This window comes from Amycolatopsis sp. NPDC051373 (assembly GCF_040689465.1).
Lineage (GTDB): Bacteria > Actinomycetota > Actinomycetes > Mycobacteriales > Pseudonocardiaceae > Amycolatopsis.
Map to the genome: position 1 here is coordinate 109,469 of NZ_JBFBAE010000010.1, position 204,086 is coordinate 313,554.

The 204,086-nt window shown below is 68.1% G+C and carries 245 protein-coding genes, 2 tRNA genes, 3 pseudogenes and 1 riboswitch (1 of these 251 cut by a window edge); of the genes and pseudogenes, 182 read left to right on the forward strand and 68 right to left on the reverse strand.

Features of this window, described 5'->3' with window-relative positions; genetic code table 11:
- Positions 1-525 carry the 3' portion of a signal peptidase I gene (lepB, locus tag AB0383_RS20015; RefSeq protein WP_364176884.1) on the forward strand. Its footprint begins 264 nt before the window's first position, so 525 of the gene's 789 nt are visible here — the last part of the coding sequence; its start codon lies off the left edge, out of view; the stop codon is at positions 523-525.
- Here the strand turns inward: lepB and AB0383_RS20020 are convergent.
- Positions 449-2,396 (reverse strand): annotated as a pseudogene (locus AB0383_RS20020) (AarF/UbiB family protein). The gene lepB and the pseudogene AB0383_RS20020 sit on opposite strands and share 77 nt — an antisense overlap.
- Positions 2,397-2,594: 198 nt before the next feature.
- Here AB0383_RS20020 and AB0383_RS20025 point away from each other — a divergent pair.
- The 3 genes and pseudogenes from AB0383_RS20025 (at position 2,595) to AB0383_RS20035 (ending at position 5,388) form a co-directional block, all read left to right on the forward strand.
- On the forward strand, positions 2,595-3,146 hold the full coding sequence (locus AB0383_RS20025; protein ID WP_364176887.1) for a snapalysin family zinc-dependent metalloprotease: 552 nt from the start codon (positions 2,595-2,597) through the stop codon (positions 3,144-3,146).
- 378 nt (positions 3,147-3,524) lie between these two features.
- Positions 3,525-4,738 (forward strand): annotated as a pseudogene (locus tag AB0383_RS20030) (histidine kinase).
- Positions 4,735-5,388 (forward strand): response regulator transcription factor, encoded by a 654-nt coding sequence (locus AB0383_RS20035; protein ID WP_364177080.1) that lies wholly within the window; start codon positions 4,735-4,737, stop codon positions 5,386-5,388. The pseudogene AB0383_RS20030 and the gene AB0383_RS20035 overlap by 4 nt, the downstream one beginning before the upstream one ends.
- A gap of 486 nt (positions 5,389-5,874) precedes the next feature.
- Here the strand turns inward: AB0383_RS20035 and AB0383_RS20040 are convergent, their stop codons facing one another.
- From AB0383_RS20040 to AB0383_RS20055, 4 genes are all read right to left on the reverse strand, one after another.
- A complete protein-coding gene (locus AB0383_RS20040) occupies positions 5,875-7,554 on the reverse strand; it encodes a GGDEF domain-containing protein (protein ID WP_366188147.1) in 1,680 nt (559 codons plus the stop codon).
- 245 nt (positions 7,555-7,799) lie between these two features.
- Positions 7,800-8,957, reverse strand: a complete 1,158-nt coding sequence (locus tag AB0383_RS20045) for a tyrosine-type recombinase/integrase (RefSeq protein ID WP_366188148.1) — start codon at positions 8,955-8,957, stop codon at positions 7,800-7,802.
- A gap of 4 nt (positions 8,958-8,961) precedes the next feature.
- Positions 8,962-9,510: a hypothetical protein gene (locus tag AB0383_RS20050; protein WP_366188149.1), complete on the reverse strand. Its 549-nt coding sequence runs from the start codon at positions 9,508-9,510 to the stop codon at positions 8,962-8,964.
- A 117-nt stretch (positions 9,511-9,627) separates the two neighbouring features.
- A complete protein-coding gene (locus tag AB0383_RS20055; RefSeq protein WP_366188150.1) occupies positions 9,628-9,981 on the reverse strand; it encodes a hypothetical protein in 354 nt (117 codons plus the stop codon).
- Between the two features lie 270 nt (positions 9,982-10,251).
- On the opposite strand from AB0383_RS20055, the gene AB0383_RS20060 reads away from it, so the two are divergent.
- The 15 genes from AB0383_RS20060 (at position 10,252) to AB0383_RS20130 (ending at position 15,929) form a co-directional block, all read left to right on the forward strand.
- Complete coding sequence (locus AB0383_RS20060) at positions 10,252-10,536, forward strand: hypothetical protein (protein WP_366188151.1); 285 nt, start codon at positions 10,252-10,254, stop codon at positions 10,534-10,536.
- Positions 10,537-10,567: 31 nt separating this feature from the next.
- Entirely contained in the window at positions 10,568-10,801 is a 234-nt protein-coding gene (locus AB0383_RS20065; protein ID WP_366188152.1) for a hypothetical protein, read from the forward strand.
- Between the two features lie 2 nt (positions 10,802-10,803).
- A complete protein-coding gene (locus AB0383_RS20070; RefSeq protein ID WP_366188153.1) occupies positions 10,804-11,079 on the forward strand; it encodes a hypothetical protein in 276 nt (91 codons plus the stop codon).
- On the forward strand, positions 11,079-11,744 hold the full coding sequence (locus tag AB0383_RS20075; RefSeq protein ID WP_366188154.1) for a hypothetical protein: 666 nt from the start codon (positions 11,079-11,081) through the stop codon (positions 11,742-11,744). Before AB0383_RS20070 ends, AB0383_RS20075 begins: the two co-directional genes overlap by 1 nt.
- A gap of 181 nt (positions 11,745-11,925) precedes the next feature.
- The gene (locus AB0383_RS20080; RefSeq protein WP_366188322.1) at positions 11,926-12,339 is read left to right on the forward strand and encodes an SsgA family sporulation/cell division regulator; all 414 of its coding nucleotides are present in this window, start codon (positions 11,926-11,928) and stop codon (positions 12,337-12,339) included.
- Entirely contained in the window at positions 12,336-12,617 is a 282-nt protein-coding gene (locus AB0383_RS20085; protein ID WP_366188155.1) for a hypothetical protein, read from the forward strand. The genes AB0383_RS20080 and AB0383_RS20085 overlap by 4 nt, the downstream gene beginning before the upstream one ends.
- A 239-nt stretch (positions 12,618-12,856) precedes the next feature.
- Entirely contained in the window at positions 12,857-13,393 is a 537-nt protein-coding gene (locus AB0383_RS20090; protein ID WP_366188156.1) for a hypothetical protein, read from the forward strand.
- Complete coding sequence (locus AB0383_RS20095; RefSeq protein WP_366188157.1) at positions 13,390-13,755, forward strand: hypothetical protein; 366 nt, start codon at positions 13,390-13,392, stop codon at positions 13,753-13,755. Before AB0383_RS20090 ends, AB0383_RS20095 begins: the two co-directional genes overlap by 4 nt.
- A 50-nt stretch (positions 13,756-13,805) precedes the next feature.
- The gene (locus tag AB0383_RS20100) at positions 13,806-14,195 is read left to right on the forward strand and encodes an HNH endonuclease signature motif containing protein (protein WP_366188158.1); all 390 of its coding nucleotides are present in this window, start codon (positions 13,806-13,808) and stop codon (positions 14,193-14,195) included.
- Complete coding sequence (locus tag AB0383_RS20105; RefSeq protein WP_366188159.1) at positions 14,195-14,611, forward strand: WhiB family transcriptional regulator; 417 nt, start codon at positions 14,195-14,197, stop codon at positions 14,609-14,611. The genes AB0383_RS20100 and AB0383_RS20105 overlap by 1 nt, the downstream gene beginning before the upstream one ends.
- Positions 14,608-14,793, forward strand: coding sequence for a hypothetical protein (locus AB0383_RS20110; RefSeq protein WP_366188160.1), 186 nt, complete (start codon positions 14,608-14,610; stop codon positions 14,791-14,793). Before AB0383_RS20105 ends, AB0383_RS20110 begins: the two co-directional genes overlap by 4 nt.
- Positions 14,794-14,876: 83 nt before the next feature.
- Positions 14,877-15,041, forward strand: coding sequence for a hypothetical protein (locus tag AB0383_RS20115; protein ID WP_366188161.1), 165 nt, complete (start codon positions 14,877-14,879; stop codon positions 15,039-15,041).
- Entirely contained in the window at positions 15,038-15,259 is a 222-nt protein-coding gene (locus tag AB0383_RS20120; protein WP_366188162.1) for a hypothetical protein, read from the forward strand. The genes AB0383_RS20115 and AB0383_RS20120 overlap by 4 nt, the downstream gene beginning before the upstream one ends.
- Positions 15,256-15,636: a hypothetical protein gene (locus AB0383_RS20125; protein WP_366188163.1), complete on the forward strand. Its 381-nt coding sequence runs from the start codon at positions 15,256-15,258 to the stop codon at positions 15,634-15,636. The genes AB0383_RS20120 and AB0383_RS20125 overlap by 4 nt, the downstream gene beginning before the upstream one ends.
- Positions 15,633-15,929 (forward strand): hypothetical protein, encoded by a 297-nt coding sequence (locus AB0383_RS20130; protein WP_366188164.1) that lies wholly within the window; start codon positions 15,633-15,635, stop codon positions 15,927-15,929. Before AB0383_RS20125 ends, AB0383_RS20130 begins: the two co-directional genes overlap by 4 nt.
- Positions 15,930-15,935: 6 nt before the next feature.
- Here AB0383_RS20130 and AB0383_RS20135 read toward each other — a convergent pair whose 3' ends face one another.
- Positions 15,936-16,430 carry a hypothetical protein gene (locus AB0383_RS20135; protein WP_366188165.1) on the reverse strand — a complete coding sequence of 165 codons (495 nt, stop codon included), beginning with the start codon at positions 16,428-16,430 and terminating at the stop codon, positions 15,936-15,938.
- A 134-nt stretch (positions 16,431-16,564) separates the two neighbouring features.
- On the opposite strand from AB0383_RS20135, the gene AB0383_RS20140 reads away from it, so the two are divergent.
- The 45 genes from AB0383_RS20140 to AB0383_RS20360 all read left to right on the forward strand — a co-directional run bounded on the left by AB0383_RS20140 (position 16,565) and on the right by AB0383_RS20360 (position 43,731).
- A complete protein-coding gene (locus tag AB0383_RS20140; RefSeq protein WP_366188166.1) occupies positions 16,565-16,834 on the forward strand; it encodes a hypothetical protein in 270 nt (89 codons plus the stop codon).
- 73 nt (positions 16,835-16,907) lie between these two features.
- Positions 16,908-17,942, forward strand: coding sequence for an AAA family ATPase (locus AB0383_RS20145; RefSeq protein ID WP_366188167.1), 1,035 nt, complete (start codon positions 16,908-16,910; stop codon positions 17,940-17,942).
- A complete protein-coding gene (locus tag AB0383_RS20150) occupies positions 17,939-18,886 on the forward strand; it encodes a phage Gp37/Gp68 family protein (protein WP_366188168.1) in 948 nt (315 codons plus the stop codon). The genes AB0383_RS20145 and AB0383_RS20150 overlap by 4 nt, the downstream gene beginning before the upstream one ends.
- On the forward strand, positions 18,883-19,230 hold the full coding sequence (locus tag AB0383_RS20155; RefSeq protein WP_366188169.1) for a hypothetical protein: 348 nt from the start codon (positions 18,883-18,885) through the stop codon (positions 19,228-19,230). The genes AB0383_RS20150 and AB0383_RS20155 overlap by 4 nt, the downstream gene beginning before the upstream one ends.
- Before the next feature lie 372 nt (positions 19,231-19,602).
- Positions 19,603-19,842, forward strand: a complete 240-nt coding sequence (locus AB0383_RS20160) for a hypothetical protein (RefSeq protein ID WP_366188170.1) — start codon at positions 19,603-19,605, stop codon at positions 19,840-19,842.
- Positions 19,842-20,306: a hypothetical protein gene (locus tag AB0383_RS20165; RefSeq protein WP_366188171.1), complete on the forward strand. Its 465-nt coding sequence runs from the start codon at positions 19,842-19,844 to the stop codon at positions 20,304-20,306. Before AB0383_RS20160 ends, AB0383_RS20165 begins: the two co-directional genes overlap by 1 nt.
- Positions 20,307-20,338: 32 nt before the next feature.
- Positions 20,339-20,617 carry a hypothetical protein gene (locus tag AB0383_RS20170; RefSeq protein ID WP_366188172.1) on the forward strand — a complete coding sequence of 93 codons (279 nt, stop codon included), beginning with the start codon at positions 20,339-20,341 and terminating at the stop codon, positions 20,615-20,617.
- Positions 20,614-21,228 carry a hypothetical protein gene (locus tag AB0383_RS20175; protein ID WP_366188173.1) on the forward strand — a complete coding sequence of 205 codons (615 nt, stop codon included), beginning with the start codon at positions 20,614-20,616 and terminating at the stop codon, positions 21,226-21,228. The genes AB0383_RS20170 and AB0383_RS20175 overlap by 4 nt, the downstream gene beginning before the upstream one ends.
- Positions 21,229-21,456: 228 nt before the next feature.
- The gene (locus AB0383_RS20180; protein ID WP_366188174.1) at positions 21,457-22,167 is read left to right on the forward strand and encodes a GIY-YIG nuclease family protein; all 711 of its coding nucleotides are present in this window, start codon (positions 21,457-21,459) and stop codon (positions 22,165-22,167) included.
- Positions 22,167-23,105, forward strand: a complete 939-nt coding sequence (locus tag AB0383_RS20185) for a hypothetical protein (RefSeq protein ID WP_366188175.1) — start codon at positions 22,167-22,169, stop codon at positions 23,103-23,105. The genes AB0383_RS20180 and AB0383_RS20185 overlap by 1 nt, the downstream gene beginning before the upstream one ends.
- Before the next feature lie 5 nt (positions 23,106-23,110).
- Positions 23,111-23,779, forward strand: coding sequence for an ATP-binding protein (locus AB0383_RS20190; protein WP_366188176.1), 669 nt, complete (start codon positions 23,111-23,113; stop codon positions 23,777-23,779).
- A complete protein-coding gene (locus AB0383_RS20195; RefSeq protein ID WP_366188177.1) occupies positions 23,776-24,051 on the forward strand; it encodes a hypothetical protein in 276 nt (91 codons plus the stop codon). The genes AB0383_RS20190 and AB0383_RS20195 overlap by 4 nt, the downstream gene beginning before the upstream one ends.
- Positions 24,048-25,325, forward strand: coding sequence for a DnaB-like helicase C-terminal domain-containing protein (locus AB0383_RS20200; protein ID WP_366188178.1), 1,278 nt, complete (start codon positions 24,048-24,050; stop codon positions 25,323-25,325). Before AB0383_RS20195 ends, AB0383_RS20200 begins: the two co-directional genes overlap by 4 nt.
- Positions 25,326-25,457: 132 nt before the next feature.
- Positions 25,458-25,592, forward strand: a complete 135-nt coding sequence (locus AB0383_RS20205; RefSeq protein WP_366188179.1) for a hypothetical protein — start codon at positions 25,458-25,460, stop codon at positions 25,590-25,592.
- Positions 25,589-25,765 (forward strand): hypothetical protein, encoded by a 177-nt coding sequence (locus AB0383_RS20210; RefSeq protein ID WP_366188180.1) that lies wholly within the window; start codon positions 25,589-25,591, stop codon positions 25,763-25,765. The genes AB0383_RS20205 and AB0383_RS20210 overlap by 4 nt, the downstream gene beginning before the upstream one ends.
- On the forward strand, positions 25,765-25,914 hold the full coding sequence (locus AB0383_RS20215; protein WP_366188181.1) for a hypothetical protein: 150 nt from the start codon (positions 25,765-25,767) through the stop codon (positions 25,912-25,914). The genes AB0383_RS20210 and AB0383_RS20215 overlap by 1 nt, the downstream gene beginning before the upstream one ends.
- A 12-nt stretch (positions 25,915-25,926) precedes the next feature.
- Positions 25,927-26,154 carry a hypothetical protein gene (locus AB0383_RS20220; RefSeq protein WP_366188182.1) on the forward strand — a complete coding sequence of 76 codons (228 nt, stop codon included), beginning with the start codon at positions 25,927-25,929 and terminating at the stop codon, positions 26,152-26,154.
- A 112-nt stretch (positions 26,155-26,266) separates the two neighbouring features.
- Complete coding sequence (locus AB0383_RS20225; protein ID WP_366188183.1) at positions 26,267-26,569, forward strand: hypothetical protein; 303 nt, start codon at positions 26,267-26,269, stop codon at positions 26,567-26,569.
- Positions 26,569-26,994 (forward strand): hypothetical protein, encoded by a 426-nt coding sequence (locus AB0383_RS20230; RefSeq protein WP_366188184.1) that lies wholly within the window; start codon positions 26,569-26,571, stop codon positions 26,992-26,994. The genes AB0383_RS20225 and AB0383_RS20230 overlap by 1 nt, the downstream gene beginning before the upstream one ends.
- 4 nt (positions 26,995-26,998) lie before the next feature.
- The gene (locus AB0383_RS20235) at positions 26,999-27,712 is read left to right on the forward strand and encodes a hypothetical protein (RefSeq protein ID WP_366188185.1); all 714 of its coding nucleotides are present in this window, start codon (positions 26,999-27,001) and stop codon (positions 27,710-27,712) included.
- The gene (locus AB0383_RS20240; protein WP_366188186.1) at positions 27,709-27,906 is read left to right on the forward strand and encodes a hypothetical protein; all 198 of its coding nucleotides are present in this window, start codon (positions 27,709-27,711) and stop codon (positions 27,904-27,906) included. The genes AB0383_RS20235 and AB0383_RS20240 overlap by 4 nt, the downstream gene beginning before the upstream one ends.
- A 281-nt stretch (positions 27,907-28,187) precedes the next feature.
- Positions 28,188-29,846 carry a DNA cytosine methyltransferase gene (locus AB0383_RS20245; RefSeq protein ID WP_366188187.1) on the forward strand — a complete coding sequence of 553 codons (1,659 nt, stop codon included), beginning with the start codon at positions 28,188-28,190 and terminating at the stop codon, positions 29,844-29,846.
- A gap of 223 nt (positions 29,847-30,069) precedes the next feature.
- Positions 30,070-30,792 carry a hypothetical protein gene (locus AB0383_RS20250; protein WP_366188188.1) on the forward strand — a complete coding sequence of 241 codons (723 nt, stop codon included), beginning with the start codon at positions 30,070-30,072 and terminating at the stop codon, positions 30,790-30,792.
- Positions 30,785-31,129: a hypothetical protein gene (locus AB0383_RS20255; RefSeq protein WP_366188189.1), complete on the forward strand. Its 345-nt coding sequence runs from the start codon at positions 30,785-30,787 to the stop codon at positions 31,127-31,129. The genes AB0383_RS20250 and AB0383_RS20255 overlap by 8 nt, the downstream gene beginning before the upstream one ends.
- Complete coding sequence (locus AB0383_RS20260) at positions 31,126-31,371, forward strand: hypothetical protein (protein ID WP_366188190.1); 246 nt, start codon at positions 31,126-31,128, stop codon at positions 31,369-31,371. Before AB0383_RS20255 ends, AB0383_RS20260 begins: the two co-directional genes overlap by 4 nt.
- Positions 31,368-32,078 carry a hypothetical protein gene (locus AB0383_RS20265; protein WP_366188191.1) on the forward strand — a complete coding sequence of 237 codons (711 nt, stop codon included), beginning with the start codon at positions 31,368-31,370 and terminating at the stop codon, positions 32,076-32,078. The genes AB0383_RS20260 and AB0383_RS20265 overlap by 4 nt, the downstream gene beginning before the upstream one ends.
- Complete coding sequence (locus tag AB0383_RS20270; protein WP_366188192.1) at positions 32,075-32,806, forward strand: hypothetical protein; 732 nt, start codon at positions 32,075-32,077, stop codon at positions 32,804-32,806. Before AB0383_RS20265 ends, AB0383_RS20270 begins: the two co-directional genes overlap by 4 nt.
- Positions 32,807-33,108: 302 nt before the next feature.
- A complete protein-coding gene (locus AB0383_RS20275) occupies positions 33,109-33,291 on the forward strand; it encodes a hypothetical protein (protein ID WP_366188193.1) in 183 nt (60 codons plus the stop codon).
- Entirely contained in the window at positions 33,288-33,665 is a 378-nt protein-coding gene (locus AB0383_RS20280) for a hypothetical protein (RefSeq protein WP_366188194.1), read from the forward strand. The genes AB0383_RS20275 and AB0383_RS20280 overlap by 4 nt, the downstream gene beginning before the upstream one ends.
- A complete protein-coding gene (locus tag AB0383_RS20285) occupies positions 33,662-33,904 on the forward strand; it encodes a hypothetical protein (RefSeq protein WP_366188195.1) in 243 nt (80 codons plus the stop codon). Before AB0383_RS20280 ends, AB0383_RS20285 begins: the two co-directional genes overlap by 4 nt.
- A complete protein-coding gene (locus AB0383_RS20290; RefSeq protein ID WP_366188196.1) occupies positions 33,901-34,188 on the forward strand; it encodes a hypothetical protein in 288 nt (95 codons plus the stop codon). Before AB0383_RS20285 ends, AB0383_RS20290 begins: the two co-directional genes overlap by 4 nt.
- Positions 34,185-34,565, forward strand: coding sequence for a DUF4326 domain-containing protein (locus AB0383_RS20295; RefSeq protein ID WP_366188197.1), 381 nt, complete (start codon positions 34,185-34,187; stop codon positions 34,563-34,565). Before AB0383_RS20290 ends, AB0383_RS20295 begins: the two co-directional genes overlap by 4 nt.
- A gap of 4 nt (positions 34,566-34,569) precedes the next feature.
- Entirely contained in the window at positions 34,570-35,022 is a 453-nt protein-coding gene (locus AB0383_RS20300) for a RusA family crossover junction endodeoxyribonuclease (protein ID WP_366188198.1), read from the forward strand.
- 73 nt (positions 35,023-35,095) lie between these two features.
- Positions 35,096-36,178 (forward strand): RNA ligase, encoded by a 1,083-nt coding sequence (locus AB0383_RS20305; protein WP_366188199.1) that lies wholly within the window; start codon positions 35,096-35,098, stop codon positions 36,176-36,178.
- An 11-nt stretch (positions 36,179-36,189) separates the two neighbouring features.
- Positions 36,190-37,083, forward strand: coding sequence for an AAA family ATPase (locus AB0383_RS20310; RefSeq protein WP_366188200.1), 894 nt, complete (start codon positions 36,190-36,192; stop codon positions 37,081-37,083).
- The gene (locus tag AB0383_RS20315; protein WP_366188201.1) at positions 37,083-37,784 is read left to right on the forward strand and encodes a nucleotidyltransferase domain-containing protein; all 702 of its coding nucleotides are present in this window, start codon (positions 37,083-37,085) and stop codon (positions 37,782-37,784) included. The genes AB0383_RS20310 and AB0383_RS20315 overlap by 1 nt, the downstream gene beginning before the upstream one ends.
- A 244-nt stretch (positions 37,785-38,028) precedes the next feature.
- The gene (locus tag AB0383_RS20320; protein ID WP_366188202.1) at positions 38,029-38,241 is read left to right on the forward strand and encodes a hypothetical protein; all 213 of its coding nucleotides are present in this window, start codon (positions 38,029-38,031) and stop codon (positions 38,239-38,241) included.
- A 199-nt stretch (positions 38,242-38,440) separates the two neighbouring features.
- Positions 38,441-38,713 carry a hypothetical protein gene (locus AB0383_RS20325; RefSeq protein ID WP_366188203.1) on the forward strand — a complete coding sequence of 91 codons (273 nt, stop codon included), beginning with the start codon at positions 38,441-38,443 and terminating at the stop codon, positions 38,711-38,713.
- 11 nt (positions 38,714-38,724) lie between these two features.
- Complete coding sequence (locus AB0383_RS20330) at positions 38,725-39,030, forward strand: hypothetical protein (RefSeq protein WP_366188204.1); 306 nt, start codon at positions 38,725-38,727, stop codon at positions 39,028-39,030.
- A 79-nt stretch (positions 39,031-39,109) separates the two neighbouring features.
- Positions 39,110-39,982 carry a hypothetical protein gene (locus tag AB0383_RS20335; RefSeq protein ID WP_366188205.1) on the forward strand — a complete coding sequence of 291 codons (873 nt, stop codon included), beginning with the start codon at positions 39,110-39,112 and terminating at the stop codon, positions 39,980-39,982.
- A gap of 366 nt (positions 39,983-40,348) precedes the next feature.
- A tRNA-Leu gene (locus AB0383_RS20340) sits at positions 40,349-40,422 on the forward strand.
- A 1,003-nt stretch (positions 40,423-41,425) separates the two neighbouring features.
- On the forward strand, positions 41,426-42,613 hold the full coding sequence (locus AB0383_RS20345) for a hypothetical protein (RefSeq protein WP_366188206.1): 1,188 nt from the start codon (positions 41,426-41,428) through the stop codon (positions 42,611-42,613).
- 217 nt (positions 42,614-42,830) lie between these two features.
- The gene (locus tag AB0383_RS20350) at positions 42,831-43,253 is read left to right on the forward strand and encodes a DUF4145 domain-containing protein (protein ID WP_366188207.1); all 423 of its coding nucleotides are present in this window, start codon (positions 42,831-42,833) and stop codon (positions 43,251-43,253) included.
- An 85-nt stretch (positions 43,254-43,338) separates the two neighbouring features.
- Positions 43,339-43,414, forward strand: a tRNA-Asn gene (locus AB0383_RS20355).
- Between the two features lie 74 nt (positions 43,415-43,488).
- Entirely contained in the window at positions 43,489-43,731 is a 243-nt protein-coding gene (locus tag AB0383_RS20360; RefSeq protein WP_366188208.1) for a hypothetical protein, read from the forward strand.
- Here the strand turns inward: AB0383_RS20360 and AB0383_RS20365 are convergent.
- Genes AB0383_RS20365 through AB0383_RS20410 form a run of 10 tightly spaced genes read right to left on the reverse strand, consistent with a single transcriptional unit; the run spans position 43,718 to position 46,965 of the window.
- Complete coding sequence (locus AB0383_RS20365; RefSeq protein ID WP_366188209.1) at positions 43,718-43,960, reverse strand: hypothetical protein; 243 nt, start codon at positions 43,958-43,960, stop codon at positions 43,718-43,720. The two genes, AB0383_RS20360 and AB0383_RS20365, sit on opposite strands and share 14 nt — an antisense overlap.
- A 16-nt stretch (positions 43,961-43,976) precedes the next feature.
- Complete coding sequence (locus AB0383_RS20370; protein WP_366188210.1) at positions 43,977-44,108, reverse strand: hypothetical protein; 132 nt, start codon at positions 44,106-44,108, stop codon at positions 43,977-43,979.
- Positions 44,105-44,380, reverse strand: a complete 276-nt coding sequence (locus tag AB0383_RS20375) for a hypothetical protein (RefSeq protein ID WP_366188211.1) — start codon at positions 44,378-44,380, stop codon at positions 44,105-44,107. Before AB0383_RS20375 ends, AB0383_RS20370 begins: the two co-directional genes overlap by 4 nt.
- Positions 44,381-44,424: 44 nt before the next feature.
- A complete protein-coding gene (locus tag AB0383_RS20380; RefSeq protein WP_366188212.1) occupies positions 44,425-44,799 on the reverse strand; it encodes a hypothetical protein in 375 nt (124 codons plus the stop codon).
- Positions 44,796-45,092, reverse strand: a complete 297-nt coding sequence (locus AB0383_RS20385; protein ID WP_366188213.1) for a hypothetical protein — start codon at positions 45,090-45,092, stop codon at positions 44,796-44,798. The genes AB0383_RS20380 and AB0383_RS20385 overlap by 4 nt, the downstream gene beginning before the upstream one ends.
- On the reverse strand, positions 45,089-45,262 hold the full coding sequence (locus AB0383_RS20390) for a hypothetical protein (protein ID WP_366188214.1): 174 nt from the start codon (positions 45,260-45,262) through the stop codon (positions 45,089-45,091). Before AB0383_RS20390 ends, AB0383_RS20385 begins: the two co-directional genes overlap by 4 nt.
- Before the next feature lies 1 nt (position 45,263).
- Positions 45,264-45,659: a hypothetical protein gene (locus AB0383_RS20395; RefSeq protein ID WP_366188215.1), complete on the reverse strand. Its 396-nt coding sequence runs from the start codon at positions 45,657-45,659 to the stop codon at positions 45,264-45,266.
- 19 nt (positions 45,660-45,678) lie between these two features.
- The gene (locus AB0383_RS20400) at positions 45,679-45,927 is read right to left on the reverse strand and encodes a hypothetical protein (RefSeq protein ID WP_366188216.1); all 249 of its coding nucleotides are present in this window, start codon (positions 45,925-45,927) and stop codon (positions 45,679-45,681) included.
- 55 nt (positions 45,928-45,982) lie between these two features.
- Positions 45,983-46,612 (reverse strand): hypothetical protein, encoded by a 630-nt coding sequence (locus AB0383_RS20405; RefSeq protein ID WP_366188217.1) that lies wholly within the window; start codon positions 46,610-46,612, stop codon positions 45,983-45,985.
- Positions 46,613-46,629: 17 nt separating this feature from the next.
- Complete coding sequence (locus tag AB0383_RS20410; protein ID WP_366188218.1) at positions 46,630-46,965, reverse strand: DUF6011 domain-containing protein; 336 nt, start codon at positions 46,963-46,965, stop codon at positions 46,630-46,632.
- Positions 46,966-47,018: 53 nt separating this feature from the next.
- On the opposite strand from AB0383_RS20410, the gene AB0383_RS20415 reads away from it, so the two are divergent.
- The 3 genes from AB0383_RS20415 to AB0383_RS20425 all read left to right on the forward strand — a co-directional run bounded on the left by AB0383_RS20415 (position 47,019) and on the right by AB0383_RS20425 (position 48,465).
- Positions 47,019-47,270 carry a hypothetical protein gene (locus tag AB0383_RS20415; protein ID WP_366188219.1) on the forward strand — a complete coding sequence of 84 codons (252 nt, stop codon included), beginning with the start codon at positions 47,019-47,021 and terminating at the stop codon, positions 47,268-47,270.
- Between the two features lie 74 nt (positions 47,271-47,344).
- A complete protein-coding gene (locus tag AB0383_RS20420; RefSeq protein WP_366188220.1) occupies positions 47,345-47,875 on the forward strand; it encodes a hypothetical protein in 531 nt (176 codons plus the stop codon).
- Between the two features lie 254 nt (positions 47,876-48,129).
- Entirely contained in the window at positions 48,130-48,465 is a 336-nt protein-coding gene (locus AB0383_RS20425) for a hypothetical protein (protein WP_366188221.1), read from the forward strand.
- A gap of 64 nt (positions 48,466-48,529) precedes the next feature.
- Here the strand turns inward: AB0383_RS20425 and AB0383_RS20430 are convergent, their stop codons facing one another.
- The 4 genes from AB0383_RS20430 to AB0383_RS20445 form a co-directional block, all read right to left on the reverse strand.
- A complete protein-coding gene (locus tag AB0383_RS20430; RefSeq protein ID WP_366188222.1) occupies positions 48,530-48,886 on the reverse strand; it encodes a hypothetical protein in 357 nt (118 codons plus the stop codon).
- Positions 48,887-49,097: 211 nt separating this feature from the next.
- Positions 49,098-49,262, reverse strand: coding sequence for a hypothetical protein (locus AB0383_RS20435; protein WP_366188223.1), 165 nt, complete (start codon positions 49,260-49,262; stop codon positions 49,098-49,100).
- A gap of 11 nt (positions 49,263-49,273) precedes the next feature.
- Positions 49,274-49,486 (reverse strand): hypothetical protein, encoded by a 213-nt coding sequence (locus tag AB0383_RS20440; protein ID WP_366188224.1) that lies wholly within the window; start codon positions 49,484-49,486, stop codon positions 49,274-49,276.
- A gap of 94 nt (positions 49,487-49,580) precedes the next feature.
- A complete protein-coding gene (locus tag AB0383_RS20445) occupies positions 49,581-49,829 on the reverse strand; it encodes a hypothetical protein (protein ID WP_366188225.1) in 249 nt (82 codons plus the stop codon).
- Positions 49,830-49,906: 77 nt separating this feature from the next.
- On the opposite strand from AB0383_RS20445, the gene AB0383_RS20450 reads away from it, so the two are divergent.
- The 3 genes from AB0383_RS20450 to AB0383_RS20460 all read left to right on the forward strand — a co-directional run bounded on the left by AB0383_RS20450 (position 49,907) and on the right by AB0383_RS20460 (position 51,371).
- A complete protein-coding gene (locus AB0383_RS20450) occupies positions 49,907-50,917 on the forward strand; it encodes a hypothetical protein (RefSeq protein ID WP_366188226.1) in 1,011 nt (336 codons plus the stop codon).
- Positions 50,914-51,114: a hypothetical protein gene (locus tag AB0383_RS20455; RefSeq protein ID WP_366188227.1), complete on the forward strand. Its 201-nt coding sequence runs from the start codon at positions 50,914-50,916 to the stop codon at positions 51,112-51,114. The genes AB0383_RS20450 and AB0383_RS20455 overlap by 4 nt, the downstream gene beginning before the upstream one ends.
- 62 nt (positions 51,115-51,176) lie before the next feature.
- A complete protein-coding gene (locus AB0383_RS20460; RefSeq protein ID WP_366188228.1) occupies positions 51,177-51,371 on the forward strand; it encodes a hypothetical protein in 195 nt (64 codons plus the stop codon).
- A gap of 3 nt (positions 51,372-51,374) precedes the next feature.
- Here the strand turns inward: AB0383_RS20460 and AB0383_RS20465 are convergent, their stop codons facing one another.
- Together AB0383_RS20465 and AB0383_RS20470 are read right to left on the reverse strand one after the other, a co-directional pair.
- Positions 51,375-51,860, reverse strand: a complete 486-nt coding sequence (locus AB0383_RS20465) for a hypothetical protein (RefSeq protein WP_366188229.1) — start codon at positions 51,858-51,860, stop codon at positions 51,375-51,377.
- Entirely contained in the window at positions 51,857-52,177 is a 321-nt protein-coding gene (locus tag AB0383_RS20470; protein ID WP_366188230.1) for a hypothetical protein, read from the reverse strand. The genes AB0383_RS20465 and AB0383_RS20470 overlap by 4 nt, the downstream gene beginning before the upstream one ends.
- A 45-nt stretch (positions 52,178-52,222) precedes the next feature.
- On the opposite strand from AB0383_RS20470, the gene AB0383_RS20475 reads away from it, so the two are divergent.
- The 46 genes from AB0383_RS20475 (at position 52,223) to AB0383_RS20700 (ending at position 85,894) form a co-directional block, all read left to right on the forward strand.
- On the forward strand, positions 52,223-52,942 hold the full coding sequence (locus tag AB0383_RS20475) for a galactosyltransferase-related protein (RefSeq protein WP_366188231.1): 720 nt from the start codon (positions 52,223-52,225) through the stop codon (positions 52,940-52,942).
- Positions 52,935-53,549, forward strand: a complete 615-nt coding sequence (locus tag AB0383_RS20480) for a methyltransferase domain-containing protein (RefSeq protein ID WP_366188232.1) — start codon at positions 52,935-52,937, stop codon at positions 53,547-53,549. Before AB0383_RS20475 ends, AB0383_RS20480 begins: the two co-directional genes overlap by 8 nt.
- Positions 53,550-53,733: 184 nt before the next feature.
- Positions 53,734-54,009: a hypothetical protein gene (locus AB0383_RS20485; protein WP_366188233.1), complete on the forward strand. Its 276-nt coding sequence runs from the start codon at positions 53,734-53,736 to the stop codon at positions 54,007-54,009.
- Positions 54,002-54,490, forward strand: a complete 489-nt coding sequence (locus AB0383_RS20490) for a hypothetical protein (protein WP_366188234.1) — start codon at positions 54,002-54,004, stop codon at positions 54,488-54,490. The genes AB0383_RS20485 and AB0383_RS20490 overlap by 8 nt, the downstream gene beginning before the upstream one ends.
- Positions 54,483-54,728 (forward strand): hypothetical protein, encoded by a 246-nt coding sequence (locus AB0383_RS20495; protein WP_366188235.1) that lies wholly within the window; start codon positions 54,483-54,485, stop codon positions 54,726-54,728. The genes AB0383_RS20490 and AB0383_RS20495 overlap by 8 nt, the downstream gene beginning before the upstream one ends.
- Positions 54,729-54,938: 210 nt before the next feature.
- Positions 54,939-55,280, forward strand: coding sequence for a DUF6221 family protein (locus tag AB0383_RS20500; protein ID WP_366188236.1), 342 nt, complete (start codon positions 54,939-54,941; stop codon positions 55,278-55,280).
- Between the two features lie 814 nt (positions 55,281-56,094).
- On the forward strand, positions 56,095-56,562 hold the full coding sequence (locus AB0383_RS20505; RefSeq protein WP_366188237.1) for a single-stranded DNA-binding protein: 468 nt from the start codon (positions 56,095-56,097) through the stop codon (positions 56,560-56,562).
- A gap of 39 nt (positions 56,563-56,601) precedes the next feature.
- On the forward strand, positions 56,602-56,910 hold the full coding sequence (locus AB0383_RS20510; protein ID WP_366188238.1) for a hypothetical protein: 309 nt from the start codon (positions 56,602-56,604) through the stop codon (positions 56,908-56,910).
- Positions 56,911-56,948: 38 nt separating this feature from the next.
- The gene (locus AB0383_RS20515; RefSeq protein ID WP_366188239.1) at positions 56,949-57,308 is read left to right on the forward strand and encodes a hypothetical protein; all 360 of its coding nucleotides are present in this window, start codon (positions 56,949-56,951) and stop codon (positions 57,306-57,308) included.
- Complete coding sequence (locus AB0383_RS20520; RefSeq protein WP_366188240.1) at positions 57,305-57,781, forward strand: deaminase; 477 nt, start codon at positions 57,305-57,307, stop codon at positions 57,779-57,781. The genes AB0383_RS20515 and AB0383_RS20520 overlap by 4 nt, the downstream gene beginning before the upstream one ends.
- Before the next feature lie 11 nt (positions 57,782-57,792).
- Complete coding sequence (locus AB0383_RS20525) at positions 57,793-58,029, forward strand: hypothetical protein (RefSeq protein ID WP_366188241.1); 237 nt, start codon at positions 57,793-57,795, stop codon at positions 58,027-58,029.
- Positions 58,026-58,331 (forward strand): hypothetical protein, encoded by a 306-nt coding sequence (locus AB0383_RS20530; protein WP_366188242.1) that lies wholly within the window; start codon positions 58,026-58,028, stop codon positions 58,329-58,331. Before AB0383_RS20525 ends, AB0383_RS20530 begins: the two co-directional genes overlap by 4 nt.
- On the forward strand, positions 58,328-58,666 hold the full coding sequence (locus AB0383_RS20535; RefSeq protein WP_366188243.1) for a hypothetical protein: 339 nt from the start codon (positions 58,328-58,330) through the stop codon (positions 58,664-58,666). The genes AB0383_RS20530 and AB0383_RS20535 overlap by 4 nt, the downstream gene beginning before the upstream one ends.
- Positions 58,666-59,256 carry a glycosyltransferase family A protein gene (locus AB0383_RS20540; protein ID WP_366188244.1) on the forward strand — a complete coding sequence of 197 codons (591 nt, stop codon included), beginning with the start codon at positions 58,666-58,668 and terminating at the stop codon, positions 59,254-59,256. The genes AB0383_RS20535 and AB0383_RS20540 overlap by 1 nt, the downstream gene beginning before the upstream one ends.
- Before the next feature lie 475 nt (positions 59,257-59,731).
- Entirely contained in the window at positions 59,732-60,046 is a 315-nt protein-coding gene (locus tag AB0383_RS20545) for a helix-turn-helix transcriptional regulator (RefSeq protein WP_366188245.1), read from the forward strand.
- Positions 60,047-60,251: 205 nt separating this feature from the next.
- Positions 60,252-60,431, forward strand: a complete 180-nt coding sequence (locus AB0383_RS20550; protein WP_366188246.1) for a hypothetical protein — start codon at positions 60,252-60,254, stop codon at positions 60,429-60,431.
- Complete coding sequence (locus AB0383_RS20555) at positions 60,428-60,577, forward strand: hypothetical protein (RefSeq protein WP_366188247.1); 150 nt, start codon at positions 60,428-60,430, stop codon at positions 60,575-60,577. Before AB0383_RS20550 ends, AB0383_RS20555 begins: the two co-directional genes overlap by 4 nt.
- 266 nt (positions 60,578-60,843) lie before the next feature.
- Positions 60,844-61,170, forward strand: a complete 327-nt coding sequence (locus AB0383_RS20560; RefSeq protein WP_366188248.1) for a hypothetical protein — start codon at positions 60,844-60,846, stop codon at positions 61,168-61,170.
- 65 nt (positions 61,171-61,235) lie between these two features.
- Positions 61,236-61,478 (forward strand): hypothetical protein, encoded by a 243-nt coding sequence (locus AB0383_RS20565; protein ID WP_366188249.1) that lies wholly within the window; start codon positions 61,236-61,238, stop codon positions 61,476-61,478.
- An 8-nt stretch (positions 61,479-61,486) separates the two neighbouring features.
- Complete coding sequence (locus tag AB0383_RS20570; protein ID WP_366188250.1) at positions 61,487-61,666, forward strand: hypothetical protein; 180 nt, start codon at positions 61,487-61,489, stop codon at positions 61,664-61,666.
- Positions 61,667-61,823: 157 nt separating this feature from the next.
- Complete coding sequence (locus AB0383_RS20575) at positions 61,824-63,371, forward strand: hypothetical protein (protein WP_366188251.1); 1,548 nt, start codon at positions 61,824-61,826, stop codon at positions 63,369-63,371.
- A 12-nt stretch (positions 63,372-63,383) separates the two neighbouring features.
- Positions 63,384-65,135 (forward strand): phage portal protein, encoded by a 1,752-nt coding sequence (locus AB0383_RS20580; protein WP_366188252.1) that lies wholly within the window; start codon positions 63,384-63,386, stop codon positions 65,133-65,135.
- Between the two features lie 91 nt (positions 65,136-65,226).
- Positions 65,227-65,979: a hypothetical protein gene (locus AB0383_RS20585; protein WP_366188253.1), complete on the forward strand. Its 753-nt coding sequence runs from the start codon at positions 65,227-65,229 to the stop codon at positions 65,977-65,979.
- 33 nt (positions 65,980-66,012) lie between these two features.
- Positions 66,013-66,645 (forward strand): phage scaffolding protein, encoded by a 633-nt coding sequence (locus AB0383_RS20590; RefSeq protein ID WP_366188254.1) that lies wholly within the window; start codon positions 66,013-66,015, stop codon positions 66,643-66,645.
- 113 nt (positions 66,646-66,758) lie between these two features.
- Complete coding sequence (locus tag AB0383_RS20595) at positions 66,759-67,700, forward strand: phage major capsid protein (protein WP_366188255.1); 942 nt, start codon at positions 66,759-66,761, stop codon at positions 67,698-67,700.
- Positions 67,701-67,764: 64 nt separating this feature from the next.
- Positions 67,765-68,229, forward strand: a complete 465-nt coding sequence (locus AB0383_RS20600; RefSeq protein ID WP_366188256.1) for a hypothetical protein — start codon at positions 67,765-67,767, stop codon at positions 68,227-68,229.
- 9 nt (positions 68,230-68,238) lie between these two features.
- Positions 68,239-68,577 (forward strand): hypothetical protein, encoded by a 339-nt coding sequence (locus AB0383_RS20605; RefSeq protein ID WP_366188257.1) that lies wholly within the window; start codon positions 68,239-68,241, stop codon positions 68,575-68,577.
- Between the two features lie 9 nt (positions 68,578-68,586).
- On the forward strand, positions 68,587-69,018 hold the full coding sequence (locus AB0383_RS20610) for a hypothetical protein (protein WP_366188258.1): 432 nt from the start codon (positions 68,587-68,589) through the stop codon (positions 69,016-69,018).
- An 11-nt stretch (positions 69,019-69,029) separates the two neighbouring features.
- Positions 69,030-69,365 (forward strand): HK97 gp10 family phage protein, encoded by a 336-nt coding sequence (locus AB0383_RS20615; protein WP_366188259.1) that lies wholly within the window; start codon positions 69,030-69,032, stop codon positions 69,363-69,365.
- A 98-nt stretch (positions 69,366-69,463) separates the two neighbouring features.
- Complete coding sequence (locus AB0383_RS20620; RefSeq protein ID WP_366188260.1) at positions 69,464-70,036, forward strand: hypothetical protein; 573 nt, start codon at positions 69,464-69,466, stop codon at positions 70,034-70,036.
- 87 nt (positions 70,037-70,123) lie between these two features.
- On the forward strand, positions 70,124-70,492 hold the full coding sequence (locus AB0383_RS20625) for a hypothetical protein (RefSeq protein ID WP_366188261.1): 369 nt from the start codon (positions 70,124-70,126) through the stop codon (positions 70,490-70,492).
- Positions 70,493-70,572: 80 nt separating this feature from the next.
- The gene (locus tag AB0383_RS20630; RefSeq protein WP_366188262.1) at positions 70,573-70,809 is read left to right on the forward strand and encodes a hypothetical protein; all 237 of its coding nucleotides are present in this window, start codon (positions 70,573-70,575) and stop codon (positions 70,807-70,809) included.
- A 17-nt stretch (positions 70,810-70,826) separates the two neighbouring features.
- Positions 70,827-75,425, forward strand: a complete 4,599-nt coding sequence (locus tag AB0383_RS20635; RefSeq protein ID WP_366188263.1) for a transglycosylase SLT domain-containing protein — start codon at positions 70,827-70,829, stop codon at positions 75,423-75,425.
- Positions 75,426-75,429: 4 nt separating this feature from the next.
- A complete protein-coding gene (locus AB0383_RS20640; RefSeq protein WP_366188264.1) occupies positions 75,430-76,752 on the forward strand; it encodes a carbohydrate binding domain-containing protein in 1,323 nt (440 codons plus the stop codon).
- Positions 76,753-76,767: 15 nt separating this feature from the next.
- Positions 76,768-77,898 (forward strand): hypothetical protein, encoded by a 1,131-nt coding sequence (locus tag AB0383_RS20645; RefSeq protein WP_366188265.1) that lies wholly within the window; start codon positions 76,768-76,770, stop codon positions 77,896-77,898.
- A gap of 48 nt (positions 77,899-77,946) precedes the next feature.
- Complete coding sequence (locus tag AB0383_RS20650) at positions 77,947-78,345, forward strand: hypothetical protein (RefSeq protein ID WP_366188266.1); 399 nt, start codon at positions 77,947-77,949, stop codon at positions 78,343-78,345.
- A gap of 18 nt (positions 78,346-78,363) precedes the next feature.
- Complete coding sequence (locus AB0383_RS20655) at positions 78,364-80,541, forward strand: LamG-like jellyroll fold domain-containing protein (RefSeq protein ID WP_366188267.1); 2,178 nt, start codon at positions 78,364-78,366, stop codon at positions 80,539-80,541.
- A gap of 11 nt (positions 80,542-80,552) precedes the next feature.
- Positions 80,553-81,308 (forward strand): hypothetical protein, encoded by a 756-nt coding sequence (locus tag AB0383_RS20660; protein WP_366188268.1) that lies wholly within the window; start codon positions 80,553-80,555, stop codon positions 81,306-81,308.
- Positions 81,309-81,363: 55 nt separating this feature from the next.
- Positions 81,364-81,654, forward strand: a complete 291-nt coding sequence (locus tag AB0383_RS20665) for a hypothetical protein (protein ID WP_366188269.1) — start codon at positions 81,364-81,366, stop codon at positions 81,652-81,654.
- Between the two features lie 10 nt (positions 81,655-81,664).
- A complete protein-coding gene (locus AB0383_RS20670) occupies positions 81,665-82,084 on the forward strand; it encodes a hypothetical protein (protein ID WP_366188270.1) in 420 nt (139 codons plus the stop codon).
- A gap of 19 nt (positions 82,085-82,103) precedes the next feature.
- Positions 82,104-83,135, forward strand: a complete 1,032-nt coding sequence (locus AB0383_RS20675) for a glycoside hydrolase family 25 protein (RefSeq protein ID WP_366188271.1) — start codon at positions 82,104-82,106, stop codon at positions 83,133-83,135.
- Positions 83,136-83,158: 23 nt separating this feature from the next.
- On the forward strand, positions 83,159-83,497 hold the full coding sequence (locus AB0383_RS20680) for a hypothetical protein (RefSeq protein ID WP_366188272.1): 339 nt from the start codon (positions 83,159-83,161) through the stop codon (positions 83,495-83,497).
- A complete protein-coding gene (locus AB0383_RS20685; protein WP_366188273.1) occupies positions 83,490-83,783 on the forward strand; it encodes a hypothetical protein in 294 nt (97 codons plus the stop codon). Before AB0383_RS20680 ends, AB0383_RS20685 begins: the two co-directional genes overlap by 8 nt.
- A 1-nt stretch (position 83,784) precedes the next feature.
- Positions 83,785-84,174 carry a hypothetical protein gene (locus tag AB0383_RS20690; RefSeq protein WP_366188274.1) on the forward strand — a complete coding sequence of 130 codons (390 nt, stop codon included), beginning with the start codon at positions 83,785-83,787 and terminating at the stop codon, positions 84,172-84,174.
- A 23-nt stretch (positions 84,175-84,197) separates the two neighbouring features.
- Positions 84,198-85,589 carry a LamG domain-containing protein gene (locus tag AB0383_RS20695; protein ID WP_366188275.1) on the forward strand — a complete coding sequence of 464 codons (1,392 nt, stop codon included), beginning with the start codon at positions 84,198-84,200 and terminating at the stop codon, positions 85,587-85,589.
- The gene (locus AB0383_RS20700) at positions 85,586-85,894 is read left to right on the forward strand and encodes a hypothetical protein (protein ID WP_366188276.1); all 309 of its coding nucleotides are present in this window, start codon (positions 85,586-85,588) and stop codon (positions 85,892-85,894) included. Before AB0383_RS20695 ends, AB0383_RS20700 begins: the two co-directional genes overlap by 4 nt.
- A gap of 139 nt (positions 85,895-86,033) precedes the next feature.
- Here the strand turns inward: AB0383_RS20700 and AB0383_RS20705 are convergent, their stop codons facing one another.
- The gene (locus tag AB0383_RS20705; protein ID WP_366188277.1) at positions 86,034-86,231 is read right to left on the reverse strand and encodes a hypothetical protein; all 198 of its coding nucleotides are present in this window, start codon (positions 86,229-86,231) and stop codon (positions 86,034-86,036) included.
- A 170-nt stretch (positions 86,232-86,401) separates the two neighbouring features.
- Here AB0383_RS20705 and AB0383_RS20710 point away from each other — a divergent pair, with 170 nt between their 5' ends.
- Entirely contained in the window at positions 86,402-86,629 is a 228-nt protein-coding gene (locus AB0383_RS20710; protein WP_366188278.1) for a hypothetical protein, read from the forward strand.
- Positions 86,626-87,147, forward strand: coding sequence for a hypothetical protein (locus AB0383_RS20715; RefSeq protein ID WP_366188279.1), 522 nt, complete (start codon positions 86,626-86,628; stop codon positions 87,145-87,147). Before AB0383_RS20710 ends, AB0383_RS20715 begins: the two co-directional genes overlap by 4 nt.
- A gap of 18 nt (positions 87,148-87,165) precedes the next feature.
- On the opposite strand, the gene AB0383_RS20720 is transcribed toward AB0383_RS20715, so the two are convergent.
- From AB0383_RS20720 to AB0383_RS20730, 3 genes are all read right to left on the reverse strand, one after another.
- Positions 87,166-87,465 carry a hypothetical protein gene (locus tag AB0383_RS20720; RefSeq protein WP_366188280.1) on the reverse strand — a complete coding sequence of 100 codons (300 nt, stop codon included), beginning with the start codon at positions 87,463-87,465 and terminating at the stop codon, positions 87,166-87,168.
- A 351-nt stretch (positions 87,466-87,816) separates the two neighbouring features.
- Positions 87,817-88,209, reverse strand: a complete 393-nt coding sequence (locus AB0383_RS20725) for a hypothetical protein (protein ID WP_366188281.1) — start codon at positions 88,207-88,209, stop codon at positions 87,817-87,819.
- Positions 88,209-88,526, reverse strand: coding sequence for a zinc finger protein (locus AB0383_RS20730; RefSeq protein ID WP_366188282.1), 318 nt, complete (start codon positions 88,524-88,526; stop codon positions 88,209-88,211). The genes AB0383_RS20725 and AB0383_RS20730 overlap by 1 nt, the downstream gene beginning before the upstream one ends.
- 97 nt (positions 88,527-88,623) lie before the next feature.
- On the opposite strand from AB0383_RS20730, the gene AB0383_RS20735 reads away from it, so the two are divergent.
- Positions 88,624-89,460: a helix-turn-helix transcriptional regulator gene (locus AB0383_RS20735; RefSeq protein ID WP_366188283.1), complete on the forward strand. Its 837-nt coding sequence runs from the start codon at positions 88,624-88,626 to the stop codon at positions 89,458-89,460.
- Positions 89,460-89,654, forward strand: coding sequence for a DUF397 domain-containing protein (locus tag AB0383_RS20740; RefSeq protein ID WP_366188284.1), 195 nt, complete (start codon positions 89,460-89,462; stop codon positions 89,652-89,654). Before AB0383_RS20735 ends, AB0383_RS20740 begins: the two co-directional genes overlap by 1 nt.
- Before the next feature lie 431 nt (positions 89,655-90,085).
- On the opposite strand, the gene AB0383_RS20745 is transcribed toward AB0383_RS20740, so the two are convergent.
- Positions 90,086-91,237: a lycopene cyclase family protein gene (locus AB0383_RS20745; protein WP_364176890.1), complete on the reverse strand. Its 1,152-nt coding sequence runs from the start codon at positions 91,235-91,237 to the stop codon at positions 90,086-90,088.
- Between the two features lie 60 nt (positions 91,238-91,297).
- Here AB0383_RS20745 and dgt point away from each other — a divergent pair, with 60 nt between their 5' ends.
- Positions 91,298-92,860, forward strand: coding sequence for a dGTP triphosphohydrolase (gene dgt, locus AB0383_RS20750; RefSeq protein WP_364176893.1), 1,563 nt, complete (start codon positions 91,298-91,300; stop codon positions 92,858-92,860).
- Between the two features lie 303 nt (positions 92,861-93,163).
- Positions 93,164-96,019: a S8 family serine peptidase gene (locus AB0383_RS20755; RefSeq protein WP_364177083.1), complete on the forward strand. Its 2,856-nt coding sequence runs from the start codon at positions 93,164-93,166 to the stop codon at positions 96,017-96,019.
- A 78-nt stretch (positions 96,020-96,097) separates the two neighbouring features.
- Here AB0383_RS20755 and AB0383_RS20760 read toward each other — a convergent pair whose 3' ends face one another.
- On the reverse strand, positions 96,098-96,688 hold the full coding sequence (locus AB0383_RS20760) for an ABATE domain-containing protein (RefSeq protein ID WP_364176896.1): 591 nt from the start codon (positions 96,686-96,688) through the stop codon (positions 96,098-96,100).
- Positions 96,689-96,790: 102 nt separating this feature from the next.
- Here AB0383_RS20760 and AB0383_RS20765 point away from each other — a divergent pair, with 102 nt between their 5' ends.
- The 3 genes from AB0383_RS20765 to AB0383_RS20775 all read left to right on the forward strand — a co-directional run bounded on the left by AB0383_RS20765 (position 96,791) and on the right by AB0383_RS20775 (position 99,512).
- Complete coding sequence (locus AB0383_RS20765) at positions 96,791-97,213, forward strand: carboxymuconolactone decarboxylase family protein (protein ID WP_364176899.1); 423 nt, start codon at positions 96,791-96,793, stop codon at positions 97,211-97,213.
- A gap of 282 nt (positions 97,214-97,495) precedes the next feature.
- On the forward strand, positions 97,496-99,124 hold the full coding sequence (locus AB0383_RS20770) for an ABC-F family ATP-binding cassette domain-containing protein (RefSeq protein WP_364176901.1): 1,629 nt from the start codon (positions 97,496-97,498) through the stop codon (positions 99,122-99,124).
- Positions 99,125-99,302: 178 nt separating this feature from the next.
- Positions 99,303-99,512, forward strand: coding sequence for a helix-turn-helix domain-containing protein (locus tag AB0383_RS20775; RefSeq protein ID WP_003071237.1), 210 nt, complete (start codon positions 99,303-99,305; stop codon positions 99,510-99,512).
- Here AB0383_RS20775 and AB0383_RS20780 read toward each other — a convergent pair.
- On the reverse strand, positions 99,499-100,815 hold the full coding sequence (locus AB0383_RS20780; RefSeq protein WP_364177086.1) for a glycosyltransferase 87 family protein: 1,317 nt from the start codon (positions 100,813-100,815) through the stop codon (positions 99,499-99,501). The two genes, AB0383_RS20775 and AB0383_RS20780, sit on opposite strands and share 14 nt — an antisense overlap.
- A gap of 71 nt (positions 100,816-100,886) precedes the next feature.
- Positions 100,887-101,759 carry an LLM class flavin-dependent oxidoreductase gene (locus AB0383_RS20785; protein WP_364176904.1) on the reverse strand — a complete coding sequence of 291 codons (873 nt, stop codon included), beginning with the start codon at positions 101,757-101,759 and terminating at the stop codon, positions 100,887-100,889.
- Between the two features lie 72 nt (positions 101,760-101,831).
- Here AB0383_RS20785 and AB0383_RS20790 point away from each other — a divergent pair, with 72 nt between their 5' ends.
- Together AB0383_RS20790 and AB0383_RS20795 are read left to right on the forward strand one after the other, a co-directional pair.
- Entirely contained in the window at positions 101,832-102,272 is a 441-nt protein-coding gene (locus AB0383_RS20790) for a MarR family transcriptional regulator (protein WP_364176907.1), read from the forward strand.
- Positions 102,273-102,387: 115 nt separating this feature from the next.
- The gene (locus tag AB0383_RS20795; RefSeq protein ID WP_364176910.1) at positions 102,388-104,253 is read left to right on the forward strand and encodes an ABC transporter ATP-binding protein; all 1,866 of its coding nucleotides are present in this window, start codon (positions 102,388-102,390) and stop codon (positions 104,251-104,253) included.
- A gap of 52 nt (positions 104,254-104,305) precedes the next feature.
- Here the strand turns inward: AB0383_RS20795 and AB0383_RS20800 are convergent, their stop codons facing one another.
- Entirely contained in the window at positions 104,306-105,469 is a 1,164-nt protein-coding gene (locus AB0383_RS20800; protein ID WP_366188285.1) for a serine hydrolase domain-containing protein, read from the reverse strand.
- 123 nt (positions 105,470-105,592) lie between these two features.
- A complete protein-coding gene (locus AB0383_RS20805) occupies positions 105,593-106,321 on the reverse strand; it encodes an SIS domain-containing protein (protein ID WP_364176916.1) in 729 nt (242 codons plus the stop codon).
- 111 nt (positions 106,322-106,432) lie between these two features.
- Here AB0383_RS20805 and AB0383_RS20810 point away from each other — a divergent pair, with 111 nt between their 5' ends.
- The 4 genes from AB0383_RS20810 (at position 106,433) to AB0383_RS20825 (ending at position 110,417) form a co-directional block, all read left to right on the forward strand.
- The gene (locus AB0383_RS20810; protein ID WP_364176919.1) at positions 106,433-107,125 is read left to right on the forward strand and encodes an alpha/beta fold hydrolase; all 693 of its coding nucleotides are present in this window, start codon (positions 106,433-106,435) and stop codon (positions 107,123-107,125) included.
- 90 nt (positions 107,126-107,215) lie between these two features.
- Positions 107,216-108,475, forward strand: a complete 1,260-nt coding sequence (locus AB0383_RS20815; RefSeq protein ID WP_364176922.1) for a cyclopropane-fatty-acyl-phospholipid synthase family protein — start codon at positions 107,216-107,218, stop codon at positions 108,473-108,475.
- A gap of 116 nt (positions 108,476-108,591) precedes the next feature.
- On the forward strand, positions 108,592-109,794 hold the full coding sequence (locus AB0383_RS20820) for an LCP family protein (protein WP_364176924.1): 1,203 nt from the start codon (positions 108,592-108,594) through the stop codon (positions 109,792-109,794).
- A 98-nt stretch (positions 109,795-109,892) separates the two neighbouring features.
- Positions 109,893-110,417, forward strand: coding sequence for a GNAT family N-acetyltransferase (locus tag AB0383_RS20825; protein WP_364176926.1), 525 nt, complete (start codon positions 109,893-109,895; stop codon positions 110,415-110,417).
- A 29-nt stretch (positions 110,418-110,446) separates the two neighbouring features.
- Here the strand turns inward: AB0383_RS20825 and AB0383_RS20830 are convergent, their stop codons facing one another.
- From AB0383_RS20830 to AB0383_RS20865, 8 genes and pseudogenes are all read right to left on the reverse strand, one after another.
- Positions 110,447-110,908, reverse strand: coding sequence for a peroxiredoxin (locus AB0383_RS20830; RefSeq protein WP_364176928.1), 462 nt, complete (start codon positions 110,906-110,908; stop codon positions 110,447-110,449).
- A gap of 73 nt (positions 110,909-110,981) precedes the next feature.
- Positions 110,982-112,838, reverse strand: coding sequence for a diguanylate cyclase (locus AB0383_RS20835; RefSeq protein ID WP_364176931.1), 1,857 nt, complete (start codon positions 112,836-112,838; stop codon positions 110,982-110,984).
- 254 nt (positions 112,839-113,092) lie between these two features.
- A complete protein-coding gene (locus tag AB0383_RS20840) occupies positions 113,093-114,562 on the reverse strand; it encodes a cytochrome P450 (protein WP_366188286.1) in 1,470 nt (489 codons plus the stop codon).
- A gap of 159 nt (positions 114,563-114,721) precedes the next feature.
- A pseudogene (gene metE / locus AB0383_RS20845) lies at positions 114,722-116,978 on the reverse strand (5-methyltetrahydropteroyltriglutamate--homocysteine S-methyltransferase).
- Between the two features lie 94 nt (positions 116,979-117,072).
- Positions 117,073-117,288: riboswitch (cobalamin riboswitch) on the reverse strand.
- A gap of 88 nt (positions 117,289-117,376) precedes the next feature.
- Complete coding sequence (locus AB0383_RS20850) at positions 117,377-118,450, reverse strand: ribonucleotide-diphosphate reductase subunit beta (RefSeq protein ID WP_364176937.1); 1,074 nt, start codon at positions 118,448-118,450, stop codon at positions 117,377-117,379.
- A 70-nt stretch (positions 118,451-118,520) separates the two neighbouring features.
- On the reverse strand, positions 118,521-121,502 hold the full coding sequence (locus tag AB0383_RS20855; protein WP_364176939.1) for a ribonucleoside-diphosphate reductase subunit alpha: 2,982 nt from the start codon (positions 121,500-121,502) through the stop codon (positions 118,521-118,523).
- A 243-nt stretch (positions 121,503-121,745) separates the two neighbouring features.
- Positions 121,746-122,345: an acetoacetate decarboxylase family protein gene (locus tag AB0383_RS20860; protein ID WP_364176942.1), complete on the reverse strand. Its 600-nt coding sequence runs from the start codon at positions 122,343-122,345 to the stop codon at positions 121,746-121,748.
- Positions 122,342-123,181, reverse strand: coding sequence for an enoyl-CoA hydratase-related protein (locus AB0383_RS20865; RefSeq protein WP_364176945.1), 840 nt, complete (start codon positions 123,179-123,181; stop codon positions 122,342-122,344). Before AB0383_RS20865 ends, AB0383_RS20860 begins: the two co-directional genes overlap by 4 nt.
- 163 nt (positions 123,182-123,344) lie before the next feature.
- Here AB0383_RS20865 and AB0383_RS20870 point away from each other — a divergent pair, with 163 nt between their 5' ends.
- From AB0383_RS20870 to AB0383_RS20905, 8 genes are read left to right on the forward strand one after another with little or no spacing between them, the layout of a single operon-like run.
- Positions 123,345-124,136 (forward strand): TIGR03084 family metal-binding protein, encoded by a 792-nt coding sequence (locus AB0383_RS20870; RefSeq protein WP_366188287.1) that lies wholly within the window; start codon positions 123,345-123,347, stop codon positions 124,134-124,136.
- Positions 124,133-125,839: an acyclic terpene utilization AtuA family protein gene (locus AB0383_RS20875; RefSeq protein WP_364176951.1), complete on the forward strand. Its 1,707-nt coding sequence runs from the start codon at positions 124,133-124,135 to the stop codon at positions 125,837-125,839. Before AB0383_RS20870 ends, AB0383_RS20875 begins: the two co-directional genes overlap by 4 nt.
- Positions 125,794-126,987, forward strand: a complete 1,194-nt coding sequence (locus tag AB0383_RS20880) for an acyl-CoA dehydrogenase family protein (RefSeq protein WP_364176954.1) — start codon at positions 125,794-125,796, stop codon at positions 126,985-126,987. The genes AB0383_RS20875 and AB0383_RS20880 overlap by 46 nt, the downstream gene beginning before the upstream one ends.
- The gene (locus AB0383_RS20885) at positions 126,984-128,585 is read left to right on the forward strand and encodes a carboxyl transferase domain-containing protein (protein ID WP_364176957.1); all 1,602 of its coding nucleotides are present in this window, start codon (positions 126,984-126,986) and stop codon (positions 128,583-128,585) included. Before AB0383_RS20880 ends, AB0383_RS20885 begins: the two co-directional genes overlap by 4 nt.
- A 10-nt stretch (positions 128,586-128,595) precedes the next feature.
- Positions 128,596-130,578 carry a biotin carboxylase N-terminal domain-containing protein gene (locus AB0383_RS20890; protein ID WP_364176960.1) on the forward strand — a complete coding sequence of 661 codons (1,983 nt, stop codon included), beginning with the start codon at positions 128,596-128,598 and terminating at the stop codon, positions 130,576-130,578.
- On the forward strand, positions 130,575-131,741 hold the full coding sequence (locus AB0383_RS20895) for an acyl-CoA dehydrogenase family protein (RefSeq protein WP_364176963.1): 1,167 nt from the start codon (positions 130,575-130,577) through the stop codon (positions 131,739-131,741). The genes AB0383_RS20890 and AB0383_RS20895 overlap by 4 nt, the downstream gene beginning before the upstream one ends.
- Before the next feature lie 53 nt (positions 131,742-131,794).
- Entirely contained in the window at positions 131,795-132,598 is an 804-nt protein-coding gene (locus AB0383_RS20900; protein WP_364177089.1) for an NAD(P)-dependent oxidoreductase, read from the forward strand.
- Complete coding sequence (locus AB0383_RS20905; RefSeq protein WP_364176966.1) at positions 132,598-133,200, forward strand: TetR/AcrR family transcriptional regulator; 603 nt, start codon at positions 132,598-132,600, stop codon at positions 133,198-133,200. Before AB0383_RS20900 ends, AB0383_RS20905 begins: the two co-directional genes overlap by 1 nt.
- Here AB0383_RS20905 and AB0383_RS20910 read toward each other — a convergent pair whose 3' ends face one another.
- The gene (locus tag AB0383_RS20910) at positions 133,201-134,100 is read right to left on the reverse strand and encodes a LysR family transcriptional regulator (protein WP_364176968.1); all 900 of its coding nucleotides are present in this window, start codon (positions 134,098-134,100) and stop codon (positions 133,201-133,203) included.
- Positions 134,101-134,208: 108 nt separating this feature from the next.
- Here AB0383_RS20910 and AB0383_RS20915 point away from each other — a divergent pair, with 108 nt between their 5' ends.
- From AB0383_RS20915 to AB0383_RS20925, 3 genes are all read left to right on the forward strand, one after another.
- Positions 134,209-134,976, forward strand: a complete 768-nt coding sequence (locus AB0383_RS20915; RefSeq protein ID WP_364176971.1) for an oxidoreductase — start codon at positions 134,209-134,211, stop codon at positions 134,974-134,976.
- A gap of 30 nt (positions 134,977-135,006) precedes the next feature.
- Positions 135,007-135,750 carry an SDR family oxidoreductase gene (locus AB0383_RS20920; protein ID WP_364176974.1) on the forward strand — a complete coding sequence of 248 codons (744 nt, stop codon included), beginning with the start codon at positions 135,007-135,009 and terminating at the stop codon, positions 135,748-135,750.
- A 173-nt stretch (positions 135,751-135,923) separates the two neighbouring features.
- The gene (locus AB0383_RS20925; protein WP_364176977.1) at positions 135,924-136,190 is read left to right on the forward strand and encodes a hypothetical protein; all 267 of its coding nucleotides are present in this window, start codon (positions 135,924-135,926) and stop codon (positions 136,188-136,190) included.
- Positions 136,191-136,591: 401 nt separating this feature from the next.
- Here AB0383_RS20925 and AB0383_RS20930 read toward each other — a convergent pair whose 3' ends face one another.
- From AB0383_RS20930 to AB0383_RS20945, 4 genes are all read right to left on the reverse strand, one after another.
- Positions 136,592-137,476: a winged helix DNA-binding protein gene (locus AB0383_RS20930; RefSeq protein WP_364176980.1), complete on the reverse strand. Its 885-nt coding sequence runs from the start codon at positions 137,474-137,476 to the stop codon at positions 136,592-136,594.
- 93 nt (positions 137,477-137,569) lie between these two features.
- Complete coding sequence (locus AB0383_RS20935) at positions 137,570-138,529, reverse strand: chitinase (protein WP_364176982.1); 960 nt, start codon at positions 138,527-138,529, stop codon at positions 137,570-137,572.
- Positions 138,530-138,830: 301 nt separating this feature from the next.
- Positions 138,831-140,168, reverse strand: a complete 1,338-nt coding sequence (locus AB0383_RS20940; protein ID WP_364176985.1) for a histidine-type phosphatase — start codon at positions 140,166-140,168, stop codon at positions 138,831-138,833.
- Between the two features lie 208 nt (positions 140,169-140,376).
- Entirely contained in the window at positions 140,377-140,562 is a 186-nt protein-coding gene (locus tag AB0383_RS20945) for a hypothetical protein (protein WP_366188288.1), read from the reverse strand.
- Between the two features lie 75 nt (positions 140,563-140,637).
- On the opposite strand from AB0383_RS20945, the gene AB0383_RS20950 reads away from it, so the two are divergent.
- Both AB0383_RS20950 and AB0383_RS20955 read left to right on the forward strand, forming a co-directional pair.
- The gene (locus AB0383_RS20950) at positions 140,638-140,781 is read left to right on the forward strand and encodes a hypothetical protein (protein ID WP_366188289.1); all 144 of its coding nucleotides are present in this window, start codon (positions 140,638-140,640) and stop codon (positions 140,779-140,781) included.
- A 269-nt stretch (positions 140,782-141,050) separates the two neighbouring features.
- The gene (locus tag AB0383_RS20955; RefSeq protein ID WP_366188290.1) at positions 141,051-142,238 is read left to right on the forward strand and encodes a GGDEF domain-containing protein; all 1,188 of its coding nucleotides are present in this window, start codon (positions 141,051-141,053) and stop codon (positions 142,236-142,238) included.
- Between the two features lies 1 nt (position 142,239).
- Here the strand turns inward: AB0383_RS20955 and AB0383_RS20960 are convergent, their stop codons facing one another.
- Complete coding sequence (locus AB0383_RS20960; protein ID WP_220238773.1) at positions 142,240-142,701, reverse strand: nucleoside deaminase; 462 nt, start codon at positions 142,699-142,701, stop codon at positions 142,240-142,242.
- A 90-nt stretch (positions 142,702-142,791) separates the two neighbouring features.
- Here AB0383_RS20960 and AB0383_RS20965 point away from each other — a divergent pair, with 90 nt between their 5' ends.
- Entirely contained in the window at positions 142,792-143,754 is a 963-nt protein-coding gene (locus tag AB0383_RS20965; RefSeq protein ID WP_364176993.1) for a YafY family protein, read from the forward strand.
- Positions 143,755-143,767: 13 nt separating this feature from the next.
- On the opposite strand, the gene AB0383_RS20970 is transcribed toward AB0383_RS20965, so the two are convergent.
- Entirely contained in the window at positions 143,768-144,382 is a 615-nt protein-coding gene (locus tag AB0383_RS20970) for a TetR/AcrR family transcriptional regulator (protein ID WP_364176996.1), read from the reverse strand.
- A 150-nt stretch (positions 144,383-144,532) separates the two neighbouring features.
- On the opposite strand from AB0383_RS20970, the gene AB0383_RS20975 reads away from it, so the two are divergent.
- The 9 genes from AB0383_RS20975 (at position 144,533) to AB0383_RS21015 (ending at position 153,100) form a co-directional block, all read left to right on the forward strand.
- On the forward strand, positions 144,533-144,976 hold the full coding sequence (locus AB0383_RS20975) for a YdeI/OmpD-associated family protein (protein WP_366188291.1): 444 nt from the start codon (positions 144,533-144,535) through the stop codon (positions 144,974-144,976).
- Between the two features lie 94 nt (positions 144,977-145,070).
- Complete coding sequence (locus tag AB0383_RS20980) at positions 145,071-146,009, forward strand: LysR family transcriptional regulator (RefSeq protein WP_364177000.1); 939 nt, start codon at positions 145,071-145,073, stop codon at positions 146,007-146,009.
- Between the two features lie 138 nt (positions 146,010-146,147).
- On the forward strand, positions 146,148-147,503 hold the full coding sequence (locus tag AB0383_RS20985; protein ID WP_364177003.1) for an MFS transporter: 1,356 nt from the start codon (positions 146,148-146,150) through the stop codon (positions 147,501-147,503).
- Positions 147,504-147,601: 98 nt separating this feature from the next.
- Complete coding sequence (locus AB0383_RS20990; protein WP_366188292.1) at positions 147,602-149,221, forward strand: dihydroxy-acid dehydratase; 1,620 nt, start codon at positions 147,602-147,604, stop codon at positions 149,219-149,221.
- 9 nt (positions 149,222-149,230) lie between these two features.
- Complete coding sequence (locus AB0383_RS20995; protein WP_364177009.1) at positions 149,231-150,520, forward strand: FAD-dependent oxidoreductase; 1,290 nt, start codon at positions 149,231-149,233, stop codon at positions 150,518-150,520.
- A gap of 3 nt (positions 150,521-150,523) precedes the next feature.
- Positions 150,524-151,828 (forward strand): aconitase X catalytic domain-containing protein, encoded by a 1,305-nt coding sequence (locus AB0383_RS21000; protein ID WP_366188293.1) that lies wholly within the window; start codon positions 150,524-150,526, stop codon positions 151,826-151,828.
- Positions 151,825-152,247 carry a DUF126 domain-containing protein gene (locus AB0383_RS21005; protein ID WP_366188294.1) on the forward strand — a complete coding sequence of 141 codons (423 nt, stop codon included), beginning with the start codon at positions 151,825-151,827 and terminating at the stop codon, positions 152,245-152,247. The genes AB0383_RS21000 and AB0383_RS21005 overlap by 4 nt, the downstream gene beginning before the upstream one ends.
- A gap of 62 nt (positions 152,248-152,309) precedes the next feature.
- The gene (locus AB0383_RS21010; RefSeq protein ID WP_366188295.1) at positions 152,310-152,627 is read left to right on the forward strand and encodes a hypothetical protein; all 318 of its coding nucleotides are present in this window, start codon (positions 152,310-152,312) and stop codon (positions 152,625-152,627) included.
- A gap of 20 nt (positions 152,628-152,647) precedes the next feature.
- Positions 152,648-153,100: a universal stress protein gene (locus AB0383_RS21015; protein WP_366188296.1), complete on the forward strand. Its 453-nt coding sequence runs from the start codon at positions 152,648-152,650 to the stop codon at positions 153,098-153,100.
- A 4-nt stretch (positions 153,101-153,104) separates the two neighbouring features.
- Here AB0383_RS21015 and AB0383_RS21020 read toward each other — a convergent pair whose 3' ends face one another.
- The 3 genes from AB0383_RS21020 to AB0383_RS21030 all read right to left on the reverse strand — a co-directional run bounded on the left by AB0383_RS21020 (position 153,105) and on the right by AB0383_RS21030 (position 154,794).
- Complete coding sequence (locus tag AB0383_RS21020) at positions 153,105-153,725, reverse strand: helix-turn-helix domain-containing protein (RefSeq protein ID WP_366188297.1); 621 nt, start codon at positions 153,723-153,725, stop codon at positions 153,105-153,107.
- Positions 153,722-154,189 (reverse strand): nuclear transport factor 2 family protein, encoded by a 468-nt coding sequence (locus tag AB0383_RS21025; protein WP_366188298.1) that lies wholly within the window; start codon positions 154,187-154,189, stop codon positions 153,722-153,724. Before AB0383_RS21025 ends, AB0383_RS21020 begins: the two co-directional genes overlap by 4 nt.
- A 320-nt stretch (positions 154,190-154,509) precedes the next feature.
- Entirely contained in the window at positions 154,510-154,794 is a 285-nt protein-coding gene (locus tag AB0383_RS21030) for a hypothetical protein (protein ID WP_366188299.1), read from the reverse strand.
- 276 nt (positions 154,795-155,070) lie between these two features.
- Between AB0383_RS21030 and AB0383_RS21035 the strand changes: the two genes are divergently transcribed.
- The 7 genes from AB0383_RS21035 (at position 155,071) to AB0383_RS21065 (ending at position 160,736) form a co-directional block, all read left to right on the forward strand.
- Positions 155,071-155,277, forward strand: coding sequence for a helix-turn-helix domain-containing protein (locus AB0383_RS21035; protein ID WP_366188300.1), 207 nt, complete (start codon positions 155,071-155,073; stop codon positions 155,275-155,277).
- Positions 155,264-155,701 carry a hypothetical protein gene (locus AB0383_RS21040; protein ID WP_366188301.1) on the forward strand — a complete coding sequence of 146 codons (438 nt, stop codon included), beginning with the start codon at positions 155,264-155,266 and terminating at the stop codon, positions 155,699-155,701. Before AB0383_RS21035 ends, AB0383_RS21040 begins: the two co-directional genes overlap by 14 nt.
- Positions 155,698-156,450, forward strand: coding sequence for an SDR family oxidoreductase (locus tag AB0383_RS21045; protein WP_364177033.1), 753 nt, complete (start codon positions 155,698-155,700; stop codon positions 156,448-156,450). The genes AB0383_RS21040 and AB0383_RS21045 overlap by 4 nt, the downstream gene beginning before the upstream one ends.
- The gene (locus AB0383_RS21050) at positions 156,447-157,217 is read left to right on the forward strand and encodes an SDR family oxidoreductase (protein ID WP_364177036.1); all 771 of its coding nucleotides are present in this window, start codon (positions 156,447-156,449) and stop codon (positions 157,215-157,217) included. Before AB0383_RS21045 ends, AB0383_RS21050 begins: the two co-directional genes overlap by 4 nt.
- Before the next feature lie 210 nt (positions 157,218-157,427).
- Entirely contained in the window at positions 157,428-159,083 is a 1,656-nt protein-coding gene (locus AB0383_RS21055) for an AMP-binding protein (RefSeq protein ID WP_366188302.1), read from the forward strand.
- A 12-nt stretch (positions 159,084-159,095) separates the two neighbouring features.
- Entirely contained in the window at positions 159,096-160,070 is a 975-nt protein-coding gene (locus AB0383_RS21060) for a phosphotriesterase-related protein (RefSeq protein WP_366188303.1), read from the forward strand.
- A 54-nt stretch (positions 160,071-160,124) separates the two neighbouring features.
- Positions 160,125-160,736 carry a TetR/AcrR family transcriptional regulator gene (locus tag AB0383_RS21065; RefSeq protein WP_364047859.1) on the forward strand — a complete coding sequence of 204 codons (612 nt, stop codon included), beginning with the start codon at positions 160,125-160,127 and terminating at the stop codon, positions 160,734-160,736.
- A 159-nt stretch (positions 160,737-160,895) separates the two neighbouring features.
- Here the strand turns inward: AB0383_RS21065 and AB0383_RS21070 are convergent, their stop codons facing one another.
- From AB0383_RS21070 to fabG, 10 genes are all read right to left on the reverse strand, one after another.
- On the reverse strand, positions 160,896-161,459 hold the full coding sequence (locus AB0383_RS21070) for a GrpB family protein (protein ID WP_364187895.1): 564 nt from the start codon (positions 161,457-161,459) through the stop codon (positions 160,896-160,898).
- 51 nt (positions 161,460-161,510) lie between these two features.
- Entirely contained in the window at positions 161,511-161,711 is a 201-nt protein-coding gene (locus tag AB0383_RS21075) for a hypothetical protein (protein ID WP_364187898.1), read from the reverse strand.
- Positions 161,708-163,540 carry an amidase gene (locus AB0383_RS21080; RefSeq protein ID WP_366188304.1) on the reverse strand — a complete coding sequence of 611 codons (1,833 nt, stop codon included), beginning with the start codon at positions 163,538-163,540 and terminating at the stop codon, positions 161,708-161,710. The genes AB0383_RS21075 and AB0383_RS21080 overlap by 4 nt, the downstream gene beginning before the upstream one ends.
- A 369-nt stretch (positions 163,541-163,909) precedes the next feature.
- Positions 163,910-164,764, reverse strand: a complete 855-nt coding sequence (locus AB0383_RS21085) for an alpha/beta hydrolase (RefSeq protein WP_366188305.1) — start codon at positions 164,762-164,764, stop codon at positions 163,910-163,912.
- Between the two features lie 155 nt (positions 164,765-164,919).
- Positions 164,920-166,038 (reverse strand): acyl-CoA dehydrogenase family protein, encoded by a 1,119-nt coding sequence (locus tag AB0383_RS21090; protein ID WP_364187906.1) that lies wholly within the window; start codon positions 166,036-166,038, stop codon positions 164,920-164,922.
- A complete protein-coding gene (locus AB0383_RS21095; RefSeq protein WP_364187909.1) occupies positions 166,035-167,213 on the reverse strand; it encodes an acyl-CoA dehydrogenase family protein in 1,179 nt (392 codons plus the stop codon). The genes AB0383_RS21090 and AB0383_RS21095 overlap by 4 nt, the downstream gene beginning before the upstream one ends.
- On the reverse strand, positions 167,210-168,433 hold the full coding sequence (locus AB0383_RS21100; protein ID WP_366188306.1) for an acyl-CoA dehydrogenase family protein: 1,224 nt from the start codon (positions 168,431-168,433) through the stop codon (positions 167,210-167,212). Before AB0383_RS21100 ends, AB0383_RS21095 begins: the two co-directional genes overlap by 4 nt.
- A 2-nt stretch (positions 168,434-168,435) precedes the next feature.
- The gene (locus AB0383_RS21105; protein WP_366188307.1) at positions 168,436-169,461 is read right to left on the reverse strand and encodes a phosphotransferase family protein; all 1,026 of its coding nucleotides are present in this window, start codon (positions 169,459-169,461) and stop codon (positions 168,436-168,438) included.
- Positions 169,462-169,606: 145 nt separating this feature from the next.
- Positions 169,607-170,059, reverse strand: a complete 453-nt coding sequence (locus tag AB0383_RS21110; protein WP_285968699.1) for a MaoC family dehydratase — start codon at positions 170,057-170,059, stop codon at positions 169,607-169,609.
- 5 nt (positions 170,060-170,064) lie between these two features.
- Complete coding sequence (gene fabG, locus AB0383_RS21115; RefSeq protein WP_364187917.1) at positions 170,065-170,826, reverse strand: 3-oxoacyl-ACP reductase FabG; 762 nt, start codon at positions 170,824-170,826, stop codon at positions 170,065-170,067.
- Between the two features lie 1,010 nt (positions 170,827-171,836).
- On the opposite strand from fabG, the gene AB0383_RS21120 reads away from it, so the two are divergent.
- The 5 genes from AB0383_RS21120 to AB0383_RS21140 all read left to right on the forward strand — a co-directional run bounded on the left by AB0383_RS21120 (position 171,837) and on the right by AB0383_RS21140 (position 175,988).
- The gene (locus AB0383_RS21120; protein WP_366188308.1) at positions 171,837-172,313 is read left to right on the forward strand and encodes a hypothetical protein; all 477 of its coding nucleotides are present in this window, start codon (positions 171,837-171,839) and stop codon (positions 172,311-172,313) included.
- Positions 172,313-174,439, forward strand: a complete 2,127-nt coding sequence (locus AB0383_RS21125; protein ID WP_366188309.1) for a bifunctional polysaccharide deacetylase/glycosyltransferase family 2 protein — start codon at positions 172,313-172,315, stop codon at positions 174,437-174,439. The genes AB0383_RS21120 and AB0383_RS21125 overlap by 1 nt, the downstream gene beginning before the upstream one ends.
- A gap of 511 nt (positions 174,440-174,950) precedes the next feature.
- Positions 174,951-175,094 (forward strand): NAD(P)H-binding protein, encoded by a 144-nt coding sequence (locus AB0383_RS21130; protein ID WP_364188027.1) that lies wholly within the window; start codon positions 174,951-174,953, stop codon positions 175,092-175,094.
- Positions 175,091-175,612, forward strand: coding sequence for an NAD(P)H-binding protein (locus tag AB0383_RS21135; RefSeq protein ID WP_366188323.1), 522 nt, complete (start codon positions 175,091-175,093; stop codon positions 175,610-175,612). The genes AB0383_RS21130 and AB0383_RS21135 overlap by 4 nt, the downstream gene beginning before the upstream one ends.
- A 16-nt stretch (positions 175,613-175,628) precedes the next feature.
- A complete protein-coding gene (locus AB0383_RS21140; RefSeq protein ID WP_364187926.1) occupies positions 175,629-175,988 on the forward strand; it encodes a DoxX family protein in 360 nt (119 codons plus the stop codon).
- A 40-nt stretch (positions 175,989-176,028) separates the two neighbouring features.
- On the opposite strand, the gene AB0383_RS21145 is transcribed toward AB0383_RS21140, so the two are convergent.
- Positions 176,029-177,096 (reverse strand): LacI family DNA-binding transcriptional regulator, encoded by a 1,068-nt coding sequence (locus tag AB0383_RS21145; RefSeq protein WP_364187929.1) that lies wholly within the window; start codon positions 177,094-177,096, stop codon positions 176,029-176,031.
- Positions 177,097-177,243: 147 nt separating this feature from the next.
- Here AB0383_RS21145 and AB0383_RS21150 point away from each other — a divergent pair, with 147 nt between their 5' ends.
- The 11 genes from AB0383_RS21150 (at position 177,244) to AB0383_RS21200 (ending at position 188,005) form a co-directional block, all read left to right on the forward strand.
- Positions 177,244-178,233: an asparaginase gene (locus tag AB0383_RS21150; protein ID WP_364187932.1), complete on the forward strand. Its 990-nt coding sequence runs from the start codon at positions 177,244-177,246 to the stop codon at positions 178,231-178,233.
- A gap of 52 nt (positions 178,234-178,285) precedes the next feature.
- On the forward strand, positions 178,286-179,176 hold the full coding sequence (locus tag AB0383_RS21155) for a polysaccharide deacetylase (protein WP_364187935.1): 891 nt from the start codon (positions 178,286-178,288) through the stop codon (positions 179,174-179,176).
- Positions 179,173-180,552, forward strand: a complete 1,380-nt coding sequence (locus AB0383_RS21160) for an MFS transporter (RefSeq protein ID WP_366188310.1) — start codon at positions 179,173-179,175, stop codon at positions 180,550-180,552. Before AB0383_RS21155 ends, AB0383_RS21160 begins: the two co-directional genes overlap by 4 nt.
- Positions 180,545-181,309: an SDR family oxidoreductase gene (locus AB0383_RS21165; protein ID WP_220238784.1), complete on the forward strand. Its 765-nt coding sequence runs from the start codon at positions 180,545-180,547 to the stop codon at positions 181,307-181,309. The genes AB0383_RS21160 and AB0383_RS21165 overlap by 8 nt, the downstream gene beginning before the upstream one ends.
- Entirely contained in the window at positions 181,306-182,001 is a 696-nt protein-coding gene (locus tag AB0383_RS21170; protein ID WP_366188311.1) for an SDR family NAD(P)-dependent oxidoreductase, read from the forward strand. The genes AB0383_RS21165 and AB0383_RS21170 overlap by 4 nt, the downstream gene beginning before the upstream one ends.
- Before the next feature lie 26 nt (positions 182,002-182,027).
- Entirely contained in the window at positions 182,028-182,366 is a 339-nt protein-coding gene (locus AB0383_RS21175) for a hypothetical protein (protein WP_366188312.1), read from the forward strand.
- Positions 182,367-182,755: 389 nt separating this feature from the next.
- Entirely contained in the window at positions 182,756-183,529 is a 774-nt protein-coding gene (locus AB0383_RS21180; protein WP_364187944.1) for a LuxR C-terminal-related transcriptional regulator, read from the forward strand.
- A 5-nt stretch (positions 183,530-183,534) separates the two neighbouring features.
- Positions 183,535-184,158: a TetR/AcrR family transcriptional regulator gene (locus AB0383_RS21185; RefSeq protein WP_364187947.1), complete on the forward strand. Its 624-nt coding sequence runs from the start codon at positions 183,535-183,537 to the stop codon at positions 184,156-184,158.
- Between the two features lie 136 nt (positions 184,159-184,294).
- A complete protein-coding gene (locus AB0383_RS21190) occupies positions 184,295-185,512 on the forward strand; it encodes an acyl-CoA dehydrogenase family protein (protein ID WP_366188313.1) in 1,218 nt (405 codons plus the stop codon).
- Between the two features lie 39 nt (positions 185,513-185,551).
- The gene (locus tag AB0383_RS21195) at positions 185,552-187,483 is read left to right on the forward strand and encodes an AMP-binding protein (RefSeq protein ID WP_366188314.1); all 1,932 of its coding nucleotides are present in this window, start codon (positions 185,552-185,554) and stop codon (positions 187,481-187,483) included.
- Between the two features lie 129 nt (positions 187,484-187,612).
- Positions 187,613-188,005, forward strand: a complete 393-nt coding sequence (locus AB0383_RS21200) for a hypothetical protein (RefSeq protein WP_354877522.1) — start codon at positions 187,613-187,615, stop codon at positions 188,003-188,005.
- 27 nt (positions 188,006-188,032) lie between these two features.
- Here AB0383_RS21200 and AB0383_RS21205 read toward each other — a convergent pair whose 3' ends face one another.
- On the reverse strand, positions 188,033-188,698 hold the full coding sequence (locus tag AB0383_RS21205) for a DUF998 domain-containing protein (RefSeq protein WP_366188315.1): 666 nt from the start codon (positions 188,696-188,698) through the stop codon (positions 188,033-188,035).
- A gap of 199 nt (positions 188,699-188,897) precedes the next feature.
- Here AB0383_RS21205 and AB0383_RS21210 point away from each other — a divergent pair, with 199 nt between their 5' ends.
- A complete protein-coding gene (locus AB0383_RS21210; RefSeq protein ID WP_366188324.1) occupies positions 188,898-191,354 on the forward strand; it encodes a M14 family zinc carboxypeptidase in 2,457 nt (818 codons plus the stop codon).
- A 47-nt stretch (positions 191,355-191,401) separates the two neighbouring features.
- On the opposite strand, the gene AB0383_RS21215 is transcribed toward AB0383_RS21210, so the two are convergent.
- Together AB0383_RS21215 and AB0383_RS21220 are read right to left on the reverse strand one after the other, a co-directional pair.
- Positions 191,402-192,007, reverse strand: coding sequence for a LysE family transporter (locus AB0383_RS21215; RefSeq protein WP_364187959.1), 606 nt, complete (start codon positions 192,005-192,007; stop codon positions 191,402-191,404).
- Between the two features lie 741 nt (positions 192,008-192,748).
- A complete protein-coding gene (locus AB0383_RS21220) occupies positions 192,749-193,846 on the reverse strand; it encodes a DnaJ domain-containing protein (protein WP_366188316.1) in 1,098 nt (365 codons plus the stop codon).
- A gap of 248 nt (positions 193,847-194,094) precedes the next feature.
- On the opposite strand from AB0383_RS21220, the gene AB0383_RS21225 reads away from it, so the two are divergent.
- Positions 194,095-194,721: a TetR/AcrR family transcriptional regulator gene (locus tag AB0383_RS21225; protein ID WP_364187965.1), complete on the forward strand. Its 627-nt coding sequence runs from the start codon at positions 194,095-194,097 to the stop codon at positions 194,719-194,721.
- A 3-nt stretch (positions 194,722-194,724) separates the two neighbouring features.
- On the opposite strand, the gene AB0383_RS21230 is transcribed toward AB0383_RS21225, so the two are convergent.
- Positions 194,725-195,927 (reverse strand): ROK family protein, encoded by a 1,203-nt coding sequence (locus AB0383_RS21230; protein WP_364187968.1) that lies wholly within the window; start codon positions 195,925-195,927, stop codon positions 194,725-194,727.
- Between the two features lie 106 nt (positions 195,928-196,033).
- Between AB0383_RS21230 and AB0383_RS21235 the strand changes: the two genes are divergently transcribed.
- Genes AB0383_RS21235 through AB0383_RS21245 form a run of 3 tightly spaced genes read left to right on the forward strand, consistent with a single transcriptional unit; the run spans position 196,034 to position 201,287 of the window.
- Positions 196,034-197,488: an APC family permease gene (locus AB0383_RS21235; RefSeq protein ID WP_364187971.1), complete on the forward strand. Its 1,455-nt coding sequence runs from the start codon at positions 196,034-196,036 to the stop codon at positions 197,486-197,488.
- Positions 197,485-200,400: a beta-mannosidase gene (locus AB0383_RS21240; RefSeq protein ID WP_366188317.1), complete on the forward strand. Its 2,916-nt coding sequence runs from the start codon at positions 197,485-197,487 to the stop codon at positions 200,398-200,400. The genes AB0383_RS21235 and AB0383_RS21240 overlap by 4 nt, the downstream gene beginning before the upstream one ends.
- Positions 200,397-201,287: an ROK family protein gene (locus AB0383_RS21245; protein WP_364187973.1), complete on the forward strand. Its 891-nt coding sequence runs from the start codon at positions 200,397-200,399 to the stop codon at positions 201,285-201,287. The genes AB0383_RS21240 and AB0383_RS21245 overlap by 4 nt, the downstream gene beginning before the upstream one ends.
- 259 nt (positions 201,288-201,546) lie before the next feature.
- On the opposite strand, the gene AB0383_RS21250 is transcribed toward AB0383_RS21245, so the two are convergent.
- The 3 genes from AB0383_RS21250 to AB0383_RS21260 are packed head-to-tail and all read right to left on the reverse strand — an operon-like array spanning position 201,547 to position 203,754.
- Positions 201,547-202,161 (reverse strand): class I SAM-dependent methyltransferase, encoded by a 615-nt coding sequence (locus AB0383_RS21250; protein WP_366188318.1) that lies wholly within the window; start codon positions 202,159-202,161, stop codon positions 201,547-201,549.
- Entirely contained in the window at positions 202,158-202,718 is a 561-nt protein-coding gene (locus AB0383_RS21255; protein WP_366188319.1) for a helix-turn-helix domain-containing protein, read from the reverse strand. Before AB0383_RS21255 ends, AB0383_RS21250 begins: the two co-directional genes overlap by 4 nt.
- 40 nt (positions 202,719-202,758) lie before the next feature.
- Positions 202,759-203,754, reverse strand: coding sequence for a LacI family DNA-binding transcriptional regulator (locus AB0383_RS21260; RefSeq protein WP_364187984.1), 996 nt, complete (start codon positions 203,752-203,754; stop codon positions 202,759-202,761).
- Between the last annotated feature and the right edge of the window lie 332 nt (positions 203,755-204,086).

The window sequence follows — 204,086 nt, forward strand, 5'->3', positions numbered from 1 at the left end:
TTCCCCGACATGCCGCCCGGCTACTACTACATCAAGCGCGTGATCGCGGTCGGGGGCGACCGGGTGGTCTGCTGCGGGCCCGACAACCGGCTGCAGGTGAACGGCAAGACCGTCACCGAGCCCTACCTCGATCCGGCGGTGTCACTTTCGGCCGGCGCCTACGAGTTCGCGACGCAGGTGCCACCGGGTTCGGTTTTCGTCGCGAACGACAGGCGCGACATCACCGACGATTCCCGCGAGTACGTCTACGACCCCGGCGCCGGCTCCGTCCCGCTGTCCAAGGTGGACGGTGTGGTCGTCGCAAAGGGGACGATCTTTTCCTCCGTGACCCTCAAGCCCACCACGGCCTTCACCGACGCCGGCCTGCCCGGAGCGGCCACCGCGGACACCGGTCTCACCACCGACCGGTACCTGGCGGCCGGAGGTGCCGCGCTGTTCCTGCTCGGGTTCATCGGTTTGATCGTGACCGTCGCGCGCTCCGGCGGAAGACGACGAAGAGCAGCCGAAGGCCCACCAATGCGCTGACGACCAGCAGGTTGTAGCCGAAGACCTGGTTGAGCGTCAGGTCCGGCAGCAGCCGCGGGCCGCTCGCGCTGCCGAGCAGCAGCACGGCCATCAGACCGGTCGCGATGCCGATGAACGCCAGCAGCACTTCGTGCACGAGGCCGGTCACGAGATCGCGGTCGCGTTCGTCGGAGAACAGTCGCACGTTGACCGAAAGCCGGCCCCCCTCCAGGGCCGCGCCGATCCGATCGACGCGGCGGGGAAGCCGGCGCAGCACCGGCAGCAGGGCCAGTACCTCGTCGCGCATGGTCTCGGGCCGCAGGCGGGCGCCGATCTGCTCGCCGGCGAACGCGCGTGATTCGCTGACCACGTCGAAGCCGGGTGCGAGCGTGGCCAGGGTGCCTTCGGCCGTCGCGAGCGCGCGGAAGACGGCGGCGATGGGCGGCGGCACGGCGAGGCGGAAGTCGGCGACCACGCGGAACAGGTCGGTGAACAGGTCGAACCCTGGCGCCCGGCCCGGGCCGAAGTGGCGCACGAGCAACGCGCCGAGCGCGCGTTCCAGGCGTTGCTCGTCGATCTCGTCGGGGCGGTCGACGATCTCCAGCAGCCCGTCGCGCAGCCCCGCCGGGTCGCCGCGGTCGAGGGCGAGCAGCAGGTTCTGCAGGCCGGCGCGCAGGCCCGCGTCGAGGCGGCCGACGGAGCCGAAGTCGAGCAGGCCGAGGGTGCCGTCGTCGAGCAGGAGGACGTTGCCGGGGTGCGGGTCGGCGTGGAAGACGCCGCCGATGAGCACCTGGTCGAGCAGGCAGCGCAGGAAAGCCCGCGCGAGCTCCTCACGGTCGCCCGGCGCCGCGGTGGAGAGGGGTTTGCCGTCGAGGCGGCCCATCACGAGTACGCGCTCGGTGGACAGTGCTTTGTGGACGGTCGGGAGTGTCCACCCCGGCCACGGCCCGGGCCGCCACGGCTTCGACGTTGGCCGCCTCCACGCGGAAATCCAGCTCCTCGGCCAGCGCGTCGGCGAAGCCGTCGGCCAGGTCGGTCACGCCGAGCGCCCGGGCCCAGCCGGCCCGTTCGTCGAGGAGCGCGGCGAGGCGGCGGACGATGTCGACGTCGCGTTCGGCCTGCGCGCGGATGCCCGGCCGCTGGACCTTGACCACGACCTCGGCGCCGGAGCGCAGCCGCGCGCCGTAGACCTGTGCGATCGACGCCGCCGCGAGCGGTTCCGGGTCGAACTCGGCGAACACGTCCTCCGGATCGGCGCCGAGTTCCTCGCGCAGCAGGGCGAACACGGCTTCGGCGGGTGCGGGCGCCACGCGGTCCTGGAGCCGGCCGAGCTCGTCGACGAAGGCGGGCGGCAGCAGGTCGGAGCGGGTGGAGAGCAGCTGGCCGAGCTTCACGAACGTCACGCCGCCCTCCTCCAGCGCGCGACGCAGTGACCGCGCGAGCTTGGCGTGGCGGCCGGGCCCGAGGCCGGGTTCGCGGCGTCCCGCGAGGTACCCGCCGAGGCCGTGGCCGATCGCGATGCACACGATCCGCGAGTAGTGCCGGGCCCGCGCCACGCGGGCGCGCACCGAACGCAGCTGCCCGAACAGCCCGAGCCCGGCCCCCGACGGCGCGGCGAGCTCCGCGACGAACAGGAACAGCAGCGTCGCGGCCAGCGCGCACCCGGCCAGCGGGATGAGCAGCCCGGCCGCCGCGCCGGCGCTGGTGAGCACCGCGAGGGGGAAGGTTCGGACAACTAGGCCGCCGACGACGCAGCCGAACACCGCCGCGCACAGCGCCCGGACGTACCCGACGCGCACGCCGAGCACCCGCCGCGACGCGGCGACGAGCGGCCACAGCACGAGGACGTAGGCGAAGAGGCCGACCAGCAGGTTTCCATGGTTGCCGAGCACACCAGGGTTCGCGGCCGGGCGGTTCCAGCCGTGGCGGGACCGCGCTCACTCCCGCGGGGGACCGTGCTGACGGACAGTGCCGGGTCACCTACTTTCGGACGTGGCCACCGGGATTGGTTAACTCCTAACGTCGTGGGTCGAACCGCGGTTGCCGGATTTCCGGTGACCGGAGCGGACATTTCGGTGAAGGAGACGCGAATGAGGGCACGCGGGTTCGGGAGCATCGCGGCGATCGCGGTGGCGGTGGCGGCGCCGCTGGGTGTCGGGCTGGTCGCGGGGCCGGGCGCGGAGGCCGCCGCGGCGACGACCGTGTACTACACGTCGAGTGGGGCACCGGACTACGTGGCTCAGATCGACCAGGGCGCGGCGAACTGGAACGCCGTGGTGACCGATGTGAAGCTGGTGAAGCGCTCGTCCGGGGCGACGGTGGTGTTCCACGAGATCCACAGTGGCGGGTCGTATACGCAGACTGATGGCCATGGGAACGGGGACGTTTATTTGGATACGTCTCAGGTAGCGGAAGGGTTTGATCCGACGAGGATTGCGGCGCACGAATTGGGGCACAATCTCGGGTTGCCGGATGATTACGACGGGCCTTGTTCGGAATTGATGTCGGGGCATGGGCCGGGGACTTCGTGCACGAACGCCAAGCCGAGTGCGCAGGAGGCGGCGAAGGTGCAGCAGTTGTGGCGGAACGGGTTCGGGGGTGTGAAGGTCTTGGGGACTCGGGTTACGGCTGGGGTTTATTGAGCGATTCAGGTTCTGTTGAGGATTGGGTGGTGGGTGCGGGAAGCCACCCCGAAGTTTAATTGTGACTACGGTTCAGGGCCATTTTGTCAAGGCTGGAAAGATTACCTTGACAAAATGGCCCTGAACCGTGTTTTGGCTTCGGATCGGGGCGGGGGAGGGGCTGGGCGTTCCTGCGGGGTGGGTAGATCGGCTGCGGTTTGACCGGGGGGAGTAGCGCTGCTGTTGTGGTGCCGGGTGCCGGGTGCCGGGTGCCGGGTGCCGGGTGGCGGTTTTGGTGTGGGGTTCGGGCTCGCTGAATTGCCTGTTGTCGCGTTGCCGGGTGAGTTGTTCCCGCTGTGGAGGGAGGCGGCAGGGCGGGGTGGCTGGGAGGATCCGGGGGTGCGAGTTCTCCGGCCGGTGGTGAGCGGGGTGACCTATCGCCGATGGGTCTACCTGATCCTGGGCGGGGCGATCAGCGTGCCGTACCTGTTGTTCGCGGCGGTGGCGGTGCCTTCGCTGGTGCCGTTCGTGACGTCGCTGGGGTGGGCGTCGGCGCTCGCGGTCGTGGTGACGGTGGTGGTGCTGGGGCGACGTCGTTCCTGCCGGCGGTGCGGGTGCTGGAGGCGGCCGCGGTGCGGGAGCTGCTGGGCGAGGCTGCGGCGGGGCAGCCGGCCACCGTGCGGGGGCGGGCGCGGTACAGCGTGATGTTCGTACTGCACGTGGCGGTCGGGGCGGTGGTGAGCACCGTGTCGCTCGCGGTGCCGGTGGGGTTCGGGTTCTCGGTGAGCGCGGTGTTCACGGGGAAGCTGGTGGACAACGGCACCGAGGTCGTCGCGGTGGACCGGGGGTGGGGGTCGGCGTGGCTGCCGGTGGCGTTCGCGGCCGCGTTCGTGGTGCTGGTGTACGCGGTGTGGGGCGTCGGCGGGCTGCTGCGGCGGGCGGCGGGGGCGTTGCTGGGGATGTCGGCGGCCGAGCGAATCGCGCAGCTGGAGCGGCGGACCGAACAGCTGGCCGAGCGCACGCGGCTCGCGCGCGAGCTGCACGATTCGGTGGGGCACGCCTTGTCGGTGGTGACGGTGCAGGCGGGGGCGGCGCGCCGGACGCTGCGGACCGATCCGGGGTTCACCGAGCAGGCGCTCACCGCCATCGAGGAATCCGCGCGCACGGCGCTGGACGACCTCGATCACGTACTCGGGTTGTTGCGCGATAGGGCTTCGTCGCGCAACCCGCAGCCGGGTTTGACGGAGCTGCCGGCGCTCGTCGAGGCGACTCGGCTGGCGGGCGCGGAGGTGCACGCCGACGTGCAGGGTTCGCTGGGTGCCGTGCCCGCGGTCGTGTCGCGTGAGGTGTACCGGATCCTGCAGGAGTGCCTGACCAACGCGGTGCGCTACGCGGGCAAGGCGCCGGTGAGCGTCGCCGTGGTGGTGTCGGCGGGGCAGCTGTGCGCGACGGTGGCAAACCCGCTGGGCGCGGCGCGGCCGTCGCGGGCCCGCGGTGGGCGGGGCCTGCGGGGCATGGCCGAGCGTGCGGAGCTGCTGGGTGGCAAGCTGGCGGCGGGACCGGCGGGGGACCGGTGGGAGGTCGTGGTGACGGTGCCGTGGGGGAACCGATGAACGTGACCGTGCTGCTGGTCGACGACGAACAGCTCATCCGCGCCGGCCTGCGCGCGATCGTCGATGCGGAGCCGGACCTGACGGTGGCCGGCGAGGCCGCCGACGGCGCCGAAGTGCCGGGCCTGGTCGCGCGCCTGCGTCCCGACGTGGTGCTGATGGACGTGCGCATGCCCGCCGTCGACGGGATCCGCGCGACGCAGCACCTGATGTCCACTGTGGACGAACCGCCGAAGGTGATCGTGGTGACCACCTTCGAAAACGACGACTACGTCTACGACGCCCTGCTCGCCGGCGCCAGCGGCTTCCTGCTCAAGCGCGCCCGCCCGGAGGAGATCGTCGCGGGCATCCGCACCGTGGCCACCGGTGAGTCACTGCTGTTCCCGGCCGCCATCCGCCGCCTCGCCGCCGCCCACCCCCGCGGCCCGGCCCGCGACGGCCTCACCTCCGCCGCCCTCACCGACCGCGAGCGCGAAGTCCTGCGCCTCATGGCCGCCGGCCTGTCCAACACGGAAATCGCCACGGACCTCTACCTGGGCCTCCAAACGGTCAAAACCCACGTCGGCAACATCCTCTCCAAACTGGGCGCGCGCGACCGCACCCAGGCGGTGATCCGGGCTTACGAGTCGGGCTTCGTGACACCGAAACCCTGATCCGGCCGCGCGGACCCAACCGGCCGCGCTCCTGCGACGGTTCGCCTGACAGCCGCGGCTAGGAATTCGAGGCCGGGCGCCGGGGCTCCCGGCACGACAAGCGAGCACCTGGCGACGCCGGGCTGCGGCCCGACCTGCGCCGGAAGTAGGCGGGATGCGCGCCGGACCTACGAGTCCGGTTTCGTCCCCCGGAGACCTGACCGTCCAGCCGCGCTTCCACGTGCCTCGTGTGGCTCCCGCGGCGGAGGCCGAGCCGGAACTCGCGGCTGCCGGATTCCGCGAGGCTCGGAGTTTGGCGGCGGGCGTCGGAGTTTGGCACAACAAGCGGGCAGCCGGCGACGCCACGCTGCGGCTCTTCGGCTCGGCCCTGCGCCGGTCGTGGCCGGATGCGGGGGACCCGGACTGACGAGTTCGGCTTCGTCGCCCCGAAGCCCTGACCTAACGCACCTGTGCGCCGACGAAGCCCTGGCCAGGTTGCTCGCTTCGTCAAGCCGAGCGGCTGACCGCCACGTCGCGGCCGATGCCGCGGAGCACTTCGACGCGGTCGGAGCCCGGGCGGCTCAGGACCCAGCTCGAGCCGGGGACCGCTTTGGCTCGCTTCTTGAGCGGGGCGAGCAGGCGGGAGGCGTCGCGGTAGGAAGGGATGGAGCCGCTGCCGCAAACGAGGGTGGCCAGCGACACGGTGACCGGCATGCCCTCGGCGGACCAGTGCGTGTCGAGGAGGGCGGCGGCGACCGTGCCGATCTCGTCGACGTCACAGACGATGAGGAAGTCGTCGCCGCCGACGTGGCTGACGCGCATGCGCGGGAGGCGCCGCGAGAGGCCCGTGAGGGTTTCGCCGAGGGCGCGGATGAGGTCGTCGCCCGCGGCGAAGCCGGCGTTGTCGTTCACGGACTTGAAGGAGTCCACGTCGAGCCACGCCGCCACGAACTGCTCGCCCGTGGAGATGCGGCGTTCGACGTCGCGCGCCACGGCCTCGCTGCCCGGCAGCCGCGTCAGCGGGCTCAGGGTCACGGCCTCCTCGACCTTCGCCTCGGCCACGCCGCGGACCACCTCGGTCACCAGGACCACACCGAGGGTCCGGCCGGCGTTGTCGACCACGACCACGTCGTCGCCGGTGCGACCCCAGTCGGCGTCGGTGACCAGCTCGAGGAACTCCAGCGCGCTCGCCGTGGCGTCGATGGTGTGCGGCTTGTCGGCCAGCCGCTCGGCCGGGCGCTTGGCATGCAGGGCGTGGCCGTACGGGCCGGTCACGGCGACCAGGAACCGCGTGCGGTCAACCGACCACTGTGGACGGTTGTGCTCGTCGACGCCGATCACGCCGGTCGGGGCGTCGGCCGCGGCGAGGACCTCGCGCACGGCGTCGCAGGTCGCGTCGGACGGCAGCGTGGTGGCGGGACGCAGGAAGTCGCCGACGCGGGGAGCGGTGGGCGGCGCGGGTGAGCGGCGGTCGTCGGGCACCACGGCGCCGGCCGACGGCGCGCTGCGGTGCGCGGCCGGCGGCGCCAGGAGGTTGCCCTGCGCGATGCGCACGCCGAGGTTCTGTGCCGCGTCCAGCTGCGGACCGGTCTCGATGCCGGTCGCGACGAGCCGGATGCCGGTGCGCGTCGTGAAGTGCAGCAGCGACTCGACCACGGCCACCGCCGCCGGCTCGTCCGGCAGGCCGCGCAGCACACTGCGGTCGAGCTTCACCAAGTCCACGGGCGCTTGGGCCAGCAACGCGAGAGGGAGATCGCCGCGACCGAGGCCGTCGAGCGCCAGCCGGAAGCCCAGCTCCGACAAAGCGCGCATACCGCCCAGAAGCCGGTCTCCGGGCAGGTGCGTGAACGGCGGGCCGATCTCCAGGACCACGTCACGCGTGCGGCGGCCGGCGGCACCGAGTTCGGCGATCAGCTCATCGAACGCGGCGGGGCCCGACGCGAGCGTGCGGGCGGAGATGTTCAGGTGCAGGGGCAGGGCGCTCGGCCGCTCGGCCTCCTGGCGCACTGCGGCCGCGGCGAGGCCAAGGTCGACCTCGGCCAGGCGGCCGTCGCGGCGCGCTTCGGCGAGCAGTTCGTGGGCCGTGCCCTTGCCGGGGCGGGCGAGCGCTTCGTACGCGACAACGCCACCGGTGTGCAGGCTGTACATCGGCTGGAAGGCGAACCGGACCGCACGGGGCGTCGTCACCCGGAGATCGTCGCATCCTCTCGCGCGGAAACGAAACCGTTGTCAGCAGATGTTCACCGCGCCGGAACCTGAGTTACCTGAATCGGAGTAATCAGCTACCGTATGGTCACGGAATGTAGTTTCGCAGGTGGGTGAACTGCTTGATCATCCTACGGTGCGTGACAGGGCGACCCGAAACTCAACACCGCGCAACACCGCACGACAGCGGTTTGCCCCAGGGCTGCCCCAGGGGCGCCCCCAGAAGTTCACTGGTCACGGAACGCCTCCGACAAGCGCTCCCGGACCTTCCCTGAGCCCTGGTAGTACTGCCGAGTCGTCTCCAGCTTCGAGTGGCCCATAATGTCCGCCACCTCGAACACGTTCAGACCGTTGTCCGCCGCGGTCGTGCCGAACCCGTGACGCGTCGAATACATCCCACCAGTGTTCATCAACTGCTGTCTCCCTGCCGCCAGCTTCATCGACTCACTGACGCTATGCGGCATGTACGGCCGATTCCACGCGCTCATGAAGACCAGCGGACTGTGACACGTCGCGCCGTTGAAGTGCGAAAACGGGCACTTGCCCGAAAGATCCCGACCCTCCAGGCGCTTCTTCAGGATTTCCAACGCCACCGGCGTCAACGGCACATCTCGATGGTCATCGTCTTTGGGGAACGCCCGGATGATTTTGCGTCTCTCCACCAGAACCTCCGCAACCGTGACGATTCCCCTATCCAGGTCGCAATGGTGAGCGTGAAGCCCGCACAACTCGCCCGGTCTCAAACCCGTATGCGTAGCGAACCGAAGCAACTCCTCATAGTCATCGCGCATCTTCAGCGACGAAACCGCGGTAGGTGTGAGAGCAGGCCTCTTCCGCCGGTAAACCTTCGGGAGTTTCACCCCCGTGGTGGGCGGAGTGTCCAGAATGTTTTCCTTGCACGCCGCCTGCATCGACACCGAGAACACCCCAAAGACGCGGATCGCGTAGTTCGGCGACATTCCCTTGCGGGTAGCCAGCCCGGACGGCGAATCCACCCACTCCTGGATGCCGACCTCGCCGGCGGCGAGATCTGGGTTCGAGGTGATGATCCGGTTCAGCGGCACGTCACCCCAGTACGGGCGCAGATGCCGACGCACGATCGTCGCCTCTACGCCGGCGGTTCCCGACTCTGCGAACGGGCGATCGAGCACCAGGCGATCCCACCAGTCACCCCACAGGATGCTGGCGGGGATCGCGGATGCGGTCTTCTTGACCACGGGGGCCTTGCGTTGACCTTCCACCTCGGCCGCGATGGCGGCCTTCTTCGCCTTCGGCTTCGTTGGGAAGGCTGTCCCGTCAGGCTGAAGGACTGTGTGCTTCGTGCCGTTGGGGAGCCGGTAGCGGCCACGGAAGCCGCCACCGGGCATCGGTTCTGCCCATGCCATGGTGTTAGTCCACGGGGTTCAGGCGCCGGCGCTGTTGCGGCTGTGCCGACAAGGCTTCGGCGATCAGGGCACCCTGATGCACGCGCACGTCGGTGATCTCCCGCGACAGGGCGGCGCGGTGCTGGTCGATCTGGTTGGTGAAGTCGACCCGCACGTCTTTGACGATCCTTCGGATGCTCTTCAACAGGTTGTCGGTCTGCGCGGCGAACTGCTCGGCGGTCTGGATCAGCTCCAACCGGATTTCGACCTGGCGTTCCTCGTTGTCGATGCGCGCTTGACGCAACTCTCTGCGAAGGGCATTGATGGCGCCACGGCAGCAGAGGATCACTACGGCGGCGAGGATCGAGCAGCCGGCCACTACAGCGAGACCGGTTGCGATGATGACAACCTGGACCGACATCTTCAGGGCATAGGCGAGGACTGCGAGTGTGGTGGTGACGACTGCGGTCAAGATCGCCCACGCGAGTGCCCGGGGGATGGTGATCCCGCCAGCATCGATCGGCATCACCATGTAGGTGGGTGCGTCGGTGCTGACGTTCGGCTTGGCGGCCATGTGTCTCCTTGCTGCTGGTCCGACCCCGGTTCGAATCGGGTGTCGTTACCGGGTGAAGACTCGTTAGTTAGCGTGTCGACGATTCACCCGATTAGACCAGAAACTCAGAGTGGCTTGTTACATCACGTGTCTGTCGGCCTCCGCACTGTCGTCGTGTGATTCTTCAACGTTCAAGCGTTTTTGCATGACACCGACCATCCAACGCGGCCCTAGCGTGGGATCGCCTGAACTCTTCGACAGGAAGTCGGCGTGCCGTCCGAGTTCTTCGTTACTGGCCGTCATGGGATCGAACGGCTGTTCTACTGTCGCCACGTCAACAGAACCTTGTTCCCGGAACGGCCCGCGATCATGTAGTACGTCGTCGATCGAACCAGGTTCCAGCTGCATGCCGTCTTCAAGTTTCTTCTTGGTTCCTGGTCGAAGCTGGCGCTCTTCCATGCCCTCGATCGCCTGGACCACGTCGATGGACACGCCGGCTAGCTTGGCTAGCTCTTTCTGTGTGACGCGTAGTTCGTCACGCCTCTTCACGAGGGCTGCCGCGAGGGCTGCCATGTTCCCTACCCCGGTTTTCATGGTTATGCATCCTCCCAGATCTGTAACGCCGCGCCAAGGCGTGCGAGGTAAGGGCCACCTTCTTCACCGGATCGGACCACTTTCAACCGTGCCCGAAGCTACTTTGTGACCTGAAAACGTGCGTAAACCCTGTTGAAACCTGGTCTGAGGTGGTCTAGGGTCATATGCATGAATACGACGCCACGCGACACCGAGCTTCGCGCACTGCGTGTCGTCCCAGACCTTGAGTCGCCCTGGATGACCTCGCACGAAGCAGCCACGTACGCCCGCTGCAACGTCGAGACCGTCCGCCGCGCCACCCGCCTCTTCAAGAAGACCGACGGACGCCGCGGTCTAAAAGCGATCCAGCGCAGCGACGAAGGCCACTACCTGATCCACGTCGATGACCTTCTCCGCTGGGCCGCGAACCGCGCCCCCTCCACCGGCACGCGCCGCTACCGCGCAGCCGCCTGACCAGACCTCCTACCCCTCAGGAGCAGAAACCATGATCAGCATCGCCCTGCCCGAAATCGCCACCGTCCGCACCCGCGGGCACCTGACCCTGATCCGGGGTGGCAAGCGCGAAGGAACCCGTACCACCGCGGTCGACCGTCAGCGGGGCCGCGCCCGGTTCACCGTGTACGCGGCGATCGCGAACGGTGAGACCACGGTCCGCCTCGACGAAGTCGCATCGCTGCTCACCCAGCCGGCCGGGTTCGTTCCGGACGAGGCGGCGTGACCATGAGCCACGACTATGAGCGCACCGTGTACACCGCGGATGGCCTGGAGTGGAAGTGGGACCGCACCGTCTCGCTGTGGGTGTGCCAGTGCGACGAGTGCAAGGCGGACCCGTCGATGCGGGAACAGCTGACGTACCGGGATCTGGAGAACGAGCACGGCACCGTCTCCGACTGGGGTGTGCCCCGTGCCTACGGCAAGCACTCCCACACGCGTCACATGGATGAGCCGGCCGTGTCGGTCCTGGATCTGGTCGCCCGCGCATCGGTGGTGGCGTGATGGATGTCCAGAAGCGGTTCGTACTGAACACCGCCGATCACGCGATGACCGTGCTGCACGACGACGGGTTGTACCGGCACCTGCGGTTCCAGCAGGAGGTGTGGCGCCCGCCGTTGGTGAAGCCGCGGCTGTCGTCGATCTACTGGTTCGAGCTGATCACCGTTCCCGGGTCGCTGGTCTTCCGAGGCGACGGCGAATCGTTCGTCTTCGCACACGACACGGACATGTTCGCGTTCTTCCGGATGTCGGCGTGGCAGGGGCGGCCGAACCTCAGCTACTGGGCCGAGAAGGTCACCAGCGAACAGAGCGCGCTGAAGAAGTACGACGAGGAGCTGTTCGTCCGGACCATTCGCGAGCACTTCGTCGAGGAGGTCCGGGATGGCGGGGTGCCGCCCGGCGCGAGCAAGGTGCTGCTCTCGCACGCTGAGGACTACGACCTGATGTACGAGGAGCAGGCCCGGGCGATGCTCGACGACTTCGAGCACAGGGGGTTCCGCTTCTACGACACGTGGGAGTGGGACTTCCGGGACTACGACTGGTGGTTCGTGTGGGCCTGCCACGCGATCGTCTGGGGCATCCGCCAGTACGACGCGGTGAAGGCTGACCGGCCGGCTCCGGGGCATGCGCCGCGTGAGATCAGCGTCGAGCTTCCGGCGGTGGCGTGATGGCCCTCAAGAGACTGACAGACAACGACCACGCCGCACTGAACGAGGCAGTCGAGTTGGTGCGAGGTGTCTTGAATCGCCACCCGTTGGAGATGACGGCCCCGATCCTCGCCAGGTTCGACCAGCTCGTGCGGGACGTGCACGCGATCGAGGGCATGTTCGACGCGAGGGAGGCGGCGTGATGATGGCGGAGCATCGGTTACAGCACCAGGGGATCGCCGGTACGGTCGGCGGTCACGATGACGCGCTTGTGCGCGTCGTGTGGGTGTACGACACCAAGTTCCCGTGGTCGCTCAAGCTGATCGTTCACGGCCGGAACCCGCTGATGCGACTGGTCTCTCGGGACCTGTTGAACCGTGGTGTGTCGGTTCCGACCGGTGACCTCGACTTGTGGATCCGTCCCGAGTTCTTCGCCCGGCCCGCGCAGGTTCGGTTCCTGATCCACGTCGTGGACGGGTTGACGATGCAGCTGGACCTGAACCGCGATGACCTGATCGAACTGTTGGATGAGGCGGAACGTCTCGTGCCGTTCGGGACGGAAGAGAAGTTCCAGGACTGGGATGGTGGTCTCGCCCTGTGTGAGGGGGCGGCATGAGAGCCATCGGGAACCTGGCGGCGTTCGTGTGGGAGTTCGCGAAGGAGTTCCTCCCTGGCCGGCGGTTTCGGCAGGAGTTCGGGCCGATGATGGCGCCTTCGGTGCGGTCGATCTTGGCGGCTCGGCTGGTGAAGCAGGTCCGGTTCTGTCCGCACTGTGGGGCGGGGTCGCCGATCCCGGAGGAGCAGTGGCTGCGGATCGAAGTGAACGATGAGGAGATCACGTGCATGGGGTGTTTCCGGGTTCCGCGCCTGTGGCTGCGCGAGGCGGTGCAGTGACCGGGCACACCGGCAGCTACGGGTGCAAGTGCGACATGTGCCGTGCCCGTCGAGCCCGCTACTCGCGAGAGCTGCACCGCAAGCAACGTGAGGGGATCCCTCGTCGTGTCCCGTTGGGACCTGCGAAGCAGCATGTGGAGTGGTTGATCGGGCGCGGTATGCCGGCTACTTGTATCGGTGAGGTTGCTGGTGTCTGCCATCCGACGATTCTGCGGGTTCGGCGTTGCGATGGGGAAATCTTGATCGGTAAGCGGATCGCGGATGCGTTGCTGGCCGTCCAGTTCGACGTCTCCACGCTGCCGCCCGGGGCCAATGTGGACGCCACGGGTTCACGGCGCCGTGTGCAGGCGTTGGCGTCACGCGGTTGGAGCCTGCCTCAGATCGCGGCGCGACTCGGTGTGGATCCGACTTCGTTGCGGGTGCATCAGCCGAACCGGCGGTTCATTCAGAAACGCAACGCCGATGCCATCAAGGCTGTGTATGACGAGTTGTGGGATCAGGATCCTCCGACGGGCACGACGCAGGAGTTGCGGGTGGCGCGGTACGCGAAGACGTGGGCCCGCAAGTCGGGGTTTATGCCGCCGGGGGCGTGGGATGACGACACGATCGACGACCCGGATGCGCAGCCTGACATTGGGGAGAAGGTGCGGGCGAACGCGAACGCTCGTGAGGAGATCGTGTGGCTGCGGTCGTTCGGGAAAACGAATGAGCAGATCGCTTTGCACATGGGGAAGACCCCGGACTACATCCGGGCACAGCTCAGGGAGGCAGCATGAGCGCAACACCGTTGAACCCGAGAGAAGCGGCGTTGCAGCTGGCGCGGATCGGTCAGGAGATCGACGCGCAGACGCGGGAACTCGTGCAACTACGGGACCAGTTGCCGGCTCTACTCCGTGACGCACGCCGCTCCTATGCAGAGTCCTACCTCTCAACGGAGGGTTCGATCGAGAACCGCAAGCAGCGGGCGGTTTTGGATGCGGAGAACGCGAAGTTCCGGCTTGAGGTGCACGAGCAGTTGATCGAGGCGCGGAAGGATTCGCTTCGGTCTCTGCGGGACCGTTCCGAAATTGGTCGCGCGATCAACAGCAACTTGAAGGAAGAGATCAGGACGTTCCAGTCGGGCCCGGTGGCTGCGTGAAGCGGGGCGAGCCATTGAAGCGGGTGACTCCACTCAGGTCGAGGTCGCAGTTGAAGGCTGGTGCGTCGAAGAAGCCGGTTCGGCGGAAGTACGAACCGACCGAGGAACCGTGCAAGAAGATCGTGAAGAAGCGCAGCGAGGGCAAGTGCGAGATCTGCGGGATCCGTCCCGGGCAGTCCGTGCACCATCGCCGTAAGCAGTCTCAGGGCGGCCCGTGGACCCCGAGCAACTGTCTGCACCTGTGCGGGGATGGTCGTGGTCCGGATGGTTGCCACGGCATGGTGACGAACACCAGGACGCAGTACTACCAATACGGGTTTCTGGTCTACAGCGGAGAGAGCTGGATCAACAAGCCAGTGTTGTACCGGGGTGAGCTTGTGGTGTTGGACGACGAGGGCGCTTGGACGCCTTCTCTGGACTTTGGTCAGGAGGCAGCGTGATGGACGGGCTGTTCGAGCTGGTAGACGCGATTGGGACGGTTGTGCGTCCGGATTGGATGGCGGACGCGGTCTGTGTCGACGAAGCGGATCCGGACATCTTCTTTGACCAGTGGAAGGTGATCGAGGCGAAGACTGCTTGTCTTCGCTGCCCGGTGCAGGACAGTTGCCGCACCTACGCGTTGAATCGTCTGATCGTGGATGGTGTGGCTGAGGAGGGCGTGTGGGGCGGCACGACCTTGGAGGAGCGGAAGCGCGCCGTGGGTGTCGGGCATTCCCGGAACGCTGACCTGGATGCGGAGATCATGCGGCTGGTGGGCATGGGTATGTCGGAGTCGAAGATCGCGTCGGTGGTGGCGGTGTCGTCGCGTCAGGTGCAGCGGGTGAAGGCCAAGGCGAAGGCGAGGTTGGCGGCGTGAGCGACGTGGATGGATTCGGTCGCCCGTTGGGTGGCGAGCGTGAACGGGATGGCCGGCTACTCGCGGCGGCTCAGGGCTTGGATTTGACTGCCGGGCACATCGACAACGGCACTCGTGAGTACTGGTATCAGCGCGCTGACGAGGCGCGGCAGAACCTGTCTGGGTATATGGAGGCGCAGTGAAGAACACGTGCGGTGGATGCGATTCGACGTGGACGGGGGCGAACATGGCGCACTGCCGTGGTTGCTGTCGCACGTTCTCGTCGGTGGCGTTGTTCGATCTGCACCGTCAGGGCGGGGTGTGTTCGGAGCCGGCGACGATCGTGTGGTCGAGCGGGAAGCACGCGGGTGAGCCGAAGATGCGGTTGAACGAGTACGGCGTGTGGGTGGGGAACCAGGAGCGGCCGAAGTTCTGGGAGGAAGCGGCATGAGTGACCTGTCCGAGCTGTTGATGGACGCTGCACAGAACGAGATCGTCAATGCCCCGCACTACAACGAGGGCCGTGAGGTGGACTACTTCGTCGCTGCCCGGGGGTCCGCCGCGACCGTGCTTCGAGAGCTGGCGGAACACGGCGACGATGTCGAGATCGCACTGAACTGGCGAGGGTATATTCGGGATCTCGCCGACGAGATCGAGGGGGCGGCATGACGCTCCCGATCGAGTTGCAGGTGACTCGCTTCAAGTGCCCGTTCTGCCCCAAGTCCTATTCGAAGCGGACGCCAGCCCAGGCGCACATCGACCGGTGCTGGACGAACCCGGGCGCCAGGTCGTGCAAGACCTGTGTGCATCGGATTGAGCCGGATGAAGACTACGGCTACGTGACGGATGAGGGTTGCCAGGTGGGGGTGGAGTTGCCGACCCTGGAACACCGGGTGGGTGTTGTCACGACGTTGCCGATCCTGTGCCCGAAGTGGGAGCCGTCAGTGTCGCAGGAGTGCGAGGCGTCAAACCACGACGATTGTCCGGGACACCAGTACTTCGGGCAGTGCTACTGCTCGTGCCACAGCGAAGGGGAGACACGATGAGTGACAATGCGACGGTCCTCGACTTCAATGCTGCTTTGCGCCGGCGCCGTGACGAGGATGAGCTGTCCGCGGCCACGCATGTCACGCCGACTGAGAGCGGCAGGTGGCTGGTGTTCGTCGAAGGTAAGGGCTACCCGGTCACCGTGCTCGAAGACCTTCCGGCCGCGCCCACTGTGATCGTGGAAGCCGATGTGACGATCTTCTTCGACCCTGCCGCGGTGTCCACTGTGATTGACCCGGTGTTCTTCGCCCCGAGCAGACGAACCGTCATGCAGGAGCAGTACGCCGCCTGACCCCGTTCAACGGCCCGTGTCCTTCGTGTCCTCTTCCGCTGAGAAGAGCACGCGGGGCACGGGCCGGTTTTGTGTCTCCGCGGTACGGCCTTGCGGGTCAACGATGGCGTCGGGGTCGACCATGATCCTGGCCAGGTTGTAGATCACTGCTCGTTGCTGGTCGTTGAGCTTGACCCACAGGTCTTCCAACGTGCGGGGCGGAGTGTCTTCTACTGACTCGGGGATGTGGACGGTGTCCGGGTCGTAGCCGGCTTTGCGGAGCGCTTCGGGGATGTCCCACTTGACGGCGCGGGCGGCTTTGATGACGAAGTCCTCGCCGGCTTCGGTGCGGATCTTCTCGCCTTTGACGGACACGTAGCCCTGTTCGACCTGGGTCCAGCGTGCGTGGCTGCCCATGCCGGCGCGTGTGGCGGCGGCGCGTACGGACAGGTTGAGTCCGAGGCGTCGGGCTTTGAGTTCCTCGCCGAAGGGGTTCGGTCGGGGGGCGTCGTCTGTGGCCATGGGGTTCAGTATCGCGCACGGGGTGGTGAATGTGGGTAGTGGTGGGGTGTGTCTGTCTGGTCACCCGGTGAAGTAGCGGACGTTTGGAAGGAGGATCGGTTGCATTATCCGTCACTATCCACTAGTGTCTTGTTATGACCCAACCACCTCCCCTCGATCGTTTCTGGTACGAGCTGGATGGGGAGCTGCGTGAGCGCGGCCTACAGCTCATCGACATCTCTCGTGTCTCCCGATACCCGGAACGTCGCACCAACAGGTCACTGTCTTACCTGTCGAACCTGCGTAGCGGTACCCGCGGCTACCCGCAACCCAACCCTCGGGTCGTGAAGGAAATCGCCGACGCGATCGGCTGCACCGTCAGCGACCTGAAGCGTAAACAGCCCGCCGAACAGCCGGCCGCCTAACCACACAACACAAACCCAGCTCTCCACCAAACGGGGGAGGGCTAGCCGAACACACCCTATGAACGGAGCAACGATGGCATTGAAGACGAGGCGCCCCACCGGTGCACCGTCGTGGCCCCTGATCCTCCTCGCCGGCGAAGCCAAGACGGGGAAGACGTGGGCTGCTGCGGAGTTCACTGGTGACGAACGTGTCGGACGCTCGTTCTGGCTGGACCTGGGGGAGGGCTGCGCCGACGAGTATGGCTCTGTCCCTGGTGCGGATTACGAGATTCTGGAGCACGACGGGACGTGGGTCGAGATCATCGACCAGGTCGAGTCTGTTCGTGACTACGCCCGCGAGGCGCTCGCCAAGGGCGAGAAGCCGGTCACGTTGACGATCGACTCGATGACCGCGGAGTGGGCGATGCTCACCGCGTGGACGGACACCCGTGCCCGCAAGTCGAAGCGCAACGAGAAGCTTCTGAAGGAAGACCCGGACGCGGAGATCGACATCACGTCGAACTACTGGAACGACGCGAACTCCCGCCACAACAAGCTGGTGAACATCCTGAAGACGTTCCCCGGCATCGTGATCATGACCGCGTTGGAGACGGAGAAGACCCAGTTCGACGCGGGAGGACGGCCGAAGGCGGGCGCGCCGAAGGTCGCGAAGCCGGACGCGCAGAAGCGGCTGGCTGCGGACTCGACTGCGTGGGTGCGCTTGTCGCATGAGAACGCGCCGACCGTTGTCGGTTTGCGGTCGGTGCAGTACACGATCCAGCCGGGCGTGGACAAGCCGCGTGTGGTGAAGGACTTCACGCTGGCGAAGCTCGTGTTCGATCTGATGAAGATCGGGGAGGGCACCGCGGTTCGTGAGGTGCCGGTGCTGAACGGCGACGAGTTGACGCCGGACGAGGACCCGAACTGGGAGGCGAAGCAGCAGGCCGCGATCAAGGCCGTCGGCGGCGAAGTGATGGCTGCGGGTAATGCACTCGGTTGGGACACGAAGAAAGTCCTGGAGGTTTACGCGTCGGAGAACAACAACGCCGACCTGTACAAGGCGACCCTGGAGGCGTTGGTGGCGTTCCGGGATGACCTGAAGTCCCGTGTCGTGGAGGAGGCGGCGTGAGCGACCAAAGCAAGATCGAGTGGACGGACGCGACGTGGAACCCGGTGACGGGGTGCACGAAGGTCAGCCCCGGCTGTGATCACTGCTACGCCGAGACGCTGCACGAGCGGTTCAACGGCAAGGGCTCGTTCGCGACGGTCACGTTGCACCCGGAGCGGCTGGAGAAGCCGCTCGGGTGGCGGAAGCCGCGCCGAGTGTTCGTCAACTCGATGAGTGACCTGTTCCACGACGCGGTGCCCGACGAGTTCATCGCTCGTGTGTGGGCCACGATGGCGGCCAGTCCGCAGCACACCTTCCAGGTTCTCACCAAGCGGCACGGCCGGATGCGATCGCTGCTGTCGTCCGAGGAGTTTGACCTCGCCGTCGCCGAGGAATGGTCGAAGCTGGGCACGACGGCGGGCGCTCTCGACCCGGACCACACCCCGCCCTACCCACTGCCGAACGTGTGGATCGGCGTGTCCACCGAGGACCAGAAGTGGGCGGACATCCGGATCCCGGCGCTGCTGGAAACGCCCGCTGCGGTGCGGTGGATCTCCGCCGAACCGCTGCTCGGACCGATCGAGCTGCATCACGGGCACACGCACTGCCCGACGCACGATTTCGCGGGAGGCTTCTGCGTCGGTCCGTGTCCTGACCGATTCGGTCTGGACTGGGTGGTCGTCGGTGGCGAGTCCGGTCCGGGCGCCCGTCCGATGGACCCGGCGTGGGCACGGTCGCTGCGTGACCAGTGCGTAGACGCGGACGTGCGGTACCTCTTCAAACAATGGGGCGCATGGAAGCCAATCGGAGAGGGAATCGGTGCCTTTTCACCGCCGGAGATGCTCATCGGTTCACAGCTCGACAGGTGGGGTCATCGTCAGGTCATGCGGCGCGTCGGCAAGGCGCGCGCCGGCAGGGAACTCGACGGCCGCACCTGGGACGAGTATCCCGAGGTGGCGGCATGACCACGGTGGAGCGGGACATCCCGCCATCACTGGAGTTCCCTCCCCCCATGTGCCCTATGTGCGGGGAGGGAACGCACGCGGAGGCGGACTCGTACGTCTGCGATCGCTGCCAGTGCGGGTGGAGTCGTGATGGCGACTTCGAATCCTGGTCGGACATCGATGCGGCGCAGTGTGATGCGACGGTGCGTCCGTGGGAGAAGAACTCGTGGATCTCTATGGACGAGTCGTTCAAACACGAGGAGTTCCGTTGCCTTCTGGACAAGGGGCATGAGAACAACGAGTGGAGTGTGAAGCATGCCCACCCGCGAGTGAACGGCACGCTGTGGGCGAAGGGCTGGCGGTGATGACGGGCAACCGTCGGAAGTGCCCGTCCCGCAAGTTCCGTTACCGCACTGAGCAGTCCGCCAGCAACGTCCTGTCGCAGATTTGGCGGAAGCCGAAACCGGGTCGCCGGCTGGAAACCCGCTACTACTTCTGCGACTGGTGCAGCGGTTGGCACCTCACGTCGAAACCACAGGATTGGATGACTCGATGAGCAGTGAAGAGAGCTACGGCAGCGCCGAGTGCTACGCATGCCTTGTCGGCGTGGCCACAGGACCCGAATCGCACTCGGACTGGTGCCCGGTGCGTACCGTTCCGATGCCCGTTCAGGACGGCTCGTTCGGCCCGGAGTGGGACGAGTACGACCTTCGTTGCGACATCGAAAGGGGTCTGCGATGAGTGATCTGTCCAAGCGGATAGTGGAGAGCGTCCGTCGGGAACTGCTGGGCCGCAAGGGAATCTTGGACGACGTCGATGACGACATCCAGGTTGAGCTGTGCGGCGCTGTCGCCGCCACGGTGGTGGGGGAACTGGCGGCCGCTTCGAAGGCTGCCTACGACGACTTCGGCGACACCTGGCCGGAAGACCCCGAGGATCTGGAGATCCTCGCCAACGAAATTCAAGGAGACAACTGATGGGGATGCACGCAAGCGCCTACCTGATGTACGGCTACGACCTGGGCGGCGCTGAAGAAGGCTGGAAGATCGAGGAAGCGGGCGAGTACGGCGAGTGGGAACCCGAGTGGGCTGAGGATGCCGGCGACCCGATGGGCAGCGTCGATGACGTGCTTCTGCGGTCTGTGGGGTTCACGGAGACCGACTGGCGCGTCGATGGCTACTTCGATCGCGAACGGGCGGCGAAGGAACGTCTTGGCGTGGAGGTGTCGAGCTACGGCTATCACGAGTCCGCAAGCTGGATGCTGACCACGAAGACGATCCGCGGGGAGGACTACGGGGCCGACGCGTTCGACCCAGCCGAACTGCTGTCCCTGCCTGCCGCGAACGGATGGGACGAGAAGTTGCGCGACGCGCTCAACACGCTGGGGATCACGCCGACACAGGAAGCCCCGTCGTGGTTCTTCGTCTCCAACTACGGGTGACCTCAATTCAGCGGCATCTACCAGGAGGCATTGTGACGACAATGAAGAGTTTTCACGGGGTCGCGGAGATCGCGTCTCGGGGCAACGCGCACGCACAGGGAATCCGCCGCGGGGAAGCGAACAACACCCCGGAGCAGATCACCGCGGCGACGAGGACCGTGGAGGCGCATGCGGTCGACGCCGGCGAGCGTGACGAACTGCTGAAGATGCTCGGGTTGAAAGAGCCCGGGTTCCGGTGGGTTGAGCCACTGTCGGCGAAGGGCGCGAACAATCGCCGCAAGATCTACACCAGCGAGGAGAAGGCAGCGTGAAACGAGACCGTGGACCGGTCTACACGGTCGACAGCCGGCCCCCGGATTCAGTGGCGGTCGTAGAGGACTCTGCTCCGGGTAGATCCGCGAAGTATCTGGTTCGAGTCGGCGTTGACCTGTGGTCTTGGAGGGTGGACCCGACAGTTCCCATGAATCGTGTTGGGCTGCCGTGGTCGACACAGGCGAGGCTTGCGATGGGCGACCTTCTCCCGGTGCCAGCAGTGGACATTGAGCCGGCCGCTGAGAACGTGGTTCGTACGGTGTTTGCCGGCGGGGGAGTTCGAGACGGCGCAGTGAAGACCGAACGCTTCGAGCTGGGTTGGGTCAAGGGCGTGCCATACGACAGGCAGATGCTCACGCGATATGCCTGCTGGATGGCCCGCGGCGCGCAGAAGTACGCGGACCGGAACTGGGAGTCGTTCGCCAGCGCCGATGCCCTGGAGCACGCGAAGGGGAGCCTGCTTCGGCACGTGTTCAAGTTCCTCGCTGAACTCGACGGTATTCCCGGCGACGGCGAGGACGACAACGCGGCTGCGATCTGGTTCAACGTCCAGGCATGCGCCCTCATCCACGAGCGGTTGACGGAGCAGGCTCATGGCCGCGCCGCCTGAACCCCATCCCACGGTGTCGGAGCGTGGAGAGGAAGCCATCCGGGCCCTCTCCACGCCCGGCCCGGTCACCGCGGCTGAAGCGTTGGCGTTGGCGATCCTCACCGGTGAACTCCCCGTCATCGGCGATCACCAACCGTAGCTTGGCGTAGTCCCCACCCATACTGAAGTACAGCGCCCTGTTCGAACCTGGCAGGGCGCTCCTCCTCGTACATGAGAAAGCCAGGTTTCATGACCCCACAGCACGCCCTGTACCGGATGTACGACGAGACCGGGCAGCTCCTCTACGTCGGGATCTCGATCGATCCGGGCAAGCGGATGGCGCAACACCGTAGCGACAAGCCCTGGTTCTCACAGGTCGCGAACATCACTGTCCAGCCGATGCCAAGCAGGAAAGCGGCTCTGGAAGCCGAGCGCGAATCGATCAAGAACGAAAGGCCGACCTTCAACGTTGTCCACAACGACACTGCCGAGCTGGGGGAATCCCTGAGCGTCGTGGAGAAGCTTGCGTGGCGAAGCCTGACGATCGCTCGCGATCAGGGTGGATTTCACACGCACCTGCTGGCTGAAGATGCGAAGAAGCAGTACGGCATGTCGGACCGTGCAGCTGTGTTCTATTCATGCATCGAGTGGACAGACGAGATGCTGAACGAGCTGATGCATGCTGCCGCGTGCCTGTTCAATTGGCTTCCTGAAGATCTTGTTTCGGAGGCTTTCGCAGACTCAGAGAGCCGCGGCTACTCCGAGGGCCACCCGAGATACGTCACGAACGCTGCACAGTATGTGTCGGAGTTCTTCTCCAGGGAGTACTTGGAAACCTTACCCGCAGATATTCGCTCAAAGGCGGTTGAGGTCAACACCTACGACGGGATCACCGCGTGGGCGGATGCGGCAGATGAAGCCCGCGGAATGCTCGATGCACGTCGGCAAGAGGCTGCCTGATGGCACGTGAGCATGCCCGCATCATGCTGGCGATCTGGTCCGACGAGCACTTCTGCGAGCGCAGCAAGGGTGCGCAGTGGATGTACTTCGTCTTGCTCTCTCAGCGCGGCCTGAACCACGCCGGCGTCCTTCCGATGACTCTGTCGCGATGGTCTCGGTGTGCGCGCAACACGACGGTGGATGACGTCAAGGCGTACCTGCGGGAACTGTCGGACAACGACTACCTTGTGATCGATGCGGAGACCGAAGAGGTTCTGATCCGGTCGTTCATCCGCAACGACGGGGTGTCTAAGCAGCCGAACGTGTTGAAGGCAGCCTTCCGTCACGCCGGCGAAGTGCAGTCGAGGAAGATCCGCGAGGTGCTGGCGGATGAACTGCGGAAGGTTGGCCTGGACGTTGCGAACCGGGTCGCGGACGAACTCTCGCCGATGGCTTCGGGAAGTCCCTCCGAACCCTTAGCGGAAGGGTTACCGGAACCCTTCGCGACCCCTTCGCTCGAAACGCGGGGGATAGGGGTAGGGGGAGACTTTGCAGGTAAGTCACTTTTCGTTGTTGGTTCAGTTGGCGCAACTTCGCAAGCGAAGTCGACGCCGCAATCCGAAGAGCCGGCGAACGAGAGCGAACTCGGGAAGCCGAGTCGAGGATCTCGCCTGCCGAAGGACTGGCAACCACCCGAGTCGCTGCACCGATGGGCGGCGGACAAGGTGCCCGGGTTGGACATCCAGACTGAGACGGAGAACTTCCGGGACTACTGGCTGACGAAGACCGGCAAGGATGCGACGAAGCTGGATTGGTCTATGACTTGGCAGCGGTGGATGCGTACTGAGTTCAAGCGTCGCCCTCCCCATCTGCGCGTCGTCGGAGCGATTGGGTCCGGCAGAGGGCACCAGACGTTCAAGAACCCGGATGACGACGACGTCTACGACGAAGCGATGTGAATCAGATGCAACCGGAAGGCATGGACCTGATGAGTGACCCCACGATCATGACCATCACCGCAGGCGAACACCCTCACATCGATGAGTACTGGATCCGGGAGAATCACGAACGCAACCAGAAGTCAGCGCAGCGGGTGCCTCGCCGATATCAGGACGCGGTCGCCACGGTTCCCGAGTTGCGGGCATGGGCTACGATCCTGATCTCCCGTGCTGGAGTTACGTCGACGGGCGTCATCCCTGACGGGCCGTCGGTGCTCATGCTTGGACGCACCGGAACAGGAAAGACCTACCAGGCGTACGGCGCGATCCGCGCTCTCCTCGCCTCTGGTGCCGGGTTCTCATGGGAGTTGGTCACCGCCCCGGACCTCTACGCTCGGATGCGTCCGCGGCACGGGATCGACTCGGAATCCGGATTCGTGTCCTATGCCCGTTCGAAGGTTCTCGTCGTCGATGATCTGGGAGCAGCGAAGAACTCCGAGTGGATCGAGGAGGTCAACTACCGGTTGATCAACTACCGGTACGACCACGAGTTGCCGACCTTGTTCACGTCGAACGTGCCGCCGAAGGACCTCACTGTCGCCTTGGGTGACCGGGTCGCGTCCCGACTGATCGAAATGTGTGAACGCGTCTCACTCAAGGGCGACGACCGCCGACGTACTCAGGGCGATCAGTGACGGACAACGAACTGGACCGTGCCGTGAACGAGGCGCGGGAGATGAAGAACAGCGCAGAGAACTCGACGGATGCGGAGACGATGGCGGTGTATGAGGAGATCGGCGAACTGCTGAAGACCGGGCGTACGGACGACGACTACGTCGCCGAGGTTCAGGAGCTGGCTGGCCGGCTGGTCGAGCTGCACAAGATCGCTGATGTGGAGGATCTGGAACGGGCGGCGTTGCGGACCGCTATGCACCCGATCCCGTGGATTGGGGGGATGGCAGCATGACTGAACCGATCGACCAGTTGGATGCTCGCGACGAGGAGCGATACCTCGCGTCGCTGCTTCTCACGTCGACTCTGCACGACCTCAGGGACAAGGCACTGAAGGAGGTGTCACCCGACGACTTCGCGGATGCCCGTTACGGGGGTCTCTGGGCTGCCGCTCGCAGCCTGAACGCCGACGGTCGGCGTATCCCCCAGCGGGAGCTGGTCAAGGCCGCGAGAGAGCAGGGCGGGTCCTCGGTCGAACACCTCCTGTCGACGCTGTCGTCGGCGGTGCCGCGGGCTGCTGACTTCCCGGTCGCGTTTGCGGAGGTGCGCCGGTGCGGGCAGCTTCGACGCCTGATCGTGGCAACCCAGCGGATCCAGCAACGTGCCATGGCGGCAGAGGAGTTCTCTCAGGCTCTCTCCGCTGCCCATGAGGAACTTGCGGCGCTGGACACGGACGAACTGGAGGGCACGGAAACCAAGTCGTACGGGTCTTTGCTCAAGGAGTTCCGGACGGCGATGACGACCCTGGATGACTACCAGATCATGCCCACACCGTGGCCGGAGGTGAACGACGAGATCGCCGGCGGGTTGCATGGGGGACGCTTGTACATCGTCGGAGCACGTCCGGGGGAAGGGAAGTCGGTTCTGTCCCACAACCTGGCAGAGCATGCCGCGGCGAACGACTATCCGGCGCTGGTGTTCAGTGTGGAGATGGGCGGCCTGGAGGTTGCGGGGCGGATGGTCGCGAACGGCGCGACGATCGAAACGGGGGAGATCTCCCGACGGGAGCTGTCGGCCTACTCGTGGCAGCAGTTCGACGAGTACGAGACCAAGGCCGCCAACTATCCGCTGTATGTGAACGATCGTGCAGACCTCAGCTTGTCGTACGTGAAGTCGGAGTGCCGTGCGCACCAGCGTCGGCACGGTCTGTCGGTTGTGGTGATCGACTACTTGCAGTTGCTGAAGGCTGAGTTGAACGCGCCGCGTGAGCAGCAGGTGGCGCACTTGTCTCGGTCGTTGAAGGAGCTGTCGCGCGAGTTGGATGTGGCGGTGGTGGTGCCGGCCCAGTTGAACCGCAAGGCGGTGGACCGGGAGCGTCCTTCTTTGGCGGACCTGCGGGAGTCTGGTGGTATCGAAGCGGATGCCGATGTGGTGATGTTGTTGGCGCGGGAACTGAGTGATCAAGGCGATCCCACTGGGCAGCTGGGTGTGACGTTGGCTAAGAACCGGCATGGTCGTATCTGTGATCTGACGCTGGCGTGGCGGCCTCACTTCTCCCGGGTGGGGTAGCCGACGGGTCTCTCTGGGTGGTTGTCCTGGTCCTTCGACACTCCGCTTGCCTTATCCACCACTATCCGATAATGTGGTCTGTGTCGCCGGGACAACCACCCCGGACCCCCAACTTTCCCCCAGGAGTCAGCAATGGGCGTGCTCAAGAAGATCGTGCAGAAGATCGACGAAGCCGCAGACCGCAAGCTCGCCGAGTTCGTAGAACGGGCCGGCGTCGACCAGAAGGCAGCCCAGCCGAAGGCCGCCGCCAAGGACGAGAAGAAATGACCGCGTACATGCCCCAGCCGGACCCGATGACCGCGGCCGATGTGGACGAGATCGCTGTCTTCCTCGAAGCGGAGGCGGCAGAGGCAAGGGAAGTCGGCTTCAACAAGCTGGCCAAGTCGATCGCCCACACTGCCCTGCACCTCCAGGCTAAGGCCGAACGGATGCGGCAGTGATGCGCACCGTCTACCTGATCACCTGGTTCGAGGGTCCGATCCTCTGCCAACGCGCATTCGAAAATCCCGGTCCCCGCGCTGTCGTCGCGGATGACCTCAAGGCCACGGACATCACCTACCACCTCACCACCTGCACCGTCGAAGCGTAGAGAGGGGCCGTCATGGACCAGGAGTCCAATGCCGAACAGCCGAAGCGGATCAACGTCGCCGTGAACCCGGAGACCTTGGACGCACTGCGGATGGTGATCGACCAGGAGGGCGTCTCCCTCACCGAAGCGGTCCGGCGGCTGATCGGCTACGGCGCCGCTCTGTACCGAGCCGATCGCGTGGACGGGCAGGAAGTCCTGTTGTGTAAAGGATCCACAACCAAGCGGGTGGTGGTCTTGTGAGCGGCCACGTCTGCGCCGCTGACTTCTGGCTTTCCCCCATTGGCGTTGCCACCTGCCGGGTGTGCGGATCCCAGTGGCAGCACGTCAACGTACAGAAAGCAGGACACAAACGATGAGCAGCAACGCGACAGGCCCCGACTTCCACGACCTCTTGGAGGCGTACATGAAGCCGATGCGTGAGTTCACCGCCAAGTTCATCGCGGCCGTGAACGGCTCCGGATCGAAGTACGTGGTTCCGGTCGACTCGGAGATCACGTACGGCACCCCCTCCGGCCCGGTCCACTCCGACCTGGACGCCACGGACCGGGAGAGCCTCCACAAGGCGCTCGACGAGTGGCTGACCAACAGCCGCGGCACCGGGTTCTTCTACGTCGGCAACCTCGTCGACCTCGCCAACGACTTGCAGGAGCCGTGATGAAGACGTTCAAGACCGCGGGTGTTGCACTCGCGACGGCCGCGGTGTTCCTCATCGCCGGTTGCGGTGGTGGCACGGACACGTCGAACAGTTGGTCGTCGGTCGTCGACCAGGCCATGAAGGTCACGATCTCCGGCACCCAGGACGTGAAGTGCAGCGACGGACTCGGATGCATCGGTTACGGGGACTTCACTGACGGCACTCAGGCGACGCTGACCGACGAGACCGGCAAGACGGTGGGTGTGACGCAGCTGGGGGAGAACTACCAGACCGCCGCGGCCTACAAGTCGTTCGTGTTCACGTTCGTCGATGTGCCTCGCGCACAGCGGTACGGCTTCCATGCGGGCAACGCGAACCGCGGCGTGGTGTGGATTCCGTTCGACCAGGCCAAGAGCGACGGCATCCACGTCACGGTGGGGAGCTGAAACGATGACTGAGGGTCGTGAGATCACGTTCGCCCCGGAACTGAACCCGCTCCCGTCTCCTCGCGAGTTCCGGAAGATCGTGCAGGCCCGCGTGGACGCGGAGATCAAGCGGATGCGCGAGGAGCGCGGCGAGGTCGTTTCGCCGGCCGACGTGTACCCGCTTGTGCGGGGTCTGATGTCCGCCTACGAGCAGCTCGACGAGTACGCCACCGCGTTGACTGGGGTGACTACCTCGATCCGGCAGGAGCTGGAAGAGGAGTTGATGGCGATCCCGGGCAATGAGCAGGCCGGGATCCCGCTCGGAGGCGCGACCGTTCCGGACATCGATGGAACGGACATCAAGCTGGCTCTACAGCAGAAGACGGACCGGCAGTTCGATGTGGACGCACTGGTGTCGGTGGCGGTAGCGGAGAAGGTCACATCCGATCTGGTTCTCGACATCGTGAAGGTCGTGTGCGAGGGGCTCGAAGACGAATCCCAGACCTTCGGTGGTGGCACGGAGAACGGAGTCTTGGACCTGGTCGCGGTCACCGTCGAATCCGCGGTGCGTCGCGTCCTCGCCCTGGGGAACTTCACTCCGCAGGTGACGAAGGTGAAGGCGTACGCGAAGGAAGCCGCCGGCGCAGGCGACGACGGTTCGGCCGCAGTGATCCAGGGATCCGTGCGGGAACGCAAGGTTTACACCGGTATCAAGGCCGCGCGGGAGGCACGGAAGTGAACGTCTACGAGTACTACGCCACCTACGGCAACGACAAGATCTATCGGTACCTGGTTGGTGGGAACGGGTTCGGTGAGTGGCGGATGGAGAACTCCGCGATCGGCTGGATCACCACCGGCACGCAGCCGGCCGCGTTGTTGGCGGCGGGCGCACGTCGTTTGGACTCGGCGCCTGAGTGGGCGGTGGACCTGTGAGTGATCGGCGAACGGTCCTTCAGGACGGTGACAAGTTCCGGTGGGAACCGAGCAGCTGGCCAGGGCTGTGGGACATGGTCCCAGTCCCGGGTGTGTTCCGGTTCCGTGGGTGGACACGGGAGAACATCGAATCCGTGTGGCCCCCGGTGATCGAGGTATCCGAGATCAGGAAAGCCGCCTAAATCCTCCGGGTTGGTGTGGGCAGGTTCGAGGGGGATCGGCCCACACCACCCCGGTTTCAACACCGAAAGCTTGTCGTGTCGCGGTAGGAGAATTGATACATGGGGAAAGTAGTGAAGCTCCGCACAGCGGTGCACCGTCCCGCAACCCGGAAACGGCGGTTCAAGCACGACGACCTGGTCGCAGTGGACTTGTTCTCCGGTTTCGGCGGATTGACTCGCGGTATCGAGGCTGCCGGGTTCACGACGATCATGGCCGCGAACCACAACGAATACAAAGTCAAGGTGCACGAGGCGAACCACCCGGACGCTGAACACTGGATCGCCGACCTCATCAACCCGGAATCAGCGGACTACCACTCTGCACGCGACCTGCCCGCAGCCGATCTGCTCGTCGCCGGCGTGTCGTGCGTGAACCACTCGCAGGCCAACACGAAGAAGGCCTATGCGCAAGGCATGTCGCTGTTCGACATGGATGACCCTGACTTCGAGGAACGGGTGACGCGGTCGGAGCGGGACCGTGCCACCGCGAACTGTGTGCTGCATTACGCGGCGAAGCACCACCCGAGGTTGATCCTGGTCGAGTGCACCACGGAGCTTGCGTCATGGGGGCCGGCGGTGCAGGGGCGGTCGAAGGTCGGGGACGGATCCACCTATCGCTGGTGGTTGAAGCAGTTCAAGAACCTCGGCTACGACTACCAGGTGCTGTATCTGAACTCGATGTTCTTCGGCGTTGGCCAGTCTCGTGACCGCGGCTATTGGGCTTTCTGGGATCGTCGTCTTCCCGCCCCTGACCTAGAGCACCGTCCAGACTCGTGGTGCGCGAATTGTGACAGGACCGTTCAAGCGGTGTGGACGTGGAAGACGGGTGTTCCGCCTACTGGCAGCGTCCGCTACGGGAAGCAGTATGAGTACCGGTGCCCGTCCTGTCGACGCCCTGTGGTTCCGCCTATGACGCCGTCGCTGGCGGCGCTTGACCTGAGCAACCTCGGGACGCGCATCGGTGATCGGAAGAAGCCGCTCGCGCCCGCGACGATGGCTCGTGCCGAACGGTGCCGGCGAAGGTTCGCTGAATTCCCGGCGGTGATGATGCCAGCGAAGTCGGTGCACGGCACGGAGAAGCATATGTTGCAGCCGCTGGCGACGCAGACCAGTCAACAGGAGACAGCAATCCTCTCAACTGGTTCTGTGGTTGCAGCTCACCGCCACAACGGGGACGGCCAGCATTTCACACGCCCTATGGATACGGTGACGTCGACGCATGAGAAGGCGGTGTTGCTGGCGGCGATCAATAACTATCAGGGTGCGCCCCGCGGATTGCATGAGTCGCTGCCGACGCAGGGTGGCTCGGAGACGTTGAGTGTGTTGTCGTCGGGGATCCTGCCGTTCCGGAAGAACACGGTACCGACGACCCATGCGGAAGCGATGCCCACGGTCACGTCCGAGCAGATCCCTGGTTTGTTGACCGCATCCGGCACAGTGTTTGACCGCGCGTTGGCGGAGAATCTGCAAGCGCAGTGGCGTGCCGCGCTCACCGAGTTGGCGTTGGAGGACTGCTTCTTCCGCATGTTGGGGCCGCATGAGGTGGGCCGCGGTTGCGGGTTCGATGTGGATTTCCCGAACCACAAGGGCGATTTTGTGGTGTGGGGGTCTGCACGGGATCAGGTGGATGGGTTTGGTAATGCCGTGTCACCTGCTGTTGGAACGTGGGCTGGGGAACGTCTCCGGGCCATCTTGCATGTTGCGGAGGCTGTTGCATGAGCGAGGATCCGGTATACGGGCGATGGTTGAACACTGTTCGTGAGTGTGCAGCGTGCCCGGTCCACAACCAAGGGATGCCGATGCATGTGTTTGAGGACGGCGTCCGGTGGGCGTGCGGGCATGGTCGTTCGCTGCCGCCGTTGAAGCACAAGGGGCGTCCCGCGAACGGTTGGGGTGAGCCGGCGCCGGCGATTGTGTCGATGGTTCCTGGTCGGGTGGCGGCATGAGCGAGGAGTACGCCGGCGAGTGTCTCGATGAGACCCCGGAAACGATGCTCTCGGGGGAGCTGCACGCCCTGGCACGCACCCACGCCAGCGAACAGCCGAACCAGCCGGGCGTCGCCAACATCATCGAGCGCGTCGCACAGCTCTACGTCGAAGACATCTACGGCGAGAACCCGACCTGCTCGGTCAGTGAAGAGCTCGAGTGGGGGCGTGACCTCGCGCGCCGCCTCATCGATGCCGGGCTGATCGGCGGGACCTGGCACGAGGGATGGGTTCGCCACGCCGAGTCCGCTGAGCGCCGTGCCTCGTCGTGGTGGGAGGCAGCGAAGGAGTACGCGCGGATCGCCCGCACACGGCAGCGCACCTACTCGTTCCTGCAGCGCAGGTATGAGCTCCTCGCGAGCCAGCACCGAAACGAGACCGCCCGCGCCGATGCTGCGGAGGAGAAGCTCGGTACTGCGCAGGCGGACGTGCTTAGTGCCGAGATTCACCGTGATGCTGCTCAGGCGATCGCCGAGAACGAAGCCGCGCTGAGCCGCCGCTACCTCGCCGAGCGTGACGTGGCCCGGGCGAAGCTCGACGAGATCCGCGACACGGTCGCAGAGGTTCACGTCGACGCGGGGGACCACTACCAGGACAACGACGACTGCATCGACGGCTGCCCCGCCTGCGCACTGGCCAACGTCCGCAAGATCGTCGCCCCGGAGGACACCCGTGGCTGACACCGACGAGCGGCTGTTCGAACTGCTCGACCAGCACTGCAAGGACAAGACAGGCTACGAACTGAGCCCGGAGATCTGGGCGCAGAAAGGCCACCGTGTCGCATCGCCTGTCGAACCCTGCGACCAGTGTGGGCAGAAGGTGTTCCTGTTCCTCGTCCCAGGTTGGGAGCAGCCCCGCTGGTTGACGTTCGGCGAGATCCGCGACGAGGGCACCCTGTTCCCGTACGCCACGACCCGCTACCACCGGTGCGGTGATGGCGAGTCGTGGTCCGTGGAGGCCGCGTTGTTCGTCGAGGCCGCCATGCGCGAGTGGGCTACCACGGAGGCCGGCCGATGAGCGACCAGGACCTCCGATCGTCCGTCGAGAGCACATGGCGTCCCCTGCGCGGCGAGACGGAGCCGACCGTCATCACGCAAGAGTTCGACACGCTCGACGCCGCACGGTCCAGCGCCCTGTCGCTGGCCTGCTGCGTGGGCGCGCTCCGGATGCGGGTCACCGACGAGCACGGAGCCACCCGCTTCACCTGGGACCGCAGCGACAACCTGTTCCGCACCATCCGTGAGGAGTCCACCCGATGAGCGACCAGACGCCCCGCGTGCCCGACACCGACAACGCCGTTGCGAGCACCACCGTCTACGACCATGGCGGCATCCGGGTCGAGGCCGACCCGTCGTTCGGGGCGCAGGTCTGGAGCGAGATCTCGCCGGGAACCTGGCGTCAGGTCTTCCGCACTGGCCGGTCGAGCGACACCGACAAGCTCAACGAGATCCGCGCGATACTGGACGACTACTACGACGCTGGGTCCGATACCGGCGAGACCGACGTGGCGCGACGTGTCGAAGCCCTCCTTGGCCGCGAGCCGGTGTCGGAAACCCCCGAAGCGCACGCATACTCGCGCGGTTTCACCGATGGCTGGGATGCCCGCGATCGCCCCGCTGCCGCCCCTGCGAAGGGCAACGTGGACGACGCGGGCCCCTCGTGGTTCTACGACCCCGCTGCCGCCCCTGCGGAGCCGAAGTGCACGTGCTTCGTCACCCCGGAATCGCAGTGGACCACCCACTACGGCGCGGTCGAGCCAGGCAGCCAGTTGGAGCAGAACCCGGACTGCCCGGTGCATCCCGCTGCCGCCCCTGCGGAGCCCCGCTGCTGCATCGGCCCGTTCGCTGACGGCCGCCACGCGCTGAACTGCTGGCAGAAGTGCCAGGACTGCCGGGGTGATGTCGCTGGCCCGGATCGCTGCCGCTGCAATGACGAACCGGACAAGTACCCGCTGGAGACCCGATGACCGACACCGGCAAGCTCAACGAGATCCGCGCGGCTGTCGCGGAACTGGACGAGTGGCATGGCCGAAAGGTGGACCTCCCGTTCGTCGACCGCGTCCGCGCCATCCTCGACCGTCCCGCTGCCGCCCCTGCGGAGCCCCGCGAGGACTTCGACGACGACCACGAAGCGCTGAACGAGCGGAACCCGCTCGACGACGAGCCTGCACCGCGCACCTTGCTCGGCTGGACCGTGCCCGTCCACGTGGACGCCTACCCGAACGGCAGCGTCATCTGCCGGCACTCGTGCCACGACGGGATCAGCCCCGGCCGCGTCGTCAACCTGCGCGACCCCGAGGAGTCCGCCGTGGTCAAGCACTTCCTGCTGGACCACTCGCACGGCACTCGAATCGCATCAACCCTCGGCGCTCACGGCTCCGTGGTGGAGCACCAGCCGGCACAAGACAGCGGCGGGCAGAAGTACCACGCGCAGGTTGCCGCTGAGGAAGCGCGCGATGCGGCCTACGCCGAGCGGGACCTCGCGCTGTGGCTGCACGCCGAAGCCGTGTTCTTCGGCGAGGGCTGGCACCAGCAGTGGATGTCGACGCGGGCGACCGTCCACAAGCTGCAGGCCCGCATCGACGCGGCGCTCGCGCTGTGTGAGCCGCATCCACTTCGGCACTGGGACACCCAGTGGCCTATCCGAGCGGCGCTGCAGGGCGAGCAGCCCACCGAGGAGGCCGACCGTGGCTGACGAACCGTTGCCCGAACACCGAGTGGCCATCACCGTATTCGCTACGACGACGGGCGTGGACGCGCTCGACGCCGCACACGTCGCCGAACACGCCCTTCGCCAGGCAATCGCTGCTGCGGCAGGGAACGGAATCTGGCGCGGCGGGCCATCCCCGCCAAGTTCCGGGACGAGAGCCGACCCGTTCGGGTCGTCGGCGTGATGGAGACCGGCATGGCCGCCGGGAACGGATACCTGTGGACGCGGCCGACGGCGAAGTCTTTCCGTGAGTGGGGCGAGCCCGACACGGCAGAGGGGGCAGCCCGGTGAGCCTGGATGCCCTGGTGCCGGTGATGCCCGCCGATTGTGTGGCGTGCGTCAACTGGTTCGAGTTGAACGACATGGATGCGTGCATGGCGTGCAGCCCCCGAGTGATGTGTCGGCGCTGCTACCGGGAGCACATGGCGGATCACGAAGCAGAAGACGACCTCTACGAGGAGGACCGGTGACCGGGCAGATTCGGATCCTGGTGACGATCTCCCGGGACTGGCGTCGATGGGGCTCAGTCCGGGCGACGATGAAGGCCCTGTGGAGCGAGTTCCCAGGCGCCGTGTTGGTGCACGGTGACAACCCGCTGTGCGATCGGAAGGTCGCCACTCTGTGGAAGGCGCTGGGCGGCACGGAGGAGGCGTGGCCGGCGGACTGGGCTACGGAGGGTCGGGCTGCGGGTCCGCGGCGGAACCGGCGGATGGTGGAGTCCAACCCGGATGTGGTGGTGGCGTTCGTCCGGAACGGGTCCGCGGGCGCGTCGGGGACTGTGGCGATGGCTGTGGCGGCTGGGTTGCGGGTGCATGTGTTGGCAGACGACGAGGGGGAATCGTGACGGAGAGCACCGAGACGACCTTGGCCAAACTCAACGGCTACGGCGCCACAGTCGAGACCGAAGGCGATTACACCGCCATAACCGTGGAGGAGTACGCCCCGAAAGCGTTCGATGCCTTGCGGTCCGTGCTCGGATGGTGCTCGCTCTTCGACGTGGCGATCGCCGAGTACAAGCCGTACGAGTTCTCAGAGTTCATCCGCGCCGCGATCAACCAGGCTCTCGACAAGGAGGAATCATGAAGAAGGTCAAGAAGCCGCGTGGTTCGTTCGGCACGTTCGCGGGGGTTCGCGTGCAGTACCGGGCGGGGGAGGTTCTGCCGAACACCCCGTATCCGGATGAGCCGTCGGAGATGATCCCCCCGGGCTGGTATGTGATCGGCCGCGCCGTGGATGACCACGCGGAGGATCAGGTGGTGATCGCGATCGACGAGGCGTTCGGGGACGACGGGGAGGATCTGCGCGGCCAGATCGCGGAGGCGGTGGCCGCGGGCTTGAACGGCAGTGTGGTGGGGAATTCGGTGTGACCTCCACCGGGCGACGACCCTGGCGGCTCACGCGGGAACGAGTCGCCGGCTGGCAGGACCCGGAAGGCTCCGTGTACGTGGGCCCGGGGTCAAGGTGGGAGAACCCTTACCGCATCGACGACTATCCGCAGATGCGGCGCGGTGTGTACGGGGAACCGGAGCGGGTGTCGAAGCCGGCGCGACGGTTGCAGGCGAATCGGGACTTCGAGGCCATGCTGATGTACGGGCTGGTTCCGCCGTCGGGCGTGCCGTACCCGTCACTGCGGGAGATCCGACGTGAGTTGCGGGGCAAGGATCTGGTGTGCACGTGCGCGCAGGATGAGCGCCACTGTCACGCCGGTCTACTCATCGACGCAGCGAACTTCTGGGGAGAGTGAGAGAGTGATCCGTGGGACGGTGGTGGCTGACTTCTTCGTGGATGGGAGGCCGGCGCCGCAAGGCTCGAAGGGCGTGAGCCGTAGCGGTCGGGTGTACGAGATGTCGAAGGCGTTGGCGCCGTGGCGGAAGCACATCACAGCTATCGCCCGCGAACACTACGACGGGGACCTTGTGTCGGGTCCGGTCTTGGCGCGTCTGTCGTTCGTGATGCCCCGCCCGGTCGCGACCCCGAAGACGAAGCCGACACCGCCCGCGGTGAAGAAGCCGGATTGCGACAAGCTCTCCAGAGCAGTGCTGGACGCTCTGACGAAAGTCGTGTGGGTGGACGACTCGCAAGTGGTGCACCTGGACGCGACGAAGCGGATCGCGGAGATCGGTGAACCACCTGGCGTCCATATCAGCGTGGTTGCGTTGGCGGCCAGTGCCATAGCGGACCTCGATTCCCGGGCGGCTTGAACCGAAAAGCTTGTCGTGTTGTCGGGTTACTGTTCTAAGTAGACAACAGCCACCCACACCGTGAGGGCACGTCATGACGCACGTTGACGAGATCCTGGATCCGGATTTGCTGGAACGCATGGTGGCTGAGGGCTACGTTCGGGTGCAGACCCATCCCTCTCTGCCGTTGGCGATCTACAACTATGCTGAGAAGGCCGCCTACGAAGGCGCGTGGAATGAGGTCACGCTGACCTGTCGCGGCCTGATCGTGGACTTGACCACCGGCGCGGTGGTGGCGCGGCCGTTCAGGAAGTTCTTCAACTACGGTCAGGCCGGCGCACCGGTGTTCGATCTGAATGACCCGGTGGTCACGCAGGACAAGGTGGACGGTTCGCTGGGGATCCTGTACCCCACACCTGGGGGTTGGGCTATCGCGACGCGTGGGTCCTTCGCCAGTGAGCAGGCGCTTCACGCAACCGAGGTGTGGCGGGAGCGCTACGAGGGTCGGTTCTCGCCGAACCTGGGGATGACGTACCTGTTCGAGATCCTGTATCCGCAGAACCGCATCGTCGTCGACTACGATGGTGTGGACGACTTGGTGCATCTGGGTTGTGTTCAGCTCGATGGTGCGGGACGTACCTACAAGCCCGATCCCTACTGGCCTGGTCCGGCTGTCGAGGAGTTCCCGTACTGCACCCTGGCTGAGGCTCTGGCTGCGCCGCCGCGGCTGAACGCTGAGGGGTTGGTTGTTCGGCACGTGGCTTCGGACGAACGCGTGAAGATCAAGCAAGAGGACTACGTCGCCCTCCACAAGATCGTCACTGGTCTCAACGCCCGCACAGTGTGGCAGCACATCTGCGAAGGCAAGGAAATCCGAGAGCTCATCGAACCGCTGCCCGACGAGTTTCACGCCTGGGTCCTTGACGTTGTTCGCGAACTTGACCGACGTGTCGACAAGATGGTGGATGACATTGAGGCTGCGTGGGAGAGGGTGCAGGCACAGCTCCCGGAGGGTGCGTCCCGCAAGGAGTTCGCCATGGTCGCCAAGACGGAACCCTTGGGGTGGGCACTGTTCAACATGGCTGACGGGCGCGACTATCGCCCGAAACTGTGGAAGAAGGTCGACCCGGGCGCCGAATGGAGACCCACCAACGCACCCGTGGAGGAAGCAGCATGACCACCTTGACTGTGACGCGCGGCCTGCCGGCTAGCGGGAAGACCTCGTGGGCGACGAGCCAGATCGCCGCGGCAGAACCTGGCACCCTGGTCCGGCTGAACCGAGACGAACTCCGGGCGCTGATGCACGGCGGTTTCTACGGCAGCTACACAACCGAGGAGCAGGTGACGAAGGTCCAGCACGGGGGCGTTGAGTCGCTGCTGCGCGCCGGGGTGTCGGTGATTGTGGACGACACGAACCTGCGCGCGAAGTACGTGCGGAATTTCGCCGCCATTGCGTGGCGGTGCGGCGCGGACTTCGCGGTGCAGGACTTCACGCACGTCGAGCTGCGGGTGTGCGTCGCCCGGGACAGTGAGCGGGACGCGTCGGTCGGGCGCGAGGTGATCGAGGGCATGCACCGCAAGTTCCTCGCCGGCCGTACGCTGCCGCTGCCGATCCCCGAGAAACCTGTCGATGCCACCGGCGCCCCGTATAAGGCGGATCCACGTCTTCCGTCGGCGGTGATGGTCGACATCGACGGCACGGTGGCGCTGCACCACGATGTCCGGGACCCGTACGACACGAGTCGCTATCACCTGGATCGGCCGAACCGTGCGGTGATCGAGGTCGTGCGTGCCTTGTACCTGTCTGGTCGGCATCTGGTGTTCTGTTCCGGACGCGACGAACGATTCCGTCAGGTCACGGAAGAGTGGCTGCGCCGGCGTATCCCGGCCCCGTTCGCAGACTTGCACATGCGGCCCGCGAACGACACACGCCGCGACGACGTGGTGAAGCTGGAGTTGTTCGACAAGCACATCCGGCACAACTGGAACGTCCGATGCGTCCTCGACGATCGTGACCGCGTGGTGAACGCGTGGCGTTCGATCGGGCTGACCGTGTTGCAGGTCGCGGACGGTGACTTCTGATGGAGTGGTCCCCGGTTCTCGGTGGTGTGGTGGGGTCGACCGCCTACGGGTTGGCCGGCCCCGAATCGGATGTGGATCGTCTGGTTTTTGCGGCTGCTCCGACGGTGGCGTTTCACGGGTTTAGCATGCCGGTGGGTCGTCGCGCTTCTCGTGTCTCGACGTCTCCGGATGTGACGGTGCATGAGGTGGGTAAGGCACTGCATTTGGTGTTGCAGGCGAACCCGACGGTGTCTGAGTTGTTGTGGCTCGACGAGTATGAGCACCAGACTGAGTTAGGTCGTGAGCTGGTCGCGATCCGCGGTCAGCTGATCGGTGCCCATGCGGCGCGGGATGCGTACCTCGGGTATGCGGTGAGCCAGTTCAAGCGGCTGAAGCTCCGCGGCGAATCGTTCTCGTCTGCTACCGCGGGGAGGACCGGGAAGCACGCGCGGCACCTGATGCGGCTGTGCACCCAGATCCGGGACTTGTGGTGGTCGGGCACGCTGTCGGTGCGGGTGGACAACCCTGAGCGGTTCCACGCGTTCGGTCGTGTCATGGAGGACGATCCGGAACAGGGGGTCGCGATGGCTGAGTCAATGCTCTCCATGACGTCGATGGCGTTGGACAGTCGCACGCCGGCTCTGCCGATGGAGCCGAATGTGGCCCTGGCTGAGGACTGGCTGATCAGGGTTCGTGCCCACTACTTCCGGGAGGCGGCGTGAGCAAGAAGTGCACCCACTGCGGCGGTCCTAAGGGGGATTCTCCGTCGGACTGGTTTTGTCAGGTGGAGTGTCAGCAGTTGTGGCACCAGGCCAACACCGCCAATACGGATGCGGGTGTGAACCAGGTGGCGTCGGTGCCACATCGAGACGTGTTGCCGCCTGGTCCTTCTCCGGTGGTGGCGCGCGCTGGTGGGGCGTGGGCCGCGCACGGGCGCGGTAATGACGTAGGGATGGAGGAGGCAGCGTGAAAGAGATGCTGATTCACTTCGAGAAGGTCGCACCAGGCGAACCTCCGTATTCGGGGACGTTCGGGGGCGTGAAGGAAGCTGGCCGGTATCTCGATGGGCTGGGACGGACGATCCATGCGCACCAGTCGAACGATGATCGAATCACGTACGTCGTCGCCGGCTCTAGCCAGGTGTACCTGGTAGCGATGGATTTCTCGGAGGCAGCGTGAAGCGCAAGGGTGAGATCTGGTGCCCGACGTGTTCGTTCGACGGTGTAGCCGAGTCGGACGACAAGGGCTATGTGGTGTGGCACCGCGGCAGGTTCGCACCGTGCCGTGTGCCGGGTGGTGTGGCGCGGACTTGGCGTGACCGCGACGTCAGTCTTCGGGAAATGGTGGAGCGTGGACTGGTGAGAGTGGTGGAGGCGGCATGATTCTGTGGGTGATTCTGGGCATCACGGCGTTGGTGTCGGTGGTGGGCATGGTGTTGACGGCAGCGAATCCTGAGTATGCCGCGCTGATTCGTAAGGCGAAGGTGCGGCATAACCCGGCGGGGATGGCGTTGATCAGCTTGCTGATGTTCGCGATTCCGTGTCTGTGGGTGTGGTACTCGGTGCAGACCGGTGACTGGCGGTTCGCGGCGATCTTCTGCGTACCGTTGGTGTTCCGTGGCGTATTCAAGCTGGTTAACCCGAAGAGATGATGGAGAAGCACGTGTCCGAAGTTCAGACCTTCCGCAAGAAGCCCGTTGAGATCCAGGCCATGCGCTGGGACGGCACAGCTTCTGGTGCCACGCCTGTCATCGAGTGGGTGCTGGGCGGCGGATCCACCGTTACGTATCGCTGCGTTGACGACGAAGGCTGCCAAGGCCACGACTCTGTCGGCACGCACGTGCTGAAGATCGAAACGCTGGAGGGGCCTATCACGGCGTCGCCCGGTGACTGGGTCATCCGCGGCGTGCAAGGCGAATTCTATCCGTGCAAGCCTGACATCTTTGCCGCCACCTACGATGAGGTCTAGCCTGTCGTGAACGGCACCTATGATCACTGGTAGCGGGTCTCTTCACGATTCGTTTCCGCTACCAGCATAGGAGCAGTGCATGGATCACGACCACGTGTGCGGGGTGTCGAAGTGTGGCCGTCCGACCCTGGATGTCATCTGCTCCTCGCACACTGATGAGTTGGTGGCTGCGTTGATGTCTGTTGCGACGCACACGCATCCGTCAGTTCCGGGTGGGGTGCTGTCTCTTGCTTCGAGCCTCGGGTTGTGGGATGAGCTGGAAGTGACCCTCACGCGGCAGCACAAGCTGGCCGTGGTGTCAGCGGGCGGCAAGAGCGACGACACCCCCGTCATGTTCCACGAGGCAGCCTCTGAGGCACGGTCGGGGATTCAGCGGTTCGTTTGGTATTGGGCCTACCAGTTTTGGGGCTTCAATGAGCACTTGTCGTCCCCGCCTAAGACGGTGCCGGCTGCGTGCGCGTGGCTTGCCCAGTTCCCGGGGCTGATTGCGTCTCTGCCGGATGCGGGGGCGATGTGGGAGGACATGACCCGGGAGACGCAGAACGCGGCCCGCGTGATCGATGCGGCCCCGTCTCGGGTGTATCTCGGCCAGTGTGGCGGGGAGCTGGAGATCGGCGTGTGTGATCAGCACCTGTATTCGGTGAAGGGCAAGCCGACGGTGAAGTGTCCGTCGTGTGGTGCGGTGTGGGACGCGGAGTCTCGTCAGGCGCAGCTGGTGGCGCTCGTGGAGGACAAGACGGTGAACACCGTCGAGGTGTGTCGTCTGCTCGGGGCGATCGGGATTGAGATTGCACAGTCTCGGGTGTCTCGGTATGCGAAGGCGCGAACGGTGGGTGGGGTGGAGATTCCGCCGCGGATTGTTCCGGTTGGTCGTGATGGTCGCGGTCGGCCGAAGTATCGGGTGGGTGATGTGTTGAATGCGTTCCTGGCTGATCTGGGTAGAGTTGCGTGACAGGTTTGCTGGACTTGTCGGTGGCGTGAATGGTAATGTGTGCTTCACTGGAGAAATTGTTTCCAGGGTCTTCCCTTCCGCTAGACTGTGAGGGGGACCGCAAGGGTGAAGTCGCGCCGCCTGGTTCAGCGGCAAAAGCCAACGGTCGTCTCCGTGGGAGGCGGCAAGTCCATTCAGGTGCTTCCCGGGGCATGACCGGGACCCTGGGTGGGCGACCTTTTGGCAACACAGCCTTCCGGACGGTGGGTGGGTGTGCCGCAAGTACAACTGAATAGGCGTTCCGTAGCTCAAAGGTAGAGCGCCTCCATGGAACGGGTAACGCCGCCGGAGGATGGATACGGGTTCGAATCCCGTCCGCGCGCACCTGCCCCTCTAGCCCAACTGGCAGAGGCATCTGATTTAGGATCAGAGGGTTCCCAGTTCGAATCTGGGGAGGGGCACGCGGTGATGGGGATAGAGTGGCCACTAGCGCACATGCCGGACAGAGGGCCGGGCAGTGCCGCCCCTGATCTAGCCACAACTGAATAGGCGCGCGGTAACTCAGTGGTAGAGGAAATTGTGTCCCGAGGTTCGATTCCTCGGCCGCGCTCGGTCCTCGGGGGTGACGGCGGTGGTTCAAGAGATCGCCGGTGACGAACGAGGCGTTGGTGACCGCGTGATGGCACCCCTCCTGCGTGTCTACCCGGGCGCAGAACTGAGGCACTCGGCTTAAGGTCGATACCGGGGGCCACAAGCTGGCGCGCGGACCGTCAGATCGGGAGGTCGGGCAACCGAACACCGACCAAGTCCGCACAGCCCCGGTCGCTACCTTCGGGTGGCACGGCCGGGGCTCTCAATACCTGCCGGTTGAGCCTTGCTCCCGGCAGTTGATGCGGTGAACCCGGGCATGGTGCCCAGGGAGATCCTGGTGACGGGGCTGTTGCTGCCCTTCATGAAACACCCGGGTTCACCGCGCCCTTCGGGTTGTGCATCGTTCCCCGTACGAGCGTAAGCGGCTTCATCCGTGTCCGGCGTCAACAGAGAGCCAAGCTCTGAGACGCCCGGGTCCTCGGATGGGTCGGATCCCTTGGCAGCGGATCCCGTGCGGCGATCGATGCACAACCCTCCACATTCCGGCCGCCCCACAACACACGGCGCGGCTTCAGGTACGGACCGCCCCGGCCCGACGCAAAACAGGGGCACTAACTTCCAATGATCCCGTGAGGGGTGACGTGATGGCGCTGTCTGATCTGCTCGCCGGCCCACGGGACCGTCGGGTCCCTCTGTGCACGATCGCGAAGCTGTCCCTGTCGATGCCGGACGAGGACTTGACCGCGTTCGCCGCCGCCCTGGCGGACGAGAACACTACTGCCGCGTTCCTGGCCCGTGTGATGCGGGCTGAGGGCTACGACATTGGGGAGTCGACGATCCGTCGCCACAGGCGTGGGGATTGCAGGTGCGGCGATGTCTCTGCATGACCGCCTGACTGAGGTTCCCGTGTCGACACCGGCGCACCGTCCCCGCGCCGCGGCCCCGAAGGGCTTCGAACCCTCTGTGAAGTACGAGGGCAACGCGCCGGCTGAGGTCTCGATCTCGCTGCCCGCGATCGGGGACGATGAGAGAGTGTGGCGCGAGGAGATCAAACGGGTCACTGGCCTGGACATCCCCGAACACCGCGAAGTGGTTCTGACCGATTCACGGTATTGGGGCAACCCAGAGGCCCCGAACATCTACTGTCGGTTCAAGATCGTCGATCGTGACGGTGCCGCTGATCGTCTCGACCTGGCCGAGATCATCCGTGTCGTCACGGCCGCGAAGAAGCCGAAGCCGGCGAAGACCACCACTGACCGTGCACTGGTCGTGGCGTTGGCGGACATGCAGGTCGGGAAGGTTGCGTCCCGTGGCGGCACGGAGGAACTCCTCACGCGCCTGTGGGAGAAGCTCGACGCACTGGAGAAGCACTCCAAGCAGATCAAGGCCGACACCGTGTACCTGCTCGACGTCGGCGACTGTGTCGAGTCGTTCGAGAACGTCGCAGCACAGGGCTTCACGAACGACCTGTCGTTCCCCGAGCAGCTGCGTGTTGCCCGCCGCGTGTTCACCGAGTTCGTGGTGAGGCTGTCGAAGCTGCACCCCAACATGGTCGTCGCTGGTGTCCCGTCGAATCACGGTGCGTGGCGACGCGGCAAGGACTCGCTGGGGCGTCCTGGTGACGACTACGGCGTTGAGACTCTCGTTGCCGTGGCGGACGCCTGCACGCTCAACCCGGACGCGTTCGCGCACGTCGCGTTCCGTGTCCCGGGCATCTGGGAAGAGACGATGTCGTTCGACATCCACGGCACGATCCTCGCGATGGCGCACGGCCACCAGGTGAACCGGCCGAACAACGTGCCGCAGTGGTGGGCGAACCAGGTGCATGGTGGGCAGCCTGCGGCGGACGCCGACATCCTCCTCACTGGTCACTTCCACCACCTTCGCGTCGAGCCCACCGGGCGCTCAGCGCACACGAGTAAGTCGAAGTGGTGGTTCCAGGCACCGACCGTCGACAACGGGTCGGAGTGGTACCGGCTGCGCGCCGGCCACGACTCCGACCCGGGCCTGTTGACCTTCACGGTCGGCTCTGACGGCTGGGACAACCTCAAGATCCTTTGATGCCCTGTACGATCGCATGATGCCTGGACACACTGGTATTCGCGCATTCACTCATGGTGCACCAGATTCTCGCAGTGAATCACCTACGACTTCGGACGCGTTCTATGCCTTCAAGTGCCCTCTGTGTTCGTAAGCGGTATACGGGGCGGTGCTGGCAGCTTCCTGGGAAGATGGTCCGAGCGTGGCGTGGCTTCGCTGCACGAACTGCCACGGAGGCGTGGTGCTCAACGGGCACCGGATGTCGCCCACGGGCTTGGCAGGCGAGCATGTCGACGGACTGCCTCCAGACACCGCGGCAGCCTACGACGAGGCGCGGGTGACGGCATCGGGGGGTGCGTTTACGGCCTGTGAGCTCATGTGCAGGAAGATCCTCATGCACGTGGCCGTTGACAAAGGCGCGGACACCAACAAGAGCTTTGCATACTATATCGACTTCCTGCAAAACGCGGGCTTCATAACGCCGCCGATGAAACCGTGGGTCGATATCATCAGGCTGAGGGGGAACGAAGCGACGCACGAGATTCCGGCGTCCACTCTGGAGAAGGCTACCGGTTCATTGGCGTTCACGACTCAGCTCCTGCGCCTGGTGTACGAGATGGAATTCCGGGCAGCACAGTTTATGCCGCCACCTACTGCCTAGCGGCTTGGTGTCATCGAGTGGCGCGGGCATCGCTGCCGGCGGTTTCGCCCGCGGCCTTGGCTCGCTCCATTCGTCCCTCTCTCGATGGCTAGTAGCTCAGATGGCAGAGCACGCGGCTGTTAACCGCGCTGTCGCAGGTTCGATCCCTGCCTAGCCAGCCAACACCAACTCATGTCGTGATCTTGTCTACGACGCTGCCCGTGTAACGGGCTATACATCACGACTGGAGGCCACCGTGTCTGATGAGTTCAACCTGGCTGACCGGCTCCCCGAGGGTGTCGTTCCGGTCAGCTTCGTGGCTTCGGTGAAGGTGCTGCACGCGAACGGCGACGTTGGCTTGTTTCACCTGAACCATGAAACCATGATGCCGTGGGAGGCGGTGGGGATCCTCACCTCGCACATCGACGACCTGCGGGACCACATGCGCAACGGCTACGTCGAGTACGACAGCGGGGATGACGACGCTAGCGCGCTGTGATTGATGCGGCGTGGTCGCGGCAGACCCGGCATGCGCAGTCGCGGTAGAAGCGGTTGGGGTGCTTGTCCCGACCGGTGTGGATCAGGTTGTGCGGTACCCCGTAGTAGCCGGCGCAGGTTGCGCACCAGTAGTGGTTGCTGTGTCGGGTGCAGTCGACGGGGAGGAACTTCTCCCCGGGCTCGCAGCGGACTTCGGTGATCCCGTAGTAGGTGCTGCGGGTGTAGGTCATGGGCCGGTCCTGTCTCTCATTTGGCGTCCTTGTAGTAGTCGGACGCGGGTCGGTTCTGGATGACGTCTCGGCACGTGGTGCACAGGACCCCGTTCTCAGCAGGCCGCTTGTCGCACTTGGAACACTTGACGGTGTCGGTGTCGCTCATGGTCGTGATCCTCGCAGGTGTTCGTGTCGGGCTTGGAGCAGGAGGCGCCGGCGTTCGCGCTCATCGGCGATGGCACGCGAGTGGGGTCCGGGGACTTCTTCGACGACGTAGTCTTCGCGTGGCCGGTGCAGCTGGTGTTCCAGCGCCCAGTCACGTTCGGCCTCGTCTTTCGCCCAGTACGGTTCCGGGTTGGTGGATCCGATCATGGTGACGAGTAGGTCGTCACGGAGCGCGATCCGCCACAGTGTCTCGCCTGCCCCTGGTTCGCTCATGTGTTCGACTGTAGATCTGGCCGGTGTGCCGGTCAAACGGCGGGTCACTCCTCGACAGCTTGCAGGGCGGCGATCGCGGCCAGACGGTTCTCTCGGGTTCTGTCTCGTCGCCACGCATCGACCGCGTCCCGCGCGCGGTATCCGGTCTTCAGTCGAGCAGTGGTCTGCTTGACTTTGCTGGCTTCATCACTGTCGGCGGGTACGGCCACGTAGTGCCAGAAGCTCCATGTGGATCCTTGCCGGCTGCGCTGGTCTGCGATCTTGAACCGGGCGTTCGTGAACCCTTCGACGGTGAACGACAGCTTCGCGACCTTCGCGATGGTGGTGGTTCGCGGCTGGGGGTCTTCGTTGCGGTGGCTTTCGACGTAGACGACGACCGGCGTACCGGGCTTGATCCAGTCGGGGGTTTCGGTGGTCACTGCTTGCCTGCCTGGTTGTCGTCGAGTGCGGCGGCGATCGCCTTGACGGTGGCGCACGGGTACTCGCGGTACTCGCCGGCGGCGTTGAGGCAGCCGGTGCAGACTAGCCGCGTGCCAGCCGCGTACTGCGGGCCTTCGTCCTCCGGGGTGTGTTCGTCGAGGACGGCGCGCAAGGCGGCGAACGCCTTCGGGGCCAACAGCCCGAGGTAGTCATCGCAGTCGTGTGCGCATTCGCCGTCGGGGTCGGTGTAGTCATGGGCGTAGGCGTCGAGCAGTTCCTGTGCGGTCTTCACTGCTGGGTCTCCTTCGTCGGGTGTGGTGTGGGAGCCAGTTCGACCCATTCGGCGGGGATGGTGTCTCCTGGGATGCCGAGACCTGTCCAGCTGTAGAGCTGGACGGTTCCGTCGTCCGCTCGGACTGCATGTTCCATGCCTGCCGGCTGGGCGGGGGCGTAGATCTTCATGTCAGAGCTTGCGGGCGATGTCGAGGGCGGCGGCCGCGAGTTCGAGCAGTTGATCCTTCGCCAGCAATATGCTGAGGGACTTGTAGCTGTCGTAGTTCTGGGTGTGGATGGTGAAGCCGGCGCCGGTGTTGGTGTTGTAGATCTCGATGCTGTCGTTGGTGAAGTGCCCGTAGACGACGAAGGTGTTGGAACCCTCGTGGGTCGTCGTCTTGCGTACCGCCTTCCCGTTCTGGATGAGGTTGTGGAGCACGTCGTCGAAGAATGACGTGAAGTGATTCGGGTTCTTCGAGTCGACGAGGCGGACGCCGGCGCGCTTGGCGCCGGGCTGGACGACGTTGTCGACGATCCACGTGGTGTTGTCGATCGTGATCTCGTCGCCCTTGGTGAAGGTGGTCACTGTTGGTCCTTTCGGGGAGTCAGTTGGTGAACTGGATGTCTTCGCGGCCGATGTTGTCTCGGCACCAGGTGGTGACCGCGGCGTGGACGTCGTCGATGTTCTCGGGGTCGACGACGACGATGCCGACGTGGTTGGCCATCGCAGGGGGAGCGCCGCGCCACCCAGCGATGGCGTCCGGGGTGTAGATGTCGAGCGGGATGGAGTGCCCGCTGTCGGCGATGAGGTTTCCGTCGTCGCCACGGTGGGGCGTGAACACGGTGTGCCGCACCCATCGGATGGTTTCGGCGGTGCGGTGCGGAACGGGTCGAGGTCGATCTCGGTCATCAGTACCATCCCATTCTCTTGTCTCGTCTCCTCTGGGACACCAGGAGTTCCCGACCCCACGAGCCTTGCCAGTCCACGCGTCGCCCGTAGCGGCGGTGAAGCTTCGACATCAGCGCAAGGTTGTCGGTGCACAGGTCGGGCCAGATGTCGTGCCACGCCATATCCCACCGCGTGCCAGCCGGCCATTTGACGGTGTACGCGTCAGCTTCGTGGATCTCCACGCGAGGGTCCGTGAGGTAGTGGGTACCAACGAGGGCTTTGACACGCGGGTCCTTCTCCACGACGTCCACGTGCTCGACGTGTTCGCAGGCAAGAGCCGCCTTGAGCACCATGCCGATACCGAGACCGTTGATGAGGACTCGTCTCGTATCCAAGTCCCTGATCTTCCGCACCGCTTCTCTGTGGTCGCGCCATTCGGCGATGGTGTCGGACATCCAGAACACGCCACGCTCGGTCAGCTTGGTGTAGACGCCCGGATGCACGCCACGCCCACGGTGGGTGAGGTAGGACATGCTGGATTCGAAGTCGGTCACCTCGAAACGACTGACACTTAGCCCGTTTACTTCGCCTTCCGGGATTGTGACCTTGTGGTCGTAGTCCTGCCAGGTTCGCCAGGTCGCGAGAGTCATTGCAGTTCCCTTCCTGCTCAGGCCGCGATCAACTGGGCGGCAATTCGGTGGTAACAAACGTGCTGTCCGCGGATGCCCGCGGTGCAGGTGCATGCCATGGGGGCGGTGAGGTACTGCCCGGTGCCGTTGCTGGACACGGTGCGGTAGACGCGGGTGTGGTTCTTCTTGAGGAGCTGGATCCCGCCGTCTGCGATGAGTTCGAGGGCTTTGGCGACCTGCGTGGGCTTGTAGGTGATGACGACAGCGGCGGCACGGATCTTGCGTTCGCAGGTGGGCCCGTAGCCGCGTGCGATGGACTTCTCCGATCGGAGGGTGCGTCCGCAGCGGGTGCATTTGCCGGTGCTGTTCGTCATGGAAGCAACAGTAGTGGATAGTGGTGGATAGTGCAACCCTGGAAGGGAACCCCATGAACAACTGGTCCTGGTACTGGACTGTCTGGGCGAGCGTCATGTTCGTCGCCTTCGCCATCCCCGAGTTCTGGGCACTCGCCACCGGCCACCCCGAGAACACCCTCAGCGAGAACGTGTGGCGCCTCGAACAGGTCTCCCCAGGGCAGCACGTGTGGCAGTGGACTGCCCTTCACATGCTCATCGGCGGAGCCCTGTTCCTCCTACTGGTGTGGCTCGCTTTCCACTTCACGTTCGCCATCTGGAAATAGCCGGCAACCCTGCCTGACCTGCACATCCTTAATGACACACACTGCCAATAACTGACAACTGGGGGTGATCCACCATGGCTCAGAGTGACGACAATGGTCGGCTCGAACAACGCGACTGGGACATGTGGAACGCCTACGTCCGTGGCGCCACACAGCAGCAGTTGGCGATGAAGTACAAGATCACGCACTCTGCGGTGTCGCAGCGGCTGAAGAAGATCCGCGAGTCGATTCCGTTGGAGGAGAAGCAGCAGGTGGTTCGCCGGCACCTGGATGCGCTCGCCACGATGTCCACCGAGTTGTGGCAGCTGGTGGATTCGGATCCTGTCCCCGCCTACAGCAACGGGAAGCGCGTCACGGCCATCGACGACGACGGAACTGAGACGCCTGTGTGGGACCACAGTGGGCGTTTGGCTGCGATGGATCGGCTTCGCACGTTCATGGAGCGTGAGGCGAAGCTGGTGGGGTTGGATGCGGCGATTGAGGCGAACTTGAATGTGGAGGATCGCCGGCCGCGGGAGTTGCTGAACTTGATTGATGCGAAGCGGGCTGAGGTTGCGGCGCGTGAGGCTGAGTTGCGTGGGGGCAGTGATGGTGTCGAAGCTTGAGTTTGGCCGCGGCAGCAACCTGTGGAAGTACTGGACGAGGGGCGAGGGTCTGGCCCGTTGGGCGGAGTCACCTACCCCGTTCCGAACTCTGCGGATCGAGCTTGCCAAAGAGGGCGTTCCCGAGGGGATGATCGACGGGTTGACGGCGAACATCTATCACGAGGTGTTTCACCGGTGGCCCGGAAAGCATGACGGTGGGGATCACGGAAACACAGCTGGAGACAAGGTCGCCGGGAAGTGAAGGGGAACAGCTGATGGCTCAAACCGAGACTGACATTGTGCGGTCGCTGACGGAGACCTTTCGCCCGGTACGACAGGGCTGCGAGATGCCCGGCTATGACGGGCCGGGCATGTACTTGAAGGTTCGATACCGGCAGCCGTTCTGTGTGAAGCTGGCGGCAATGGTGTGGGTCGAGAACGTGGAGGTTGCGGGGAATGCCGCCCAGCGGTTCTCGAACATGATCGGGTTGCCACTGGATATCCAGGTGTTCGACAACAGCCCGGACGCTGATGACCCAACCGGCAGGTTCGCGTTCCCTGCCCAGTTGCGTGTGGTCCCGACGGGTCCGGCGCATGCGGACGACCGCTAGCCCCGAGAGTTGATGTGAGGAGACCCCGCCAGGATGTGGTCCTGGCGGGGTCAGTAGTCGTCTCTCAGTCGTTCGGCCAGCTGACGGTGGTGTGGACGATGGCGGTATCGATGAGGCCGTCAACGATGTCGCCGGTGTCGCCGCGGTAGTCGGGTCGGGGATTGACGCCGGCCATGTTGCGGGCGTGCTCGACGATGGCGGCGCGCACGAGGTCACGAAGTTCGTCGATCGGTGTCGGTGACACGAGTTCCCGCACGGGTCCGAGGTCGGTGACGTCGTTCCAGTCGTACGAGGTGTTGCCGTCGACAGTCCAGCCGTGGGAGTTGCGTTCGACGAACATGCCGTTGTCGGTTTGCAGCAGTGTCACGTTCTGGGGTTCGGGGCTGTCGGCGGTGAAGACGCGCGGTTCGGTGGTGGTCATTCGGTTCCTCATCTCGGATTGAACCCGGTGCATCCGCACGTGGGCTTGTAGGTGTTGAACTCGGCCAGGTAGACGTGGCGGTTGTTGTGGCAGACACCCAATCCGATACCAACCCATTCGCCGGCTGCGGTTTGGTGCCCGTGCTGTCCGCCGGAACATCCGCAGGTGCATACCTGGTGGTCACGGTCGAACATCGGAAGGATTCGGGTGGTCATGCGGTCACCAAGCTGCAATCGCAGACTTCGTTGACCCACAGACCACAGTTGTCACCGTGACCTTCCGCGTCCGCCTCGACTGGTTCGACGAGGTCCGCGCAGTCGCAGGGCCCGTCGAGCCAGGTGTCACAGTTGTCGTGGTGCCAGTCCTTCGCGGTCATCGGTCGTCCTCTCAGAGGGTGTCGAGGGTGTAGCGCTGGAACCAGTCGAGGACGGTGACTGCGTCGTATCCGCGGGCTTGCATGCGGTCCATGGCGCGCCTTCCGGCGTTGCGGGGGGTGGAGCCCTCGTGGTGGTACAGGTCGGCGAGGTCGAGGAAGACGAGGTAGGGGTCTGCCGGTTCCGGGGTCGTGAACGCGGTGAACGGTTCGGCGACGGCGGTCATCGGTGGATCCTCTCTGGATGGTGTGGAACGGGGATTGGTGGACGCCGGGTCTCGGATGCCCGGGTGCACGGCCTAGCCGCTCACGCCCGATCGGTCAGTGCCCGCGGCGTCCGAGGGTGACCTTGATGTCGAGGATCGCTTTCGCGTTCGCTTGCGGCGATTCCTGCGCGAGCGCCAGGTAGACCTTCAGGTCTTCGCTGGGCACCGAGTGGAGCCGTCCCATGCGGACGTCGCGCCGCATGGTGTATTCGAGTTCTTCTCGTGCGGCCTGGTAGGAGTTCCGCGCCGCAGCGATCGCAGCTTCGGCCGAGGCGATGGTGGCGGCGAGTTCGGTGGCGGTCATCGGGACTCCTTTGGGTTTTGGGGGTGGTCCCCGCTGATGACCTAACACTAGTGGATAGTGATGGATAGTGCAACCCAATGAGAGGGCAACACGTGAGGATCTTCTATTGGCTCTGCGACTCACAAGGCGTAGGCCACTACCGGGCACTGGCCCCCGCGGCAGCAATCCGCGACGCCGGCCACCACGTCACCTGCTCCGAACGAATCCCCGACGAAGCCCATGACGGTGCGTTTGACGTCATCGTCGGCATGCGCGTCTGCAACGAAGGCGCCTCACGCACCTGGCAGAGACTCGCCACCGCCGGCCACACGAAGCTGGTGTTCGAGATCGACGACGACCTGTGGCACGTGGACCCCAGCAACAGACCCGCCGCGGCGTTCTACCGGGACGACGTCCTGAAGCGCCTCACGCGCAATGTCGAGGTAGCCGACGCGGTCACCGTGTCCACCGAACCTCTCGCTGACGTACTGCGCACCATGAACCGCAATGTGCACGTCGTGCCCAACCAGATCCCCGCATGGCTGCTCAACCACGACCGGCCGGCCACAGACACGCTCACCGTCGGATGGCGTGGGGGATCCTCACACTCCCGCGACTTCGGCGAACTCGCCCGCCCCCTCCGCTCCTGGCTCCAACACCCCACACAGCGCGGACGCGTCGGCTTCCACTCCATGGGCGCCGACTACACGGCACGCGTCACTACCCGCCACACCACCACACGCCACACCCCGTGGATGCCATCGGTGGGGGACTTCCTCCGCGCCATCGACTTCGACGCTGCCCTGATCCCGCTGCGGCCGAGTGTCTTCAATGACTCCAAGAGTGAACTCGCCCTGCTGGAAATGTCGGCGTTGGGGATCCCGTCGATCGTGTCCGACACGGGCCCGTACGCGCGTGCCATCCACGCCGGCTGTCCCGCGTTGGGCGCCACCGACGCGCACGCGTGGCGGGATCTGCTGGGGGAGCTGTTCGACCCCGTGTACGGCGAGGATCTGCGCGCGCAGTGGGGGAAGCAGGCCCGCGACTGGGCCCGTACCCGCACCTTTGACCTGAACGTACATCGGTGGGTGGAGGCGTACGAATCATGAAGGACTACCCGCCGCCGTTCGAGCTGTACTCGCCCTGCAACAGCTGGGGTTGTCGCGTGGTGGCGTTGCACCATCTGCGCGGTATCAGCCCGAACCGCCGCTTGTATGGCGATCGCCTGTCGGAGACGTGGGAGCGGTGGATGGGCCGTACGTGCCAGACGTGCGGACACCAGTGGCAGGAACGGATGCCGGACTGATGACCGCCACCTGGTCTCCCGGACATTCACCCATCGTCGATCAACTACAGGAGCCGTGAATCATGACCAACTTGCCGTGCCAGTGCGCGTCCCGTATCGGTGTCTGCGCCGGCCCCAACGCCGCGACCCCGGACCGTTGCCCGGATGGCTGTCTCACCGACGAAGCTAGTGCACGCGTCACGGCGGAGTTCGACGCGGACTTCCCGCTGGGTGTGGCGTGCTCGATCACCGACCCCGACTGCGAAGCCTGCCAGTAAGGGTTAGGCGGCTCGCTTCTCGCGTGCTTCCGCGGTGGCGACTCGGCTGTTGAGTAGTGCCAACTTGTTCCGCAACGTCGTGTACCGCTGAAGGTCGCGATCCATCTTGGCAAAGCGTCGCCGGCCGGCCCGTGCCGCGGACTTGGATCGGGAGTTGGGCGACAGGTTCACTACGGCACCGTCAGTGGTGTCCTCCGCGGTGAGCGCGTCGAGCTTTGCGGCGACGTTGTCGCGTTCCTCCCGCAGTGATGCCGCGGACCGGTAGACACGCGGCTTGCGTTCCTTTTTCGGCGCCGGCTCGGTCTCGGTCAGCTGCACCCACTGTTCGTCACCGTCCTGAACGAACCATTCGAGCAGCGGCGGGAACTTCAGTGCGCCGCCGTTGCGAGCGAGCCACGCGGCCTGCCGCTGCAACAGGACCTGCATGTACTCGTCGCCGCTGATCGGTTCAGTCAGTGGGAGGTCGGTACCGGGAATGTCCTTTGTCATCGCTGAGCCTTGACGATGGCTGCGATCAGGAGCATGTCGTAGTCAAGGGCAAGCATGTCCTCATCCGTCTCGGCGTCGATGAACGCCTGTTCCACAGCGGCTGATGCTTCGGGGTGGCGATTCTCCAGCTCGTTGACCACCCAGGAGCGGGTCAGGTTGAGCGCCTGTGCGTCGTCGTAGTTTTTCGTGCGCTGCGCGGTTTCGCGGGCCTCGTCGATCTGCGGACCGAGTGCGGTGAGGCTGGTGATCAGCGTCTGAGTGGACTGGGCTTGGACGAGACGCTGGGCCTTGTTGCGAAGGCTGGTCGCTGCGGTCATAAACTCATCATAGTGGATAGTAGTGGATAGTGCAAGGGGTGTTCATTGACTCTCGCCGTACTCGTGCCCTGGCACCAAACCCCCGACCCCGTCGGCGCACACCGCGCCCGACTCTGGACCTACCTCCGCCAACAATGGATCAACACCGGAGTCCACCTCATCGCCGGCTCCGACCCCATGGCCGCCGAAACAGGCCGTTTCTCCGTGTCCCGCGCCCTCAACAACGCCGCCCGCAAAGCCCCCGACGACGTCGACATGTTCGCCCTCTACGGCGCCGATCACATCCCCAACACCGACGTCTTCCACTGGGCCGTCATGACCCTGGAACGCCAACCGTGGACACCACTCCACCGCGGCATCAACTACGCCACCCCCAACACCACCGAAGCCCTGTTATCCGGCCGAATCAGTGTCGACGGGTTGGAGTGGGGCGCAATCCACCCGGACGCCCTGTGCCCGGGTGTCCTCGCCGTGAGACGCGCCGCGTGGGACTACGTCGGCGGCATGGACGAGAACTTCGAGCAGTGGGGCTATGAGGACTCGGCGCTGGTCGCGGTGCTCTCCACCGTGTTCCCCATCCGCCACCAGCCACTCACGCCACTGTTCGAGCTGTGGCACCCCGAGTCTGCACGGGACTTGTCTGAGGCGAACCCGAACCGGCAACGCTTCGAACAGCTCTACGCGCCGGCGATCGGCGATCCGGAACGCATCCTTCGTGTCGCGAACGCGTGGCGCCTCGACCGACTGGGGAACAGCAATGGCTGAACACCGCCTGTACGACCCCGCGGATCCGCCGGCATGGCTGGACCCGATGTGGTGGGCTGACAGTGAATCCTGCAATCACCTCGCGCACCCAGGAGGTGTGCACACGGCACGGTTGACCGCGGTCGCGGACACGGTCACCAGTCTGGTGCGGGAACACCGCATCGACTGGATCACCGATGTTGGCGCGGGGGATGGGGCGCTTCTGTCGCTACTTCCTGCCGGGCTGCGTCGGAGTGCGTGCGGGTTTGAGCTGATCACGGAATCGGTTCGTTACGCCAACGACGTCCGCGGTGTCGAGGTCCGTGAAGCGAACGTGCTCACCGACGACATCCCATGGGGTGCGCCAACGAATGTTGTGGCGTGTACCGAGATGTTGGAACACCTCCCGGATCCGCACGGGTTCGTCGGCGGTGTGCTTGCAGCGAACGCGGACTGGGTCGTGGCATCCTCCCCGCACGGCGAGACCCCTGAGCGGCACGAGTGGAACCATGCGTGGGCATGGGACCACGACGGGTACGCGGCCATGTTCACGGCCGCCGGCTTCGATGTTGTGGAACACAGGTCGGTGGAGTGGTCACAGATCCTCGTTGCCCGAAGCCTGTCGTAGTCTCCACCGATACTGGTGGCATGACATGGTTCAAGCGCAAGAAGCCCGCACTGCGGATTACGATCAACCTCGTGTCGTCCGTGCCGTCGGAACGTCTGGCCGCTGCTGTCTCGCGTCAACTGGCGTGGGCGCTACGGGCACGTTGAGGCCATAGCCTGTCGTGGTCGTGCCCCATACTGGAGTCATGGGCAAGAAGGCCGAACAGATCTTCGATGAACTCTTCGACGGCTATCAGGCGTTGGGCAATGTCATCCTCGAAGAGGACAACCCCAGTGCCCGACTGCTGGCGTACCTAGACGGGTATTGCGACGCGATGACCCATGCCAGCGAAGTCCTCGAACGCGACCGTCCGAAGCTGAAGCGCCTGTTCCCGTTGTTGAAGGTGAAGCGGATCCGCAGTGCTGTGTTGAAGGCGATGGCGGAGCAGCGCGCGTGGCGCGAAGGGGAAGATCGTGGATGACTGGGACGACGACCTGAACGCGGCCATGGAAGGCATCCGACGCAAGGCGAAAGCCTGGGAGGATTCCGAACTGGCCCGCATGGAGGAAGACCTCACCGCGCACCCGACCGGCCTGTACGGGAGGGTGCCGCCACCCGGCTACTGCCATCCGTACCACGAGCGGCACAAGCGGACCATCATCGACTGGCTCGACGGGAAGTCGTACGGCGGCCATGTCCTGCACCTCCCGAAGCCTGTCTCGTTCAAGGCGATGATCGCGGATCCTGGTGCGCTCCCGATCCCGAAGCTTGATGATATGTCCTCGCGGACGATCACGATGCAGAGAGAGAAGGCGTTCGCGGTCGCGCCGTATGTCGGCCGGCCCTTCGTCTACTGGTGGTGGTCGGCTGTCGACGACATGGGCCGCGGTGCTGGCGGTGAAGAGACACACCTTGCGTACACCGTTCCCGAGTATCAGTGGTGGGGAGACGACCGTGGATGACCTGATTCGCGTTGAGGTCGCGGACGAAGTCGAAGCAGCCGGCTCGATCCTGTGCGACTGCGACCCGGACAGCAACCCACCGATAGGGAAGCGGATCGGAACCCGGTGGGAGACCATCACGCATCACTGCGAATGCCGTGCCGTGCTGGTGTCGGCTGTGGTCCGCCGCGGCTTGTCGACGACGCTGCACGAGCGGGAATGCTCGGATCACGGATACGGGGAGCACTACCGTGGATGACCTTGGGGAATGGGAAGAGCATGTGCGCAGGCAGTGGGAGTTCGAACGCCTGGGCATGGACACTCTGGGACTGATTGGCAGCACGCGGCAGTGTCTGGTGCTCAACAGCCGCTACTACTGCCCGGACGGTCAACGACACAACTTCATCCCCGCGCGCCGTTGGTTCCGCAGGGCTGAGGTGTGCGTTCGCTGCGAGGACTGGAGACGACCATGACCACGACTACCGTGGATGACCTGATCACTTTCCTCCGCGCGCGGGAGAACGAGCGCGAAGCCGCAGCCAACGCCGGCCACGGGGTCCACTGCGCCAGCCTGGATTCCTGCTACGAACAGAACGGTGATCTCCCGGACTACGGCCGGTGTGACTGCCCCAAGCGGTGGACGCTCGACGACGTGGCCGCCAAGCGGCAGATCATCGAGTTACACACGCCCGACTGGCCCTGGAACAAGGCGTGTGGCTGCTGCGGAGAAGCGGCTCTGTGCCGAACGCTTCGCCTGCTCGCTCTGCCGTACGACGAGCACCCCGATTATCGCGAGGAGTGGCGCCCGTGATTTGTGGAGCCCTGTCGCCGATCTCCGGCACCGCATGCGGGAAGCCCCAGCATCTGCCGAACGACCGCGGGCACGACGGTCACGACCCTGCCGGCCGCCCCGTGTCGTGGCTGGACGGTGAGCCGCGCGAGTACTCCACGTGGGAGGTTGCGAAGGCCAACCCGTACGCGTGGCGAGGAGCGGCAACGTCTGACGAACGCGACACGATCAAAGCGAAGCTGTCTGACGGTGAATGCTGGGTCCGCTCTGACGCGGTGACCCACTATGGCCGCGAGTTCTTCGCTGCTCTCGGTGGCATCCCGGTCGAGAACGTGCACCCTGTTGGCCCGCCGCGAGAACAGGACTAGGGATGACCCCATTGGTTCGAGGTACTGTGCGCCGGCTTGGTATCCGCCAGCCGTGCCCGTGCATGGCGTGGCCACAGCGGTACGTGCTCAGTACACCTAGCTACGACTCCACGCAAGCGGAGTGGGATCGAGTCGTGGCGCAGTCCCGGATCTTCACGATGTCGCTGCCAGAGATGACGTTCAAGTCGCAGCGGGTGCAGCGTTGCGCGGGTGAATGCCCGATGGCCGGCGGTCCCCGTTGATCACCTGCAAGCTGTGCGGTAGAAGCAAGACCTACGACGGCTACTGCTCTCCGCTCGCCGTGATCACCCTGCACTGGATGAATGACCACCCGATCGAATGGGGCCGGACGGATCCCCGGGATGTGCCGTACATGCCGAACCATCCCGACTTTCGCGACTGATCTTGTCGTACCCGGGTGGGACAATGGACGAAGCAGCAAACACGAGAACGCTAGGAGCGTAATCATGGCGAATGACACGACGATCACAGTGATCGGCAACCTCACGAGCGATCCGGAACTCCGCTTCACCCCGTCGGGTGCGGCGGTCGCGAACTTCACCATCGCCAGTACCCCGCGCTCGTTCGACAAGCAGACGAACGAGTGGAAGGACGGCGACGCACTGTTCCTGCGCTGCAACATCTGGCGCCAGGTCGCCGAGAACGTCGCCGAATCCCTCGTTCGTGGTGCACGAGTGATCGTGCAGGGTCGGCTGGTGCAGCGCTCGTTCGAGACGAAGGAAGGCGAGAAGCGCACCGTGATGGAGTTGCAGGTGGATGAGATCGGCCCGTCCCTCAAGTACGCCACGGCGAAGGTGAACAAGGTCAGTCGCAGCGGCGGTGGTGACTTCGGTGGTGCGCCGGCTGACGACGCGTGGGGTTCGAAGCCGACCCCTGCGGGCCCGTCTAGCTTCGGCGATGAGCCCCCTTTCTGATCGGCATAGCTTGTCGTGGCCGTCGGGGATGATTGAGGCATGACCGATTTCAACCCCGACGGCACCGTCCCCGACCCCAACGATAACAACACCGCGTACGCGTCCGGTGGCATCCTGCCGACACGCATGAACCTGGAAGAAGCGATCCACTTCCTGAACACGTACACCGATCGCCCGGACAACCGAAGCCCGGAGCAGAAGGCTGCCGATACAGCGGCTTACTGGAAGCGCCGGCGTCGGGAGTTGAGACGTGAGCGGTTGTCGCGGGTCGGTTGGGTACTGCGCGGGGTGCTTCCTCGTGGGTGGAAGCGGTACGAATGCGACTGTGACTGCGGGCATTGGATTTGAACCCGTAGCTTGTCGTAGGTGCCGGGGACACTAGACGTATGGGCATCTTCGGAATCAAGACTTACTATTTCCACAATGATCGCAAAATGCACTCGTGGGACTGGACCGGTGAGGTCAAGAACGACGGGTGGCCGCTGGCTGGTGTCCGATGCTCTATCTGCGGCGAGGAACGAATGATCGGCGTGGACAAGGACAACATTGGCCTTCGCTACGGCTGTGTCCGGGTCGCCATGCGGGATCGATACGAGTGGCGCGACCTGATCGTGATTGACAGCGGTCGCCTGGACCGGATCGAAAAGGCTCTGGGTGGTGGGTACTGGTTGACCAGCAACCTGGGTGGGGGTCGGTATCGGGTGCACGAATCGGAATTCCGTCGGTTTGTGGCGGCGGACCGATGAACCGCCCGTCGTGGGACACCTACTTTTTCACCCTCGCCGAACATGCTGCCTCACGCGCAACCTGTCCTCGCCTGTCGGTGGGTGCGGTGGTAGTGCGGGGGAAGCGAGTACTGTCCACCGGATACAACGGTGCACCAGCCGGCGAACCGCATTGCACCCACCCGATCGACGTGCCGTGCACTCAGGCGATCCATGCCGAGTGGAACGCGTTGGACGCACAGTTCGGGCCGTACGACGGGGCGACGATGTACCTGACGCACTCGCCGTGCCAGTCCTGTCAACGCCGCATCATCGACGCCGGTATCGCGCGCGTGGTGTACCGCACCGCGTATCGGGATCCGGACCTGACGCAACTGGAGCGGTTCGGGATCACCGTGGAGCACCAGCCGAAGACGCCGGACATCGAGCGGTTCAAACAGGCACTCCGTGAAACCCGGGTAGTGCACCCGAACTGGCCGAACTGGCCTTACTGATGGGAGTGGCGATGAACGACAGCAACAACGACTTCGTCCGGCTTGCCCTGCTGATGCTCCGTCGAGCCGGCGGGGAGATGCGCATCAGCGACGAAGAAATCGGCGAGATGAACCTCATCGAAGAGGACTACGTCATCGAGGCGTCCCACGACGAGTGGCGCCGTGAGACGGTCCTTCGGATGAAGCTCAAGCCGCACGTCAAGGCTCTCGCTGACTTGGAGGCGACCGTGAAGGACCGTGAAGCGTGAGCTGGTTTGAAGACTTCGCCCAGAAGATGATGACTACTTTCGCACCCGCGGGGGTGTTGGAGTGCCCGATCGACGGGTGTGATGCTCGGTTCACTGTGCCTGATGTTCGGTTCTCCCTCGGTGGCGGCTTGTTCACAAGCAACCATGTGGCGTTCACGGGTGTACCGCTCGCGACGGTGGAGGAAGCCCTGCGAGGCCATTTCGAGTCGCACGAGGTCATTGACTTGTTGCAGACGATCCGGAACCGGGACTACGAGATCCGCGGACTCCGCGCCGCACTCGACATCCAGGAGGACGCGTGAGTGACGACTTCTACACCCCCGACGGCAAGCGTGCCTGGTACACGAAGACCATCTTCGGCACTCGGCAGCACCTCACCCTTGACGGGCTGTTCCCCGACGAGACCGCGTGCGGGCATCCGGCGAGTGGGTCGTGGTCGAACCTGCCGATCCGTACCTCGATCGGCATGACGTGCAGATGGTGCATCCGTCGCGTCACCAAGCACGGGTCTCACGGGCGTGCACCGATGGCGTACCCGTGGCTCCTGGTGGCCATGGTCGCGAAGCGGTGGCAGCGTATCCGTCCGCCGAAGCCGAGTCCTGAACCCGAGACCTTCAGCACGGATGAGCTGTTCTGATGTCTGTGAACCTGATCGACGTCACGATGGACGTGACCGCCGTGGTTTGCACGATCCCCCCGCGTGCGAAGCGTCTCCGTGCCGCTCTCGCCTCCATCGCGATGCAGACTGTGCAGCCGGCCGGAATCGTCGTGGAGTACGACCATCACCGTACGGGGGCCGCGGCGACGAAGAACCGTGCCTTGGCTCGCGTGTCGACCCCGTGGGCGGCGTGGCTTGACGACGACGATGTGTGGTTCCCGAACCACCTCGACGTGTGCGTCCTCGCGGCGCATGAGTCTGGGGCCGACGTGGTGTACCCGTGGCCTCAGATGCAGGGTGCGCCAGACTTGCGCCCGGACCGATTTGGGCAGCCGTTCGACCCGGTGGCGTTGCGGCGCGAAAACTACATCCCCACCACTGCCCTGTTCCGTGCCGATTTGGCGCGCGAGGTGGGTGGGTTCCAGTGCGTTCCCGGTACGTCGTATGACGACTGGGGGTTGTGGCTTGCGATGCTCGACGCCGGCGCGACGTTTCATCATGTGCCGGTGAAGACGTGGGAGTACCGGCATGCGGGGCAGAACACCTCGGGGAGGCCTGACGCATGGTGAGCCATCACGTGCACCTGTTCAAGCAGTACCGGGATTTGCCGCGCCGGTGGCTTGTTCAGTGGGAGACGTGCGGCTTTGACGATGAGGGGAAGAGTGCGGATTCGCTGCACCACTTCTCGTTTGTGTCGTGGCTGGACGCTGTTGGGTTCCTCCGCGCCAGGGGCTGGTAGTGATCGACAACATATTTCCATCGCGCGAGGTTTCCTTGTGAAGATCACGCCTGAATGAGACAATCAGTTAAGGTCGAGTTCTCTACCCTGAATCAGGGGGTGAGAGACATGTGCCCAGACTGCATCACCTTCACACGTCTCGCGCGATCTTGGTCAGTCAGCACCAAGTTCCTCGGTGACCTCGTCCGATCCGGACGGCTCACCACCCACGAACACGGGGAACGCACCACCATCACGCGCGAGTCGGTACAGGAATGCATGTGGCTGATCGCGATGGCGAAAGCCGACCTGAATGAAGAGGCAGCATGAGCAACCTTCCGCATTACGAAGCCGATGAACTTGACGAACTGCTCGGCATCGACTACAGCGACCCGCAGCAGCGGTTGGCGCACTTCCTCGTTGAACAGGACTACCAGTGCCTTGCTGACCTCGTCGAGATCCGCAAGGCGCGAGGCTTGTCCCGGGACGAGGTAGCCGAACGCATGGGGCGGACCGTGGAGCAGGTCGCAGACTTCGAGTGCGTCAACTCCGATCCTTGCCTGTCCACGATCCGGAGATATGCGCTGGCAGTCCACGCGATGGTCTCCCACGTCGTGACTCCTGTACTGGACGAGGACTGATGATCCGCGGCTACTTTTACGAGGACGATGAGCCGGCCGACAAGATCTCAGCCGCGTATGAGGACGGTGTGCCGGTCCGGTCGCGTCGGCCGTGGTGGCTTGGCCGCTACTGGGCAACCGGCTTGCTCGATATGACGTACACGCTGCTTCATTTGCTTCCGGGTGTCCGACGTTGTCCATGGTGCCGATTGGAGGACGAGGAAGCATGAGCGACTTCGACCGCCCGTTTGTCCCTCGCTACGACGACGTGGACGACTGCTTCATATGTGGCCAGTGGTCCAGCTGGGCCGAGGCTTGGGGCCGCGTGTTTGACCTCATGATGACCCACGCGAACGTGCCACCTGCTCTCGCCGGCCCGAACGCCAGCAAGGCCCGTGAAGCATGAGCGACTATGCAACGGGCGGCACCATCCAGCCGTGCACGCAGGACGACGACTGTATCCCCGTCCTGATCGACTGCGGGTACGTGCTCCCTGAACGGCTCGTGCGCGAGTACGGATGCGCGTGGTTCCCGGAGAACCTCGACGACTGAATGCGGGGGAGTGGCGATGCTTCATTGGATCGGCCACATCCTCGGCTTGGACGACGCTTCCGGGCCCTTCTACCTGTTCTGGTCGGGCATCTGCGCCGATCTTGGCATGGTCGCCGGAGCCTGGACGGTGGTCCGCAAACACAACTGCGACCGACGCCGCTGTTGGCGGGTTGGACGCTTCCACCACGGTGACCGCGTCTACTGCAAGCGGCATCATCCACACGACACCCCTGACGGTCCCGCTCCACTCGACTAAGGCGGCTCCGATGGTCTGGGAAGACGCGAAGTACCGAGCTGGTGAGGTCGCTCGACTCCAGCCTGAGCAGACGAAGCGTGCCCCGGGCAAGAAGGACCGCAAGAAGTGGTGCCGTGGCAAAGAGGGCGTGCCGCATGTCGTTGAGACCCGGTTCGAGCGGTGGGCGATCACGGGCCGGCATGGCTTCGAAGACCGCTGTGGCTGGTTCATTAACCACCGCACGGGCAAGCCCATGTGGTACAGCTGCGCCCACGAGGACTACTGCACGAACTGCGGTCGCATCATGTCTCGCAGCAAGAGCCAGTGCCCGGACTACACGGAGCCACCGGAGGCGTAGCGTTCACTGAACCGCCACGTTCACCCGAGTTGAACACTCGCCCACGTTGAACGCGAGGAGCGGCCATGAACGGCAACCGCACCTGGTCCCTCTGGTTGGCCGGCACTCTCGTGTCGTTCGCGTGGTGGGAACGCAAAGCCCTCCTCTCGCGGATCCCTGAGAAGCCGTCTGAGACGTTGACTGCGACCGTGCGCCGCTGGATGGGGGTCAAGCCCCGTGCGCCGCGCAGGTTCGTCCTGGTGCCCGTATTCACCGCCTTCTGCGCCTATCTCTTCCTCCACTTCGTGGCCGGCCGCTTCAACGCGTAGGAGGCCCTGTGGTGCTTCAGCAGCATGACCTTCTGGTGCAACTCGCCGTGGTTGAGCGCCGCATCGACTGGGCTTTAGACCGGCACGACCCGCGCATGTTCGCGATCTCCTGCCAGCACCGCGCACAGATCAAGTCTCGCCTGCTCGCTCTCGCCGCCGATGTGGCAACGGAGATTGAAGCAGCGTGAAGATGGTAGACTGGCCGGCAATGGCCTGGTGAGGCGAGGCGTGTCGAGCTGGGGCCCGGCGAGGTGGGGCAAGGCTAGGTTTGGCTAGGGATAACTTCAAAGGTTGAGGCCCGGAGGTTGACACCTCCGGGCCTCAGTCATGTCCGGGAGGCGAACATTGTCTCCCTACCCGAGAACTGTCGACGGCCGGTTCGACCTTGATGCCTACCTCGCGCAGTACCGCGCACCGGAGATGCGGGAACTCCTCGACGACCCAGAGGGACGACGGGTTCTCACCCGCCTCGACCCTCTGCTGTTCGCCCTCTGCTATGTCCCGCGCCACCTGAAGGACCCAGCGTTCGGCAACGGAGAGATCACCTTCGCTGAGTTCCACATCAGCATCGTTCAGCAGGCACTGGAATGGATCCGCCGCGACACCGAGCCGGCACAGTCCCGCGATGCCTACGTTGCGCCTCGCGGAATCGGAAAATCAACGTGGCTGTTCCTGATCCTGCCGCTGTGGGCGGCCGCGCACGGGCATCGGAAGTTCATCGCCGCCTTCGCCGATTCCGCCGACATGGCGCGACGCCACCTCGGCACGTTCAAGCGGGAGATCGAGGAGAACCAGCTTCTCCGGACTGACTTCCCTGATCTGTGCTCCCCGGCGCGGCGTGCGAACGGTTCGCTCCGCGCGGACCGCATGGAGATGTATCACGCCTCCAACGACTTTGTGTTCATCGCTAAGGGTATCGACTCGAACGCTCTCGGGTTGAAGGTCGACGAGCGTCGGCCCGATCTTCTGATCCTCGACGACATCGAACCGGACGAGAAGAACTATTCTGCAGATCAGAAAGAACAACGGCTCAACACTGTGTTGGCGACAGTGTTCCCGATGAACGTGTACGCCCGCGTCATCATCTCCGGCACCGTCACGATGCCCGGTTCGATCATTCACGACTTGGTCAAGACCGCCCGCAAGATGGATGATTCGCCGGACTGGGTGCGGGACGAGAAGATCCGATGCCATTGGTACCCGATCGTCGTCACCGACGAAGTGACCGGTGAAGAACGACCGCTGTGGCCAGCGAAGTATCCGATGAAGTACATCATCGAGAACCGCCACACACGTCACTTCCGCTCACAGATGATGAACGACCCGATGGCTGTCGATGGTGCCTACTGGGTCGACACTGACTTCACTCATCGGGACGACATCAAGGACACCCACTGCATCCTGTCGATCGACCCGGCGGTAACGAGCAAGAAGAAGTCTGACTTCACCGCGCTCGTCGTCGTCGGATTCAACCGGGAACTCGGCGTGTGTGTCCTCCGAGACGCGTGGGCACTGCGAATCCAGCCAGGTGAGCCGCTACGGCAACGAGTCATACAGATCCTCGACCAGTACCCGATGATCGCCGGAATTGTCATCGAAACTAACCAGGGCGGCGACACGTGGAAGGCGATCCTTCACGGAATGCCATGTCCAGTTAAGACCGTCCACCAGTCGGCACCGAAAGAGATCCGCGCCGGGTCTCTGCTCACCAAGTATCAGCGAAGCAAGGTGTTTCACGCCAAGCCACTGCCTGCGTTGGAAGAGCAGATGGTGGCGTTCCCGAAGGGCGCCAACGACGACCTTGTGGATGCGGCAGGAACTGGTGTGACGGTGTTCCTGAAGGACGACAAACCCAAGCGCGACAACACCCCACGATCAGCGTCGTACATCTAGAGGAGGTAACCAGTGGCTGCTCTCCTCGAAGACGACAAGCGTCCGACGAACCAGGACCTGGACAACGCACTGGCCGCGATGCGGACCGCGTCCCCGGGGTATGACAAGGCGGAGAAGAAGTACGAGGGGAACGCGCCGGAGGTGTTCGCGTCGCCGCGGATGCGCCGCGCGATGCGCCAATCGGGCATCAACTATCAGCTGAACTTCGACGCGATCGTTGTGGACTCGGTGGCGGATCGATGCGAGATCGCGTCGATCACCGCCAACGACGGCGACAAGGACAGCCCGGACGCAGATGCCGTGATCCAGGCGGTGTTCGAGGCCAACAAGCTCGAACTTCAGGCCCCGAACACGATGCGGAAGGCCTCAACGTTCGGTGACGCCTACATCATCGTGTGGCCCCGCGATGGAGCCAAAGAGACCGACGGCAAGTACAAGCCCGAGGACATCGCCCTCTACTACCAGGATCCGCGCACGGTCCGCGTGTTCTACAAGGCGTCGAACCCCAACGAGATCGACTATGTGATCAAGAAGTGGGAGATCGCGGGCAACAAGGTCCGCGTCGACTTGTACTACGACGACCGGGTTGAGTCGTACGTCTCCAAGGGTAAGACCAAGGGCAAGCGCGCCGCCGACTTCGAACCCACCACCGGGACGAACGCGGACGACTCCGATCAGGACGCGGACGACGACAACCCCGCGCCCGTCACGCCCCACAGCTTTGGCCGGCCGCCGGTGTTCCACTTCAAGACCGACGCGGATCAGTACGGCAAGCCGGAACACAAGGGCTTCTACCCGGTCTCGGATATCCTGCACAAGCTCGCTGTCGGTCACATGGCCGGCGTCGACTACCAAGCTTTCCCGCAACGCTATGCGCTGTTGGACCCCGAGTCTGACACGAGCGAAGCAGCGCGGCTGGACGAGGGCTTGTTCTCCTTTGGGATGCAGCAGGGCGGCACCACTGAGGACTACGGCATGGAAGGCCGTTCCCAGTTCCGCGCCGACCCCGGCTCCATCTGGATGCAGAAGGGCATCAAGGATTTCGGCCAGTTCGATCCCGCGGACCCACACAACTTCACGGACCCAGCAGAGTTCTACCTCCGCTGCGGGGCAACGATCACGAACACGCCGCTGCACTACTTCGACCCCTCGGGCGATGTTCCGTCCGGCGAGTCGTTGAAGACGGCGGAAGCACCGTTCGTGAAGAAGGTCAAGACCCGCATCGCGTCCTTCGGTGACACGTGGCGCGAGATTTTCCAGTTCGCGCTGAAACTATGCGGATACCCGGACATGAAGGTCACGGTCCGGTGGGAACCGGTCGAGTCCAACGACGACGCCTCGACGTGGGCGAACACCCAGTCGAAGCAGGCATCTGGTGTCCCGGTGAAGCAGACGCTGATGGAAGCCGGCTACACGGAGTCCCAGGTCGACGAGTGGGAAGACGAACGTGAGTCCGGTCTGCCGCAGAAGGCCGAACTGCTCTTGCAGGTCGCAGAGGCGGTCGCGGCGTTCGCTACCGGTGTCACCGCCGGGGTCATCTCCATGGAGCAGGTCAACGGGATCATCACCCACCTGATTGGGGATGTCACCAATGACGAACCCGGCACCGCCCCAACAGCCGACCCCGCCGAATCCGGCACTGATCTCGCGCCACGACAAGGAAGCGCTAGCAGCGGAAGCAGCGCTGATAGCGGTGACAGCGGGCCTTTTGGCCGCCAACGTCGCACTAGCCGTGGCAACGGCGAAACGCCTATGGCTGCGTAACTTCGGCAACCTGCACGAACGTCAACGAGGACCAGCGTTCCAACGGGTCGCTGGATCGTTCTCCGACGGCTTGAACCGCATCCCACCCGACATGGCATCGAAGGTCCGCGACGGACTCGACAACGCCCGGTCATTGGGTGGGCAGCAGGGCTATCGGGAGGCCGGCCAAGCGCCGGTGACATTGCAGGTGGACGCCCGCAGCGGGGACATCCTCGACGTTGTCACGGCAGCCGAATCCCAGGTGCAGCACTCGTCGCAGGCGTTGAACTTCACCTACGGCGGCAACTGGCCCACCCTGGCGAACCAGGGGCGTCTTGCGCAGGTGGCATCGAACGGGTTGGTACGTGACGTACGGACCCGGTTCAACACGAACCTGAACACAGGGATCCGCGACGCAGCACAGGATTTGGGTGCACAGCTGTTGTGGATTGCAGAACCCGACGCTTGCGCCACATGCTTGGCGTTGTCGGGCGAGATCGTGGACATCGGCGACCAGTTCGACGTGACCGCCACCTTCGCGAAGAAGACCATCAACTGGGCTCCTGAGGGCGGCCTGATCGGCCCTCCTCGCCACCCCGGATGCCGCTGCCGCACAACCCTCTGGTTCGGCCAGGACGGGCCAAGACTGTCATTCGCGGATGCGTTGCGCCGTGAGGCACAGCGTTCCATCCTCCGCGGCACACGGCTACCGAGCGAATCGGAGACGGTGCGGCTTGACGCCGCTGGTCGTCTCTTGCATCGGATCGCCAACAAATCGTCCCGTCCGTACGCCTGGCAGGTGCCGAAGAGCGTGCAGGAACGGGCCACCCGCGCGGTCAAGCGCGGACATTTCCCAACCCCGTGACGGGGTTCTCTCTCACAGGAAGTTGACGCCGTGATGGCCGCTGACGACCAGAACACCGAAGACACCACCGCTGATGTCGTGGACGAGACCACCGAAACCGACGAGGGCACGGAGGAGACGTCCGAGACGGGCGCCACCGACGAGACTCCCGCCGACGAGTGGACCCCGCCCACGAAGGAAGAGTGGGAACAGCTCCAGAAGGCCCAGAAGGAAGCAGCCGATCGACTCACGAAGGTAAACCGAGAGTCGGCGGATCGGCGCGCGAAGATCCGGAAACTGGAGCAGCAGAACGAAGACGACTCGGCGCGAGCCCAGCGTGAAGCCCTGGAGGCTGCGCAGGCCCGCTACAAGCCGATCGTCGCGAAATCCGCACTCCTCGAAGCAAATGCTCGCACCGATCGGGTGAGTCATCTGCTGACTCTCATGAAGATGGACCGCCTCGAATTCGACGGAAACGACGAAGTCGTTGGTCTCGACATCGAAGTGGGCCGACTCCAGGAAGAGTGCCCGGAGTTCTTCATCCAGTCCGAAGCCCCCAAGCCGCCCGCACCGGTTGTGAAGCCGGCGCCGAAGGCCGATGTGGCTCCGAAGAAGCCTGCGAAGACGGAACCGAAAACCGCAGGAGAACTCATCGCGGCCCGAATCATGGGCACCACCACCGAATAGCGACACCCACGCCCCGTGAAGGGGCGAAGTGTTAGCCGCCTTCCCGTGACGGGATGAGCGGCATTTTGTCGTGCCGCATTTCCCTCTCATCCCTTCACAGGAAGACATCAAACATGCCTAACCAGGTTTTTGACCAGTGGATCCCGGTCGAATACTCGCCGGACGTCATCCAGCGCGTCAAGCAGAACTCCGCCGTCATCGCCTACGGCCAGAACGTCCCCATGACCACCGAGTCCCGCAGCACTCCGCGGTCGGGCGGCGTCACCATGGGCGGCATCGCCAAGGGTGGCAACTACGGGCAGGACACCACCACCGCGAACGACGCGGTGTGGCTGTACGCCCAGAAGTACGGCGGCGCTGTGCCGATCGCCGAAGAGGACCTCAACGACTCGCTGGCGGACATCGTGAACGCCAAGACGATCGACGCGGGCACCTCGTTCGCGAAGCTGTTCGACAACAGCTGCCTCGCGGTCACCGGCGCCAAGGGCACCACGGGTTGGGCGTTCGACTCGCTCTACTACCTGCTGACGCAGAGCAACGCGGTGAGCGGCTACGTCGCGAACGCGAACCTGAACAAGACCACCGCCGGTTCGGGTGTCCAGTACAACGACCTCCGCAAGCCGCTCAAGCAGGTCGAGTCGGGCGACTACTTCGACCCGGGCAACCTCGTCGTGATCGCGCACCCGTCGTTCGCTGACTCGCTGCGCGGCGTCGTCGACAACCAGGGCCGGCCGATCTTCAACGAGTCGTCCAACGGCACCGCCGGTGGTGGCCAGGGCGGCGGCGCGACCCTGTTCGGGCACCCGGTTCACTGGTCGCTGGGCGCGAAGACCTCCGCCACGCCGACCCCGACCCCGACCGGCAACCCGCTGCTGATCATCGCTTCGGCGAACTACATGCTGGTCGGCAACCGGGAGCCGCTGTCGGTGCAGAACATCGACGGCAACACCGGTCTGGGTGCCCTGTCGGACACCGCGTACCTGAAGTTCCGCTCCCGCCGCGCGTTCGCTGTGGGTCACGAGAACGCGTTCGCGATCCTGGAGAACGTCGGCTGACGGTCGTGACCATTGGTGGGGGCAGCCTCGTGTTGCCCCCACCCCCGACCGTTGAGGAGTCGACATGACTCAGCCCGCACAATCCACGTGGGCCACCACCGATGATGTCGCCACCTTCACGGGGACGGAAGTCACTCAGGCGCAACTCATGCAGGCGTCGGCCACGATCGACATGCATGCGGCCCGAACCTACGAGGACGTGACCCGTGTCGGTACACGGGACCAATACTGGATGAAACTGGCTGTCTGCTTTCAGGCGGCGTGGTTGACGGAACAACCGGACATGTTTGTCCGTATGGACATTCTCAGTCTCGGGTCCGCATCCAGGACCGGTCGCGGCGGTACCTCGTTCGGTCCCGACGCGCTGTTGATCGCCCCGAACGCGAAGAAGGCTTTGTCGCGCGTGTCGTGGCTCAAGTCCCGATCGCTGCACGTGCAGTCCCCGTTCACCGACGGCTACGGGGTGTTCGGCACCGACCCACTCTCGTCCGGTTCGGACGGTCTCTACTCGTGGGAATCGTTGGAGTAGGGGGCTGAGGTGTATCAACTCGCCACCTGTCGAGCCACCATCATGCGGGGCACCGTCCCAAACGAGTTCGGTGATCCGTCCCCGTCGATGATGCCGGTCCAAACGAATGTGCTGGCGTCGATCAACGAGGAAGACAAACGGGTGTGGGAAAACAGCACCCAAACCCCGAGGATCGCCCGCATCGTCACCGGCTACTTCCCGTACGGAACAGACCTGCAAGTCAACGACCGGGTCCGCGACGACTCCCACGACGGAATCACGTATTGGGTTGTCGACGTACAGACCATCCGGATCGCCGCTATCCGCCCCGATCTGCAAGCCACGCTTCGCCGGGTCGGCACATCCTAGGGGGCGCTGATGGTGTTCAAGTACGCGTCCCCTGATGTTGTTGCCCAGCAGTGGGCCGCCGCGGTGGTGGGTGTCCCGACCGGTGACCAGCTGCCGGCGGACAACTCCACGTGGGCGGCATCCGGGTTCGTCGTTTGCTCAGACACTGGTGGGTCGTCGAACCCGTACTACACGTTCCACGAGTCGGTGTACATCTTCCAGTGCTTCGCGGTGAACCCCAACTCGCCTTACCCGCCGTGGGGGGAAGCCCGCAACCTGACAGAGACGATCAGGAACGAAACCTACCAACACGTGGGACGTTTCCTGACCCTGCCGAACTGTGATCAGAACGCGAAGGTACTGCAATCCCAGGTGATCGGCCGGCCACGCCGCGGGTTCGGCGATTTCGGCGACTACGCCATGTACTCGATCGACGTTGCGTTGCACTGGATCCCTGCGTGAGGTGATGACTCGTGGTGCACGTGGTTTACGCCGACGAACCGAACTGGCGCGACAAGCTGAACGGCGACATCCAAAAAATGTTCAGCAAGGTCGTGGACGACATTCGAGACGACGCAATTCAGGCGTGCCCTGTGGATACGGGCCGTTTGAAGGAATCGATCGACTCGACCATCACCGACGACACCGGTCGGGTCGCAGCGAACGTGTACTACGCAGTGTTTGTGGAACGCGGCCACCGGATCGCCTATCGGGGCAGTGACGACGAAGTCCACTACACCGGCGGAGTCGTTCCACCCCAGCCTTTTTTGGGCCCTGCCTTGTTCCGCAAACGGGACCTGAGCATCTGACGCGCATGTAGCGCATTCGCTTCCGCATTCCTCCGCGGAGGGACTAACCAAACCTTCGGGGCCGGTTCGTGCCGTCCCTCGTGCAAGGAGACATTCTCATGACCCAGAATCCTGCCAACCTGCTGATGGGGCCTGCTCAGGTCTACGTCGGCGCGTTCCAGGCCATTGAGCCGACTGACGCGAACGTCAACACCACGCCGGCCGCTTCGGCGTGGACCGAGGTCGGTCTGACCGACGGTGGCGTGATGATGACCATCGCCCCGAAGTTCACCGACTTCTCGGCCGACCAGATCGTGGACGTTCCCGGTACGCGGCTCACGTCGCGCACCATCACGGTGACCACCACGATGGCTGAGGTGACGCTGGCGAACCTCGCCAACGCGCTCAACTCGACCATCGGCGCGACCGGTGCCGGGTTCGCGACGTTCGAACCGAACTTCGGCCAGTTCGCCTCCCAGCTCCCCTACGCCGCGATCATCCTCGACGGCTGGGCCCCTGGCCCCGTCAACTCGAACTTCCGGCGCCGCATCATCCTCCGTAAGACCATGCAGACCAGCAAGGTCGATCTGAACTACGCGAAGGACAAGCAGACCGGTCTGGCCTGCACCTGGCAGGCGTACTACGTGTCCAACACGGTCGCCCCCTACCACATCGTCGACCAGCAGTCCTGATCCAGCTAGTTCCCTTCATCTCCTGGTGTCCGCGTGCAGAGACTCCCTGTACGCGGACACCAGGTCCAACCTGCGAGGAGTCCGCAGATGGTAACCAACGCCCCCCGTAAGCGCACCACCACCCGTAAGCCGGCCGCGGCGAACGTGCTTCGTCTGGACCGCAAGGAAAACGTCGACGCCATTCAGGCGATCATCGACGACCGTGAACCCCTGTTCTCCATCGGCGACGAGACGTTCACGATCCCGAAGAAGGCCCCAGCGGCGTGGACGATCATGGCCACGAAGCTCGCCCTCGAAGCCGGTGACAACCAGGCTGTCGAGTACGCGTTGCAGAAGATGCTGGGCGAAGACGGCTACAAGGCTCTCGCAGCGTGCGAAACCCTGACCCTCGCTGACTTCCAGGTCATCCGGGACGCCGTCATCGACCGCGTGTTTGGTGCCTCCCCAAAATCCTGATCCCCGACCGGTGGGTTGACACGGTTTCCGAGATCGTTTGGTTCGTACAGAACCTGGACGATGTGCGTTCGGATTTCTCCGTGTACCACCGTGTCGACGAGATCGAGGAACTTCCCGCCGACCGGTTCCTGTCGTTCATGCGCCGGCTACCGGTGTACGGCGGTGCGGTAGCGCTCGCTGTTCGTGAAGCACCACAAGCCTCGGTCTCCGAGCCGCCTGAACCCGCTGGCGCGCACTGGAACGACATCGCCGACGTGATGCGCACAGATCCACTGTTCATGGGCCAAGGGACGTACGTGACTGTCCCTGCCGAATAACGCCGTGAGGAGAACCCATGCCTGACGGCGACGGAGAGTACCGAATCGGCAGTGCCTATGTCGAAGTCCACTTGAGGGACCAGACGCAGGCCGACGAACAGGCTATCCGCTCCAAGGTTGAGGGCGAAGCGCCCATCAGCCTGCAAACGGCCCTGAACGACCCCAGCAACACCCAGGCGGTCAAGGACCGGGTCAAGGCTTCCGGCCCGGCAGAGCTTCCGGTGGAGGCGGCGAACCCGGTTGATGACGCGTGGCGTCAGCAGATCCGGGCAAGTCTCAAGAGCACCACACTGGAGTCGCTGAAGATCCCGCTCGACGCGGACTCGGAAGAGTTCCGCCTCAACCTCTCCGAAGTGATCAAAGAGGTTGAGAAGGGTCTCTCCGCGGAGATCCCCGTCGACCTCGACAAGGCTGTCGAGTTCAAGCAAGAAGTCCAGTTGCTTGCGGCGATGGCGTCGGAAGAGGCGAAGGTCCGCATCCCCGTCGAGGTGGACAACGACACCGCGCAGAAGGCTCTGCGTGAGCTGTCGTCGTCGGTCGACTCCAGCGCGAAAGACAGCAGCAACAGTTTCCTTGGCATGTTCCGCACCACCACTCTGGGGTGGACGGCTCTAGGAACCCTGGTTGCCGGCCCGTTGGTGGCTGGTGGTCTTGCTTTGGTGGCGGGCGGGTTCACGGCGATCGGTATCGCCGCGGAACACAGCTCACCGCAGGTGCAGCAGTCGTTCAACACGATGAAGACCGAGGGCGTCGACGTCCTCAAAAACGGGTTCACCTCACTGACCCCGGTGATCGTGTCGTCGCTGGGCACCATGACCGACGGGATCCGCGGGCTCGCCCCGGAGGTCCAGACGATCTCGGGTGAAATGGGCCCGTTCCTGACGACGCTGTCCGGGTCGCTGGTGAAGGCTGCCCAAACGGATCTGCCCGCGTTCTCGACGGCCCTGGGTAACGCCACCCCGCTGGCGAAGGCCCTCGGCACCGGGATCGAGGAAGTGGCTACCGGGGTCGCCGGGTTCGTCACACGCATCGACTTCTCCCAGGCGTCCAGCGGGTTGCAGGCACTGCTGTCCGATGTGAGCCGGCTGCTGCCGGTCGCCGCCGGGCTCGTGAACGCGATCATGCCGTTCTCGAACGCGCTGCTGACCTCAGTTATCCCCGCGGCAACGAACCTCGCGAACGTGTTCATCAGCGGTCTAGCCCCCGCGATCCACCTCATCGGTGCCGCGATCACCGACCTCGGCCCGCTGCTGAACTTCATGTCCGGCCCGACCGCGTCGGTGCTGGTCGGTGTCGTGGCGTTCAAGGCACTCCAGGCCGCCACCAACGGCCTGCTGCCGATCTTCAACACCGTCTCGACCGGTGTGTCCACGTTCGCCAACAAGGCGCTGGACATGGCCGGTGCAACCGACAAGTCGGTGGGTAGCTTCACGCTTCTGACCAACGCGGGCAAGCAGCAGGCTGTCCAGGCTGCTGCCGCCGCATTGGCGACAGCACAGCAGACCGCCGCGCAGGCTCAGCTGAGCCTCACGACTGTCGAGGCGGCTGCGGCCAGCGAAGCATCCGCGGTGACTGAGGAACAGCTGACCGCTGCTCGTGCCGCCGCCACAGCCGCGACAGAAGCTGAAGCGGAAGCCACCACCACCCTCGCCGCCGCATCCGAAACCTCGTCGTTCGCGTTCGGCCCCGTCGGGATCGGACTCGCCGCAGTCGCCGGCGCGATGGCGTTGTTCATGGGCAACACCGACAAAGCCACCCCGACCGTCCAGAACTTCACCCAGCAACTGAACCAACTCAGCCAGGCCGCACCGGACGCCGCGGCAGGCATTCTCGCGTCGAACCCGAAGTTCGCTGACTTCATCAAGCAGACGAACTCGGCCGGCATTTCAGTGTCGGACTTGACGTCCGCGTTGAACGGCAACGGCGATGCCCAGCAGAAGGTTATCGCCCAGATGCAGGGCTCGATCGACGCATTCGGCAAGCAGTCGGTCACGGTTGAGGGCACGACCTCGAACCTAACCAAGTCGATCAAGGATTGGGCGTCGGCTGACCCGAAGTTCGACAGCACCTTCACTCCGCAGGTCCAAGCCGCTATCAAGCAGTTCCGGGCGTTGCAGGGCACCCTAGGCGACCTGAAGGGCCAGTTCGGTGACACGAACGACGCCCAAAAGTCGGCTGCGCAGGTTGTACAGCTGACGTCGGAACAGCAGGGCGCGGCGTCGGGCGTGGCGAAGCAGTTCGGGCTGTCGGTCGACGTTGTCACCGGCGCTTTCCAGAAGCTGCCCGGTGCCGGTGCTGCCGGCGCGGAAGGCGTCGCGCAAGTGACGTCGGCGTTCTCCGACCAGGAAGTGAAGCTGCTCAACGCGGAGCAGTCGACCGCCGACTACTTCAAGAACTTGCAGAAGAACGCCGACCAGGCGAGCCAGGCGTTGGCCAGTGCCCAGCACTCGTACAGCCAGTCCGTCACGGCCGTCGCAGATGCGGAACATTCCGCGGCTCAGGCCGCCCAGGCAGTCGTGACGGCACGCGAAGGTGTCGCCGCAGCTACCCGTTCGGTGACCGACGCTGAACACTCCTACGTCGACACCCAGCATTCAGTGGCGCAGGCCCAACAAGGCGTGATCGACGCTGAAGCTGGCGTGATCACCGCTGAGAACAACCTGGCGAAGGCGCAGGACTCCGAGCGGCAAGCGCAGGTTGCTTTGACGGATGCCCGCAAGGCCGCGGCTGAGCAGTTGAAGTCGTTGCACCTTCAGCTGAACGACCAGATCGTGTCGGAACAGCAGGCACAGATCAGGCTGTTCGACCAAACCCGCACCTCGGCTGCTGCCGGTGTCACCACCGACAACGCACAGTCGATCCTGGCTGCGCCGCTGACGGCACAGAACGAGGCGTTGAAACAGTCCGCTCTGGACTTGGTCAGCGCGCAGAACTCGCTGGCCGACACCATGAACACGGGCGTGAACCTGCGTGAGCAGGTCACGGCAGCCGACAAGGCCGGCGTCGACGGCAGCCAGCAGGTCATCTCAGCTCAGCAGGCGTTGAAGTCTGCACAGGACCAGGTCACGTCGTCTGAGCAGGCGCTGGTGAAGTCTCACCAGCAGGTGCAGCAGGCCGTGTTCGCCCTGTCGGACGCCAACTATGCGCTGGGCAGGGCTCAGCAGGCCATTGTGGATGCACAGGCCGGTGTGGTGCGCGCTGAGCAGGGTGTGACGGACGCTGTCTATGCGGAGCAGAAGTCACGCCAGTCGGTCACGGACGCGATCTTCAACCAGAAGCAGTCCCTGGCGGCGTTGAAGCAGGCACAGGACGCGGCACGTGCGGCGAACGACCTGAACACACATTCGCTGGATCTGGCGACCCAGGCCGGGCGAAACAACTGGGGACAGTTGCAGCAGCTGTTCAACTCCTACCCGGCGTGGATGACGGAACAGCAGAAGTACAACCAGATGGTTGACGACACTGCTGCGTCGTTCAACGGGTCGAAGAAAGCTGCGTTCGATTTCCTTCAGCAGCAGGGGAAGATCCCGAAGGATTACCGGTTCAGCACTACCGGTGTCGCCCAGATGGATTTGACTCCGCTGCAACAGTACCTGGGCAACAAGGGCATTGACGTCCTCGTCAACGGTGAGCACGCCAACTTCGCCGAAGGCGGTCACGTCACGGGCCCTGGTGGTCCGAAGGATGACCTGATTGATGCGAAGCTGTCGAACAACGAGTTCGTGCAGCCGGCCGACGCGGTGGCTCACTACGGCGTGGACTACATGGAGGCTCTTCGACAGAAGAAGCTTCCGAAGTTCGCGTCTGGCGGGTTGGTCACGGGGAACTTTGTCGGCGATTCGATGGGGAGCGCCTACATCACTGCGGTGAATGTCGCGGCGATGATGGGTGCTCCGCATCCGCCGCAGATGCCACAGTATGTGCCGCCGACCTACAGTGGTGGTGGCGGTGGTGCTATTCCGTCGGGGCAGCACCTGGCGTTGATTGACGCGGCGTTGGCTGCGGACGGTGTTCCGAGGTCCGAGTGGGCGCGTTGGGAAGCCGGCATGAACACCCTGATTCAACGAGAGTCTGGGTGGAACGCTGGGGCTGTTAACAACTGGGACAGCAATGCCAAGGCGGGACATCCGTCTGGTGGGTTGACTCAGACGATCGGGCCGACGTTCGAATCCAACCGGAATCGATCGTTGCCGGACAACATGTTCGATCCGGAAGCAAATATCGCGGCCTCGATCAACTACATCCTGAACCGGTATGGCGACATTTCGAATGTGCAGCAGGCGAATCCGAACCTGCCGCCGAAGGGCTATGCCCTGGGCGACATTGTCGGCACTGACGGTTCTTCCTTGCTCCCGACGATGCCACGTGTTGCGCAGATCGTGCCACCGAGGAGTCCCCGCATGTTGGGGGACAGCCCGACAGTCGACGAGTCGTACATCCCGAACGACCCGACAGATCCGCGGGCTCAACAGATCCTCGCAGTGACGAACCGGCGGATGGGACAAGGCGGTTCGACGATCAACAACAACGTCACGATCAACACAACGGAGACAGACCCCGACCGTTTGGCCGCGGTCGTTTCGTCTCGTCTCGGCTGGGCCATGAGAGGGGCGTGAACCCATGCCCACTCCAGTAATCCTGCCTACGTACACCATCGGGGCGTGGTCGGCGAATGTCGACGATGACTCGGGTAGCCGCTGGCTGGTGACGCAACAGTCACTGGCCAGCGGCACCGGGATCAAAACCTTCCAGACGGAACGGCCCTTCGGGGACGGCGCCTATCGCGCTCGTTCCTACCGGAAGGGACGGACGGTGAACCTGCAAGGGATCTGTATTTCCCCAGACAGGGTTACCCGAGAAACCGCACGGAACCTCCTGTTGGGGTTGTTCCCGTTTGGTGAGCAGGAACCGATGACGGTGTACGACGGCATGTCCACCCGAGTGTTGACGGTCGAGCTGAACGACATCGTCGAGGTCGACATTTGGCCCGACGGGCTGGGGTTCGACTGGAAACTTGCGCTGTTCGCCGCCGACCCCCGGTTGTTGGACTACACGGTGCAGTCCGCGTCAACCACAGTCGTCTCAGTTTCCACCGACGGGTTGGACTGGGCCACCGGTGGCGGGTTGGACTGGGCTGCGGGATCACTGATCCCCAACGGCCAGTTCGCCGGCCTCACAGGGTGGCATGCGGAGGGTTCAGCGACCCTGTCGAATCCGACCGATCCGGCAACGAGCCGCGTCTACGCCAAAGTCACGTCCACGCAAAGCTCCACACCGTCCGGGATCATCTCGAACACCACAGTCAACGGCATCGTCGGTGGCTCCCAGTACGTGTTCCAGCTCGATGCGATGTCCGCGACCGTCGCCACCATCAACACCAAGGTCGACTGGGCCGACGTCAGCGGTATCTACATCTCCACCACCGTGAAGACGGTCTCGACTACGTCGGCGTGGGTTCACGGAACAGCCACCCACACGGCACCGTCGAACGCGGCTTCGGCCACGGTGTATGTCGATGCCGGACCGATCTCCGTTGGCGGCTCGTTCTCCATCGACAACTTCGACTTCGGGTCCGCTTCCAAAACTGCCCGCGGATTGTATTGGGGCACCTCGGGAACAAGCGGGGTGCTGTCGATGACCAACGCCGGCACCGCCACCGCATATCCCGTGTTCACGGTGACCGGACCGTTGACGAACCCCACGTTCACCAACCCGGCAACCGGCGACGTGATCGCCCTGACCGGCACGGTCGCTGCCAGCCAGACACTCACGATCGACAACAGCCCGTTCACCTCAACCGTGAACTTGGACGGCATCGACCGATCCGGTGCGTTGTCGTCGGCCTCGTGGATCGACATCCCCCCGAATTCCACCACCGTCGTCCAATTCGGTGGCTCCGGAGCCGGAACCCTCACCGCGACTTGGCAGAACGCCTACATCTAACTTTCAGGAGGCTTGATGCCTACCAATGCTGCGGCTACCGGGTTCTGGTCTGCGCAGAACGCCAACAACGCCCGACAGGGCCGCGCCCTCACGCAGGCCCTGTTCGTGGCGGCCTCAACCACCTCGCCGCTGACGACGATCCGTTCAGGCGTCATCTCCACCGTCTCGGACGGCACCTACGGCTACGACCTGCGTGTCACCGTCGCCAGCGGTTTGACCATGACGGTGCAGCCCGGTAGCGCCATCATCGGACGGTCCGGTCAGGGCGCCTATCTGACGTGGAACCTTCCGGCCGCCGACTCGGTGACCTGCGACCCGGCGCCGGCGTCGAACCCTCGCAACGACATTGTCGTGTTGCGGGCCTATGACGCCGCACTCGGCGACACCGTCCCCGGGTCGGGTGCGAACCTGGCCCAAATCGAGATCATCACCGGCACCCCGGGTGCTATCCCCGCCGACCCGGTCACGTGGGACTCCACAGGGTTGATCACGTCGTTCCCTACCTCGGGTGGCGGTGTCGGGATCCCGCTTGCGCGGGCCCAGGTCTCCACCGGTGGTGTCATCACGCTCACGGACATTCGCCGCGGTACAGCACCGGTCGGCGCCGTTCGGGTCCTACTCCCGGGCGATTCTCTGTCGGATCCGTCCTACATGCCGGGCGACATTCGCTGGTACAACGGCCTGGACTTTTGGGACGGCACCAACTGGAACGAACTCGGCCGTCCCCGAGCCGGCGGCGAATACCAGGCATCCGGCAGCCAAACCGCGTCCGCGTCGGGCCCGACGAAAATCACGTTCGGCTCCACGGTGCAGGCCGCATCCGGTATCACCTGGAACGGAAGTAACCAGTTCACCACCGTCACTGCCGGGATCTACAGCATGTACGCGGCGGCCAACACGGGCTTCTCCTCCACCGGGAACTGGGGTGTCGGTATCCACAACGGAACCGGAATTCCGGGATCGACGACCCCGTGGTTCTCGGCCCCCACGTTCTCTCAGGGCCAGACGGACGGTTTCACGGCGACAACCATGTACCTGCCTGCCGGGCAAACGATCTCGGCCTATTTCTACAACAACGAGAACGCTACCCGCGTGTTGAACGCGACGAAGCCGTGCGTGTTCCGCGTGTGGCGGATCCACGGATAACTGCTCATTCCCGGAACGTCCGGATGAACTATTTGGAAAGGCTCCGCGATGAGCAATAACCTTGACCAGACTCTTGCCAACGCGATTTTGACGGCAGTTACCGGCGGCACGGCGCTGTCCATCACCGCTCCGGTGAAGCTGCGCCTGATGGCGACGAATGGTTCCGCCACGTCGAACGGTACTGAGATCACCGCGGGTGGCGGATACACGGCGGGCGGGTTGACCACCGCCGGCGCGTGGGGCACCGCCTCCGGCGGTTCCATCACGAACTCTGCCGCCGCTGTCACGTTCACCAACATGCCCGCCGCGACGGTCGTCGGCGTGGAGCTGTGGGACTCGTCCGGAACTCCGAAGCGGATCGCGTGGGGAACCATCACCAGCCGCACCACCGCTTCCGGTGACCAGTTGGCGTTCGCGACGAGTTCACTTTCCCTCACGCTCAACTAAAACAAGGAGTCTCGTTAAATGGCTCTGATCGCAGCGTACGGGTTCGGAGCCGGATCGGGCTCAACGATTGCAGACGATTCCGGTAACGGTCACACGCTGACGATCGACTCTGCGTCCTGGACCGCCAGCGGCCACACCGGACCAGGTCTGCAAAACAGCACCAACCTGGCCACAACCGGTGCGTCCGGCCCCGTATCAGCAGTGTCTGGCAGTGCCTGCACGGTCATGGCGTGGGTCAAGCCGTCAAACCTGACGTCGGGAAGTACACACCTGATTTGCGGGTCACTCGACTCGGGGGCGTCCACCTCGTTCGAACTGTGGACCCAGCGCGGCGACTTCGGCACGGCCGATGTTCTCCAGGGCAACGCCCGTATCGGCGGCTTCGGCGTGGTTGCCGTCAACGGCACCGCACTGACCGTAGGGACAGCGGTCCACGTCGCGCTCACGTTCGACGGCGCCACCCTCAAACTCTGGTTGAACGGGTCCGTCGTCGGCGGTGTGTCCGCCGCTGGCGGGCTCGCCAACGCGGGCACCTTCTACGTTGCCGGCCACGCTTCCGAAGGCACCGCCGGCATCTCCATGGTCGACGACGTCCGCTATTTCGACTCGGACGAGTCCGCGAACATGACGACGTGGATGAACACGTCCGTCAGCGCGTCCGGTGGCGGCACGACCTACAACGGGTCGGCGACACTGGCCGAAACCTCGACCGTCACCGCGGCCTCGTCGTACATCGCACAACCCGCCGCTGCCCTGTCTGAGGCAGCCACCACGACCGCGGCGGCGACGCGCACCACCTACGGGTCAACTGCGCTCACTGAAGCCGCAACGTTCACGGCGAACGCATCCGGCATGAGCGGGTTGTTCTCCGCCATGTCGGAGAAGGCTACCCTCGCCGGCACAGCGACTGTGAAGTTCCAGCCTGCCGTTTCTTTGACCGAGGCTTCGACGTTCACCGCGACAGCGAACGCTGCCGCGTCGCCAGGCACATGGACCACGCAAGACGCGATCCAGATGCCGGCCATCCCGTACACCCCGCCGAAGCCGCCGCCGGATCGGGAATACACCGCCGTCGCCTACAACACCGTCACCGGCCGGGTCATCGCGGACATCGACTTCACGGTGGATCCGACCTGGTCGACGGTGATCAACGATCCGGGCGGATGGCAGATCACCGTTCCTCTCCCGGGTGGTGCTCGCACCGCTGCGGTGCGGGGCTGGTGTGTCCCGTGGCTGGTGTCGGTCGCGGTCCTGTTGGGCGACACTGTCTGTCAAGCGGGACCGATCACCGCCTACCAGCCGTCCGACACCGCCGCCACTGTCCAGGTGTCAGGCAAGGGTTTGTGGGAGGCGTTGAACAGCCGCCTGTTCTTCAACGCCGCCTGGGACCCGGCTGCCACGCGGATCACAGATCCGTCAGCAGACGTGACCCTCAACGGGCCGCTGTGGCGAATCGCCCGCGAACTGGTGAACCACGCCACCAACTGGCAACACCGGCTGGGTGGGAACCTACCGATCGACCTTCCCGCCGTGCTTCCGGAAGACAACTCGAACACCCGCACCTGGCACGGGTGGGAGATGGCGACACCGGGCCAACGGTTGCAGGAACTCACGCAATCCGAAAACGGTCCCGACGTGCTGTTCCAGCCGTACCTGACGGTCGTGAACGGGTTCCGCACAATCCGCCACAACATGCTGATCGGCACACCGTACTTGCAAGACTTGGGTGTGCCATTGAACTTCTCCTACCGTCGGGCTTTGGTGTCCATGTCGGTCGCCGGCGACGGTTCGAAGCAGGCCAACTCGGCTTTCGTGAAGGGGTCCGGCACTGAGGCCGGACAGATCTACGGCTACGCCACCAGCCCTGTCCAGGTCACTGCGGGGTGGCCGGCGTTGGACATGGTCGACAACAACCACACGTCCTCGACTGACCAGACCGCCTTGGACGGGTGGGCCGCGGCAGACCTGAACCTGTACGGCAATGTCCCGGAGCAGTGGCAGGCGACCGTGTTGGCGGACGCGGATCCGATGTGGGGCCAGTATTGGCCCGGTCACTTCGCGAACTATTCGCTGAAGGACCACCCGTGGATCCCGAATGGCACTTACCGGACACGAATCCTCGGCGTTTCCGGCGGTGGAAGCGGAATCCAGCGCGGCACGATCAAACATCAACTTCAGACCTTCCGAACCAGCTAAAGGAGGCTGAAGTGGTAGCGAATCAGCCGATCGAACGCCCTGACACAGTCGACTTCCTGGTCAACAAACTGAACGGGTTTCAGCGGGAGATCGTCGAGTCGGCGAGGCAGTCGATGTATCCGATGGTGGTATCCCATCCGGATCCGGTAACCCAGGCCAGTATCCCTGACTTGCAGGTCATTCCGGATCCGGACGACCCTAACGGCGGATCGCAGGTCATCATCTCCACCGGCAGTGGCCAGGTCGTCTTTCACACGTTCTACTCCACACTGTACGGCGGCAAGGTCGCCCGCATGCTGGACCTGTCATCGAATGTGATGTGGAACCAGGACGAGTTGGCCGGCTACGGGATCTCGCACCCGTCGATGCCTATCCCTACCGGGCCGGACTCTTCGGGGTTCGGCACGGCATCGGTGGCGAACGGGCTGGAGACCTCCATCGGCGGCGGCTCGTTTTTCGCGTACAACCCGGCGGTGACACTCGGCGCGGTGGTCCGCCCTACCGCGGCGACCGCATACAACTTCAGGTGGAGCGTCACCACCAACACCGGCACCAGCTACTCCTCGACGGTCACAGGGTTGACCGGTGGGCAGTACGCGTCGGCGACGATGCTGCTGCCCGAAACAGCCATGTCGACACTCGTAAAGGTGAACCTTCTGGTCACCAACACGGGCGGTGCACAGAACTTCTACTACGGCCACAAAGCCTGCTACGGAGTTTCGGCGGCACAGTACTACCTCGATAACGGTCTCCCGACCCCGCGCTAAACCTCCCTCTCAGTCACCACAGGGCTTCGGGCCCACATAAGGCCCTGGAGCCTCCATGACATCACCGAACGAGAACAACGACGCCCACTACTGGTTCGGGCGGATCGACGGAAAAATCGATCAGCTGGGCGACAAAATGGGCAGCATTGCCGAAACAGTCGGACGCCACGACGAACGACTTGGCGACACAGAGAAACGTGTCGAAAAGTTGGAAGAGGCACGTATCTCCGATGCCCAGCAGAAAGCCGGCGACCGAGGCGGCCTTAAGGCTGCGGTGGTCGGCGCGACGTCGGGTGCGTTGACCGGTGGGGTGTTCACGCTCGTTCAACTTCTCGTGCACAAGTAGCGGAGGACCGATGACTGACACTCCTGCGCACGACCAGAACACCACGCATCACTACCTGATGCACTACCCGGAACACCCGCCGCGCGAGGAAGATCCGCACTACCGCGACTTCGAGGCATACCGGCGGAAGACGAAGGACACAGCTCGGTGTGCGTTCGCTGTCGAGACCGGCGACGACTCCGAATGCCACGGCGGCCTCGAACTGCACCACACCCACATCGAATTCAGCCTCCAGAACGGCGTGGACCTGAAACGACTTGAGCACCTTTACCCCGGGATCTCGAATCCCGACGAGGTCGGTGCCTGGGTCGAGACCGAAGCAAACTTCGAGTGGCTGTGTGCCTGGCACCACAGAGGCCACGGGGGAGTGCATACCGCGGCAGCCGCAGACTTTGAGGCATCCAAGTGGGTGCGAGGACTGATCACCTAACAATCTTGGAGACCTGAGCATGGAACTCGGCATCGACGTTTTCGAAAAGTACCAGGGCAACATCAACTGGGTCCAGGTAGCGGGCGCAGGTGTGAAGCATGCCCTCATCAAGCTGACCAACGGCGCGAGTGTCGCATCCCCCGCAGGTGACCACTACGTCAACGGCGCACGTGGAAGTGGTCTGCGTGTCGGCGGCTACCACTACGCACTCGGTGGCAGCGCCACCGCACAGGCGGACGCGTTCGCGAACGAGCTGTTGCGTCTCAACGACCTCGACGACGCCCCCGCGCTCGACTACGAAGACTCGTCGCTTCCGGGTGATGCAGCGGGCGCGAAAGCATGGATCTGTGCGTTCTTCAATCGTCTCAAGTCCCGCATCCCGTCCCTGACCAAGGTGATCCTCTACAGCTCCGGTTCGGAGTTGGCCCGGATCAACGCGGGTGCGATCACCGTGCCCGGCTTGACGATCCTCATTTGGGACGCGGAGTACGGCGTCAACGACGGTGCCGAACACCCACGCCACTACTACACCGGCCCGGTCGCGATCCACCAGTTCTCCAGTGCCGGCCACATTCCCGGCATCAGCGGCCTGGTCGACGTGGACAACTTCACCGCCGACACCACCCCCACGAGCACCACCCACACCAGCACCACCCCGGCTTCTTCTGTCGGGATCCTTTTTGGAGAGGACTACGACATGCAGCCCAAGACCTACGGGCCCGTGCCCGTGACGAAGGACGCCAACGGCAAGGACGTTCAGGTCGCCTACGACTCGATCCAGTGGGACGGTCGTGCGGCGGTCGCCAACGTCATCGCCCTCGACGACCAGAAGCCCGTCTTCGTGGCCAAGTTGGGCAACTGGGGCAACAAGACCGGCACCGCCGGCGGCGTCCCCGCGGCCGGCACCAACCCGCCCAGCGCCGGCCCGAACACGTGGCGCGTCGACCCGAACCTCCCGGTGTCGCTCACGGTTCCCGAAGGAACCTTGCGGGTCTTCTTCAGCTACAGCTGCAACGGCCGCACCGGTCTCCAGATCGTCCCCACCGCCTGACCACCCTGAAAGGCAGCGATTCCGTGAAGAATCTCCTGAAACTCCTGGCCGCCCACCTCAAGGGCGTTCCGAGTCTGCTTGCCCCTGTCCGAAAGTCCGTCGGCACTGCGCTGGGTGGCGCTACCGGTGTTGGTGTCGCCGAAGTACTCGACGCGGTCGGTGTGCACGTCGCGACCCCGGTGGCGGCTGCTCTCGCGCTGGTTCTCGCCACCGTCGGCACGTATCTCGCGCCGTCCAACAAGCCCACGGCCAAGGCCCCTGCGTCTGTCGCTGAACCGACCACCGTCACTGCCGTAGCCCCGGAGGCTACGCCCACGCCTGCACCGGTGGAGACGCCCGCCCCGGAGGTCACGAATGGCTGAGCAGCGTAACTGCGTCGGCTGCGGTCAGGTCGACGACCACCCACGCGATGTCGTCGCCCTCGCCGATGGCAGCACCGCCTACTACCACCACGACTGCCACGCCCGCCTCGACCCGCCCTGCGAGTCCTGCGCCTGGCTGGTGCAGCACAAGGGCGACCTCGTCGGGCACGAGTGGCGCACCCAGATCGGGAACGTCCACAACGCACTCACCCCGGAACAGCTCGCCGCCGCGCACCCGTCGGAGAAGCCCGTGGTCGAGCAGTTCCTGAACGGGCAGGGGGTCTGACATGGCCAGTGGTCTCGTCACCACCGAATCTGACCGGCTCGTCAATGCGTCGCTCGGTGTTGTTGCCTACACGGCCCCGACGACCCCGATGAAGCTGTCGATCCACTCGACCACCTCGTCCGCCTCCGCGGTCGGCACTGAAGCCTCCGGTGGTAGCTATGCCCGCCAGTCGCTGGCATTCACCACCGCCTCCGGTGGCACGGGTGTGTCCAACACGGGTGTTGTGTCGTTCACGAACATGCCCGCTGGGACGTGGTTGAACGCGAACATCTGGGACTCGGCCGGCACGCCGCGGCGTGAATGGTTCGGCGACCTGACCGCGTCGAAGACCACGGCTTCGGGGGACACCCTGTCGTTCGCGGTCGGCGCCATCACCGTCAACGACAACTGACCTGAACGACGGGAGGGTGAGCCGTGGCTCTCAAGTTTGCCGCGGGGATGGGCGCCGGTTCCGGCGCGACGATCCTCGACGACTCGGGTGGTGGCCACCCTCTCACCGTCGTCTCCGGTTCCTACACTACGTCTGGCCACACCGGGCCTGGGTTTCAGAACGTGCTGGGCACCAACACCACCGGTGCATCCGGCACCGTCGCCGCCGTCACCGGTACCGCCTGCACGTTGATGGCGTGGGTCAACCCATCATCGCTACCTACCAACGGCGTGCAGCTTATCGCCGGCGCGATGCAGACGAGCGGCTCCACCGACTTCGCCTTGTGGTGTCAGCGCGGGGACTTCTCCACGCACAACGTGCTACAGGGCGATGCCCGGCTTGGTGGCGGCGTGGTCGCTGCGAACGGTACCGCTTTGACTGTCGGTACGTGGGTGCACGTGGCGCTGACGTTCGACGGCACGAATCTCAAGCTGTGGCGCGACGGTGCCGTGATCGCGACGGTCGCGAACACCGGGACACTGTCCAGTACGACGAACTTCGTCATCGCGGGCATGAACATCAGCGGTGTCAGCAGCACTGGTCCGGGTGTGGTCGACGACGTTCGCTATTTCGATAGCGACGAGTCCGCGAACATGACGACGTGGATGAACACGCCGGTCACCTCGTCGGGCACGGTCTCTGGTGCCGTGGCGTTCGCCGGGAAGGGCTCTGTCGCAGCGAACGGGACAAACGCCACCAGTGGTGCGGTCGCTATGGCCGCTTTTGGTTCGGTGTCGATCCCGCCGGTCGTCACGAGAAGCGGTGCTGCTGCGTTCGCCGCATCCGGCGGCCTCACCGCTTCCGGGATGGACGCCAGGTTCGCCGCGATCACGATGGGCGCTGCCGGAACTGTCGCGCTCGACGGACGCGCCACCGCCGGCGCGGCCGTTGTGTTCGCAGCGGTCGGGGCGTTGTCGTCCACGACGGACATTATCACGGCCGGCGGGGTAGGCCTGACCGCAACCGGAAAGGTCACAGACACTGGAACCGTCCAGATACCTGGTGCGCTAGCGATCCTGGCGACGGCCTCAACCGCATCTGGCGGGCTTGTCGAGCACCTTGGGGCAGTGGCCCTCACCGCCACCGCGGTCACGGCGTTTGCCGCGATCAGCATCGGGAACGGTGCCGTGGCGATCGCGGCGGCTGCCCGGATCGCGGTTACCTCGTCCGGAAGTGTGGCCGGAACGATCCCGTTCACCGCCGGAGCGTCACTGCTGGTCCGGACCGCCGAGGGCCGCGACATCGAACTAGTTGTGCGCCCCATCCTCGGACGCTGGTGGATCAGCCCACTCGACACCAGCAGCCCGACCGCCAACGCGATACCCATCCACATGGCATCCACCACACCTCAACGCCTGGAGGAGACCCCACTGTGAAGCTCGTGCGTGCCGTCTCCACCGAGTTCGTGGAATGTGCCGTGAAGTCGTTCAATCCGGCTACGTCGGCGCCGATCGACATCTCCGCCGATGTGGTGCAGGTGGCGTTCACTGCACCCGGCGTCGACCCGGTTGCGGGGGATTGGCAGACCGCAACCTGGACCTATCCGGGGATCGCGGGGATCCTCGTGGGGTCTGGTACCGGCGGTCTGGTCCTCGCCAAGGGCGACTACGACTGGTACGTCCGCGTGATGGACAACCCGGAAGAAACAGTCACCCTTGTTGACACTCTCCGCATCATCTGACCGGCCGTGTACTGGGTGAGCCCTGCTCACCGTCGCGGCCTCCTGCGCCCTGCGCTCCCCGAAACCTGCACCCCGGCTGACCGCTACCCAGCCACGGTGCAGCGGGTTGAGCGCAGGGCGCCCTTTTCGTGTCTTGGGCTCAGCTGAAGGCGGACATGCAGACGCAGACCAGCCATACGAGCGCGCCAACGGCGGTGAGCAGGATCAGGAGCGAGTTCGCGCCGGCGACGAAGATCCCGATGCCGCCGCCGATGGCGGCGATCGCGGCCCATGGGGCGATCGTGGACGCCATGCTGGACTGGCGTTTGGTGGGGGGTCTGTCGGTGTTGCTGTCCATGGCCGGCTCCTGTTGGTCTGTGCTGCTGCTTGGATCGTGTTGGCGTGGGGACGCGTTACAGGAGTCTCGGGTTGCTTGCTGGATACGCGGGTTCACGCTTCCGGCTCAGGTGTGACGCACATCCCCTCTAGGGTGTTGGATGCGTCCAACACTTCAGGTAGGATGGTGTCATGACCGGGAAGCCCCTGCACAAAGAGATCCGCAAGGCACTCGCCGAAGCGGAGCGCGCTGGCTTCACGATCGAACCGAAAAGCGGACACACCTACGCGTGGCTCGTGTGTAGCCCGTGCGGCCAGCACGCCCCGGTCTACTCAACCGGACGCGACCCTGAGAACGGTGCGAAGATCATCCGCCGCTTCATCGCCAAACACCGCGACCACCACAAAGGAGGGCAGTGACCATGCAGTACGAATTCACTCTGATCGTTGACCGGGACGCATCCGACGAACCATACGCCGACACCCTGTTTGAGCTGGGCGAAGGCGACTACGCGCCTGAAGGTGGCCCAGAGGGAAACTTCGTCCACGCCTTCCAGGAAGCAGACTCGCTGACTGGTGCGATCGTTGCCGCGATCCACCTGGTCGAGAAGACTGACGTCCAGGTCATGGGCGTGCAGTCTGAGGACTTGGTGACACTGAAAGACATCGCAGACCGGACGGGACGCAGCCACGAATCAGTGAGGCTGCTGGCAGCCGGCAAGCGCGGCCCGGGTGGATTCCCGGCGGCCTCTTCGGTGGGGTCCCAGGGCTTCTACTCGTGGACGCAGGTGTCTCAGTGGTTTGCTGACCACTACAACGCTGAAGCGGGCTCCGAGTTTGATCGGGAGATCGCCGCGGCAGATCACCTGGTGCGTGCCCGCCGGCTGCTGGCAGGGGACGCGCATCGCGCCGAGATGGCGCAGCTAGTAGACGCGTAGCAGTCAGGTTGGCGGCGCTCAGTTGCGGACGCAGGTGCCGAGACCGAGTGACCGCCAACCGTCCGGGCAGTCGGGTACGTGGAACGCGATGCAGCAGTACACGATGAACCCGACCACTAGCGACAGGGACGGTATCCCGTAGCGCACCCACCAGCGAGTGAGGCACGGGCGGGTTCCACAGGTCGGCATTTCGCCTTCGTACGCGGTCGTGCCGTGCACGCACGTGGGGTGGAACCAGCCGGTTTTCTCGGTCGCCGCGTAGCGGTGCGCTCGGTCTTCCTCGGGCGTCTGCCTGCTGGTGCGGTGGGTGGTGGTCATTACTGCCCGCAGTGGCAGCCGCCGCAGATCACGCAGAACTGCGCTCCCTTGGCGTGCATGCAGGCGTGGTCGTAGCCGAGCACGCGGCGGACGAGGTTGCGCAGGCGCTGAGTCACGACGTTGATCCTATCTGTAGCGGGACTGGATCCACCCTCAGTGTTGGTACTTTGAAGCAATGACTCCACGCGGAGTCTTGCGAACACCTGTAACAGTGCCGCACCCTGAGGCGAGTACAAGGCGATCGATGCTAGATCGGGGCAGATGGTGGGCCGACCGGGGAGATCGACCCACCACCTCACAACCGGGCCGGCGCGTTGAACCGGGGTAGGTAGACACGCGCCGGTCCGGTGGCTATTCGTTTGCCCGGACCAACACTTTGCACCCGAGAAGCGCGTCGTGCAAGCGTCCGATGCGCTGCTCTAGGTCCTTGAATTCGCGTAGTGTCAACGGAATTCGGTTGTTGACGTTCTGTAAGATCATGCCGATCGTCATGGTGATCCCGTAGGTCACCGCATCGGCCGAATCGATCGCCGCGAGAAGCTCACGCTGCTCACGCTGCGTCAGCTGTACAGCCTGGGTGTCGGACGCCGCTGGACCACTCGTGTGTATTGGTGATCCGGTCGCCGTGCCGGTCGGGGTCACGGCACAGCGACCGGGGGTCTGGACAAAATTTGCCTCCTGTTGAGGTTGGTCAGTGCCGCCACCCGACGCAGCGGCACTGACCGAGGCGGTGACGATCTTCATCAGTGCGCCTCCATTTTTCGGCGGGTCTGCGTCTCCCGGTTGGCCGATCCGGCTCCGTCGGTCCCGCAGCGGGGTAGGGGGAGACCGAGGTTCACACGGATCTGCAAGTCACAGGTGACGCAGGTCGGGTCGAGCCATCCAGGCTGATTTGGACCATGTACATCGCGGTTGAGGACGGTGAGCGTTTCTCCGCACAGGCTGACGAAGGTCTGTCCTTCGGGGAGTTCGCTGTGGCTGGTGGCTTCTCGTGCGTGGCGGTGTCCGCCGGCTTGTTGCCATATCCACATGCTGCCCTCCCCGGTGGTTGGACTAGACATCCGCTTGCATGCCTAGACTCTGGCACATGCATGCATACATGGCAAGAGTTGTGTGCATGACTACTCGGATGGGGGCACCGTGCGCTATGCTTTATGCATGCCAAGCATGCGAGAGACGCCGCGACAGGTCGAACTTGGCGCGCTCCTCAGAGCGCTGCGCAAGCGATCCGGGCTCGACCAGAAGACGGTCAGCACCGACCTGGGTCGCAACCAAACCCACATCTCACGGTGGGAAAACGGCCGGTTGCTGATCGAGCAACCCGAGCTGGAACGGTTCCTCGCCCTGTGCGAGGCCACCTCCGAAGAGACCGCGGCAGCACTACGCCTACACCGTGATGCTGCCGACCCGAACTGGCTGCAACTGTCCGGCGGAAACAAGGATCTTGCCCTGGTCAGCGAGTATGAGCGTGCCGCAGGGGCTGTCACCTCGATCCAGCCGGCTCTCATTCCCGGACCTCTCCAGATCGCCGCGTATGCCCGCGACATGATGCTGGCCGGCGGCGAAACTGAGGATCAGGTGAAGGCTGCGACGGCGCGGAGGATGGCCCGCCGAGACAGTATCCTGAACGGCTCAACCCCCTACGAGGCGTTGATTGGGGAGTTGGCGATCAGGTATCCGGCATGCTCCCGAGAAGTTGCTGTTGACCAGCTGAGAGACTTGTGTCAGGTAGCGGAGCGACCGCACATCACGATCCGGGTTGTGCCGTTCCGCTTCGGATATGACCCCTCCCGTGAGGGTGGGTTCGTGTTGATTCGATCGGAGGGTCGCAGTGTCGTGCATCTCGAAGAGTTGAGCACTGCGACGACGTTGTCCCGAGCGAAGGAGGTGGAGCGCTATGTCACCGCTGCGAATCGCATTCGTGACATCGCGATAGGCGCCGTAGCGTCCACCAAGTTGATTGCCCAGATCGCTGACGAGTTGGAGCGTAGTTGATGGAAGATCTTAGCTGGTTCAAGTCCTCGCACTCGGGGACGAACAACGGTGAGTGCGTTGAGGCTGCATTCACCGGCGATGGGGCTGCCGTGCGGGATTCGAAGGATCCTGAGGGTGGTTCGTTCCGCCTGCCGGCTCAGGGCTGGCAGGCCTTCCTGGAGGCCGTCGGTGGGGGCAGTTTCCACGCCTCCTGACGGGCCTGTGTCGTGCGCGACGCCCCCAGCATCCCGACGGTGCTGGGGGCGTTTTCGCGTCTTGGGGCTGGTTTGCCCCAGATCTGCCCCAGATGATCTATGTTTCCACTGGTAGAGGGCTTGGCCTGAGTTACCTGAATCGGAGTAACGAAATCGGTAGCGATCACCCGTTCGGGATGGATTTCCGTGGGCCGTTCGGAAGTGTGAAAATTTCCGTCTTCACCATGCACTCACGCAGACTCGCACACCGTCCGTGGTGGCCCGGATCGCGGCAGTGACCAGCGGGTCCGTCCACCTGGAGCTTGATCGTTCGACCCGAAGAAGTTTCGGATACGGAATTCGCGGACCGTCCCCCGTTCGGCCCGCCGGTTCCGCACGTGGTACCGCTCCCGGCTGAGCGCCGGCGCATTCGGCCGCCGATTTCGACGCCGTTACCGAATCGTATTCGGTCGGCGGCCCGCGAGCCTCGCCCGCAGCCTCGGCGGCGCCGCGCGGAACAGCCGGGTCATCGCCGCCACCGTGCCCGTCAGGTCTTCCCGGCCCGACGTGTAGGCCTGCTGCACCGGAGTCGGCAGCGCGAAGAAGAGGTCGAAGAACTCGGCGAGCTCGGCGGGCGACATCCGGCGCAAAGCGCGCAATCCGTACTGCCGCAGGGAATGCACGGCCCGCGCCTCGGTCGTCCACAGTGTCCGGCGGGCCGCGTGCCGGGCTGCCCGTGGCCCGGCCTCGAACGCACTCGCCAGCGCCGCGGCCACGCGCGGAGCCAGCCGCAGCGCCGTCGCGATGCTGTAGCCGGTGGCGGGGTGCACGAGCCCGGCGGCGACCCCGAACGGGACCACCGCGCCGCGCCCCGGCAGCGGTACGTCGAGCACGATCCGCACCCGTTCCTCGCGGCCGTGCGGCCGCAATCCCGCGCCCGCGAGCCGGGTCCGCAGCCGCGTGGCGAGCTCGTCCACCGGCACACCCGGCCGGTGCGCGAGTGACGTTTCTTCGACGAGCACCGACCCGTCGCCCAGCGGGAGCAGGTAGCGGAAGCTCGGCGCGCCGTCGCGCCAGTCCATGAACACGGCCGTGTCCGAAGCGCCGGGCACCAGCCGCTCGGCGTCGGCGGCCGGCAGGACGAGCCCGTACGCGGTCTGCTCGGCGCGGTGCCCACCAGGCGGGCCGCCGGACAGCACCCGGTTCCGCCCCGACGCGTCCACGACCACCGCCGTGGCGAGCCGGCGGTCGTCGGCGAGAACCACCGTCGAGCCGTGGTGCCCGTGCTCGGCGTGCGCGACCCGCCCGGCCACCACCGTCACCGGCGCAGCCGTGAGCCACGACCGCAGACCGGCGTTGTCGAGCACGAGGTAGCCGCGGTCGAGCCGATGCTCGCGCGTGCCGAACGCGACCGTCGAGCCGGGTGCCGACGCGATCACCTCGCCCGGCAGCCCGGGCAGCTCGTCGGCCCACGCGCCGTAGGTGGCGCGCCACGCTGCCTGCGGCGCGGCGTCGACGAGCGTGGTCGCGAGCCCGCGCCGGGCGCAGGCGCGCGCCAGCGCCCACCCGGCAGGCCCGCCGCCTGCGATCAGCACGTCGCTCACCCGTCCGATCCTGCCGTATCCGGCGAGTCCGCCGGGGGCCGGACAGATACGGTGGAGCGCATGGCCGAGACCGACCCGAGAGCCGCGCGAAGGGACCCGTCGAGCTCCGTGGGCGGGTTCACGGACCTCGCCACCAGCCCGTTCCGCATCGATCGCGACCGCATCGCCGCTTCACCGTTCTTCGCGCGCCTGGGCGGGGTCACGCAGGTGGTCAGCGCCGGCGGCGCCGGGCTGCTGCACAACCGGCTCACCCACAGCCTCAAGGTCGCACAGGTCGCCCGCGCGATCGCCGAGCGGATCACCGCCGCCAGCGAGTCGGCCGAGCTGGCCGCGAAGCTCGGCGGCTGCGACCCCGACGTCTGCGAGGCCGCCGCGCTCGCCCACGACCTCGGGCACCCGCCGTTCGGCCACCTCGGCGAGCAGACGCTCGACCGCATCGCCCGCCACCGCTTCGGCCTGGCCGACGGCTTCGAGGGCAACGCACAGACGTTCCGCATCCTCACCACCACCGACGTGCGCGGTCCGTCGGCGATCGGCCTCGACCTCACCGCGGCCGTGCGCGCCGCGGTGCTGAAGTACCCGTGGGCGCGGCTGCACTACCCCGAGCCACACCCGACGTCGATGCGCACGCCTCCCCGCGGCGCGGCCGAGCCCGACAGCTCGCCCGGCACCGGCGCGAGCAAGTTTTCCGCCTACGCCACCGAACTCGACGACTTCACGCAGGCGCGTGGCCCGTTCACCGGGCGCATCGAGTCCTGGCAGCAGACGGTGGAGGCGTCGGTGATGGACACCGCCGACGACATCGCCTACGCGATCCACGACCTGCAGGACTTCCACCGCATCGGTGTGCTGCAGCACGCCCCGGTCGCCGCGGAGCTGGGGGAGTGGCTCGACCGGGCGCTGCAGCTGGCCTCGCTCGACGACGAGCAGGTCGCCGCGGAGCTGCGCCGCCCGGGCCGTTCGCTCGAACAGCTGCGCCGGCGCATGCACCTCAAGGACGGCTGGATCGCCGACGACGACGCGTTCGCCGCCGCGGTCCGGCGCGTGCAGCGAGAGCTCGTCGACGGGCTGCTGGAGAACGGGTTCGACGGGTCGATCGAGGCCGAGCAGGCCACGGCGGCGTTCTCGGCCGGCTGGATCTCCCGGCTCGTCGACGGCGTCTTCGTGCTGTCCTCGCCCTCCACTCGCTCCGGGCACGTCTCGCTGCGCACCGCGCAGTGGCACGAGGTGCAGGTGCTCAAGTTCGTGCACCGCCGGTTCGTGCTGCTGCGCCCGGACCTCGCGCTGCACCAGCGCGGGCAGGCCAGCCTCGTGACCACGCTCGTCGACGCGCTCGACGCGTGGCTGCTCGACCGCGACGAGATCGACCGGCTGCCCCGCCGGCTGCACGACCTCGTGGAGCTCGCGCAGGACGAGTACGCCGGACTGGTCCAGACCATGCCGGAGGTGCTCGTGGGCGCGACCGGCGAACGAGTGGAGGGCACCGACGCGGTGCGCGGCCTCGCGCGCGGGCGCGCGGTGGTCGACTTCGTGGCTTCGCTCACCGACAAGCAGGCCGTGACGCTGCTCGACGCGCTGTCCGGGCGCGCCGCGCAGCCGTGGTCGGACTCGTTCGTGCTCTGAGGCTGTGCTCCGAGACCGCGGTCTGGACCACCGCTGCCGCTGAATGGCCTACGACCTCCGGTGGGTATGGGAAAATCACGGCCATACGTCACTCTAACGGCTTCTTTTTCCGATTTACCCACGGTACTTAGCTGGATCCAGCCGGTGATCACCGGCGTTGGCCAGCGTGAGTCGGGGCACGCGGTGCGAGATACGGAGGCGCACGTGCGTCGAAGCCGTTCGAAGAGACCCACCGGAGCCAGAGCTAGAGCCAGAACCAGAGCCACGAGCCGGACGACCGTCCTGGCCGCCGGCGCCGCGGCGCTGATCGCCGCGCTGGGCATCGTCACCCCTCCGGTCGCGGGTGCCGCCACGGCGTCCACACCGGACTCCTTCTCCGACAACTCCGCCCGGCAGATCGCGGCACTGCAGTCGATCAAGACCGGGCAGACCAAGGCGGAGTCCAAACTGGACAGCCGCCTGCTCGTCACGCAGAAGCTGCGTTCCCGAAAGCTGAGTGCCTCGGCCGTACCCGCGCTGGGGGCGGGTACGGCGAGCACCGCGGTCGTGGACATCCGTGCCACCAAGGTGTCCGACGCGCTGGTGAACGACCTGCGCAAGGCCGGCGCCGCCGTGCGCACGGTGTCGGACAAGGCCGCGAGCATCCGCGCCGAGGTGCCGCTCGCCGCGCTGCCGGCGATCGCCGCGCGCGCCGACGTGAAGCGGGTCGAGACCGCGGACCAGGCGATCACCGCTCGTGAGCTGGAAACCAAGGCGGGCCAAGGGAAAACGGCGCCCGTCGAAACCAAGCAGCAGAAGGCCGCCCGGCTCGACGCCGCGCTGAACCAGGCCCTCGCGGCCAAGAACCGGCGTGCCGCCGCGGCCACCATCACCAGTGAGGGCGACCGTGCGCACAACGCCGACCTCGCCCGCCAGCAGTACGGCGTCACGGGCACCGGCGTGAAGGCGTGCGCGCTGTCCGACGGTGTCGACTCGCTCAAGGTCTCGCAGGCCAAGGGGGAGCTGCCGGCCGTCGACGTCGTGCCCGGCCAGGCCGGCGACGGCGACGAGGGCACCGCGATGCTCGAGATCATCCACGACCTCGCGCCCAACGCGGCCCTCGGTTTCGCCTCCGCGTTCGCCTCCGACGCGAGCTTCGCCGACAACATCCGCAAGCTGCGCTTCGAGTCGCACTGCGACGTGATCGTCGACGACGTCATCTACTTCAAGGAATCCCCGTTCCAGGACTGGATCATCGCCCAGGCCGTGAACGACGTGACCGCCGACGGCGCGCTCTACTTCTCCTCCGCGGGCAACGAGGGCAACGTCGCCGACGGTACCGCCGCCCACTGGGAAGGCGACTTCGCCGACTCCGGCAAGTCGGTCGGCAAGTTCGCCGGCACCGCGCACAACTTCGCGGGCGCGGCGGGCAACCAGATCTTCGAGCCGATCTCCGACGCGTCGTCGGGAAACATCCCCGTGACGCTGCATTGGTCCGACCCGCTCGGTGCTGCGGGCGACGACTACGACCTCTACCTGCTCGACGCGGCGGGCAATGTCGTCGCGTTCAGCCAGGACGTGCAGGACGGCACCCAGGACCCGTACGAGCAGCTCGCCACCCCGCTCTTCGGCGGCACCGGTCTGCGGCTCGCGATGGTCAAGTTCTCCGGTGAGGGCCGCTACCTCTCGCTGACCGCGTTCGGCAGCCGCTTCCGTGACTCGGCCGACGGCCTCAAGGCCTACAGCACCCCGGGCGTCACGGTCGGGCACTCCTCGGCGCGCGACGCGTTCTCCGTCGCCGCGGCACCCGCGGCCGCCGCGTTCGGCCGGCTGCTCGAGCCGGGTGACCCGGCCAACCCGACCGGTCCGTTCCCGGGCGCGTTCTCTTCGGCCAGCAAGGCCGAGCGGTTCAGCTCCGACGGCCCGCGCCGGGTGTTCTACGAGGCCGACGGCACGCCCATCACGCCGGGCAACTTCTCCTCGACCGGTGGCGAAGTGCGCGACAAGCCGGAGATCACCGCGGCGGACGGCGTGCGCACCTCGGTGGGCGGCTTCGACCCGTTCTTCGGCACCTCGGCCGCCGCGCCGCACGCCGCCGCCATCGCGAGCCTCGTGCTCTCGGGCAATCCCGGTCTGTCCGGTTCGGACGTTCGCGACGCGTTCCTCGCGACGGCCGTGGACATCGAGGTGCCCGGCAGCGACAACCTCACCGGCGCGGGCGTGGTCCTCGCCGACAAGGTGCTCGCCTACACCGGCGCCAGCCCCCAGCCCTACGCGCAGGCCAAGCAGCCCACCGTCACCGGGCCCGACGGCGGCAGCACCCTCGACCCCGGTGACACCGCGAAGGTGACGCTGCCGGTGACCAACACCGGCGACGGGGTCGCGTCGTCCACGAGCGTGGTGCTCACCACGACCACGCCCGGCGTCACGATCGCGCCGCGCGCCAAGTCGTACGGCACGATCAGCCCGGGCCAGACCGGCGTCAACGACTTCACCGTGACGGTCCCGGCCACCCAGGGCCTCGGCGTGCCGGTGGTGCTGAGCGCCAAGGTGACGTTCGCCGGTTCGTTCTCGCCGGTGACCAGCACGTTCGCCCTGCCGGTGGGCACGCCGTCGCCGGTGGTGCAGACCTTCTCCTACACCGGTGCGCCGGTCGCGATCCCGGACAACTCGCAGCTCGGCGCCTCGGTGCCGCTGGTGGTGAGCGGCGTCGGGGCCGCGTCGAAGGTCTCGGTCTCGATCGACGGGTCCAGCTGCACCGCCGACGAGGGCTCGACCACGGTCGGCCTGGACCACACCTACGTCGCGGACCTGGTCGGCACGCTGACCTCGCCCTCGGGCGCGTCGGCGACGCTGTTCCAGCGGGCCGGCAGCGGTGGCAACAACCTGTGCCAGGTCGTGTTCGACGACAGCGCCTCGGCGCTGCTGAGCACGGTCGGGTCGCAGTTCGCACCGTTCACGGGCACGTACCTGCCGATCGAGCCGCAGACCCCGCTCGCCGGGACCTCGGCCGACGGCACGTGGACGTTCAAGGCGGTCGACGTCGCCGGCGGTGACACGGGCTCGATCCGCAGCGTCTCGCTGCACGTCAACGGCTACGCCCAGGCTTCGCCGCCGGGCGCCGCCGCGGTCGTGCACAAGACGGTGGACACCGGTCCGGTGCATCCCGCGATCGCTTGATCCTCAGGTGAGTACGGGGCCGTCGCGATTCTCGCGGCGGCCCTGTTCTGTTGTCCGTACGGCGGTGCCGGGGGCGGACTACCGCGGCGACCGCACCTTCTCGTAGTGCCGCGCGGCCCGGGCGCGGTTGCCGCACGCGATGGAACACCATTCGCGGCGCGGGTGGGTCTTCACGAAGAAGAGCACGCAGCCCGGCGCCCGACACGCTCGCAAGTTCGCTGCCCCTGGGCCGCCCAGCAGGGCGATTGACTGCTGCGCGATGTCCGCCAGTCCGGCCGCGACCGGCGAGCTCGCGTAGGACAGGCCTTCCCGCAGCGTGCCGCCGGTCAGTTCGAGGCGGGGAGTGGGCCGGTGGGTGACGACCTCGTTCAGGTCGCGCAGCGCGGAATCCGCGTCCGGGCTTCCGTACTGCGCCAGCGGACGCTCGTCCTTCGTCACCATCGCAGCCAGGTGGCGGACGGCCGCGCGGAGCCGTCGCGCCGAGGCGAGGTCCGCCGACGTCGCGCCGGGGCCCGCCCTCCCGAAGCCGACCGCGTGCAGCCATTCGTCCACGTCGCCGGCCGAGGTCAGGTCGTCGTGGACGCCGTGGGTGTCGGCCCGGATGGTGGCCATGAGGCGAACGGACACGGGCTCGTCCGGCAGTACCCAGGTCCGCTCCGCTTCTCCCATGTGGACACCTTATCACGGGTCGATGAGGTTTCATGCGTTAGAACGACCTGCTTCTACTTCTCACGGAAGCTTTCAGGTCTACCCGTGAGAAAGACAGTTCGCATGACCACGACGGGCGTCGCGAAGGAGCTGCTCGCCGAGGTGAACAAGGCGCTCGGGCTGGTGCCCAACATGACGAAGGTGATGGCGAACAGCCCGGCTCTCCTGAAGGCCTACTTGGCGCTGAGCGGAGCGGCGGCCGGCGGCGCGCTGAACGCCGGGGTCCGCGAGCGGCCGGCGATCGCCACCGCTCAGCTCAACGGCTGCGAGTACTGCCTGTCGGTCCACACCTTCATCGGCGAGAACATCGCCCACGTCCCGGCCGGCGAGCCGGCGGCGGCGCGCAAGGCCGAGTCCGACGAGGCGCACGTCCAGGCCCTGCTCGAGCTCTCGCGGGCGTCGAGAACGACTGGCCGGTGGTCTCGCTCTGATCCTTTCGGGGAACTGATCGTCGCGTGGCCTGCTCATCAAGACGAGCGTCGATGAGCAGACCCTCGTGCCGTGACTGTCCGAAGTGGACGCGGTGGCGCTCGACGGACACGGCCGAACGGGCGATCTTCACGGACGCGGTTCCGGGGAAGCGTGAGACCCGCCACGCGGCGGAAAACCGTTCGGCGCCACCCCGTACACTGGGTGCCGTGGAACGGGAAATCCTCACGGAGTAGCTGCCGCACCGGGCGCTCGTGACCGATCTTCGCAAGAGCGAGGACAGCGAGCGATGCCGGTGCCTGTCGCTGTCCACGTTCACCCCCGAATCCGGGAGTTCCCTTGATCACGGCCACTGGCCTCGAGCTGCGTGCCGGCTCGCGCATCCTGCTGAACGGCGCCACCCTCCGCATCCAGCCCGGCGACCGCATCGGACTCGTCGGCCGCAACGGCGCCGGCAAGACCACGTCGCTGAAGGTCATCGCGGGCGAGGGCGAACCGCACGCGGGCGAAGTCCGCCGCAGCGGCGAGCTCGGCTACCTGCCGCAGGACCCGCGCGAGGGCGACCTGTCCGTGACGGCGAAGGACCGCGTGCTGTCCGCGCGCGGCCTCGACACGCTGCTGCGCGACATGGAAAAGGCGCAGACCGCGATGTCCGAGCTCGTCGACGACAACCAGCGCGACAGGGCCATCAACCGCTACAGCCGCCTCGAAGAGCGGTTCGCCTCCCTGGGCGGGTACGCCGCCGAGAGCGAGGCCGCGCGCATCTGCTCGAACCTCGGTCTCGCCGACCGCGTGCTCGCGCAGACGCTCAACACGCTCTCCGGTGGTCAGCGCCGGCGGGTGGAGCTGGCGCGCATCCTGTTCGCGGCCGCCGAGGCCGGTGCGGGTGGCAAGTCCGAGACGATCCTGCTGCTCGACGAGCCGACCAACCACCTCGACGCCGACTCGATCACGTGGCTGCGCGGCTTCCTCAAGCAGCACGACGGCGGTCTCGTCGTGATCAGCCACGACGTGGAGCTGCTCGCCGACGTCGTGAACAAGGTCTGGTTCCTCGACGCCACGCGCGGCGAGATCGACCTCTACAACATGAGCTGGCAGCGCTACCTCGACGCGCGCGCCACCGACGAGAAGCGCCGCCGCCGTGAACGCGCCAACGCCGAGAAGAAGGCGTCGGCATTGCAGCAGCAGGCCGCGAAGCTCGGGGCCAAGGCGACGAAGGCCGTGGCGGCCAAGAACATGGCGCGCCGCGCGGAGCAGATGCTCTCGCAGCTCGACGACACGCGTCAGGCCGACAAGGTCGCGCGGATCAAGTTCCCGGAGCCCGCCCCGTGCGGGCGCACGCCGCTCACGGCCGACGGCCTGTCGAAGTCCTACGGCTCGCTCGAGATTTTCACCGGAGTCGATCTGGCGATCGACCGCGGCTCGAAGGTCGTCGTACTCGGTTTGAACGGTGCCGGAAAGACGACATTGCTCCGGCTGCTCGGCGGAATGGAAACTCCGGATACGGGTTCCGTCGAGCCGGGTCACGGATTGCGTTTGGGCTATTACGCACAGGAACACGAAACTCTCGACCACGATGCGAGCGTGTGGGAAAACATCCGACATCTCGCGCCGGACACAGGGGCGCAGGAGTTGCGGAACCTGCTGGGTTCGTTCCTGTTCACGGGTGAACAACTCGACCAGCCCGCCGGCACGCTTTCCGGCGGCGAGAAGACCCGTCTGGCGCTGGCCGGGCTCGTCTCCAGTGCCGCGAACGTGCTGCTCCTGGACGAACCGACCAACAACCTCGATCCGGCCAGCCGTGCGCAGGTCCTGGACGCCCTGCGCAGCTTCGCGGGCGCCGTGGTACTGGTGACGCACGACCCGGGCGCGGTCGAGGCGCTGGAGCCCGAGCGAGTGATCCTGCTGCCCGACGGGACCGAGGATCATTGGTCCCCGGATTATCTGGAACTTGTCCAGCTAGCGTGATCAGATACGGCCATTTGGGTGCTTGTCACGCCTCGTGAAGCACTTGAATGGCCCAATGTGATCGCAATTTCGCTCGTTTTACGTCTGTCGTCTGGCATTCCTGGGCTTCGTGTTCGATCATTGCCCCGGCAGGGGCCGCAAATGGCCCAGAACTCCACTCGGCGGGAAGGCGATCGACGTGGCTGATCTCAAGAAAGGCGCGCGGATCACCGGCAACACGCGCGACAAGCTGGCCGCTGACCTGAAGAAGAAATACGAGAAGGGCTCGAGCATCCGGGCCCTTGCTGAGTCCACGGGACGTTCCTACGGGTTCGTGCACCGTGTTCTCTCTGAGTCCGGGGTCCAGCTGCGGGGGCGCGGCGGGGCCACGCGGGTCAAGAAGAAGTAGCAGTACCAGGCCGACTGCGCGGGGGGCGCAGTCCCTGTTCGGCCGCTCGGAACGTCAGCACTCCTCCGAGCAGCACCAACGGATAAACCAGGTAGCCGTAGCGGGTTGCCGGGGTGAGCAGGACCAACGCGCCGAGCCCGACGGCGATCCGCAAGAGCGCGGCGGATCCCGTCGCGGGGGGACGGCGCACCAGCCACACCAGCATCGCCACCGCTGCGGCCGCCACCAGGACGAGTGAGATCACGCGGCCCGCTGAGCCGGTTTCCGCGATCAGGTGGCCCGGAAGCGGGCTCGCCGCGGGGGAGCGCACCACGCCCATCCCGAGCGGAAACCGGATCACGTGCTCCACGAACGCGTCCGGGGCGACCAGGTACACCGGCAGGTGCAGGACCACGGTCGCACTGACCAAAGTGGTCACGAACCACGCGAGCGCCCTGCGGTCGCGTGAATTTCCGTTGTGCGTACGGCAGAACACGAAGACCGCGAGTACGGCCGCGGCCGGCGCGACGATGAGCTTCGCGCTGATCACGAGTGCCAGCACGAATCCCGACCACCCCGGGCGCCCGGTTGCAGCGAGTGCGCACGCGAGCACGAGCAGTCCCACAATGGCGAGATCGGGACCGGCGACGGCCCATGTCAATGCGGTGAGTGGGCACGCGATTGCCAATTGTGCCGAAAGAACCGGAATTCGCGGCCATTTCAGCATTCGTAGTGAGGCGATCACACAGAGAGACGCACAAAGTGCGAACATCCACCGGGCATCGGTGAGCGCATTGGTGAACGGTGTTCCCCCGAACAACGCGCGCGGAAGGCCGAACACCGTCATCACGGGCCCGTAGGGCGTGTAGTCGTTCACCTCGGGCGCGCGCCCGAGAGCGGTCACGTCGACATAGGGCGTGCCGTGCTGAAGCAACAGGCTCGCGCTGCGCTCGATCACCCACACTTCGGGCTGCGCGGCCCACGAGTCCGGCGTGACGAGCCAGTCGACTCCGGTCAGTCGGCGAATAACGAGCACCGCGAGCGGGACGATCATCGCCAACAACCCGATCACCGCGATCGAGCACCACCGCGAGCCGAGCGGGCCGCGGGGCGTGCGCCCGAGCCGGGCCGACACGAGCAGCCAGCCGCTGTGGGCCGCGGCGAAGCCGTACGCGGCCGTCGCGAAGTTGCCCCAGACGCGGTAGCCGTAGAACTCGGACACGATCGCGCTGATCAACGCGAAGGCGAAGCAACCCAGGTAGAACACGAGGTCCCAGGTGAGCACCCGGGCCGCCCGGTCCGCGGCTGCCCGGGCCGGAGCCATCAGCAGGTGCACCGCTTCCCCCTCACGAACCTGGCCGTCCCCGTCACGTCAGGCTACCGAGGGCGTCCGGATCACCCGTGCTCGCCCGTTCGGCCCAGTTCTCGCAGCCGCGGGAGCAGCGCGGCCGCCTGCTTCGCCCGGCCCACGGTGTCGCCGGCGGACGGGAGCATGAGGATGAGGTCGGTGAACCCGGCGTCGAGGAAGGTCCGCGTCTCGCGCAGGGTGTCCTCGTCCTCGGCCGAGAGCCGGAACTGCACGGCCCGGCGCACCGTCGCCGGGTCGCGACCGACCGCCGCGCAGTGCCGGTCGAGCACGCCCGACAGCCGCGTGAGCTCCTCGACGGGGGTGCCCGGCAGGCTCGCGTTGAGCCACACGTCGGCGTGCTCGGCGACGATCCGCAGGCCGCGGCGCTCGCCGTTGCTGCCGAGCCACAGCGGCGGCTTCGGTGCCTGCACGGGTTTCGGGTCGCTCGTCGCGCCCGTCAGCCGGTAGTGGGCACCGCTGAAGTCGGCGACCGGGCGCGTCCACAGCAGGTCGAGGACGGTGCACGCCTCGGCGAGCCGCTCGACGCGTTCGCGCGCCGGCGGGGTCGGCATGCCGAGCATCGTGTCGGCGAGCTCGTCGCCACCCGCGCCGAGGCCCACGTCGAGCCGACCGCCGCAGAGGTGGTCGATCGTCGCGGCCATCTTGGCCAGCACGGCCGGGTGCCGGTTGGTGTTGCCCGAAACCAGGCAGCCGATCCGGACGTGGTGCGTGGCCTCGGCCATGGCGGCGAGCAGGGTCCAGGCTTCGAACACGGCGCCGGTTCGGACGGGGCCCATGGGCGCGAAGTGGTCGAAGGTCCAGAGGCCGTCGAACCGCGCGTCGTCGGCGATCGCCCAGATCTCGCGCAGCGTCGCGACGTCCGTGAACTGCTGGGCGGGTTTCAGTCCGAAGGTCACCATGGGGGCTCCTGATCGTCAGATAGAGAAATCATCAGCACTACTGATGATCAGGGTAGAGCTAAGATGCGGTTCATGTCGAGTGCTCCCGAAACCCCGGCCGTCGTGACCCGCCGGCTCGGTTATCTGCTCAAGCACGCGCAGCTGCGGCTGGCCGAGCTGCAGGAGCCGTTGCTCGCGCCCCACGGGGTGACCGGGCGGCAGGTCGCCGTGCTCGCGCTGCTGGCCGACGGCGAGCCGCAGGCGCAGCAGGAGGCGGCCGCGCGGCTTGGCGTGGACCGGACGACCATGGTCCAGCTCGTTGACGAGCTGGAAGACAAGGTGCTCGTGCGGCGCCACGTCGATCCCGCCGATCGCCGCCGCCGGATCGTGACGCCGACGGAGGAGGGGCTGCGCGTGCTGAAGGCGGCCACCGAGGCGTCGGAGGAGGCCGAACGGCGGCTGCTGGTCCCGCTCGACGGGCGTGAGGCCGACGCGCTGCGCGAGGCGCTGTGGGCGGTTGTTCACCGCCGGTGAACGCTCGGGTGGACGGCACCGGGAAGAACTCGGGACGAACTGGCGTTGTGCGGGGCATCTCTGGGAAAAAGCTCAAGTAATATAGAAGTTTTGTCGATCGGGGGAAAGGCTCCACATGGACAACTCGTGGGCGTTGCTCGGCTCCGTGATGCGCGGGGCCGACACGCCGAGGGCGCTCACGCGCGGCACCGTGAAAAGGGTCGCGCGCTTCGCCCGACCACACTGGATGCGGCTGCTGGTCTTCCTGGTCCTGACGGTGGTTTCCGCCGTGCTCGCGGTGACCACGCCCGTGCTGGCGGGTAAGGTCGTCGACGCGATCGTCGGTCACCAGGACCTGCCGCTGATCATCTGGCTCGCCGTGGTGATCGCGGTGCTCGCCATCCTCGACGCCGGGCTGGGGCTGGCGGAGCGGTGGCAGTCGGCGCGCATCGGCGAGGGGATCATCCTCGACCTGCGCGTCGCCGTGTTCGCGCACGTGCAGAAGCTGCCCATCGCGTTCTTCACGCGCACCCGCACCGGCGCGCTGGTGAGCCGGCTCAACAACGACGTGATCGGCGCGCAGCGCACGTTCACCGCAACGCTGTCGGGCCTGGTCACCAACGTGATCCAGCTCGTGCTCTCGCTCGCGGTGATGGTGACGCTGTCGTGGCAGGTGACGGTCTTCGCGCTGGTGCTGCTGCCGATCTTCGTGCTCCCGGCGCGCCGGCTGGGCCGCCGGATGGCCGGGCTGCAGCGCGAGTCGGCGCAGCTCAACGCCGGCATGACCACACAGATGACCGAGCGGTTCTCGGCGCCGGGCGCCACGCTCGTGAAGCTGTTCGGCCGGCCGCGTCAGGAAGTCGGCGAGTTCGGCGACCGCGCCGGGCGCGTGCGCGACATCGGCGTGCGCACCGCGATGCTCACCCGCTGGTTCATGACCAGCCTCACGCTCGTGTCGGCGCTCGCGCAGGCGCTGGTCTACGGCCTCGGCGGCTACCTCGCCTTCACCGGCCAGATCGCGCCCGGCACCGTGGTGGCACTGGCGCTGCTGCTGACCCGCCTCTACGCGCCGCTCACGGCGTTGGCCAACGTCCGCGTCGACGTGATGACCGCGCTGGTGTCGTTCGAGCGCGTCTTCGAGGTGCTCGACCTCGACCCCATGATCAAGGAACCGGTGAAGCCGAAGGCGCTGCCCGCGGGCGGCGTGGCCGTGGAGTTCGAGGACGTGCGCTTCGGGTACCCGGCGGCCGACCGGTTCTCGCTGGCGTCACTGGAAGACGTGGCCACTTTGGACAGCCGCGGGGGCGAAGAGGTGCTGCACGGAATCAGCTTCCGCGCCGAACCGGGCCAGATGGTGGCCTTGGTCGGCTCGTCGGGTGCCGGCAAGTCGACCATCGCCTCACTGCTGCCGCGCCTCTACGACGTGGACGGCGGCGCGGTCCGGTTGTCCGATGTGGACGTCCGCGACCTGGACTTCGCGACGCTGCGCGCCACCGTGGGCGTGGTGACGCAGGACGGGCACCTGTTCCACGACACCATCCGCGCCAACCTGGCCTATGCCCGCCCGGGCGTGACCGACGACGAGATCTGGGCCGCGCTGGAACAGGCCCGCCTGAGTCACCTGGTGCGCTCGCTGCCCGACGGCCTCGACACGACCGTCGGCGAACGCGGCTACCGCCTCTCCGGCGGTGAGCGCCAGCGGCTCACCATCGCGCGGCTCCTGCTGGCGCAGCCGAAGGTCGTGGTGCTGGACGAGGCCACGGCGCACCTGGACTCCGAATCGGAGGCCGCGGTCGGCGAGGCTCTCACGGGTGCGCTCGAAGGCCGCACGGCGCTCGTGATCGCGCACCGGCTCTCGACCGTCCGTGCCGCGGACCTGATCCTGGTCGTCGAGGACGGCCGGATCGTCGAACGCGGCACACATGAAGAGCTGCTCGCCCTCGGCGGCCGCTACGCCGAGCTGCACCACACGCAGTTCGACGAGGAGCCGACCGCCGCGTGACGCGACGCCAAGGGCGCCTCGAGAATACTCGAGGCGCCCTTGGCGTCTCCGCTCAGCGTCCGAGGCAGGCGAAGGTCGCGTTGACGAGCGCCATCTTGCGCGGGTCGTCACGCAGCAACGGGCCCATGCGGTTCATCACGTAACCGAAGCCCACGCCGGCCTCCGGGTCGGCGCCACCGGACGAGCCGCCGAGACCGTCGTGGCCGAACGCGGCCGGGTTGGGGCCGAAGCCGCGCGCGTCGCTGCCGAGGTAGAAACCCAGCGCCCACTCGTTGGGCACGCCGGCGACCACGTCGACCGAGGCGCCCTGGCCTTCGCGGGCCCGGGCGAGCGCGCCGGCCGAGATCAGGCGTTCGGAGCCGTCGGCCAGTGCGCCGTAGATGATCGCGAGGGCCTTCGCCGTGCCGTGGCCGTTGAGGGCGGGCATCACGGCGCGCCGCCACGCGGGTTCGTTGGCGTGGTGTCCTTCCACGCGCGGGTTCGCCATGGCGGCGAGCGCGACCGGGCCGGCGTTCGCGAACGCCTCGGTGAGCGCCGTGGTCATCTCCGGCGTGAGTACCGGCTCCACGAGCGTCGAGCACCGCCCGAGGTCGGCTTCCCCGACGCCGAGGGAGAAATCCGCCTCCAACGGACCGGCGACGTGCTCGGCGAAGAACGCGTCGATGCCCTGCCCGGCCACGCGGCGCACGACCTCGCCGACGAGGAAACCGTAGGACAGCGCGTGGTAGCCGCTCGCGGAGCCAGGCGGGAACAGCGGTTCCTGCGCGGCCAGCAGCCCCGTGATGTGGTCCCAGTCGTAGAGCTCCTCGACCTTCACCGGGCGCGCCAGGTCGATGCCGACGACGCCGGAGCGGTGCGAGAGCAGCCAGCGCACCGGGATGTCCTGCTTGCCCGCCGCGGCGAACTCGGGCCAGTAGCACGCCACGGGGGCGTCGAGGTCCAGCTCGCCGGCGTCGGCGAGCTGGTGCGCGCAGATCGCCGCCATGCCCTTGGTGGTGGACCAGACGTTGGTCAGCGTGTCCGGCCGCCACGGCGTGGTGCGGCCGGGATCCGCCCAGCCGGCCCAGAGATCGACCACGACCTCGCCGCGCAGCGTGACCGCGAAGGCCGCGCCCAGCTCGTCGCGCTCGGAGATGTTCTCGACGAACGCGTCCTGCACCGCCTCGAACCCGGGCGCGCAGGCGCCGTGCAGGGGCACGGCCGTCTCATCGTCCATGCTGGCCCGCCTCCACTCGACACCGACTGGTCGGTACGCCGAAGTTAGAAGGGCGGACCGGGCCCGTCAAGACCTGCCGGGCCCGGTCCTTTTTCGCCGGAAGTGCCGCTGGTTGGCCGACGGCTACCGCAGGGCCGGCACGCGGGGGCCGTACTTGGCGAGCAGGGCCGTGTTGGCCTCGTCGCCACCCTCCACATTGGAGCTTCGCCACAGCGGGACGTCGATGCCCTCGGCCGTGCCGCGGTCGTAGACCTCCGCCAGGATCAGGTTCCACAGGAACGCGTTGACCACAGTGGACAGTGGTGCGGTGCGCGGCGCGCCGGCCGGGTGGCTCGCGTCGCCGGGGATCACGAGCGAGTCGAGCACGACGGTGCCCTCCTCGACCAGCGTCGTCGCCGAGCGGCGCGGCGCCGCTGCCACGCACGCGCGCGACGTCACGGCGATCACCGACGCGCCGCGGCGGCGGGCACCGGCGGCCAGTTCCACCGGGTACGGGTTCACCCCGGACGTCGAGAACACCACGAGCACGTCGTCGGGACCCGGCGCGCGCTCGGCCAGCACCTCTTCGGCGAGCCCGCTGCGTCGCTCGGTCTTCGTGCTGTGCTGCGCGCCGTGCAGGGGCAGCAGCTCCGGGTGGTACAGCGGGTAGACGCAGGCGAGACCGCCCGCGCGGTAGAACGTCTCGGCGACCGCGGCGAGCGAGTGCCCGGCACCGGCGGTGAACACGAGGGCGTCGGACCGGATGACCCCGAGGACGAGGTCGGCCGCCGCCGTCAGCGCTTCGGCGTTGGCCTGCTGCGCGGCCGCGAGCTTTTCCGAGGTGCTCTTCCAGATTTCCGTGGCGCTCACCACACCTGCCCTTCGTCGCGGGTTCGGGCGCCGAATGTATCGCTTGGACACGCTTCGTGGTGGATTAGCGTGAGAGCTGATCATCCGGGCGTACCGGTGACTGGGAGGCGGCACGTGGACGGAGTACCCGTCGTTTCGGTACGGCGCGCGCACGGGCGGACGAGGGCGGTGGCGCTGGTGCTGCACGGCGGCGCCGAGCACGGCATCGCGGCCGTGGGGCCGTGGCGGCTGGCGTACCTGCGCATGGTGCCGCTCGCCCGCGCCCTGCACCGCGCGGGTCGCGCGGCGGGCCTGGAGGTGCGCCTGGTGCGCAACCGCCGCTACGGCTGGAACGCGCCCGCGGAAGACCCGGTGGCCGACGCCCGCTGGGCGCTGGAGCGCGTCCGCGCCGAACACCCGGGCCTGCCCGTCGTGCTCATCGGGCACTCGATGGGCGGGCGCGTGGTGCTGCGCGTGGCCGGCGACCCCGCCGTGGTGGGCGTGTGCGCCCTCGCGCCGTGGACGCCGCCCGGCGAGCCCGTGGACGCCGTCGCGGGCCGCTCCGTGGTCATGCTGCACGGCACACGCGACCGGATCACCTCACCGCGTGATTCGCACGCCTTCGCCGAGCGCGCGCGGGAGCTCGCCAAGCGCCTCGTCCGCTTCGACGTCACCGGCGAGGGTCACGCGATGATCAAGCGCCCGGCGGTCTGGACCAGGCTGATGTGTGCTTTCACACTGGAAGCGATCGACGCGGGCGAGACCGACGAAACTCTCCGGCAGGCATGGACCCGGCCCGCGGACGAGCGGCTGCGCATCCCCGTGTGACCGGATCCGGCGACAACCGCACAGCGCAGGTCGCGTGTGCCGGGAATACCATCAGATGTGGGCCGATGGGCCCATTCCGGAGGGAGTGTCTTGTCCACCTCAAGTGTTGACCGAGCGGCGGGGCCCGCCTCGCAACCGGCGCCCGACGAAACCCGGTGGCCGGGACTGGCCACGCCGCCGCACTCGCCGCTGCGCGCGCGGGCCGCGGAGGCGCTCTTCCGCCGCGCCGTGAAGAACCTCGACCTGCGGGTCACGTTCCCCGACGGCACCGTCCTGGGTGCCGGTGGCCCGGAGGCGCCGGAGATGCGGATCCTGCGGCCCTCGGCGTTCTTCCACCGCCTCGGCGCCGACGCGAAGATCGGCTTCGGCGAGTCGTACATGGTGGGGGACTGGACCGCCGAGGACCTCGCGGGAGTGCTGACGCCGTTCGCCGAGAAGCTGGCCACGGTCGTGCCGCCGTTCCTGCAGCGGTTCCGACGCTTCGCCGAGCGCGTGCAGCCGGCGCACGAGGAGAACACGATCGAGGGGTCGCGGTCGAACATCCACCGGCACTACGACCTGTCCAACGACCTGTTCAGCGCGTTCCTCGACGAGTCGATGATGTACTCCTCGGCGCTGTTCGGCCCGGGCGACAGCCTGACGCAGGCCCAGCACCGCAAGCTCGACAGCGTGCTGGACTACGCGGGCGTGCGCGAGGGCAGCGAGGTGCTGGAGATCGGCACCGGCTGGGGCGAGCTGTCGATCCGCGCGGCCTCTCGCGGCGCGAAGGTGACGTCGCTGACCATCTCGCAGGAGCAGAAGGTGCTGGCCGACGCGCGGATCGCCGAGGCGGGCCTTTCCGACCGCATCGACGTGCAGCTGTGCGACTACCGCAACGCCACGGGCCAGTACGACGCCGTGGTGAGCGTGGAGATGATCGAGGCCGTCGGGCAGTCCTACTGGCCCACGTTCTTCGCCACGATCGGCAAGCGGCTGCGCCCGGGCGGGCGCTTCGGCCTGCAGGCCATCACGATGGACCACGACCGGATGCTGGCTGCGGCCAGGTCGTACAGCTGGATCCACAAGTACATCTTTCCGGGCGGCATCATCCCGTCGGTGCAGGCGATCGAGGACGGCATGCGCGACAACACCCGCCTGAAGCTGGCCGGGATGCGCGAGTTCGGCCAGGACTACGCGCGCACGCTCAAGCTTTGGGGCGAGCGGTTCCACCAGCGCTGGGACGACATCCGCGGCTTCGGCTTCGACGACGTGTTCCACCGGATGTGGGAGTTCTACCTCGCCTATTCGGAGGCCGGGTTCCGTTCGGGGCACATCAAGGTACACCAGTTCGGGTTCGCCGACCCCCGCTGAGCAGGCCGTTCCTCGCCGGATGAACCTGCACCAGGTGCCGCACGTCCTTTGTTGGAGGACGTGCGGTTCACTGGGCCGCACGAGTTTTGCCGGATTCGGGGATTGGGTGAAAGCCAATGACGTACGGAGGCGACGACGGCAGGCGGCGGGTGCCGCCCCGGCCACCGCAGCCCGCCGCACGCCCGCGGCAGCATCAGCGGGCACAGATGATGCCGCTGCCGGGCACGAGCAGCAGCCCGTACGACGCGCGAACCAGACCGATGGGCTCGCGCGGCGAGGCTCCCGTGCCCCCGCCGCCAGCACCGCCCCGGCATGCCCCGCCCCGGCAGGCCCCGCCACCCGGACCGGCTCCGCGCCGGCGTCGCCGGTGGAGCTTCGGCAAGGTCCTGATGACCTTGGTGCTGCTCTTCGTCGTGTTCCTGGGCGGGATCTGGGCGTACCTGGAGTTCTCCATCAACCGGGTCGACGCACTGGCCGACTACGACGGCCGTCCCGCTGCCGCGTCGGGAACCAACTGGCTGATCGTGGGCTCCGACAGCCGCGACGGGCTCTCGGCCGCGGACGAGGAACGCCTGGCGACCGGTGACGTCGCGGCGGCCGGCGGCGGGCAGCGCACCGACACGATCATGATCGCGCACATCCCGGACAACGACACAAAGCCGACGTTGCTGAGCCTGCCGCGCGACTCGCAGGTGAAGATCCCGGGCCACGGCACGAACAAGATCAACGCCGCGTTCTCGCTCGGCGGCCCCGCGCTGCTGGTGAAGACCGTGGAAGGCGCCACCGGCCTGCGCATGGACCACTACGCGGAGATCGGCTTCGGCGGGTTCGCGAACATCGTCGACGCGATCGGCGGGGTCGACATGTGCGTGGACAAGGAAATGCACGACACGTTCACCAACATCGACATCAAGGCCGGCTGCCAGACGCTGGACGGGCGCGAGTCGCTCGGGTTCGTCCGCATGCGCCACAGCAGCGCGACCCCGCGCTCGGACCTCGACCGCGTGGCCAACCAGCGCAAGTTCATCGGCGCTCTCGTGAGCCAGATCGCGAGCCCGGGGACCTTGCTGAACCCGTTCGACTTCTTCCCGCTGCTGTCCTCGGCGCCCGACGCGCTGACGATGGACTCGGGTGATCACGTGCACAACCTGGCCGGCCTGGCGATCGCGATGCGCGGCATCTCGTCCGACGGCGTGCTCACCGGCACGGTGCCGGTCACCGACGGCTCGGCCGAGCACTGGGACAAGACGAAGTCGGCGCTGCTGTTCGACGCGCTGAAGAACGACACCCCGGTGCCGCCCACCGCCGTCGTCAACTAGCACCGCTCAGCAGCATCGACCGCTGGGGCCCGCCGGAAAACGGCGGGCCCCAGCGTTATTTTGATGTCGCAATGCTGTTGCGGTGCCACCATGAGGACATGGACACCCTCACCGACGGCGTGGTCACCCTCAACCGCTGGCGCTCCGAAGACCTCGACGTGCTCGTGGACACGGTCTCGGCGTCCCGCGAGCACATCGGCGCGTGGCTCGTCTGGGCCACCGACGGCTACGGTCCGGCCGAAGGCACGGAGTTCCTCACCGGCACGGCCGAACGCTGGGAGTCGGGTGAGGCGCGGGAGTACGGCATCCACACCGCCGACGGCACGCTGGCCGGCGGCTGCGGCCTGATGCGCCGCGACGACGGCCGCGAGATCGGCTACTGGCTGGCGAAGCCGTGCACTGGCCGCGGCTTCGCCACGCGCGCGACCGCCCTGCTCGTCGCCGAGGCCTGGCGCCTGGGCGCGCCCCACGTCGACATCCTCCACGACGAGCTGAACACGAAGAGCGGCGCGATCCCGGCCCGGCTGGGTTTCACCTTGCACCACAAGGAAGCCGCCTCCGACGCGCTGGCCCCGGGGTGCTCGGGCAACGACTTCGTGTGGCGCATCCAGCGGCCGGGCTGACCGGGAATCCTTGCCGGGCAAGGAAAGTCTCAGGAGACGTTTTTGCGCTCGCGCAGCACCTTCAACGCGCGGTCCGCGTGGGCGGTGAAGTTCAGCTCGCTCTTGATCACGTCGAGCACGCGCCGGTCGGTGTCGATGACGAACGTGGTGCGCTTGGTGTGCAGCGGGATGAACTTGCGCCACGCGCCGAACTGCTTCGCCACCACACCGTCCACATCGGACAAAAGCGGGTAGTCGAACCCGTTGGCGGCGGAGAATTCCCGCTGCTTGGCCACGGCGTCCGGGCTGATGCCCACGCGCTGGGCGCCCACCTCGGCGAACTCTGCGGCCAGGTCGCGGAAGTGGCAGCTCTCGGCGGTGCAGCCGCTCGTCATGGCGGCGGGGTAGAAAAACAGCACGACGGGGCCGGACGTCAGAAAGTCCGACAATGTGCGGTCGTCGCCCTGGTCGTCGGAGAGGGTGAAGTCGGGCGCGAGGTCGCCGGTGTCCATCGGGGTCCTTTCGGTCGGGTCCGCGGGAGATGATCCTCCTCGGTGTTCGCCGGCCGCGCCGCAGGTGGACGGGTCAGCCCGCGTGGCGCTCGATCATCTCGTCCACTTCGTCGCCCGTGGCCGAGTCGGCGACGAACGAACCACGCGCGGCGAGCACGCCGAGCTGGCGCAGCCGCGCCGCGTGCTCTGCGCTTCGTACCCCTTCGGCGCCGATGCGCAGGTTGAGCTCCTTGCCGCGCTCGACCAGCTGACGAAGGTGGCGCATGTCGGCCTCCGCGGCGCCGTCGGCGAGCGCGTCGACGACCGGGCCGCTGAGGATGACGTGCCGAATGGGCAGGCTGTGGCGGGGGATGAGCTCGAGGTCCGCTGAGCCGGAGATCGTGAGCACGAGCTGGGCGCCGAGGTCGGCGAGCACGGTGAACGAGTCGTGCACCTCGCCGTTGTCGTCGAACATCGACTCGCGGTCGGTGCACAGGCGCAGCGCACGGGCCGGCAGGTCGTGGCGGTCGAGCTGCTCCTTGACCAGCATCACGAGCTCGTCGTCACCGGCGAGGCGCTTCGGCAGCCGGATGCAGACGTCGGGCGCGGCGTCGCCGAACCGCTCGCGCCAGCGCGCCGTGGCCGCCAGCGACTCGGCGAGCAGCCACTTGCCGAGCGGCACCGTCATGCCGGTGGACTGCGCCAGCGGGTAGAAGTCCTCGGAGTCGAGCTCGCCCTTCTCCGGGTGGTTCCACCGCAGGCCGGCGTTCACGGCCGCGATCTCGTCGGGCTTCGCGAGTTTCACGGTGGGCTGGTAGATCAGGGAGAACTCACCGTTCTCCAGCGCGCCCGCGATCACTGCGCCGAGCTGGTAGCGACTGCGGTCGCGTGCGTCCTCGTCCGGGTCGAACAGCATCCACTTCGCCTTGCCGTGTTCCTTCGCCCGGTGCAGCGCGAGTTCCGCGGCCCGGCGCAGCTCGATGTGCCCGCCGTCGCGGCACGCGCCCACGACGATGCCGACGCTCGCGCTCACCCCGATCCCGTGGCCACCCAGGTAGACCGGCTCGTTGAGGTCCTCCAGCGCGCGGTCCACGAGGTTCACCACGTGCTGCCGTGTGAGGTCCTCGCCGCGCAGCAGCACGGCGAACCCGTCGCCGGACAGGCGGGCGACGTACCCGTCGTGGTGCCCGGTGAAGACCGCCGACAGCTTGCTCGCGACCTCTTTCAGCACCTCGTCGCCGACACCCGCGCCGAGGCCGTCGTTGATCACCTTGAAGCCGTCGAGGTCGAGGTACACCAGCGCGATCTGCTCGGTGCGGGGCGCGGTGAGCGCGGCCTCGACGCGGGTGGTGAACGCCTGCGAGTTCGGCAGACCGGTGAGCGGGTCGTGCACGTTCTGGTGCATCAGGCGTTCGCCGAGCAGGTGCAGGTCGTCGGCGTCGGCCGCCATCAGCACCGGGAAGTGGGTGTCGGGCCGGTCGCCGGGCAGCCACGCGAGCGTGACGTTGGTGGTGAGGCCGCCGTCCTCGCTGTGGTCGAGGCGGATGCCGCGCTCGGTGACCTTGCCGATGTCGGTGGTGATGAGGCGTTCGAGGCCGGCGCGGATCCGCGTGGCGCCGTGCTCGGTGGCGGCCAGGTCTGCGAGGTGCCTGCCCCTGAGCCGATCCTGGGTCGAGCCGAGCAGCTTGGCCAGCGCGAGGTTGACCTCCATGATCACGCCGGAGGGGTCGGCGAGCGCGATCCCGATCGGGGCGGTGGAGAAGAGCGTGGTGAAGCGCAGGACGGCGGCTTCGTACGCGGGGGTCGCGAACTCCGCGACCTCCTGGGCGAAGGAGAGCAGGAGACGCTCCAATTCCGCGGGCGGAAGCGTTACTCCTTTCGTGTCGGTCAGCGTCGTCGCGAACTTGCGCGCGACATCGACCAACCCTGGCGCGGCACCAGGCTCAGGCACACTCCACCTCTTCATGCGCGGACAAAAGCCAGCTCAGACCCGGTGTGAAGGTTCAGGGACCCACACTAGGTATGAGTTGGCCGTGAGTGATGCCACGGCATCATGCGCGAAACGGGGTGTCTACCGGCTGAACGAGTGACGACCCATACACAAATGGTGACGTGATGTCACCTTGAGTGCTCGAACGTGTTTTTCCAGTTCGTCCGATTCCCGTTGCTTCGGCACTGTCGGCTCCCCGCCTCCCGCAGCGTCCGTCAACGATATTCGAGGCGCACCGGCAGTCCGTCGGCGGGGACCGGCAATGACACGTAGTCCCAGCGTGCGGTGTAGTCCTGGGGCACGGACCAGCGGAAAGTCCGCAGCATCTCGTGCATCAGCGCCTTGACCTCGAGGCTGCCGAAGTGCAGCCCGATGCACTTGTGCGCGCCGCCGCCGAACGGCATCCACGCGAACCGGTGCGACTTGTCCTCGCGCCGCGGCTCGGCGAACCGCTCGGGGTCGAAGCGCATCGGGTCGGTCCAGCAGTCGGGGGTGAAGTGGTTCAGCGTCGGCGAGACGCCGACGAGCGTGCCTTCGGGGATGAAGTGACCGAGCACCTCCGTGTCCTTGGTGGTCTTGCGGGCCATCGACGGCACCGGGGCCCGCAGTCGCAGTGATTCCTTCATCACGAGGTCGAGCGTTTCCAGGCTTTCCAGCGCCTCGATGTCCGGCACGTCGTCGCCGAGCGCGAGCGACTCCGCGCGGGCGCGTTCCTGCCACTCCGGGTGCTTGGCCAGGTAGTAGGCCATGGCGCTGCTGGTGATGGTCGTGGTGTCGTGCGCCGCCATCATCAGGAAGATCATGTGGTTCACGATGTCCGCGTCGGTGAACCGGTCGCCGTCCTCGGTGGTGGCGGTGCAGAGCGCGGCGAACAGGTCGTCGCCGCCCGCGCGGCGCTTTTCCGGCAGGGTCTCGCCGAAGTAGCGCTCCAGCAGCCGCCGGCCGCGCAGGCCGGCGGACCAGCGGCCGCCGGGCACGGGGTAGCGCACCAGCGCCGTGCCCGCGCGCACGGTGTTCACGAACGCGCGGTTGATCCGCATCGCGTCGCCGGGCGAGTGCATGTCCATGAACACGCGCGTCGCCACGTCGAGGGTGAGCTGCTTGAGCGCCCAGTACAGCCGCGGCCGCGTGCCGCCGGGCCACGCCTCGACGCCGGCGCGCAGGGCCGGGCCCATCTGCCCGACGTAGCCGACGAGCCGCTCGCGCGTGAACGCGCTCTGCATGATCCGCCGGTGCAGGTGGTGCTCGCCGAAGTCGAGCAGCATGAGGCCGCGGTCGAAGAACTTCTCGATGAAGAACTTCCAGCCCTCCTGCGAGAACGCCTTGTCCTTGTTCACCAGGGCGATCTGCGTGGCCTCGGGGCCGGACAGCGAGACGATCCGGCGGCCGAAGCCACCCATCCACGAGACGGGACCGTACTTCTCGTAGCGGCTGAAGCTGAAGTCCAGGCCGAAGCGCATCATCTCCAGCGCGTGGCCCACGACCGGCGGGCCGTCGTCGCCGAGCACCGGCTTCAGGCCGCTACCCGCGGGTGGCGCCGCGAGTTCGCGCACTGGGTAGGTGGCCGCTTGCCAGCGCTGGTCGACGGTGCGGGGCAGCGGCATGGACGTGAGCGTGGGCACGCGCTCACGCAGGCTCTCGGCGACCTTGCCGACCTTGCCGACTTTGCCGACTGCGCTCGTCATGGCGACCTGCCTTCGCTGGCGGAACCCCGGTCCGACCTCCACCGTGCCGCGCTGTTGACCGAATGACAATACCTTCGGCCGGCTCCATCCGGGTGATCCTTGACGTAGATCGGTGCCGGGCGGTGGTTCGCGCCGCCCGGCACCGGATCTACGGGTTGTTCAGTCCTGCTCGGCGCGGACCTGGCGGGCCGCCGCGACGAGGTGGCGCAACGCGGGCTCCACCTCGGCGTAGCGGCGCGTCTTGAGGCCGCAGTCGGGGTTCACCCACAGCCGGTGCGCCGGCATGGCGGCGACCGCCGTGCGCAGCAGGTCCGCGACCTCCTCGACGCCCGGCACGCGGGGCGAGTGGATGGCGTAGACGCCGGGGCCGACGCCGCGCGCGAACCCGCCGGCCGACAGGTCGGCGAGCACCTCCATCTTCGAGCGCGCGGCTTCGATGCTGGTCACGTCGGCGTCGAGGCCGTCGATCGCCGAGAGCACCTCGCCGAACTCCGAAATAACACATGTGCGTGTGGATCTGGGTGCCCTCGGCGGCTCCGGCCGTCGCGACGCGGAACGCCCGCACCGCCCAGTCGAAGTAGGACTCGCGCCCGGCCGCGCGCAGCGGCAGCAGCTCGCGCACGGCCGGCTCGTCGACCTGGATCACGCGCACGCCCGCGGTTTCGAGGTCGGCCACCTCGTCGCGGATCGCGAACGCGACCTGGAGGGCGGTGTCCGCGAGCGGCTGGTCGTCGCGCACGAACGACCACGCGAGGATCGTGACCGGGCCGGTGAGCATGCCCTTGATCGGCTTGTCCGTGCGGCTTTGCGCGTACCGCGCCCACGGCACGGTCATCGGCCGCGGGCGCGAGACGTCGCCGTAGAGGATCGGCGGGCGGACGCAGCGCGAGCCGTAGGACTGCACCCAGCCGTGCTCGGTCGAGGCGAACCCGGCGAGCTGCTCGGCGAAGTACTGCACCATGTCGTTGCGCTCGGGCTCGCCGTGCACCAGCACGTCGAGGCCCAGCTCCTCCTGTAGCCGCACCACGCGGTCGATCTCGGCGTGCATCTGGGCCACGTACGCGGCTTCGTCGAGCGTGCCTGCACGGTGGGCGGCGCGCGCCTTGCGGACGTCGGTGGTCTGCGGGAACGAGCCGATCGTGGTGGTCGGCAGTGGCGGCAGGCCGAGGGATTCCTGTTGCACGGCCGCCCGTTGCTCGTACGGCTCCCGCACGGCGTCCTCGCGCTTCAGCGCCGTCAGCCGCTTGCCCACGGCCGCGTCCGCCGGGTTTGTCGCGCGGTCAGTGACGGCCGCCCGCGCCGCCGACAGGTCCACCGGCTCGCCGCGCAGCGCCCGCCCGAGCAGCACGACCTCCGCGACCTTCTGGTCGGCGAACGCGAGCCAGCTCCCGAGTCGTGAATCGAGGGTCTCGGCCTCGACGTCGTAGGGCACGTGCAGCAGCGAGCACGACGTCGAGACGCTCACGTGCCGCGCGGTGCTGGCCAGCCGCGCGGCGCGTTCCAGCGCCCGGTCCGGGTCGGTGCGCCACACGTTGCGCCCGTCGACGACGCCGGCGAGCACCTCCTTGTCGCGCAACGCGCCTTCCGCGGCCACAGCGTCCACAAAGGACTCGTCGGTGACGAGGTCCACGGCCAGCGCCTCAACGGGGGAGCGGGCCAGCACGCCCAGCCCGCGGCCGAGCCCGCCGAAATACCCGGCGACGAGCAGCTTCGGCCGGTCCTCGGCCTTGGCCAGCACGTGGTACGCGCGGGTCAGCGCGTTGAGCTCCTTCGTGGTGCGGTCACCGGCGAACGCCGGCTCGTCGAGCTGCACCCACTCGACGCCCTCGGCCTTCAGCGCGGCGAGCAGCTCCGCGTATGCGGGCAGTAGCTCGTCGAGCAGCTCCAACGGTGCGAAATCCGGTTGTGTCGCCTTGCTGAGCAGCAGGAACGTGACCGGCCCGACGAGTACCGGCCGCGTCTCGATCCCCAGCTCCCGGGCCTCGCGCACCTCGTCGAGGGGCTTCGTGCACGACAGCGTGAAGCGCGAGCCGGGGCCCAGTTCGGGCACGAGGTAGTGGTAGTTGGTGTCGAACCACTTCGTCATTTCGAGCGCCGGCTCGTCCTGTACGCCGTGCGCGGCGGCGAAGTACGTGTCCAGCGATGAGAGGCCGAGGCGCGTGAAGCGCTCCGGCAGCGCGCCGAACAGCTCGGCGGTGTCGAGCACGTGGTCGTAGTGCGAGAACGTGCCGGACGGGATCGACTCCAGCCCGGCGTCGCGCAGTCGCGACCAGGTCCGTGCGCGCAGTTCGCGGCCGGTGGCGAGCAACTCCGCTTCGCCGGTGGTGCCCGCCCAACAGCGCTCCAGGGCGCGCTTGAGCTCCCGGGCCGGGCCGATGCGCGGGTATCCCAGGATGGTGGTGCCGATGGTGGTCACAGGCTCTCTCCTCGCGAGCTCGCCAACGAGCCCGGACACGCGAGAGCCGCGTTCGGTCAGGCCGTGTCCCACGGGGCCCGGACTCACGCACGCCGTCGGCGCACGTGCCACGGGCAGGTCTTCGGACTCGTGGGCGTCGACCTCGCGCCTACTCGCCGTCGCTTCCCAGGCTCGCGCCCAGTGCTTGACCACGAAATCGTGGTGACGGCTTTCGTTCCCACTCACCGCTGCGGGGCAGTCCCGGATTCACACCGGATTCCCTGTTGCCTCACCGGCACGACCGAAAAAAGCCCGGCCACGCCCTGGCGAACCTGTGGCGTGGCCGAGCCTAGCGGGTCGGGGTTGCGGGCGGCACAAGCCGCGCCCCGGTCCCAGAGTCCGGGATCAGTCCGCTGTGATCAATCCCAGTCCAGCGCGCCGCCCGACTGGTACTCGATCACGCGGGTCTCGAAGAAGTTCTTCTCCTTCTTCAGGTCCATCGCCTCCGACATCCACGGGAACGGGTTCTCCGTCTCCCCGAAGATCGGCGCGAGGCCGATCTGCTGGGCGCGCCGGTCGGTGATGAAGTGCATGTACTGCTCGCATAGCTGCGCCGAGAGGCCCAGCATGCCGCGCGGCATGGTGTCGCGCGCGTAGCGGACTTCCAGCTCGCACGCGTCCTGCAGCATCTGCCGGATCTCCGCCTGGAACTCTTCGGTCCACAGGTGCGGGTTCTCGATCTTGATCTGGTTGATGCAGTCGATGCCGAAGTTCAGGTGGATCGACTCGTCACGCAGGATGTACTGGTACTGCTCGGCGATGCCGACCATCTTGTTGCGGCGCCCGAGCGAGAGGATCTGCGCGAAGCCGGTGTAGAACCACATGCCCTCGAAGATCACGTAGAACGCCACGAGGTCGCGCAGGAACGCCTGGTCGGCCTCCGGCGTGCCGGTCTCGAAGTCCGGGTTCTCGAGGTTCTGCGTGTACTTGAGCGCCCACGCGTCCTTCTCGGAGATGGACGGCACCTCGCGGTACATGTTGAACAGCTCGCCCTCGACCAGGCCGAGGCTTTCGCAGATGTACTGGAAGGTGTGCGTGTGCACGGCTTCCTCGAACGCCTGGCGCAGCAGGTACTGACGGCACTCGGGGTTGGTGATCTGGCGGTACACGGCGAGCACGATGTTGTTGGCCACCAACGACTCCGCGGTGGCGAAGAAGCCGAGGTTGCGCTTGAGCATCTGGCGCTCGTCCTCGGTCAGGCCGTCAGGCGACTTCCACAGCGCGATGTCGGCCTGCATGGCGACCTCGGTCGGCATCCAGTGGTTGTTGCATGCGGCGAGGTACTTGTCCCACGCCCAGCGGTACTTCATGGGCAGCAGCTGGTTCACGTCTGCGCGCGCGTTGATCATGCGCTTGTCGTCGACGTTGATCCGGGCGGCGCCGACCTCGATCTCGCCGAGGCCGGTGGCGTCCGTGGTCTCCACGTTGGTCATCAAGAGGCTCCAAGAAAAGGCTCGCCGGCGGTGCGGCCGGTTCGCGCCGGTCGCACCGCCGGCGAGGAGGTCACTGGCAGGCTTCGCAGTCGGGGTCGTCGATGCGGCAGGCGGCGCCTTCGGTGGCGACGAAGTCGATGTCGTCGACCTTCGGCATTTCCTTCGGCTCGGCGGGCTTGGCGGCCGGGACCGCGGCGGGCACGGCCGCGGCGGGGCTCGCCGGGACAGCGGCCGAGGGCGACGGCACGGGCGCAGTCGCCGGGACCGGCGTCGAGGCCGGAGCAGCGGCGGCGGCCGGGGCGGCCGAGACCGCGTTCAGCTTGCCGTCGGTGCCGCGCAGGGTGCTCTTCTCCACGTGCGTCGCCGACTGCGCGCGCAGGTAGTACGTGGTCTTGAGGCCCTTGTGCCACGCGTAGCGGTACAGCTCGTCGAGCTTGCGCCCGCTCGGCGCCGCGATGTAGAGGTTCAGCGACTGCGCCTGGTCGATCCACTTCTGCCGGACCGAGCCCGCGTCCACGATCCACTTCGACTCGATCTCGAACGCGGTGGCGTAGAGCGCCTTGAGGTCGTCCGGCACGCGGTCGATCTGGCCGAGGCTGCCGTCGAAGTACTTCAGGTCGCTGACCATGACCTCGTCCCACAGACCGCGGGCCTTGAGGCTCTTGACCAGGTGCGGGTTCACCACGGTGAAGTCGCCCGACATGTTCGACTTCACGTACAGGTTCTGGAACAGCGGCTCGATCGACTGGCCGACGCCGGAGATGTTGGAGATCGTCGCGGTCGGCGCGATCGCCATCACGTTGGAGTTGCGCATGCCGACGGTCTTCACTCGCTCGCGCAGCGGCGCCCAGTCCAGCGTCGTGGAGGTGTCGACGGCGAGGGCGTCGCCCTGGCGCGCGTCGATCAGCAGCTGCATCGAGTCGATCGGCAGGATGCCGCGGCTCCACAGCGAACCCTCGAACGTCTGATACTGGCCGCGCTCCTCGGCGAGGTCGGTCGACGCGGAGATCGCGTAGTAGGACACGTGCTCCATGCTCAGGTCGGCGAACTTCACCGCCTCCTGCGAAGCGAACGGAACGCCGATCTCGAACAGCGCGTCCTGGTAGCCCATGATGCCCAGGCCCACCGGGCGGTGGCGCAGGTTGGAGCGGCGCGCCTCCGGGATCGTGTAGAAGTTGATGTCAATCACGTTGTCGAGCATGCGCACGGCGGTGCGCACGGTCTTCTCGAGGCGCTTCGTGTCGAGGCCCGCGGGCGTCACGTGCTTGAGCAGGTTCACCGAGCCGAGGTTGCAGACCGCGACCTCGTCGATGTTGGTGTTCAGCGTGATCTCGGTGCACAGGTTCGAGGAGTGCACCACGCCGACGTGCTGCTGCGGCGAGCGCAGGTTGCACGGGTCCTTGAACGTGATCCACGGGTGGCCGGTCTCGAACAGCATCGTCAGCATGCGGCGCCACAGGTCGACGGCGCGCAGGCGGCGGAAGACCTTGATCTCGCCGCGGTCGGCGGCGGCCTCGTACTCGCGGTAGCGCTCGGCGAACGCGTTGCCGTAGAGGTCGTGCAGGTCCGGCGTCTCGTTGGGGGAGAACAGGGTCCACTGCGCGTCGGCCTCCACGCGGCGCAGGAACTCGTCCGGCACCCAGTTGGCCGTGTTCATGTCGTGCGTGCGGCGGCGGTCGTCACCGGTGTTCTTGCGCAGGTCGAGGAATTCCTCGATGTCCACGTGCCACGTCTCGAGGTACGCGCACGCCGCGCCCTTGCGCTTGCCGCCCTGGTTCACGGCGACGGCGGTGTCGTTGGCGATCTTGAGGAACGGCACGACACCTTGCGACTGGCCGTTGGTGCCCTTGATGTGGGCGCCGAGGCCGCGCACCGGGGTCCAGTCGTTGCCGAGGCCGCCCGAGTACTTGGCCAGCAGCGCGTTGTTCTTGTACGCCTGGAAGATCGAGTCCAGGTCGTCGTCCACAGTGGTCAGGAAGCACGACGAGAGCTGGGCGCGCGTGGTGCCCGAGTTGAACAGCGTCGGCGTCGAGGCCATGAAGTGGAACGTGGAGAGCAGCTCGTAGAACTCGATCGCGCGGGCTTCGCGGTCGTCCTCGCGGATGGCCAGGCCCATGGCCACGCGCATGAAGAACGCCTGCGGCAGCTCGAAGCGCGTGCCGTTGTGGTGCTGGAAGTACCGGTCGTACAGCGTCTGCAGGCCCAGGAACCCGAAGTCCAGGTCACGCTCGGCGTGGATGGCCGCGGTGATCTTGTCGAGGTCGAACGTGAGCAGCTCGCCGTCGACGAGCTCCAGCTCGACCGCGCGGCGCAGGTAGGCGCGGAAGTACGCGGGGTACTCGGCGGTCATCTCGTCCTGGCTGGCCAGGCGCGCGCGGCCGGCGAGGTAGCTCAGGGCCTCTCCGCGCAGCTTGTCCAGCAGGAGCCGCGCACTCACGTACGAGTAGTTCGGCTCCTGCTCGACGAGCACGCGGGCGGCCATGATCTGCGCGAGCGCGAGCTCGTCGGCGCTGATGCCGTCGTAGAGGTTGCGCTTGGCCTCGGCCAGCACCGGCTCGGCGGACACGTCCTCGAGCCCGGCCACGGCCTCGCCCACCACGTGGGACACGCGGGCCCAGTCGAGCGGCCGCAGCGAGCCGTCGGTGCCCTTGACGCTGATCGCGGCCTCGGCGGGCGCCGGCGTGGCGGCATCGCGGGCCTTCGACCGCTCCTCGCGGTAGAGCACGTAAGCGCGGGCGACCTTGTGGTGCTCACCGCGCATCAGGGCGAGCTCGACGAGGTCCTGGATCTGCTCGATGTGCAGGGCGGGCTCGGGGCCGGCGTGGCGCAGCAGGGAAGCCTCGACCTGCTCGGTCAGCTCGGCGACGACGTGGTGCACGCGCGAGGAAGCGGCCGCGTCGCCGCCCTCCACGGCGAGGAAGGCCTTGGTGAGGGCCACGCTGATCTTGCCGGCGTCGAACGGCGACACACTGCCGTCGCGCCGGATCACGCGGACCGCGCTCGGAGCCGAGTCCGCCGACGAGGGCGGACGCTGACCGGTTTCCACTGACATGCGGGTCTCCAACGAAGTCGAAAATGGGCGCGCTTCATCGGCGCACGGCCTCACAAGGCCGTGCGCTGCTGTTTCTCAAATCGGCCCGGCTGCCCTTCCTGAGCGGTCTCCCCGTCGCTGGGGGCTGCCGGTCCACAGAGACTACATCTAGGGGTTCGGGCTCGCACGTGCCCCAAGGGGTGGCGTGTCGCGGGCTCACCCTCGCGGGTTAGTCGATCACTCAGAGCGGCTGGTCGGGGCGGTTCAGCCGCCGAAGAGGAGGGTGAAGTCGCGCAGGCTCGCGCTCACGATCGGGCGACGTCCGGCCAGGAAGCCGAGCGGTCCGGTGGGGTTCACGGACCAGTCGGCGGCGGCCGCGTGCGGCTTCGCACGCGACGTGACCAGGCTGCGCTTGAGCCGCCCGCCGAGCGTCTGCGCGATCTCGAACCGCGCGGGCAGCGCGGCCGGCAGCCCGGCGCGGCGGGAGAACGCGGCGGTGGCGATCCAGTCGTCGCCGGTGGCCGCGGTGAACTCACGGTCGCCGCTGAACTCGAGTGTCGCGAGGTCCTTCGGGATGCCCCACAGCTCGCGTCCGCCCGCGAGCGAGGCCTCGCTGTCGACCCAGATGTCGGTGATCGACGCGGTGAGGCCGCCGCGCACGGCAACAGCGGCGAGCAGCTCGTGGTAGCTCAGCTGTCCGGGCGCGCGGTAGCCGATCCACGCGGTGAACACCGCTGCTTGGCCGCCGGTGGTGACGGGTTCGACGCCTTCGGGCAGTTCCGGCAGTTTGCCGGCCGGGAGCAGCCACACGGACAGCTGCGCCTGGCCCGCGAGGTGCCACGGTTCGGGCGGGTAGGTGGTCATTCCTCGATCCAGGGCAGGTGGTCCGGCAGGTCGTGGTCGACGCGGAGCTTGAACTCCGGTGGGCGTTTCTGCAGGAACGACAACACGCCTTCGACCGCGTCCGGATTGGTCGCCAATCCGCCGATCAGCTTCGAGTCGACCTCGTGCACCTCGAACGGCGACGGGGCCGACGCCATCCGGTACAGCAGCTGGCGCGTGACGGCGACCGACACGGGCGCGGTACCGGCCACGAGGTCGCGCGCGAGCTCGTAAGCCTTGTCCAGCACGGCCTCCGGCGGGTGGACGCTGTGCACCAGCCCCTTCCGCAACGCCTCTTCGGCGCCGAAGACGCGTCCGCTCACCATCCAGTCCACGGCCGTGCCCATGCCGACGAGCCGGGGGAGGAACCACGCGGACCCGCCTTCGGGGTAGATCCCGCGGCGGGTGAACACGAAGCCGAACTTCGAGTCGTCGGCGGCCAATCGGTAGTCGCAGGAGAGCGTGATCGTGATCCCGCCGCCCACCGCCGCGCCGCGCAGGGCGGCGATCACGGGCTTGTTCATCGTGAAGATCCGCTTGGAGCAGCGGCCCGCCGGCTCCTGCCAGCCGTCGGGAGGGCCCTCGCCGAGTTCGAAGTCGAACCCGCCGGACGAGAGGTCGGCCCCCACGGAGAAGTCCTTGCCGGTACTGGTGAGCACGACCACGCGCACGTCCTCGTCGCGGTCGGCGCGGTCCATGGCGTCACTCAGCTCGTCGGCCATCCGCACGGTGTAGCCGTTGCGCGCCTGGGGCCGGTTCAGCTTGACCGTCGCGATCCGCTCGGCGACCTCGTAGGTGATGTCCGCGTAGGAGCTCATGGCTGGAACGGTAGGACAACGGTGTTCTACTGGCAATGCGTCAATAGTGGCTCCGCGCTCGATCGGGCAGGAAACAATCAGGCGCGCTTGATTTTTCCTCGGTCGGGGTGCGAGGGTGGGCCTGAGCGCGTAGTGCTTACAAGAGGACGCATGGAGGCGCAGGATGGCTGATCTCGGCGTGATCCTCGGGGATCTGGCGGCCGAATCGCAGGCGATCGACGACGTGGTGGCCGGGCTGCCGCCCGAGGGGTGGGTCAGGCCGACGCCGGCGGAAGGGTGGACCGTCGCGCACCAGATCGCGCACCTGGCCTGGACGGACTCGAAGGCGCTGATCGCCGCGGCCCGGCCCGAGGAGTGGCAAGCCGAGGTCGAGCACCTGCTGAGCGTGGGGGAGAACTACGTCGACCTCGCCGCCGAGGAAGGCGCCGCCACGCCGCCGGAGGAGCTGCTCGCGCAATGGCGCGCCGGGCGGGCGGCGCTGTCCGAAGCGCTCGCCGCCGTGCCGGCCGGACAGAAGTTGCCGTGGTACGGCCCGCCGATGAGCGCCGCGTCCATGGCCACCGCTCGGATGATGGAGACTTGGGCCCACGGCCAGGACGTGTTCGACGCGCTGGGGCTGGCCCGCGAGCCGACCGGCCGGCTGTGGCACATCGCGCGCTTCGGCACGCGCACGCGGGACTTCGCCTTCAAGCTCAACTCCCTGGCGCCGCCTCCCGTGGAGTTCCGCGTGGAGCTGGCCTCGCCGGACGGCACGACGTGGGCGTTCGGGCCCGAGGACGCCGAGCAGCGGCTCACCGGCAGCGCCGTGGACTTCTGCCTGGTCATCACGCAGCGGCGCCACCCCGCGGACACGGACCTGGTCGCGACCGGCGCCGACGTCGAAGAATGGCTCACCATCGCGCAGGCGTTCGCCGGTCCACCCGGTGGCGGCCGGAAGCCGGGGCAGTTCGCATGAGCCGCGTGAACCGGGCACCGATCCGGATCGGGAACGCGTCGGGCTTCTACGGCGACCGGTTCTCCGCCGTACGCGAGATGCTGACCGGCGGCCCGCTCGACGTGCTCACCGGCGACTATCTCGCCGAGCTGACCATGCTCATCCTCGGGCGCGACCGGATGAAGGACCCCGAACGGGGCTACGCCAAGACTTTCTTGCGCCAGATGGAGGAGAATCTGGCGCTGGCCAAGGAAAAAGGCGTGAAGATCGTCGCCAACGCGGGCGGCCTCAACCCCGCGGGCCTGGCGACGGCGTTGCGTGAGCTGGCCGCGAAGCTCGGTGTCGACGTGCGGATCGCGCACGTCGAGGGTGACGACCTGATCGGGCGCGCCGACGAACTGGGCTTCAAGGAACCGTTGACCGCCAACGCCTATCTCGGTGCGTGGGGCATCGTCGAGTGCCTGAACGCCGGCGCCGACGTGGTCGTGACCGGCCGGGTCACCGACGCTTCGGTGATCGTCGGGCCCGCCGCCGCGCACTTCGGCTGGACGCGCGAGGACCACGACGCGCTGGCTGGCGCCGTCGCCGCGGGGCACGTGATCGAGTGCGGCGCGCAGGCGACCGGCGGCAACTACGCGTTCTTCCGCGAGCAGCCGATCGGCGTGCCGGGGTTCCCGATCGCCGAGATCCACGCCGACGGGTCCAGCGTCATCACGAAACACCCCGGCACCGGCGGGGTCGTGAACACGGGCACGGTCACCGCGCAGCTGCTGTACGAGATCACCGGCGCCCGCTACGCGAACCCCGACGTCACCACACGCTTCGACACGCTGACCCTCGCCGAGGACGGCCCCGACCGCGTGCGCATCAGCGGCGTGACCGGCGAGGCCCCGCCGCCCACGCTCAAGGTCGCGTTGAACCGGCTCGGCGGGTTCCGCAACGAGACCACGTTCGTGCTCACCGGCCTCGACATCGAGGCGAAGGCCGCGCTCGTGCGCGAGCAGCTGGAGACGGCGCTCGAACGCAAGCCGCCCGCCGAGGTCCGCTGGACGCTCGCGCGCACGGACCACCGCGACGCCGACACCGAGGAACAAGCCAGCGCGCTGCTGCACGTCACGGTGAAGGACGCGGACCCGAAGATCGCCGGCCGCGCGTTCAGCGGCGCGGCGGTGGAGCTGGCGCTCGCGAGCTACCCCGGCTTCCACGTGACCGCTCCGCCTTCGGACGCGTCGCCCTACGGCGTCTACTCGGCGGCCTTCGTGGACGCTGCCGAGGTACCGCACATCGCGGTGCTCACTGATGGTCGACGTGTCGACATAGCACCGTCCGCCAAGACTCTCGCACTGACCGAAGTGGACGAACCCGCGCTGCCCGAGCCGTTGCCGGACGGGCCGGTCCGCCGCGTCCCGCTCGGCCGCGTGATCGGCGCGCGCAGTGGTGACAAGGGCGGCAGTGCCAACCTCGGCGTCTGGGTGCGCTCGGAAGAAGCGTGGCGCTGGCTCGTGCACCGGCTCACCGTCGCCGAGTTCCGCCTCCTGCTGCCCGAGACGGCCCAGCTGCCGGTGACCCGGCACCTGCTGCCGAACCTGTGGGCGATGAACTTCGTGGTCGAGGACATCCTCGGCGAGGGCGTGGCCTCGCAGGCGCGGTTCGACCCGCAGGCCAAAGCGTTCGGCGAATGGCTGCGGGCGCGCGAGATCGACGTGCCGGAGGCGCTGCTGTGACCGTGAACCCGTTCGCCACGCCGGAGCGCAAGGAGCTGCGCGCGACCGTACGGCGGTTCGTCGAGAAGGACGTGCTGCCGCACCTAGACGACTGGGAACGCGCGGGCGAGCTGCCGCGCGAGCTGCACCGCAAGGCCGGGGACCTCGGGCTGCTCGGCGTCGCGTTCCCCGAGTCCGTGGGCGGCGGCGACGGCAACTACCTCGACGCACTCGTGGTCGCCGAGGAGATGCATTACGCGGGCGGCTCCGGCGGCCTGTTCGCGTCGCTGTTCACGTGCGGCATCGCCGTGCCGCACATCGCCGAGGCCGGGGACCCGGTGCAGGTCGAACGCTGGGTGCGCCCGACGCTCGCGGGCACGAAGATCGGCTCGCTGGCCGTCACCGAGCCCGACGGCGGGTCCGACGTCGCCGGCATCCGCACCACCGCCGTGCGCGAGGGTGACGAGTACGTGGTCAACGGGGCCAAGACGTTCATCACCTCAGGCTGCCGCGCCGACTTCGTGACCACGGTCGTCCGCACGGGTGGGGAGGGCGCGCACGGCATCTCGCTGCTGGTGGTCGAACGGGGCACGCCCGGGTTCACGGTGTCGCGCAAGCTGGAGAAGATGGGCTGGGCCGCGTCCGACACCGCCGAACTGTCCTACGCGGACGTCCGGGTGCCGGTGGAGAACCTCGTGGGCGGCGCGAACAGCGGCTTCGCGCAGGTGGCCACCCAGTTCGTGACCGAGCGGCTTTCGCTCGCCGTGCAGGCCTACGCCCACGCGCAGCGCGCGCTCGACCTCACGCTCGACTGGTGCCGGCTGCGGGAGACGTTCGGCCGGCCGCTCATCTCGCGCCAGGTCGTGCAGCACAAGCTCACCGAGATGGCGCGCAAGACCGACGTCGCGCGCACGTACACGCGCCAGACCGCCGTGCGCCACGTCTCCGGCGAAGAAGTGATCGCCGAAGCCTGTTTCGCCAAGAACACCGCCGTCGAAGCCGCCGAATGGGTGGTGAACGAGGCGGTGCAGCTGCACGGCGGGCTCGGGTACATGCGCGAGTCCGAAGTGGAGCGGCACTACCGCGACGTCCGCATCCTCGGCATCGGCGGCGGTTCCACCGAGATCCTCACCGGCCTGGCCGCGAAGCGATTGGGATACACCGCATGACCGCACTGAGGTCTGTCGTGGACACACGGGCCGGCGAGTTCGCCGCGAACCGCGAGTCCATGCTCGAGAAGCTCGCCGAGATCGACGCCGAGCACGCCAAGGCCGTGGCCGGCGGTGGCGAGAAGTACGTGGAGCGCCACCGCAAGCGCGGCAAGCTCCTGGCGCGCGAACGCATCGAGCTGCTGATCGACGAGGACTCGCCGTTCCTGGAGCTCTCGCCGCTGGCCGCGTGGGGCTCGGACTACCGCGTGGGCGCGAGTGTGATCACCGGCATCGGCGTGGTCGAGGGCGTGGAGTGCCTGATCTCCGCGAGCGACCCGACGGTCAAGGGCGGCGCGAGCAACCCGTGGACGACCAAGAAGAGCTTCCGCGCGGCCGACATCGCGGCGCAGAACCGGCTGCCGGTGATCAACCTCGTCGAGTCCGGCGGCGCGGACCTGCCGACGCAGAAGGAGATCTTCATCCCCGGCGGGCGGATCTTCCGCGACCTCACGCGGTCTTCGGCCGCGAAGGTACCCACCGTCGCGCTGGTCTTCGGCAACTCGACCGCCGGCGGCGCGTACCTGCCGGGCATGTCCGACTACGTCGTGATGGTCAAGGAACGCGCGAAGGTGTTCCTCGGCGGGCCGCCGCTGGTGAAGATGGCTACCGGCGAGGAGTCCGACGACGAGTCGCTGGGCGGCGCCGAAATGCACGCCCGCACGTCGGGCCTGGCCGACTACCTCGCGGCCGACGAGCAGGACGCGATCCGGCTGGGCCGCAGTATCATCAAGCGGCTCAACTGGCACAAAAAGGGGCCGGCGCCTCGGACCGGGTACGCCGAGCCGCTGTTCGATCCCGAGGACCTGCTCGGCATCGTGCCGAGTGACCTCAAGGTGCCGTTCGACCCGCGCGAGGTGATCGCCCGCGTGGTCGACGGGTCGGACTTCGACGAGTTCAAGCCGCTCTACGGGTCGAGCCTGACCACCGGGTGGGCGAACATCCACGGTTACCCCGTCGGCATCCTCGCCAACGCACAGGGCGTGCTGTTCAGCGAGGAGTCGCAGAAGGCCGCGCAGTTCATCCAGCTGGCCAACCAGATCGACACCCCGCTGGTCTTCCTGCACAACACTACCGGCTACATGGTCGGCAAGGAGTACGAGCAGGGCGGCATCATCAAGCACGGCGCGATGATGATCAACGCCGTGTCGAACTCGAAGGTGCCGCACCTGTCCGTCCTCATGGGATCGTCCTACGGTGCCGGGCACTACGGCATGTGCGGGCGCGCCTACGACCCGCGGTTCCTGTTCGCGTGGCCGAGTGCGAAGTCGGCCGTGATGGGCCCGGCGCAGCTGGCCGGCGTGCTGTCCATTGTGGCGCGGGCCGCGGCGGCGAGCCGGGGACAGGAGTACAGCGAGGAGAACGACGCGGCGATGCGCGCCATGGTCGAGAACCAGATCGAGGCCGAGTCGATGCCGATGTTCCTCTCGGGCATGCTCTACGACGACGGCATCATCGACCCCCGCGACACCCGCACGGTGCTCGGCTTGAGCCTGTCGGCGATCCACAATGGACCAGTGAAGGGCGCCGAGGGTGGCTTCGGCGTCTTCCGGATGTAGGGGTGCAGTCGTGATCCACAACCTGCTGGTCGCCAACCGCGGCGAGATCGCCCGCCGTGTGTTCCGCAGCTGCCGCGACGCCGGTATCGGCACGACGGCTGTGTTCTCCGACGCCGACGCCGCGGCCCCGCACACGCGCGAGGCCGACGTCGCGGTCCGGCTGCCGGGAGACGCGCCGGGAGAGACGTACCTGCGTGCGGAGCTGATCGTGAAGGCCGCGGCCGACGCGGGCGCCGACGCCGTGCACCCGGGCTACGGGTTCTTGTCGGAGAATGCCGCGTTCGCGCGGGCCGTACTCGACGCCGGGCTCACGTGGGTCGGCCCGCCGCCCGCCGCGATCGAGACGATGGGCTCCAAAGTGGAGTCGAAGCGGATCATGGCCGCCGCCGGCGTGCCGGTGCTGTCCGAACTGGACCCCGGTCAAGTCAGCGACGCCGATCTGCCGTTGCTGGTCAAGGCTTCCGCCGGTGGCGGCGGTCGCGGTATGCGGGTGGTCCGGGAGCTGAGTGAGCTCGCCGAGGCTGTCGAGAGCGCCCGGGCCGAGGCCGGTTCCGCGTTCGGAGACCCGACGGTGTTCTGCGAGCGTTACCTCGAGACGGGCCGCCACATCGAGGTGCAGGTGCTCGCCGACAGCCACGGCACGGTGTGGGCGGTGGGGGAGCGCGAGTGCTCGATCCAGCGCCGGCACCAGAAAGTGGTGGAGGAAGCGCCGTCGCCGTTCGTCGACGACGCCATGCGCGCGGAGCTGTTCGATGCGGCGCGCAAGGCCGCCCAGGCCATCGACTACGTCGGCGCGGGCACGGTGGAGTTCCTCGCCGGGCCGGACGGGCGGTTCTACTTCCTGGAGATGAACACCCGCCTGCAGGTGGAGCACCCGGTGACCGAGAACGTCACCGGCCTCGACCTCGTGGCGCTGCAGCTTTCCGTCGCCCAAGGCGCGAAGCTGCCGCCGGAACCGCCTGCGCCGCAGGGACATTCGATCGAGGTCCGCCTCTACGCCGAAGACCCGGCTGCCGGCTGGCAGCCGCAGAGCGGCACGCTGCACACCTTCGAGGTGCCTGGCGTCGACCGCGAGTTCACGCACGGCGCGGGGCTGCGGCTCGACTCCGGCGTGGAGAGCGGGTCCGTCGTCGGCGTGCGCTACGACCCGATGCTCGCCAAGGTCATCACGTGGGCGCCGACGCGCGACGAGGCCGCTCGCCGGCTCGCCACCGCGCTGGCCGGGGCGAAGATCCACGGCGTGGTCACCAATCGCGACCTGCTCGTGAACATCCTGCGCCACGACGCGTTTCTCGCGGGCGAGACCGACACGGCGTTCTTCGACCGCCACGGCCTCGACACGCTCGCGAAGCCGTTGGTCAACGGTGACTCGGAGAAGCTGTCCGCACTCGCCGCCGCGCTCGCCGACGCCGCGGGCAACCGCGCGGCCGCGACCACTCTGGGCCGTCTGCCCAGCGGCTGGCGCAACGTGCGTTCGGTCGGGCAGCGCAAGGTTTTCACGCGCGGGGACACGACCCACGAGGTCCGGTACTCGCTCACCCGGAACGGCCTGCGGGCCGAGGGATACGACGACGTGCGGCTGGTCTCGGCGGAGCCGGGCCGGGTGGTGCTCGACGTGGCGGGTGTGCGACGCACGTTCACCGTCGCGCGGTACGGCGAAAAGTCCTTTGTCGACTCCGCGCTCGGCTCGGTGGCGTTCACGGCGGAGCCGCGGTTCGCGGACCCGTCGGCGGCGCTGGCGGCGGGCTCGCTCGTCGCGCCGATGCCGGGCACGATCGTGCGGCTCGCGGTGGGCGTGGGCGACGCCGTGACGGCGGGGGAACCGCTGCTGTGGCTGGAGGCGATGAAGATGGAACACCGGATCGCGGCCCCCGCGGACGGCGTGGTCACCGAGCTGCCGGTGGAGGTCGGGTTGCAGGTCGAGGTCGGCACGATTCTGGCTGTCGTCGGAGAAGCCGGGGCGGGAGAAGCTGTGGTGGGAGAACGAGCATGAACGCGATGAACTTCGTCGAGCCCGAGGAGCGCGTGGCGCTGCGCAAGGCGGCCTCGGAACTGGCGCGCAAGTACGGGCACGAGTACTACTCGAAGAAAGCCCGCTCGGGCGAGAAGACCGTCGAGCTGTGGGACGAGGCCGGCCGGCTCGGGTACCTCGGCGTGAATCTGCCCGAGGAGTACGGCGGCGGGGGAGCGGGCATCGCCGACCTCGCCGCGGTGCTGGAGGAGTTCGCGGCGGCCGGTTCGCCGTTGCTGCTCATGGTCGTCTCGCCGGCGATCTGCGGCACGGTGATCTCGCGCTTCGGCACGGACGAGCAGAAGAAGCAGTGGCTGCCGGGGCTTTCCGACGGCAGCAAGAAGATGGTCTTCGCCATCACCGAGCCCGACGCCGGGTCCAACTCGCACAAGATCACCACCACCGCGCGCCGCGACGGCAGTGACTGGGTCCTGAGTGGACGGAAGGTGTTCATCTCCGGCGTCGACGAGGCCGACGCGGTGCTCGTGGTCGGGCGCACGGAGGACGCGAAGACGGGCCGCCTCAAGCCCGCGCTCTACATCGTGCCCACCGACACGCCGGGCTTCGAGTTCAAGCAGATCGAGATGGACCTGGTCTCCCCGGAGAAGCAGTTCGGCCTGTTCCTCGACGACGTCCACCTGCCGGGCGAAGCGCTGGTGGGCGAGGAGGACGCGGCGATCGCGCAGCTGTTCGCGGGCCTGAACCCCGAACGCATCATGGGCGCGTCGTTCTCGCTCGGCACCGCGCGCTACGCGCTGGGCAAGGCCGTGGCGTACGCCAATGAGCGCCAGGTGTGGGGCGCGCCGATCGGCTCGCACCAGGGGCTGGCGCACCCGCTGGCACAGATCAAGATCGAGCTGGAGCTGGCGAAGCTGATGACGCAGAAGGCGGCTTCCCTCTACGACTCCGGCGACGACTTCGCGTCGGGCGAGTCGGCCAACATGGCCAAGTACGCCGCCGCGGAGGCCGCGATCCACGCCGTGGACCAGGCCGTGCAGACCCACGGCGGCAACGGGCTCGCGACCGAGTACGGCCTCGGCACGCTCGTGACCGCGGTGCGGCTCGGGCGGATCGCGCCGGTGAGCCGCGAGATGGTGCTCAACTTCGTCGGGCAGCACACCCTCGGGCTGCCGAAGTCCTATTAGGAGTGAGTGTGTCTGAGAAGACTGAGAAGTCTCTGGCCGGCCGCACGATCATCATGTCCGGCGGCAGCCGCGGCATCGGCGAGGCGATCGCCCTGCGCGCGGCCGCCGACGGCGCGAACGTGGCGCTGCTGGCCAAGACCGCCGAACCGCACCCGAAGCTGCCCGGCACGATCTACACCGCGGCCGAGGCCATCGAGAAGGCCGGCGGCCAGGCGCTGCCCATCCTCGGCGACGTCCGCGACGACGAGGGCGTGGCAGCCGCGGTGGCGAAGACCGTCGAGCAGTTCGGCGGCATCGACATCGTGGTGAACAACGCGAGCGCGATCGACCTCACGCCCACCGAGCAGGTGAGCATGAAGCGCTACGACCTGATGCAGGACATCAACGCGCGCGGCACTTTCCTGCTGTCCAAACTGGCCATCCCGCACCTGCGCAAGTCGGCCAACCCGCACGTGCTCACGCTGTCGCCGCCGATCAGCCTCGACGAGAAATGGTTCACGGCCGGGCACCTCGCGTACAGCATCGCGAAGTACTCGATGAGCCTCGTGACTGTCGGGCTCGCGGCGGAGCTGAAGAAGGACGGCATCGCGGCGAACTCGCTGTGGCCGCGCACCACGATCGACACCGCGGCGATCCGCAACGTCGTGGGCGCCGGGCTGGCCGACCGCAGCCGCACGCCGGAGATCATGGCCGACGCCGCGTACGCGATCCTGACCCGGCCGAGCCGCTCGACGACCGGCAACTTCTTCCTCGATGACGAGGTGCTCGCGGCCGAGGGCGTCACCGACCTCTCGAAGTACCGGATCGGCTCGTCGGAAGCGGACCTGCAGCTCGACTTTTGGGTCGATCCGGCCTGATGCTCCGGGAACCGCAGCAGGAGCGCAGCCGCACCACTCGCCGGCGGCTGATCGAGGCCGCGATGGACTGCATCGGCGAGCGGGGCTGGCACGGAGTCACGGTGGCCGTGATCGCGGAACGCGCCGGCGTGTCGCGCGGCGCCGCGCAGCACCACTTCCCGACGCGCGAGGACCTCGTCGCGGCGGCCGTGGAGCTGCTCGGCGAGTCGCAGATCACCGAGCTGCGGACGAAGGCCGACGGGCTGCCCACGGGGCCGTCGCGGATCGAGCGCGTGGTGGAGATGGTGCTGAACCTCTACACCGGGCCGCTGTTCCGCGCCGCGCTGCAGCTGTGGTCCGTGGCGTCCACCGACGAGCAGTTGCGCGGCACCCTCGTGCCGCTCGAAGCCCGCGTCGGCCGCGAGGCGCACCGCGTGACCGTGGAGCTGCTGGGCGTCGACGAGGCGAAGCCCGGGGTCCGCGAGCTGGTCCAGGCCACCCTGGACCTGGCCCGCGGCCTCGGCCTCGCCAACCTGCTGACCGACGACACCCGCCGCCGGCGCCAAATCGTGCGCGAGTGGGCCCACACTCTGGAGACGCGGCTCACCGGGCCGGCGAGCTGATCACGCGGCGCCGGCGGTGAGGTGGGCGCGGGCGGCGTGGACGAACTCGGCGACCAGCGGGTTCGGATCGCCGGCGCGGGTGGCGACCACGACCTTGCTGGTGGGCACGCCCCGCACGGGAACCGTGGCCAGGTCGGTGCGCAGTGAGCTGCGCCGGTCGCCGACCGGCAGGACCGCGATCGCCTGGCCGCCCGCGACGAGCTCGAGCCGGTCCTCGAAGCTCTCGGTGACCGGCCCGGCCGAGATCGGGCCGGGGTCACTCGGGCGATAGCCGGTCGCCGGGTAGATCGCGCGGGTGCCGCCGTGCGGGCAGACGAGGGACTCGCCGGGGGCGAAGTCGTCCGGGGTCACCGACGCGCGGCCGGCCAGGTGGTGGCCGGCAGGCACCACGAGCATCCGCGGCTCCTCGTAGAGCACGGTCGTCCGGACCGTGCCGGCCGGGGCGAACCGCGGGTCGCGCACGACGAGCACGTCCACCTGGCCTTCGGCGAACGCCCGCTCGTCGAAGCACTCGAGGTGGCGGGTGCCGATCTCGGCGCCGGGGTGGCGGCGGCGCAGGTCCCGGACGGCCGGCGTGATGACCAGGTCTTCGACGTACCCGATGAGGACCTTGCCGGCCGGCGCGTGGGCGCGGGCGGTGAGCACCGCCTGCCGAGCGGACTGCAGGAGCGCCCGCGCCTGCGGGAGGAACGCCTCGCCGGCCTCGGTGAGGTGGCTGCCCTGCGGAGTGCGGTGGAGCAGGCGCACTCCGAGCCGGTTCTCCAGACGCTGGATCTGGCGGCTCAGCGCCGGCTGCGCCAGGTGCAGCTCGGCCGCCGCCCGGCCGAAGTTCCGGTGCTCCGCCACGACCGTGAAGTACCGCACCAGGCGGAGCTCGAGGTCGGTCCCGAGATCGTTCACCCGATCAACAGTACCGAGTGATCGCCGCCTGCCGTCATGCCGTTTCGGGATCACGGGGTGCCGACCAGGTCTTGGACAGCGCTTCCGGACTGCCGAAGAGTCGGGGGCATGACGATGATCGAAAACGCCACGAGTGCGCTGGAGCTCAAGGGAAAGCGCGCTCTGGTCACGGGTGGCTCGCGGGGCATCGGTGCGGCTGTGGTGCGCCGGCTCCTGGCCGCGGGCGCCGAAGTGCTCACCACCGCCAGGTCGGCGACGAGCACGGTTCCGCACGGGGCCGCCTTCGTGGAGGCCGACGTGCGGACGCAGGCCGGGGCGCAGACGCTCGCCGCGGCCGCCCAGGAGCTGTTCGGCGGGGTGGACGTGGTGGTCCACAACGCGGGCGGTGCGCGCCCGCACCCGAGCGCGCTGGCCATTCCCCAGGCGGAGTGGCTCGACGCCCTGGACCTGAACCTCCTCGCGGCGGTGCGGCTGGATGCGCTGCTGGCGCCGGGGATGCGGGAGCGGCGCACGGGGACGATCGTGCACATCAGTTCCGCCGCGGTCCCCACGTCGGCACCGCCGTTCCTGCACTACACGGCGGCGAAGGCGGCGCTGGAGAACTACAGCCGGGGGCTCGCCGCGGAGCTGGCGCCGTCCGGGATCCGGGTCAACGCGGTCTCCCCAGGCCGGGTCGCCACCCCCGGCGGTGAAGCGACGCGGGAGCAGTGGGCCCGTCTGGACGCCGGGCCGGGTCCGGACAACCCGACCCCGCTCGGTCGCGACGGTGAACCGGAGGACATCGCCGGCGCCGTGCTGTTCCTCGTGTCCGACCAGGCGAGCTGGCTGACCGGCAGCACCCTCTTCGTCGACGGCGGCGAGTTCCCGCGCGGCTGACGCTGCCCGAATTACGAGAGGAACGAAAGAGTGGGCAAGTACCGCGACAAGAACGTGGTGATCACGGGTGGCGGCAGCGGTTTGGGCTTCGCCACGGCGAAGCTGCTCGCGGACGAGGGCGCCCGCGTGCTGATCACCGGCCGCTCGCAGGCCACGCTCGACGCGGCGGGCGCACGGCTCGGCGAAAACGCGCTGACCGCAAAGGGAAGTGTGGCGGCACTGTCCGATCTGGACGCCCTGGCCGACCGTGTGAAGCGCGAGCTCGGCACGGTGGAGGCCTTGTTCGTCAACGCCGGCATCGCGGCGACCACGCCATTCGAGTCAATCACCGAGGAGGTTTACGACGAGTTGTTCGCGATCAACGTGAAAGGCGCGTTCTTCACCGTGCAGAAGCTTGCTCCGCTGCTGAGTGAGGGCGCCGGCGTGGTCCTCACGACCTCGGTCGCGAACGTCGCGGGACTGCCGGACACCAGTGTGTACGCGGCCGGCAAGGCGGCGCTGCGTTCGCTGGCCCGCAGCCTCGCGCGCGAACTTCTCCCGCGGGGCATCCGGGTCAACGCGGTCAGCCCCGGCCCCATCGACACGGGGGCGCTGGAGAAGGTGATGACCGCGGAAGCGGCCGAGCGGTACAAGGCGGAGCGGATCGCGGACAACCCCATGCAGCGGTTCGGCACGCCCGCCGAGGTCGCCGGGGCGGCCGCGTTCCTCGCCTTCGACGCGACGTACACCACCGGGGCCGAGTTCGCCGTGGACAGAGGTGTCACCCAACTCTGAGCTCGCACTGGCCGCACATCGGTGCCGACCCGGGAGGAGCCGCGACTGTCCGGAACCGCCGAGGCCTGGTGAACGTCACAACTTCGGCCTAATAAGATGTGGTTGTTAACACATTCGGCCCAACGGACGATGACTCCGAGTAAGTGGCTCCACCAGGAAGAAGGTCGGTACCGGTGTCCGGTTCAGAAGGCGCGGCAGTCGAGCTGACGCACCGCGCGATGGCGATGCTCAGGGCGGTCGCCGCCCACCGCGCGGAGATGACCACGAGCAGCGAGCCCGACCTCTTCATCGACGGTTTCGCTTGCTGCGACCAGATGACCGCCCACAACCTCGCCCACGGCGGCTACATCCGCCCCGCCGTGCAGGACGCCGCGGGCCGCGTGGCCGCCGAGCTGACCGAGGCCGGGCACGCCGCGCTGGAGATCACCGTCGCCGCCTGAGGCGGCCACGCGGTGTCGCGAACGGGTGAAGGTTTCGCTCGCCCGTTCGGGTGGACCTTCGGCTCGAGTGTCGGTGTCCCTGGACTGGGCCCGGACTTTGAGTGTGAGTCGTCCGGTCGTGACCCCCCGCACGGTGCGGTTCAACCACCACGCCGCCAGCCGCAGTTGCTCGGGGATTTCGCTCGCGACCAGCTGATTCTTGCCCCGGTTCTGGGGGCGCACATCGCCGGTCCGGTCGTGCCCGCGGCTGGCGAGGTCGAACCACGCCGCCCGGCCGCGCTGCCGCCTCGGCTACGCGCGGGTTTGCCTCGCGAAACGGTTTCACGCCGCGCGCTGGTGGTCCAGGCCCCTGCCCTCGGCCGATGAGGTCGGACCAACCCGCCCGCAGTAGGACTCCGCCGTCAGAGCTGTGAGCGGATCTCGCCCGCTCGCGCTGTCACGGTGTCGAGGACGCGTTTCGCCGCCTCCAGGTCTTCGGGGGCGATGCCCGCGAACAGCCGGTCGCCGGCGGCGGTCGAGTCCGCCGTCAGGCGTTCGACCAGGTCGCGCGTTGCCGGGGTGACGTCGACGACGTCCCCGCTGGTCATCCGACCCGCCGACACGAGCCGGTCCACCACCGAGCGCACCACCTCGGCGGGCGCGACGGCCGTCGCCGCGGTGGTCTCCACCAAGGTCTCGGCGGGCTGGGCGCCATTGGCCACGGTCCGCAGGACCACATATTCGGTGAAGTCCAGACCTTCGCGGTCCAGCAACGTGGTGAGCAGGGAACGAGACGCGGCGGCGGCCAGGTTCAGGTCGCGGCCGCCGACGGCACGGGCTGTGGTCATGGTCTTCTCGCTTCCGGTGGGGTCCTCACCCAGCAGCGTCTGCAGGGTGTCGCGGAACCGGCGGGTCCGCGGGGTGCGGGAGCCGCCGAGGTTCGCCGTGAGCTCCTCGTGCAGGTCGCGCACGAGGGCGATCGCCTCGGTGATCACCTCGTGGCCCCGGGCGGTGAGGTCGAGCCGCACCGCGCGCGGGTCGTCCGGGTCCGAGGGACGGGTGACGAGGCCGGCCTGTTCGAGCGCCCGCGCCAGCTTCGACACGTGCAGCGCCTCGAGTCCCGTGTGGTCGGCCAGCTCGCGCTGGCTCGGCCGGACCCCGCGCACCACGAGGCCGGTGAGCGTCGCCAGCAGCGAGTACTGGGCGTGGGTCAGGCCGAGCGGCTTCACGGTCCGGTCGACGGCCGCCCGCCACTTCATGGACAACCGCCACACGAGGTGACCGGTGGTCGGGTTCTCGAGGCGCACGAAAGATAATGTACATGGATACTATATCCATGGCTACTATCGGCGGGAAAAGACGGGGATCCCGAAACCAAGGGATCCCCGTCTTCAGGCAGCTCAGCCCTGGTACCCGGCCACGATCTTCGTGAACGCGTACTTCTCCTGGTCGATGCCGCTGCACTCGCCGCCGCCGCTGCAGTCGCGGTTGGTGGCCCAGAACGTGAAGCGGCCGAGGTGGTGGCTCGAGGCGTAGTCGCGGATCGAGGTGAAGTTCGCGATGGACACGTTCTCGCCGGCGTTGTCGGTCTTGCCGTTCATCGACGACAGGCCGCTGTGCCGGTAGGCCTCGTCGTCGCTCCAGCCGAACCCGGACTTCAGCTGGTCCTTCAAGCCGTCGACGGCCGACTTCGTCATCGCGGCCATGTCGCCGCCGTCGGAGAAGTCGAAGGGCATGACCGACCAGACGTCGACGTTCGCGCCGATCGCCTTGGCCTGCGTGATGAGGCGGCTGCCCCACTCGGTCGGGCCCTGCGGGCTCGTGCCCATCGTGATGACGACGCGCACGCCCGGGTTCTTCTGCTTGGTGATCTTCACGGCGTTCAGGATGCGGTCCTGTACCGTCGCGTTCTCGAACTCGTCGGTGTTCTCGATGTCGAGGTCGATCGCCTTGAGCTGGTAGGCGTCGATCACCTTCTGGTACGCGCCGGCCAGGTCTTCCGGCGACCCGCACTGTGAGCCGAGCTTGGTGCCGGACCAGCCGCCGAACGACGGGATCACGTCGCCGCCGGCCGAGCGGATCTTCTGGATCAGGGCGGCGTCCGAACCGTTCAGGTCGCGGTTGCCGTCCCACTTCGGGTTGCAGCCGCCGTCGGACAACATGAAGGCCAGGGTGAACGCCTTCACGCCGGTGGCCGACATGGCCGCGGCGGGGTCGGTCTGCCCGCCCCATTGGTACAGGTACGGCGAAGCGAGCACAGGGTCCGGCGCGGCCAGCGCCGACGGGGCGAGGCCGAGGGTGGTGGCCAGCGCGGCGCCCGCGGCGAGCGCGACGGTGGCCAGACGGCGCAGGGGTTTCATTGGTCCTCCAACGTGGGACGCACGCGTGAGCGCGCTTGTGTGGAGCACCTCCGATGCTTGATGCGGCGGTATCAACTCGAAGGAGCACGCGGTGGGATGTGCTCCGTCACAATGGACTAGACCATTAGGAAGTGTCAAGGTCTGAGAACAGGAAGAAAAAAACCGCCGAAAGTCGGTGGCAGCAACGAAATCGACCGGTGATCATGGACGCGACAAGGGCGCCTTCGTCGTGCCCGGAAACGCGAGCGAGCCCGCGGTGAGAGGTCGCCACGGGCTCGCTCGGTGGGTCTGAGGAGACGGGTCAGGACTGGGCGTAGCAACGCTCGAGCTCGTCGAGCCGGTAGAAGTAGCTGCCGCGGTGCACCGGCGCGCAGCTCGCCTTGAACGCGGTCTGCTTCTCGTTGTAGAGCATGCGCACGAGGTAGGTGTGACCGTCGGTGTAGAGGTCCCACTGGATGTTCGCCGCCATCGGCGCCACCTGCGCGCCGCGGAACGGGTTGTTCGCGTAGGTGAACAGCTGGCTCTCAGGCTGCTGCTTCGTGCTGCCGGGCAGGCCGAGCAACGACGCGAGGGGGAAGATCTCCTCGGCGTGGGTGAAGCGCAGCTCGGCGTCGCGCGAGGTGGTGCCGGCGCGCTTGGCGTCGAGCTGGGCGAACATGTCGCCGAGCAGGCCGCCGGCCATCTTGTACGTGATGTCGCTGCCGGAGAACGCGGGACCGTTCTCGTAGAACGAAGTCACGTCGTCGAGGTAGCCGAACCACGAGGCCTCGTCGAGCGTGATGTAGCGGTCGAAGTGCCAGTGGCCCTCGCCCGCGAGGTCCACCGTGACCTGATCCATCGCGTACACCGCGTCGGCCGCGGCGACCTCGTCCTTGAACTCAGCGTGCTTCCCGGCCGCGACCTCGTCCACGAACTTCTTCGAGAAGCTGCGCTGCAGCACCGAACGCGCCACGGCGTGCGTGCGCGGCTGGTCCGTGGCGGCCTTCTCGGCGGCGGCGACGCGCGGGTCGTTGTCGACGTAGTCGTTGTACTCGACGTTCGACTTGTGGAAGTACAGCAGGGCGTCGTCGGTGCGGGTGGCCGTGGTCGCCAGCCCCGGCTTCGCCGCCTTCAGTCCGGCGACGAACTCGTTGGCGCTGTCCACCGTGCGCTGCTGGCTCGACGCGACGACGTCGATCTTCGGCGTCGTTCCCGTTGCCGCGTCGGCGAAGAGCGACGGCAGCCGTCGCACCATGCGCTGCGCGGTGGTGCGCATCTCGTCGCGGCCTTCCTGCGTGAGCAGGCCGTAGCCGTCGCGGGCGTTGACCGCGAGCAGCGCCTGCACGTCCGGGCCGAGCTGCTTGCCGACGCCGGTCAACGCGCCTTCGGACTTCGCGGTGTTCCACAGCGCCAGCAAGGCGTCGCCGTCGTCGCTGTCGGAAAGGGTGCGCGCGCCGTGGCGCGAGACGTTCTCGGTGAACACCGGGCGGAACGACGAAGGGAGCCGCTCGTAGGAGTACAGGTTGCCCTGCGGCTCGTAGGCGGTCTTGGTGGTGAACGCGTCCTGCGTCGCGTTCCCCTCGTGCGCCTGCGCCGGCAGGGCGAACAGCCCCGACAGCGCCAATGCGGCCCCGCCGATTCCGGCCACAACACGTCTCATCGAGCTACCCCGCTGTCTGGTCTGGTGAAAGGACGGCTCAGTAGACACGCCGGTCGTGACGCGGTTCGGGACAGCGGGTATCGCGCCGGTGAATTCCCGGGGTTCCGGTGAGCGGGAACACAGTGGTCGGACGGCCCTGTCTGCCGCCTCCCGACAGGACAGTGGCGGCCGGCTGATCGCACAGCCGGCCACCACTTTTCGCGAGGGTCTACAGACGCAGGCTGCCCACGATCCCGGTCAGGACGCCGTGACTCGAGCCCGAGTCGGTGTTCGCGTCGGTGTTCGAGCCGGTGTGGCTCGACTGCGCGCCGTCCGGCCCGGCCCGGCTCTGGCCCTGGTCGAAGCTCGCGCCGCCGTTTCCGTCGGTGTCGGCCGTGGTGTGGTCATTGCTCACGCCATCGGGGCCGGCGTTGCTGTTCTGCTGGCGGTAGGAAGCGCTTCTCCGCTCTGTTCACCCGTGCTCGCGTGCGTGGAACTGGTGCTCACGCCGGCGGGCCCGGCAGCCACGTTCGTGTTCGTGTACGTGTCGGCCGAGGCGATCCCGGCGGCCCCGAGCGTCAGCGGCAAAGCGATCGCACTGGCGGCGACGATACGGCGAATGGTCTTCATCTGAAGCTCCTCTTCTCGTCGGTCCGAAACGGTGATCGGCTTCGTTCGGACGGCTTTCCGTGCCGCCGGATCCCTGACCACGCCCCTCCGGTGATCACTCTCACCGCGGTCCGGACCCATCCGCGCACCGCCACGGATCCGAAAGACCGGCCTCGAGAAACGCCGGCCACACTTAAGCAGGTGCCGAAAACCTCGTGAACCCGCTATTTTGCCGAAATGGTGGGGGATCCGGCGACTGCCGGAGGGGGTCGCCGGCGCCGGTTTCCTGTCGCCGTGGCGGACTGGGAGCTGTGGCGCGTGCGTACCCGCGTGCTGGCGGCGTTCGTGGTGTGCGTGGACGCGCTGGCGCTGGCCGCGACCATCGCCGTGGCGGTGCTGGTTCCCGTGCCGCTCACGGGTTCCGCGCGGTTCGCCGTGCTGGTCGTGGGGATGCTGGTGAGCGCGGAGCTGAGCCGCTCGGCCGAACGCGGACGCGGGGAAACGTTGCTGGGCCCGGGTTTCGGCACGCCGTGGGTGTTCGCCGGCGCGGTGGCGCTGCCGCCGGTGCCCGCCGTGGTGCTCGCGGTGGTCTCAGGCGCGCACCGGTGGCTGCGCGTGCGGCGGCGCGCGCCGTACCGGCAGGTGTTCGAGGTGGCCGCGACGGCGCTGGCCTTGCTGCTCGCGGGCCGGTTCCTCGCCGTGACGGTGCCCGTCCCGCCGAGTTCGCTGGGCGACGTCCGCCTGATGGGACTGCTCGTGGTCGCGGCAGTCGTGTTCACGCTCGTCGACGCGGCGCTCACCGGGGTTGTGCGCGGCTACCGGCAGGGTGTGGCGGGGCTGCTGTTCGACGTCGCGATGGTCGCGTTGGGTATCGCACTCGCCTGGGCCGTGGTGGATTCGCCGCTCGTCGTGCCGTTGCTCGCCGCGGCGCTCGTGGTGCTGTACCGCGGCGGCGTCGGCGCCACCCCGCGCGCCGAGCCGACGGCGGACGCGGGCACCGGCGCCCTCACGGCGTCCGCCTGGTGGGACGCCGCCCGTGTGCAGCCGGCCCCGGCGTACTCCGTGCTGGTGCTTGACCTCGACCGGTTCGGCGACGTCAACGCCCGCCACGGCCGCCGCGTCGGCGATGCCGTGTTGTGGGCCATCGCCGATGCGTTGCGGGACGAAGTCCGCTCCGCCGACCTCGTCGGGCGCTCCGGTGGTGGCGAGTTCGCCGTGTTCCTCCCCGGCACCAAGCCATTCGACGCGCTCGCCATCGCCGAACGCATCCGCTTGCGCGTCGCCTCGACGGCCGTCGCGTTGAAGGCGCCCTACGGCAGCCCGCAGTTTGCGTGGGCGACGGTGTCCGTCGGCGTCGCTTCCCGTCCCGCTGACGGCGACACAGCGGACGCGGTCTTCGCGGCCGCGGTGAAAGCCGTGCGGCGCGCGAAAGCCGGCGGTCGCAACCGGACTGTGTGTGCCGGTGGTTCGTCAACGCAGTAGGTCAGTCCGAAGTGGACGGGACGCCGATGTCCTCGAACCACAGCTGCGGGCGAGTCTCGATGAACTCCTCCATCAGCGCCGTGCACGCGGGGTCGTCGAGGACGTCGATGCGCACGCCGTGCTCGGCGAGCCAGTCGTGGCCGCCGGAGAAGGTCTTGGCTTCGCCGATGATCACCCGCGGGATGCCGAACTGGCGCACGAGGCCGCTGCAGTACCAGCACGGCGAGAGCGTGGTGACCATGATCGTGTCGCGGTAATGGGGGCGGCGCCCGGCGTTGCGGAACGCCGTGGTCTCCGCGTGCAGCGACGGGTCGCCGTCCTGCACCCGGCGGTTGTGGCCGCGGCCGAGGAGCTTGCCGGAGTGGTCGAAGAGGGCCGCGCCGATCGGCACGCCGCCCTCGGCCTTCCCGAGCTCGGCCTCCTCGCGGGCGACGGCGAGCAACGCGTGCGGATCGATCTGCATGGCCCACACTTCACCGGCCCCGCTCCCGGAAGGCAAGTCCACGGCCATCGAGGACCGATCCTGTCCGCGAGGTCTGGCAGAGTGGCCCGAATGTACGGAACCTCGGAGCGGCTGCTGCGCCTGTTGTCCCTGCTGCAGGCCCGCCGCGACTGGCCGGGGCCGGACCTGGCCGACCGGCTCGGCGTCGACGTGCGCACGGTCCGCCGCGACGTCGAGCGCCTGCGTGGCCTCGGTTACCCGGTGCACGCGACGCCGGGGGTCGCGGGTGGCTACCGGCTGGGGGCCGGCGCCGCGCTGCCGCCGTTGCTGCTGGACGACGACGAGGCCGTGGCCGTCGCGGTCGGGCTGCGGACGGCGGCGAACGGCACGGTGTCGGGCATCGAGGAGACGTCGGTGCGGGCACTGGCCAAGCTCGAACAGGTGCTGCCCGCGCGGCTGCGCCACCGCGTGAGCGCCATGGGCTCGGCGATGCTGCAGCTCGGTGGCGGGGGACCGGTCGTCGACGCCGAGGTGCTCACCGTGATCGCGTCGGCCTGCCGCGACCACGAGCGGGTGCGCTTCACCTACGCCAACCACACCGGCCAGGTCACCGAACGCGACGTCGAGCCCCTGCGCCTGGTCCACACGGGCCGTCGCTGGTACCTCGTCGCCTACGATCTGGGCCGCGACGGCTGGCGCACGTTCCGCGTCGACCGCATCGAAGGCGTGCCGGCGCCCGGCTTCCGCTTCACGCCGCGCGAACCGCCTGCGGAAGACCTCGCCGCGTACGTGTCGCAGGCGATCTCTTCGGCGCCCTACGCACACCAGATGTCCCTGCTCGTGTCGGTGCCGGCGGAGGTGCTCGCCGCCCGTGTGCCGCCGACCGCCGGCACCGTCGAGCCCGTGGACGAGCACACGTGCCGGCTGCGCACCGGCGCGGCCGACCTCGCCGCGGCGCCGTTCTACCTCGCGCAGTGGGACTACGACTTCGTCGTGGAAGACGCGCCGCCCGGCCTGCTCGACCGGCTGGCGCGCATCGCGGAACGCTTCGCCTCGGCGGCGGCGCGCAGCTGAGCCGGTCGAGGGGTCAGGCTGTGCGCGTGCCGAGCATCCGCAGCACCAGCTCGCTGTACTCCTTGCCCAGCGCGGCCGGCGTCTGGCGCGTGCGCTCGCTGTACCAGCGGGCCACGTCGACACCCAGCGACAGCACCGCGCGGGCCGCCGTGTGCGAATCGGTCACAGAGAACGCGCCGGACTCGGCGCCCGCGGCGATCACGTCGCGCACGATGCGCTCGATGCGCCGCCGCAGCTCCGTGACGACCTCGAACTCCTTCTCCGGCAGCGCGTTGAGCTCGTACTGCACCACCCGCGCCACCGTGTGGCGCCGCGCGTGCCAGGCCACGAAGTCCTCGACCACGAGCCGGATGCGCTCGACGGGGTCCTGGGCCTTCTCCAGCGCGTTCTCCACCAGCGCCAGCGTCTGCTCGTGGCCGCTGCGGCTGATCTCGAACAGCAGCGCCGCCTTCGACGGGAAGTGCACGTACAACGCGGCGGGGCTCATCCCCGCGGCGCTGGCGATGTCCCGCGTGGTCGTGGCGTGGTACCCGCGCTTCGCGAAGGACTCCACACCGGCCAGCATCAGCCGGCGCGCGGTCTCGGGCTGCACGTCGGGCCACAGCTCGGCCGAGAGTGAAGTCGTCATCCGGCGATCCTCCCAGATCTGCTGACGCGCCCGGCGGGCGTGAACCGTCCGCCCAGTCTAAGCGGTTGCTCATCGCCCGGCTCCGGTGTCGGCTCGGACGAGCCGCCGCGGGGTAGGCTCGGGCGCACCGTCGTCGCCGCTGGGGGAGCCGTGAGCGCAACGTTCGTCACCCTGATCGAGCTCGGCGGCAAGACGGCGACCGGGTTCGCCGTGCCGGCCGAGGTGGTCACGGCGCTGGGCTCGGGCAAGCGGCCGAAAGTCCTGGTCACCCTCGGCGCGCACACCTACCGCAGCACGATCGTGGTCTACGGGGGCACGTTCATGCTGCCGCTGAGCGCGGTCAACCGGGAGGCAGCCGGCGTCGCCGCGGGCGACGAGGTCGAGGTCACGGTGGAGCTCGACACCGCGGAACGGACCGTCGAAGTGCCGGACGACCTTGCCGCCGCACTCGGCGCGCACCCCGGCGCCCGCGCCGCGTTCGACCGGCTTTCCTATACCGCGCAACGAGAGCGAGCCGAAGCAGTGGCGTCGGCCAAACGGCCGGAAACGCGGGAGCGCCGCCTCGCCAAGATCGTCGCCGAGCTTGCCGGCTGACCACCGGGCGGTGCCGGCGCTCACACGCCCGTCGCGGCTGCGCGCAGCGCCGTAAGGTGACCGGAATGGCCGGAAGCAGAGCGGGTGGAGCCGGATGAGCCGCCGCACGACGCAGCTGGCCGGGCTCGATCTCAACCTGCTCGTCGTTCTCCGGGAGCTGCTGCGCGAGCGAAACGTGACCCGCGCGGCGGAGCGGGTCGGCGTCAGCCAGCCGGCGTTGAGCGCGGCGCTGGCGCGGCTGCGGCGGCACTTCGACGACGAGCTGCTGGTCCGCGAGGGCCGTGGCTACGTCCTGACCCCGCTGGCTCGCCAGCTCGGCCGCCAGGTCGAGGACGTGTGCGCGGCGGCCGAGCAGCTGTTCGCCACCGGGTCGAGCTTCGCGCCCGGCACGTCGGTGCGGGAGTTCACGCTGCTGATGGCCGATTACACGCTGTCGGTGATCGGGCAGCCGCTGGCCGAGTTGTTCGAGCGGGAGGCGCCGCGCGCGCGGCTGCGGATCCGGCTCGTGCGCGAATCGCTGAGCGCGGATCTGCCGCGGGTCGTCCGGTTCGTCGACGGGGTGGTCGCACCGCCGATCGAGCTGGAAGAACTGCCCCGGCTGCGCTCGGCCGAGCTGTTCCGCGACGAGTGGGTCTGCGTCGTGTGGGCCGGGCACGAGCTCGGCGCCGGCGGGCTCACCCTGGCCGACCTGCAGCGGCTCGACTGGGTGGTGCCGTATCACCGTGAGCCGGGGGTGCCGCTGCCGCCGGTGTCGCGCCGGCTCGCCGCGCTGGGGCTCGCGCCGCGGGTCGCGATGAGCGTGGAGAGCTACCAGGCCGTGCCCGCGCTCGTGGTCGGAACCCACCGGATCGCGCTGGTGCAACGCCGGCTGGCCGTCGAGTTCGCCAAGCGGTCCGACATCTCGGTCCTCGAGTGCCCCGGCGAGCCGGAGGGGATCGTCGAGACGCTGTGGTGGCACGACGACCTCGACCTCGATCCCGCGCACGCCTGGCTGCGCGAGGCGCTGCGCGGCATCGGCGAGCGGCTGGGCTGAGGGCGCCAACCATAACCCAGGCTGATTATCGGGATCAGGATTTCTGACTTCCGGGCTTCGGCGAGGATTCTTAGACTCCCTCGGTGTCAGCGATATATCGCAGCGGAGCGGTATTCGTGATCGGAAGGAACTCCCTGGATGTCGACGACCGTATCCACGACAGACGAGCGACTGACTCCGGAAGCACGACGATCGATCGTCGGTGGCATCCTCTCCTTGTTCGTCGACAGCTTCGACATCTATCTGCCCGCACTCGTGCTGCCGGCGGTGATGGACTACTTCGAACCGCCCTCCATGCCGGCCACGACGAAGGTCACCCTGGTGACCGTCATCTTCGTCGTCACCTTGCTCGGACGGCCGATCGGCGGCCCGATCTTCGGCAACCTGGCGGACAAGATCGGGCGCCGCCGCGTCACCCTGATCACCGGCGTCGGGTTCACGATCGTCACCCTGCTCATCGGCCTCATGCCGGGTTACGCGACCTGGGGCTACGGCTCGATCGTCGGCTTGATCCTGCTTCGCCTGATCGGTGGCGTGTTCCTGGGTGGCGGCTATGCGGGGCCGGTCCCGCTGGCCATCGAACGCTCGCCGATGCGCCGGCGTGGGCTGGTCGGCGGCGTGATGGCGGCCGGTGCTCCCGCGGCGATCACGCTCATCAGCATCATCCAGCTCGTGGTGCTGGAACGGTTTTCCGGTCCGGACCTGCAATCCTGGGGCTGGCGCATTCCTTTCTTCTTCGGGTTTCTGCTCGGAATCGCGTACGTCGCCTACTATTCGCGCGTCAAAGAGGTCGACCTCGAGGCGCTCAAGAAATCGCGAAAGGGAAATCGCGCGCCGATTTTCGAGCTGTTCAGCCGACGCAACATCCGTGGTTTCGGTCAGGTTTTCCTCCTGATGACCGGTATGTGGTTCGCCGCCCAGATCGTGCTCTCGTTCATGCCCGGGCTCCTGGTCGGCGTCCTGCACCAGAACCCGTCCAACGTGAGCACGCTGGAGATCATCGCCAACGTCGCGACGATCATCGGCATGATCCTCGCCGGGGTCCTGGGCCAGCGGATCGGCCGCCGGAAACTGCTGCTCGGCTGCGCTGTCGCCATCACCGTCGGGGCGAGCCTCGCCTACGTATTCCTCGTGCTGGTCGCGCGGTCCGGGGCGGGGTTCCTGCCGATCGGCATCCTCGCGTTCGTCGCCTTCGTACTGCCCAACGCCCCGCTCGGCTGCCTGGTCGTCTACCTCAACGAGCGCTTCGGCGCCGGTGTCCGCTCCTCGGGTTATGGCACGGTCTACACCCTCAGCCTCATCCTGCCCGCGCTCTACAGCGTCTGGATCACCGTGCTGCAGGCCGTACTGCCGTACGAGTACACCGCGGTGGTGCTGATCGTCCTGGGCGGCGTGCTGTTCTTCATCGGCGCGTGGATCGGCCCGGAGACCAAGGGCACGGTGCTGCTCGGCGAGCCGGTCGAATCGGGCCGGGCCACGCAGACGGCCGAATGATCCCGCCCCGACAAGAACGAGGAGCCACGATCAGCACACGCAGCAACCACCCGGTCGGCTCGCCCCGGTGGGCGACGACCCGGACGCAGTGGAAATCGATGGGCTACACCGACGAGCAGATCCGGCGCCCCAAGATCGCCGTGGTCAACTCTTCGTCCGGGCTCGCGCCGTGTTTCGCCCACCTCGACCCGATCGCCACCGCGGTGAAGGAGTCGATAGACGCCGCCGGCGGGCTGGCTTTCGAGATCCGGACCGTGGCTCCGACCGACTTCATCATGGCCGCCGGCCGTGGTGGTGGCTACGTCCTGTCGGGCCGGGACCTGGTGTCCTACGACATCGAAGCCGTCGTCGACGGGGCGCAGCTCGACGGGATGGTCTGCCTGGCCTCGTGCGACAAGACGACACCGGGTCAGCTGATGGCGGCAGCGCGCACCGACGTGCCGACGCTGGTCATCGCGTGCGGCTACCAGAGCTGCGGAGCCCTCGACGACGGCCGCCGCGTGGACATCGAGGACGTGTTCGTCGACGCCGGCAAGCTGGCGTCGGGCGCGATCAGCTTCGACGACCTCTGTGCCATGTCGGACCGGGCGATCACCGGCCCCGGTGTCTGCACGGGCATGGGCACGGCCAACACGATGCACGTCGTCGCCGAGGCTCTCGGCATGGCACTGCCCGGCACAGCGCCGACCCGCGCCAACAGCGACACCATGTGGGCGGCGGTCCGGGCTTCGGGCGCCGCGATTCTGGCCGCGGTCGAGGCCGACCGGCGGCCCAGCACGGTGATGACGCCGGGTGCGGTCCGCAACGCGGTGGCCGCGGTCATCGCCGTCAGCGGGTCGATCAACGCGGTCAAGCACCTCGAGGCGATCGCCGCCGAACTCCCCGGCGACCTCGACGTGCACGGCCTGTTCGAGGAGCTCGGCCGCCACGTCGGCCCGCTCACGGCGGTGCGCCCCAACGGGCCGTCGTCGATCGAGGAGTTCGACGACGCCGGTGGTGCTCGCGCCGTGCTGGCCCAGCTCGGCGACGTCGTCGACGGCTCGGTCGCGACGATGAGCGGCCGGACGATGGCCGAGAACCTCGCCGGTGTGACGGTGGACGCCGCCGTGATCAGAGCCGAACCGATCCGGCCGGAGGCGACGATCGTGCTGATGCGAGGCAGCCTGTGCCCGGGTACCGCGATCGTGAAGCTGTCGGTCACCGAGACGCGAGCGCGCGCTTTCCGTGGCCCGGCACGGGTTTACGAGTCGGCGCCCGAGGCCACCGCGGCGATCGAGCTCGGTGAGGTGCGGCCCGGCGAGGTACTCGTGCTCCGCGGGCTCGGCGTCACCGGAACCCCGGGGATGGGCATGGCGTCGGCTGTGGTCTTCGCGCTCAACGGCGCCGGGCTGAGCGAGCAGGTCGCCTTCGTCACCGACGGGCAGCTCTCCGGTCTCGTGAACAAGGGCATCGTCGTCGGGGAGGTCACCCCCGAAGGCGGCGTCCCCGGCCCGCTCGGTGTGGTGCGCACCGGGGACGAGATCGCGATCGACGTCCCGGCGCGCACCGCCGACCTGCTCGTGGCACCGGCCGAGCTCGAGCACCGGCTCGCGGACTACCCCCGCACGCGGCCGCCGCAGACCTGGCCGGCTCGCCCGGGTTCGTGGCTCGGTGTGTACGCCGACGCCGTGGAACCGCTCGACCGGGGCGCGACCCTGCGCCGTTCTTCTTCGTCCTAAGGAGTTTTGTTGCCTCACGCGCTGACCGATCTACGGGTGAACACCGTCACCCGGCCCGCCGACCGCTCCGTGGAATCGCTCGAAGCCGATATCCTCGTCGTGGGTGCGGGGATCGCCGGACTGACCGCGGCGATCGACGCGAAACGACGCGGCCGCGACGTCGTGCTCGCCGACGCGCTTCCTGTCCTGGGTGGACAGTGCGTGAACTCCATGATCGGGCTGTTCTGCGGGATCTACGGAAACGCTCCCGAATACCACCAGCTCACGCACGGGATCTTCGACGAGATGTTCCCGGCGCTGGAACGTTCCGGGGACATCGCGTTCAACCGCACCCATACCCAGACCGTCCCCTACGACGAGGTCGCGTTGGGCCGGTGGTTCGAGAACCTCGTTTCCGAGCTCGGGATCAGGGTTGTGCTGGGCGCGTCGATCAACGGGGTCGCCATGGCGGGCGGGGTGATCGAGCAGGTCGACTTCGCGACCCGCTACGGTCCGGTTTCGGTGCGCGCCAAGGGATTCGTGGACGCGACCGGCGACGCCGCGCTGGCGTGGGAAGCCGGGCTGCCGTGCCGGGTGCCGGAGCGGACGGTGTGGGGCTCGCAGCAGATCCGGCTCACCGGCCTGGTCGAGTCGGCCAAACCCGACCCGGCCGAGCTGGTGGCCCGCATCGACGAGAAGGCCGACGAGTACGGTCTCCTCCGGCGCGACGGGCTCGCCTTCTTCTTCCCGGGACGCAACACCGCCGTGATGAACATGACCCACGTGGAGGCGCCCCTGACCGCGGTCGAGGCGACAGAGGCGCAGTTGCGGGGGCGGGCGCAGGCCGACCGGGTGGTCGAGTTCCTGCGCACCGAGTTCCCCGCGGCGTTCAAGGACGCTTCCGTGCTGGCCTACGGTTTTCCCGGGCGCCGGCAGACGCGGTGGCTGGCCGCCGATCACCAGCTCACCCTCGACGAGGTCCGCCGCGGCACCGGTTTCGAGGACGCGGTGGCGCGGACGGCGTGGCCGGTGGAGCTGCACGACCGGGCGTCGGGCTACGCGTGGGAGACCTTCGGGCCGGATCACGTGCACTACGTCCCGCTGCGAAGTCTGACCTCACCGCAAGCCCGGAATCTGGTCGCGGCCGGGCGGTGCGTCGACGGCGACGCGGCGGCTCTGTCGAGCGTGCGGGTGATGGGCCCGTGCTCGGCGATGGGCAGCGCCGCCGCGCACGCGCTGGACCTGACGCTGGGCGGCGATGTCCACGACGTCGATCTGACCGTGTTGCGTGACCGCATCCGCGACAACGTGGAGGGCTGAACGATGGTGGGGCTCACGGACGAAGAGAAGGGCATGCGCGACGGCGCGGAAGGCGGCGCGGTCGCGGCGGCGATGGATCTGCTGATCCGCTACGCCGACGCGCTGGGCGCCGAGCGGTTGTGCGAGACCCGCAACGTCGCGGGCACGACCACACAACCTTCGCCGGCCAAGGAAAAGCTGGTCGCCGAGGGTGGCTGGGCCAAGGCGTTCTCGGTGATCAGCCTCGACTGCGACGACGACCTAGAAATCCCGCCGATGCGGGTCCCGACCTGTCAGCTGCAGCACGGGTTCGGCGAAGACGCGCGCGGCATCATGCCGTACCCCGAGCACAAGATCGACCTGCAGGCCGAGGCCGAGTCGTTCGCCAGCAGCCGCGGTGTCAACGTCCTCGCCACCTGCACGCCCTACCAGGTCGGCAACATCCCGACCTACGGCGAGCACGTCGCCTGGATGGAGTCGTCGGCGGTCGTCTACGCCAACTCCGTCCTGGGCGCGCGCACCAACTGCGAGGGTGGTGCCTCGACCGGCGCCGCGAGCCTGACCGGGCGGATCCCGTGCTGGGGCAACCACCACCGGGAAAACCGCTACGGCACGCACCTCATCGAGACGACGCTGGCCCTCAACGGATTTCAGGACTGGGGGATGCTCGGCTACTTTGCCGGCGACGTCGTCCAGGAGGAGCGGCCGGTCGTCGTCGGCGAGCTGGGCAGCCCGGATCTGGCGGACCTCAAGCACTTCGGCGCCGCCGCCGCGTCGTCCGGCGGCGTGGAGATGTACCACCTGCCGGGCCGGACGCCCGACGCGCCGACGCTCGAGGCCGCCTTCGGAGGCCGCTCGATCCCCGCGTCGATCCGGTACGGCGAAGCCGAGCGTCGTGCCGTCTACGAGTCGCTCAACTCGATCGGGGACAGCGAGGACGTCGATTTCGTGCTGCTGGGCTGTCCGCACGCTTCGCTGGAGCAGGTCGGCCGGGTCGCCCGCGCGCTCGAGGGCCGCACGATCTCGGCCGGCTGCGAACTGTGGCTGATGACCCCCCGCGCGCTGCGGACGGTCGCTGATCGCAACGGCTGGACCGAAACCATCCGGCGCGCCGGCGGGCGGATCCTGACCGACTCCTGTCCGGCGATGTCGCGCGTCGCTCCCGAAGGCACGAAGGTGTTCGCGACCGACTCCGCGAAGCAGGCCCACTACCTGCCCGCGATCCTCGGGATCGAGGCGTGGTTCGGCACGCTCGAGGAATGCGTCGACGCCGCTGTCACCGGCCGGTGGCGCGGCTCGCTCGCCCCCGCCGGGAAGGCTCTCCGATGACCGGCGTGCAGCTGCGCGGCCGGGGCATCGTTCCCGGCCGGGTCGTCGGCGAGGCACTGGTCTCCCGCGAGACGATCTCGGGCTGGGGCGGCATCGACCCGGCGACGGGCACGATCATCGAACGCCGGCACGAGCTGTTCGGCGTCTGCTTCACCGGGAAGGTCCTGGTGTTCCCGGGCGCCAAGGGTTCCTCGGGGTGGTCGGGCTTCTTCCAGTCCACCCGGCTGCTGGGCACCGCGCCGCTCGCGATGGTCTTCACCCGCCTCACGACGAAGGCCGCGCTGGGCGCGATCGTGACCCGGGTCCCGGCGATCACCGACCTCGACGACGACCCGGTCGCCCGCATCACCACCGGCGACCTCGTGGAGGTCGACGCCGATCGCGGGCTGGTGCGGGTGCTCGCTCCGGCCGAGCGGTGAGGTCGGCCCAGGGCCGATGACCTCGGTCCGGCGGGTTGCCGTCGCCCCCGTGGCCTGACCGCTTGGTCACGGAGCCCGAGCCGAACTACGTCGACGGCTCCCTGCCCGGCCTCATCGTGGCCGGCGCCGGCGCGGGCCTGGTGCAGGCGCCGCTGTTCGCGCGGCGGGCACGCTGCCGGCTTACCGCGCGACCACAGGGTCCGGGGTGCTCACCAAGGCGCGCCAGGTCGGCAGCGCGGCGGTCGTTGCGATCCTTGTCACCGTTCGCGAGCGCGCCGTCCGGCAGTCTGGTGGGGTACCACCGGGGTTTCCTGTTCATGGCGATCGCGTGCTTCGCGGCGACGATCACCGTGCTCGCCACGAACCCCCGCACCCGCTGACCCTCCTGAAAGGACGCTCCATGTCTGCTCCTGCCCCCTCGTTCGTCGTTGTCGGCGTCGACGGTTCCGAGGCCTCCGAGCACGCGCTGCGCTGGGCCGAGTTCTTCGCCCGCCAGACCGGATCCGAGCTGCGTGCCGTGATGTCGTGGTCGCCGGTGCTCCCGGGTGGCGAGGTCGTCCTGGTGGGCGCCGAAGGCTGGAACCCGGAGGCCGACACCCAGCAGATCCTGACCACCACGGTCCGCAAGGTCCTCGGCGACACCCCGGCCGTGCCCGTCACGGAACGCGTCGTCGAGGGCGGAGCGGCGAAGTCCCTCCTCGAGCAGAGCAAGGGCGCCCGCATGCTCGTGGTCGGCAGCCGCGGCCGCGGCGGGTTCACCGGCCTGCTGCTGGGGTCCGTGAGCGCGGTCTGCGCGGCCCACGCGAAGTGCCCGGTCCTGATCATCCACGGGGACACGCCGCTGCCTGAATGACCCGTCAGCGCTGCGCCGCCGACGGGCTGTGCCGGATGACTTCACGCATCTGCGCGTCCGTGAGCGGCGGGTGGCCGAGGTGTGCCGCGGTGTTGGTCCAGCCCGCGACGACGAGCTCCAGGTGGCGGCGCCAGGCGTCCACTGTGGTCCCTCGCGTGATGTCGAGGACGCCGCCGAGCGACCACAGCGCGACGGCGACGTCCTCCGGCGTGAGGTCCGCGCGCACAACGCCGTGCTGCCGGGCCTGCGCGACCAGCGCCGCCTGGGCGGTGCGCGAGCGTTCCACCAGGTCGGCGACCTGCTCGTCACTCCACATGCGAGCGACGCTGCCCGAGTGCCGGGCCAGCAGGGCGCCGACTTCGAAGAGGTACGTGACGAGGCCGTCCGGAGTGCCGGCGTGGCGGTCGGCCACCTCGACCGCCTGCACCAGCAGGCGTTCGACGAGGGCAGACAGCAGTGCCTGCTTGTCCGCGAACCGCCGGTAGACGGTGCCGAGGCCGACGCCGGCCCGTTTCGCGACGAGCTCGATGCTCACCGCCGGGCCGTGCTCGTCGAACACGGCCTCCGCGGCGTCGAGGATCTTCTCCAGGTTGGCGGCGGCGTCCGCGCGCAACGGCCTGCTCACGCCGAGAGGGCCGCCGCGACGTCGGCGAGGAACGTCGGGTTGCCGGTGGAGTGCGTCGGCACGAGTGCCGCGTGGCTGATCTTCCAGCCCGCGCCGGTGCGGGTCAGTTTCTGCGTGCCCTTCCCGAACACCACCCACGTGTTCACGGCCGGGTCCGCGCCGAGGGCGGGGTGGACGTGCAGCGCCTCCTCGTAGAACCGGACGGTGGCTTCGTCGCCCTCGACGTCCACCACGAAACTCGACAGCTGGTGCTGCGTGAGGGCGACGGGACCGATCGTGCGCTCGGCTTTCACGCGCGCGTCGTGAGCTGTGAGCGAACTGCTGCCGGAGTTGTCCACCCCGCCGAAGTCCTGCATCACGACCGGCGCCCGCAGTGCTTCGTAGGCGTCCCAGTCCTTCTCGTCGGCGGTGGTGAAGCCGCGGGTCACGACTTGGATGGCCTCGGCGATGTCGACCGCGTTCATGCGTACTCCTCGTGAGCTATGCGGATAACATTTTCCGCTTAGGCCAACGTAGCACAACCGGAGACGCGTTTCCGCTTAGTACGCGCCGACGGCGGGCCGCGCACGGCCTCGGCGACGAGACTGGCCACCTGGGATCGTGAGACCGGCATGCCGTCCGACTTCTCCAGCCACGCCATGAGGTCCGCGGCCGCCAGATCGGCCGGGATCGGACCGGCGTAGGGCCACACGTAAACCGGCGTGTTGGGTTCATTGCGCCAGCTCGTGGCGAGGGTGCCGGTGTCCGCGGCGTCGTAGCCGAGGGTGTCCGCCAGGCCGGCGACCTACCCCTTGGCAGGTTCATCGTCGCCCGCGATGGGCAGCGCGGACCGGTCCAGGGAGGCCGACGGGCGGGCGAGAGTGGCGAGGTGGTGGTGGAAGAGGTTGTTGAACGCCTTCACCACCGTTGAGCGCGGCAGGATCCGCTGCAGCAGTTCGCTTGAGGTGAGCTCGTCGAAGTCCAGTTCCGGGAGGCGCCCGTCGCGTTCGGGGTAGTAGTTCGTGGTGTCGATCACGGTCCGGCCGGCCAGCGCGGCGGCCGGCAGGTGCGGGAACGCCGTGAGCGGCACGGAAACACGACCAGTTCGGCCTCTCGGGCCACGTCCTCCGCGGTCGCCGCGCGAACGTGGTCGCCGAGCTCCGCGACGAGGCCGGCGAGGGATTCGGGGCCGCGTGAGTTGCCGAGACGACGTCGAGGCCGGCGGTGGTCGCCAGGCGGGCGAGAGTGCCGCCGACCAGGCCGCTGCCGATGAAACCGAGAGTGTGCACGGGTCTCCACTTGCTGTCCTTGACCTGACCGGTTGGTCAGGTTTGCTACTGGGCGTGAGCCGAGAGGTGGTGATCGGATGCGCGCGGATGCGGTGCGCACGCGCAAGGCTCTTGTCGCGGCGGCGGCGGAGGTGTTCGCGCGCAGCGGCGCCGACGCGACGGTCGCCGAAATCGCCGCGCGTGCCGGCATCGGCAAGGGCACGGTGTTCCGGCACTTCCCGACCAAAGACGACCTGCTCGCCGCCATCGTCGGCGACGCCGTCGACGCTCGTGGCCAAGGCTGAGCACTTGGTGGGCCACGAGGACGCACTGCGGGAATTCATGCAGCTCACCGCTGCGCTGCTCGCGGGCAACCGCGTGCTCTTCGACGCCCTCGACCGCGTCGGCGCCGACCACCGTCCACAGGTGCGGGCGCAGGTCGACCGGCTCGCCGCCGTGGCCGAGCGCGTCGTTGCGCCCGCACGGGACGCGGGCGTGATCCGCGCGGACGTCCGCGGGCTCGACGTCGTGCAGCTGACGTGCGGCGCCCACCACGCCGCGGCGCCGCTGGCGGCCGTCGAGCCGGACGTGGGGCAGCGCTACGTCGACTTCGTCTTCGCGGCCTGCGTGCCTCCTGATGGCCGGGTGACAACCCTGGATCGTTCGGTACTCTCCATGAGCGACCGCTTAGTCTGCCGTCCGCTGCAGAACAGGAGACCAGTGCTGTGAACTCGTTCAAGGACCGCGTGGCGATCGTGACCGGCGCCAGCCGCGGGATCGGCCTCGCCATCGCGAAGGGCCTGGTCGAGCGGGGCGCGAAGGTGTGCATCACCGCGCGGAAGCCCGAGCCGCTGGCCGAGGCCGTCGCCGAGCTCGGGGGCGAGGACTTCGCGATCGCCGTGCCCGGCAAGGCCGACGACACCGGGCACCAGGACGAGGCGGTCGCCAAGACGATCGAGCGGTTCGGCAGGCTCGACATGCTCGTGAACAACACCGGCATCAACCCGGTCTACGGGCCCACGCTCGACATCGACCCGGCCGCCGCGGCGAAGATCTTCGCCGTGAACGTGCTGGCGCCGATCGCCTGGACCAAGCGCGCCCGCGATGCGTGGATGGGCGAGCACGGCGGCTCGGTCGTCAACGTCGCCTCGATCGCCGGCCTGCGCGCGTCGCCCGGCATCGGCATGTACGGCGTGAGCAAGGCCGCGCTGATCCGCCTCACGCAGGAGCTCGGCGCCGAGCTCGGGCCGAAGATCCGCGTGAACGCGGTGGCCCCGGCCGTGGTCAAGACCAAGTTCGCGACCGCCCTGTACGAGGGCAAGGAGGAGGAAGTCGCGGCGGCCTACCCGATGAAGCGCCTCGGTATGCCCGAGGACATCGCGGGCGCGGTGGTGTTCCTGCTCTCCGAGGACGCGGGCTGGATGACCGGCCAGACCGTGGTCCTCGACGGCGGCGTGACCCTGGGCGGTGGCCTGTGAGCGCCGGGGTCGTCATCACGGGTGGCGGCGGCGGGATCGGCCGGGCGCTGGCGCGGCGCTTCGCGGCCGACGGTGCGCGCGTGGTCGTGGCCGACGTCAACGGCGAAGCCGCGGCGGAGGTGGCCGCCGAGGTCGGTGGCACCTCGTTCACCGGCGACGTCGCCAGCGAAGACGGCGTCGCGAAGCTCCTTGCGGCCGCCCGCGAGACGCTGGGCGAGATCGACGTCTTCTGCGCCAACGCGGGCGTCGCGCCCTTCGGCGACGAGCAGGCCACCGAGGACGACTGGGCCCGCACCTGGGACGTCAACGTGATGGCCCACGTCCGCGCGGCCAAGCAGCTGTTGCCCGCGTGGCTCGAGCGCGGCAAGGGCCACTTCATCGCCACCGCGTCGGCCGCGGGCCTGCTCACGACGCTGGGCTCCGCGCCGTACTCGGTGACGAAGCACGGCGCGCTGGCCTTCGCCGAGTGGCTTTCGGCGACCTACCGCCACCGTGGCATCACCGTGCAGGCCATCTGCCCGCAGGGCGTGCGCACGGCGATGCTGGAGAGCAGCGGCCCGCGCGGCCAGCTGCTGATGGGCGCGTCGGCGATCGGCCCCGAGCAGGTGGCCGACGCGTTGTTCACCGCCATCGACGAGGGCCGGTTTCTCGTGCTGCCGCACCCCGAGGTCGCCGAGTACTACGCGCTGCGCGCCACGCAGACCGACCGCTGGCTCGGCGGCATGAACAAGCTGCAGCGCAAGATCGAGGCGCTGCCGGAGGACTGAGCCACCCAATGCGGCGTTGGTTCCGTTGAACGCACCCAATGTGGCGTTCGGTGAGTTGGGCGCACCGAACGCCGCATGGGGTCGCTTGCGCCTCGCGTGCCCGTCCGTGCGTTCCGGCTTGCCCGTTCCGGGTACATGGGGTTGACGCACGGCCCGCGGGCTCTCTAGCGTCCCCATACCGACTGGTCGGTGTCCGAGGGAGGCCGCGGGATGAGCTGGTACGACGCGAAGCCCTGGCTCGCGAGCTACGACGAGCAGCGCGCCGCGGCGAGCGAGTTCACGCCGACCACGCCGCTGGCCACCTTCCGCCGCGCCGTCGCGCAGGCGCCGGAGACCACGGCGCTGGCGTACTTCGACTCCCGGATCACCTACCGCGAGCTGGACGAACTCTCCGACGCCTTCGCCCGCCACCTAACCGCCTCCGGGTTCGGTCGCGGCGACCGGCTCGCGCTGGTGCTGCAGAACATTCCCCAGTTCGTGATCGCCCTGCTCGGCGCATGGAAAGCCGGCGGGATCGTGGTGCCGGTCAACCCGATGTACCGCGCGGGCGAACTGAGCCACGTGCTGACCGACGCCGGCGTGACGGCGCTCGTCTGCTCACAAGCCGCGTGGCACGACTACGTCGGCGCGCTCGTGGCGGACAGCTCCGTGACGATCGCCGTGACCACCAGCGAGCTCGACCTGCAGACCCGCGACGACGAGCGCGTGCTCGGCAAGGTGCGCCGCGAGGCGACGCCGGGCGCGGCCGACCTGCTCGAGGTGCTGCGCTCGACGCCCGGTGATCCGCCGCGCGACCCCGGGCTCGGCCTCGACGACGTCGCGCTGATCAGCTACACGTCCGGCACGAGCGGGAAACCCAAGGGCGCCACCAACACCCACGGCAACCTCGGCACCAACGCCGTGATCCTCGCGGGCGCCGGCCGCGTCGAACCGGGCGCCACGGTGTTCGCGCTCGCGCCCCTGTTCCACATCACCGGGATGGTGTGCGAGGTCGCCTACGCCATCGAGATCGCCGGCACGCTGGCGCTCGCTTACCGCTTCGAAGCCGGCGTGGTGCTCGGCGCGTTGCTGGAGCACAAGCCGGCGTACATGGTCGGCCCGTCGACGGCGTACATGGCGTTGATGGCGCACCCGGACGTCAGCCCCGAGCACTTCGCGTCGTTCGACGCCCTGTACTCCGGCGGCGCAGCGCTGCCTCCGGCGGTGGTCAACACGTTCCGCGACCGGTTCGGCCAGTACATCCACAACGGCTACGGCCTCACCGAGACCACGGCCGGCTGCGTCGTGGTGCCCAGCGGTGTCGAGGCGCCGGTCGACCCGGCCTCGGGCACGTTGTCGATCGGGCTGCCGGTGCCCGGCGTGATCGTGCGGATCCTCGCGGACGACGGCACGGAGCTGCCGTTCGGCGAGGCGGGCGAGATCGCCGTCGAAGGACCCATGGTCGTGCCCGGCTACTGGAACCGGCCCGACGCCACGGCCGAGGCGCTGCCCGGCGGGCGGCTGCTGACCGGCGACGTCGGGTTCATGGACGAGCGTGGCTGGGTCTACGTCGTGGACCGCAAGAAGGACATGATCAACGCCTCCGGGTTCAAGGTGTGGCCGCGCGAGGTCGAGGACGTGCTGTACACGCACCCCGGCGTCCGCGAGGCCGCTGTGGTGGGGGTGCCGGACGAGTACCGCGGCGAGACGGTGAAGGCGTACGTGAGCGTGGCGCCGGGCGTGGCGCCCGATCCGGACGAGCTGATGGCCTACTGCCGGGAGCGGCTGGCCGCCTACAAGTACCCCCGATCGGTCGAGGTGCTGGCCGAGCTGCCGAAGACCACGAGCGGGAAGATCCTGAGGCGCGAGCTGCGCGCCCGAGGCTAGGAGGACGTGACGGTGGTCGAGACGGTCCGCGGTGCGGTCGAGGCGGCGGCGCTGGGCAAGGTCCTCATGCACGAGCACATCTTCGTGCTGAGCCCGGAATTCGTGACCAACTACCCGGAGCACGACGGGTTCGACGAGTCCGTGCACGTGCCTGAGGCGATCGCGAAGCTGCAGGCGCTCAAGGACGCCGGGATCGACACGATCGTGGACCCGACGGTGATCGGGCTGGGGCGCTACGTGCCGCGCGTGCAGAAGGTCGCCGCGGAGGTGGGCCTGCAGATCGTCGTGGCGACGGGTCTGTACACCTACAACGAGGTGCCGCACTACCTCTCGTTGCGCGGGCCGGGCACGATGCTCGGCGGTGACGACCCGCTGGTCGCGATGTTCGTCGGCGACATCACCGAGGGTATCGCCGGCACGGGCGTGAAGGCCGACATCCTCAAGTGCGCCACGGACGAGCCCGGCATGACGCCCGGCGTCGAGCGGGTGCTGCGCGCGGTCGCGAAGGCCCACCGGGCCACGGGCGTGCCGATTATGACCCACACGCACGCGGGCACGCGGCGCGGGCTGGAGCAGCAGGACGTGTTCGAGTCCGAGGGCGTGGACCTGAGCCGCGTGCTGATCGGGCACAGCGGCGACTCGGCCGACCTCGGCTACCTCACGGCCCTGGCCGACCGCGGTTCGATACTCGGCATGGACCGCTTCGGCGTGGACGTGTACCTGCCGTTCGAACAGCGCGTGGCGACGGTCGCGGCGATGTGCGAGCGCGGGTACGCCCGCAGCATGGTGCTCTCGCACGACGCGTCGTGCTACTTCGACTGGCTCGAGGCACCGGTACGCGAGGCCGTGCTGCCCAACTGGCACTACCTCCACATCACCAACGACGTGCTCCCGGCGCTGCGCGAACGCGGCGTCAGCGAAACCGACCTCACCACGATGCTCGTCGACAACCCGCGCCGCCTGCTCGACCACGGGGGCGCGTACTGACCGGCCTCGGCCGGTAGGCTGGCTGTTCTCTGAGTTCCCGGAGGGGGTGTGGCGATGACCCGGGCCGGCACGCGCAAGGCCGTCGTCTCCGACGAGTCGCCCGCGGTGCCTCGCCGCCTGCTTCAGCACGCGACGAAGCTCTTCGCGAAGAAAGGCTTCGACCGCACGTCGGTGCAGGAGATCGTCGAGGCCGCCGGCGTCACCAAAGGCGCCATGTACCACTACTTCGGCTCCAAGGACGACCTGCTCTACGAGATCTACGCCCGCGTGCTGCGCGAGCAGACCTCCCAGCTCGAACGCGTCGCCTCCAGCGCCGCGCCCCTGCGCGAACGCCTGGCCGCCGCCGCGTCAGACGTGGTCGTCAGCAGCATCGACAACCTCGACGACAACACCATCTTCTTGCAGTCCATGCACCAGCTCAGCGCCGACAAGCGCAAAGCCGTGCGCGCCGAACGCCGCAAGTACCACGAACGGTTCCGCCGCCTGATCGAAGAAGGCCAGGCTTCCGGCGAGTTCCGTACGGACAAGCCCGCGGACCTGGTCGTGGACTTCTTCTTCGGCTCGGTCCACCACCTGGGCACGTGGTATCGCCGAGGTGGGTCGCTGTCGGCGCGCGAGGTGGGGGACCAATTCGCGGACCTGCTCTTGTCGATGCTCCGGCCGTAATTTCTGCCTCGGCTGTATTTTCTGCCTCGGCTCCGCCGAGGCGTGCGAGATCGCCTTTGAGCCGGCTTCCGAATTCAGCGGTCTGATCGGCCGGGGGCCGATCGCACCGCTGAATTCGGAAACCGGCGCGATCTCGCGCCGTGGTCGGGTTCGCGCACCTCATTCCATGGGCGCGATCACCACCCCGTGGCGCGTCAGGACGCGGGTGACGAAGTCTGTTTTGCCTGCGGTGTAGGCCTCGCGGTCCGTGGTTTCCGTGGTCAGGCGGTGTTTCAGCGCGGCGTACTCCGCGGCCAGCGCCGGGTCTGCGCGCAGGGCGTCGCGGAAAGTGAGCTGGGCCTGCCAACGCGGGTGGCCGGCGGGGATCAGGTGCAGGTGCGCCAGCCGGTGCTCGTTGGTGGTGTCGGGTAGCACGAAGAACCGCCGCCATTGCGCGCTGACGTCGAGGGACGGCGGCACGTAGGCCCACCCGTCTGCCGAAAGGACCCCAAGAGCGGAAGCCACCACCGCATCGACGTCGCGCACCGATGCCATCACGTCCACCACCGGCTTGGCCGCCAACCCCGGCACCGACGTGGACCCGACGTGCTCCACCCCGTCGACCAGCCATGGCCCGAGCACCTCGGCCAAGCGGGCGCACAAGGTCGCACCACGTGCCGCCCACATCGGGTCGGCGGCGGTGACGTGCGGTTTTTCGTAAGCCCAAGCCGGGGGATCACTCATGGGCACGCACGCTACCGGCGGGCACCGACAGTTTCGGTGCCCGCCGGGGGTTCACGGGCGAGGCGGGATCGTGCTGCTCGGCACCGTTTCGTCGGCCGGGTCGAACGGCAGGTACGTCGTGCCCAGCCTCGGGGCCCAGCCGATCGTCAGCTGGGGTACGGCGGGGGTCTCCGCGTGCTGGGGGAGGAATCCGATGTCCACCGGGGTCGAGAAGTCCACGGTCAGGAACCGGGTGGGTTCGGCGACGCTCACGAGAGAGCCCTCCTGATCGCTTCCTCGCCCAGGATCGGGTCGTTGGTCGGGTCCTCGACGGCCGGGGCGAGGGCGCGCGGCGCCATCTTCGGGGTGAGGGTCCCGAAGACCGGGTCCGGCGGGGCCGCGGTGTGGTAATCGGGGAAGTGGGCCTGGTAGTCCACCATCGACTGGACCAATGCCGGCTCCGCGAAGCGCGGCCCCCAGAACTGGGCCGAGATCGGCAGGCCCGCGGTGGCGCCGACGGGGAAGCTCACCATGGGCCAGCCCAGCGCGTTCGGCACCTGGTAGTACGCCCGGTACACCGGGAAGCCGGGGCCGCCGCCGGCACGTTCGCCGATCACGTCGCCCAGGGCCAGCACGAGCATGAAGTCGACGCCGGCGTCCTCCAGCGCCCGGGTGTAATTGGCGATGAGCCGGCGCCGCCGCTGTTCGCCCTCGTAGCGGACGGAGGCGGGGATGCCGCCGTTGAAGCGGTCGGCGCTCGCGAAGCTCGCCGCCGTCTCACCGGGCGCGCGCCGGCCGTACTGGCCGGTGAGGGTCGCGACGGCGTCGGCCGTCGGGATGCCGCTCGCGCAGAAGTCCGCCACCGCCGCGACGAACCGGACCTCGTAGCGGTTCGCGTTCACCACCGCGGCCGAGGGCGACACGGGCGATCCGTCCACCGTCGCCAGCACGTCCGCCGACGCGAAGTACGGGTTCTGCGCGGGGTCGGTCATGTCCAGACCGGGGAACTCCTTCACCTGGGCGCCCAGGCTCTTCAGCTGTCCCACCAGCCGGTTGAACGCCTTCAGGTGCTCGGCGCCGTAGGTGTCCTGCGGGCTGACCCCGGTCTTGATGGTCCCGCCCACGTTCATCCAGTCCGTCTGCGGGACGCCGATCGTCAGGCCCCGCAACGGAGTCCGCCCGGGCCGCGGCGACGACGGGATCACCGGGAACGGCAGGGGTGCCGAGAGCGTCTGCGGGTCGTTCACCGCGTCCGGACCGAGGATCGTGCTCAGGATCAGCGCCGAGTCCCGTGCGCTGCGGGAGATCGGGCCGAGCACGTCGTAACCCGGCGAGAGCGGCATGAGCCCGGCGATCGACACCGTGCCCAGCGACGGCTTGATCCCGCTGGCGCCGTTCGCGGCCGACGGCATGATGATGCTGCCGCCCGTCTCCTCGCCGATGCAGGCCGCGGCCAGCCGCGCGACGGGCGCGACCCCCGAGCCCTGGCTCGATCCGCCCGGCACGTGCGACGGGCTCCAGGCGTTGCCCGCGAACGTGCCGGTGATCGAGCCGGAGAACGCCGAGCAGATGGTGTTGCCCAGCAGCACCACGCCGGCCGCGCGCAGCCGGGCGACGACCGTGGCGTCCTGGAGCGCCTTGTTGCCGGTGAACGCCGCGCTGCCGTCCTGCGCGTTCAGGCCCTTGATGCCCACGGAGTCCTTGATGCCCATGGGGATCCCGCACAGCGGCGACAGGTCGCCGCCGTGCCGGCGCCAGTTCGAGATCCGCTGGTCGGCGGCTCGCGCGGCGGCCAGCGCGCCGGCGGTGTCGACGCGCACGAACGCGTTGTACGCGCCATTGTCGCCGTAGACCTCGAAGGGACCGTTGAACTTCGAGATCCGGCCCAGGTAGGCCTGGGTGATCTCGACGCTCGACGTGCGGCCCGCGCGCAGCAGCGCGGCGAGCTCGGTGATCTCGTAGTCCACGAGCCGGCCGCGGTGGGGGATCTGGTTCACCGACGGCAGCGCCGGGCCGCCGGACGGCGCCGCGCTCGCCGGCGCCGCACCCAGCGTGAGGGAAAGGGTGCCACCGGCGACCGCCGCACCGGCGCCGCCGAGCACGGATCTCCGCGTGAGTCTTCCTGGTTGTGCCACGTACTGCCTCGCTTCTGAACCGGTGGGGAAGGGCAGACGCGACGCTAGGACCCCACGGTTGCGGGGGAGTTTTCGAGTATTACGAAGACATTTCGTGTTCAGACACATCGGTGATTCCACGAACCTCTGCCCGACAACGAAGCCCTCAGTACCCCGTCGCCGCCACGATTCGGTGCACCCGTCCACCGTGGTTCGAGACGGCAACCCGACCACGGCGCGAGATCGCGCCGGTTTCTGGATTGGGCGGTGCGATCGGCCCCCGGCCGATCAGACCGCTCAATCCAGAAACCGGCTCAAAGGCGATCTCGCCGTCTCGGCGGAGCCGAGACAGAAAATTCAGTGGCGGGTCAGGTGGTCCAACAGGCGAGGCAGGATGAAGTCGCCGGCCTCCTCGGGCAGCCAGTGGCTGGCGCCCTCCACGACCTCGAACTCGTACTCGCCGTCGACGTAAGAGCGGGTCAGCTCGGCGGCCGTGCGGCCAAGGTACGGGTCCTCGCTGCCCCACAGGTACAGCGTCGGCACGGAGATGTGGCCGGCGGGGATGTCGAACTCGCTGGCAGCCGGGCCGCGGTACCAGTTCAACGTGGCTGTCAGCGCGCCCGGCTCGGTCAGGCGCGTGATGTTGCGTTCGACCAGCTCGGCGGGCACGCGGTCGCCGTACACGGCGCGCAGTTCGGCGGCGTCGTCGGCGAGCAGGGAGGCCTCGGCGCGGCCGTCGAGGTGGCGGAAGAAGCGGACGTAGCCGAGGTCGCGGAACTGGCGCTTGTCGTCGGTGGCGGCGCGGTGCAGGGCGGCGGGGTGCGGGGTGGTGAGGATGGTCAGGGACCGCAGCTGGTCCGGGTGCGCGCTGGCGAACGCCCAGCCGACCATGCCGCCCCAGTCGTGCGCGACAAGGTGGAAGCGGTCCGACCCCAGCGCCGCGGCGAAGGCGATCACGTCGGTGATGAGGTGGCGCACCGAGTACTGGTCGACATCCAGCGGTCGCGCGCCCGAGGCGTAGCCGCGCTGGTCGACCGCGACGGCGCGGTAGCCGGCCGCGCCCAGCGCCGCGAGTTCCGTGGTCCACGAGTCGGCGAACTCCGCCCATCCGTGCAGCAACAGGACGAGCTCCCCGGAGGCGGGGCCGGCGGCGAGCGCGCTGTGGCGGTGGGTGCCGACGGTGATCGTCAGCTGCTCGGTGCCCGGGACCATGATCACCAGGCTAGGAAGCCGAAGCTTCCGGCCACCACAGGAAAAAGTGCACTCTTGCCGCCTGTTCGTACGTGCCGGGCACCACCGTCCACAGTGTCCACCACGTGCGGGGGCCCCGCCAGCCGAAACGGCGGGCGGGGCCCCGGAAAACGACCTCAGGCAGGCAGGTCCACGAGATCCGCCAGCCGTGCGCGGTGCCGGCCCGGCGTGCCGAACGCGAGCTCGTCGCTCTTGGCGCGCTTGAGGAACAGGTGCGCGGGGTGCTCCCACGTCATGCCGATCCCGCCGTGCAGCTGGATCGCCTCCTCCACGGCGTGCACCGCGATCGGCGCGACGCGCGCCTGCGCCACGGCCACCGCGATCGGCACGTCGAAGCCGCCGGCGAGCGCGTCGGCCGCGTACCGCGCTGTCGCGCGCGCGTTCACCAGGTCCGTGTACAGGTTCGCCAGCCGGTGCTTGAGCGACTGGAACCCGCCGACCGGCCGCCCGAACTGGTAACGGCCCTTCAAATACGTCACGGTGGTCGTCAAAGCCCACTCGGTGAGCCCCGTCTGCTCCGACGCGAGCAGCCCCGCCGCCGTGGTCAGTGCGGTGTCCAGCGCCGTCTCCGCAGCCGCTCCGCTGACGACGAGCCGAGCAGCCGCCTGGTCCAGCTCGACGTCGGCCACGCGCCGCGTGAGGTCCAGCGACACCAGCTCGGTCACCTGGGCCGCCGAAGCCTCCACCGCGTACAGCCCCGGCCCGTCTGGCCCGGTCGCGGGCACCACAAGCAGCTCGGCCACGGACGCGTCGACGACCGTGCCGGCCCGCCCGCTCAGCGTCCCGTCACCGTTTACGGACACCGTCGCCGGGAAAGCCGCACCCGGCGCGGTCGACAGCGGCACGGCCAGCGCGCCCGTCAGCTCGCCCGCGGCGAGCCGGGGGAGCAGTTCGGCCGCGACCGACCCGCCCGCCGCCAGCAGCGCCGACGTCGCCAGCACCGCACTGCCGAGGAACGGCACCGGCGCCACGCTGCGGCCCAGCTCTTCGAGCACCACGGCCATCTCGCGCGCCGAAGCGCCGTGCCCGCCGAGCTCCTCGGGCACCATCAGCCCGGCCGCGCCGAGGTCGGCGGCGAGCGTCTTCCACAGCTTCAGGTCGTACGGCTCGGCCGTCTCCACGCGCGCGATCAGCGCGGCCGGCGAGGCCTGGTCGGTGAGCAGGTCCCGCACCGACGCGCGCAGGTCCTCCTCGACGTCGGAGTACAACAGGTCCGGGGTGGGCAGCTCACTCATCGCGGCAGGTCCTTCCAGGCGACGTCCTTGTCCACCCGCGGCTCGGACGGCAGCCCCAGCACGCGTTCGGAGATGATGTTGCGCAGGACCTCCGAGGTCCCGCCCTCGATCGAGTTGCCCTTCGCGCGCAGGTAGCGGTAGCCCGCCTCGCGCCCGAGGAAGTCGACCTTCTCCGGCCGCCGCAGCGTCCAGTCGTCGTAGCGCAGGCCCTCTTCGCCGAGCAGCTCGATCTCCAGCCCGGTGAGCTTCTGGTTCAGCTCGGAGAAGGCCACCTTCATCGCGGAGCCCTCCGGCCCCGGCGCACCGGCAGTGAGCTGCTGGCGCAGACGGGAAGCGGCCAGCCGCAGCGACTCGGCCTCCACCCAGTGCTGCACGAGCCGGTCGCGCAGCTCCGGCGTACGCAGCTCGGGCCGCTCCCGCCAGGTCTTCGAGACCATGCCGATCAGGCCGCCTTCACGCGGCAGCGCGTTGCCGCCAATGGCCACGCGCTCGTTCATCAGCGTGGTCTGCGCGACCTTCCAGCCCTCGCCGACGGCGCCGAGCCGCTGCGCGTCCGGGATCCGCACGTCGGTGAGGAACACCTCGTTGAACTCGGCCTCGCCGGTGATCTGGCGCAGCGGCCGCACCTCGACGCCGGGCGCGGTCATGTCGCACAGGAAGTACGTCATGCCCTGGTGCTTCGGCACGTCCGGGTCGGTGCGCGTGACGAGGATGGCCCACTGCGAGTTGTGCGCGCCCGAGGTCCACACCTTCTGCCCGGTCACGACCCAGTCGTCGCCGTCGCGCACCGCGCGCGTGGCCAGCGCGGCGAGGTCGGAGCCCGCGCCGGGTTCACTGAACAGCTGGCACCACACCTCCTCGCCCGTCCACAGTGGACGCAGGAAGCGCGTGCGCTGCTCGTCGGTGCCGAACGCGAGGATCGTCGGCGCGGCCATGCCGAGACCGATGCCGATGCGGCGCGGGTCGTTGTCCGGGGCGCCGGCCGCGGCGAACGCGCCCTCGACCACCGGCTGCAGCGCGCGCGGCGCGCCCTGGCCGCCCAGGCCTTCGGGGAAGTGCACCCACGCCAGGCCCGCGTCGTAGCGGGCGCGCAGGAACTCCAGCCGTTCGGTGGTCTTCGGGTCGTGCGCGGCCAGGAACCCGGCCACCTGGGCCCGGAGGTCGTCGGGGGTCATCGGCCGGCCTCCGCCCGGTACTTCTTGAGCTCACGGCGCGCCAGCGAGCGCTTGTGCACCTCGTCCGGTCCGTCGGCCAGGCGCAGCGTGCGCACGCCCGCCCACAGCTCGGCCAGCGGGAAGTCCTGGCTCACGCCACCGGCGCCGTGGGCCTGCACGGCCTTGTCGAGGATCCACTCCACCGTGATCGGAGTGGAGATCTTGATGGCCTGGATCTCAGTGTGCGCGCCCTGGTTGCCCACGGTGTCCATCAGCCACGCGGTCTTGAGCACCAGCAGCCGCTGCTGCTCGATCTTCACGCGCGACTCGGCGATCCAGTCCTGCACCACGCCGGACTCGGCGATGGGCTTGCCGAACGTCTCGCGCGACAGCGTGCGGCGGCACATGAGCTCCAGCGCCCGCTCGGCCATGCCGATCGCGCGCATGCAGTGGTGGATGCGGCCGGGGCCGAGGCGGGCCTGGGCGATCGCGAACCCGGCGCCCTCGCTGGCGATGAGGTTCTCCGCCGGCACGCGCACGTCCTCGAACAGCACCTCGGCGTGGCCGCCGTGGTCGCCGTCCGTGTAGCCGAACACGTGCATGCCGCGCTTGATGGTCACGCCCGCGGCGTCGCGCGGCACGAGGATCATGCTCTGCTGCTGGTGCGCGGGCGCGCCCGGATCGGTCTTGCCCATCACGATCATGATCTTGCAGTTCGGGTTCATCGCGCCGGAGATGAACCACTTGCGGCCGTTGACCACGTACTCGTCGCCGTCACGGCGGATGCTGGTGGCGATGTTGCGCGCGTCGGACGAGGCCACGTCGGGCTCGGTCATCGCGAAGGCGGAGCGGATCTCGCCGTCGAGCAGCGGCTGCAGCCACTGCTTTTTCTGCTGCTCGCTGCCGAACATGTGCAGCACTTCCATGTTGCCGGTGTCCGGCGCGGCGCAGTTCACCGCGGTCGGGGCCAGCCGCGGGCTGCGGCCGGTGATCTCGGCCAGCGGCGCGTACTGCAGGTTGGTCAGGCCCGCGCCGTCCTCACCCGGCAGGAAGAAGTTCCACAGGCCGCGCTTGCGCGCCTCGGCCTTGAGCTCCTCGACGATCGGCACCGACGACCAGGGGTTCTCGCGCTCGGCGAGCTGCGCTTCGAAGACCGGTTCGGCGGGGTAGACATGCGAATCCATGAACTCGATCAGCTGCCCGCGCAGCTCCTCGGTGCGCGCGTCGAACGCGAAATCCATGACTACTTCTCCTCTTTGAGCGTCTCGTAGCCGTGGGAGACGAGCGGGGCCACGGCGTCGCCGATGCCCTCGAACCCGGACCCGACGGTCTGGCCCTTGCTGTAGCGGAAGTAGATGCCTTCCAGGATCACTGCGAGCTTGAAGAACGCGAAGCTCACGTACCAGTTGAGCGCCGACACATCACGGCCGGAGCGCTCGGCGTAGCGGGCGATCACCTCGTCGGTGCTCGGGTAGCCCGGTGCGGAGCTGGCGTTGGACACCATCTGCAGCGACACCTTGTCGCGTTCGGCGTAGGCGACCAGCAGCGCGAGGTCGGTGAGCGGATCGCCGAGGGTGGACATCTCCCAGTCGAGCACGGCGGTGATGCGGTCGTCGCCGTCCACGAGCACGTTGTCGAGCCGGTAGTCGCCGTGCACGATCGTGGCCGGCCCGGAGGCCGGCAGCTTCGCGGCGAGGCTGTCGTGCAGCTCGTCGGCGCCGGGCAGGTCGCGGCTGCGGGAGCCGTCGAGCTGCTTCTTCCAGCGCCGCAGCTGGCGTTCGAGGAAGCCGTCGGGCCGGCCGAAGTCGCCGAGCCCCACCGCTTCCGGGTCCACGGCGTGCAGATCGACGAGCGTGTCCACGAGCCGGAACCCGATCTCACGCGTGCGCCCGGTGCCCAGCACGGCCAGCTCGGAGTCGCTGCGGTACGGCGTGCCGGCCACGAACTCCATCACGTAGAACTGCGCGCCGAGCACGTCGGCGTCCTGGCACAGCACGACGGTGCCCGGCACCGGGACCGCCGTGCCGGCCAGGCCGGAGATCACCTTGAACTCGCGCGCCATGTCGTGCGCCGTCGGCAGCACGTGCCCCAGCGGCGGCCGCCGGACGACCCAGCGGTGCGTGCCGTCGCCCACGATGTAGGTGAGGTTCGAGCGGCCGCCCTGCACCACCTCGGCGGTCAGCTCGCCGGTGACCAGGCCGGGCCGCTGCTCGTCGAGGTAGGCGCGCAGGCGGGCCAGGTCGAGTCCTGGCGGGTCGGACTGGGTCATCGGGCCTCCTCGGGGGTCACCGGGCCACGCTACCGACTAGTCGGTATGTCGTACAGCCGCCGGCCCGGGTGTCCCCGGGCCGGGTGCCTCTCGCGTGGTCAGGCGGGTTGTCGGGCAGTTCTGTCAGGCGGCGTTGCCGGGCGGGTCAGGCGATCATGCGGGCGACGAACTCGGCGACGCAGGCCGGCTTGGCCTCGCCGTCGATCTCGACGGTCCACCGCACCACAGCTTGCTTGCCACCGGCCACGTCTGTCACCTCGAGCAGGTCCGCGCTGCCGCGCACCTTCGCCCCGACCTTCACCGGTTGCGGGAACCGCACTTTGTTGAGGCCGTAGTTGATGCCCATCTTCAGCCCATCGACGCGGTAGACCTGCGAGCCGAAGTGCGGCAGCAGTGACAGCGTGAGGAATCCGTGGGCGATGGTGGTGCCGAACGGTCCCGCCGCGGCCTTCTCCGTGTCGAGGTGGATCCACTGGTGGTCGTCGGTGGCGTCGGCGAACTGCTGCACCCGCTCCTGCGTGACGGTGAGCCACTCGCTCTCGCCGAGGTGCTCGCCCGCCGCGGCGGCGAACTCATCGACGTTCGTGAACACGCGCATGGCCATCAGTCCTTCGGTCCGCCGGCGACGTAGATGACCTGACCCGAGACGAAGCCCGCGCCCTCGCTCACGAGGAACGAGGTCAGGTGGGCGATGTCGTCGGGCGTGCCCACCCGCTGCACCGGGATCTGCGAGGCGGCCGCCTTCTTGAAGTCCTCGAAGTCCATGCCGAGGCGCTCGGCGGTGGCCGCGGTCATGTCCGTGGCGATGAAGCCCGGCGCGATCGCATTGGCGGTGACGCCGAACTTGCCCAGCTCGATGGCGAGGGTCTTGGTGAAGCCCTGCATGCCGGCCTTGGCGGCGGAGTAGTTGACCTGGCCGCGGTTGCCCAGCGCGGAGGTGCTGGACAGGTTCACGATCCGGCCCCACTTCGCTTCGGTCTGGTACTTCTGCACCGCGCGCGTCATGAGGAACGAGCCCTTGAGGTGCACGCCGAGCACGGAATCCCAGTCGTTCTCGGTCATCTTGAACAGCAGGTTGTCGCGCGTGATGCCGGCGTTGTTGACCAGCACGGTCGGCGCGCCGAGCTCCTCGGCGACGCGCGTGACGGCGGCCTCGACCTGGTCGGCGTCGCTGACGTCCAGCGAGACGCCGACAGCTCGGCCACCCTCGGCCACGATCGCCTCGGCACCGGCCTTCACCGCGGCCTCGTCGAGGTCCAGCAGGCCGACGGCGAACCCGTCGGAGGCGAGGCGGCGAGCGACGGCGGCACCGATGCCGCGGCCGGCTCCGGTCACGATGGCAACCCGGGCGGGGGAATCGGTCACGAGGACCTCCTCATCGTTGAGAAACAGCGATCGGGCAGCAGTCTGCCTGACTAAGCGGCCGCTTTGTAAGGGTACCCGGTGAGTATTCCCCGATTCTGGGACGCCATACCTGAGACTCTGGCGGACATCAAGGTCCAGACCCGTGGAAGCCAACTCGATTTCGTGCCGGTCAGCCGTGTCCTGTCGTCCGAAGGTTCGGCCTGCGGGCCGGTGGGCAAGGCGTGACTGGGCGCCGACTGCGCACATTGATCGGATGCTTCCGGCCTGCTCGAGGCCGGAAGCTCTCGCCGCTTCGGGGCGAGCAAGGGCCTGCGCGGTGTCGTGACGGACGCGACGAGGGTCGGCGATCGAGGCCAGTGGCCGTGACACAGGTCACGCCACAATCGCTGCTGAGACGTACGTGAGAGCGGTTCCGGGCTGGTGATCGCCGGCGTGGCCTACATGCGCCGCATCGACTGCGTAGCCGACGTTGCGCTCCACGCAGGTCAGTTGGTTCAGCGGAGCCAGTGGGCGGTGATTCCGGCCGCGCCGATCCGAGGGTGGCGTAGGCCCAGTCGCGCCCACCGGGCCTCGTGCCGTGCGGACGGCATCGGAGTGCCCCACGTGTACGCAGCAGGCGATCGCTGCTACCGCCGGGTTTTCGCTGTGCTGTGTGCTCGGTTGGCGCGTTGATATCGGAGAGCTGTTGATACGACAATTCGCGGCGAAGGCTCTGATGACGGCGAGGCTTCTTGACGTTTGCGGCTGGATTTTCGTTTGGTTCGATAATCCTGTCGATTCTCCCGCTCCCCCATTCGGTGGTAAGTACTCGCCCGGGGGGCGGGCTCGCCGCCTCGCGTCCCCGTCCGTACGGCAAGCCGTAAGGCCGGCGCCCGGTTCCGCCGCTGGAGTCACGCCCTACCAAGGTTTCGGCTTGATCGGTGTGTGAGATTGCCTGCCGCAACGCGGATCGTGGTTCGATCACGGATCGTGGTGTGTTTAGGTAGGCGTCCCCGCCGATGGAGTGAAGCATGCCCGAACCGGTTGATCTATTGGACGATGACGCCGCCGACACGGCACTGGATTCGCCGGTGTTCGTGGACGCGACGGGGCGGCGGCGGAAGATCTTCCGCCGAGTGGCCGTCGGCGGAGGGGTTCTGACGATCGGGTACGTCGCGGTTCTGGTCGCCGCGTTGCTGGGTGCCCCGGTTCCGTCGCCGCTGCTCGTCCCGATCACGCAGCTCGGCCCCGGGCACACCGATGTCACGACTACGCCCGCGGATCCGCCGGAGCAGAGCACCACGACCGACGCCCCGCCGGCGCCGGAATCCAGTGCCGACGCCACCTCTGCCCGCGGCGGCGCCGGTCCGGTCGACACCGGCGGGGTGCCCTCGACCGCCACCGGGCAGCCTCCCGCCGAGACGGTTTCGGGCCCCGACCACCGCAGTACCCACGCCCCGGACACGCCACCGGGTCAGGCTGACCACAGCAAGAAGCCGCGGCCCTGATGGCCACCGGCCGCCACCGGCCCCGGAGAGGCGCTCCGGCCCCGCGCGCGCACTGGTTCCTGCTGATCGTGGTGCTGGCCGCCGTCGTCGGCCTGCTCGCGCTGCACGCCGTGGTTCTGGGTGAGTTCCACAGCGACGAGACCGCGCCCCAGACGACCTCGTCAGGCGTACCCGACGAGGTGCGCACCGGCGGCTCCCTGATCGATGCCCGCAACGGCTCGCCGGACGTGCGGCGCCCGCCGGACAAGACGCTGGCCCTGACCTTCGACGACGGACCCGACCCGACCTGGACTCCGGCGGTCCTCGCCGTTCTCGACCGCTATCACGTCAAGGCCACGTTCTTCGTCACCGGCGGGCACGCGGCCGAGTACCCGGGGCTGGTGCACGAAATCGCGGCCCGCGGTCACGACATCGGCAACCACACGGCCACCCACGTCGATCTCCGTTCGGCCGGCGACCTGCGTACGCAGGTCGAGCTGCGCTTCACCGATCTCGCCGTGGCCGGTGCGGCCGGGCAGTCCCCGGCGTTGGTCCGTCCGCCGTACTCCGCCACGCCCGCTTCGATCGACAGCCCGGCCTGGGCGTCGATCCAGCGGATCGGCGCCGACGGCAAGATCGCCGTGCTCTCCGACACGGATTCCGAAGACTGGCAACGGCCCGGGATCACCTCGATCGTCGCGAACTCCACCCCGAAGAACGATCGGGGAGCTGTCCTGCTCATGCACGATGCGGGCGGTGATCGTTCGCAAACCGTCGCCGCGCTCGACCGGCTGATCCCCCAGCTGCAGGCCAAGGGGTGGCGGCTGGGTCCGGTGAGCGCCGCGGTCGGTCTCGGCTCGGCCGGGGCTCCCGCCGGTTTCGGCCAGCGAGCGGCCGGCTGGCTGCTGATCGGCGCGGTGCAGGCCAGCGGCGTGGTCGCGAGTGCGCTGACCGTGCTGCTGATCATCGCCGGTGTGCTCGCCGGGCTGCGCACCTTGGTCACGCTGATCACCACCGCGATGCACGTCCGGCGGCGCCGGTCGAAGAGGCTCCGCGCCGTCACCGCACCGGTGACCGTCATCGTCCCCGCCTACAACGAGCGGGCCGGGATCGAGGCCACGATCCGCTCGGTCCTCGCCTCCGACCACCGCGTCGCGCTGATCGTCGTCGACGACGGGTCGACCGACGGCACCGCCGAACTCGTCGAGAAGTACGTCGGCCGGCGCGTCCGGCTGATCCGCCAGGCGAACGCGGGGAAGGCCGCGGCGCTCAACGCCGGCATCGCCGCGGCGAGCACGGACCTCGTGGTGCTCGTCGACGGAGACACGGTGCTGGAACCCGACACCGTGCGCACCTTGGTCCAGCACTTCGCCGACCCCGGGATCGGGGCGGTGTCCGGCAACGCAAAGGTCGGCAACCGCCGCGGCCTGCTCGGGCAGTGGCAGCACATCGAGTACGTCATCGGGTTCAACCTCGACCGCCGGCTCTACGACGTGCTGCAGTGCATGCCGACCGTGCCGGGCGCGATCGGGGCCTTCCGCCGGTCCGCGGTGCTGCGGCTCGGCGGCATTCCCGTCGACACGCTGGCCGAGGACACGGATCTGACCATGGCCATGGAACGCGCCGGTTGGCGGGTCGTCTACGAGCAGGAGGCGCGGGCCTGGACCGAGGCGCCGGCGACGCTCGGGCAGCTGTGGAAGCAGCGGTACCGGTGGTGCTACGGGACGCTGCAGGCGGTGTGGAAGCACCGCCGTGCCGTGCTCGAACGCGGTGCTGCCGGCCGCTTGGGCCGACGTGGTCTGCCGTACCTGCTGCTGTTCCAGGTGCTGCTCCCGGTGCTGGCGCCTCTCGTGGACGCCGCCGCGCTCTTCGCGATCCTCACCAGCGACGGGCTCACCGTCGGCGCGTACTGGCTGGTTTTCCTGGCGCTGCAAGCGATACCCGCGGGGATCGCGTTCCGGCTCGACGGTGAGCGCCTGCGTTCGCTGCTGCTGCTTCCCCTTCAGCAGTTCGTGTACCGGCAGCTGATGTACCTCGTCGTCGTGCAGTCCGTGGTGACCGCGCTCGCCGGGGCGCAGTTGCCTTGGCAGAAGCTTCGGCGCACCGGCCTCGACGTCGACGCTGCGAACCTGTCCGGCGGCTCGTAGCGGGCACCGCACCGCGGTGGGTCCGGGATCCGTGGGGCTTCGCCCACGGCTCGTCAGCACGAGACCCCACCCCTGCGCCGTGATCATCCCGGCGTGGAGCCGGACAGCTCCCCGTTGCGCCCGCGCACGGCGCGAACCGTGATCGCGCGCCGGTCCGACGCATCAGGGTCGCGCTCGGCACGATCCAGCCGCCGCGCGGGAGCCGGGGGCGAGGATCCCGGTCATGGTCGCCGGGTGGAGCGCGGCGAGGCGGGCGAGCGTGCCTCGGGCCGTGCGCGGCGATCAGCTCGAGGCAGTCCAGCTCGAGGCAGTCCAGGTCGACGTCCTTGAGCTTCGGCTGTCTGCCGACCTGGTGGGTGGTGGAGCAGCGGCAGCTGGTTCCGCGGCTCGCGCAGCGACTCCTTGACGGCAACCCTCGAACGCCGCCGGGCCGGTCCGGATCACCGAGTAATACGTAACTCATATGATATGATTATCGTATGATACGGACTCGGGCTCGAGGATGACCGTCATGAGACTCACGCTTTTCGCCGCGACCGGGGGTACCGGCGGCCACGTGCTCGATCGAGCCCTGGCCGCCGGTCACGACGTCACCGCCGTCGTCCGCGACCCCGGCGCGCTTCGCGCATCTGTGCGCACCGTCGTCCGGACCTGAACGACCCCGACCCGGCAGTCCTCGAGGCGGCCGCGGCGGGCGCGGACGCCGTGCTTTCCGGGCTGGGACCGCGCAAGGCGGCCGAGTACAGCATCGTCTCGCGCGGCACGCGCGCCATCGTCACGGCAATGCGGGCGGAGCGCGTGCGCCGGCTCGTCGTCGTCAGCGTCACAGGGGTGCTCGCGCTGCCGACACCCGCACGGCCGCACCCGCCGGGCGACCCCGGCGTGGGGGTCTTTGTGCGGACCGTGCTGGGTCCACTCGCGCGGCTGCGCCTGGGCGGGCACTACGCCGACGTGGCGCGGATGGAGGACGACCTGCGCGCCAGCGGTCTCGACTGGACGTCGGTGCAGCTGTCGGTGCTCACCAATCGGCCGCCCACCGGGCGCTACCGGACTTCCTGCGAGCAGAGCGTCCCGCGCGGCTACCGCATCGCGCGGGCCGATGCCGCCCACTTCGTGCTCGCGTGCCTCGGGATGCCCGAGACCGTGGGGCACTCGATCGCCGTCGCGTACTGACCCTGGAGCGTCTCCGATGTCCACCACTTTTCTCGTCGTGACTCTGATCGCCGTGCTGTGCAACGGTTTCTCCGGCATCGCCGCGTTGCTCCACTTCGGACCCATCCTGCCGGGCATGACCCGCGCCGGGGTGCCGGAGTCCTGGCTGACGTTCCCGATCGGCACGCTCAAAACCGCCGGCGCGGTCGGGTTGCTGGCAGGGGTCCTGGGCGTCCCGCAAGTGGGCCGAGCGGCCGCGACCGGCCTCGTGCTGTTCTTCGTTTGCGCCCTCTGCACTCACGCCTGCGCACGTGACTACACCGCGCAGTTCGGGCTCGCCGTCGCCTTCCTGCTGCTCAACGTCGCCGCCCTGCTGCTGGGCCTGCAGGCCGCTTGACCCGCGCTCGCCGCGCGCGGTCGGTGGCCTGTCGCCGCGGTCAGCTGCTGCTTTCGCGGACTTGGAGGGTCGGGGTGAGGCGGGCGGACTCGGCGGGTTCGCCGTGCATGACGGCGTGCAGGAGACGCACGGCGGCCTGGCCGATCTCGAACATCGGGGAGCGCACGGAGGACAGCGGGATCGGCAGCTCGGCGGCCAGTGAGGTGTCGTTGAACCCGACGATCGCGCAGTCCCGGCCCACAGTGAGGCCGTGGGAGCGCAGGGCGCCCATCGCGCCGATCGCAGCGAAGTCGTTGACTGCGAACAGCGCGGACGGGCGGCGGCCCGAGGCGAGGATCCGTTCGGCCGCTTCCCGGCCGCCCTGGGTGTCGAAGCGGGACAGCACGATGTCGGTGGCGTCGATGTCGCCGCCGAGTTCGCGCCAGCGCTGCACGAAGCCGGCGGTGCGGTCCACACCAGTGGTCGCGTAGGCCTCGCCGGCGATCACGCAGACGTCGCGGTGTCCCTTGTCCCACAGGTGTTCTGCGACCAGCTCGCCGCCGCGGGTGTCGTCGCAGGTGGCCGACGGGATCTCCGGGTGACGGCGGTTCATGAGCACGAACGGCACGGCGCGGCGGCGCAGGTCGGACAGCACCACGTCGACGTCCAGGTGCCGGTCGCCGATGATCAGCCCGTCGACGCGGCGCGCGAGCATCAGCTCGACCTTGCGGCGCTGCTCGTCCACGTCGTCGCGGGAGTTGGTGACGAACGAGGAGTAGCCGATGGTCGCGGCCTCGGCTTCGACCCCCTCGTACATCACGGCCAGCACCAGGTCCGAAAGCCGCGGCACGACCACACCGAGCAACCGCGTGCGGCGCGTGCGCAGGCCGGACGCCTGCGGGTCGGGGGAGTAGCCGAGCTCGGCGGCGAGCTCCCGGATCCGGCGCGCGGTGGCGTCCGACGCCGCGCCGCGTGCCGATGCCGGATCGGAGTGCAGCACACGGGACACGGTCGACGGGTGGATGCCCAGCTGCTGGGCCAGGTCCTTCAAGGTCGGCACGCGCTCGACGGCCGCCCCGTCTCCGGCGGCCGTGCCATCGCCTTCCCTCGCAGCCTTCGCCCTGGGCAAGCCCCCACCTCTCCGCGGGGTATTGACCCCGATTCGACGCACACCGTACAGTCCGCACCCATCGTACCCAATCGTTTGGGTACGCCACGCGCACCGCTACCCAAACGATTGGGTACGGCTACCGAGAGGCATGGAGGTGAAGCAGCCGTGACGACGAGCCTGTCGAGCGAGCGGGGTGAGCACGTCGTGCTCCTCGCGACCGGCGGCACGATCTCCTCCCGCAGCCGCGCCGAGCTCGACGGCGCCGCCATCGCCTCGGACGGCGCCGACGACCTGCTGCGCAGCACCGGCGGCCCGCACTCGCTGCCGGTGCGCGTGGTCGACGTACTGCGGGTCGGTTCGTACACCCTCGACGTGGACGACATGCTGCTGGTCTGCGCCCGGATCCGGGAGGAGCTGGCCGACCCGGCCGTGGTCGGGGTCGTGGTCACCCACGGCACCGACACCATGGAGGAGACGGCGTTCCTGGCCGACCTCGTGCACGCCGACCCGCGGCCGGTGGTCTTCACCGGCGCGCAGCGCGCCGCCGACGCGGCCGACCCGGACGGGCCGGCCAACCTGGCCCGCGCCTTGACCCTCGCGGGCGCGCCGGACACCCGCGACCGCGGGGTGCTGGTCTGCTTCGCCGGCGAGGTGTTTCCCGCCCGCGGCGTGCGCAAGTCGGAAACCCTGCGAGCGCACGCGTTCAGCAACCCCGACGACGGCCGCGACGGCTGGGCCGGCGACCGGCCCGAGCCGCTGCCGCTGCCGGACGGCGGCGCCGGCTGCCGCGTCGACCTGGTGGCGTCCTACCCGGGCGCCGACGCGGCGCACCTGCGCGCGTCGCTGGCCGCCGGCGCGGCCGGGATCGTGCTGCAGGGCACCGGGATCGGCAACGCCAACCCGGTGCTGTGCGAGGCCGTCGCCGAGGCCACCGCGCAGGGCCTGGTGGTGGTCACCAGCACCCGCGTGCAGGCCGGCCCGGTCGTCCCGGTGTACGGCGCCGGCGGCGGCAAGGACCTGCTGGCCGCCGGAGCGATTCCGGCCGGGCTGCTGCGTCCTTCCCAGACGCTCGTCCTGCTGTCTTTGCTCCTGCGGCTCGGGTGGTCCCGCGAAGACATCGCGGCGGCTTTCGCGCGGAGGGGAGGCGAACCCTGACTCCGCTGCTCGGCCCGCTTCCGTTGTTCCCCACTCCACGAAAGGCTTGTTCATGACGAAGGACATCCAGGTCGCGTTCGGCATCGACGTCGATGCCGTGGCCGGCCAGCTCGGCTCCTACGGCGGTGAAGACTCGCCGTGCGACATCTCCCGCGGGATGTTCAGCGGCGAGGTCGGCGGGCCGCGGTTGCTGCGCCTGTTCGAGCGGTACGGGCTGACCACGACGTGGTTCGTGCCCGGCCACTCCATCGAGACCTTCCCCGACCTGACCCGCGCCATCGTCGACGCCGGGCACGAGATCGGCGCGCACGGCTACTCGCACGAGAACCCGATCGCGATGACCCGCGAGCAGGAGACGGCGATCCTGGACCGCTCGATCGAACTGATCGAGAAGGTCGCCGGCCGCCGGCCCACCGGCTACGTGGCGCCGTGGTGGGAGTTTTCCCCCGTCACCAACGAGATCCTGCTGGAGCGGGGCATCAAGTACGACCACTCGCTGATGCACCGCGACTTCGAACCGTACTACGTCCGGGTGGGCGACAGCTGGACCAAGATCGACTACGCCCAGCCGGCCGAGACCTGGATGAAGCCCCTCGTCCGCGGCGAGGAGACGGACCTGGTCGAGATCCCGGCGAACTGGTACCTCGACGACCTGCCGCCGATGATGTTCGTGAAGGCCTCCGCCAACTCGCACGGCTTCGTCAGCCCGCGCGAGCTCGGCCAGACCTGGCAGGACCAGTTCGACTGGGTCTACCGCGAGATGGACGAGGCGACCTTCACCATGACCATCCACCCCGACGTGTCCGGGCGGCCGCAGGTCCTGCTCATGCTGGAGCGGCTGATCGACCACATCAACGGTCACGAGGGTGTCAGCTGGCTGACCTTCGACCAGATCGCCGACTCCTTCCTCGCCCGCAACCCCCGGAAGGGAGCAGGGTCGTGAGCGTCGAACCCCTCGACCTGACGGCGCCCGCCGTCGACGAGAAGCGCAGATTCCCCGTCTTCTCCCGGAAAGCCACCCGCACCGCCACCGTCCTGGCGCTGATCGCCTGGACCATCGCGGTGTTCGACTACGGCCTGTTCGGCACGCTGCTGCCCGCGATGCAGGAGTCGTTCGGCTGGACCGCGTCCGAGGCCTACCAGATCAACACCTGGATCGCCGTGGGCACCGCGATCGTGTGCTTCGGGATCGGCCCGATCATCGATCGGCTCGGCCGCCGCCGCGGCATGATGACCACCATCGGCGGCACCGCGATCATCTCCACCCTGACCGCGCTGATCCCGGCCGCGCTCGGCGCGGTCAGCGGCGTGATCATCACCGTCATCCGCTCGTTCGGTGGGCTCGGATTCTCCGAGCAGGCGGTGAACGCGACCTACATGAACGAGGTCTACCAGGTCACCGAGGACGAGAAACGCCGCAAGCGCCCCGGTTTCTACTACTCGTTCATCCAGGGTGGCTGGCCGCTGGGCTTCCTGCTCTCCAGCGCGCTCGCGTTCGTCTTCCTGGACTCGCTGGGCTGGCGCGCGCTGTACGTGGCGGCCGCGGTCCCGGCGGCGATCGTGGTGTGGGTGATCTGGCGCAAGCTGCGTGAGACGCCGCAGTTCGAGCTGCACCAGAAGCTGACCGAGCTGGAGAAGGGCGGGCGCGCGACCGACGCGCACGCGCTGGCCGCGTCCTACGGCGTCGAGCACTCCTCGGCCTCGCCGCTCAAGCGGCTGTGGGAACCGGCGTTCCGGCGCAACACGATCGTGCTGTCGCTGGCGTGGATCCTGAACTTCTTCGGCATCGCGATCTTCAGCGTGCTGGGCAGCTCGGTGTTGAAGAACGCCAAGGACGTTTCGCTGTCCAGCGCGTTCTGGATGCTGATCGTGATCAACGCGATCGGCTACTTCGGATACGTCTTCCACGGCTGGCTCGGCGACCGGATCGGCCGCAAGCGCACCATCATCATCGGCTGGATCATCTCCGGCCTGTGCTTCGCGCTGATGCTCAGCCCGGCCGCGAGCAGCTCGTTCGTGATCATCCTGACCTACGGCGCCGGGTTGTTCTTCCTGGTCGGCCCGTACGCGGCCATCCAGTACTTCATGGCCGAGTGCTACCCGGTCAGCTGCCGCGCCACTGGCACGTCGTTCATCGGCGCGATGAGCCAGCCCGGCACGATCATCGGCGGCGCGCTGTTCACCGCGGTCGCGGCGGGCGCGGGCACCGGCGCGGCGGCCCTGTGGGTCGGCGCGCTCGGCACCGCGGTCTCCGGTGTGCTGATGATCGCCGCCAAACCGCCCGTCGCCGCCCTGCGAGAGGACCACGCGGATGTCTGAGCCGAAAGCGGCGATCGTCACCGGCGCCGCCAGCGGCATCGGCCGTGCGCTGGCCGTGCACTACGCGCACCGCGGCGTGCACACGGTGATCGGTACGTTCCCCGGCGACCCGCACGACCCGGCCGAGACGCTCCGGCAGGTCGAGGCGGCGGGCGGGAAGGCGGTGGTGCACGAGGTCGACGTGCGCAGCACCGAGCAGGTGGAGGCGTTCGCGCAGCGCGCGGTCGACGAGTTCGGCCGGCTGGACTACGCGGTCGCCAACGCCGGCGTCCTGCGCAACTCCGCACTGGCCGACCTGTCCGACGAGCGTTGGCACGACATGCTCGACGTCGACCTGACCGGCGTGCTGCGCACCCTGCGGGCCGGTTCGACCCGGATGGGCGAGGGCGGCGCGATGGTGGCGGTGTCCTCCATCGCCGGCGGCGTCTACGGCTGGGAGGACCACGCCCACTACGCCGCGGCCAAAGCCGGCGTGTTGGGCCTGGTGCGCAGCGTCGCGGTCGAACTCGGGCCGCGGCAGATCCGGGCCAACGCGGTGATCCCCGGTCTGATCGAGACGCCGCAGTCGCTCGACCCCGTCAACTCGCTCGGCCCGGACGGGCTCGCGCGCGCCGGCGGTGACATTCCGTGGGGCCGCGTCGGCCGGCCGGAGGAGGTGGCCGACGTGATCGGCTTCCTCACCTCGCCGGCCGCCGGCTACGTGACCGGTCAGGCCATCGTCGTCGACGGCGGCCTGACCGTCCGGATGCGCGCGTGACCGCCCGGACCGTCGTGGTCACCGGCGGTGCCAGCGGCATCGGCCAGGCCATCGCGACGGCGTTCCGGGCCAACGGCGACCGCGTCGCCGTGCTCGACCGGACCGCGGGCGCCGACGTGATCGCCGTGGACGTGTCCGATGAGGACAGTGTGCGTTCGGCGTTCTCCGCGGTGCGCACCGAGTTCGGGGTGGTCGACGTGCTGGTGAACTCGGCCGGTCTGCTCACCGAGTCGCCGGTCGAGGACATGGACCTGGCGGTGTGGAACGAGACCATCGCGGTCGACCTGACCGGGGTGTTCCTGTGTTGCCGGGAGGTGCTCAAGCCGATGCGGGCGCAGCGGTGGGGCCGGATCATCAACATCTCCTCGCAGCTGGGCATCAAGGGCGGCACCGGCCTCGGCCACTACAGCGCGGCCAAGGCCGGGGTCATCGGGTTCACCAAGGCGGTGGCGCTGGAGGTGGCGGCGGACAACGTGCTGGTCAACGCCATCGCTCCCGGCCCCATCGAAACCCCGTTGGTGGACGGCATTTCCGAGGCGTGGAAGGTGGCGAAGCGAGCCGAGCTGCCGCTGGGCCGGTTCGGCACCCCGGAAGAGGTCGCCCCGGCGGCGCTGCTGCTGGCCGCCGATCCGGGCGGAAATCTGTTCGTGGGGCAGACGCTGGGGCCGAACTCCGGCGACGTCATGCCCTGAAATCGCCTGCGGGAAAGGGGTTCGAGGTGTGCGGAGCCTGCGGCCGGACGGTCGTCGCCGATCCGGTGTTCCCGGACGGCCGCAGTACCCGCGGCAACCTGATCGCCGGCCAGGTCCTCGACGCGCTGTGCGCCGTGGCGGGCAACCGGATCCGGGTCACAGGCCGCCCCGAGGGTTTCACCGTCGCCCTCCCCGGGCGGCGGCCGGTGCCGTGCGCGACCGTGGCCGAAGTCTGGTCGGCTGTGTTCGCCGCGGCGCCGGCCACCGCCATCACCCCGACCGCCGAACTCGAAGCGCGGTACCGGACCGAGATCCGGTTGCTGCGCGCCATCATCACGGCTTCCGGTACCGCACCACTGCCGTGAAGGTGAATCAACTCCTCGCTGCTGAGACCCTCGAGCCAGGTCACGTACGTGGCTCCGTTGACGCTGCCTGGCGTGCTGCACACGCGTGACGTGACCCGCGACCAGATGGCCGAGGACGCTACGGCGGATCAAGGCTGCGGCGCCGCCGGAAATGCGCGCCCACGACCCTGACGCCGGCGACCTCGTCTACACCGGCGACGTCGGCACCGGCTTCTCCCGCACCGCGCTCGGCGATATCCGCACCGGCATGGCAATCGATCGGCAGCCAGAAGAGGCACTGCGGGCGTGGAGAACACCCCGGCATCGACGGATTTTCAAGAGCCGACTAGAAAACCTAGGGTACCCTGCGTAAAGTGATGTCGGTCTCAGCACGGCGGAAGGAGGCGCGGATGTCGACGGCGACACCGCGAGTCCGCGTCGACGGGGTGCTTCGCGCCGTCCGCGCGCTCGAACCCGTGGACATCGCGTTCGCCGCCCGCGTCGACCAGGGCACGGGCACGTTCGTGCTCGACCGGTTCGACGGCGCCCGCACCGACCTGCTGCGCAACCTGGTCATCCCGCGGGGTGAGGGTGTCGGCGGCCGGTGCATCGCCCTGGAACGGCCGGTGTTCGTCCGGGACTACGTGGCGGCCAAGGGCATCACGCATCGCTTCGACGGCGCCGTGGCGGGTGAGGGCCTGAGCGCGATGTTCGCCGTGCCCGTGAAGACCGACGGCGTGGTGCGCGACGTCGTCTACGGCGCGGCGCGCACGTCGGTGGAGTTCGGGGAGGGCCTGATCGACCGGGCGGTCGACCTCGTGAAGCGCTCTGCGGCCGCGGAACCACCGAGCCCGGCGCCGCGCTCGGCCGGCGACATCGCCGCGGAGCTCGACGACATCGCGGCCGCCGTCACCGACCCCGTGGTGCGCCGGCGGCTCCGCGAGCTGGGTGCGAGCCTGTCCGGGAAACCGGCGGAAGACGACCTGCCGATCCGGCTCTCGCCGCGTGAGCTGGACGTGCTCACGGCCGTCGCGATGGGCCACGCCAACGTGGACGTCGCCCGTCGGCTCGGCCTCACCGTGCAGACCGTGAAGTCGTACCTGAAGAGCGCGATGGCCAAACTGGACAGTCACACCCGCGGCGAAGCCGTCTACCGCGCGCGGATGGCCGGCTTGCTACCGTGACCGCGGTGGGGAGCCTGACGGCCGGCGGGTCCGACGAGGCACCGGTGACCCGGGCCGAACGCAAACGGGCCGAACGGGTGGCGCGGCTCGAACGCGCCGCGGCGCGCGTGTTCGCCGACCACGGCTACGAGGGCGCGAACTTCGACCTCATCGCGGCCGAGCTGGACCTGCGTGGCGCCAGCCTCTACTACTACGTCTCCTCGAAGGAAGAGCTTTTCCTGCGCTGCCTGCGCCAATCGTCGGCCGACGTGTCCGCCCGGCTGCGCGCGATCGTCGAGGCCGAACCCGAGCCGCGGGAACGGCTGCGGCGGCTGTTCCGCGAACAGGTGCTGATCGAGGTCCGCGACTACCCCGAGTACGTGCCGCTGTTCTTCAAGGCGCGCGTGAGCGTGCCCGCGTTGGCCGAGGCCGTGCTGGGTCTGCGGCGCGAGCACGCGAAGGTGTTCGAGGAGACGGCGCTGGAGCTCGGCACGGACCCGCGGAAAGCTCGGCTGTGCCTGGAAATCGCGTACGGCACGCTGGCCTACCTGCCCGACTGGTACGACCCGGCCGGCGCCGTGAGCCCCGCGGAGCTGGCGGACGAGCTCGCGGATCTGCTCGTCGCGCCGTTCCTCCGCAAGGGCGACTGACCACCCCCACTCGTGGGTATCCGCGCGAACCCGCCGCGCCTACCGTTGGTCCGGATGGCCCAGTCCCCGGCCGGGCCCGACGAACCCGTGCTCCCGCCTGCCCCGAGGCGGGGAACCCCGAGAACAGGTGATGCACATGACCGCGACCACCACGAACTCCGTGCGGGGTGGCCAGCACGCCGACCACGGGTACGAGCTGCCCTGGGCCTTCACCCCCGAGCACCTGCAGTGGCGCGACACCGTGCGGGAGTTCACCGCCGAAGTGGTGGCGCCCGAGGCCGGCCGGCGGAGCATCGAGTCGAAGTTCGACGCGGACCTGGTCCGCGCGTCGGGCCGGCTCGGAGTCTTCGGCCTGATGGTGCCGGCCGAGTTCGGCGGCGCCGGCGCGGACCTGCGCACGCTGTGCCTCACGATCGAGGAGCTGGCCACAGTGGACTCTTCGCTGGCGGTCACGGTGCACGTCCAGGCGATCTGCGCCGCACTGCTGGCCCACTTGGCCCAGGACCGGCCCGAGCTGTGCCACGAGATCCTGCCCTCGGCCGCCACCGGCGAGACGTTCATCTCCATCGGCCTCACCGAGCCGTCGGGCGGGTCGGACGCCGGCAACATCACCACCGTCGCGCGCCAGGACGGCGACGGCTGGATCATCAACGGCGCCAAGCAGTTCATCACCAACTCCGGCACCCCGTTCTCGCGCTACGTGATCCTGCTCGCCGCGGTCGGCGACGACGAGCGCGGCCGGCCCCCGGTCTCGGCGTTCCTCGTCCCGCTCGACGCGCCGGGCGTCACCGTCGGCAAGGGATACCCGAAGCTGGGCTGGCGCTCCTCCGACACGCATCCGCTGTTCTTCGACGACGTCCGCGTGCCCGGCGACGCGCTGCTGTCCGAACCGGGCCGCGGCTACCGCGACGCGCTCGAGTTCCTCACGTGGGCACGGCTGCCGATCGCCGCGATGAGCGCCGGGCTCGCCCGCGGCTGCCTGACCGACACCCTGCGCTTCGTCACCGAGCGCACGTCCTTCGGCAAGCCGCTGGGCCACCACCAGGCGGTGGCGTTCCAGACCGCGGACATCGCCGCCCTCGCCGCCACCGCCCGCACGCTGACGTACGACGGGGCGTGGAAGTACGATCACGGCTTGTCGATCAGGGAGGCCGCCGCCACGGCGAAGCTGGTCGCGTCGGAAGCCGCGAACAAGGCCGCCTACCTGGCGACCCAGCTGCAGGGAGGCTACGGCTTCATCGAAGAGACGGCCGCGACCCGCCACCACCAGGACGCCCGCATCCTCACCATCGGTGAGGGCACGTCCGAAGTGCAGCGGATGCTGATCGCGCGTTCACTGGGGCTGGCCGTCTGAGCAGGTGCCGATCGATCGAACACACAAGGGAGTGTGCCCGTGGCCGACAGTGTGGAACAGCTGATCTCCGTCCCGTTGCAGGAACTTCCGGAACGGTGGCGCTCGGCGAGCCGGGCCGAGGAGATCGCGGGCGCGCGGGCGCTGCACGATCGCGACCCGGACGAGTACTGGGCGTGGGCCGCGGGCAAACAGCGCTGGATGCGGCCGTGGGACGAGGTGCGCAGCGGTGACCTGCCCGAGTTCCGCTACTTCACGGGCGGCCTGCTCAACGTCGCCGACAACTGCGTCGACCGCTGGGCCGAGGACCCCGCGACGGCCGACCGCGCCGCCGTGGTGTGGGAGGGCGAGCCGGGGGACACCCGCACAGTGACTTACGCCGAGCTCGCCCGGGAGACCTCGGCGCTGGCGGCGGGGCTGCTGGAGCTGGGCATCGGCAAGGGCGACGTGGTCGCGATCTACCTGCCGAACCTCGTCGAGGCGTTCACGGCCATCCACGCGTGCAACCGGATCGGCGCGATCTACACGGTGCTGTTCTCCGGCTTCGGCAAGGACGCCGTGGCCGCGCGGCTCAAGGTCTCCGGCGCGAAGGCCGTGGTGGTCGCCGACGCGTCCTACCGGCGCGGGAAGCTGGTGCCGCTGCTGGAGACACTGCGCACGGCCCGGCCGGCCCTGCCCGACCTCGGCCACGTCGTGGTGCTCGACCGCACCGGCCGCGACCTGCCGCTCGAAGCGGGCGAGGTCTCCTACGCCGGCCTCGTCGCCCGCCACCCCGAAGGCACGCCGGCCGTGCCGCTGGAGGCCAACGACCCGGCGTTCCTGATCTTCACCAGCGGCACGGAGTCGACGCCCAAGGGTGTGGTGCACTCGGTCGCCGGGTTCCTGGTCGGCACGTGGGCCAACGCCTACTGGCAGGCCGGGCTCGAGGAGGGCGACGTCTACTGGGTGGCCGCCGACGTCGGCTGGCTGACCTTCCCGATCCAGGCCGTGATCGGCGGGCTGGCGTGCGGGACCACGATCGCGTGTTACGAGGGCGCGCTCGACACCCCGACGAAGGAACGCTTCTACGAGTTCTGCGAACGCCACGAGGTCACGCAGGTGCTGGCCGCGCCGACCGTGCTGCGGATGCTGCGCTCGTTCGGCGAGGACCTGTGCGCCGCGCACCCGCTGCCGCACCTCAAGCTGATCACCGTGCAGGGCGAGCCGCTCGACGCCGAGACGTTCACGTGGGGTGGCGCGCACCTCGACGTCCCGATCGTGAACGCCTACGGCCAGACTGAGACCGGCTCCACCTGGACCTACCCCGTGACCGGCGTCGACGCGTTGAAGGCGGGGTCCGCCGGGCGCCCCTTGCCCGGCCACCACTGCGAGGTCGTGGACGACGACGGCGTGCCGGTTCCCGCCGGTACCAAGGGAAATCTGGTGATCACCCGCCCGTTCCCCACCCTGGCCCGCACGGTGTGGGGTGATCACGAGCGGTACCTGTCGGCGTACTTCAGCCAGTACCCAGGCAAGTACAACACCAAGGACGAGGCCGTCCTCGACGCCGACGGCCACCTGTGGGTGCTCGGCCGCGCGGACGACGTCATCAACGTCGCAGCGCACCGCATCTCCACGATGGAGATCGAAGGCGTCGTGACCGCCCACGAGCGTGTCGCGGAGGCCGCCGTGGTCGGCGTGCCCGACCCGACGAAGGGCACGGTCCCGATCGCCTTCGTCACGCTCCTGGCCGGAGCCGACGCCGACGCGGTGTCGGCCGAGCTGATCCGCCGCGTCGGCGAGGAACTCGGCGGCTACGCGCGGCTGGCCAAGGTCTATCCCGTCACTGCGCTGCCCAAGACCCGCACGGGCAAGACCATGCGGCGCCTGCTGCGCGACGTCCTCGTCGAGGGCGCTCCGCGCGGCGACACCAGCGCGATGGAGGAACCCGGTGCCCTGGACGCGGTGCTGACGGCGGTGTCCGCGGCCCGCTGACCTTCCTGCCCTTCGCCAGGCGTCGGCCCGTACCGGTGGCGCGTCCGGTTCGCCAGAGCGTGCGCCGGGCGGGGCGGCGCGGCTGCCCGATAAGCTGGCGCCGTGGCCGAGGGGCGAGAGGTGTCGACCGTGACGATCTGGAACGACGTGATCAGTTTCGTGCGCCTGCGTTACGAGGTGCTCGAGGACCACGACGGCTGGCTGCGCTTCCGCCTGCCCACCGAGGACGGCCGCAGCCAGCAGGCGACCGTCCACCTGCTGCCCGACCACGGTGGGGTGGCCTGGGCCGAGCTGTCCTCGCCCGTCGGCTGGGCCGACCGCGTCGATCTGCGCCGGCTGCTGGAGCTCGTCGGCGAGTCCGGCGTTGGCGGTGCGGCCGTGGTCGACGGCGTGGCGCTGATCAAGCACGCCGTGCCGCTCGCGTCGCTGGACATCGAGGACGAGCTGGACCGGCCGTTGCGCGCCCTGGTGGCCCGTGCCGACCAGCTCGAACACGACCTCGGGCAGGGCGACGAGTTCTGATCGCCGGCCGGCAGCGCGTACTGAGCTTCAGCTCGAAACGCGGGCCGGTTTCTTCGCGCGGACCGGTGCCGCCAGCACCGCCAACGCGACCAGTTCCGTGAGCGCCATCCCGCGTTCGACCAGGCCGAGCGGGATGAGCAGCCACCAGCGTTCGTCGTTCACCGCGGCGACCGCCACGGCGCCGAGGATGATCGCCAGCCAGCCCAGCGACAGCGCGGCGAGCAGCCGGGCGGCGAACCGGCGGCGCGGCGAGTGCGGAAACGTCGTCCGCGCGGCCATCAGGATCGCCAGCGGCAGGCAGACGAACGCGACGACGCTCGCGACCCGGTGCAGCGTGCCGCCCGCGGCGCCACCGGTGGCGGTGGCCCAGTTGGTCTTCGGAAACGCCACGATCACGAGCAAGCCGATCGTCCACAGTGCACCGAACACGGCGGAAACCACGGGCAGCCGCCGTTGCAGCCGCAGCACGGCGAGCGTCACGGCGGAGCCCACGGCGACGAGGACCACCGCGAGGTCGAACACCCACTTGTTGTCCGAGAGGCCGTACTCGCTGATGGTCCGGCTGGTCACGCTGATCTCGTCGGTGGGCGGCACCAGCTGCAGGAGCAGGACCAGCGCGGCGCCGATCGCGAACGCGGCGATGCCGGCGATCGACAGCAGAGCGGGGCGGCGGTCCTCGGCGAGGGCGGTCATCTCTCGAGATTAGCCACCCGGCCCATGTGCCCGCTGTGAGCCGATTGGTCCAGTACTTCCGAAGGTTACCCAGGCCGATTTGCACCGATATGGTCGTTCGCTGCCGGAGCGTCCCGGCCCCGGCTCGGCCCTGGGAGGTCCGTTCGTGGGGAATTCAGCAGTTTCGGGAGTACTTTCGAGAACGCGGAGACCATGGGTTCTGCTGGCCACGGCCGGCGTCCTGGCGGGGACGTTCGTCGCCCTGCCGACGTCGGCCACGGCCGCGCAGAACGTGGTGCACGCCGACCGCTCCGTCGTGCGGTCGTGTTTCGCCGCGCTCCAGCCGGCCGGCGCGCCCGGCACCGACCGCCGCGAGGTCGCCTCGACGGTCGACGGCCTGGTCCAGGCCCGCCTGACGCCGGGTGCCGGCGCCGAGGGCGACTGGGACCTCGCCGTGTTCGACAAGGCCACCGGGGCGCTCGTCGCGGCCTCGGCGGCCTTGCGCAGCCACGAGCTCGCCGAGAGCTTCGTGAAGAAGGGCCAGCAGCTCGTGATCCAGGGCTGCCGGTACGCGGGCAACGCGAAGGAGGCGAGGCTGGGTGTCGACTTCCTCGCGCTGACTCCGCAGGGCACCCCGACCGGATCCGCCGCGCCGGCCCAGCGCGCCGAGCTGGTGCGCGTGCACACGCCTTCGCGTGCGGACAAGAACAAGCTCCTCGGACTCGGCCTCGACGTCACCGAAAAGGGTGATGCGACCGGCGTCGAGGTCGTGCTCGCCGGCGACGCCGACCGCCGCACGCTCGCGGCGAGCGGGCTGAAATCCACCGTCGTCGAGCCGGACCTGTCGGCGAAGTCGATCCGCGACGCGAAAACCGACCGCGAGTACGCCGCGAAGACGGCTGCCTCGGTGCTGCCGTCCGGCCGAACCAGCTACCGCCACCTGTACGACTACGAGTACGAGATGAAGGAGCTCGCGCGCAAGAACCCCAAGCTGGTCAAGGCGTTCACGCTGCCGGAGCCGACGTGGGAGGGCCGCGACGTCGTCGGGCTCGAGATCGCCACGGACGTCGCGAACACCGCCGACGGCAAGCCCGTCGACTTCACCATGGGCGTGCACCACGCGCGCGAATGGCCGGCCGGTGAGACCACGATGGAGTGGGCATACCAGCTGATCAACGGCTACGCCCACGACACCACGATCCGCGGGCTGGTCGGCAAAACGCGCAACATCATCGTGCCGATCGTCAACCCCGACGGCTTCTCGATTTCCCGCGAAGCCGAACCCCGTGGGGATTTCACGAGGTTCGACTATGAAATGAAGAGAAAGAACTGCAACGCCGCCGATTCCCCGCCGCAGTTCGCCACCGGCGTCTGCAAGGCGAACCCGGGCGGCGCGCAGCGCGGCACCGACCCCAACCGCAACTACGCCGGCTTCTGGGGCGGCGGGGGAGCGGGCCTGTCGTGGAGCAGTGAGACGTTCCGTGGTTCGGCGCCGTTCAGCGAGCCGGAGTCGCGCAACGTCCGTTCGGTCGTGTCGTCGCGGCAGGTGACGAACCTGATCACCTTCCACACCAACGCGGCGCTCGTGCTGCGTCCGCCGGGCGTCGCCGATGTGCGGCCGCCGCTCGAAGACCCGGTGTACCAGGCGCTGGGCGCGAAACTGGCCGCGCACAACGGGTACACGAACGAACCGAGCTGGGCGCTCTACGACACCACCGGCACCACCGAGGACTGGTCGTACTGGGCCACCGGCGGTTGGGGCTTCACGATCGAGATCGGCGGTACGGGCTTCCACACGCCGTACGAGGTCGGTGTGGTGGCCGAGTACGCGGGCCTGGCCCCGTCGACCGGTGCGGGCAAGGGCGGCAACAGTGGTGCGCTGCTGGAGATGCTGCGCAACACCGCCGATCCGGCCGCGCACTCGACGCTGATCGGCACGGCGCCGAAGGGCTACCAGCTCAAGCTGCACAAGACGTTCCAGACCCCGACATCGCCCGTGCTGCAGCCGGACGGCTCCACCAAGCCGCCCGTGTACGTGACCGACAACCTCAACTCCACCTACACCTCGACGGGCGGCCGCTTCGCGTGGTCGGTGAACCCGTCGACGCGGCCGTACGTCGCGGGCCGCTACGGGCGTGACCCGCAGGGGCCGGCGCAGGCCGGGTACGCCGTGTCGAACCCGGCGGGTGTGCCGCCGATCAACGAGTCGTACCCGGACAACCCGGCGTCGGAGAGCTTCACGTTCCACGTCGACGGGTTGCCGAAGGTGGACAACGGGAAGTTCAGCGTGGACGTGAACTGGGCCAACCCGGACACCGACTGGGACCTGTACGTGTACGACGCCGCGGGCAACGCCGTGACGTCTTCGGCTAACGGCGGCACCACCTCGGAGCACGCCGTGCTGTTCGACCCGCCCGCCGGTGACTACCGCGCGGTGCTGGTGAACTACGCCCAGGCCGACCCGGCGCAGGTGGACGACTGGACCGGTGGCGTGTCGTTCGCGTCGCCGGTGCCGCCGACCTACGGACCGAAGGAGGCCTACCAGCTGACTTGCACCAACGCGAAGGGCAAGCTGGCGGGCATCGCGGACGTGTACCTCGACCGCGGCCAGACCATCGACGTCGGCGAGATCTGCACCAACTCGGCGCGCGCGGCCAAGAACCGCTCGCACGGCTGAGGTTTCGGTCCGTGAAGGGTTCGCTTTCGGGCCCTTCACGGACCTGCTCAGCCGGTCACGGCCAACGCGACCCCGAGCACGACGAGCACCGCCCCGACGACCCGGTTGAGCACCGGCCGCGCCCGGTCGTACCAGCGTTGCGTGGCGGGGGAGGAGAACAGCAGCGCCACGGACAGGTGCCACGTCGCAGACGCCAGGACGATGAGCGCGATCGCCGCCACCTTCGTCGCCGTGGGTTCCGTCGGCGGCAACGTGGCCGTCAGCACGCTCCCGAAGAACACGGCGGCCTTGGGGTTGGTGACGTTGCTCAGCATGCCCTGCCCGAACGCACTCCTCCGCTCCGGCAGCGGCTCTCGGTCGGGTGCTCGCGCTTTCGACCAGAGCCTGATCCCCAGCCACGCCAGGTAAAGCCCGCAGACGATCCGCAACGCGGTCGCCAGCCACGGCGTCGCCGCGAGCAATGCCCCCAACCCGAACACGGCGACCGCGGCCAGCAGCCCGCCCGCCGCCACCACCCCCGCCGCCACGGCCACCGCCGCCCTGCGCGACCCGGCCGCCGCGGTGTGCGCGATGAGCACGAAGTTGGGCCCCGGCGTCACCGCCGCGGGCGCGTAGACGAGCAGCACCGTGCCGAGAGTCGCTGCGGTGTTCACACCGCCATCCTCTCGCGTGTGCGCGGGGCGCCGGAGGTCGGGCGGGGACGGCGGGGGACTGCCGTGGCGATTTCGGCTGGGGCGCTGGCGGGGGCTGAGGGTGGCGCGGGTCGGGCGGGGGACTGCCGTGGCGAGTTCGGCCGGGGCACTCGCGGGGGCCGAGGGTGGCGCGGGTCGGGTGGGGGTTGGGCGGGGGACTGCCGTGGCGAGTTCGGCGGGGGCATTCGCGGGGGCTGAGGGTGGCCCGGGTCCGGCGGAACCGGCTGCTGCGGCGAGTTGCGGTGGTGTGGTCGGTATGGTGCCGCGCGGCGTTTGGCTCCTTGGCTCGTGTCTGCCGGGAGAGGTGGTGCGGCGGGGGCAGGCGCGGTGGCGGGTTGCGCTGCTGCGTCGGCGGGGCGCAGTGGCGGGCTTGGCTGCTGGCTCTCGGGTGCTGAGGGCGGCGCGGGTCGGGCGGAACCGGCTGCGGTGGCGAGTTGCGTTGCTGCGCGGGAGGCGTCGTGCCGGGTGTGGCTGCTCGGTTTGCGCCGTGCCGTCGCCGGCGCAGACCGGCGTCGCCGGCTGCCGCGGTTTCGCTGCCGTGGTCGGTGGGGCGTCAGGTCGGGCTTTGCTGCTTCGCGCGTGCGTGCCGGGTTGCGGGGTCGCCCCGGTGGCGAATTTTGGCAGTGCCCGTGCCAGTGCATCACCGCGCGCCCCCGGCGAGGAGCGGACATGATCCCGCGCCACCCGCAGCCGACGTCGTGGTCAGGCGGCCCGACCACTCCCCACGACCTGCCCCCGCAGCGTCCGCAGCGCGTTGTGGTCCACAGTGGACGGTTCTGCCGACAGCCAGCCGCCGATTTCGTGCAGGAACTGTTCCGGTGTCATGGGCGGAGCGCCGTCGGCGTAGTCGGCGTCGTCGGTGGTGGTGATGGCGCCCGTGTGGCTCGGGTAGACGATCATGGCGCCGCGCAGAGCGATGCCGGGCAGCAGGTCGCGGTAGGAGTCGAGGCTTTCGGCGAGGCGGGAGCCGCCGCCGCGGAAGGGGCGGCCGTTGCGGAGCAGGCGGCCGTCGTCGGCGGTTTCGTAGTGGCCGGGGAGCCATTGTTTCGACTCGATGAGCACGAGGCGCTTGCCGCACAGCACAGCGTGGTCGACGTCGGCGAAGACGGAGCCCGGCCAGGCGAGGCCATGGAAGATGCGGGCGGCGGGCAGCCGGGTCAGGTAGCGCTCGAGGAGGTCGGCCGTGAGGCGTTCGGCGAGCTCGTCGGCTTCGATGCCGGGGCTGCCGAACACCGCGCCGCCGCCGAACTCCGTGGCGAACTCGCTGCGGGCGCGCCGCGCGGCGAGGTAGCCGCGGGCCAGGCGCTGCACCAGCAGTGCCGTGCCGGCCGTGAGCACCAGCCACACGATGAGCACCGGCGGCGTGAAGTCCACGCCCAGGACCAGCGGCGCCAGCACCAGCACCATCCCGGCGACGGCCGCGACCACCGGCGTGTGCCCGGGGCCGCGGCGCCGCCCGTGGCGTACGCGCGGGTCCTGCGCCGCGAACTCCCACCACTCGAGCTCGTCCGGCTCCAGGTCCAGCGGCTCGGGCACGAACCCGGGCTCCTCGCTGAACCGGCGGCGCTTCGGCTTCGCCGGCGGGCGCGCGTGCACGGTCGGGATCCCGGCGTCGTACGCAGCGCGAGCGCGGGGATCACTCAGCGTGTCGTAGGCCTCGCGCAGCAGCTGGAACGTGCCGACGGTGCCGCCCGCGTCGGGGTGCAGCGTCTTCGCCAGCCTGCGGTAGGCAGCCTTGATCTCCGTGGGCGACGCCGTCTTCCCCACGCCGAGCACCGCGTAGTAGTCGACTTCGGGCACGTTCGCGTTCCACCTCCGAATGGCTGCCGCGCAACGATATGGGGTCGGTGATCGCCCTCGGCAACCGCCTCCGCGGCGCGCCGGGGTGAACCCCGTTCATCGTCGCGCGCCAGTGACCACAGTGGACAGTGCGGACCACGGCCTGGCTGCGCAGTATCGCTCGATCGGGTTCCGTTGTGTGATCGATCGGGTGGCCCCGGTGTGATCTACGCCGTAGACCCGCGGGTCTACGGTGCAGACTCCGCGGGGTGCGCAGACTCAAGACCGCCCGGCGGTCCGAGATCGTGGGCGCGGCCTGGGAGCTGGCGGCCGAACGCGGTCTGCCCGCTCTGTCCATGCGCGGCGTCGCCGCCCGGCTCGGCCTCACGCCCATGGCGCTGTACGGCTACTTCCGCAGCAAGAACGACCTTCTCGACGGCATCGCCGCCCACCTGCTCACCCTGCTGCCTGCGCCCTCCGCGGACCTCGATCCCTTCACCCGGTTGCGTGAACTGGCCGGGGGAGCGCGGGCGGTCGCGCGCGAGCACCCGGCCGTGGCCGGTCTGCTGTTCACCCGTCCGGCAGCGAGCGAGGAGTCCCTCCTCCCGGCCGAACGCGTTTACCAAGCCCTGCTGGACGCGGGCGTGCCCGAGGCCGAAGTCCCGCGCCTGGAACGCCTACTGTCCACGTTCGTCCTCGGCTACGTCCTCTCGGAGGTCGAAGGCCGCTTCGCCGCGAGCACCCGCCTCGCCCGCTCGCGCCGCGTCGAGCTCGGCCCTGCCGACCTGCCCGCCCACCACCGCCTCGGCCCGCTGCCGCACCACGTCGACTGCGACGCCGAGTTCGCGAAAGACCTCGAAGACCTGCTGACGATCGTCGAGGCCGCCGCGAAGTGACGCTCAGGCTTGCGCGGCCGTCCGCCGGGGTTCGCGTCGCTTGAACACCAGCTCCCGCGCCGTGCCCAGGGCCGTGGTCACCGCGCCCGCCAGCACGGCGTCGGACCCCAGCTGCCCGGCGACGATCTCCGGGGCGAACGGCGTCGTCGCGGCCAGCGCGCGTCGCATCGGCCCGGCGAGCAGCGCCGCGTTGCTCCCGATGCCGCCGCCCAGCACGATGAGCCCGGGGTCGAGCACCGTGGTCACCGCGGCCACCACGTGTGCCAGGTGCGCGGCCTCCTCCTCGACCACGCGCAGCGCCGCCGGATCCCCGTCCGCGGCCGACCGGAAGACCTCCCGGGCGCTTCGAGCGGTCAAGCCCAGCGCTCGGGCGCGCGCGACGATCGCGTGCGCCGAAGCGACGTCCTCCATCGGCCCGGGCCGATGAGCACGCGCCCCGGAAGCACCGGCGCCCGCGGGCAGGTCCGCGATCTCACCCGCCGCGCCGTGGGCGCCCCGGAACAGCTTCCCTCCGACCAGCACGCCCATCCCGATGCCGGTGCCCACCGTGAGGCACACCAGCACGTCCACGCCCAGCGCCGCCCCCAATGCGTGCTCGCCGACCGCGCACAGGTTCGCGTCGTTCTCCACCACAAGGTCCGAACCGTGCGCGCACAGCCGGTCGGCCAGCGAGTGCAGCAGCCCCTTGCGCTCCCACCCCGGCAGGTTCGGCGCCCGGTGCACGGTTCCGGTGCGCGCGTCCGGAATGCCCGGCGTGCCGACCACGGTGGCCACGACGTCGGCCGGCTCCAGCCCGGCCGCCGCGACCGCGCGGCCCACCGCGTCGCCGACCGTCCCGACGAGCGCGCTGCCCGAACGGCACCGGTTCGGCTCGTCGAGCCGCGCGACGATGCTTCCGTCCAGATCAGCGACAGCTACGCGGATCGAACGCCGGCCGATGTCCACGCCCACCACGTGTCCGGCCTCGGGCGCCACGCGGTAGACGACGGCGGCGCGCCCCGGCCCCGACGGGCCGTGGCCGGTGGCCCGGACCAATCCGCATTGCTCCAGATCGAGCAGCGCCTGGCCCACGGTCGGCTTCGAAAGCCCTGTGTCCGCGGCGATCCTGGGCCGAGTGGCCTCACCGCCGGTGCGCAACCGGTCCAGCACCAGCCGCTGGTTCAGCTCGCGCATGTTCGCCGGTGTGCCCACCTGCGGCCCTGCCATGCTCACCGCCACCCCTCGCCGTTTCCACAACTTTACGAACGCGGCTCTTCCGACCCCGCAAATCTTATGTTAAGAAGCTTTACTAACTATTGGATGGAGGCACGACGTGAGCTCACCCACCCGTTCGGGGGGTTCCGGAACGGCGGATCTTCCACGGACCGGTCTCGAACGCAAGATCGGGCCGCTGCAGGCGACCGCGATCAACATGACGCAGATGTGCGGGATCGGCCCGTTCGTGACCATCCCGGCGATGGTCGCCACGATGGGCGGCCCGCAGGCGATGTTCGGCTGGATCATCGGCGCCATCATCGCGCTGGCCGACGGGCTGGTGTGGGCCGAGCTCGGCGCGGCGCTGCCCGGCGCCGGCGGCACCTACATCTACCTCCGCGAGGCCTTCCAGTACCGCACCGGGCGGCTGATGCCGTTCCTGTTCGCCTGGAGCGCCGTGCTGTTCATCCCGCTGATCATGTCCACGGGCATCATCGGCCTCGTCCAGTACCTCGGGTACCTGATCCCGGGTGTGGTCGACGACGGTGGCGTGACGCCGCTCGGCAAGATCATCGGCATCGTGATCATCGCCGTGATCGTGCTGGCCTTGTTCCGCCGCATCGGCCAGATCAGCAAGCTCACCACCGTGCTGTTCGTGATCATGCTGTTCGCCGTGCTGACCGTGATCGTCGCGGCCTTCTCACACTTCAGCGGCGGCCAGGCGTTCGCCTTCACGCCCGGCGCGTTCGGCTCGGGCGGCGCGTTCTGGGGTGGCCTCGGCGCCGGCCTCGTGATCGCCATCTACGACTACCTCGGTTACAACACCACCGCCTACCTCGGTGGTGAGGTTCGCAACCCCGGCCGCACGATCCCGCGGTCGATCATCTTTTCGATCCTCGGCATCATGACGCTCTACTTCCTGCTGCAGGTCGGCGTGCTCGGCTCGATCCCGCTCGACGAGCTGAAGAACGCGACGTCGGTCGCCTCCACCGTGCTGGAGCAGGCGTGGGGCACGGTCACCGCGAAGGTGATCACCGTCTTCATCGTCATCGCGGCCATCGGCTCGGTTTTCGCCGGCTTGCTCGGCGGCTCGCGCGTGCCGTTCGAAGCCGCGCGCGACAAGGTGTTCCTGCCGGTGTTCGCCAAGCTGCACCCGAAGCTGAACCTGCCCACCGCCGGCGTGCTGACGATGGGCGTGATCACCGCGATCGGTTCGCTGTTCACCCTGACCGACGTGATCAACGCGGCCGTGACCGTGCTCGTGATCATCCAGTCGCTGGCGCAGGTCGCCGCGATCTGGGTGATGCGCCGGCGCCAGCCCGCGCTGAAGCGGCCGTACCGCCAGTTCCTCTACCCGATCCCGACGATCATCGCGCTCGCCGGCTGGGTGTACATCTACATCTCCGCCACGACGCTCTCGATCATCCTCTCGGTGGCGTGGATCGTGCTCGGCGTCGTCGCGTTCTTGATCTACGCGGCGGCGGAGAAGACGTGGCCGTTCGGGCCCAAGGAGATCCGCGAGGAGTTCGTCCTCGCGCAGCAGCAGCCGACCGAAGAGGGGCTTGAGGCATGAGGAAACCGCTCGTCGCCGGGATCGCGGCGGCCGCCGCGCTGATCCTGGTCCCCGGGGTGGTGAGCGCGACGGCGTCGGCCCAGGCGCCCGCCGCGTCGCCCCAGCACCACGCTCCGCGAGAGCAGGGACTGTCCACGATCGGCACCTCCGGCTGGCAGGTGCTCACCACCGCGAGTGTGAAGGACGGCGGTGACCGCGTCTCGCAGCCCGGGTACGCCACGAAGGGCTGGCTGCCGGTCAAGTCCGACGACGCGGGCGCGCCGGGCACCGAGATCAACGCGTTGGTGCAGAACGGCAAGTGCCCCGACGTCTTCTACTCCGACAACATGCGCAAGTGCTTCGGGTACGTCGACAAGCTCGGCCCTGTGACCACGAAGCCGTTCTCCGACCCGTGGTGGTACCGCACGGACTTCGACCCCGGCTTCGCCAAGGGCAAGAACGGCAAGCTCACGATCCCGGGCATCGTCGGCGAGGGCGACGTGTGGGTCAACGGCACGCTGGTGGCGGGCAAGGACGTGGTGAGCGGCGCGTTCGCCGGCCACACCTTCGACGTGACCAAGCTGCTGAAGCCGGGCAAGAACACGCTGGCGATCAAGGTCTACCCGAACAACCCCCTCACGATGTACACGCTCGACCAGGTCGACTGGGGCCAGATCCCGCCGGACAACAACACCGGCATCCAGTACCCGCCCACCCTGCAGCTGTCCGACGCGCTCACCGGCGACAACGCCCACGTGGTGCAGGACAACGCCGCCGACCTGTCCACCTCCTCGCTGACGGTGAAGGTCGACGTCACCAACAACGCCGGCTCGGCGCAGACCGGTGACGTCACGGCCACGGTGAACCCGCCGTCGGGCGCGCCGATCGTGGTCAAGCAGAGCGTGAAGGTCCCGGCACACGCCAAGCAGACGGTGACGTTCACGCCGGCGAAGTTCGCCGCGCTGAAGATCCGCAAGCCGCAGGTGTGGTGGCCGTACTCGATGGGTGCGCAGCCGCTGTACACCTTGGACACCTCGGTGGCCCAGGGCGGCGTCGTGTCCACGTCCTCTTCGGACACCTTCGGCATCCGCACGGTGACCTCGAAGCTCGTCGGCAAGTCCGCGCCGCTGCCGCAGGGCTCGCGGCTGTTTGCGGTGAACGGCAAGGACTTCGTGTTCCGCGGCGGCGGTTTCGCCCCGGACCTGTTCCTGCGCTACGACAAGGCCGACACCGCGCACCAGATCGCGCTGATCAAGAACATGGGCCTGTCCGGCGTGCGGCTCGAGGGCCACGACATGCCGCAGGACTTCTACAACCAGGCCGACCGCGCGGGCCTGCTGGTGATCGGCGGCTTCCTGTGCTGCGACGCCTGGCAGCCCGAGGACGCCTCGAAGCTCACCGATCGCGACTACCGGATCATGCACGACTCCGCGTACTCGATCGCGCAGCGCGAGCGCAACCACCCCAGCGTGTTCAACTACGGCTGGAGCGACAACGAGCCGGTCGCGCGCCAGGAGTCCGAGACGCTGAAGGCGTTCTCCGAAGCCGATTTCCAGGTTCCGGTGATCGCCTCGGCGGAGTACAAGAGCACCCCGACGCTCGGCGTCTCGGGCGAGAAGGAAGGCCCGTACGACTGGGTCCCGCCGGCCTACTGGTACGACACGTCGCACTTCGACTCCGGTGACTCCAGCCGGACCAACGCCGGTGGCTCGTGGGGCTTCGCGAGCGAGCAGAGTGCTGGGCACACGGTGCCCACTTTGGACTCCATCAAGCGGTTCCTCTCGCCCGAGGAGCAGGCGAAGCTGTGGCAGGACCCGGCGTACAACCAGTACCACGCGAACTTCGAGCCCGACCACGGCGGTTACGCCTTCGGCACGCTGTACACGTTGAACAACTCCATCACCCAGCGCTACGGCAAGTGGGACTCGCTGGAGTCCTATGTGGAGTCAGCACAGGTCGCGAACTACGAGAACACCCGTTCGCAGTTCGAGTCCTTCATCGCGCACTCGACCGACAAGGACAACCCGTCGACCGGTGTCGTGTACTGGCAGCTGAACAAGGGCTGGCCGACGCTGCTGTGGTCGCTCTACAACGACGACGGTGACCAGCCGGGCGCGTTCTTCGGTGCCAAGAAGGCCAACGCGCCGCTGCACGCGATCTACGGTTACGACAACGGTTCCGTGACCGTGGCCAACCTCGGCGGCGGCACGCAGGCCGGCGTTTCGGTGCGGGCCAAGGTCTACGACACCGCGGGCAAGGTGCTCGACGACCAGACGGCGAAGAACGTGTCGCTGAATTCGCAGGGTGTCGTCACCGGTCTGCTCAAGCCGAAGGTGCCGGCCGAGACGAAGGCGCCGGCCAAGGCGCAGGTGTACTTCGTGGAGCTGCAGGTGACGCAGGGCGGGAAGGTCGTCGACCGCAACGTCTACTGGCTCTCCACGCAGAAGGACGTCGTCGACTGGAACAAGACCCTGGGCGAGCCGCAGGCCACGCTCAGCCAGTACAGCGACATGTCCGCGCTGCGCGACCTGCCGAAGGCGCAGATCGGCGTCGAGAGCTCGACGAAGCACGTGGCGGGTCCCGACGGGGCCGACACGGCGACCACGGTGACGGTGACCAACACGTCGAAGACGCCATCCGTCGGGTTCTTCCTGCGCGCCGACGTCCGCCGGGGCACCGCTTCGGGTGGCGTGGCGTCCGGCGACAGCCAGCTCGCCGCGGCGACGTGGGACGACAACGACATCACGCTGTGGCCCGGCGAGTCGCAGACGCTGACGGTGACCTACCGCTCCGCCGACCTGCACGGCGCTCCCGCCGTGATCAGCGTCGACGGGTTCAACACCGGCAACGTGGTCGTGCCCGCCGCCCGCGGCTACGGCCACCACGGTGGCCACGCCGTCCGCCCGCCGGCGATCGAGGGGACTCGCGAGTGATCCTGGGTATCGACTTCGGCGGCACGAAAGTGGCGCTGGGGCTCGCCGACGACGCCGGAACCCTGCTGGCCACGCGCCGGCTGGACACCGACGCCGAGGCGGGGGCCGAGCAGGTGGTGACGCGCGCCCTCGCCGGGGCCAAGGCCCTGGTGGCGGACGAGGGCGCGCGCGTCGACTCGGTCGGTGTCGTCAGCCCCGGGATCGTTCTCGAGGACCGGATCCTGCTCGCGCCCAACGTGCCCGGGTGGGAACAGCTGCACCTGCGCTCGCTGGTCGCTGCCGAGTTCGGCGGCGTCCCCATCGCCACCGGCACGGACGCCAAGGCGGCCGCCCTGGCGGAATGGGAGTTCGGCACCCTCGCCGGCGCCGACCCGGCGGTCTTCCTGTCCCTCGGCACCGGCATCGCCGCCGCGGTCCTCATCGGCGGTGTTGTGCTGGCCGGCGCCAACGGGGCCGCGGGCGAGATCGGCTACAACCTGCTCGCGCCCCAGGGGACCGACGGCTTCGCCAGCGGCTCCGCGCCGCTGGAGGAAGCCGTGGGCGGGCGAGGGCTGGGCCGCCGGGCCGCGGAATTGCTGGGCCGCCCGGTGACGGCTGCATCGCTGTTCGCGCTCGCCCGGGAGAACACGCAGGCGAAGGAACTGGTCACGTCGGCGCTGGACGAGTTGTCCATGCACGTGGCCAATCTGGCCATCGCGTTCGATCCCTCGCGGATCGCCGTGGGTGGCGGACTTGTCCGGTCGGCCGATGTGTTGCTGCCGGCCCTGCGCGACCGGCTGGCGGGCGCGGTGCCGTTCCCGCCGGACCTGGTGGCGGCCCGGTTCGACCAGGACGCGTCGTTGCTCGGCGCGGTGGCTCTGGCCATGCGGCTGGGTACGGGGGGATAGCTGCCCGAAGGTGTGCCGGTGCCCCGACCCGGCACAGCTTCGGGTACCCGCGTTCTGAGGGGCGGTGCAGTTTTCGGTGCTGCCCCTCAGCCGTTTGTCCACAGCAGGCCGGAGTTGTGGACAGCTCGGCTCCTTTTCGGCTTGGGCCCCGTTTTTGTCGGGGGTGGCCGATAGAATGGACGTGGGGACACCCCCCTCAGGGAGGGCGGGGGCTGTTTCCCGGCGGCTGGTGGCCCGCCCGCACACGGTTCTTGTGTTGTCACTCAGGAGCTTGTGGCTTGCGCAACCGCAGAGCGGTGACGAAAGGCAGCCCGGCGAGGCGGAAGACGGTGGCTTGGCCGGCGAAGTCGAGGCCGGCGTCGCGAGCCAGTGCGACAACTTCCGAGACGGTCTCCGTGCGGTTGCGGCGGGGCAGGACGCGGGAAGCAAAACGCAGCCACCCATGAGTGAAGTGTTCGGCCACGACGGCGGTGCCGCCCGGAGCGAGGACGCGGTGGTTTTCCGCGAGGCCCCGGGCGGGGTCGGCCCAGTGGTGGAACGACATCGTCGAGAGCACCAGGTCGAAGGTCTCCGAAGGGTACGGGAGGGATTCCACGGTGCCGACGGAAAACGCGGCAGGGAAAGGCTTTTCGCGCGCCCGCGCGAGCATGCGGGACGCGGGGTCCACGCCGGACAAAGCGGCATCCGGGAAGCGGGTGTGGACCAGGGCGAGGAGCTCGCCGGTGCCGGCGCCCACGTCGAGGACCGAGTGGGGCGGGGCAGCGGCGGCGAAGGAGAGCGTCGCGCGGTGGACGGCGCCGAAGAAGCCCTGCATGGTCGGTTTGTCGTAGGTGTCGGCACGGGCGTCGAAGCGGCCGACGTCGTGGTAAGTCATGGTGCTCCGATCGTGGCGATGAAGGCGGCGGAGGCGGCGTCGATGGCGGTGGCGACGGTCTCCTCGGGAGCGGGGCGGTCGGCGTCGAGCCAGGTGAGGATCGTTTCGACCGAGAGGGTGGTCAGCAGGGTCGCGGCCCAAGCCCGGCGCGAGGGATCGGGGATTTCCGCCGGCAGCGCCGATTCGGCCACCAGGGAGCTTCGCGAGCGGAAGTCGGCTGCCCACGAGTCGAACTCCGGTTCACGCGCGACGTGGCGGAACAGCAGCCGGAAGCCGTCCGGATCGGAGGCCGCGGCGGCGACCGCCGCACGCACCAGGTCGACGCGGCCCGACGTGGCCATCCGCAGGCGGTCGCCGACGTCGTCGAGCACGGCGCGGTACAGGTCGGGCTTGCCGGCGAAGTGGCGGTAGATGATCGTCGCCGTCACGCCGGACTCGCGGGCGACCAGTTCGATCGTGGTGGCCGCGTAGCCGTCGCGGGCGAAGGCCGTCCGCGCCGCGGCGAGGATCTGCGCGCGGCGTTCGGCGCGGGGCATGAGTTTGCGGCCGGTGTCCACGAAAGTGTTTATAGCGCTCTGTACACCCAAGTGTAAACAGTTACCGGCGAACGCGCGTCGACTCCCGCACCACCAGCTCCGGCGTGAAGACCTCTTCGCGGCGCGGCGCCGGGTTCTCCTCCGTCTCCGCGAGCAGCTGCTCGGCGGCCGTGCGCCCGAGCCGGAACGCGGGCTGGCGCACGGACGTGAGCGGGACGGCCGCCGCGCCCGCGAACTCGATGTCGTCGTAGCCGACGATGGCCATCTCGTCCGGCACGCGCACGCCGGCACCGACCATCGCCTGCAGCACGCCGAGCGCGAGCAGGTCGTTGGCGCAGAAGACGGCCGTCGGCCGGGGGCTCATGCCGAGCAGGCGCGCGCCCGCGTCGCGGCCCGACGCGACGTCGAGGCCGATTGCCTCCACCCCCGACAGCTGCGCGCCCGAACCGGTGAGCACGGAGCGCACGCCGGCGTCGCGGTCGCGGCACTGCGTGAGGATGGTGGGACCGTTCACGAACCCGATGTGGCGGTGCCCGGTCTCCAGCAGGTGCCGGGCGGCGAGCGCACCGCCCGCGACGTCGTCGACCGACACGGAGCTCGCCTCGTCCGCGGGCACCTTGCGGTCCACGAACACGTACGGAATGCCACTACGGCGGAACGCCTGCATGGCGTCGCCGGCGGTGTCGACCGGGCTCAGCAGCACACCGCGCACGCGTTGCTCGGCGAGCATCGCGAGGTACGAAGCCTCGGTCTCGACCCGCTGCCCGCTGTTGCACGTGATGATGTTGATCCCTTGCGCGTGTGCGGCTTCCTCAGCCCCGCGGGCGACATCGACGAAAAACGGGTTCCCGAGGTCGAGCACGAGCAGCGCCATGATCCGCGATCGCCCGGCGCGCAGCTGCCGCGCGGACTCGTCGCGCACGTAGCCCAGCTCCTGGATGACCGACAGCACCCGGTTGCGCGTGGCCGTCGCGACGACGTGGGGCCGATTGACCACATTGGACACAGTGCCGATCGAAACGCCCGCGCGCTTCGCGACTTCCTTGATGCCGACCACGGCCCTCCCCTCGCCCTTGGGTGGCCAGCCTAACACGATGATGAAACGTTTCAGCGGGCGCCGTCGGCGCGGGACCGGTCCCGGCCGGAGCACGTTGGCGTCGGCGCCGTGAACGTCGTGCTGTGGTGCTGCTGACGGGTAAGCCGTTGTTCACGCGGGGAGGGCTTCACCGCCGGCGTCGCGATGCTGGTCGCCGCCGCGGCGCTCGTTTCGCCCGTGCTTGACGTGCGGCACGCGCGGTGGGGGGGGGGGGGCGGCGGCGCGCGCGGCCGACCCCGGCGGGCGGGGCCCCCGGCCGCGGCGGGGGTCGCGGGGGGGGGGCGGGCGCGGGC

Coding starts and splice junctions, on each gene's coding strand:
- AB0383_RS20850 (WP_364176937.1), bottom strand. CDS start 118,450: ATGACCAACGTGGAGACCACGGACGCCACCGGCCTCGGCGAGATCGAG.
- AB0383_RS20820 (WP_364176924.1), top strand. CDS start 108,592: ATGACGTACGGAGGCGACGACGGCAGGCGGCGGGTGCCGCCCCGGCCA.
- AB0383_RS20800 (WP_366188285.1), bottom strand. CDS start 105,469: ATGGACGATGAGACGGCCGTGCCCCTGCACGGCGCCTGCGCGCCCGGG.
- AB0383_RS20440 (WP_366188224.1), bottom strand. CDS start 49,486: ATGACCGCCGTCGCCGAACCGTTCACCGCGTTCACGACCCCGGAACCG.
- AB0383_RS20235 (WP_366188185.1), top strand. CDS start 26,999: ATGACTGAGGGTCGTGAGATCACGTTCGCCCCGGAACTGAACCCGCTC.
- AB0383_RS20710 (WP_366188278.1), top strand. CDS start 86,402: ATGACCGGGAAGCCCCTGCACAAAGAGATCCGCAAGGCACTCGCCGAA.
- AB0383_RS20125 (WP_366188163.1), top strand. CDS start 15,256: ATGACGCTCCCGATCGAGTTGCAGGTGACTCGCTTCAAGTGCCCGTTC.
- AB0383_RS20185 (WP_366188175.1), top strand. CDS start 22,167: ATGGCACGTGAGCATGCCCGCATCATGCTGGCGATCTGGTCCGACGAG.
- AB0383_RS20345 (WP_366188206.1), top strand. CDS start 41,426: ATGTCTCTGCATGACCGCCTGACTGAGGTTCCCGTGTCGACACCGGCG.
- AB0383_RS21140 (WP_364187926.1), top strand. CDS start 175,629: ATGTCCACCACTTTTCTCGTCGTGACTCTGATCGCCGTGCTGTGCAAC.
- AB0383_RS21250 (WP_366188318.1), bottom strand. CDS start 202,161: ATGACTTACCACGACGTCGGCCGCTTCGACGCCCGTGCCGACACCTAC.
- AB0383_RS20590 (WP_366188254.1), top strand. CDS start 66,013: ATGGCCGCTGACGACCAGAACACCGAAGACACCACCGCTGATGTCGTG.
- AB0383_RS20765 (WP_364176899.1), top strand. CDS start 96,791: ATGACCACGACGGGCGTCGCGAAGGAGCTGCTCGCCGAGGTGAACAAG.
- AB0383_RS20690 (WP_366188274.1), top strand. CDS start 83,785: ATGGCCAGTGGTCTCGTCACCACCGAATCTGACCGGCTCGTCAATGCG.
- AB0383_RS20160 (WP_366188170.1), top strand. CDS start 19,603: ATGAGTGATCTGTCCAAGCGGATAGTGGAGAGCGTCCGTCGGGAACTG.
- AB0383_RS20245 (WP_366188187.1), top strand. CDS start 28,188: ATGGGGAAAGTAGTGAAGCTCCGCACAGCGGTGCACCGTCCCGCAACC.
- AB0383_RS20025 (WP_364176887.1), top strand. CDS start 2,595: ATGAGGGCACGCGGGTTCGGGAGCATCGCGGCGATCGCGGTGGCGGTG.
- AB0383_RS21090 (WP_364187906.1), bottom strand. CDS start 166,038: ATGAGTGAGCTGCCCACCCCGGACCTGTTGTACTCCGACGTCGAGGAG.
- AB0383_RS20045 (WP_366188148.1), bottom strand. CDS start 8,957: ATGGCATGGGCAGAACCGATGCCCGGTGGCGGCTTCCGTGGCCGCTAC.
- AB0383_RS20270 (WP_366188192.1), top strand. CDS start 32,075: ATGACCGACACCGGCAAGCTCAACGAGATCCGCGCGGCTGTCGCGGAA.
- AB0383_RS20155 (WP_366188169.1), top strand. CDS start 18,883: ATGACCACGGTGGAGCGGGACATCCCGCCATCACTGGAGTTCCCTCCC.
- AB0383_RS20085 (WP_366188155.1), top strand. CDS start 12,336: ATGAGAGCCATCGGGAACCTGGCGGCGTTCGTGTGGGAGTTCGCGAAG.
- AB0383_RS20050 (WP_366188149.1), bottom strand. CDS start 9,510: ATGGCCGCCAAGCCGAACGTCAGCACCGACGCACCCACCTACATGGTG.
- AB0383_RS20545 (WP_366188245.1), top strand. CDS start 59,732: ATGAGCAACCTTCCGCATTACGAAGCCGATGAACTTGACGAACTGCTC.
- AB0383_RS20870 (WP_366188287.1), top strand. CDS start 123,345: ATGGCTGATCTCGGCGTGATCCTCGGGGATCTGGCGGCCGAATCGCAG.
- AB0383_RS20435 (WP_366188223.1), bottom strand. CDS start 49,262: ATGACCGCGAAGGACTGGCACCACGACAACTGTGACACCTGGCTCGAC.
- AB0383_RS20550 (WP_366188246.1), top strand. CDS start 60,252: ATGAGCGACTTCGACCGCCCGTTTGTCCCTCGCTACGACGACGTGGAC.
- AB0383_RS20760 (WP_364176896.1), bottom strand. CDS start 96,688: ATGGGAGAAGCGGAGCGGACCTGGGTACTGCCGGACGAGCCCGTGTCC.
- AB0383_RS20215 (WP_366188181.1), top strand. CDS start 25,765: ATGCGCACCGTCTACCTGATCACCTGGTTCGAGGGTCCGATCCTCTGC.
- AB0383_RS20370 (WP_366188210.1), bottom strand. CDS start 44,108: ATGAGCGACACCGACACCGTCAAGTGTTCCAAGTGCGACAAGCGGCCT.
- AB0383_RS20145 (WP_366188167.1), top strand. CDS start 16,908: ATGGCATTGAAGACGAGGCGCCCCACCGGTGCACCGTCGTGGCCCCTG.
- AB0383_RS20540 (WP_366188244.1), top strand. CDS start 58,666: ATGTCTGTGAACCTGATCGACGTCACGATGGACGTGACCGCCGTGGTT.
- AB0383_RS20555 (WP_366188247.1), top strand. CDS start 60,428: ATGAGCGACTATGCAACGGGCGGCACCATCCAGCCGTGCACGCAGGAC.
- AB0383_RS20325 (WP_366188203.1), top strand. CDS start 38,441: ATGATTCTGTGGGTGATTCTGGGCATCACGGCGTTGGTGTCGGTGGTG.
- AB0383_RS21070 (WP_364187895.1), bottom strand. CDS start 161,459: ATGAGTGATCCCCCGGCTTGGGCTTACGAAAAACCGCACGTCACCGCC.
- AB0383_RS20260 (WP_366188190.1), top strand. CDS start 31,126: ATGAGCGACCAGGACCTCCGATCGTCCGTCGAGAGCACATGGCGTCCC.
- AB0383_RS20390 (WP_366188214.1), bottom strand. CDS start 45,262: ATGAAGATCTACGCCCCCGCCCAGCCGGCAGGCATGGAACATGCAGTC.
- AB0383_RS20190 (WP_366188176.1), top strand. CDS start 23,111: ATGCAACCGGAAGGCATGGACCTGATGAGTGACCCCACGATCATGACC.
- AB0383_RS20225 (WP_366188183.1), top strand. CDS start 26,267: ATGAGCAGCAACGCGACAGGCCCCGACTTCCACGACCTCTTGGAGGCG.
- AB0383_RS20140 (WP_366188166.1), top strand. CDS start 16,565: ATGACCCAACCACCTCCCCTCGATCGTTTCTGGTACGAGCTGGATGGG.
- AB0383_RS20470 (WP_366188230.1), bottom strand. CDS start 52,177: ATGACCGCAGCGACCAGCCTTCGCAACAAGGCCCAGCGTCTCGTCCAA.
- AB0383_RS20485 (WP_366188233.1), top strand. CDS start 53,734: ATGGGCAAGAAGGCCGAACAGATCTTCGATGAACTCTTCGACGGCTAT.
- AB0383_RS20675 (WP_366188271.1), top strand. CDS start 82,104: ATGGAACTCGGCATCGACGTTTTCGAAAAGTACCAGGGCAACATCAAC.
- AB0383_RS21085 (WP_366188305.1), bottom strand. CDS start 164,764: ATGGTCCCGGGCACCGAGCAGCTGACGATCACCGTCGGCACCCACCGC.
- AB0383_RS20610 (WP_366188258.1), top strand. CDS start 68,587: ATGGTGTTCAAGTACGCGTCCCCTGATGTTGTTGCCCAGCAGTGGGCC.
- AB0383_RS20290 (WP_366188196.1), top strand. CDS start 33,901: ATGAAGAAGGTCAAGAAGCCGCGTGGTTCGTTCGGCACGTTCGCGGGG.
- AB0383_RS20985 (WP_364177003.1), top strand. CDS start 146,148: ATGTCGACGACCGTATCCACGACAGACGAGCGACTGACTCCGGAAGCA.
- AB0383_RS20075 (WP_366188154.1), top strand. CDS start 11,079: ATGGATGTCCAGAAGCGGTTCGTACTGAACACCGCCGATCACGCGATG.
- AB0383_RS20405 (WP_366188217.1), bottom strand. CDS start 46,612: ATGACTCTCGCGACCTGGCGAACCTGGCAGGACTACGACCACAAGGTC.
- AB0383_RS20520 (WP_366188240.1), top strand. CDS start 57,305: ATGAACCGCCCGTCGTGGGACACCTACTTTTTCACCCTCGCCGAACAT.
- AB0383_RS20065 (WP_366188152.1), top strand. CDS start 10,568: ATGATCAGCATCGCCCTGCCCGAAATCGCCACCGTCCGCACCCGCGGG.
- AB0383_RS20825 (WP_364176926.1), top strand. CDS start 109,893: ATGGACACCCTCACCGACGGCGTGGTCACCCTCAACCGCTGGCGCTCC.
- AB0383_RS21015 (WP_366188296.1), top strand. CDS start 152,648: ATGTCTGCTCCTGCCCCCTCGTTCGTCGTTGTCGGCGTCGACGGTTCC.
- AB0383_RS20510 (WP_366188238.1), top strand. CDS start 56,602: ATGACCGATTTCAACCCCGACGGCACCGTCCCCGACCCCAACGATAAC.
- AB0383_RS20315 (WP_366188201.1), top strand. CDS start 37,083: ATGGAGTGGTCCCCGGTTCTCGGTGGTGTGGTGGGGTCGACCGCCTAC.
- AB0383_RS20165 (WP_366188171.1), top strand. CDS start 19,842: ATGGGGATGCACGCAAGCGCCTACCTGATGTACGGCTACGACCTGGGC.
- AB0383_RS20875 (WP_364176951.1), top strand. CDS start 124,133: ATGAGCCGCGTGAACCGGGCACCGATCCGGATCGGGAACGCGTCGGGC.
- AB0383_RS20990 (WP_366188292.1), top strand. CDS start 147,602: ATGGGCTACACCGACGAGCAGATCCGGCGCCCCAAGATCGCCGTGGTC.
- AB0383_RS20685 (WP_366188273.1), top strand. CDS start 83,490: ATGGCTGAGCAGCGTAACTGCGTCGGCTGCGGTCAGGTCGACGACCAC.
- AB0383_RS20420 (WP_366188220.1), top strand. CDS start 47,345: ATGGCTCAGAGTGACGACAATGGTCGGCTCGAACAACGCGACTGGGAC.
- AB0383_RS20410 (WP_366188218.1), bottom strand. CDS start 46,965: ATGACGAACAGCACCGGCAAATGCACCCGCTGCGGACGCACCCTCCGA.
- AB0383_RS20070 (WP_366188153.1), top strand. CDS start 10,804: ATGAGCCACGACTATGAGCGCACCGTGTACACCGCGGATGGCCTGGAG.
- AB0383_RS20450 (WP_366188226.1), top strand. CDS start 49,907: ATGAGAGGGCAACACGTGAGGATCTTCTATTGGCTCTGCGACTCACAA.
- AB0383_RS20640 (WP_366188264.1), top strand. CDS start 75,430: ATGCCCACTCCAGTAATCCTGCCTACGTACACCATCGGGGCGTGGTCG.
- AB0383_RS20620 (WP_366188260.1), top strand. CDS start 69,464: ATGACCCAGAATCCTGCCAACCTGCTGATGGGGCCTGCTCAGGTCTAC.
- AB0383_RS21005 (WP_366188294.1), top strand. CDS start 151,825: ATGACCGGCGTGCAGCTGCGCGGCCGGGGCATCGTTCCCGGCCGGGTC.
- AB0383_RS20460 (WP_366188228.1), top strand. CDS start 51,177: ATGACCAACTTGCCGTGCCAGTGCGCGTCCCGTATCGGTGTCTGCGCC.
- AB0383_RS20200 (WP_366188178.1), top strand. CDS start 24,048: ATGACTGAACCGATCGACCAGTTGGATGCTCGCGACGAGGAGCGATAC.
- AB0383_RS20595 (WP_366188255.1), top strand. CDS start 66,759: ATGCCTAACCAGGTTTTTGACCAGTGGATCCCGGTCGAATACTCGCCG.
- AB0383_RS21155 (WP_364187935.1), top strand. CDS start 178,286: ATGACGAAGGACATCCAGGTCGCGTTCGGCATCGACGTCGATGCCGTG.
- AB0383_RS21035 (WP_366188300.1), top strand. CDS start 155,071: ATGCGCGCGGATGCGGTGCGCACGCGCAAGGCTCTTGTCGCGGCGGCG.
- AB0383_RS20705 (WP_366188277.1), bottom strand. CDS start 86,231: ATGGACAGCAACACCGACAGACCCCCCACCAAACGCCAGTCCAGCATG.
- AB0383_RS20980 (WP_364177000.1), top strand. CDS start 145,071: ATGAGCCGCCGCACGACGCAGCTGGCCGGGCTCGATCTCAACCTGCTC.
- AB0383_RS20795 (WP_364176910.1), top strand. CDS start 102,388: ATGGACAACTCGTGGGCGTTGCTCGGCTCCGTGATGCGCGGGGCCGAC.
- AB0383_RS20035 (WP_364177080.1), top strand. CDS start 4,735: ATGAACGTGACCGTGCTGCTGGTCGACGACGAACAGCTCATCCGCGCC.
- AB0383_RS20415 (WP_366188219.1), top strand. CDS start 47,019: ATGAACAACTGGTCCTGGTACTGGACTGTCTGGGCGAGCGTCATGTTC.
- AB0383_RS21100 (WP_366188306.1), bottom strand. CDS start 168,433: ATGGATTTCGCGTTCGACGCGCGCACCGAGGAGCTGCGCGGGCAGCTG.
- AB0383_RS20180 (WP_366188174.1), top strand. CDS start 21,457: ATGACCCCACAGCACGCCCTGTACCGGATGTACGACGAGACCGGGCAG.
- AB0383_RS21000 (WP_366188293.1), top strand. CDS start 150,524: ATGGTGGGGCTCACGGACGAAGAGAAGGGCATGCGCGACGGCGCGGAA.
- AB0383_RS20205 (WP_366188179.1), top strand. CDS start 25,458: ATGGGCGTGCTCAAGAAGATCGTGCAGAAGATCGACGAAGCCGCAGAC.
- AB0383_RS20525 (WP_366188241.1), top strand. CDS start 57,793: ATGAACGACAGCAACAACGACTTCGTCCGGCTTGCCCTGCTGATGCTC.
- AB0383_RS20480 (WP_366188232.1), top strand. CDS start 52,935: ATGGCTGAACACCGCCTGTACGACCCCGCGGATCCGCCGGCATGGCTG.
- AB0383_RS21025 (WP_366188298.1), bottom strand. CDS start 154,189: ATGAACGCGGTCGACATCGCCGAGGCCATCCAAGTCGTGACCCGCGGC.
- AB0383_RS20900 (WP_364177089.1), top strand. CDS start 131,795: ATGTCCGGCGGCAGCCGCGGCATCGGCGAGGCGATCGCCCTGCGCGCG.
- AB0383_RS20885 (WP_364176957.1), top strand. CDS start 126,984: ATGACCGCACTGAGGTCTGTCGTGGACACACGGGCCGGCGAGTTCGCC.
- AB0383_RS20790 (WP_364176907.1), top strand. CDS start 101,832: ATGTCGAGTGCTCCCGAAACCCCGGCCGTCGTGACCCGCCGGCTCGGT.
- AB0383_RS20840 (WP_366188286.1), bottom strand. CDS start 114,562: ATGACGAGCGCAGTCGGCAAAGTCGGCAAGGTCGGCAAGGTCGCCGAG.
- AB0383_RS21110 (WP_285968699.1), bottom strand. CDS start 170,059: ATGCGCGTGTTCACGAACGTCGATGAGTTCGCCGCCGCGGCGGGCGAG.
- AB0383_RS20970 (WP_364176996.1), bottom strand. CDS start 144,382: ATGACGACTTCACTCTCGGCCGAGCTGTGGCCCGACGTGCAGCCCGAG.
- AB0383_RS20650 (WP_366188266.1), top strand. CDS start 77,947: ATGAGCAATAACCTTGACCAGACTCTTGCCAACGCGATTTTGACGGCA.
- AB0383_RS20565 (WP_366188249.1), top strand. CDS start 61,236: ATGAACGGCAACCGCACCTGGTCCCTCTGGTTGGCCGGCACTCTCGTG.
- AB0383_RS20780 (WP_364177086.1), bottom strand. CDS start 100,815: ATGGCTCCGGCCCGGGCAGCCGCGGACCGGGCGGCCCGGGTGCTCACC.
- AB0383_RS20585 (WP_366188253.1), top strand. CDS start 65,227: ATGGCATCGAAGGTCCGCGACGGACTCGACAACGCCCGGTCATTGGGT.
- AB0383_RS21095 (WP_364187909.1), bottom strand. CDS start 167,213: ATGACCCCCGACGACCTCCGGGCCCAGGTGGCCGGGTTCCTGGCCGCG.
- AB0383_RS20130 (WP_366188164.1), top strand. CDS start 15,633: ATGAGTGACAATGCGACGGTCCTCGACTTCAATGCTGCTTTGCGCCGG.
- AB0383_RS20250 (WP_366188188.1), top strand. CDS start 30,070: ATGAGCGAGGAGTACGCCGGCGAGTGTCTCGATGAGACCCCGGAAACG.
- AB0383_RS20665 (WP_366188269.1), top strand. CDS start 81,364: ATGACATCACCGAACGAGAACAACGACGCCCACTACTGGTTCGGGCGG.
- AB0383_RS20430 (WP_366188222.1), bottom strand. CDS start 48,886: ATGACCACCACCGAACCGCGCGTCTTCACCGCCGACAGCCCCGAACCC.
- AB0383_RS20670 (WP_366188270.1), top strand. CDS start 81,665: ATGACTGACACTCCTGCGCACGACCAGAACACCACGCATCACTACCTG.
- AB0383_RS20095 (WP_366188157.1), top strand. CDS start 13,390: ATGAGCGCAACACCGTTGAACCCGAGAGAAGCGGCGTTGCAGCTGGCG.
- AB0383_RS20625 (WP_366188261.1), top strand. CDS start 70,124: ATGGTAACCAACGCCCCCCGTAAGCGCACCACCACCCGTAAGCCGGCC.
- AB0383_RS21130 (WP_364188027.1), top strand. CDS start 174,951: ATGAGACTCACGCTTTTCGCCGCGACCGGGGGTACCGGCGGCCACGTG.
- AB0383_RS21240 (WP_366188317.1), top strand. CDS start 197,485: ATGAGGAAACCGCTCGTCGCCGGGATCGCGGCGGCCGCCGCGCTGATC.
- AB0383_RS21125 (WP_366188309.1), top strand. CDS start 172,313: ATGGCCACCGGCCGCCACCGGCCCCGGAGAGGCGCTCCGGCCCCGCGC.
- AB0383_RS20375 (WP_366188211.1), bottom strand. CDS start 44,380: ATGAGCGAACCAGGGGCAGGCGAGACACTGTGGCGGATCGCGCTCCGT.
- AB0383_RS20060 (WP_366188151.1), top strand. CDS start 10,252: ATGAATACGACGCCACGCGACACCGAGCTTCGCGCACTGCGTGTCGTC.
- AB0383_RS20725 (WP_366188281.1), bottom strand. CDS start 88,209: ATGAAGATCGTCACCGCCTCGGTCAGTGCCGCTGCGTCGGGTGGCGGC.
- AB0383_RS20455 (WP_366188227.1), top strand. CDS start 50,914: ATGAAGGACTACCCGCCGCCGTTCGAGCTGTACTCGCCCTGCAACAGC.
- AB0383_RS20120 (WP_366188162.1), top strand. CDS start 15,038: ATGAGTGACCTGTCCGAGCTGTTGATGGACGCTGCACAGAACGAGATC.
- AB0383_RS20220 (WP_366188182.1), top strand. CDS start 25,927: ATGGACCAGGAGTCCAATGCCGAACAGCCGAAGCGGATCAACGTCGCC.
- AB0383_RS20305 (WP_366188199.1), top strand. CDS start 35,096: ATGACGCACGTTGACGAGATCCTGGATCCGGATTTGCTGGAACGCATG.
- AB0383_RS20830 (WP_364176928.1), bottom strand. CDS start 110,908: ATGGACACCGGCGACCTCGCGCCCGACTTCACCCTCTCCGACGACCAG.
- AB0383_RS20465 (WP_366188229.1), bottom strand. CDS start 51,860: ATGACAAAGGACATTCCCGGTACCGACCTCCCACTGACTGAACCGATC.
- AB0383_RS20855 (WP_364176939.1), bottom strand. CDS start 121,502: ATGTCAGTGGAAACCGGTCAGCGTCCGCCCTCGTCGGCGGACTCGGCT.
- AB0383_RS20210 (WP_366188180.1), top strand. CDS start 25,589: ATGACCGCGTACATGCCCCAGCCGGACCCGATGACCGCGGCCGATGTG.
- dgt (WP_364176893.1), top strand. CDS start 91,298: ATGGCCGAGACCGACCCGAGAGCCGCGCGAAGGGACCCGTCGAGCTCC.
- AB0383_RS21065 (WP_364047859.1), top strand. CDS start 160,125: ATGACCCGGGCCGGCACGCGCAAGGCCGTCGTCTCCGACGAGTCGCCC.
- AB0383_RS20720 (WP_366188280.1), bottom strand. CDS start 87,465: ATGACCACCACCCACCGCACCAGCAGGCAGACGCCCGAGGAAGACCGA.
- AB0383_RS20960 (WP_220238773.1), bottom strand. CDS start 142,701: ATGCAGATCGATCCGCACGCGTTGCTCGCCGTCGCCCGCGAGGAGGCC.
- AB0383_RS20425 (WP_366188221.1), top strand. CDS start 48,130: ATGGCTCAAACCGAGACTGACATTGTGCGGTCGCTGACGGAGACCTTT.
- AB0383_RS21120 (WP_366188308.1), top strand. CDS start 171,837: ATGCCCGAACCGGTTGATCTATTGGACGATGACGCCGCCGACACGGCA.
- AB0383_RS20735 (WP_366188283.1), top strand. CDS start 88,624: ATGCCAAGCATGCGAGAGACGCCGCGACAGGTCGAACTTGGCGCGCTC.
- AB0383_RS20865 (WP_364176945.1), bottom strand. CDS start 123,181: ATGAGCTCCTACGCGGACATCACCTACGAGGTCGCCGAGCGGATCGCG.
- AB0383_RS21055 (WP_366188302.1), top strand. CDS start 157,428: ATGAGCTGGTACGACGCGAAGCCCTGGCTCGCGAGCTACGACGAGCAG.
- AB0383_RS20905 (WP_364176966.1), top strand. CDS start 132,598: ATGCTCCGGGAACCGCAGCAGGAGCGCAGCCGCACCACTCGCCGGCGG.
- AB0383_RS21230 (WP_364187968.1), bottom strand. CDS start 195,927: ATGGCAGGGCCGCAGGTGGGCACACCGGCGAACATGCGCGAGCTGAAC.
- AB0383_RS20335 (WP_366188205.1), top strand. CDS start 39,110: ATGGATCACGACCACGTGTGCGGGGTGTCGAAGTGTGGCCGTCCGACC.
- AB0383_RS21105 (WP_366188307.1), bottom strand. CDS start 169,461: ATGACCCAGTCCGACCCGCCAGGACTCGACCTGGCCCGCCTGCGCGCC.
- AB0383_RS20635 (WP_366188263.1), top strand. CDS start 70,827: ATGCCTGACGGCGACGGAGAGTACCGAATCGGCAGTGCCTATGTCGAA.
- AB0383_RS20600 (WP_366188256.1), top strand. CDS start 67,765: ATGACTCAGCCCGCACAATCCACGTGGGCCACCACCGATGATGTCGCC.
- AB0383_RS20860 (WP_364176942.1), bottom strand. CDS start 122,345: ATGACCACCTACCCGCCCGAACCGTGGCACCTCGCGGGCCAGGCGCAG.
- AB0383_RS20560 (WP_366188248.1), top strand. CDS start 60,844: ATGGTCTGGGAAGACGCGAAGTACCGAGCTGGTGAGGTCGCTCGACTC.
- AB0383_RS20105 (WP_366188159.1), top strand. CDS start 14,195: ATGGACGGGCTGTTCGAGCTGGTAGACGCGATTGGGACGGTTGTGCGT.
- AB0383_RS20940 (WP_364176985.1), bottom strand. CDS start 140,168: ATGAGACGTGTTGTGGCCGGAATCGGCGGGGCCGCATTGGCGCTGTCG.
- AB0383_RS20445 (WP_366188225.1), bottom strand. CDS start 49,829: ATGACCGCCACCGAACTCGCCGCCACCATCGCCTCGGCCGAAGCTGCG.
- AB0383_RS21165 (WP_220238784.1), top strand. CDS start 180,545: ATGTCTGAGCCGAAAGCGGCGATCGTCACCGGCGCCGCCAGCGGCATC.
- AB0383_RS20915 (WP_364176971.1), top strand. CDS start 134,209: ATGACGATGATCGAAAACGCCACGAGTGCGCTGGAGCTCAAGGGAAAG.
- AB0383_RS20645 (WP_366188265.1), top strand. CDS start 76,768: ATGCCTACCAATGCTGCGGCTACCGGGTTCTGGTCTGCGCAGAACGCC.
- AB0383_RS20740 (WP_366188284.1), top strand. CDS start 89,460: ATGGAAGATCTTAGCTGGTTCAAGTCCTCGCACTCGGGGACGAACAAC.
- AB0383_RS20880 (WP_364176954.1), top strand. CDS start 125,794: ATGGCTGCGGGCGCGCGAGATCGACGTGCCGGAGGCGCTGCTGTGACC.
- AB0383_RS20655 (WP_366188267.1), top strand. CDS start 78,364: ATGGCTCTGATCGCAGCGTACGGGTTCGGAGCCGGATCGGGCTCAACG.
- AB0383_RS20895 (WP_364176963.1), top strand. CDS start 130,575: ATGAACGCGATGAACTTCGTCGAGCCCGAGGAGCGCGTGGCGCTGCGC.
- AB0383_RS20365 (WP_366188209.1), bottom strand. CDS start 43,960: ATGACCTACACCCGCAGCACCTACTACGGGATCACCGAAGTCCGCTGC.
- AB0383_RS21190 (WP_366188313.1), top strand. CDS start 184,295: ATGACCGCGACCACCACGAACTCCGTGCGGGGTGGCCAGCACGCCGAC.
- AB0383_RS20135 (WP_366188165.1), bottom strand. CDS start 16,430: ATGGCCACAGACGACGCCCCCCGACCGAACCCCTTCGGCGAGGAACTC.
- AB0383_RS20230 (WP_366188184.1), top strand. CDS start 26,569: ATGAAGACGTTCAAGACCGCGGGTGTTGCACTCGCGACGGCCGCGGTG.
- AB0383_RS21180 (WP_364187944.1), top strand. CDS start 182,756: ATGTCGACGGCGACACCGCGAGTCCGCGTCGACGGGGTGCTTCGCGCC.
- AB0383_RS20785 (WP_364176904.1), bottom strand. CDS start 101,759: ATGGTGACCTTCGGACTGAAACCCGCCCAGCAGTTCACGGACGTCGCG.
- AB0383_RS20730 (WP_366188282.1), bottom strand. CDS start 88,526: ATGTCTAGTCCAACCACCGGGGAGGGCAGCATGTGGATATGGCAACAA.
- AB0383_RS20265 (WP_366188191.1), top strand. CDS start 31,368: ATGAGCGACCAGACGCCCCGCGTGCCCGACACCGACAACGCCGTTGCG.
- AB0383_RS21205 (WP_366188315.1), bottom strand. CDS start 188,698: ATGACCGCCCTCGCCGAGGACCGCCGCCCCGCTCTGCTGTCGATCGCC.
- AB0383_RS20965 (WP_364176993.1), top strand. CDS start 142,792: ATGTACGGAACCTCGGAGCGGCTGCTGCGCCTGTTGTCCCTGCTGCAG.
- AB0383_RS20935 (WP_364176982.1), bottom strand. CDS start 138,529: ATGAAACCCCTGCGCCGTCTGGCCACCGTCGCGCTCGCCGCGGGCGCC.
- AB0383_RS20515 (WP_366188239.1), top strand. CDS start 56,949: ATGGGCATCTTCGGAATCAAGACTTACTATTTCCACAATGATCGCAAA.
- AB0383_RS20080 (WP_366188322.1), top strand. CDS start 11,926: ATGATGGCGGAGCATCGGTTACAGCACCAGGGGATCGCCGGTACGGTC.
- AB0383_RS20500 (WP_366188236.1), top strand. CDS start 54,939: ATGACCACGACTACCGTGGATGACCTGATCACTTTCCTCCGCGCGCGG.
- AB0383_RS20505 (WP_366188237.1), top strand. CDS start 56,095: ATGGCGAATGACACGACGATCACAGTGATCGGCAACCTCACGAGCGAT.